The sequence below is a fragment of the Gillisia sp. JM1 genome, assembly GCF_000424645.1.
In the GTDB taxonomy this organism is placed as follows: domain Bacteria; phylum Bacteroidota; class Bacteroidia; order Flavobacteriales; family Flavobacteriaceae; genus Gillisia.
This window is the reverse complement of sequence record NZ_KE384219.1, coordinates 346030-576715: the sequence shown is the minus strand read 5'-3', so window position 1 is coordinate 576715 and position 230686 is coordinate 346030. Positions and strand designations below refer to the sequence as shown.

Sequence of the window (230686 nt, the reverse complement as noted above, 5' to 3'; positions counted from 1 at the left end):
GTCGTGCTTAACGCGAGTAGCTTGGAGTAGGGGCGTTTCCCGATAGCTACCTTAGCTCTAGTTTGTTGTTACTTGATCTCTAAAACAATACTTTTTACAATATGCCAGAGTATTTGCGATAACCAATGTGGACAGCTGGTTTTTCTTCGTTTTAAGGTTCAATATGAATGCTAATATGTGAAATGTCAGTTGAAATTAATTTTATCGATGATAAAACACGCTACCAATAAGACTAAAGTAAATTGCTTTGATTGCTTATTTTTCATTTGTTGGTAGCAATAAACACTTTACTATTTTTCGAATTCAGAACAATCATCAGATGGATTATAAGTTCCCGCTCCTTGCTGATATACTAAAGAAGCACCTAAATGCCCTGTATAAAGCAAACCAAAAAGAGCTGCAATTAATAAAAAAAGGCTAACTATTTTTTTTATATTAGAAAACTTAAGAACGATGAAGTTAGGTATCACATTCAGAAATAATACTACTGAATAAACTATCATAGTAGTATAAGACCACCATTGATGCTCCTGAAGAACTTTAGGGTCACAAATTTTTCTTACTTCAATAGAGTAAGCCAAATCCCCTGTGTAAATGGCAATCCAACCACTCAGCACTCCAATAGTTAACATTACAAAAACCATCTGTTTGAGAAAGAGATGATAAATCTTATTATTAACAGCTAAATTTACGATAGCTGACAAAGAAGATAAAAGCAAAGTGACTATTGGTAAATGAACAGAAAGTGGATGCCATACTTCTTCTCTCCATAATGAAGGTATTTCTGCAATCATCAATTTGTATTACTCAAGTATTTTTACAGAAACAGGGACGTTTTTATTTCCTTTTTTCTCAACTGTTATCTCAACTTTAGCGTTTTCTTTTAGTTCATCAAAAGATGAAGCTTGTCCGTCACTTGTCATAACTGTAGTTTCATCTGTGAAATACAATTCAACTAGTTTGTCATCAGACGTTCTAACATAAATTTCTTTTTCGTCTGCTTCAACTTTTTCTGCTACTCCTTGGTAGGTTCCAGAGTCTAAAACGTCAGTATTTTTGTTTTCACCACAAGAGGTTAGCAAAAAGGCACATCCCAATACTAATCCTAAAATTAATTTTTTCATTTTTTTTGCTTTTTTCAAATTTACAAATTACATTTTGATTCTACTTGTTTTTTTAAACTTGATGCTAATGGCCTTGCTTATAAAATTGGATTAAATTTTTAAAGTCAGCGTAATAATTGGGAGAAATTGGATTTTGTGAGTTGAAAATTTCATTCCCAGATGCGTGCATCTTTTTTTTTAGAATTTCGAATTTGATTTATTTTTAAGAAATTTTTATACCTCATGCGCTCTGCTAGAACTACTTTATTTTGTAAATTTAAGTGAATCGAAAAAAGTATAAAAAATGAAAATCACCTATTACGGACAGAACAGTCTATCCCTCGAAATGGGAGGGGCAATTATTATTATAGATCCATTTATCTCTGAAAACGAACTTTCAAAGGATAAGATAGATATCATGGATCTCAAGGCCGACTATATATTCCTGACCCATGCGCATTTTGACCATGTGCTCGATGCAGAGGCAATCGCAAAAAATACAGGAGCGACCATAGTGGGCAACTTTGAAATCTATCAGCACTATACCGAGAAAGATATTGAAGCCATGCCATTGAACCAGGGCGGTACCCGAAGTTTTGATTTCGGAAAGGTAAAGTGTGTAAGTGCTGTACACACAAGTAGCTTTCCAGACGGGAGTTATGGTGGAAACCCCAGTGGTTTTATCTTTATGGGAAAAGAAAAAAGCGTATACATTGCAGGCGACACAGCCCTTACCATGGATATGAAACTAATTCCAAAATGGGCAAAAATAGACTTGGCAGTACTACCCATAGGCGATGTGGCCACCATGGGTGCTGAAGATGCGGTCATAGCGAGCGATTTTGTGGAGTGCAACAGGGTGCTCGGCGTTCACTACGACGCGCTGCCCTTTACCAAGATCGACCATGATGCCGCTAAGCAAACATTTGATAAAGCTGGAAAAGAACTTGTACTGTTGGAAGTAGGTGCATCGATAACCGTATAACTCTAAGACAGATTTATGCGTTCTAGTTGTTGAAATTTTAATTTTAAATTCCTGGTAGGATTGCACCAGGAATTTTTACTATACTTCTTTTAAAACGTCAAAATAAAAAGTAAAACTTTTACCTTTTAATATTCTTTTCAGAAGTAAGGATGTTTTAATCATTTCCGAGCATTAAATTCATAGTCGAGTGAAACTAATTTCAATTTTAGTCAATCAAAAGAAATCTGATCGGTTTATTTGATCTCCCGCTCTACTTTACCACATGTCAACATGGAGCTTCCGTAATATGGATTGCGCACTTCCTCACTCATACTCAACCACTCACTGCCGCCATCGTACATAGGGCAAAACTGCTCGTATATTTTCCAATATGTTCCTTCTTAGCTAACCATGCACCGACTGTTGGAGCAAGTTCAATCCATTCCTCTAAAATTTCAGAGTTAATTACTCTAATGTCTTTCCAAATACCATCTTTCTTTTTTTCTTCTACCCAATCTTTTCCATTTTGCCAAAGTCGTGGTGTTACAAAAATGAAAGTTGATTCAGCAGGATTGTAGCCCAATGGATTCAAAACTCTTTTTGCATAATCGTCATCAGCTTTTCCTTTCGAGTCTTTCGAAGTGCCAAATTCCCAAAGCGAAATACCAGCAAGTAAATAATGAGTTTCATCAGTTACTTCAAGAGTCCCATCCCAACCACCAAGCAAAGCACTTTCTCCTGATGGAAATTTTATACTCTGAATTGATTTGGAAGTCGCTCTAATTAGTTTTCTTACTAATAGTGGAAGTGTTTCTCATTGGCAATCTCTTCTGTTCGCCCAGCTTCTTAAATCTGTTGAATCAATCCATTTCATCTATAGTTTTGATTTATTGCGTTAAGTTATTGAATTCAGGGATGTTTTTTATAATGTTGCCAACGGTAATGGTTAACGCAAGTAGCATGGAGTAGGGACACGTACTTGTCGGCTTAGTAATTTTGTTACTTGGTCTCTAAAATATTACTTTTCACTGGAATGAGCACTATTTGAAGTTAATCGATGTTCTAAGCAGTTGCTGAAGTGGATATATTTGTTCGAATCTTAATAGTCATTTTTTCTTTGTTTTGTTGGAAAATGACTAATTTTTTTCGTAGTTCAAGGTACGATTGGAATTTACGAAGTATATGAGGAACTTAAACAAATAAATAGCATAACTGAGCTGGTTGTGTTTGTTACCTATATTGTCACCTAAATTAAAAAACCCCGCAAGCATATTGCTTACCGGGTTATACAGTGGAGTCGGAGGGAACGACCATAAATTCAATTTTATAGTGTTCATAGGGCATACAAGAGATACTAATTTAATTGGTAACCGAATTGGTCCCCCTTTAACATAATTTAACTTTTCAGGATTTTAATTGATAGGATTTAGGGTTTTTTATTCCATATTAGAATATGGAATAAATACTCTTGGAGATATGGGTAAAGAAGCTGAAAATAAGTCGTTGTATAAGAAGGTTTAAATAAGCTTATTTTTATTTCACTCTGGCAATAACGTACGGGAATTATTAGAAAAGGTGACATTTCAAAAAATTTAAGGAAGGATGTGAAGCCACTAAATTTGATGCTTCTTTTCTTAATTTTTAAACATTTTTCATGTATAAGTAATAAAAGTAATTATTTTTCATGGTTTGTCAGTGTTTTTCATGTTACTTTTGTAATTGAAATTCATAAAAAATCATCATGAATCATAATTTTTCACGAAAATTAACCAGTTTTCATGGCCGAAATTTGCCCGAAAGAGGTTACCTAGTTGGATATGCAGCACTGATCCAATTATTAGAGGAGCAGTTCAAAATAACTTTACCATTACCAGATCTATTAGCGATGGCAACTGAAAAACACCAACGTTATGATCAGGGCTCGTGGAAAGTTTTTACAATCAGACACAGGCCGAATGATGACCTTAAAAGTCATCTGGTTTTTGCCTTAAAATATGAAGCTTTGGATCTCTATATTCTGAAGAAACTCTTTGAAGTAGCTAGAGAAGATGTAGTTCTGAAAATGCTAGAGGAAGAGCCAACAAGCCAATATACCAGAAGGACCTGGTTTTTATACGAATGGTTATTAGACGAAAAACTTGATGTGCCAGATTTAAACAGAGGTTCTTATGTAGAAATTGTAGATGCCTCCATTCAATTCACGGGTCTGTCTTTAAATTCTACCCGACACAGAGTAAGAAACAATTTACCGGGAACTCCGGGTTTCTGTCCTATGATCCGCAAGACTGAAAAACTGAAAAATTATATCCAAAAAGACCTATCTAAACTTATTGAAAAAGGGTTAAGTAAAAAGGATAAAAACTTGATAAAGAGAACAGCAGCTTTTTTATTGCTGAAAGATTCCAAAGCCTCTTTCGCAATTGAAGGCGAATACCCACCTACTCTACGAGCCAGAAATTGGGGAAAAGCAATAGGGCAATCGGGTAAAACACCCCTCAGTATTGAAAAGATTGAACGATTACAGGATATTGTAATAGGAAGTAAGAAGCTTAAAAATATGGGTGTAAGACAGGAAGAAGGATTTATAGGTGAGCATGACAGGGAATCTTTTACGCCACTGCCAGATCATATATCTGCTAAAGCTGGAGATTTGCATTTACTTATGGAGGGATTATTGGAAACTAATAGCCTTTTACAAAATTCCGGTTACGATCCTGTACTGGCCGCAGCATCTATAGCGTTTGGTTTCGTTTTTATCCATCCGCTGTCAGATGGTAATGGAAGAATTCATAGATATTTTATTCACCATATCCTTACCAGGATGGGATACACTAAACGGGGAATGATCTTTCCGGTTTCTTCGGCAATTTTAGATCGCATTGACGAATATCAGGATACTTTAGAGCATTTTTCTAGTCCAAGGGTAGATTTAATTGACTGGAAAGCAACACCAGACCATAATGTGAAAATATTAAATGAAACAATTGACCTCTACCGGTATTTTGATTTAACGAAACAGGCTGAATTTCTATATGAATGTGTAGAAGATACCATCGAAAAAATTATACCTGCTGAATTGGACTATCTTGAAAAATATGACCGAATGACTCATTTTATTAATGATCATACTAGTTTACCTGATACAAAGGTTGATTTGCTGATTAAATTTCTGGATCAGAATAGTGGAAAATTATCAAATAAGAAAAAAGTAAAGCATTTTGAGGAATTAGGAAATGAGGAAATTAATATCCTTGAAGAAGGTTTTGAGGAAATATTTATAAATGGATTGAAGGAAGATGAGCAGGAAAATTAAAATACTTAATGCATATTATTAAAACAGTTATTTATGATTAATTACGATGGCTTGGAGGATTTTGATAATTTGGAAGATATCAATAAGGAGCTGCAAAAAAGAGCAAACCTTCATAATAACAAACCAATAGCTGAATTTGAAGGTTTGAGTCCGTTACAAATGGGTCAGCTTCAAAATTTTCCAGAAGGGACAAGCCCGTTGATCCTTAACAAACTTTCAGAAAAAGGGCTTGAAAAATGCCCTTTACTCGTGCAGGTACGCTTTCTCATCGAAAAAATGAAAGGTGGAAAAGAAATAAAACTCACCAAAACCGGAGCTTTGCCTACTAAATTAGTCAAAGAAATCTATGGTCTTGGATGCCTGAGAAACGATGATATTGAAGACGGTTTTAGCAAATTATATAAAGAAGGCGATGTTCTGGAAATAAATCTTACGCGCATACTTTTAGAAATATCTAGTTTAGTTAAAAAGAAAAACGGGAAGTTAAGCCTGACCAAAAAAGGAGAAAAGCACTCAGATGATGGAAATTTTATCCTGGAAGAAATCATGACTCTTTTATTCTATAAATTCAACTGGGGGTATTATGACGGATTAGGATCTGAAGCTATAGGTCGGGTAAATCCTGCTTTTAGTCTATTCCTACTTAAAAAATATGGAAGTAAAAAGAGATCTGCTTATTTCTATGCTGGATTATATTTTATAGCTTTTCCACAGATACAAGATGGCGACGATTCTTTTAGGTGTTATGCTTTACGAACCTTTGAGCGGTATTTTAAATTTATGGGTTTTGTTACTATTGAAAAGGAGTCCATTCTAACGCCAGCAGACGTTAGAAAAACAGCGTTTTTCGATCAACTTTTCTCTCTTAAATCCAAGTAACTATTTGTAAATAAATTATTTACCTTCGATTTATCAAAGCTGATTTTTCATTACAATGGCTCTCCATAATTTTTATTTCGAGTGGTATGGAGGTTGTCCCGATAATGAGACCTTGGCTTAGCGCTTTGTTCATTTTTTATTTCATCAGCTTTTAATATCCAATTCTGAGCACAGGCTTGCCAGTTAGTGATAGGATTTTTTCCATTCAATTTCCATCCAATAGATTCGTAAAAATTATAGAACTTTTTTGCCTCCATCATACTTCTTTTTTCATTTTTAAAATATTCTAAAACTACTTGTTCATTTTTTGGACTTGTTTGTTTAAAAGAGTTTATTATTTGTTTTTTATTATGTTTATTAAAAGGAACCATATTTTGGACAGGGACCTGATCAGAAGCTGGATAAGTGTTGTCCATTTTTTGATCAGGTTGAGTATCAAATCTGAACATCTCAATGAGCGAACCAATTTGTGGATTATTGGAAGGATGATACTGCAGATACCCCGACATTTTTAACTCCTGAAGCAGCTTATGATAGGTAGTTCTGGAGCGTATTTTTGCCAGTTTCATGAGCTGTTTACTATTGACCATTAATTTTTTGGGGAAACGATTTTGATTCCATACTTCAAAAAACGCGAGGTAAAGACTGCGATGAGCCGGGCAGATATTGTCATCCTCAGCAAATTTCCGTAGCACCCCATTTAGGTGGCAAATATAATTTACATCTTTCATAATATTAAGTTTTATTAAGGTTCGTTACATTCTTAGTTTTTCAAAAACATTGTAGAGGGGGCTTTTTACCGAAGTCATTTAATGTTCAGCAGCCCCTCCATTTAAAGGTAGTTATTTATAAAAATCAGGATGAGTGTCATCTTCTTCGTAATCCCGTTTCTTCTGTTGCCAGTTTTTATTTTTAGGATCTGCTGCCTCTATAAGTGATTGCAGAATTGCTAAAGTGGGTTTTGTTTGATTCTTTTCAATGTCTTTAATTATGGCAATAAGGGCGTTGATTCTTTTTTTGATTAAGGCTTCCAAGGTTTGAACATGTGGACCTAATGATTCCTCAGGAGATATTCCATTTTTTTCAAAAAACTCCATCATCAATAGAAGAGTCATGGAATGAGATCTGGATATATTTTTGCAATAAAGTCTGAATTTTTTGTCTATTGAGATTTTAATGCTCAGCGTTTTAAACTTCTCTTTTTTAAATCTTTCATCCATTTTTCTGTGAATTTTTTACCTGTTTATGAGGGTTTCCGGAGTTTTTCCGTGAAAATTCACCTTTTCTTTATTGCTTCTTTTTAATTCAAAATTTTAAAATATTGATAATCAGCAATTTGAAAAGGAAAAGGAATTGCTTAACACCGCTCTGCGTGTTACCCTCTTGCTATTCCTTTTCGTCCCGTAGGGACAAAAATTTCAACTATTAAATAGAATTTAATAGCCTTTTTTTTAACAGAAAAATCAAATCTATTTTTTAAGACATTCAAAGCAGATCTTTAGAATTAAATACAAGGATTAGGATGAATAAATGAGAATTATGTAATCAAAAAACCGGGTAATAAAACAACCACTCGTTTTAAATTTTATTTTTGATGTACTTATAAAATCTCTTCAGCTAAGAAATGATGTCCCCATTCTGGAAAATAATGAGATGATCCAATAATTTTATATTGAAAATTTCACCTGCATTTTTAATTTTTTATTCTACAGTTGTGGATTTGGTTCAAATGACATCAGATTTCAGAAGAGATTATAAACCTTAATATTGACAATAAAATAATGCTCACATTTTTAAAGCTTTCAAAGTTCTTGATTGCAGTAATAGTTCTAAATGTAATGATTATTGAAAATTTAAGATTACCTATTTATGAATTCCGATGTAACCCAAGGATAGCTATAAAATTTACTTATTGTATCCTGAGCGTTTTCCTTTTTTTTGTACCTATAGCAAGGAAATAATAATATTTAGCTTCAGTTTTTCTAGTATTTGAACGACCTAATTGTTTCCGTTTTAAAATTTACTTTCCGTAGTGCCTTCGCTGTTACCTTTTTTGATGCTGATATAGTTTTAGGATTTATAATTAGGGAGGACTTATAAAAAGGGAAAGCGTAGCGACCGGTTTATGCAGTCTGTACTAACTTCTAAATCCTGTTTTTTTGGCATTACAAAAAGGTAAAAGTCAGTGGAGGCAGTGCAGTGCGTTTAAATAAACCCGGGAAGTATTAAAGGAATCTGAAAGTAGAAAGGAATAATGATCGAAATACCGAGCTGGCGGACTAAATTCAAAAATTAAAGGTTGTAAGGAAGTACTCCGATTTTTCATCGGATGGCGTAATGGAAGTAAATAATTTTTGGATTGTGTCCAAGACCTTTTAAGAGATGCTCTTTGCACGGAATGAAGCCTTTCGCAAAATGCAGAGGAATGTGCTGAACGGTTTATAGATTCCGATTACTCTTGTGATGTAGGATTTAAAGCAGAATTGACTTTTAGATAAAAAGGAAGTTAGTTGCTAGTTTAGTAGAATCTGTAAGTCAGTATTAATTGCGTTGAACTTTTCCAAATTGCTTGACTTAAGTTTAGTTAGATTCTGCAATTTCCATTGGACAGCTGGAAATTTTTCAAAATCATAGATGCTCCAATCTGGAGTCAAATTATTAAAGCCTAGTAAAAAGCTCTTGTCCTTAGCTGTTAAATTTTGATGTATGATTTCAATCAATGTCGATCTAACCTTCTCAAAATCATCATAGGTAAAAGATTCGGAGCTCATACCTTCAAACTGATTAACCATTGCTGCTTTTTGGTCAATTAAATTAGGTTGCAACATTTCATTTAGTGGTCTGCTGCTACTCAAAAGAAGTAGCATAAAACCCTTTTTAATATCATCTGTAAACCCTTCGTTTTCCAATAAGAATTTTATATCGAACAAGTCTCTCGGATATTGACGATCAAGAGCAGCACAAATTTTTCCGCCATATAACTGTCCTATTGACACTACTGGAATTAAACAAAACGCATCAAATTCTTCTTGAGCTTTATTGCATAATTTCAATTCGACAAGTCCATCCAATAAACCTCTATTTATTTGACTAACTTCCAGTTTTATCTGCGCCTTAGCTGTCGTAATCTGTAATTTCAAAACCTTTTCTTTTAAAGTAATTACCGCCTTAGGAAAAATTTTCTCAAGGTTCACTTTAATACTACTCAGCGCCATAATAATTTTTAGAATAGAAGTTCTCCGATCTTCTATTGGAATATAGGTTAAGTCAATATCTACCGACAGCCGTGGCATATCCCTAATAAATAGATTAATTGCAGTACCTCCGTGAAGTGCAAAACATTTTTCTTTTGCCACCTCTGGTAAGACTTGTAATAACAATGAAACTTGATTTTTATAATTACTCATAGTTTGCTAATTCTTTAGGAACAGTGATGCCATACTTGGCAATATAAACGCCATCTTTTACAATAGAACGTTTCCCGTTTCCTATATCTATTTTTTCCGTATCTATATACTTGAGCCAACCGTGATTTGATTTTTCTGCCAAATATAAAAAAAGCCGTTTCACTTTTATTGAAGTGCATTCCTCTAAAAGATCTTGAACTTGTTTTGGTCTAAGGTTATTAAGCCCTTCCATTATTTCATAACATTCTAAAAGAGTTTGTTTTTTAGGTGCCAGATATAGGCATTCCATTAATGCTCTTATAGGATTTGATATTTGTAAACTAAAATTGCCTCGCTCTAAAGCCTGTAATCCTGCTTTTGATGGTAAAAATGACGAACTAAAGTAATTTACTTTTAGACCCCAATCGTAGTTAGTGAACCATGCAGGAAGTTTTTCTTTTCTACCCCCGAACAATGTAATTTGTTGAGAAGAGAATTCTAAATAATGTGCTTTCCCTAATAAAGACAGGGCTGTTTTACCTCCTAAATGTATGCTTGACTCACACTGTTGTTGCATCGCGTATATTGCACCTTCATATGCGGGTTTTTCACCCACTCGCATCCAAGCGCCCGTTCCTATTGAGTAAAGCCAATTACTTTTCTTATAACGATTAAGTAACTGTGTGGAAAACCCATTTTTAGTTAACCATGAGCTTAGATATAAAACCCCAGAAGGCTGGGAATTAAGTAAACGGTTTATTTTTTGTTTTTTTTCCAAACTAATAGTTTCTGTTTTCGACTTTTATTAAACTATAAAATCTAAATTATAGTTTAGATTATTTCAAATATACAAACTATTAGTATGTGTATGATTGTTTTTTTAAACTTTATTTGAACTTCTGTGAAGTTCAACAAGAGGCAGATTTTTGACTAAAAACAGTAGATATCTTTAGTATTGAGCGAACTCCGCCAACAATTTCGTGTTAATATAAAGTGTCCCTTTAAGGCAGTCCGAGAATGGTGTTTAAGGCCTTTAGAGAAGCGCTTTTCCCGGAATGTAGCTTTTCGCGGAATGCAGGGAAATGTGCTGAACGGGATATGAAAATGTATCGCCATTTAGCAGTGTAATTTTCTATAATCCATTATTTTAATTTATAACTACATTTGTATAAGAAATCTCTCATTATGAATGATAAGGACATTAGATGGCATCAACGTTTGAGCAATTATGAAAAAGCATTAGCTCAACTGAATAAAGCAACAGCCTTGAGCGAAGAGAGGAAATTATCTGAATTGGAGATGCAGGGCCTTATTCAATCTTTCGAATTTACTCACGAATTAGCCTGGAATGTAATGAAAGATTATTTCTACTATCAAGGTAATAATGAAATACGTGGTAGCCGCGACGCCACCCGTCAGGCTTTTAAATATGAACTTATCAAAAATGGAGAAATATGGATGGATATGATTTTAAGTCGAAATAAAACCACTCATACTTACGATGAAGAAACGGCCAAAGAAATAGTTGAAAATATCTTAAATGAGTATGTAAAAAACTTCAACAACTTTGAAAATAAAATGCTATCTATAAAGCAAAAAGATAAAAACCTGTAATCGCTATGAAATTTGGTTTGAATGATGCGCTAGTACAAAAGATTCACGATGTTTTTGAATCTTTTCCTGAAATTCGGGAAGCTATTATTTATGGGTCTAGGGCTATAGGCAATTACAGGGAAGGTTCGGATATCGATATAACCTTCAAGGGAGAATTGTCTTTCGATTATCTACTCCAAATTGAAAAAGAATTGGACGATCTCATGTTGCCTTATACTTTTGACTTATCTACCTATGATAAACTTTCCAATGAGGAATTATTGGAGCATATTGATAAGAAGGGAAAATGTTTCTATAATAGAAATACGGTTTAAAGTTAATAGTTATTTTTAAGAAAATGGAAAAGTTTAGGCTCCCCAGAAAATTAAAGAAGCGTCTTAAAAAAGGCTTGTGGTTATATCCGAATGATGAAAACGGAAATTCCTTGATGGCTAATCCACATCGATCTAAAAAAGATTTTCAAGCCTACAAAAAGCGTGTTTTAGAAAATCTTATTAGTGATGCTAATTCAAGAAAAAGACGAATGGGATATAGGCGAAAGATGAATAAAGAAGTTATAGTGCCTGACGATGAATTAAAAAAGTATGTGGATGATATTTTTAGAAAAGAAGTGAGAAGATCTTCTTACGAAACTCTTTTAAGTGCTAAAAATAACTCGAGAGCTATTATTGCTTATTATAATTTCATAAATGCATACCAGCTTATGCAGCAAGGCGAGGTTTCTTACGGAAATACTTGTTGTATGTCAGTAGATCATGCGAAAGAACTATTGATAAAAGCTTAGACTGAAAATTTTCCTTATTTACAACCAGGCCACATCACATTGCGCGAAAGTTTTCAAATTCGAAAGTTAGCAGAAGATTATAAGTCCGGTCAGAAAAGATAGGGTCTTGATATACAGTAATAAATTAGGACTTTCAAAAAAATATACTATTGGTATTTAAAAATCACAGGAAATTTATATTAGCTATTTTTTTCCAACTCTTCAGATATTTTTTTCTGCTTTACATCCAATTTTTTTCTAAGCTCTTGCATATCATCACTAATCTTACGGTCTACAATTTTCGCATAATGCTGAGTCGTTCTCAAGTCTTTATGACCCAACATTTTGCTTACCGATTCTATAGGAACGCCGTTGGTTAGCGTAATCGTTGTAGCAAAAGTATGCCGGGCTAGGTGAGTGGTTAAAGGTTTGGTGATGCCACACATCATGGCTATTTCCTTTAAAAAGGCATTGGATTTTTGATTACTTAAAACAGGTAAGATGCACTGTCCCGCTTTTACTTCTGGATGCCCCTGGTAACGATCAATAATTTGTTCCGCAACAGGTAACAGGGGAATGCTACTTAAGGTTTTAGTCTTGGTTCTTTTAATGCGAATCCATTTCCCACCGTCAATGCCTTTTGTAATATCGGCATTGCTAAGTTTCTTTACGTCAGAATAGGCCAATCCGGTATAGCAACTAAAGACAAACATATCCCTAACTAGTTTTAGCCTATCTAAATGCAAATCTTTATCAATCAGTTTCTGAATTTCTTCTTCATTTAAAAATTCACGTTCCACGCTGTCAAACTGAACCTTATAATTGTAAAACGGATCCCTTTCCATCCATTGATTTGCAAGAGCAATACGCACTATTTTTTTGAAATTATTGACATATTTCAATGCTGAATTATGATTGCATTCTCTAGTGGTTTTTAGAAAATACTCGAATTTGGAAATAAATTGATGGTCAATATCCTTCATTCGAAAATCTTCCGACTTATATATTTCATTTATGAATTGCTCTACATGATTATAACAAGTCCAGTATCGTTTTGCAGTGCTCTTAGAAATACTTTTACCGGAAAGCCGATCCATTTGTTCATTATGCTCTTTAAAGACTTCTAATGTCATTTTAGCGGAGTTTTCACCTGTGCCTTTTAATTCCCTCATTAAAGTAGTAGCCGTAATTCGCTGGTCATTATCTATTAGATCTTTTTGAATTCGTTTTAGTTTATTTCTTAATACTCCCAGATAATCATTTAATTCCGAGGCTTCTTGATTTCTTCCAAGCATTTTCTCCGATTTTGAATTCCATTTTCTGGGATCTACTTTTCTACCAATACTCATATTGGATCGTTTGGAATCTACTGTTATCCTTAGGTAAATATCGCTTTCATGCGATTTGTTGCTGCGGCTTTTTCGCGTGTAAAATGATACATGATGATAAGTGTCCATATTTATAGCATTAAAATGAGTGATTAATGTACACTATTTTGTAATACTATTTAAAACTTTATGACCTTTTAAGAAATTGAATTTCAGTGGATTAATGGTGATTTTGTGTGCAATTTTTCCGTGTTCATAATGGTTACCGAATTGCACACACTTTTTCTGTATTTATATGTGCTTATTTGATATCATAAAAAACAAAAAACCCCGTAATCAGTAGGATTACGAGGTTTTTGATTGAGTTTGTAACTCGAAAAGTGGAGTCGGAGGGTTTCGAACCCTCGTCCAAACAAGTAATTAACATAGCTTTCTTCACGCTTAGTCTTCACTTAATTGTCGATGCAAGACCGGCCGAAAACCACCAACCTTACACGTATTCTCAATTGAGTTTCGGAATTACATCAAGACCCTGCAATTCCTATATTTACTTTATCGATACCTCTGTTGTGAACGCCGTAAATCAAGGCTTCCACGAGGCATCTCGGCTCCCTACCTGGTAGGGATAAAGATAATCCTACTATAATTCGGATTATGCAGCCAAGGCGTAGTTATTCTCGCCGTTTAAAAAAGTGTGAAATATGAGATTTACGAGCTATATCTCAGCGCTCGACGTGCTTACCATCCAATTAGACTCGCTGTCAAATCCAAGTCGACCCCATAAAATAATGAACTTTTGTGCGTTCCCCCAGCTAAAAGCGGGGGTCGGGCTATCCGTTTCAATCCACTTTAATTTCAAATAAATTAAAGTGGGATTTTTACTTCTATCCCTAACGCGGCTGCAAAGATACAGATTAAAATTTATATCTTTGGAACACACATAACAATCTTCAAAAGATATACCAACATATGATAAAATTTGCCCTAATTAAAGAGCGTAAAACTCCACCAGATAGAAGAGTAGTTTTCTCTCCTAAAAAATTACAAGAGATCGTTCAAAAATTTCCAGAGGCAAGTTTTAAAATTGAAGCATCAGATATTAGGATTTTTAAAGATTCAGAATATGAAGAGGCAGGATTTGAAGTATCTCAGGATATTTCAGATTGTGAGGTGTTGCTAGGAGTAAAAGAAGTACCAATTGCAAGCCTAATTCCTAATAAAAAATATTTTTTCTTTTCACATACTATTAAAAAGCAACCTTATAATCGAGAGTTGTTAGAAGCCATTTTAAAGAACAATATAGACCTGTACGATTATGAAGTCATAGTAAAGGCAAATGGCCGAAGACTGATAGGTTTTGGAAGATATGCAGGACTCGTGGGAGCGTATAATTGCTTTCTGGCCTTAGGCTTGAGAGATGGGATCTTTGAGATGCCTAAAGTAGATGTGCTGCCAGATCTAAAAAGTGTCTTGTTAGAATTAGATAAAATCAAATTACCTAACAATAAAATAGTACTTACTGGTTCCGGGAAAGTGGCCCATGGAGCCAAAGAAATATTAGACCATCTTAAAATAAAGCAAGTGGATGTAGAGCAGTATTTGAATAATGAATTCAACGAGCCAGTATATTGTTTAATAGATGTTTTAGATTACAATGTTCATAAAAGCGGAACTAATACCAATACCACTAATAACCATTTTTATAGCTCTCCAGAAGAATACAACTCCAACTTTATGAGATTTGCTGAGGTAAGCGATTTTTTTATAGCAGGTCATTTCTATGGAGATGGCGCACCTGTCTTTTTTACTCGGGAACAGGCTAATTTGGCTGAATTCAAAATAAAATTAGTAGCAGATGTGTCTTGCGATATAGGAATTCCTATTGCAAGCACGATAAGATCCTCAACAATTGCAGATCCAATTTACGGATACGATCCAAGAACAGGAGAAGAGGTAGATTTTAGAGAAGAAAGTGCTATAACTGTAATGGCAGTAGATAATTTACCATGTGAGCTACCAAAAGATGCTAGTAAAGGATTTGGAGAGATGTTTATGAAACATGTAATTCCTGCATTTTTTAATCTAGATATAGATGGCATTTTAGAACGAGCAAAAATGACTGAAAACGGTAAGCTAGCAGAGCGATTTAGCTATCTTCAGGATTATGTAGACGGTAAAGATTAAGTTTTAAGAAATAGAATAATAAAAAAGCTTGCAATTACTATTTACAAGCTTTTTATATAAAAGGATCTACTATTACTTAGTGATCCATAATGGTACATCCAAATCCTGCTTAAAAAGTTCTTCGGTTACACTACCTATAAGAAGCGAAGAAAAAGTGTTTCCACCTTTATCTCCTAAAACAATTAAATCCACTTTAGAGTTCTTTGCCTTTATTTGCAATTTTTCAGCGACTCCGGTTTCTCTTCCTGGAATGATCTCAAGTTCTAATTCTCTTGTTAAATGAAGTTTTTTCACAAACTTCTCATAACGTTCTTTTAAATGTTTTTCAATTTTAAGATCGAGGTTTTCTTTAGGTATGTAAGGAGAGAATTGAACAGGCATGTTATAAACGTGCACTGCTTTTGCGTTTGCGTTAGTGCTGTTCTGTAATAGATCAGTCAACTCAAATACTTTTTTGGAAGCGGTAGAAAAATCTGCTCCTGCCCAAACATTAGTGATTTCTGGTTTTGCGTTTTTTGGAATAGATAGGATATTGCATTTAAGCATACGAAGCAATTTCAGACTTACCACTCCTGATCCTTTTACTTTATTCTTGTTACCAATAATGGCTAGTTGGATCTCGTATTTATTTACGATATAATTTATAAGAGATTCTGAATAAGGGTCTTCTGAAATAAGTACTTCCCATTCTACAGGGGCTTTGAATTTCTCCTCTACCTTTTCATTTAACTCATCCCCAATTATTTCATCAAGATTTAGATTTTTTAACTGTTCTTCGAACAATGCTGAGATTTCATATTTCTTTATATTATGCACAAAATATACCTTATCTACTTTAAACGTTTCCGCAATAAATGAAGCGTAGTTAATTAAAGTGTCATCTATATCAGATAAGTCGAGGGCAACTAGAATGTTTTTAATATTGTACATAGCGAACTATTTTAAAGTGTTTTGCTGATTTGTATTTCTTTTCTTTACTATGTCGGAAACTATTCCTTCATAATTCTCGAGCTCTTTCTGGGATTCTCGTTTTTTAAGTTTTTCTAGGTCCTCACTTAAACCTTTGTAAAGTGAGAAGCACATGACTATTAAAATCAAGGCAAAGGGTAATCCTGTTACTATAGTGGCTGTTTGAAGTGCTTGTAATCCCCCTCCAATCAAAAGAACTGCAGCAATACTACCTTCCGCAATGGCCCAAAAGATTCTTTGTCCTACAGGTGCATCTATTTTACCTCCAGAGGTTAAATTATCTACCACCAAAGATCCAGAATCTGAAGAGGTAACAAAGAACCCTGCAATTAATATTATTGCAATAATGTTAAGAATAAATGCGAAAGGATAATCTTCCAAAAACACAAAAAGGGCAGTGGCAACATTATCATTTACCGCATTTATAATAGTCTCATCTCCAAGAAGCGCTTGATGTATGGCTGTGCTTCCAAAAGCTGAGATCCAGAAAAAAGTTACAATAGAAGGCACTAATAAAACTCCCAAAATAAACTCACGCACGGTACGCCCTTTGGAAATACGTGCAATAAACATTCCTACAAAAGGAGACCAGGCAATCCACCATCCCCAGTAAAATACGGTCCAGGCATTTTGCCAATTGGAACCGGTATAGCTTTCTGTCCAGGTTGAAATTTCAAGAAAACCAGATAAATAATTCCCTGTATTTTGTACGAAGGATTTAAAAATAAAGATCGTTGGCCCTAATACCAATACTATTAGAAGAAATAGCACAGCTATTCTCATATTCCATTCACTCAAAACTCTCACTCCTTTATCTACTCCCAAAACAACTGAAACAGTAGCAATTGCCGTTATTCCGGCAATTAGAAAAATTTGAGTTTGTACACCGCTATCTATTCCAAAGAGGTGGTTTAATCCTGCCGCAATTTGTTGAACCCCCAATCCTAAAGAAGTGGCAAGACCAAATAAAGTGGCTAGTACAGCGAAGATATCTATAGCATCTCCAATTTTTCCGTAAATTTTATCTCCTAAAAAAGGATAGAATACAGAGCGGATAGTTAGTGGAAGTCCACGAGAATAAGTGAAATACGCCAGGGATAATCCTACCAATGCATAAACTGCCCATGCATGAAAACCCCAGTGTAAAAAGGTAAATTTCATAGCTTCCTTAGCTGCCTCGGCAGTTCCGCCTTCTGCCATTGGCGGACTTAAGAAATGGTAGATAGGTTCAGAAATACTCCAGAACAACAACCCAATTCCCATTCCCGCACTAAATAGCATCGCGAACCAAGAAAGGGTTTTAAATTCGGGTTTCGCGCTTTGTCCTCCAATCCTTAACTGCCCAAATTTACTGAAGGCCAGATAAATCATAAATATCAGAAAAACATTTACGCTTAATATAAAAAACCAACCCGCCTTATTTGCAACAAAATCCTGAGTTGCGGTAAAATATCCCTCTGCCTGCTCTTTAAACATCAGGGTTAATGTTATGATGATGATGATGGTAATAGCCGAGGTAAAAAACACAGGGCCATTCACTTCTAATCCAAAAATGGATTTTTTTTCATCACTTCTTATAATTTTCTTAGCCATAAAACAGGTTTTTTAAAATTGGTAGGGAATTAGTTCTTTTAGAATATGAATGCTATAAGTTATTAGATTATTATTAAAAATAATAACCAATATTGATGTTGAATCTAGCTTCCCATTTAGCATCTGGGTTTCCAGAAGAGAAATCGTCTACAAAATTTCCGCCTAACCAGGAATGATTGTATCCGGCAGCATAATCTACATAGGTATATACATTTCCGGCACTTACCAGCACTCCGGTAACATTCATATAAGAGTCTTCAAAACCCTTAGTTTTCTTCTGCATATAACCAAAATCATTATAAAATTGCAAATTGGAAATTGGCCCCCATTCTACAGGAACATTTCTGGAAATTGTTAAAGAATACATATTAAAATGAGCAGCAACTTCGTAAGGAGCGCCATAAGCAGCCATGATTACCACATCTCTAGACTCTCCTTCAGCATTTGCTGGATCATTAGAAGCTGTAATAAATTGAGCCCTTGCATTCCACTTTCCCTTGGTGACCTCGTAATGGGCAGCGAGTGCACCATGATCTCCTAGCTCTTCAGTATCTAGATTGTAAAGCTTGCCATATTCAGCTGAAAAGCCCAGCCTATGTGCAGCATCTTTTCCAAATTTATAAATGAACTTTCCATTGAACTGATTTATTTCTTTATTTCTTCCAACAATATCATACGAATATCTATTTGGAGAACTTTCTGTATTGTTACCAAATCTTAATTCCTCCGCATTTTTGAAGAATGCCAGTTGGTATTCAAATTTTTCTCCGGAATGTATGTATTTTACACCCATATCGTGGTCATCTTCCATCCCAACATAATATGTAAGATTAAAGAACCAGTTATTTGAGTTGTATTGCTGAATTCCAAAAGGGACTTGTGTAAGACCCACATGAATTTGATCTAATTCATTGAATTTATAACCTAGCCAACCTTGTTTTAGGAAACCTCCTCCAAAGCCTTCTGAATATAAACGATATTCGGCGTTAAGAAATATTCCTTTATAAGCAGCTTCGGCATTCACTCTAAACATATCATAGCCAAAATCACCTCCTCGTTTTTTTTGTCCATCTTTCCAAGATGATAGGTTGTAATTAAAACGCAGCGCCCCTCCCAACTTTAATTGTGGAGTATCCTGCGCAAATGTTGGCAATACAAAGCACAGTGTTAATAGAACTAGAAAAAGTTGCTTCGAAAAAAATAAATGGATAATTTTATCTATCATGTAGGGTAATATAAGGTTAACTAAATTTTTTTGGATTGTTATGGGGGATATTTCGAATCTGCAAAACTACGACTTCTATAACGGTTTATAGATCTATTTAGGAAAGCTATAACAAATTGATATTTCAAAATATGCTAGAAATAGCTAATTCTCTAGTTGAGATTTAATTCTTTAAACAGAAAACTCCTACATACAGCAGGAGTTTTCTGTTTAAAGAATTTGCTTGGTTATAATAAATTAACTGTCTTTCTAATGGCTACCAGATTGGTTAATAACTTCTCTAAATATTTTAGATCTAGCATATTTGCACCATCGCTTTTTGCATTGGCAGGATCAAAATGTGTTTCTATAAATAATCCATCCACGTTATTTACAATTCCTGCTCTTGCAATGGTTTCTATCATATCTGGTCTTCCTCCTGTAACTCCGCTGCTTTGATTAGGTTGTTGCAAAGAATGTGTAACATCTAAAACAGTAGGCGCATATTGCCTCATAGTTGGGATGCCTCTAAAATCTACTATCATATCTTGGTATCCAAACATGGTGCCTCTATCGGTGATCATCACTTGTTCATTATTACAATCGGTCACCTTAGTTACCGCATGTTTCATGCTTTCGGGACTCATAAACTGTCCTTTTTTTAAATTCACCACTTTTCCTGTGTTTGCTGCTGCAACAACAAGATCTGTCTGTCTTACAAGGAAAGCAGGGATCTGTAAAACATCTACATATTCTGCTGCCATGGAGGCATCTGAAACCTCATGAATATCTGTAACTGTTGGAACTTTAAAAGTTTCAGAAACCTTTCTCAAGATCTTTAAAGCTTTTTCATCACCAATTCCTGTAAAACTATCTAATCTACTTCTATTCGCCTTTTTAAAGGAGCCTTTAAAAATAAAAGGAATTTCTAATTTATTAGTGATCTCCATAACTTTTTCGGCAATTCTTAAAGCCATTTCTTCACTTTCTATAGCACAAGGACCAGCAAGTAAAAAGAAGTTATTTGAATTGATATGTTGTATTTGAGGAATTCTATCTAGTTTCATTATGTTCAGTTATGGCACAAAGATAATGATATAGAAAGTTATGGGCATTCTAAAAATACAGGAATTCAAGTAGAGAATAAAAAACAGTTTTAAATTTTAAAAACTCAAATAGTTGTAAATTAAGGTAGATTATTAAAGCCGCACATCATGAAAATCCAAGAATTACTAGTGCCCGAATTACAACATGAAGTAATGCTCACCGAGAAATTTTTAAAGAGAATTCCTGAAGATAAATTGATTTGGAAACCTCATAATAAATCCATGAGCGTTCTAGAGCTAGGAAATCATTTAGCAGAAATTCCTAGTTGGATTACAGGAACTATGGAGATGGAGGAAATGATTATGGATGATTACAAACCACAAAGTTAAAGTCGGTTGAGGAGTTGATAGCGGCTTTAAAGAAAAATGCTTCGGAGGCACAAGAATCCTTGAAAAAAGAAGGTTCAGAATATCTGAAGAATTGAAAAATGAGCCTGGGCGGGGAAACGCTTATGGAGATGCCAAGGATTAATGTTTTACGCAGCATGGTTTTAAATCAGTTACCACATCATAGAGCACAATTGGGTGTTTATTTTAGACTGTTGGATATTCTTGTGCCGGCTACTTATGGTCCTTCTACTGATGAAAATGATTAGAAAAAAACTTATATTTTATAGGGGAGAGCATATAGTGAATTTCATAAAATAAAACGTACCTTTGCAGCCTTAAAAATGAGGCGTTTATATGAAAGCTACTAAAAATATTGCAATTATTGCACACGTTGATCACGGTAAAACCACCCTGGTTGATAAAATTATGTACCATTGTCACCTTTTTCGTGATAACGAAAATACTGGTGATCTTATCCTAGATAACAATGATCTCGAAAGAGAACGTGGTATTACAATTACTTCTAAAAACGTTTCTGTAATCTACAAAGACACAAAAATTAATATTATTGATACTCCTGGTCACGCCGATTTTGGTGGAGAGGTAGAGCGAGTATTAAATATGGCAGATGGAGTTCTTCTATTAGTTGATGCTTTTGAAGGACCAATGCCACAAACGAGATTTGTACTTCAGAAAGCGATTGACCTTGGTCTTAAGCCTTGTGTCGTTATTAATAAAGTTGATAAAGAAAACTGTACTCCAGATGAAGTTCATGAGAAGGTTTTCGACTTAATGTTCGAATTAGGTGCTGAAGAATGGCAACTAGATTTTCCAACGGTTTATGGTTCAGCTAAGAATAACTGGATGAGTGACGATTGGAGAAATGAAACAGATAATATTGAGCCATTGTTAGACATGGTATTAGAGCATATTGAATCTCCGAAAATTCAAGAAGGAACTACTCAAATGTTGATCACTTCTTTAGATTTTTCATCCTTTACAGGACGAATTGCAATTGGAAGATTACAAAGAGGAACTTTAAAAGAAGGTATGGCTGTCTCTTTGGTTAAGCGTGATGGAAGCATCAAAAAGACCAAGATTAAAGAGCTTCATACTTTTGAAGGTTTAGGAAGAAGAAAGATAGATGAAGTTGAGGCAGGAGATATTTGTGCTATCGTTGGTCTAGAAGGATTTGAAATTGGTGATACTGTTGCCGATCTTGAAAACCCAGAAGGATTAAAAACGATTGCTATAGATGAGCCTACTATGAGTATGCTTTTTACAATTAACGATTCTCCATTCTTTGGAAAAGACGGTAAATTTGTAACATCTAGACATATTAGAGAGCGTTTGGCTAAGGAACTTGAAAAGAACCTTGCTTTAAAAGTTGAAGCTACAGATAGTGCCGATAAATTTATGGTGTTTGGTCGTGGAGTACTTCACTTGTCTGTTCTTATTGAAACAATGAGAAGAGAAGGTTACGAACTTCAAATTGGTCAGCCACAAGTTATCATCAAAGAAATTGATGGTGTTAAATGTGAGCCAGTTGAAGAAATGACGATAGATCTTCCAGAAGTTGTTTCAGGAAAAGCTGTGGAAATGGTTTCTATGAGAAAAGGAGAAATGACAAGTATGGAAGCTAGAGGTGACCGTATGACTATTCAATTCTTAATCCCATCTCGCGGAATTATAGGTTTAAGAAATAACTTGCTTACTGCAACTGCAGGTGAAGCAATTATGTCTCACCGTTTTAAAGAGTACCAACCCTTAAAAGGTGGTATTCCAGAACGTCAGAATGGATCTTTAGTTTCTATGGAAAGAGGAAAAGCAATTCCTTATTCTATAGATAAATTACAAGATAGAGGTAAATTCTTTGTAGATCCGGGTGAAGATATTTATGAAGGTCAGGTTATTGGTGAGAATTCTCGTCAGGATGATATGGCTGTGAATATTACTAAGACAAAGAAAATGTCTAACGTACGTTCTTCTGGAGCAGATGATAAAGCGAAGATTGTTCCGGCAATAAAATTCTCTTTAGAAGAAGCTTTAGAATACATTCAGAAAGATGAGTATGTAGAGGTAACTCCAAAACATATTCGTTTGCGTAAGATCTATCTTACCGAAAGTGAACGTAAGAGAAATAAAATAAACTAGTACTGAAAAGTATTTATAAAAAAAATCCCGGACTGCAAGGTCCGGGATTTTTTGTTTTTTCTAAGTTTTGTCATTCCGACAAAGGAGGAATCTCTTTCAGAAAAAAGCAGATTCTCTGAGATTCTTCAATCCGCTACGCTGCTTTCAGAAAGACAAAGAAATTTTATTGTCACACTGAGACCCCTGATAAAAAAATTATCTAGCGTAGTAAATTGACCTATGAAAGATGCTGAAACGAGTTCAGCATGAACTGTGCTTAAAAACAAACTTTTGATTGATAATTTTTATCAAATGTTGTTTTGTTTTTTGCAATTGCAAAGGCTTGTTTCAAAAGCTTATTGGCTATTGCTATTTTGATTACCCTTTCCGGCTTTCCTTTTTTTTCCAAACGCTCGTACATTTCCACACAGGCCTTATTATATCGTTTAGCTGTCCAGCTGCACATGTAAAGTAATTTTCTGATCTGGGACTTGCCCATTTTACAGATATGCCCTTTCCCTTTAACGCTTGTTCCCGATTGATATATTCTTGGGCTAAACCCCACATATGCAATCAACTGTTTATAATGATCGAATTTTTCAAAATCTCCGCTAATGGCAATTAGCATAATGGCGGTCTTATCGCCGATCCCAGGAATGGAAGTAAGTGATTTTACGGTTTGTTGGTATTCCTCTTTTCCCAAAGCCAACATTTGTCCTTCCAATCTTTCCTTTTCCTTTTCCAGCTTCTTTAGGATACTTCTAAAGCTTTTTCCCAATTCCTTACACACAGAACCACTATCTTCAAAAGCACCTAATTGGTTCTTTGTCTGTTGCAGCTGTTTGTTCAACAACTCAATAGAGGTGTGGAGTTGTTTCATATCTTTGATATGCTTGGGCTCAGGCTTCCATTCTTTCAAATCTTCCTGCATCTTCAAAGCATAGTTACGGATGACCTCTGCATCCTTTTTGTCCGTCTTGGCACGGTTAAAGTTCATTTGGCTGAAGCGTTTGATTTTTAGAGGATTTATTACAAAAACCCTTACCTTTTTATTGTGCAAAAATGTCGCTAGGTTCAAATAATAAGGGCCTGACGCTTCCATTACAACCCCAGTTTCAGGATCAATGTCCTTGAACATCTTTTTAAAACCTTTCTGGTTGTTGTCGAAAACCTCCTGTTTCTTTTTTGAAAAGGAAACATCAAAGGTTTGCTTGCTAATGTCGATTCCAATAAATTTGTTCATAATGTTCATTTTAAATAAGTGCTTTTTATTTTATCAATCCTAAATGCAGGCTCTCGGCCTAATGAACTGTTCAAAATTTAAGCACTGGGAGAAAGGGACAAGCATGCTGAACTGTCTTTAAGACCAATGACGAGCAATTGTCTTGCTCTTTCTCCTTCTATTGTTAAACCATAAAATTATAAAAGTTTAACAACTCAATAAATCCTATTTACAAACATAGGATGACGGCAGTTAAAAAAGTATCGTCACCCTGAACTAGTTTCAGGGTCTCTTATTTGGGGCAACGAAAAATACGTCAATGGTAGTTTGTCGAAGTGTGATTGTTAAGTTTGTCATTCCGACAGAAGAGGAATCTCTTTTAGAAAAAAGCAGATCTCTGAGATTGTTCAATCCGCTACGCTGCTTTCAGAATGACATTTATGAGTTTTGTCATTCCGACGAAGGAGGAATCTCGATAGAAAAAAGCAGATTCTCTGAGATTGTTCAATCCGCTACGCTGCTTTCAGAATGACATTTATGAGTTTTGTCATTCTGACGAAGTAGGAATCTCTTTCAGAAAAAAGCAGATTCTCTGAGATTCTTCAATTCGCTACGCTGCTTTCAGAAAGACAAAGAAATTCTATTGTCACACTGAGTTTGTCGAAGTGTGATTGTTAAGTTTGTCATTCCGACGGAAGAGGAATCTCTTTTAGAAAAAAGCAGATCTCTGAGATTCTTCAATCCGTTTCACTGCTTTCAGAATGACATTAGCACTTTTGTCATTCCGACAAAGGAGGAATCTCTTTTAGAAAAAAGCAGATCTCTGAGATTCTTCAATCCGCTACGCTGCTTTCAGAATGACATTTATGAGTTTTGTCATTCCGACAAAGGAGGAATCTCTTTCAGAAAAAAGCAGATTCTCTGAGATTTTTCAATCCGCTACGCTGCTTTCAGAAAGACAAAGAAATTCTATTGTCACACTGAGTTTGTCGAAGTGTGATTGTTAAGTTTGTCATTCCGACGGAAGAGGAATCTCTTTTAGAAAAAAGCAGATCTCTGAGATTCTTCAATCCGTTTCACTGCTTTCAGAATGACATTAGCACTTTTGTCATTCCGACAAAGGAGGAATCTCTTTTAGAAAAAAGCAGATCTCTGAGATTCTTCAATCCGCTACGCTGCTTTCAGAATGACAAAGAAATTTTATTGTCACACAGAGCTTGTCGAAGTGGGATTGTTAAGTTTGTCATTCCGACAAAGGAGGAATCTCGATAGAAAAGAATATTGGTTCTCTGAGATTTCTCAGTCGCAAAAAAAGCTCCTTCGAAATGACACTAACTATAAAGATTTCTGTACTACCTCAAAAACACGTTCTCCATCACACTTTAATGTTTTAGAAGGATACTTCAGCAGTAAGGCATAATCATGAGTTGCCATTAGAATGGTGTTTCCGTTCTTGCTTATTTCTTGTAACACCTCCATTACTTCTACAGAGGTCTGTGGATCCAGGTTTCCGGTAGGTTCATCGGCCAGTATTAACTCTGGGTCATTTAAAAGGGCACGGGCGATAGCGATTCGCTGTTGTTCTCCTCCCGAAAGTTGATATGGGAATTTAAAACCTTTGGATTTCATTCCTACTTTATCCAAAACTTCATCTATTCTGCGCTCCATAGATGGTTTTTCTTTCCAACCGGTTGCCTTTAATACAAAAATTAGGTTTTCACGAACATTTCTATCATTCAACAATTTAAAATCCTGAAAAATCACTCCTAGTTTTCTTCTAAGAAACGGTATATCTTTTTCCTTTAGAGTTCTAAGATTATAATCTACTATACTACCTTCTCCTTCAGTAAGCGGAAGATCTCCGTAAAGCGTTTTCATAAAACTACTTTTTCCGGTTCCGGTCTTTCCAATTAAATAAACAAAATCCCCCTTATTGATGGTTACATCTACTTCAGATAAGATTAAACTCTCTCGTTGATAGATTGCTGCATTTTTTAATTCTAGGACAATGTTAGACATATGGTAGGATTGTGATTAAATAGGTTAAAATTATTGGTAAATATACATTTTTCATCTGTTTCTTATATTTCTTTTTAGATGACATATTAGATTCTCTGTAAAGCATTTTATTTAGAGAAAGCATATACTACTGGCTAATTTTATAAAGCCCCAAAACACTTTTTTCTATATTAACATAATTATCGCATCGATGTTGCGTTATGAAATAAGTGTTTAAGTATCTTTGATTCATCAACCTAAAAAAAAATTAATGACACGATATTCCGCATCCCTTTTTGTTGGTTTCTTCTTATTTTTTTCTTCCCTTTTTGCACAACAATCTGCTATCAATACAAACGATCTGGTAAAGTTTAATAAAGCTTTAGCGCTTTATAATAATGAGCAGTTTTTACCTGCTCAAACCTTGTTTGATGAAGTGAAGGATAAAGCCGAAGATGAAAAAACAGTTTCAGACTGTGCCTATTATATTGCAAATGCTGCTGTAAGACTAGGACAGCCTGGAGCAGATAAGTTAATGGAAGATTTCGTAGAGCGCTATCCAACTTCTACAAAAAGAAATACCGCATTAATAGATGTAGCCGATTATTATTTCCAGACCGGAAAATATTCTTATGCCAGGAAGTGGTATGATAAGGTAGATGAAAAGGGAATGAGCCGGAAAGACAAGGAGCGTTATTATTTTAATAATGGGTATGCTTATTATTCTTCTAATGATTTTGAACAGGCTGCAACTTATTTAAATAAAGTGCGCGACTCCAAGGAATATGGTTCTCAGGCCAAGTATTATTTAGGATATATGGCTTATGAAGGTGATGATTATGAGCAGGCAAATGAACTTTTTGAAGAAGTAAAAGGGGAAGACAGATATTCTGAAAACCTTTCTTATTTCCAAAGTGATATGAGTTTTAAGCTTGGAAATTTTGAAAAAGCGATCGCTTTAGGATTAGAACAACTACCAAAAGCAAATAGAGATGAGATCTCTCAGCTTAATAAAATTATTGGTGAGAGCTATTTCAATCTTGGTAAATATGAAGAAGCCATTCCTTATTTAAAAGAATATAAAGGTTTACGAGGAAAATGGACGAATACCGATTATTACCAACTAGGATATGCTTATTACAAGCAGGGAGACTACGAAAGTGCTATTTCAGAATTTAATAAGATCATAGACGGAAATAACAGCATTGCTCAAAATGCGTATTACCATCTAGCGCAGTCATATTTAAATTCAGGTAAAAAGCAAGAAGCACTTAATGCGTTTAAGAATGCAAGCGAAATGGATTTTGATGCCAAATTGCAAGAAGATGCATTTTTGAATTATGCAAAATTGAGTTATGAAGTTGGGAATAGTTATATGAGTCCTTCTGAAGTGATCATTAATTATTTGAATAAATACCCAAACACTTCAGTAAAATCTGAAATGGAAACTTTGCTAATAGATTCTTTTATCACTTCCAAGAATTATGAAAAAGCGATGGAATTGTTGGAAACCAATAAGAACTTCAGCGATAAGGGAGCTTATCAAAAAGTTGCTTATTTCTACGGATTGGAATTATATGAGAATGACGATTATAGAAATGCGAGTATCAATTTCGAAAAAGCCTTAAAGAATAGAGTGAATCCGGAAATATCTGCGAAAGCAGTTTTTTGGAAAGCAGAAAGCGATTTCAATTTAAATAGAATGCAGGAAGCCTTAAAAGGATATCAGGAGTTTAATTCCATGAGCGGGAGTGCAGGTTTAGCTGAAAAAGAAAACCTAGATTACAATATTGCATATAGCTACTTCAAACAAAAGGAATATGGAAAAGCGATCGATTTCTTTAATAGATACGCCAATAATTCTGAAAAAGATAATGCTAGGAGGAATGATGCTTATACAAGATTGGGAGATACTTATTTTGTGACAAGTAAATACTGGCCTGCAATGGAAGCTTATACCAAAGCTATCGATATGAATCTTGGAAATACAGATTATGCAGCCTATCAAAAAGCTATTAGTTACGGGTTTATAGATCGAAACGAAAGCAAGATCGAAGAGTTAAGTAGTTTTACTAATAAATATCCGCGCTCTTCTTATAGAGATGATGCGATGTATGAACTTGGAAATACCTATGTAGCTATGAATAATACTGCAAAAGGTATAGAATCTTATAATAAATTGATTCGTGATGTGCCGGGAAGTGCTTTTGTACCTCAGGCTATGTTAAAGCAAGGACTTATTTATTATAATGGAGATCAGGCTAATAAAGCTTTGGAGCGTTTCAAGAAAGTAGTTGCAGATTATCCAAATACACCAGAATCTTTACAAGCGGTTACCACTGCAAGGTTGATCTATATAGATCTTGGAAAGACCGATGAATATGCTGCTTGGGTGAGAAATGTAGATTTTGTGGAAGTTACTGATGCAGATCTTGATAACACCACTTTTGAAGCTGCAGAAAAACAATATTTGAATAACAATACAGCTGCCGCAAAAACCGGATTCGAGAAATATCTTCAAACTTTCCCTAATGGATTAAATTCTTTGAAGAGTAACTTCTATTTAGCGCAGCTTTATTTTAGAGACGATCAAAAGGATAAATCTATTTCTAATTACAAGTTTGTGGTAAACAAACCAAGAAGTGAGTTTTCTGAACAAGCCCTAGCAAGATTATCTCAGATCTATTTAGAGAAAAGAAACTATCAAGATGCCTTGCCATTGTTACAAAGATTAGAAAACGAAGCAGATTTCGATCAGAATGTGATCTACGCACAGTCTAACCTCATGAAATCTTACTATGAGCTTAAAGATTTTGGAAAAGCGGTTTCTTATGCTGAAAAAGTGCTTAAAAATTCTTCTATAGAAAACAACGTGAAATCTGATGCGCAAGTGATCATTGCCAGATCTGCATTTAGCACAGGCGATGAGAACAAGGCGAAGAATGCCTATGCTGAAGTACTTAAAATAGCAACTGGAGAATTAGCTGCAGAAGCACTTTATTACGATGCTTATTTTAAAAATAAAGCATCCAATTTTAAAGCTTCTAATGAATCTGTTCAAAAATTAGCTAAAGATTATTCAGGTTATAAATTCTATGGAGCAAAAGGATTGGTTGTTATGGCCAAGAATTTCTATGCTTTAAAAGATGCTTACCAAGCCACCTATATTTTGGATAATGTGATCAAGAATTTTAAGGATTATCCAGATGTGGTTAAAGAAGCACAAATCGAATTGAATAAAATCAAGGCGATGGAAGCTAAGACCAACGCTTCTGTAGACACAAGAAACTAATATTATCAAACTAACATTTAAGTACCTCAATATGCAAACCCCTTCAATTAAAAGAAGTCTGTTTTTATTGTCATTTTTATTTACCGGTGTTTTGGTGGCTCAGGATAAACCTTTGGGTAACGAAACGGTGATTGTTGTGAAGCCTTATACACCTTCCGTGAACGATGCTTTTAAAATTAAGGAAACTCCTGTTTTAGGGGATTCTGTAAGTTTAGAAAAGAAACCTATTAAATACAGTATTTTTTCTGTGCCCGTGGCCTCAACATTTACACCTTCCAAAGGGCGAGCAACGAAAGTTGAAAAAGATAAAAGAATAAAATTATATGATAATTATATCACGCTTGGATTTGGAACCTATTCCAATGTTCTGGCTGAGTTTTATAGTAATTTGGAGATCAGTAAAAGTGATAATTTTGGCGTGTATCTTACCCATAATTCTTCTCAAGGCGGGATAGAGGATGTGAGATTGGACGATACATTTTATGACACAGAACTTAATTTGAATTATAGTTCCAGAAACAAGAAGAGTTCTTGGAATACCGAATTAGGATTACAGCATCAATTATTCAACTGGTACGGATTACCAGAGCAAACAAGATTGACTAATGAATTAGTTACTGGTATAGATCCTCAGCAGAATTACTTTTCTGGAAGCCTTGGAGGGGAATTGGAATTATATGATTCTTTCCTGAATAAGGCCTCGGCCAACTATAGATATTTCGGAGATTCTTATGATTCTGCTGAACATAATTTTAAAGCCGATGGAGCTTTTGAAGTTAACATTGCAGACGAATTAATAAGCACAAAAGTTTTTGCAGATGTATTAAGTGGGAAATTCGATAAAGGATATAACGATCCAAATGAGCTGAATTATTCTCAAATGATTTTCGGGATTACACCTAGTTTGCTGATTTTAAGAGATGATCTTACTTTGAATTTAGGAGCTTCTTTTGTGTATGGATTGGATACAGAAAATAGCGATAACAGTTTTTATATTTATCCTCAGGTAACTGCTAGTTACAGGTTGGCTGGAGACTTCTTTATCCCGTATGCAGGGTTAGAAGGAAGTTTGAGTCAGAATACCTACTATAACTTTGCTCAGGAAAATCCATATGTATCTCCAACCTTGAATATTTCACCTACAGATAAATCCTATGATGCTTATGTTGGTGCAAAAGGAAAACTTACCAATAGTATTGGCTATAATCTTAAAGGAGGCTACACATCAGAGATCAATAAGGAATTGTTCCTAGCTAACTTAAGCAATCCTTCTAGTACAGAGGATTACGCCTACGGAAATTCATTTGGAGTTGTTTACGATGATATAAACACACTATCATTTTCTGGAGAGATCAATGTAGATGTGAATAGGGATTTTAAATTAGGGCTGAATGGATCTTTCTTTAGTTATAATTCTGAATTCGAAGCTGAAACATGGAATTTGCCAGAAATGAAAGCCTCTTTATTTATGGACTATCAGATAACTGAAAAATGGTTTGCTGGTGCTAACTTATTTTATACAGGAGAAAGAAAAGATAGAGAAGAAACAATAGACGGGGGTGGTGCATTGGGAAGTAGAACAATTACTTTAGATGGTTTTACAGATCTAAATGCAAATCTTGGGTATAGATTCAACGATCAACTTTCCATTTTTGCAAAAGGGAATAACTTATTGGGAGATAACTACGAACGCTGGTCTAACTTTCCGGTTCAAGGGATTCAGGTAATGGCTGGTGCAACCTATAAATTCGATTATAATTAGCAGATAATTAATCAATTATAAAAGGGCTATTCTTCTGGAATAGCCCTTTTTGTTTTTTGTAAAAATTCAATATGTGGATGATTATTCAGCAGAAATCATTGCTGTCAGATAAAATATAGTTCGTACTGATTATCTGGCAAATATGGGTTTCTTAAGGTTCTTAAAACTGCGCATATGATTATGAATATATCGAACATCTCACTACTCCCTTCGCACATCCAGCATCTAAAGACCAATATCTAACATCTATCATCTAACATAATTCCTTATTAATTTAAAAAGTTTATTTTTGAACCCGGTAAGGCAAAAAATAAATCAAACATTCAATAATACTTATTTCCTATTGAACACAAATACCCTAACTAGATGAGTAAGTTTAAAAGAAGCGATAGATCACGGCCATACCTGAATATTTTAGATTTCATGATTCAGGAAAAGGCATTTTTAGCTTTAATAATTATTGGAATTGTTTTAGCCGGAATTTTTACAGGAAATAGCCAGGCGGCAATGTGGCTTGGTTTCTTTTTTGCAGCTTATGCAACAGTTGCAAATGATAGCATCCAGTCTTTAGGGACATTTATTGAAAGCAATAAGACCAGAAGATGGTGGGTGTTATGGCTATATATTGGAGGTATCTTTCTTGTCACAGTTATTTCTAGCTGGGTTTATTTTGATGGGGATGTTACCTTCCAAAGACTTTTAAAACCCGATGGGACTACCAAATATCCTCATCCGGAAAATTTCAGCTTTTTTCAGATAATTGCTCCTTTGGTGTTATTGATCTTAACAAGATTGAGAATGCCAGTTTCTACGACATTCCTTATTTTATCGGTGTTTAGTGCAGATACATCTGGAATAACATCAGTAGTAATTAAGAGTTTATCGGGCTATGCAATGGCATTTATTTTATCTTTTGCAGTGTGGTATTTCTCTTATAACCTTATTAAAAAATTCTTTAAAAGTAGAAAATTTCATAGGGGATGGAGTGTTTTACAATGGGTAGTAAGTGGGTCTTTATGGGCTGTCTGGGTAATGCAGGATGGTGCGAATATCGCTGTATATCTACCACGACAACAAACACTTACTCAATTTATAATTTTTGCAACTACCATTTTTGCAGGACTTGGATTGTTGTTTTATTTACGTGGAGATAAAATTCAGAAGGTGGTAAGCGAGAAAGCCAGGATCTCTGATATTCGCGCAGCGACATTAGTAGATGCTACTTATGTGATCTTACTTATCTATAAGTTATTTATTAGTACCGTTCCAATGAGCACAACTTGGTTATTCCTTGGTATTATTGGGGGGCGTGAGATTGCAATAAGCCTCGCGCGAACTAAGAAAGGTAAAAAACACCGTAAGAAAGCAGGAAGAATGATCTTTAAAGATTTCGCTTACGCTGCTATAGGTCTTATAATTTCTGTGGCTCTAGCCGCAGCTGCAAATCCTAGTATTAGGGAAGCACTTTTAGATGCTATTGGATTAGGTTAGATATTCAAGTTTATATTAAAAAAGATCGAGATTTGAATCTTGATCTTTTTTTTGCAATTGAATTTCTCGATATTGAATTTTATAAATACTGTAGAAGCTTTTAATACTGAAACATTCTTAGTAAAACCATCCTAATTAGATCACATTAGTTATTTTTACGAAAAATATTAAATATGCTTAATAAATTATCTTTTTTAGGAATACTACTCGTTCTATTAATCTCTTGTAATTCTGAAGAAAAACAATCAGCAGATCTTTTGGTGTTTAATGCACAAATTTATAAAGTAGATTCCACTTTTTCCACTACTGAAGCTTTCGTAGTTAAGGATGGAAAATTTTTAGAAACAGGAACTGTTGAAGCACTCCAGGAAAAATATGATTTCAAAGAAAAACTGGATGCAGAAGGAAAAACTATTCTCCCAGGCTTTATAGATGCACATGCACATTTTTATAGAATGGGCTTGCAACAACAAAAAGTAGATTTAATGGGCACCAATAGTTTTAAAGAGGTTTTGGACCGAATAGTTGTTTTTCAGAAAGAGCGAAATGTAAACTTTATAACAGGTAGAGGCTGGGATCAGAATGATTGGGAAGTCAAAGAATTTCCATCCAAAGAGAAACTGGATAGTTTATTCCCTGATACTCCAGTGGCAATTACCAGAATAGACGGGCATGCTTTATTGGTGAATCAAGCTGCCTTACATAAAGCAGGGATTACTTTAAATACTAAAGCAGAAGGTGGTGCTATTGAAGTTAAGAATGGACAACTTACAGGAATTCTAATAGATAACCCTATGAGTCTTGTTTATGATTCGGTAGAACAACCTTCAAAAAAAGAGCAAATTCAGGCGTTGATGGATGCTCAAAAAATCTCATTTAGTTATGGATTAACTACGGTGGTAGATGCTGGAATAGATAAGGAAACAATTCAGCTGATAGATAGTTTGCAAAAAGCTGGAAGTTTAAAGACCCGGATCTATGCGATGATAAGTAACACGAAAGAAAACCTTGATTTTTACTTAGGGAAGGAGCCTATTAAAACAGAAAGATTAAATGTGCGCTCTGTGAAGTTCTATGGAGATGGTGCCTTAGGATCGAGAGGAGCGGCCTTAATGGAACCCTATTCAGATCTTGAAGGTCACTATGGCGCTTTGTTATCTCCGGTAGCAGATTTTAAGAAAACAGCTCAAAGAGTAGCTAATTCAAAATTTCAAATGAATACACATGCCATTGGGGATTCTGCTAATAGATTAGTGCTTAAAACCTATGATGAATTATTAAAGGGAAAGGAAGATCGCAGATGGCGAGTAGAACATGCACAAGTAATAGATTCTGCAGACTTTAAATATTTCAGCAAAAACATTATTCCGTCTGTACAACCTACACATGCAACAAGCGATATGTATTGGGCAGAAGATCGGCTTGGCGCCGACCGGATAAAAGGGGCGTATGCCTTTAAAAAATTACTAGATCAGGCAGGAATTGTAGCTTTGGGGACAGATTTTCCGGTGGAAGAAGTGAGCCCGTTCTATACTTTTTATGCTTCAACAGCTAGAAAAGATCTTAAGAACTATCCAGAGGGTGGTTATAGAATGGAGCAGGCATTATCCAGAAAAGAAACCTTAAAGGGAATGACCATTTGGGCAGCGTACGCTAATTTTGAAGAAGAGGAAAAGGGAAGTATAGAAACAGGTAAATTCGCCGATTTCATAATCCTTGATAAGAATATTATGGAAGTTGATGAGAATGAAATTCCAAACATTAAAGTCTTACAAACCTATGTGAACGGAGAAAAAGTGTATTAAAATTATCAATTCTGAAATTCTAAAGCTTACTTATGTAAAAGTCCTCCCCTCTGGGAAGGATTTAGGAGGGGATGAAGATTTAGGTGGGGAAGAGGAAAAATTATCTTCCGCCATTGGCAACTAGATCGTTAATACAAAGATCTTCTAATTCTGGGATATTATTATCTATCATATCAATAATACTCCCTCCAAACTCAATATTGGCAGTCATCAAACAACCACTTACATTACAATGGGCCTGACTTTCTGAATCCTCATGATCTACCTGCATTGGGGATCCAACGTCTACCAGACCAAATAAGTGACCAAATTCATGATTAAGAACAGCAGATTCTACATCACTCTTAGCTGTAGAAGGTGAATTATTGGCGATTTTTTCTATGGTCTTACCGTAAAGCACTATAGAAGTATTTCTAAAAGCCGAGCCCAAAACCACTTTATTATCTTCATCATTTTCATTGCTTCCATCAGCCACATAAAGAAAAACAGCAATCTCATCTCCTGCGTTATAAACACTACGCTCATCTGCTTCAACCTGTGCAATTTCTTCAATAGAAAAGGGTGCTTTATTAGAACTGGCTACTGCGCGAGTGGTGATTTTAACCCCATCTGGTTTAAATGTGTGTTCTAATAAGAATTCTGATAAATTATTTAGGGCTACATCTGTTGGTTTAAAACCAGTTACATAAACTACTTCTACTGTTAAAGACGTGAATTTCACATCGCTTAAAAGTTCATTTGCAGAAGCTCCTAGAGCTTTTAAATTTGCACTTTTATCTACCCGTGGAGTTCCATTATCTGAATCGGTCGAATCTTTAGAACAACCAATTATTAAAAGGAGTAATAAAAAAGGCAGGATTATTTTTGGAATCTTCATAGGATGGTTTAAAAATAGGGTGACTAAAAATTAAAATTATTAATGAATATAGATAAATATAAGTAGTAATACTTACGAACTCTAAGCTATAAAGGTTTTAACACCGCCAAATAATCGAAATGCTCGCCTTTCTTAACCAGTTCACAGCTAAAATCATTCCCTTCTGCAGCAAGTGCTAAACTATTATAGTCCAGATATAACCAGTTAAATTCACTAGATCGTTCTCCTTTATAACTAATACTAAATTCTAATTCACCGTAATAGGGTGCATCAGGATCTATCCAAATTCCTCCATCTTCATCTGGATCAAACAAATAACTTAGGTCTGAGGAGTCTATTAAAATTTGTCCATCTTTAGATAATAGCGTTTTTGAATACTGAAAAAATCGATCTAGATTTTCCAACTTTTCAATAATTCCTGTACCATTCATCAATAAAAGAATAGTATCAAATTTTTCATCTTTTAGATCGAAATAATCAATGTTCCTTGCATCTTTAATTCCTCTCGCTTTACAAATTTCCAAAGCCCCTTCAGAAATATCTATAGCCGTGACCTCTAATTTTTTTACATTCTGAAGAAATAATGAATGACTTCCTGCGCCGCATCCAACATCTAGAATTCTTCCTGAGGCCTTTTCTAAGGCAGCTTGTTCTAATGGCGGCATATCTTTAAAATCTCTAAACAGATAAGGAACCAAGATCTCATCATCATCAAAATCTAGAGAATGCACCAATATTGGGGTTTCATCTTTCTCAAGATAATATGCTGAAATAGCTTTACCAAACACATCTATTGTAGCCTTGCTGCTTACTTGCTTCTTCATATCTTTGCGCTTATGGAAGAAATTCTGAAAGATCTCCCGAAAAAGGCCAAAGATAAGCATAAGGAGAATAAAAAGTTCTTTGCTAAGCTACGTAAAAAGCCACCCAAGCATTTGGACTTACAAATGCAAGAATTGCATGAAGAAGAATTTAAGCGCACAGATTGTCTTACCTGCGCCAATTGTTGTAAAACAACAGGGCCTTTATTTACCAATAGAGATATAGAACGAATTTCGAAACATTTCTGGCAGAAACCCGCTCAATTTATTGAGACTTACTTAAGGGTAGATGAGGATAATGATCATGTGTTGAAGCAAGTTCCATGTAGCTTTTTAGGGGAAGATAATTATTGTTCTATTTATGAGGTACGTCCGAAAGCTTGCAGGGAATATCCACATACCGATAGAAAGGATTTTCATAAGATCTCAAACATTACCTTGAACAATACCGCTATTTGCCCGGCAGCTTATAATATCGTGGAGGAAATGAAAAAGAGAATTAAATTGAAGTAGTTAGCAGTTTCAATTTTTAAATAAGTAAGTATTTAAAAAAGTATTCGTGTATTCGTGGCAATTTTGTTTATTACTTATAAATTAGATACTCTGCCCTCATTTTTTTAAATGCTGAAAGGTCTTCTTGCCAAGTAGCTTTGATTTCTTCTGAAGTCACTCCTGCTTCAATTTGTTTTTGAAGTTCTGGGCCACCCGCAAGTTTTGTGAAAAAGGAATTAAAAAAATCTTTCTGATTTTCAGTATTCTTATATGCGTCTACAAGCCATTTCAAATTTATCCCTTCAAGGAATGGAGCATTGCTAAGATCTTCTCCATAACAAAGTTTTCCTAAATGTTTAGGACTTTTGGCGCCATCTAAAGATTCTGGCGCATAAGAATAGTTATAGAAATCCTTGTTCAAAAAAGGAGAGCCATAAACTTGAAATTGTTTATTCGTTCCTCTTCCCGCGTTCACATTAGTACCTTCAAAAAAGCACAAACTAGGATATAAATTAATGGCCTTCGAATTGGGTAAATTTGGTGAGGGTTTTACAGGAAGTTCATATTTAAGAACATGAGTATAATTCTCCATTTCAATAATCTGCAGGTCACACTGAATCCCATTTTTCAACCATTTTTCTCCATTGATCATCTGTGCATATTCTCCCATAGTTAATCCATGAACAACAGGAATTGGATGCATTCCCACAAAACTACTATGAGCTGGATTTAAAACTGGGCCATCAATATAATGGCCATTAGGATTAGGTCTATCCAGAATAATAAGCTGAATACTATTTTCCGCACATGCTTCCATCACATAATGTAAGGACGAAATATAGGTGTAGAATCTGGCGCCTACATCTTGAAGATCAAATATCATTACCTCAATGCCTTTTAATTGCTCTGCTTTTGGCTTTTTATTATCTCCGTAAAGGGAAATAATGGGAATTCCTGTTTTTAAATCTTTTCCATCTTTTATGGTTTCTCCGGCATCGGCGGTACCACGAAAGCCATGTTCTGGTGAAAAAATCTTCACGACATCTATATTTAAAGACACTAAAGAATCAACTACGTGGGTGTAGGACGGGGTTTTGCTTTCCGCAGAACTACTCAAGATCAAACTACTTTGATTGCCTACAATTCCTATTTTCTTGTTCTTCAGTATAGGGAGGTAAGCTTCAGTTCTATTAGCGCCCAAAACTAATTCTGGTGAGATTTTTTCAGTAGAAATAATCGAATCTTTTTCCTTAGATACATCCGTAGCTTCTGAGTTAATTTGTCCAGTTCCTCTCCCGCAGGAAACACTAAGCATAAGAACGAATAAAAATGTATTTTTGAAGAATCTATAAACCATGAATCTATCTTGAATTTAGAATTTTTTATAGCCAAACGGCTTATCCGGGCAAAGAAGTATAAAAGTAGTATTTCGGCACCGATTATAAAAATTGCAATTGCAGCAATCGCTATTGGGGTGATTATGATGCTAGTTTCTTTTGCAACCGGGATGGGGCTTCAGGTTAAGATACGTGAAAAGATCGCAGCTTTTAATGGGCATATCACTATTCAGAGTTACGATAATAACAGTTCCCAAGTTTCTTTAATGCCTGTTTCTCTTGAACAGGATTTTTATCCAGAATTCAAATCGGTAGAAGGTATTACGCATGTTCAGGCTATTGCTACAAAGGCCGGTATAATTAGAACAGAAACCGATTTTGAAGGAGTTATTGTAAAAGGAGTTGGTGCAGATTTTAAATGGGAGAACTTTACCGACTTTTTAGTAGATGGGGAATTGCCAGATTATACTGATAACCTAAATGAAGATGTCCTCATTTCTCAATACATCGCTAATAGATTAGGTTTTAAAGTTGGGGATAAGATTATCACCTATTTTCTTAGGGAAGATGCTAGCAGACCACCATTGTTAAGAGCTTTTATGGTAAAAGGGATCTACAATTCCGGCTTTCAGGAATTTGATAAGCTTTATATGCTCTCAGATATCCGACATATTCAGCGAATTAATGGCTGGGATAAAAATCAGGTAGGAGGATTTGAAGTGTTTATTGAAGATTTTGATGAATTAGACCTTAAAGGTGCAGAGGTTTATGACAACACCAATTCATTTTTGGATACCCAGACTATCAAACAGAAATACGCTTCTATTTTTGAGTGGGTCTCTTTATTCGATTTTAATATCGCACTCATTATAGGTATCATGATTCTGGTTGCAGGAATCAATATGATTACCGCGCTGCTGGTTCTAATTTTAGAACGCACACAGATGATCGGGATCTTAAAGGCACTTGGTGGTAGTGACTGGAGTATTAGAAAGATCTTTTTATACAATGCTTCCTATTTAATTCTCTTAGGTTTATTCTGGGGAAACCTTATAGGATTAGGTTTGCTTTTTATTCAGAAGTATTTCAAACTTTTCCCATTAAATCCAGAAACCTATTATGTTACTGAAATTCCAGTTTATATTGGTTGGGAATATATTCTAGGTGTGAATATTGGAACTTTGGTCTTATGTCTTCTCATGCTATTGATCCCTTCTATAATAATCACCAAGATCTCACCAGTAAAAGCAATGAAATTCGACTAACTACTGAGTTACTGTATTTACAGATTCACTCAAAACCTTGCAAAGTGATATTCTGAAGAGTATCTTTGCACTTTCAAAAATAAAATATGGAATACGCTGAAAATATATTAGGAACCATTGGGAATACCCCACTGGTAAAAATGAATAAGCTTACCGCAGAGATTGATGCATTAGTATTAGCAAAATACGAAACTTTTAATCCGGGAAATTCTGCAAAGGATAGAATGGCTGTTAAAATGATCGAAGAAGCTGAAGCTAGTGGAAAACTAAAACCAGGAGGCATCATTATAGAAGGAACTTCAGGGAATACTGGAATGGGATTGGCACTTGTAGCAATCATTAAAGGATATAAAATGATTTGTGTGCTTAGTGATAAGCAAAGCAAGGAAAAGATGGATATTCTTAGAGCTGTTGGAAGTGAAGTAGTGGTTTGCCCTACAGATGTGGCTCCAGAAGACCCAAGATCTTATTATTCTACCTCTAAACGTTTAGCTGAAGAAACGCCTAATTCTTGGTATGTAAATCAATATGATAATCCGGCGAATACACAGGCGCATTACGAAAGTACAGGTCCGGAAATTTGGAAACAAACAGATGGTAAGGTCACACATTTCGTAGTAGGAGTAGGGACAGGTGGAACTATTTCTGGGGTTGCTAAATATTTGAAAGAGCAAAACCCAAAAATAAAAATTTGGGGAATAGATACCTATGGATCGGTATTCAAGAAATATCATGAAACTGGGATCTTCGATGAAAACGAAATTTATCCTTATGTAACTGAAGGAATTGGAGAAGATATTCTTCCTAAAAATGTAGATTTTTCATTAATAGATGGTTTCACGAAAGTAACCGATAAAGATGCTGCAGTTTATACTCGGAGACTTGCAAAAGAAGAAGGAATGTTTCTTGGAAATAGTGCGGGAGCTGCTGTAAAGGGACTACTTCAATTAAAAGAACATTTCACAAAAGATGATGTAGTTGTAGTCTTGTTCCATGATCATGGAAGTAGATATGTGGGAAAAATGTTCAATGACGAATGGATGAAGAAAATGGGTTATATAGAATAATTATCACAAAAATAGATTTTAGGAGACGCCCGATGGGCGTCTTTTTTATTTACGGAATTGCAAAAAATAAAAGATCAAACTTCCGCTTAGATACATGATAACATCCAGAATATCTGCAGTATATCTGGGTTCTACCGGAGGAAGGTAAATTTCAAAGTAGACGGCATAAAGTACGGTTAATGAAAGTGTGGTGAAGAGGGAGAGTCTAATTGTATAATCTCGTTTTATAAAATGAACTGCGTGCAGACATATAGTAAGAACTATGGGCATACATAAAAAGTTATTTACATAAAATCTCGCCCAATTAGGAAGAGCTATCTCAAAATAGTAGGATAACTGAATGCCAATAAATATGAGAAGGAAAAAGAAAATAACGTAGCGAAGAATTTTCATAATAAAAACACGGAGACTACAAAAGCGATAGCCATTCCTATTGCCATTACAATGATCCAAACGGTGAAACCAGCCCTGGCAAAGAACCGAATAAACTTATTGGGATGTTCGCGTAAAGACGTACCCCCTTTTTTTGTGCCAGGAGTATCATTTGGGGGTTTTACAGAACCTATTCCGTTATCTGGCACCGACTTTTTATTTTGGTCTCCTGAATTGGCTGAATTGGTTGGGCTCATAAAGTTTATTTAATTAAATATAAGATAAATAAAAACAGCACTTCAGCAAAAAAAACTAAAGCCTTTTTAGTCCCGGGTTAACTAAGAATTAGCATTCGACACCAAATAAGAACACCCCACAGTAAGGTGAAAATGCCTTTTTAATCGCTCATTGAGGGTCCATTTCTAGGCCCAATAATTATCGGGACATATCTCGTTGGCTTTCCACGAGATTCTTGGTCTAAAAAGGTTTTATTCCCAACCCCAAGGAGCTTCCGGAGCCTCTACAGGATTAGAGAGATCAAAGTAAACGTTGAAAGCAGGATTATCTGTTCCAATTCTTTTCAGGTTGTAAGAAAAAATAGATTCATCAAGTGTGATCCACCATACGTTTGTAGCAGCATAACCTATGAGATCTCTGGTTTCCTGATCTGCCGGAAAAAACTGAAGCTTGTCAGACCCTGTATTAGTGCTGATTCCGCCATATTGTGTAATGGCGTCCTCACTACCATCTTCGTGACGATGATCGTGTTTTAATTTTATTCGATCTCCTTCTAAAGTTAAAACCCAAGTACGGGATTTATCAGCTCCCACATAGAAAGGGATTTTAATAGTATTTTCATCGCAAGCCAAAACATACATCACTAATTTTTTTCCAGAAAAACTGTCATTTTTTATAGATTCATCTAGCTTTCCTTCATATGCTTTTCCACAGTGTTCTTTTAAGTTATTCCAGAAAATTTGAGCTTGATTTTTATCTTGAGCGAGACTGTTGTCGGCAAAAATAAATACGAACAATAAAAACAAATACTTCATAAATTAAATTTTTTCTAAATATACTATTTCAAACTCTTATATGTTTATTAAAATGGATTGTAGGTATTCTTATATAAATTACATTTCACCATAAATTAAAATCTTATGAGATTAGTTTTAGTTGTCTTTGGTTTACTATTATTTATGATGAGTTGCAGTAGCTCTTCAGAAGCTTTGAAGCCTGATGAAAATGAGATTTCAGATAGCCCGGATAACTTGAGTTATTTGGCACTTGGGGATTCATATACCATTGGAGAAAGCATAGCTGAGGATTTGCGATGGCCTGTTCAACTTGTTAATCAATTACGGAATAAAGGATTAGAAATTAATGCGCCACGGATTATTGCTAAAACAGGTTGGACCACAGATAATTTATTAAACGCAATAGATGCCAATCTTGGCAATGAGAGATATGATCTTGTTTCTGTTTTAATTGGAGTGAATAATCAATATCAGAATAAATCTATTATAGATTATGAAGCAGATCTCAAAACCATCTTTACTGAAGCCATACAAGCTTCTAAAACAGGGAAAGAAGGTGTGTTTGTAGTTAGTATTCCAGATTATGGAGCTACTCCATTTGGCGCTTCCAATGCTGAAGAAATAGGGAAAGAAATTGCCGAATTTAATGATGTTCTAAAAAAAGTGGCCAATCAATTTGATCTTTCTTTCTTTAATATTATGCCAATATCTAAAATGGCGAAATCTGATAGATCTCTGGTAGTCAAGGACGGTTTGCTTCCAAGTGGGAAGATGTATACACTTTGGGTGGATCTATTTTTTGATGAGGTTCTTGAAAAGTTGCAATAAAAATTTCTTGAATATTTTTAACACATTATGCATCAAATAGTTAATTGTAAAAGCTTTACATTTATTTGATGCAAGAAGACTTTCTACATTATCTATGGAAATTTAAAAAGTTCGATTTTAGTAAAGCTATTACTACATCGAATTCTAACATTACGATTCTTGATATTGGGACTCACAATCATCTTTCTGGCCCCGATTTTTTCAATGCTAAAATTGAAATTGATCATCAGCTATGGGCTGGAAATGTAGAAATTCATTTGAAATCTTCAGACTGGTATCTCCATCGGCATGAAACAGATCCTAATTATGACAATGTGATACTGCATGTAGTTTGGGAAGATGATAGTGAGGTTTTTAGAAAAGACAATTCTGCAATTCCTACTTTGGAATTAAAGGAGCTAGTGCATCCGGACTCTCTAGATAAGTATAGATCTTTACTATTGAACGGGTCAAAAAAATGGATCAACTGCGAAAAAGATTTTCATCTTTTCGATGATTTCACAATGAATAACTGGTTAGAGCGGGTTTATTTTGAAAGGTTGGAGAAAAAGTCCATCAAGATTATGGAAATGCTGAAATCTACAGAGAACAATTGGGAAGAAGTTCTTTTTAAATTGCTTTTTAGAAATTTCGGACTAAAAGTAAATACTGATGCTTTTGAAAGTATTGCCAACAGTATAGATTTTAAAGTGATCCAAAAACTCGGAGACTCTTCTTTTAAAATGGAAGCCCTGATCTTTGGTCAAGCTGGTTTATTAAATGAAAATATAGATCAATCCTATTTCGCATCTCTAAAATCTGAATATCAATTTTTACAACAAAAATTCAATTTGGATAATTCTTCAGTGCTCCTGCCGCAATATTTTAGATTAAGACCAGATAATTTTCCGACTATCAGGCTGTCACAATTAGCAGAACTTTATAGTAATATTCCGCATTTATTTTCAGAGATTATTAAGAGTAACAGCAAAGAAGAATTTTATCGTCTTTTTAGTTCTAGCACTTCAGAATTTTGGGAAACCCATTATACTTTTAAAAAGGAACATAAATGCAGAAAAAAGAAGCTCACCCAAAGTTTTATTGATCTTTTAATTATAAATACTATAGTTCCTTTTAAGTACTGCTACTTAAAGGAAACTGGAGATATGGAGACTTTAGAGACGCTTAATATTGTTGAACAAATAAAGCCCGAGAAGAATTCGATTGTAGAAAATTTTAATACTTTAAGATCAAAAACCGCGACTAACTCGTATCATTCTCAAGCTTTAGTTGAGCTCAAAACTGAATACTGCGATAAAAATGCGTGTTTACAATGTGGGCTTGGTGTAAAACTTATTCATGGATTGGTATAGAATAATAGTTATATTTGAAAAGTGTTAAAACTTGTATATTCCATAAGGCATTATTTTGAGAGAAACGGCTTTTATGTTTCTTCGCGATTAGCAGATAAACTTGGTATTCGCGCTAAAACGATCAGGCTATTTTTTATCTACCTTTCATTCGCAACCCTAGGACTGGGTTTTGCTTTTTATCTAACATTTGCTTTTTGGCTCAAATTGAAGGACTTGGTTTATACTAAGCGCTCCTCGGTATTTGATCTATGAGATTTTTAATTAATCCCTCATTGAGGGTTTAATTCCCGGTCCCGATAGATTCTGTGTTAACTAACAAAAGGTTTTCTCTTTTATTTTATTATTTTTGTTACTCAAGACGGCTATAAGCTAGTCTGTAAAAGGATACTTTCTGCATTTGCATCTAGTGTCCTTTTTTGTTGATGATCATTGTCAAACCTAGTTTTATTCTTATCTACTACAAATATAAGTTCTAACATTTTTCTCTGAACAGCTATCAGTGCTTTCATTTTAATCCCGCTTTTGGCAACTATTCTCGCATATAGATCTCTATGAGATTTATTATACTTAACGGATGATAGAGAAGGTAGATGTAATGATTTTCTAAGATGCCTATTTCCTTTTTTCGATATCCGCGGTTTACCCTTTACAGATGTACCTGATTGTTTTTCCCTAACATCTAGACCCGCATAACCAGTCAACTGTTTTTTATTCCTTATTAGCTCGAACCCATTAGTCTCAGCTAATACTATGACCGCCGTCAGCTCTCTCACGCCAGGTATAGTGCATATATTCTTTACTCTCTCCATAATATCAGGATAATCCTTTAGCAACGTTGCTATATCCATTTTGATTTCTTTCTCTTGTCCGTTGAGAAATTTGATTCTCTCTGCAATGCGTTTTAGACTTCTTTCGTTTGGCACAGCTTCTGCTTTTTCTGCGTGTAGCTGATTTTTGACCATTGATCTCTGATCTACTATTTGATCACGCTCTCGGGTTAATTGCTTGAGCTGTCTATAAGCCTCTTTTGGACGATTCCAGTTATCTAGCTTACGTTCAAGACCGAACCTCATTATAGCTTGAGATGCTGTCTTATCAGTAATAGTGTTTATGTCCAATGTCCTAAAAAAATTACTAATCTTATTAGGCAATACAATACTTAAATCAAAACCACTTTCATCAAGGGCATAGGCGAGTTTTTCATGATAAACTCCGGTAGCTTCCATGACATATCTAACGCTATTTGCATTATTACTGTTGCTAGCTACCCAATCGATAAAATATTTTATACCATTTTCAGTATTTTTAAACACTTTGTATGATATGATTTCAATGTCCAAATTCTCATAGAGCCTTCCTAGAGATACAACTAATTCCTTTTGAGCTACATCAATACCTGCAACTTCCTTTAAAACTTTTTTCACGTGTTCAAATTTTTTAAATTAAAAGTGAAAAATCTCTGTTCGTCTTTTCTCCTGGTTGGATATTCTGGATACCGTTAAGGTTCCTTACATTCTGTTCAAACTCTACGAGATATAAAAGGATAAGGTCCTATCTATCGGTCGATATATCTTATGATTATCTAGCCATCGGTTGACTCTTACCCTCTTTCACTTATATCTGTAAAACTAGAAATTTATTCCAAATGCAAACATAGGAGCCATCGGGATGCATCGAATTTTTAAAAGTATTTTCCAGTTCATACATCTTATGTTTGCCCCGAGGTTCTTGATTTCTAAAATTTAAGACGAAATAATTCTAGTATTTGTAGTCTTTCTATCTAAACGTTCTAGGGTATAAATCTACGGAAGGAAAAGGCATTGTAAATCCAGAACCTTGTATGGTCTTAAAAAAGAATTCTAAATTAATCTTGATTGGCAGGCCGAATCAGATAGCTGAATTAAAACAAATTTATCATGTTTAATAATTCCTTAACATTTTAACTAGTAAAAATTTGAAAAGGGTTAATTTTTTAGCATCTTGCCGCTGCAATAATTCACAAAATATAAATTAATACCTTACAACTCCAATGAAGAAAATTTTATTTTCCTTATTAGCAATCTTTTCCCCATTACTAATTTTCGCTCAAGAACAAACAGCCTCACAGGTAATAGACGAAACTTTTCGTGCATATACCAGCTGGTTTGTAGACCTAATATTTTATGAAATTCCCTTTTCTGAATATTATCAAATTCCTTGGGTACTAATAGTATTAATTGGGGGTGCATTATATCTTACTATTTATTTTAAGTTTATAAATATCACTGGATTCATTACTGCGTTTAGAGTAGTTAAAGGTCAGTATGAAGATATCGAAAAACATGGTGCAAATACCTTATATGGGGATGTTACACCAAATGAAGGTGAGAATATAATTGAAACAATAAGAGATGATAGTGCAGACGGAGAAGTTTCGCACTTTCAGGCTTTAACTGCTGCTTTATCTGCAACAGTTGGACTAGGTAATATTGCAGGTGTTGCTGTAGCACTTTCTATTGGTGGTCCGGGAGCAACTTTCTGGATGATTTTAGCTGGATTTTTAGGAATGGCTTCAAAATTTGCAGAGTGTACACTCGGTGTGAAGTATAGAGATGTAGGTGAAGATGGAACTGTGTATGGAGGGCCAATGTATTATTTAAGTAAAGGGCTTAAGGAAAAAGGCTATGGAAAAATCGGGAAAGTTCTAGCTGTTGTGTTCGCTGTTTTTGTAATTGGTGGATCTTTTGGTGGAGGAAATATGTTTCAAGCCAACCAAGCTGCTGCACAATTTGTTCAGCTTTTTGAATTGACAGGTGGTAATGCAGGTTTTTATTTTGGTTTAGTAATGGCAGCTTTAGTAGCTGTAGTGATTATTGGAGGAATTAAAAGAATTGCGAGTGTTACTGAGAAAGTAGTGCCTTTTATGGCAGGAATTTATGTTTTGGCTGCTCTTGTTATTTTGGCAGCTAACTGGCATTTAATAGATGATGCTTTTAATTTAATTTATCAAGGTGCATTTACTGGGCTAGGAATAGCAGGTGGATTAATTGGTGTAATGATACAGGGTATTCGTCGTGGCGCCTTTTCTAACGAAGCTGGTGTTGGATCTGCTGCAATTGCTCACTCTGCGGTTAGAACTAAATATCCAGCGAGTGAAGGTATTGTTGCTTTATTAGAGCCGTTTGTAGATACAGTAATCATTTGTACTATGACTGCTTTGGTAATTATTATTACAAACCTGGAAGGTGGATTCATGACTTACGGAGTGCCAATTACAGAAGGAGTAGAGCTTACTGCAATTGCTTTTGACTCTGTGATACCTAATTTCTCTATAATTTTAACGATAGCGGTAATTTTGTTTGCTTTTTCTACTATGATCTCTTGGTCGTACTACGGAATGCAAGGTTGGATATACCTTTTCGGAAAAGGTAAAATAACCGATCTGGTTTATAAGGGACTGTTTTTAGTGTTTGTTGTAATTGGTGCTTCTATTAGTTTAGGTGCAGTAATAGATTTTTCTGATGCAATGATCTTTGCGATGGTGGTACCAAATATTATTGGAGTACTGTTTTTAACTCCAGTAATCAAAAAGGAACTTACTAGGTATCTGAAGGCTATTAAGCTTAAAAAGGAAGCTATAGATGATGGAGCAGAAGATCATCAAAAGAATATGTAAATCAAGAACCTCGGGGCAAGCCCATGAGGTATGATTTGGAAAATACTTTTAAAAATTCGAGTCAAGCCCGCCTGAATGAAATTCTTTTCGGGCAGGCCTCGGGGAATTAAACCCTCAATGAGGGATTAAATAAAATATTTTATTATATAAATCCCACATTACTTTTAATAGTAGTGTGGGATTTTCTTTTCTATTATTTTTTAATTAGATGGTAATTCTAAAAAAATGACTTAATTTAATACTTAAGTTCAAATGAAAAGTATTAAATATGAGTAATTTGAGTTCTTATTTTATCTTTAGTAAGAGTCAGCGGAATGGGATCTTTTTACTGGTACTGCTTATCATTATCTTTCAATTGGTCTATTTTTTCGTAGATTTTAGTTACGAGGATAATATTTCAAAAGAAGATTTATCAAGAATTACTCATTATCAAAAACAAATAGATTCTTTAAAGCAAGTAGGTATTGCTGAAGCTGAGATTAAGATCTATCCGTTTAATCCAAATTTAATTACAGACTATAAGGGCTATACTTTAGGGATGTCTGTAGAAGAAATAGATAGATTATTTCAATTTAGGAAGACTAATAAGTGGGTGAATTCTCCAAAAGAATTTCAAAATGTAACGCTGGTTTCAGACAGTCTTCTAAATAAAATCTCTCCGTATTTTAAGTTTCCAGACTGGGTTCAAAAGGCTGGTCAAAATAAGAGTTCAAGCTTAAGTAAGTCCACCTCTTCCTCTATTCTTAATAAGAAAGATTTAAATGCGGCATCTTTAGAGGAACTTATTATGGTGAAAGGAATTGGCGATGTTTTGGCGACTAGAATTATAAAATATAGATTGAAAACTGGAGGTTTTATTTCAGATATTCAGTTAAAAGATATTTATGGATTAAATCTTGAAACAAGAAAGGAGCTCTTAAATAAGTTTTCAGTTCTAACAAAATCAGAGGTAGTTATATTTAATATTAATAAGGCTTCTGTTTTAGAAATCGCTTCAGTTCCATATCTAGATTATGAACTGGCTAGAGAGATCGTCAATTATAGAATACTCCATGAAAGAATAGGGACATTTGAAGAATTGGCAGAAATTAAGGGGTTTCCTTCAGAAAAAATTGACAGAATAGCCTTATATTTGACCTTAGAATAGGAATTCGGAATAAGGTAAGAACTTGGTTAGTGTAAATTCTGCTTTTCTATGAGTTTGTTGAGATATACTTCCGAAGAATAAATACTTACTTTACCTTATCTTTAGTTTTATATCAACCCTAACATTATAGAATTATACTTTATGAATAGCATGTATTTTACAGAGGAACACGAGCTTTTTAGAAAGAGCTTTCAAGAATTTTTGAAAAAGGAAGTGGTTCCACACATAGAAAAATGGGAGAAAACTGGAACCATAGAACGTTTTATATGGGGAAAGTTTGGAGAGATGGGGTATTTTGGACTAGGATATCCAGAAAAATATGGTGGATTAGAAGTAGATCTGTTTTATACCGTTATTTTCCTAGAAGAACTTCAGAAGATCAATTCCGGGGGTTTTGCAGCAGCAATGTGGGCTCATTCTTATTTAGCAATGACTCATTTAAATGTTGAGGGTAGCGAGGAAATCAAAAAGAATTACTTAGAACCGAGTATTGCAGGAGAAAAAATAGGTTGTTTATGTATTACTGAACCTTTTGGAGGGTCTGATGTTGCAGCTATGAGAACTACTGCAGTTAAGAAAGGCGATAAATACGTAGTTAATGGTTCTAAAACCTTTATTACAAACGGAGTTTATTCAGATTATTTAGTGGTTGCAGCTAAAACCAGTCCAGATAAAGGAGGGAAAGGAATGAGTATATTCCTTATGGATAGGGATACACCTGGAATAACTGCTACTAAATTAGATAAGTTAGGTTGGAGAGCATCGGATACAGCAGAAATAGCTTTTGATAATGTGGAGATCCCGGCTTCTAATTTAATGGGAGACGAAGACAAGGGATTCAATTATATTATGCAACATTTCGCTTTTGAAAGATTGATAATGGGTGTGAACGCACATGCAAGAGCAGAGTTTGCATTAGATTACGCTATAGATTATATGGGTGAGCGTATGGCATTTGGAAAAACTATTGATAAATTCCAGGCCTTAAGACACAATGTTGCAGAAATGGCAAGTGAGGTTGAAATGTGTAAAGAGTTTAATTACTCTATCGTTAAAAGAATGATAGATGGCGTGTATGTGGTTAAGGAAGCAAGTATGTCTAAATTACTTTCCACAAAAATGGCAGACAAGGTGATCTATGACTGCTTACAATTATTAGGAGGCTATGGATATATGGAAGAATATCCAATGGCAAGATTGCTTAGAGATAGTAGGTTAGGACCAATTGGAGGAGGGACTTCAGAAATTTTGAGAGAGATTATTGCAAAAATGGTAATAGATAAGAAAGAGTACAAGCTAGCAGCTAAATAAGGTAGGTTAGCTTTTTTGCGAAAATTTTCAATTTTTACGCCAAAATGGTAATCGACAAAAAAGAGTACAAGCCTGCCGCTCACTAGGAACAGCGCGCTAATAGCTTATAAAATAAAATTATTTAAATAAAGGTTGCGAGGTTAATGAAATCAATTATCTTTGCGCTTTAATTTCTAACGAAAGGAGGTGATACTATGTTAATTATACCAGTTAAAGACGGAGAGAATATCGATAGAGCGCTAAAGCGTTTCAAACGTAAATTTGATAGAACAGGAACAATGCGTCAGCTAAGAAGCAGACAGGCATTTTCTAAGCCTTCTGTTGTGAATAGAGCCCAGTTACAAAAAGCTCAATACATTCAGAACTTAAGAGATAAGGAAGAGATCTAGAGATTAGATTTAGGGGGCTAAGCTTTCTAAAAGCTAGTTTTGATAAGTCTTCTTACTATTGAATAGAAAACTAAATCGAACCCGTTAAAGGGTATCCAAGATAAACTACTGTTGGTGAGTCAAAGTTTTATAACTTTGTTTACCAACAGTTTTTTTATGCCTATATCTCACTTCTTAGAATATCTTCAGCTAGAAAAAAAATACTCCCCGCATACCGTGAATGCATATGAGAAGGATCTACGCTCATTTAGAGAGTTTGTCTCTAACGAGTTTGAGCAAGACGACTTGGTTCATGTGAACTATCCTCAAATCAGAAACTGGATAGTAAGTCTAGTGAATTCTGGGATCACCAATAGAAGCGTGAATCGTAAAGTAGCATCCTTAAAAGCTTATTATAAATATTTGGTTAGAGCAAACCAGCTAGTTGCAACTCCATTAGCTAGTCACAAGGCACTTAAGACTAAGAAAAGTATACAAATTCCTTTTTCTGAAGAAGAAATCACAGATGTTATCTCTGGCATTGAGCCAAATTCTTTTAAAACATCACGGGACCTTACAATAGTCACGATGTTTTATGCTACTGGCGTCCGGCGTTCAGAACTTGTAGGAATAAAATTACAGGATTTAGACCTCGATAATGGATTAATCAAAGTTTTGGGTAAAAGGAATAAGGAGCGATATATGCCATTATTACCAGAATTGAGCAGGCAACTTAATATATACCTAGGTTTTAGAGAGGCTCTTGTTTCTGAAAATAGAGCTGAATTATTTCTAACAGAAAAGGGCGATAAAATATATGAAACTCTTGTTTATAGGATTATAAATAATTACTTTAGTGAAGCATCCAACAAGGTGAAAAAGAGTCCGCATATATTAAGGCATTCCTTTGCGACTCACTTGTTAAATCATGGCGCAAATTTAAACTCTGTTAAAGAGTTGTTAGGTCATTCTAGTCTAGCGGCAACACAAGTATATACACATAGTAATATTGCAGAATTAAGTAAGGTGTATAGGAATTCTCATCCTCGTGAAAACAAGGAGTGATAGCGAAATTATTGTTTAATTAAATTCTATAGGAGATGAAAGTAAATGTGCAATCAGTAAATTTTAATGCAGATCAGAAATTAATCGATTTTATTCAAAACAGATTAGATAAATTAGAACATTTTTACGATAAGATAATTTATGCCGATGTGTTTTTAAAAGTTCAGAAGACAAGCGAAAAAGAAAATAAGATTACAGAAATTTTGTTAAGCATTCCGGGTGGGGATGTAATTGTGAAAAAGAAGTGCAAGAAATTCGAAGAGTGTGTAGATGAATCGATTAGCGCATTACAGCGTCAGCTAATAAAAAAGAAGGAAAAAATGAGTACTCATGTTTAGTAAATTATTTCTCAAATTGTTTTTGTGAAATAAATAAAATGTATACATTTGCAGTCCGTTAGAAATAGCGGACTTTTTTATGCTGAAAAAGTATAAAAATGCCGATGTAGCTCAGCTGGCTAGAGCAGCTGATTTGTAATCAGCAGGTCGTGGGTTCGAGTCCCTCCATCGGCTCTTGAAATTTTGAAAATATATCAGGAAGTTAACTGAGTTTGTTAAATAGATACAGGTTAATGGGGCGAGAAGTTTATCCTGAGCGTAGCTGAAGGGAGTCCCTCCGTCAGCTCTTTGAAATTTTGAAAACTATAACAGGAAATTAACTGGTTTTGAAAAAGACAAAAGTTAATTGGGTCGCGAAGTTTATCCTGAGCGTAGTTGAAGGAAGTCCCTCCATCGGCTCTTTGAAAAATTGAAATCACAAGAAAAACAAGGTTTTACAGGTTTGTGAAGTTTTATTTTTGACGATAAATAATTTATTCTGAGTCTAGTAGAGCGTAAGCTTTATTTTATTTCAGAAAAGTTTAATAAATGTTTTGATTTAAGGAGTAAATTTCATTAAATTTGCACCTTCAAAAAAGCAAGCCAATTAAGTGTAGATTTCAATGGTTCTGTGAAATTTTGAAAAGTTAATATTGGGGAGATACTCAAGCGGCCAACGAGGGCAGACTGTAAATCTGCTGACTACGTCTTCGCAGGTTCGAATCCTGCTCTCCCCACAAATTGAGCTTTAAGCTGAAAGAGACCCTTACGGGTTCTCCCGAAGCATCGGGACTGCTCTCCCCACAAATCACTTTTAGGTGATTGATCCAACACTAAACATCAAGTTGATGTTTTAATTTTGCGAAAGTAGCTCAGTTGGTAGAGCGTCAGCCTTCCAAGCTGAATGTCGCCGGTTCGAACCCGGTCTTTCGCTCAAAGTGGAATGTCGTCACGCAGAAAGGCGTGATCTTTCGCTCTAAGAAAAAGTAGTCGAGCAATTGCATGACTTCTAGCTCTAAGGACAACAACGGTTTGAAAAACTGTTCTTTATCTCCAACAGGCGAGGCTTGTGGGGGATAGCCTTTTTTGCCGACGTAGCTCAGGGGTAGAGCGTTTCCTTGGTAAGGAAGAGGTCACGAGTTCAATTCTCGTCGTTGGCTCTTAATTTTGTATAAAATTGAACACTAATATATAACTAAGAATAAATAATCATTAATTATGGCAAAGGAAACTTTTGATCGTTCCAAACCGCACTTAAACATAGGTACGATAGGACACGTAGATCACGGAAAAACTACCTTAACTGCAGCGATTACTAAAGTAATGGCTGACGCTGGATATTCAGCAGCTATGTCTTTTGATCAGATTGACAACGCTCCAGAAGAAAAAGAAAGAGGTATTACTATTAACTCTTCACACGTAGAATACTCTACAAAAGAGCGTCACTACGCACACGTAGATTGTCCTGGTCACGCCGATTACGTGAAGAACATGGTTACTGGTGCTGCTCAAATGGACGGTGCTATTTTAGTAGTTGCGGCTACGGATGGTCCAATGCCACAAACTCGTGAGCACATCCTTTTAGGACGCCAAGTTGGTATTCCTAGAATCGTTGTATTCATGAACAAAGTGGATATGGTTGATGATGAAGAATTGTTAGAATTAGTTGAAATGGAAGTAAGAGATTTACTTTCTTTCTACGAATATGATGGCGATAATGGACCTGTTATAGCTGGTTCTGCTTTAGGAGCATTGAATGGTGAAGAGAAATGGGTAAATACAGTTCTAGAATTAATGGAAGCTGTGGATACTTGGATCGAACTTCCTGTTCGTGATGTTGAGAAGCCTTTCTTAATGCCTATTGAAGATGTATTCTCTATTACTGGTCGTGGAACTGTTGCAACTGGTAGAATTGAAACTGGAATAGCAAATACAGGGGATCCTGTAGAAATCATTGGTATGGGTGCTCAGAAATTGACATCTACTATTACTGGTATCGAAATGTTCCGTCAAATCCTTAACAGAGGTGAAGCTGGAGATAACGCAGGTATTCTTTTAAGAGGTATTGAGAAATCAATGATCTCTAGAGGAATGGTAATCGTTAAGCCAGGATCTGTAACTCCTCACGCTAAGTTTAAAGCAGAGGTTTATATCTTGAAAAAAGAAGAAGGTGGACGTCACACTCCATTCCATAATAACTACCGTCCTCAGTTTTATGTACGTACTACTGATGTTACAGGTACTATCAACTTGCCAGAAGGTGTTGAGATGGTTATGCCTGGAGATAACTTAACTATTCATGTTGAGTTGTTACAAACTATCGCGATGAACGTAGGTTTACGTTTTGCAATTCGTGAAGGTGGTAGAACGGTTGGAGCTGGTCAGGTTACAGAAATTTTAGACTAAGAATCACACATAAGTTTATAGGTATCCTGCTTTTTAGTTAGGATACCTAAACTTATATTTACGGGTTTAGCTCAGTTGGTAGAGCACTGGTCTCCAAAACCAGGTGTCGTGAGTTCGAGTCTCTCAACCCGTGCTTGATAATTAAGAGTCCCGGTTTGGGTACTGTTTTTTAAAATATATAATCACAGAATTGTAATTTGAGTTTTCTTTTTGAATTTGTTATTAAGAAAAGGTTATTAGAATTTGTGTAAATAGATAATAAAACCATGGCAGGAATCGTCAATTATATTTCAGAGTCTTATAACGAATTGAGAAATCACGTTACATGGCCTAGTTGGGCTGAAGCTCAAAAATTAACAGTAGTTGTAGCTGTTTTTTCAATAATTTTTTCATTAGCTATCTGGGGTGTAGATACCGTTTTTAGTTCTGCTATTGAACAATATTTTGAATGGATTAAATCTTAAATTTTAAGGCTATGGCAGAGGTTAAGGATAAAAAATGGTATGTGGTTCGCGCCGTAAGTGGTCAAGAAAATAAGGTTAAAGAATATATTGAGAGAGAAATTTCTCATCACGGTTTAGAAGATTTTATTGGTGAAGTGCTTGTTCCTACAGAGAAAGTGATTCAAATTAGAAATGGTAAAAAAGTTTCTAAAGAACGTGTTTACTTTCCTGGATATATAATGGTACTAGCAAACTTAGGAGGGGAAATTCCTCATATCATTAAAACTATTAATGGTGTTATTGGTTTTCTTGGTGAAACAAAAGGAGGAGATCCTGTACCACTGAGAAGAGCTGAAGTAAATAGAATGTTAGGTAAGGTAGATGAATTATCTGTAAAAGCAGATAATGTTGCAATACCGTTCACTATTAACGAAACTATTAAAGTAATAGATGGTCCTTTTAATGGTTTCAATGGAACTGTAGAAAAGATCAATGAAGAGAAGCGTAAACTTGAAGTAATGGTGAAGATTTTCGGAAGAAAAACACCTTTGGAATTAAGTTATATGCAAGTAGAAAAGGTATAAATAATTACTGTTACATATATTTTTGATAGTTTTTAAAGCTTCCACTCTAAAACTATCAACTAAAAACAATAATAATGGCAAAAGAAATAAGTAAAGTTGTTAAGCTACAAGTTCGCGGAGGTGCTGCTAACCCATCACCACCAGTTGGACCTGCTTTAGGTGCTGCCGGAGTTAACATCATGGAGTTTTGTAAGCAGTTTAATGCTAGAACTCAAGATAAATCGGGTAAAATTTTACCCTGTGTAATTACGGTATTTAAAGATAAGTCTTTCGATTTTGTAATTAAGACTCCACCAGCTGCAGTACAATTGTTAGAAGCGACAAAATCAAAAAAAGGATCGGGTGAACCAAATCGTAAAAAAATTGCTAGTGTATCTTGGGATCAAGTAAGAGCAATTGCTGAGGATAAAATGCAGGATTTAAATGCATTTAATATAGAATCAGCTATGAAAATGATTGCAGGGACTGCTCGTTCTATGGGTGTAACTGTAAAAGGGCAAGCGCCGTTTTAATCCAAAATAGACATTAAAAATGGCAAAAGTAACTAAAAAGCAAAAGGAAGCTCAATCTAAAATCGAAAACGGGAAACAGTATTCGGTGGCAGATGCTTCAGTTTTGATAAAAGAAATTACCAACGCAAATTTTGATCCTTCTGTAGATTTAGCAATTCGTTTGAATGTAGATCCACGTAAAGCAAATCAAATGGTGCGAGGAGTAGTAACTCTTCCTCATGGTACAGGTAAAGATGTAAAGGTTTTAGCATTAGTAACTCCAGATAAGGAAGCTGAAGCTAAAGAAGCCGGAGCAGACTTTGTAGGTTTAGATGAGTATCTAGAAAAGATCAAAGGTGGTTGGACAGATGTTGATGTAATTATCACCATGCCAAGTGTTATGGGTAAATTAGGACCTTTAGGTAGAGTTTTAGGACCAAGAGGATTAATGCCTAACCCAAAAACAGGTACAGTAACAATGGATGTTGCGAAAGCAATTTCTGAGGTAAAAGCTGGTAAAATCGACTTTAAAGTTGATAAAACTGGAATTGTACATGCAGGTATTGGAAAGGCATCCTTTGATGCTGATAAGATTGCTGGAAACGCAAGAGAATTATTAACTACTTTGGTTAAATTGAAACCAGTGGCTTCTAAAGGAATATATATAAAGAGTATTTATATGTCTTCTACAATGAGCCCAAGTGTTGAGATTGATACTAAAAGGTTCACTGAGCAATAATATTATAGATTATGACAAGAGAAGAAAAATCATTAGTAATTGAAGATTTAACTGCGCAGTTAACAAATAATTCTATTATTTACCTTGCAGATATCTCAGGTTTAAACGCCTTGAGTACTACAAATTTACGTCGTGCTTGTTACAAAGCAAACGTACAACTTGCAGTAGTTAAAAATACGTTACTTGCTAAAGCTATGGAAGCTTCCGATAAAGATTTCGGAGATCTTCCAACAGTTTTAAAAGGTAACACCTCTATAATGCTTTCAGAAACTGGAAATGCTCCAGCGAAAGTAATTAAAGAATTCAGAAAGAAAACTCAAACACCTCTACTTAAAGGAGCTTTCATAGCAGAAGCTATTTATGTTGGTGATGACTATCTAGAGACCTTGGTTAATATCAAGTCTAAAGAAGAAGTTATTGGAGAAATCATCGGATTGTTACAATCACCTGCTAAAAATGTTATTTCAGCATTAAAATCAAGTGGTGGTAAACTAGCCGGAATTCTTAAAACTCTTTCTGAAAAAGAGGAATAAATACGTACGCACTTTTTAACAATTATATAATAAAGAACATTTTAAAACGATAGAAAATGGCAGATTTAAAAGATTTCGCAGAACAATTGGTTAACCTTACAGTAAAAGAAGTAAATGAGTTGGCTACTATATTAAAAGATGAGTATGGTATCGAGCCTGCAGCAGCTGCTGTAACTATGGCTGGTCCAGCTGGTGGTGGTGATGACGATGCTGAAGTGCAAACAGAATTCGATGTAATTCTTACCGCTCCAGGAGGTTCTAAATTAGCAGTAGTTAAATTGGTAAAAGAACTTACCGGTTTAGGTCTTAAAGACGCTAAGGGATTAGTAGATTCAGCACCAAAAGCAGTAAAAGAAGGAGTTTCTAAAGATGAAGCTGAAGCATTAAAAGCACAATTAGAAGAAGCAGGAGCCGAGGTTGAGCTTAAATAAGCTTACCACAAGCAATATATTTAGGTTTAGACCTCGGGACTAGCTCTCGAAGGTCTAAACCCTTTTGCGTATATGAAGCTTACGCCTTATAACGCACACATATTTTATATAAATTATAATTCCGTCCATTGATGTTAGCAACGCAAACTGAAAGATTGAATTTCTCTTCTGTAAAGAACAAACCTGATTATCCAGACTTTTTGGATGTCCAAATTAAGTCGTTTCAGGACTTCTTTCAATTAGAAACAAAATCAGAAGAAAGAGGAGATGAAGGTCTCTATAACACTTTCCTGGAAAACTTTCCTATTACAGATACCCGCAATCAATTCGTATTAGAATTCCTGGATTATTTTGTGGATCCACCTAGATATTCCATTCAGGAATGTATAGAACGTGGTTTGACTTATAGCGTGCCGTTAAAAGCCCGCTTAAAATTATATTGTACAGATCCAGAACACGAAGATTTCGAAACTATTGTACAGGATGTATATTTAGGGACTATCCCTTATATGACTCCTAGTGGAACATTTTGTATCAATGGAGCAGAGCGAGTAGTGGTTTCTCAGTTACACCGTTCACCTGGTGTTTTCTTTGGACAGTCTTTCCATGCGAATGGAACTAAATTATATTCTGCCCGAGTTATCCCATTTAAAGGATCTTGGATAGAATTTGCTACCGATATAAATAACGTGATGTACGCGTATATCGATAGAAAGAAAAAATTACCTGTTACTACACTTTTCCGTGCAATTGGGTTTGAAAGAGATAAGGATATCCTTGAGATCTTCGACCTTGCAGAGGAAGTAAAAGTTTCTAAAACAGGACTTAAAAAATATCTTGGTCGTAAATTAGCGGCAAGAGTATTGAATACTTGGTATGAAGATTTCGTAGATGAAGATACTGGTGAAGTGGTATCTATTGAGCGAAATGAGATTGTATTAGACCGTGATACAGAATTGAATAAAGACCATATCGAGGAGATCCTTGAAACTGGTAATAAAACTATTTTGCTCCATAAGGAAGATAACTCAACTGGAGATTATGCAATTATTCACAATACATTGCAAAAAGATCCAACAAACTCAGAAAAAGAGGCTGTTGAGCATATCTACCGTCAATTGCGTAATGCAGAACCGCCAGATGAGGAAACTGCACGTGGTATTATAGATAAATTGTTCTTCTCAGACCAACGTTACTCTTTAGGGGAAGTAGGTCGTTACAGAATGAACAAAAAACTTGGTCTTGATATTGGAATGGATAAGCAAGTGCTTACCAAGGAAGATATTATTACTATTGTAAAATATTTAATAGAGTTAATTAATTCTAAAGCAGAGATAGATGATATTGATCACTTATCTAACCGTCGTGTTAGAACAGTAGGAGAACAACTTTCTCAGCAGTTTGGTGTTGGTTTGGCACGTATGGCACGTACTATTCGTGAGCGTATGAACGTTCGTGATAATGAAGTGTTTACGCCAATAGATTTAATTAATGCAAAGACATTGTCTTCTGTAATTAATTCATTCTTTGGAACCAACCAGTTATCTCAGTTCATGGATCAAACAAATCCATTGGCAGAGATTACGCACAAACGTAGATTGTCTGCATTAGGACCAGGTGGGCTTTCAAGAGAAAGAGCAGGGTTTGAGGTACGTGATGTTCACTATACACACTACGGAAGACTTTGTCCTATTGAAACTCCAGAAGGACCTAACATTGGACTTATCTCTTCACTTTCTGTATTTGCAAAAGTGAATGGTATGGGATTCATAGAAACTCCTTACCGAAAGGTGAATAATGCTAAGATCGATTTTTCTGAAGAACCTATTTATTTAAGTGCTGAAGAAGAGGAGAACAAAAAGATTGCACAGGCCAACATTCCTTTAAAAGAAGATGGTACAATAAATACAGATAAAGTTATTGCACGTATGGAAGGTGACTTCCCGGTAGTAGATCCAAAAGAGATCCACTATATTGATGTTGCACCAAACCAAATCTCTTCGATCTCAGCTTCATTAATTCCATTTTTGGAACATGATGATGCCAACAGAGCATTGATGGGATCTAACATGATGCGTCAGGCAGTTCCTTTGTTAAGAGCAGAATCTCCTATTGTAGGGACTGGTCTAGAAAGACAAGTAGCTACAGATTCTCGTGTATTGATTAATGCTGAAGGACCAGGAGAAGTTGAGTATGTAGACGCTCAAAAAATCACCATTAAGTACGACCGATCAGAGGAAGAAAGAATGGTGAGTTTTGAAAGTGATTCTAAAACTTACAATCTTATCAAGTTTAGAAAAACTAACCAAGGTTCTTCTATTAATTTAAGACCAATCGTAAGAGTTGGGGATAGAGTTTCTAAAGGGCAGGTACTTTGTCAAGGATATGCTACAGAAGCAGGAGAACTTGCTTTAGGTAGAAACATGAAGGTTGCCTTTATGCCTTGGAAAGGTTATAACTTTGAGGATGCAATTGTAATTTCTGAAAGAGTTGTAAGAGAAGATGTATTTACTTCTATTCATATAGATGAATATTCATTAGAGGTTAGAGATACCAAATTAGGTAACGAAGAATTGACTAATGATATTCCAAACGTTTCTGAAGAAGCCACTAAGGACTTGGATGAAAACGGTATGATTAGAATTGGAGCTGAAGTGAAGCCTGGTGATATTCTTATTGGAAAGATCACTCCTAAGGGAGAAAGTGATCCAACTCCAGAAGAAAAATTATTACGTGCGATCTTTGGAGACAAAGCAGGAGATGTAAAAGATGCTTCGTTAAAAGCACACCCATCTTTAAGAGGGGTTGTAATTAACAAGAAACTTTTCGCCAGAGCTGTAAAGGATAAGCGTAAAAGAGTTCAAGATAAAGAGGATGTTAATGCATTAGAGAAAAACTATGATGCTAAATTCAATGTTCTTAAAGCTGAATTGATAGATAAGTTGTTTACGATTGTTGGAGGTAAAACTGCACAAGGAGTAATTAACGACTTAGGGGAAGAAGTAATGCCAAAAGGTAAGAAATACACCCTTAAGATGTTAAACGCTGTAGACGACTATACTCACCTTACTCAAGGAACATGGACTACAGATGATCACTTGAACAAACTAGTTGCAGATTTAATCCACAACTATAAGATCAAGGAGAATGATCTTCAAGGAAACTTAAGAAGAGAGAAATTCACAGTCTCTGTTGGAGATGAATTACCTGCAGGAATTATCAAATTAGCAAAAATTTATGTTGCTAAGAAGAGAAAACTGAAGGTTGGTGATAAAATGGCGGGTCGTCACGGTAACAAAGGTATTGTTGCACGTATCGTTCGTCAGGAAGATATGCCTTTCTTAGAAGATGGAACTCCTGTAGATATTGTATTGAATCCACTTGGGGTACCTTCCCGTATGAACATTGGTCAAATTTATGAGACTGTGTTAGGATGGGCAGGACAAAAATTAGGTAGAAAATATGCTACTCCAATTTTTGACGGTGCTACTCTAGACCAGATCAATGAATTAACAGATGAAGCAGGTGTACCAAGATTTGGACATACATATCTTTACGATGGTGGAACTGGTGATAGATTTGATCAAGCTGCAACTGTAGGTGTCATTTATATGTTGAAATTAGGACATATGATTGATGATAAGATGCACGCACGTTCTATAGGACCGTACTCTCTTATTACGCAACAGCCATTAGGTGGTAAAGCGCAATTTGGAGGTCAACGTTTTGGTGAGATGGAAGTTTGGGCATTAGAGGCTTATGGAGCTTCTGCAACCTTACGTGAGATCTTAACCGTAAAATCGGATGACGTAATTGGTAGAGCTAAAACTTACGAGGCAATCGTAAAAGGAGAGCCTATGCCAGAGCCGGGACTACCTGAATCTTTCAACGTGTTAATGCACGAATTGAAAGGATTAGGATTGGATATTAGATTAGAAGAATAATATACTGTTCTTATAGGTTGAGTACGAAAGTGCTCAACCTTAAAACAGGATTTTCACAATAATTAGATAGCATTGATTATGGCTAGAAATAATGAAAAGAGTACAGAACAGAGGTTTGATAAAATCTCTATAGGTTTAGCTTCCCCGGAATCCATTTTAGCGGCATCCAGAGGAGAAGTTTTAAAGCCTGAAACTATCAACTATCGTACGCACAAGCCTGAGCGTGACGGGTTATTCTGTGAGCGAATTTTTGGTCCTGTTAAGGATTATGAATGTGCCTGTGGAAAATATAAAAGAATCCGCTATAAAGGAATTGTATGTGATAGATGTGGGGTAGAAGTTACAGAGAAAAAAGTACGTCGTGACCGTGTAGGGCACATTAACTTAGTTGTTCCTGTAGCGCATATCTGGTATTTCCGTTCTTTACCAAACAAAATAGGATACTTATTGGGTCTTCCTTCCAAGAAATTGGATATGATTATTTACTACGAACGTTATGTAGTGATCCAAGCAGGTATTGCAAAAAATGCTGAAGGAGAACCAGTAAAAAAGATGGACTTCTTAACAGAAGAGGAATATCTTGATATTTTAGACACCCTTCCGCAAGAAAACCTTTATTTGGATGATACAGATCCAAATAAATTTATTGCAAAAATGGGAGCTGAATGTTTGATCGAACTTTTAAAAAGAATAGATCTTGATGAACTTTCTTACGATTTAAGACATAAAGCGAACAACGAAACTTCTAAGCAACGTAAAACGGAGGCTTTAAAAAGACTTCAGGTTGTAGAAGCTTTTAGAGATGCAAATAAGAATAGAGAGAATCGTCCAGAATGGATGATCATGAAGGTTGTGCCAATTACTCCTCCAGAACTTAGACCTTTAGTGCCTTTGGATGGTGGACGTTTTGCAACTTCAGATTTAAATGATCTTTATCGTAGAGTAATTATCCGTAACAATCGTTTAAAGCGATTGATGGAAATAAAGGCTCCAGAAGTAATTCTTCGTAACGAAAAACGTATGCTACAGGAATCTGTAGATTCGTTATTCGATAATACAAGAAAATCTTCAGCAGTAAAAACAGATTCTAACAGACCATTGAAATCCCTTTCAGATTCCTTAAAAGGAAAACAAGGGCGTTTCCGTCAGAACTTACTTGGTAAGCGTGTAGATTATTCTGCTCGTTCTGTAATTGTTGTAGGACCAGAATTAAAAATGTTTGAATGTGGTATTCCTAAGGATATGGCTGCAGAACTTTACAAGCCTTTTGTGATCAGAAAATTGATCGAAAGAGGAATTGTAAAAACTGTGAAGTCTGCCAAGAAGATCATAGACAAAAAAGAACCAGTTGTTTGGGATATTTTAGAGAATGTACTTAAAGGTCATCCTGTATTATTAAACAGGGCTCCTACGCTTCACCGTTTAGGGATCCAGGCATTCCAACCAAAACTTATTGAAGGAAAGGCTATTCAGTTACACCCATTGGCGTGTACTGCATTTAATGCCGATTTTGATGGGGATCAAATGGCGGTACACTTGCCACTTGGACCTGAAGCTATCTTGGAAGCTCAACTTTTAATGTTAGGTTCTCACAACATCTTGAACCCTGCAAATGGATCGCCGATTACGGTTCCATCTCAGGATATGGTACTTGGTCTTTATTATATGACCAAACTAAGAGTGTCTACAGATGAAGTTAAAATAAAAGGAGAAGGACTTACTTTTTACTCACCGGAAGAGCTTATTATCGCTTTCAACGAGAAAATGGTAGATCTTAATGCTTCTATTAAAATAAGAACTCAAGATTTAAATGAAGAAGGAGAATTAGTTAAGAAAATTATTGAAACCACCACTGGTAGAGTTTTATTTAATGAAACAGTACCTGCAAAAGCTGGATACATCAATGAGGTATTAACTAAGAAGTCTTTACGTGATATTATTGGAACTGTATTAAAGTTAACTAGTGTTGCTGAAACTGCAGAATTCCTTGATCAAATTAAGACTTTAGGATATAAATTTGCTTATACAGGTGGTTTATCATTCAGTTTAGGAGATATTATTATTCCAAAAGAGAAGCAATCAATGATTGATGAAGCCAACGAACAGGTGGAAGGAATTATTGGTAACTACAACATGGGTCTTATTACCAACAACGAACGATACAATCAGGTAATTGATATTTGGACTGCAACCAATGCTGGACTAACAGAATTGGCTATGAAACGTATCCGTGAGGATAACCAAGGATTCAACTCTGTATATATGATGCTTGATTCTGGTGCGCGTGGATCTAAAGAACAGATCCGTCAGTTAACCGGAATGCGTGGATTGATGGCGAAGCCTAAGAAATCTAACTCTGGTGGAGGAGAAATTATTGAAAATCCGATTTTATCTAACTTTAAGGAAGGTCTTTCAATTCTTGAATACTTTATCTCAACTCACGGTGCTCGTAAAGGTCTTGCCGATACTGCACTTAAAACTGCCGATGCGGGTTACTTAACTCGTAGATTGGTAGATGTTTCGCAAGATGTTATTGTAAATGAAGAAGACTGTGGAACTTTAAGAGGAGTAGATGTTACACCACTTAAGAAAAATGATGAAATAGTAGAATCTTTAGGAGAACGTATTGTAGGAAGAATTTCCTTAAATGATGTTTACAATCCTTTGACTCAGGAACTTTTAGTTTCTACAGGAGAAGAGATCTCTGAAGAAGCTGTTAAGAAAATAAACGAAGCTCCTATTGGAAGTGTTGAAGTAAGATCTGCTCTTACTTGTGAGGCTAAGAAGGGAATTTGTGTGAAATGTTACGGTAGAAACCTTGCAACCAATAAGTTGGTGCAACGTGGAGAAGCTGTAGGAGTTGTTGCTGCTCAATCTATTGGAGAGCCAGGAACACAACTTACACTACGTACCTTCCACGTGGGTGGTATTGCAGGAAACATTTCAGAAGAAAACAAGCTTATTGTTAAGTTTGGTGGAGTTGCAGAAATTGAAGATCTAAAGGTTGTAAAAGGTGAAGGTCCAGATGGATCTATTACAGATATCGTAATCTCTAGAACTTCAGAGCTTAAAGTGAAGGATAAGAAAACCGGAGTAGTATTAAGTACTAATAACATTCCTTACGGTTCTCAGATCTTCATTAAGAGTGGCGACACTGTAAAACCTAATGATATTGTTTGTCAATGGGATCCTTATAACGGGGTGATCATTTCAGAATTTGCTGGTAAAATCAAGTACGAAAATATCGAACAAGGTTATACTTACCAAGTTGAAATAGATGAGCAAACCGGATTCCAAGAAAAAGTAATCTCAGATTCTAAGAACAAGAAAATGATTCCAACCTTACTTATTTTAGGTAAGAAAGATGAAGTGATCCGTTCTTATAACCTACCAGTTGGGGCTCACCTTATGGTAGATAAAGATGAGAAGATCAAGGTTGGTAAGATTTTGGTTAAAATACCAAGAAAATCTTCTAAAGCTGGGGATATTACAGGAGGTCTTCCACGTGTAACCGAATTATTCGAAGCGCGTAACCCTTCTAATCCTGCAGTTGTTAGTGAGATAGATGGTGTGATTTCTTTTGGTAAGATCAAAAGAGGTAACCGTGAGATCATTGTTGAATCTAAATTAGGAGAAGTTAAAAAGTATTTAGTTAAACTTTCTAACCAGATCTTAGTTCAAGAAAACGATTATATACGTGCGGGAATGCCTTTATCTGATGGATCTATTACTCCAGAAGACATCTTGAGTATTAAAGGGCCAAACGCGGTTCAGCAATACTTGGTAAATGAAGTACAAGAAGTATATCGTTTACAAGGGGTAAAAATTAACGACAAGCACTTTGAGGTTGTTGTTAGACAAATGATGCGTAAAGTAAGAATTGTTGACTCTGGAGATACTATTTTCTTAGAGAACCAGCTAATCCACAAGTCAGATTTCATTGAGGAAAACGACAATTTATTTGGATTGAAGGTAATCGAAAATCCAGGAGAGTCTACTAAACTTAAAGCGGGTCAGCTTGTAAGTGTTCGTGAACTAAGAGATGAGAATTCATCTTTAAGAAGAGAGGACAAAGAACTTGCGACAGCTAGAGATGCGGTGAATGCAACAGCTACACCAATTCTTCAAGGTATAACAAGAGCTTCCCTACAAACTAAATCATTCATCTCTGCAGCTTCCTTCCAGGAAACTACTAAGGTATTGAATGAGGCAGCGGTAGCAGGTAAGATAGATTACCTAGAAGGACTTAAGGAGAACGTTATCGTTGGACATAAGATCCCTGCAGGTACTGGAATGCGTGCTTATGATAACATTATTGTTGGTTCTAAAGAGGATCTTAACGAAATGATGGAGAAAAAGCAGGAAGTAAACTATAATTAATAAATCTGTTTCCTGTGTTGCTGAAGAGTGAGACAGGAAATATATCATAAGAAATCTGCATTTTTTGACGCTTCGGCCGATTGAATGCAGATTTTCTTATTTTAGACAAAACTATTGAAATTATGAATGATGATAAAAATGCTAAACAAGGACAGATCAATATAGAACTGGATGAAAAAATAGCTGAAGGAACCTATTCCAACCTAGCTATAATAAATCATTCTGTATCAGAATTTGTGGTGGATTTTGTGAGTATAATGCCTGGAACACCTAAGAGCAAGGTGAAATCTAGAATTATATTAACTCCACAACATGCTAAAAGATTATTAAAAGCATTGGGAGATAATGTGAAGCGTTTTGAAAAGGCGCACGGAGAAATAAAAGATTATGAACAGCCACCAATCCCACTGAATTTTGGACCAACTGGGCAGGCATAATATATAGACTTTCACTATGAGTCCTTCGGCTTCGCGCAGGATAAACTAAAGGTCGAGAAGTCTTGTTGTCAAACTTGGACCCGTGATGAAAAAATTATCTAGCGTAGGAAATTGACGTATGAAAGATGCTGAAACGAGTTCAGCATGACGGAAGTTAAAACCAGTATCGTAACCCTGTCCCGATACTGCGGGAGTTTCAGGGTCTCTTTTCGGAGTAACTTTGAAAATACGTCAATGGTAGCTTGTCTAAGTTTAAAAGAAGAGAATATCAACGCATATTTCGACAGGCTCAATATAGACAGACCCTTCTAGTTCGTAACCTCGAGCCCTTCGGCTTTGCTTAGGATAAACCAAAATCGAGAAGCTTAGGAACCTGTATATCCCAAGCATATATCGACAGACTCATATGACATGTAGCTTAATAAGTATTATAGGGTAACAAAAAATGCGGATCAAACCATATTATTGGGGAGCTCAAAAATTATGCATATAATTTAGTTAGTCTATAGAGGAAGAATTTCACATCTCTGACACCTCTAAACGACGCTCTGAATTCGGATCAAACCATATTATTGGGGAGCTCAAAAATTATGCATATAATTTAGTTAGTCTATAGAGGAAGAATTTCACATCTCTGACACCTCTAAATGAAGCTCTGAATTCTTTTATTTTGGCATTAAAGGATTCCGCGGAAGCGTTGGTGCTTCTGTTGTTAAAATAGTTTAGGATGGTCTCGTAGTGCAGTTTTACGGATCTTGCAATGGTATTGAAAGACTTAAATTCGGAATTGTCGACTTTGTTGTACCAGTGTGCCAATTTTAGCCTAGCTACATCTTTATTTGTGTTGTTTCTAAAAATATGGCTTAGCCCTTGAGAGAAGTTGTATGCTTTTTCAATAGTTGGGTATAGATCAAATAATATTTCAGCCCTTTCTATTTGTCTTGCCGTCCATTTGGCTTTTGATTTGAACAATAGATATCGGCCTCTAGCGAGCAGCTGCCTGTGCGTGTCCCCATTACCGAGAAGCTCTGGTTTGTATGTTTTTTCATTTTCCCTGGCTTCTTCAATAGCTTTGTTTTCTACTTCTATAATTTCCCACCTTAATCGGATACGTTCTTCTTGCACTGCTTCTGAGGCTAATTTTTGAACATGAAACCTATCTGTAACTATTTCGGTTTTGGGGAAACATTTTTTAGCGATCAAATTCATGCTCCCGGCCATATCCACAGTGACTTCTTTTACCATATTGCGCCTTTCTACTGGGATTTCATTTAGTACCTCAATGACATCAACTGCTTTGGTTCCTTTAACAATTGCTACGATGCTGCCTTTCTTTCCGTTAGCTGCTTTGTTTGTTAGAATCGTGTAAAGCTCACCGTTGGATAAAGAGGTTTCATCTAAACTTAAATAGTTGCCCAAGTTCTTTCCATAGAGCAGCCAATCCTGTGAATGCTCTTTTTGCGTCCAATCTTTGAAGTCGCTGAGATGGTTTTTGTAGTGGTACTGCAGCGCTTTGCCATTGGTCTTATAATAGTCACCAAACCGTTTAGCACTTACCGCATGAGTATCAAGCGATACCTTTTAAAAAAGAGGCAAACTCGTTGGTTATCCGAGTGCCTTTAGCTATTAAGTTCCAATCTCTTTTTACTATCTCTCCTGTATTGACCAGGGTCCAGCGCCTACGTTTTATATGGAGCAATACGGATTTGCCCCTTAGCGGAAAATCTTCAACCGTTATCTCTGGTAAGAAGCCTTTGGATTGTGCTATTTCTGATTGATATTCTTTGGGTAGAATGTTCTTCTCTTCTAAATAGAAATGAACCTTGTCTGTTGATGATTTATGACTGATGATCTCAAAATATTCTAATACGCCTTCTGGCAATAAATAACGGGCTAATTCTATATCCAAGTTCTAAGTGTTTTGCTTGCAAAGGTACATTTCTCCCCAAGTATTTACCTTGATCCCTGAAGGATCAAACCATATTATTGGGGAGCTCAAAAATTATCCATATAATTTAGTTAGTCTATAGAGGAAGAATTTCACATCTCTGACACCTCTAAACGAAGCTCTGAATTCTTTTATTTTGGCATTAAAGGATTCCGCTGAAGCGTTGGTGCTTCTGTTGTTAAAATAGTTTAGGATGGTCTCGTAGTGCAGTTGTACAGATCTTGCAATGGTATTGAAAGACTTAAATTCGGAATTTTCGACTTTGTTGTACCAGTGTGCCAATTTTAGCCTAGCTACATCTTTATTTGTGTTGTTTCTAAAAATATGGCTTAGCCCTTGAGAGAAGTTGTATGCTTTTTCAATAGTTGGGTATAGATCAAATAATATTTCAGCCCTTTCTATTTGTCTTGCTGTCCATTTGGCTTTTGATTTGAACAATAGATATCGGCCTCTAGCGAGCAGCTGCCTGTGCGTGTCCCCATTACCGAGAAGCTCTGGTTTGTATGTTTTTTCATTTTTCCTGGCTTCTTCAATAGCTTTGTTTTCTACTTCTATAATTTCCCACCTTAATCGGATACGTTCTTCTTGCACTGCTTCTGAGGCCAGTTTTTGAACATGGAACCTATCTGTGACTATTTCGGTTTTAGGGAAACATTTTTTAGCGATCAAATTCATGCTACCGGCCATATCCACAGTGACTTCTTTTACCATATTGCGCCTTTCTACTGGGATTTCCTTTAGTACCTCAATGACATCAACTGCTTTGGTTCCTTTAACAATTGCTACGATGCTGCCTTTCTTTCCGTTAGCTGCTTTGTTTGTTAGAATAGTGTAAAGTTCACCGTTGGATAAAGAGGTTTCATCTAAACTTAAATAGTTGCCCAAGTTCTTTCCATAGAGCAGCCAATCCTGTGAATGCTCTTTTTGCGTCCAATCTTTGAAGTCGCTGAGATGGTTTTTGTAGTGGTACTGCAGCGCTTTGCCATTGGTCTTATAATAGTCACCAAAGCGTTTGGCACTTACCGCATGAGTATCAAGCGATACCTTTTAAAAAAGAGCCAAACTCGTTAGTTATCCGAGTGCCTTTAGCTATTAAGTTCCAATCTCTTTTTACTATCTCTCCTGTATTGACCAGGGTCCAACGCCTACGTTTTATATGGAGCAATACGGATTTACCCCTTAGCGGAAAATCTTCAACCGTTATCTCTGGTAAGAAGCCTTTGGATTGTGCTATTTCTGATTGATATTCTTTGGGTAGAATGTTCTTCTCTTCTAAATAGAAATGAACCTTGTCTGTTGATGATTTATGACTGATGATCTCAAAATATTCTAATATGCCTTCTGGCAATAAATAGCGGGCTAATTCTATATCCAAGTTCTAAGTGTTTTGCTTGCAAAGATACATTTCTCCCCAAGTATTTACCTTGATCCTTCTTCTTGCACTGCTTCTGAGGCTAGTTTTTGAACATGGAACCTATCTGTGACTATTTCGGTTTTAGGGAAACATTTTTTAGCGATCAAATTCATGCTACCGGCCATATCCACAGTGACTTCTTTTACCATATTGCGCCTTTCTACTGGGATTTCATTTAGTACCTCAATGACATCAACTGCTTTGGTTCCTTTAACAATTGCTACGATGCTGCCTTTCTTTCCGTTAGCTGCTTTGTTTGTTAGAATAGTGTAAAGTTCACCGTTGGATAAAGAGGTTTCATCTAAACTTAAATAGTTGCCCAAGTTCTTTCCATAGAGCAGCCAATCCTGTGAATGCTCTTTTTGCGTCCAATCCTTGAAGTCGCTAAGATGATTTTTGTAGTGGTACTGCAGTGTTTTACCATTGGTCTTATAATAGTCACCAAACCGTTTGGCACTTACCGCATGAGTATCAAGCGATACCTTTTAAAAAAGAGGCAAACTCGTTAGTTATCCGAGTGCCTTTAGCTATTAAGTTCCAATCTCTTTTTACTATCTCTCCTGTATTGACCAGGGTCCAACGCCTACGTTTTATATGGAGCAATACGGATTTACCTCTTAACGGAAAATCTTCAACCGTTATTTCTGGTAAGAAGCCTTTGGATTGTGCTATTTCTAATTGATATTCTTTGGGTAGAATGTTCTTCTCTTCTAAATAGAAATGAACCTTGTCTGTTGATGATTTATGACTGATGATCTCAAAATATTCTAATATGCCTTCTGGCAATAAATAGCGGGCTAATTCTTTATCCAAGTTCTAAGTGTTTTGCTTGCAAAGATACATTTCTCCCCAAGTTTTCACCTTGATCCAAAAATGCCGAAGAGATATCTTCGGCATTTTTTTATTAAGTATTAATTAATGGCATTCTGAACGAAATGAAATGAAGTGAAGAATCTTTTGAGTGCTAAAGAGATTCCTCTTTCGTCGGAATGACATTTTATGTGCCATTCCAATTATATAATTGTTAGAGGAAACTCAACTTCTAAAATTCAGATACCAAATGAAATTTTATACTTGGATATTTAGACTGTGTCATTTGTAAAGAGAACTGTGAATCTGCGAAGAAAACCAATTGGCCTCTTTTATCATGAGCTAAGAATTTTGCTTTCACCCTTTTGAAGTCTTTAAATTCTTCACTTTTTGGGTCTTTCACTTCCACCCATGTTGCTTTGAATACATTTACATTCTCATAGGTACATTTAGCCCCATATTCATGCTCTAATCTATATTGAATAACCTCAAACTGTAAAGCTCCTACCGTTCCTATTACTTTTCTATTATTCATTTCTAAGGTGAATAATTGCGCAACCCCTTCATCCATTAACTGATCGATCCCTTTTTCCAATTGTTTGGATTTCATTGGATCGGCGTTGTTAATGTATCTAAAATGTTCTGGAGAGAAACTTGGGATTCCTCTATAATGCAGCACTTCTCCTTCGGTTAGTGTGTCACCAATTTTAAAATTTCCGGTGTCATGTAACCCTACAATATCTCCAGGATAGGAGATATCTACAATTTCTTTCTTTTCAGCAAAAAAAGCATTGGGACTAGAAAACTTCAAATTTTTACCATGACGTACATGCAAATAAGGCTTATTTCTTTCAAAGATCCCAGAAACAATTTTTATAAAAGCCAATCGGTCTCTATGCTTAGGATCCATGTTAGCATGGATCTTAAACACAAAACCGGTAAATTGTTTTTCGTCTGGCTTTACAGTTCGTTCTTCACTGTCTTTTGCACGGGGAGTAGGAGCGATGCTAATAAAGCAATCCAGCAATTCTCTAACTCCAAAATTATTAAGTGCCGATCCAAAAAATACAGGTTGTAAATTCCCTTCTAAATAAGCTTTATTGTCAAATTTGGGGTAAACTCCCTCAATTAATTCAATCTCTTCTCTTAAAGTATCTGCAGCTTTAGATCCTAAAAGTTCATCAAGTTTTTCAGATTTAAGGTCCGAGATTTCAATGGTGTCTTCAATATCTTTTCTAGGATCTCCTGTAAATAGATTAATATTCTTCTCCCAGATATTATAGATTCCTTTAAAGTCGTAACCCATTCCAATAGGAAAACTTAAAGGAGTAACTCTTAAACTCAGTTTTTGCTCTATTTCATCTAGCAACTCAAAAGCATCTTTACCTTCACGATCCATTTTATTTATGAAAACGATCATTGGGATATTTCGCATTCTACAAACTTCAACTAGCTTTTCTGTTTGTTCTTCTACACCTTTTGCAACATCTATCACTACAATAACACTATCTACAGCAGTTAAAGTCCTAAAAGTATCTTCAGCAAAATCCTTGTGTCCGGGAGTATCAAGAATGTTTATTTTTATTCCATCATATTCGAAGGCAAGCACAGAAGTTGCAACAGAAATCCCACGCTGGCGCTCGATTTCCATGAAATCACTCGTAGCACCTTTTTTGATCTTGTTAGATTTTACCGCCCCGGCTTCCTGTATAGCACCACCAAAAAGCAAAAGCTTTTCAGTTAAAGTGGTTTTCCCGGCATCTGGGTGAGAAATAATGCCAAATGTTCTTCTTCTTTTTATCTCGTCGGTAAATTTCATATGCTTCTTTAAGGCTGCAAAGATAAAATTTTTGATCTAGAAAAGGGAATTGTTCTTTGATTTGGATTTTATTATTTAAAAATGAACTTACCGCTGTTAGCTCCTAATTTTCCTATGATTTGGTGATGCTATTTTGTATTTTTGATTTTCAATATTAGCTATGACAGAAGAAAAAGTGATCTTGGTAAATCAAAAGGATGAACCTATTGGTTTAATGCCAAAGATGGAAGCCCACGAAAAAGGACTGTTACACCGTGCATTTTCAGTCTTTATATTTAACGAAAAGAATGAATTGATGATCCAGCAAAGAGCATTGAGCAAATACCATTCCCCGGGATTATGGACTAATACCTGTTGCAGCCACCAAAGAGAAGGTGAAACTAATATTGAAGCTGGTAAAAGACGACTTCAGGAGGAAATGGGTTTTACTGCGGAATTGGAAGACACGATCTCTTTTATTTACAAGGCTCCATTTGATAATGGACTTACAGAACATGAATTTGATCATATATTAGTTGGGAATTATAATGAGGAACCTTCATTAAATCCTGAGGAAGCGGAAGCATGGAAATGGATGGGTCTGGATGAAGTAGCAAAGGACATGGAGAATAATCCATCGGTATATACAGAGTGGTTTAAGATCATTTTCGAGAAGTATTATCAATCTATAGAACGATGAAAGTAACAGTACATAGGAAGGCTCATTTTAATGCTGCGCATAGATTATATCGCAAGGATTGGGACGATCAAAAGAACCAGAATATCTTCGGAAAATGCAGCAACCCTAACTTTCATGGGCATAATTATGAATTAACGGTATCTGTTAAAGGAGATATAGATCCAGAAACAGGGTTCGTAGTAGATTTAAAGATATTGAAGGATCTTATTTCTTCAGAAATAGAAGAATATTTAGATCATAAGAATTTGAATGTTGAAGTTGAAGAGTTTAAGACTCTAAATCCAACAGCAGAAAATATCGCAGTAGTTATTTGGGGTAAATTAAGACCTAAACTTAAAGAAACTTTAGAACTTAGTGTAACTTTATATGAAACTCCAAGGAATTTTGTAACCTATAATGGAGAATAAATGGGTTTAAGCGTAGGAGATTCAATTCCAGCGATTAGTATTCCAGATGAAACAGGAGAACTTTTTGAGTTGAATAAATTTACGGGAAAGCAAGCATTGATCGTTTATTTTTATCCTAAGAACTTTACACCCGGTTGCGTTAAGGAAGCTTGCGATTTTCGAGATAAATATGAAGAATTTAAGGGATTGAATGCCGAAGTTATCGGGATAAGTTCCAACTCTGAATCATCGCATAGGAGATTTAAATCTAAATACCAATTAGCCTTTATATTTTTATCAGATATAGATAAAAAAGCCCGTATTGCTTTTGGAGTGAAACCGGCACTTATGGGACTATTGCCTGGAAGAGAAACTTTTGTGTTTGATAAAAGTGGTACACTTATCATGCAGTACAACAATATAAGTGCAGCTTCTCACACCAAAAAAGCATTGCAAAAACTTAAGACCTTACAGGATGAAGAATGAATTATATCTTTTAAAATTTGAGCCTATACTTAAAGAAAAGATATGGGGCGGTAAAAAACTAAATTCTTTATTCAATAAAAAGATTAGCTCTAACAGAACTGGCGAAAGCTGGGAAATATCTGATCTGGAAAATGACACTTCTATAGTTTCAAATGGTTCTTTAAAGGGTAAATCTCTTCAATGGCTATTAAAGGAGTATAAAGAAGAATTGGTAGGAAAGGAAGTGTTTAAGAACTTCGGAATTAAATTTCCATTACTTATAAAATATATAGATGCCGCTGAAAATCTATCTATCCAACTTCATCCAAATGATAAGATCGCAAAGGAAAAGCATAATTCATTCGGAAAAACGGAAATGTGGTATATCATGCAGGCAGATGAAAACGCAGAGCTTATCTTAGGCTTTGAAGAGCCTATTTCCAAATCTCGGTATGTAGAACTTGTTGAAAAAAATGAACTTCCGGAAGCTTTAAATAAAGTTAAGGTAAAAGTTGGGGATGCTTTTATTATCCCTCCTGGTTTAGTCCACGCAATCGGGAAAGGAGTGGTGTTGGCCGAAATCCAACAAACTTCAGATGTTACTTACAGAATTTATGATTGGGACAGAAAAACTGAAACTGGTAAAAAAAGAGATTTGCATACCGCACTAGCATTAGAGGCAATAGATCTTTCCAGTGAGAACGGTCATGAAATAGCATACAAAATTCAGGCAAATTCTACTTCGGAAATAATTGCTAACAGTTATTTTAAAACAAATATTATTGCTGTTGAAGGTGAGTTAACTATAGATTATTCTCAAAAAGATTGTTTTTTAGTATTAATGGGAGTAGATGGAGAATCGTTTATTAGTCTAGAAAACGGAAATTCTGAGATTTTGAAACAAGGAGAAACCCTTTTAATACCGGCTTCAGCATCAAAAATTAAAATAAATAGTACGGGAGCAAAAATTTTAGAGGTAAGTGTGTAATAGTATTGGAAAATAGATTAAATTCGCAACTTAAAATTTAGAAAATATGGCAAGTAAGAGATTGTTAAAAAGGGATGTGAATTATGTGATGGGAGATATTATTGAAGCTGCATATATCCACCAATTAGCAGATCCTAAGCAAGACCCTAAAAAAACTGAGGCGATTGTTGATGAAGCTATCGTAGCTTTTGATGGTTTGATTGCTAAAATCAATCAGAAGAATGTTGAAGATAAAAAGAAACATTTTAAAGGTATAGAGAAGGATCTTGAAACTAAAGCTAATGCTTTGGTAGAGAAGATCAATAAATTATAATATTTATTAGACGCCGATGTAGCTCAGCTGGCTAGAGCAGCTGATTTGTAATCAGCAGGTCGTGGGTTCGAGTCCCTCCATCGGCTCTTTAAAAGCTTCTCCATTCGGAGGAGCTTTTTGCTTTTATCACAATAGGGCGAGAAGCCTGTCCAGAGCGAAGTCTAAGGAAGTCCCTCTATAAGCTCAAAATTAAGGACCTCTCCAATTTGGAGAGGTTTTTTTTATGGGTAAAATTTAAATGATTGTCTGCGAAGTATCATATTGTTATAGTCACCCTGAACTTGATTCAGGGTCTTATAATAAAGTTTTTGATTTTCAATAAGAGGATGAGATGCTGAATCAAGTTCAGCATGACTTGCCATATTTTATTACTAATTGCTGATATTTATAAAAATTTATAATATTCCTAACCTTTAAAATAATTACTGGAAACAAAAAAAGCTTCAGTTATCAGCTGAAGCTTTTTGAATAATATTAAAATTGAATTTTATTGGTCTTCCACCTTTTCTGCTAATCTCTCATTTTTTCTACGCTCTTTCAAAAAGGATTTTAAATCTTTTCCGTATTTAGATTTTTTGACTTGGGGAGTAAGAGAAGTGTAAATTGTATCTAAATATTTAATATTTGCATCAAACACTTCAGATAGTGCTAAATAAGGTGCGATCTCCAGATCTTTATTATTCATCGCGTAATTAACAGTATAAAGATATTTACGAGTTAAAAGTTTGTCAAACTGTTCATTTGTAGAAATGATCAATTCTTCATTTTCATCTCGCTGTGCTTCAAAATTCATCTGGATCAATTCCAGATTCTTATCATTAAACCGCTGCATCATCTTTTTGTAATCCATCAGTTTTTCCTGATTTACAGAACCTACTACTTTAGCATCGACTTGAAAATTCTTTAGAGTCGTGTTAATTGTTACTTCGCCTTCTTCGGCAAAAAACTCGATACGATCATCATATTCTATATTATCTGCTTTTTCTAAGAATAGATACATAATTTTGGGGCTTTCCAAATAATCGCCTAATTCAAAATTTGCGTCCCCATCTATCATTATAGAATCTACATTTATCAATAAAGTGTCCTCGATCTTCTGTAAATAAATGGTCCCCTTTTTTAATCCTTTTACATGACCCTTTACTAATAGGTTGTTTTCTTTATCGGAACATGAGGTAATACTCAATAAAATAAGTAATAAAAAGCTAATTTTTTTCATCAATTTTAGTTGAAATGTTTGAGGGCAAATATCTTATTATTTTTCAATTTATACTAACTCGCGGCGGCCAATTGCATAAGAATTGTACACAAAATAGCACCGTAGGTGCCCACCACATAACCAAAAACCGCAAGTAGAACTCCTACAGTAGCTAAAGAAGGATGAAAGGCTGCGGCTACCACCGGAGCGCTTGCTGCGCCACCTACGTTCGCCTGACTACCAACTGCGAGAAAGAAATATGGAGCTTTGATTAATTTAGCAACCAAAATTAAAAGTACCGCATGAATACCCATCCATACTAAACCAATAGCAATTAGACCCGGATTTTCAAAAACCATGGTTAAATCCATTTTCATCCCAATGGTTGCTACTAACATATAGATGAACACACTCCCTATCTTGCTTGCTCCAGCACCTTCATAAGATTTGAATTTGGTGAATGAAAGAATAATTCCAATTGCCGTTGCAATAGATATCATCCAAAAGAAAGAGGAGGAGAAGGACGATAATGCACTTTTACTATCGGTAAACACTTCAAAATTGGCAGTTAGGTATGTTGAAATGCCATCTGCACCCCAATGTGCAAGCCCAACAGCTCCAAATGCTAAGGCTAAGAGTATCATGAGATCTGCAAGAGATGGAACTCTTGTAATTCCTTCAGAATAAGCTGCTACTTTGTTTTTTAAATTTACTATTGCCGAATCATCTGCACCTAGCCATTTGTCAATTCTCTCATTTCTTCCAATACCAAACAAGATTAAAGCCATCCAGAGGTTGGCTACCACAATATCCACAAGTACCATCCCGCCATATAGATCTGGATTGTATTCGTATATCTCTAGCATAGCAGCTTGGTTAGCGCCACCGCCAATCCAGCTTCCAGCTAATGTTGACAAACCTCTCCAAACAGCATCTGGTCCAATTCCCCCAACAGTTTCAGGTGAAAAGATTGAGATTAATAGAATTGCTAAAGGGCCACCTATTATTATTCCAATGGTACCAGTAAAGAACATTATTAATGCCTTTGGGCCTAAATTAAAGATGGCTTTTAAGTCTATACTCAAGGTCATTAAAACCAAAGAAGCTGGTAATAAATACCTACTGGCTATAAAATATAGTTGTGAGGTTTCATCTGAGATGATATTCAAGGAATTGAAAATCGCTGGAATCAAATAGCACATTAAAAGTGCGGGAACTATAGAATAGAATTTTTTCCAAAACCCGTCTTCTTTAGAGGAAGTTAAAAATACAAACCCTAAAGAGACCATTAAAATTCCTAATACAATAGCATCGTTAGTGAAGAGGGGAGCGTTTTCCATGAATTATTTTGTTTGCCCGGCAAAATACAATTTTAATCCCTCATTGAGGGTTTAATTTCCCGAGGCTTGTTTCGAATTTTTCAAAGGATTTTCGTCCCGAGTCATCTCTCTTGGGCTTGCCCCGAAGTTCTTTATTAATATATTCTCCTATGAGGGATTGTTACCATAAAGCTAGCGTTAAAATTTTAAAATTATTTTCCTCCGGAGCTACCGCAATGTAATTCGGTGGCTTGCAGTGAGTTTCCTTATATGGAAAAGACAAAGAGTTTTACCAATTTTTCAAAGGAATTAATTGCTGTAAGCTTAGAGCAACACCATCTTCAATACTTAAGGCTGTGATATGTTTTGCGACAAGCTTAGCTTCTTCTCTTGCATTTCCCACCGCAACTCCAAAACCTGCATGGTTCAGCATTTCCACATCGTTGTAGTTATCACCGTAAGCGATCACATCTTCAAGAGCAAAATTAAAATGTTGATCAAGTAAAAATTTAATTGCTGTTAGTTTAGAAATACTTTTAGGGGAAATTTCGAGATAAGTAGATTTAGATCTATAAAGATGAAGTTCATTTGGATATTCTTTACCAAGAAAATCTACAATTTGATCTATTTCAGCTACCTCACCCATAGCCATTATCTTATGGGCACCTTTATTTTCTTTTCTCCATTTTGTAATTATATCTTCACTTATTTTTACATCTGGGGAGATCTTGGTATTATTCTCTTCCCTTTTTGCCCAATAATCCATTGAAGGAACATACCATTCGTCATTATGATATAAACTCAAATGACACTTTAAATTAGAATTCCAATTGCATAGATGCTCTATGATGGTAACAGGGATCTCAGTAGTGCTTACTACCTGATTATTGACTATGATAAGACCGCCGTTATAACTAATAATCGGGAGCTCTTCTATTTCTAATTCTTTCTGAAGATGCCTCATGGCTGCCGGCATTCTGGCTGAAATAAGAATAAAAGGGATCTTATTTTTCAGCTTCCTTATTTCGGAAATGGTAGAAGGAGACAACTGGCGTTCCTTATTAAGTAAGGTGCCATCTATATCTGAAAAAACTATTTTGTACTTCATTTAATTTTATTCTTTCTTATTGGGTTGCCTTTTGGCTTCCTTCAATGCTTTAGAAAGCATATACTCTATCTGTCCATTGGTACTTCGGAAATCATCTGAAGCCCATTTCTCGATAGCTTTTAGCATATCTTCATTTAGCCTTAAGGCAAATGCTTTCTTTTTGCTCATTTTACTTTATTCTTCCTTCTTTATAAAATTCACTAAAACCGAAATAAGCTCTGTGTGTAAAGGTCTGTTTGGCTCATTATAGGCTTTGGTGTTCTCTAAATTATCTCCTTCAATTTTTCTAAAAACGTGATTCATTTTATCTAGTATCACTAATTCTGCTTTTGGGTTAGCTTCTTTTAATAGTTCTGCTTCAGTAGTATCTACCTGAATATCGAAACTGCCATTAATAATAAGGATAGGTATTTCTAATTTGGCAATTTCTTCAGTAGGATTATATTTCATCCAGGATCTCATAAAAGGCAGTACGCTGGGTCTAAATATAGACTGAAGTAAAGGATTGTAATTTGAGGTTTTACCTTTTTCTTCTATTTCTTGAAAAGCATTTTTTGCATTTTCAGCTAAGTCTTCAGATTGTTTTGCTAACTGATCTATAATTATTTTATCTATACTTCTAGCTGGTCCTGCAAAAGAGATAAATGCATCAGCTTTATTTTGTGCAGCAAGCATTCCTATGAGTGATCCTTCACTGTGTCCTGCAATAATTATCTTTCCGTAAGTTTGCTCTGTTTTAAAATGATCTAAAATATCACTTACATCTTTTACGAAATCTTCAAAACTAAGTTCTTCTTCGCTAATCTTAAATTTATTCATTTTGAATATTCGCTTGTCAAATCTATAAGAAGCAATACCATTTTTAGCAAGTTCTTTTGCGATGAGTTTCGAGCCGTCATTTTTCATCATAAATCCATTCCCATTCCTATCTGTAGGGCCAGAGCCTTGAATCAAGATCACTAGATCGGGATTTTCTGCCGCTACAGGCATTGTTAAAGTGCCATCTATAAATTTATTGATGGACACTTCGCTTTCAACTATAGAATCGTTCTGAGAAAACCCAAAATTGAAAACCAACATTGCTAAAATAATTACATATTTTTTCATGATTTCTATTAAGAATTTATTGAATTGTTTTTTGAGCATATCTTTTTAGAACCCGTTCTGCATCTTGTGGCTTTTGAGTCCCTATTAAAAAACTCTTGTTTTCATTGGTTACAATTTGGATGCCATAGTTACCTGAAACGTTATAAGCCTTTGCTTTACCAAAACCTCTAACACCCCAATCGCCATATGCTGTTAATGCTGAATATTTTCTAACATAAATTTTATCTATTTCAGACCAATTATAATGTCTTTTGAAAAAAGGAAAAGGGTCAAAATTCGCGGTGATACCTTTAGAATCTATTTTTGTTCTTAGTTCTAAAAAAAAGATACTGGCAATGATTAAGGCCGTAAAAATTAAAGTTAAGATCGAAGCTGTGTTGGATTCAATATTACTAAAGCCTTCCGTTTCATAATAGATATTTAAGAACACTCCACCAATAGTGATTGCTAAAATGGCAATTAACCACCACTGCCTAAATTGTTGTTTTTCTTGGAAAACTTTCATTTTAATGATTTAGAGTTCCGGCATTTACAATAGGGGAAGCATCTCTATCTCCACAAAGGATCACCATAAGATTGCTTACCATAGCTGCCCTGCGTTCGTCGTCCAGATTCACTATATTTTTCTTACCCAACTCATTTAATGCCATCTCAACCATGCTAACAGCACCTTCCACAATCTTATGTCTAGCAGCAACTATAGCTGTGGCTTGTTGACGCTTAAGCATTGCACTTGCAATTTCATTCGCATAGGCTAAATAACCAATTCTAGCTTCTAATACTTCAATTCCTGCAATATCCAGTCTTTCTTGCAATTCTTTCTCTAAAGCTATACTCACTTCATTAACACTAGAGCGTAGAGTGATATCTTCTTCCAATCCTTCATCCGCAAAATTATCATAAGGATACATACTTGCTAATTTTCTAACAGCAGCATCTGTTTGTACAACCACGAAATTCTCAAAATTATCTACATCAAAAGAAGCTTTGAAAGTATCTTTCACCCTCCAAACCAAAATGGTACTTATCATTATGGGATTACCCATTTTGTCATTTACTTTTAATCGTTCGCTATCAAAGTTTCTCGCTCTCAGTGAGATTTTTGTTTTAGTAAAGAAAGGATTCACCCAGAAAAGTCCATTACTCTTTACTGTCCCTTTATATTTCCCGAAGAGTAATAATACTCTAGACTCATTTGGATTAACCAAAATCAATCCTGGAATAAGACCAAGAGTTATTAAAATTAAAAAGAGGAATAATGGCATCTTCATTGCTATAAGCCCTCCAACCCCTATAATTAAAAAGAGTACGATAACAGAGAGCATTACATAACCATTAGAAGGAGTGGTAGTTTTTTCGTTGGAATTCATAAGAGTATAATTAGTTATGATATTAAATTGATATCATAAATATATCTATTTAAAGTTAATATTCAAAGTTTATTATTATTAATTGTATTCCTTTAAGATGTATATATTTGTAAAAAATGATTTATGAAAAATATAATACTAGCAGTTTGTTTTTTATTTAGCAGTTTGGTTGGATTTTCTACTGAAAATGATTGGGGACAGATAGGGCATAGAACAACCGGAGAAATTGCACAAGTAAATTTGAGCAAGAAAGCTAAAAAAGAAATAGCAAAATTATTGAATGGTAAAAGCCTGGCTTTTGTTTCTACTTATGGAGATGAGATTAAAAGTGATTCTAATTATAGAAAATACAGTCCGTGGCATTATGTGAATTTACCTGGAGGCGCAACTGAATATAAGGCAGGAGACGCTAATCCAGATGGAGATCTTTTAATGGCTATTAGAAAATCTGTGGAGGTTTTAAAAGATAAGAATTCACCAAAAGAGGAGAAAGAATTTTATTTAAAGATGTTGGTTCATTTTATGGGAGATCTTCATCAGCCACTTCATACGGGTAGAGGAGAAGATAAAGGTGGTAACGATATCCAGGTAAGATGGTTCGGCGATGGTTCTAATCTACACCGGGTATGGGACAGTGAAATGATAGATTCTTATGATATGAGCTATACTGAAATGGCAACTAATACTCTTAAGATTTCAGAAATACAACACAAAACCATTGCTTCGGGAAGTTTTGAAGACTGGATGTATGAATCTAAGAAATTGAGCGAACGAGTTTATGCTTCTGCCGAAGTTGGTGAAAATCTAAGCTATAGATATATGTACGATTGGTTTCCTGTCGTGAGGGAACAGCTTCAAAAAGGCGGTATTAGACTAGCCCAGGTTTTAAACGAGATTTATAAGTAATTAAGGTGTAGGCACTTGTGCTTTATTAAGGAACGAAATCGGTTGCTTTTAAAGCAGCCGATTTTATTTTCTATTAATTTGGATTAATCTATATAATTGTCCTGAAGGTTAGATTGATCCTGGGAGAAATTTCTTTTTTGGTCTTTGGTAATTGATGTTTCCAAAATTCCTGAGTGCTGCCTTTCATAATAAGTAGACTTCCATGCTCTAATGCCAATGCATATTTTAACGCTGAATCAGTCTTGTGCTTAAGTTGAAAATTTCTTGCAGCGCCCAGACTTAAAGAGGCGATTATTGGGTTATTTCCTAATTTTTTTTCGTCATCTGCATGCCATCCCATACTATCATTTCCATTTCTATAAAGATTTGCTAAGCAATGAGTAAAAGTAGATCCGGTTATTTTTACTATTTCAGAATATAAATCCCTGAGTTCTTTAGTAAAGTTTAGAGGATTTAATTTAAGCCCCGAATAGGAGTAAGGCTCAGAATTTAAAGCATACAATGCTGTTAGTCGAGGTTGTGGAATTGTTTTTCCGAAAATTTTGATAGAATATTGTTCCCATTGAAGTGTATTTAAAAGTGTCTTATAATAGGAATTAGCTAATCCATTATTTAAAGCATCAGGATAATATTCCAGATTGGCATCTGGAAGAGTGATTTTCTTATAAGTACAGTCAAAATTCATTTTAAAGATAAAAATAGGCCCACCAGATTAGCACAAACTGAAGTGGTAAACGGAGAATTAATGCCCAAGCAGGAATTCCTGCTCCAGCTTTTTTGGAACTAAGCATATAAAAGTGCACCAGTAAAAACACTAATAGCATAGCTATTATTCCGTAAATGGCAATATTTTTAGTTTCTTCAAATAATAATCCAACACCAAGTAAAACTTCCGAAACTCCACTTAATACTACCAGTAATTTGGGCGCAGGTAAATACCTAGGCATAATTCTTAGATATGCTTTTGGTTTAATAAAGTGGAAAATTCCAGCAATAATATATATTGCAGCCATTAGTAAAAAATGCCAGGGGTAAGTCATAGATCTAGATTAAATACTTGAAATGAAACTTGTTGAATTTAATTAAAATGATTCGGAAAACTCAGTTTTTTAATGAAATAGATCTATTTAGTTTTAAAATTAAGATTTTATTTTGCCTAATTAATTAGAATAGAGTAACTTCCCCACCCAAATCGATTTAACTTAACCGCAGAAGTTTTTGAAAAAAAATTACTTTTATCTTATTATATTTTTATTGGCCTTTGCGAATCTCTATTCGCAACAAAGCGCCTATAAAGATGCGCATTTAGAATCCCTCCGTAAATTGACCTCAGAGCATTTAGATAAATACGAGTATAATGAATCTATAGAGGTGGCTATGCAAATGCTCGAGGAATCCAAAAAACGTGGGAATGATTATTATGTTTATCATTCTAATAATATTTTGGGTGTAAATTATGGAGATTTAAATGACACCCTTCATTCCAGGAAGTATTATAAAGAGGCCTTAAAGGTCGCTCTTAAATTAGATAACGATACTCTGCTGCTAATGTCCTATAATAATTTAGGGAATGTCTATTCTGAGGATAAAAACACTACTCAGATTGGAATAGATTATTATAACAGGACCATTGATTTGGCCACAGAAATGAACTTTAATAGCAGGCTTCTAGAACCCACTGCAAATATTGCTTGGACTTATTTAGATCTTGGGTTATATGATAAAGCCTTTCCTTATTTGAATAGGACCTGGAAATTGATGGGAGATAGGGATGATAATACAACTCGTGCTCAACTCCTTACTTTAATGGGGCGCTATTATATGGGAGTGAATGAACTGGAAGAAGCGAAATCACATTTAGATGAAGCAATTCAAATCGTAGAAAGAGACACCTTGATCCTTGAGGCTTCCTTAGCTTATAAGGAATATGCCCAACTGCTTTCCAAGCAAGGAAGTTATAAGGAGGGTTTTATAGCTTTAGAGAAATATGAAAAATTTAATTCTCAAATTTTTGAAAGACAAAGGTTATCAGATATTACGAATGCTAACGTGAAATTTGATGTAATCCAATATCAAAAGGACTTAGAAATTGCGAGAAAAGAACAATCATATAAAGATGAATTAATAGAGAAATCTCAGGAGCGTATGTATGTTATGGTCATCGCTTCTATAATCCTAATAGTAATTATAATTTTAGTGTATCGTATAAATCTTTCCAGAAGAACACTAAATCAAGAATTAAGTTTAAAGAACAAAGAGCTAATAGCAGCTAAGGAAGAAGCAGAGCGTCTTACCGTGCTCAAAACAAAATTCTTTTCTACCATAAGTCACGAATTGCGAACGCCACTTTATGGAGTAATTGGACTTACTTCAATATTAATGGATGATAAATCACTTTCTAAACACGAGGAGGATCTTAAGTCTTTAAAATTCTCTGCAGATTATTTATTGGCATTAATAAACGATGTTTTACAAATGAATAAAATGGAATCTAATTTATTAGATTTAGAACCCATGCCTTTCAATTTAAATGAACTACTGAGAAGTATTGTTAAATCATTTGAGTTTACCAGGCTTCAAAATAAAAACACGATCCATTTAGAATTATGTCAAGAAGCAAATTCTAACTTGATTGGAGATAAAGTGAGACTTTCACAAATTTTAATGAATCTAGTTGGTAATGCAATGAAGTTTACTGAGCGTGGAGATATTTGGATAAAAACTAAACTAATTGAAAGTTCAGAAAAAACGGCTAAAATTTATTTTGAAATTAGGGATAATGGCTCTGGGATCTCCAAGCATAATCAAGAGTTGATCTTCGAAGAATTTTCTCAATTACAATCTGCAAATTACAACTATCAAGGAACCGGACTTGGTTTGCCAATTGTCAAAAAATTATTGATTTTATTCAATTCAGAAATAAACCTTATGAGCAAGGAGGGTGAAGGTTCTACCTTTAGTTTTGAAATTGAATTTGAAAATGGGAAACTCTCTAAAGAGGATTTTATTCAAAACATTCAAGATCACGATTTAAGTGTTGAATCTATTATGTCCTCAGGAGAAAAGCGCATTTTAGTGGTAGACGATAATAGGATTAATCAGGTGGTAACCAAAAGAATTCTAGAACAGCAACAATTTGTGGTTGATTTATGCGATAACGGAGTTGATGCTATAGAAAGGGTGAGAAATAATCATTTTGAGTTGGTTCTAATGGATGTGAATATGCCAGGGATCTCAGGATTAGAAGCCACAAAAAGAATTAGAGAGTTCAATGAGGATATCCCTATTATAGCTTTAACAGCGATGGAAATAGATGAAATAAGAGAGGAGATCTATGAGTCTGGCGTAAATGACATCATCGTTAAGCCATACGATACAGCTAGATTTTATCAAGTCATCTTCAAAAATCTCCGTTCTTCAATTTTAAGGTAAATTTTATTTTTCTATAATTCTAGAATCTTCTGGTTTTTTGAATAGCTCATCTTTGGCATTAAAAAACACGATATTACTTATCCTAGCTTCTCCTATTTGTTCTCCAAAACCATCTTTTAAGCTCCAATTATGGAAAGACCATTTTGTAGCTACAGGGATTCCATCAATCACTTTATATTCTGAATATACAATCCCATGTGGATTTTCTGCAGCTTTTGCTTGATCCCCACTTCCAAAAGTTACAATGTATCCTGCCCCATGCATTAAACCGGTTTCTCTTTCTTGATATACCACATACCAATCGTCTGGAGCATCTCCTATATTTTCACCAAAACTGAGTCTTCCAAGATCAAATTTATTTCCACCCATTTCTACAGATTCCAAAGTTTCCCAATTGGTTCCCGGATCGTTTAATTTAAATGGTATTGCAAAGAAATATTGCCAAGTAAACATATCGAATCTAGCTCCTTTTGGTTCTGCATCTGCTGGACATAAATAGGCTTGATTCCCATCATAGATCAACTGGGTGTTGTTATTTTTATCTACTCTCACCTTGGTAGAATTTGTTAGCGTGGTAACTTTCCCATTCAATCTTTCCTGTCCTCCAAAAGTTAAAGAGATATCAAAAGAAACCGCTCTTTTAGTATTCCAATCTGTTTTATTATGGGCACTTTCTATCCCTTGTGCAAAGGCAACCGCAGGAGAAACAGCCCCATTTCCAATGCCTCCATTTGGCTCTGTCATAATAACCTCATCTGGAGTTGTATCCTTTTTTTGCTCCTCTTTACAGCCAATTAGCATAAGAATAGAAATTAATAAAATTAAATTTTTCATAGTTTGTTTTTTTGTTTAGGTCCTTAAAATTACGAAAGCTTTCAGTAAAGAATATAAAAAAACCGTTTAGTCGTAATGAAACAAACCAAACGGTTAAATAGTTATAGGTAAAATATGCTTATTTCACCATATCAAAACTTCTCTTGATAAAAGCAGTTAGCTCTTCTCCTTTTAAAAGATTCTGAGATAATCGAGCTAAGTCCAAAGATTGCTTAATTAGGCGCTCTTGTTTCTTTTCGGTTTTAGAGTTTAGAATTTCAGAAATTAACTCATGATTGGTATTCACCACCAAATTGTACATTTCTGGCATATTACCCATTCCAAACATTCCACCGCCACCGGTTTGTTGCATTTCCTTCATTCTTCTCATAAACTCAGGTTGAGTGATGATAAGTGGAGAAGCAGTACTATCCATAGATTCTAATTGAACCGTATATTTTCCTTGTGGAATCACTTTTTCGAAATCTGCTTTTAGTTTCTCTTTTTCTTCTTCAGAAAGTTTGGAGATCTTCTCTTCTTCTTTCTTGATCAGATTATCAATATTATCTCCATCTACACGCACAAAAGAGACCTTTTCCTTACTTCCTTCAATTTTTTGAATTAAATGTGAAACTATCGGAGAGTCCATCAATAAAACTTCGTATCCTTTATCTTTTGCAGCTTCAATATAACTGTGTTGCGCATCTGTATTAGAAGCATAAAGAATAATTAAGTTCCCATCCTTATCTGTTTGGGTATCTTTAGTTTTCTCCTGAAGCTCTTCAAAAGTGAAATAGGTATTATCTACAGTTGGATATAGTGCGAATTTATCTGCTTTTTCAAAGAATTTATCTTCTGAAAGCATTCCGTATTCAATGACGATCTTGATATCATTCCATTTCTTTTCAAAATCTTCTCTGTTATTGGTGAAAAGTGCTTTCAACTTGTCTGCAACCTTTCTTGTAATATAACTAGAGATCTTTTTCACGGCCCCATCTGCCTGAAGGTAAGATCTTGAAACATTTAATGGAATATCTGGAGAATCAATAACTCCACGTAACATTGTTAAAAACTCTGGAACGATCCCTTCTACATTATCTGTTACATATACCTGATTTTGGTATAATTGGATCTTATCCTTTTGAATATTCATATCCTGACCCATTTTCGGGAAATATAAGATCCCGGTAAGGTTGAAAGGATAATCTACATTAAGGTGAATATGAAACAAAGGATCTTCAAATTGCATAGGATATAATTCCCTGTAGAAACCTTTGTAATCTTCATCTTCCAAATCGGCTGGCTGCTTTGTCCATGCCGGAGCTGGATTGTTAATTATGTTGTCTACCTCTATAGTTTCTGGTTTAGCATCTTTTTCAGCATCCTCAGCAAGTGGTAAAGTTTCTTCTTTTGTTCCAAATTTAATTGGCACTGGCATAAACTTGTTATACTTCACCAAAAGCTCCTGAATTCTTCCCTCTTCAAGAAACTGATTGTCTTCCTCATTAATATGAAGAATGATCTCTGTTCCTCTTTCAGTTCTATCTGATTCTTCTATACTAAAATCTGTAGTTCCTTCACAAACCCAATGAGCACCAGGCTCATCTTTATAAGACTTAGTGATGATCTCTACTTTATTTGCCACCATAAAGGCGGAGTAAAAACCTAGACCAAAATGTCCTATAATTCCACTGTCCTTAGCAGAATCTTTATATTTTTCTAAAAACTCTTCAGCTCCAGAAAAAGCGATTTCATTTATATACTTTTCTACCTCGTCCTTGGTCATCCCAACTCCTTGGTCTATAACATGAAGGGTTTTATTCTCTTTATCTATTTTAACTTCGATCTTCGGATCTCCGTATGCGACATCTATCTCACCAATACTGGTAAGGTGCTTTAATTTTAAAGTAGCATCTGTTCCGTTAGAAATTAATTCTCTTAAAAAGATCTCATGATCACTGTATAAAAACTTCTTTATTAACGGGAAGATGTTTTCTACAGATACATTAATTTTTCCTTTAGCCATATATCAAAAATTTTATTGAATTAGTACTTTCCTTTCTATAGTCAAAAAAAATACCAAGACCGATGCGCTGACAAACTGACACTTGTAATGTGGATTTCCTATTTACGTCTAATAATTATTGGCAATTTAATGCCAAATAAGATTTAACAATTATTTTTGTTTAATGATCATAAAAAAAGATTAAACAAGTTGTATCTTTGAATAAGAAAGAAAGCATTATGGCAACGAAAAAGCAACCCGCAGAAAAGAAATTCAGTAAAGAGATCTTAATTGGGCTTTATATGAATTATGTGTTAGAGCATGAGCATATGCCTAAAAGTGTGTACAAATTCGCAAAGGAGAATAAGATTACAGAAGAACAGTTCTATAATTACTTTGGGAGTTTTGAAGGTTTAAGAAAAGGCATATGGAATCAATTCTATGTGAATACTATGGAAGTAATGAATAAAAGCTTAGAGTTTGAAGCATTTACTCCTAGAGAAAAACTACTCACCTTTTATTATACCTTTTTTGAATTGTTAACAGCAAATAGAAGTTATGTGCTGTTAACTTTGAACGAGAATCCCGATAAACTTAAAAATTTAGAGCAGTTAAAGGAATTGCGTAAAGACATAAAAGTTTTTGCAAAAGAGTTGATTTCTGAAGGAAATGAAGATAAAAACAGTCAGATTCTTAAACAATCTGAGACAGTTTTTTCTGAAGCTACTTGGGTTCAGTTTTTATTCATTCTAAAATTTTGGGTAGATGATAATTCAGCAAAATTTGAAAGTACCGATATTGTTATTGAAAAGTCTGTAAACACTGTTTTTGATCTTTTTGATAATACACCTTTGGAACGAGTTATTGATCTGGGAAAATTCCTTTGGAAAGAAAAAATGAATTAATAGTTTTTAGAATCACTCGGGTGTGGCATCCTATAAGTGTATTTCCCTACAAGTAACCTTCACGCCCGTGTGATTTTAATAACAACATCATAATATGAAGACAATAGATAGCATACCTACCGGAAAAATAGGAAGAACTAGTAAAATGGTTCAGACTGGAGTTAAGGTTGGTGGGAATTATATTAAATATTACAGTAAAAAGGCTTTCGACAAGAATATAAATCGAGATCAATTAAATGAAGATAATGCATCAGATATTTATGATGGCTTAAAAAGTTTAAAAGGAAGTGCACTTAAAGTGGCACAAATGCTCTCTATGGAAAAGAGTTTGTTGCCTAGTGCGTATGTAGAGAAATTCTCTTTAGCGCAATTTAGCGTCCCACCTCTATCTGCTCCACTAGTACGAAAGACCTTTAAGAAATATAATGGAAGCTACCCCGAACAGCTTTATGATACGTTTGCAACGCAGTCGGTAAATGCAGCCAGCATTGGGCAAGTGCACATGGCTACAAAGAATGGGAAAAAACTTGCTGTGAAAATCCAATATCCGGGCGTTGCAGATAGTATTAGTTCAGATCTTGCAATGGTAAAGCCTATTGCTACAAGAATGTTTAACATGCAAGGGAAAGATTCAGAAAAATATTTTAAAGAAGTAGAAGGGAAGCTATTAGAAGAAACAGATTATATTTTGGAAGTGCAGCAAAGCAAAGAGATTTCCGAAGCTTGTGTAAATATTCCAAACCTTAAATTCCCTAAGTATTACGAGGAATTATCTAGTGAGCGTATTATTACCATGGACTGGATGGATGGAATTCATTTAAGTGAGTTTACAAAGTTAAATTCAGATCAAAATCTAGCTAATAAAATAGGTCAGGCTCTATGGGATTTTTATATGTTCCAGATTCACAACTTAAAAGCAATGCATGCAGATCCTCATCCTGGTAATTTTTTAATAGATAAAGATTACAATCTTATTGCAATAGATTTTGGTTGTGTTAAAAGAATTCCTGAGGATTTCTACAATCCATATTTTCAGCTAGCTGAAAGGAAGAATTTAAATAATAACGAGTTTTTCAATGGGAAATTATTTGAATTGGAAATCCTACGGGAAACTGATTCAAAAAAAGAAAGAGATTTCTTTTCAGAGATGTTTTACGAAATGTTCAACATGTTCTCTACCCCGTATCAATCAGAAACTTTTGATTTTTCTGATGAAGCTTTTTGGAACAATCTCACAGAATTAAGTGAACGATACAGTAAAGATCCAGATTTACGAAAAATGAATGGAACTAGAGGAAGTCAGCATTTTTTATATATGAGCAGAACTTACTTTGGGCTATACAACTTGCTTCACGATTTAGAAGCAAAAGTAGAAGTCAACAATTATAAAATAATGAGTTAAAGGTTAGTATTGGTTAGGTTGTTTAGGAAAGCGTCACTATTGCGAGTGATGCTTTTCTGTTTTAAAACCCTCATTGAGGGTTTAACCCGCCTGACGGGCTGGGCAGGTTCCCCGAGGCCTGCCCGAAAAGAATTTCATTCAGGCGGGCTTGCCTCGAATTTTTAAAAGTATTTTCCAAGTTATCTCGTGGGCCCGCCCGTACCGTTCGGGCGGGCTTGCCCCGAGGATCTTTATTATATAAATAAAACACCCGCCTTAATAAAGACGGGTGTTCTATTTGAAATATGAATACTTAAAAAAATTAGTCAACCATAACTTTCTCTTTCTGGCTAATTTCAGTTTTCACTCTATTCTTCACATATTTTTCCAACCATTGGTGTTGTTCCCAAAGCACATGTAATACAGACTCTTTTGCGCTATAACCATGACTTTCTTTTGGAAGAATCACCAATCTTGCGGTAGCTCCAAGTCCTTTTAAAGCATTAAAATAACGCTCACTTTGCATTGGGTAAGTTCCAGAATTATTATCTGCTTCTCCGTGAATTAACAACAATGGAGTCTTCATTTTATCGGCATGCATAAAAGGAGACATGGCATTGTAAACCTCTGGTGCTTCCCAGTAGCTACGTTCTTCACTTTGAAATCCAAATGGAGTTAACGTTCTATTGTAGGCACCACTTCTTGCAATTCCGGCAGCAAAAAGATTAGAGTGAGATAATAAGTTGGCTGTCATAAAGGCTCCGTAACTATGACCACCAACGGCTACTCTATTTCTATCTATATATCCCATATCGTCTACAGCATCTATAGCCGCTTTTCCGTTAGCAACCAGCTGTTTTCTAAAACTATCATTAGGCTGCTCATCTCCCTCTCCAATAATAGGAAATGAAGCATCATCTAATACAACATATCCGCGGTTAACCCAGTAAATTGGAGAACCGTAATAGGGATATGTGAAATCATTTGCATTGGAAGTATTTTGAGAAGCTGAATTTTTATCTTTGAATTCTCTTGGGTATGCCCACAAGATCATAGGTAGTTTCTCTTTAGAATCTTTATCGTAATCTGCGGGAAGGTATAAAGTTCCATTTAATTCCAATCCGTCATCTCTTTTATAAGTAATCACTTCTTTATGAACATCTTGAAGTGCTTTAAAAGGATTTTCAAAACTCGTTATTTGAGTTAACGCATCTTTTTTATTGATGTCTCTTAGATAATAATTAGGATATTCTGTAGAAGACTCTATTCTCACCAAAAGTTCACCTTTAGTAATATCTATAGCTTCTACTAAGGTTTCTTTTTTCTTGTTATAGTTGGATCTATATAAATTGCTGGTTTGTCCACTTTCCAGATCTATTTTATCCACAAAAGGGAATTGTCCTTTTTCTGTAAATCCGCTTCCAAGTAAATATGCATTGTTATCTTTTAATGCTAGGATACTTGTTCCATACTGATTTTTCTTAGTGACAAAATTCCCTGGATCGCTGTATTGATCTTGATAATTTCTATCGAATAATACTTTTGGAGCTTTTTTGTTATTAGAAGGATCAAAAATATAGGTTCTGGTATTTCTGTTATTCCACCAGTAATCGTATGCGATAGCAGTATTGTTGTTTCCCCATGAAATACCAGAGAATCTATCCTTTGTTTTTAAGATAGATCTTCCTTCACCTGAAAATGGTGCATCTAAGAGAAAAACTTCATCTCTAAATTCCACCTCTACTTCTGGATCTCCACCATCTAATACTTTTGCATAAACTAAGGTGGCTGGAGCATCACTTCTCCAATTTAAATCTCTTCTGCCTTCTCTTTCTGCCATAAATCCAATTGGTAATACTTCAGAAAGAGGAACATCATTCACTTTGCTTATTTCCTTTCCACTTTTATCATAGATCACAGTTTCAAAAGGAAACCTATAATAAGGCACTATATAAGAAAATGGTTTTTTAATAGCTGAAACCATTACATAATTTCCATCTGGAGAAAAAGATATCTCATTAAACATTTTTGATTCCATCCATGGTGTAGCGCTCCCGTTGAGATCTACTTTTACAAGACTTGCTTTTGCTAATTGCTCAAAATTGAATATGTCATTTGGAGTTTGAAGTAAATCTTGATACGTTCTGTTCTGAGCTTTTTGACCATCACTGGTAGAAATTGTAGGTCCAGTTGGTACAGCTGTATTGGTGTTAATTAAGTCCTTTCTGTTTTCCGGGAGCATTTTAACTAGAATTGCAGAGCCATCCTTAAACCAATTTATTACGTCTCTCATGTTTGCATTCAGCGTGGCTTCGGTTAATTTTTTAGCTGAAGCAGCTGCAATATCCAATACCCACAATTCTACACCAGTGTCTGTAGTATGAGTCATGGCGATTTTAGATTCGTCTGGAGACCAAGAGAAATTTGCCAAACGCGGATTTTCAGGTAATCCGGAAATGGATTTTGGAGTTTCAGATTTTAAAGATTTTACTTCAACATTATTATAATAGGTTGTTCTACTATTTATATTGGTTTTAGGGTTTATTCTTAGTCCGCCTAATCTTAATTCTTGTTCACTTAATTCTGCAATAGATTTATATTGATCTCTATACAAGAACACTATCATTTCTCCTTTACTATCTACTAGAGTAGCTGGAGCCAATGGAACATCTACAAGATCCATAATTTCTTGTGGTGGTTTCTGATAGGTTAAATTTTCTTGAGCTTGTAGAGTTGCGAATAAAAAACTCGTTAAAAAACATAATAGAATTTTTTTCATAAGTTAATTTTTAAGTATTTCAGTAACGCCTGTGAATAATAGAGTTTCAAAAAATTAATGTTTCTTATATTGCGGGGGCGAAAAATTATTAATTGCTTAAATTTAAGAATAATAAATATTAATACCATAATTATAAACGTATGTATCAATCAAAAATAGCCGGATTGGGAAGTTATGTTCCTGAAAATGTGGTAACAAATGACGATCTCTCCAAATTGATGGATACCAACGATGCTTGGATCCAAGAGAGAACAGGGATCAAGGAGCGTAGACATATTAAGAAAGGAGATGGGAACACTACCGCAGTTATGGGAGTAAAGGCAGCTAAAATTGCTTTAGAACGTTCAAAGATCTCCAAAGACGATATAGATCTTATAGTATTTGCAACTTTAAGCCCAGATTTATATTTCCCAGGATGTGGAGTGCAAGTACAAGAAATGTTAGATATAGATACCTGTCCTGCTTTAGATGTGAGAAACCAATGTAGCGGATTTATTTATGCATTATCTGTAGCAGATCAATTCATAAAGACCGGGATGTACAAAAATGTGCTGGTAATTGGAAGTGAAAATCATAGTGGTGGGTTGGATTTTACAGATAGAGGGAGGTCTGTTTCCGTTATTTTTGGCGATGGGGCAGGAGCAGCCGTACTTACCAGAAGTAATCATATTGGACAAGGAATTCTTTCTACACATTTACATTCTGAAGGAAAACATGCCATGGAGCTTACACTTAAAGGACCAAGCACGCTGCATTGGATACCAGAGATAATTGCTGAAAATCCTCAGGGAGACGATATTCCTTATTACCCTTATATGAATGGGCAATTTGTATTTAAAAATGCGATTGAACGTTTTTCTGAAGTGATCCATGAAGGGCTTAAAGCAAATGGTTTGGAAGTAAAGGATATCAATATGCTTATTCCGCATCAGGCAAATTTGAGAATTTCTCAGTTTATTCAGAAGAAATTACAACTAAGTGATGATCAGGTTTTTAATAATATTCAGAAATACGGAAATACAACCGCAGCATCTATTCCTATTGCCCTAACAGAAGCTTGGGAGCAAGGAAAGATTAAAGAAGGAGATCTGGTTGTTTTAGCTGCTTTTGGAAGTGGATTTACCTGGGGAAGTGCTATTATAGAGTGGTAATATATTAAAGTTTAGAATCAAGAAAGCCCGTATAGATTTATCTATACGGCTTTCTTTTTGACGAACTAACTATTTCTTTGATTATCTTAAATAATCCACCACTATCTTTTTCATTATCATCTCGGTTTTTACGTCTCAATCTTTGTTTTTTCCTACTCCAAATCTATAGGAGATTACTACATACACCTACTGACTTTCAGATTCAACTGCAAACCTTTAATACACCTTCATCTAAGTGCTTTTGGTTTAAAGAGATCCTTATATTTAAAAGACACCTGGATTTTTATTTGTTACACAGAAGGATTTTTTTTAAATTTAGTATTATGGAAAAGAAAAAAACATTGGTTTTGGGAGCCTCATTAAATCCAGCCAGATACTCAAATTTAGCGATCAACAGACTGGTAAAATATAAACAACCAACTGTGGCCTTAGGACTTAAAAAAGGGAACGTTGGCGGAGTAGATATAGTAACAGAAAAGGAAGAATTCCAGGACATCAACACCATCACTTTATATCTAAATGCAAAAAGACAGGAGGAATATTATGATTATATAATTTCCCTGCATCCTGAAAGGGTGATTTTTAATCCCGGTACGGAGAACCCTGAATTATACAGGTTATTGAGGGAAAATAATATTGACTTTGAGAATGCATGTACCTTAATTATGTTGGGTACGAATCAATATTAGACCTAAGAATGTTAAAGCTCCATTTAGAATAAGTACAAAAAAGCCAAATTCAAATCCGAACCAAAGTTCACTATTAATACTTATTAGATAGCATACTATTGGGGATAAAATCGCGATTACAGGTACCAATTTATCTTTAACCATCCATTTAGTAAAAAGTCCAAAGCTATAAAGTCCAAGTAACGGGCCGTAGGTATACCCGGCGAATACAAAGAGTTTAGCAATTACGCTTTCATCCTTAATAATATACTTAAAACTTACTATTACGAGAATTAGCACGATAGAAACTGCGACATGGATTCGCTTTCTAACAATTTCTTGTTTAGCGGCTTCATATCTTTTTTCAATATCTAAAATATCGATACTAAAAGAGGTGGTAAGTGCAGTAAGAGCACTATCTGCACTACTGTATGCCGCAGCGATTAGTCCCAATACAAAGAAGGTGGCAATTCCAGCACCCAATCCGCTTTGTGTAGCAATCACTGGGAAGAGGTCATCTTTAGAAGCATCTATTCCGTTTAATCTGGCATATTCTGTAAGCAGCATACCCAGTGCCAAAAACACCAAATTCACGAAAGTGAGTACTATGGTAAACCAGAACATGTTCTTTTGTGCATCCTTTAGATTCCTGCAGGTAAGATTTTTCTGCATCATATCCTGATCTAAACCTGTCATAACGATCGCTATAAAAGCTCCAGAAATAAACTGTTTCCAGAAGTAGTTGGCACTTTTGAAATCATCGAAAAAGAACATCTTAGAGAAGTCACTATCTGCAATATGACCAATTAGATTACTTCCTTGAATCCCTAAACTATCAGAGACATAATAAATACTAACTCCCACAGCAATAAGCATACAAAGGGTTTGTAAAGTATCAGTATAAACAATGGTTTTTATGCCAGATTTAAAAGTATATAGCCAAATTAAAGCAATGGTCATAACAACTGTGGCCCAAAAGGGAATCCCTAAAGCATCAAAAAGAATTATTTGTAAAACATTGGCTACCAGAAAAAGCCTAAAACTGGCACCTACAACTCGGGACAATAGAAAGAAAGAAGCTCCTGTTTTATAGGAATATTTACCAAATCTGCTTTCCAGGTAGGTGTAAATGGAGGTAAGGTTCATTCTATAATAAAGCGGGAGTAAAACCAATCCAATTACTGCGTATCCTACAATATAACCTAATACCACCTGCATATAGCTAAACTGGCTAGCTTCTACCCATCCAGGAACTGAGATAAAGGTGACACCACTAAGCGAAGCGCCAATCATTCCAAAAGCAACAACATACCAAGGCGATTGCCTGTTGGCCTTGAAAAAAGCATCATTATTAGAATTTTTTCCGGTAAAGTAGGAGATTATTAATAATGCTCCAAAATAGGAAGCTATTAAGAGTAGGATGTAAGCTGGTTGCATAGAATTTCAATTTCGCAGCCAAAATACAAATTAATGCATAAGTTCTTGTTTAGTATGCGCTACTAAAATTTAATAGTATCCTAGAAAAAACGTAATTTTGGAACATGGATTTTTCTTCAAAATTATTGGAACAGGCCGTAGCCGAAATGTCCCAGCTTCCGGGGGTGGGAAAGCGTACCGCATTAAGACTTGTGCTGCATTTATTAAAGCAACCGGCAGACCAAACCACACAACTCTCAGAAGCTTTGGTGAATTTGCGTACAAAAATCAAACTTTGTAATAACTGTCATAATATCAGCGATACAGAATTATGTGAGATTTGTTCCAATAAAAACAGGATCCGTGAGATCGTTTGCGTAGTGGAAGATATCCGGGATGTAATGGCTATTGAAAATACAAGTCAGTACCGCGGATTATATCATGTGCTTGGAGGTAAGATAAGCCCTATGGATGGGATTGGACCTTCGCAGTTAACCATAAAATCTTTAGTAGATAAGGTAAAAGAAGGAGAAGTTGAAGAAATTATTTTTGCTCTAAGTAGTACTTTGGAGGGAGATACTACCAACTTTTATATTTTCAGGCAAATGGAAGGTTTGAATATAAAGACTTCTACCATCGCAAGAGGAATTTCTGTAGGAGACGAATTGGAATATGCAGATGAAGTTACTCTGGGAAGAAGTATTACCAATAGGATTCCATTTGAGAGCTCCTTAAAAAGCTAAAGGCTGCGGACAATTCATTTTGAATTTTCTTTAAATGATCAGATTCCCTTTAATTTAAAGGATCAGAATCGTAATTTTACAAGCATCAGAAGAGGTTGTTTTGAGGTTGAATTCAGCTTTAAAAATAATTTTATTACATATTTAATACTTATGAAGCGTTAAATTAAGTAATTTCGCAATCAGAACTATAAAAAACATCGTTGAGATAATAATATGGCAAAGTTTGAACTTAAGTTACCCAAAATGGGGGAAAGCGTCGCAGAAGCAACAATCACTAGCTGGTTAAAAGAAGTTGGAGATACTATTGAAGCAGATGAGGCAGTACTGGAAATAGCAACAGATAAAGTTGATAGTGAAGTTCCAAGTGAGGTAGATGGTGTGCTTATTGAAAAACTTTTTGAGCCAGATGATGTAGTGCAAGTTGGACAAACTATAGCTATTATTGAAATAGAAGGCGAAGATGATTCTAAGGCACAGCCTACGGAAGCTAAAAAACCAGAAGGAGCACTAGTTGAAGAAGCAGAAGAAATGCTGACTTCAGCCAAGAGTGCTTCAGAAACAGATTTCTCTGATTCTACCAAATTCTATTCTCCATTAGTGAAAAATATCGCTAAAAAAGAGGGAGTAAGCCTTCAGGAGTTGGAAACCTTAGAAGGAACAGGAAAAGATGGCAGAGTTACCAAAAATGATATTTTAGGACATCTAGAAAATAGAAGTTCTCAGCCTAAATCTACGGCAAGTACATCTGCTCCTGCTCAATCGGCTCCGGCTTCTAAAAAGCCTTCTGCCCCTGTTAGTGTAAATGGAGGAGATGAGATCATCGAAATGAGTAGAATGGGTAAAATGATTGCGCATCACATGGTAGAAAGTGTTCGAACCTCTGCGCATGTTCAATCTTTTATAGAAGTAGATGTAACCAATATTTGGAATTGGAGAAGCAAAAACAAGACAGCTTTCGAAAAAAGAGAAGGAGAGAAATTAACCTTTACTCCAATCTTTATGGAAGCAGTAGCTAAGACTATCAAAGATTTTCCAATGGTCAATATAGCTTTAGACGGTGATAAAATTATTAAAAGAAAAAATATAAACCTTGGAATGGCTGCGGCACTTGGTAATGGCGATTTAATTGTACCGGTTATTAAAAATGCCGATACTTTGAATCTTGTAGGAATGGCGAAAGCTGTGAACGATCTTGCAAATAGAGCCAGAGAGAATAAATTAAAACCAGAGGATATCCAAGGGGGAACCTATACGGTAACTAACGTAGGTACTTTTGGAAGTATCATGGGAACTCCAATTATCAATCAGCCACAAGTGGCTATTCTGGCTCTTGGAGCGATTAGAAAAGTGCCAGCGGTTATAGAAACTCCGGAAGGAGATTTTATTGGAATTCGTTATAAGATGTTCTTATCTCACAGTTATGATCATCGTGTGGTGAACGGAGCATTAGGAGGACAGTTTGTGCAACGTGTTGCACAGTATCTGGAAGCTTTTGACAAGAATAGAGAAGTTTAATCCTTCATTGAGAGTTTAATTTCCCTGTCAAGATTTTTGATTCTCAAAACATATACCCTTAAAAAGCCACAAATACTTCATTAATTATGTAGTGTAAGTGGCTTTTAAGTTTTCTAAAATTAGATAACAAAACATTTTTACTGAAGACGACTTTGAATTTTTAGAACATTCAAAATATAGTATCTTTACAAAAACCAACTATTTTATGGAGTTAAAACTCACAAAACCAATTTGCTTTTTCGACCTTGAAACCACTGGAACTAATGTTGCTAAAGATCGAATTGTAGAAATTTCTATTTTAAAAGTATTTCCCAATGGCAATAAAGAAAGTAAAACATGGTTGGTGAACCCTGAAATGAATATTCCGGCTGAGGTAATTGCTATTCATGGAATTTCTAATGAAAAAGTAGCAAATGAACCCACTTTTAATACGTTGGCACCTAAAATCTATGAAATGATTAAAGGTTGCGATCTGGGAGGTTATAATTCAAATAGATTTGATATTCCGTTGCTTGCTGAAGAATTATTGCGAGCAGATATAGATTTTGATATGAAAAGTCAGGCATCTGTAGATGTGCAAACTATTTTTCATAAAATGGAACAAAGAACACTGTCTGCGGCCTATAAATTCTATTGTGATAAAGATCTGGAAGGGGCACATGGTGCCGAAGCAGATACGAATGCTACCTACGAGGTTTTGAAATCTCAGCTAGACAAATATGAAGATCTGGAGAATGATATGTCATGGCTATCTAACTACAGTGAAAGAAGAAAATTTGCAGACTTTGCAGGATTTATAGCATTCGATAAAAAAGGGCAAGAGGTATTTGCATTTGGGAAATACAAAGGAAAACATGTAGAAAAGGTCTTGGAAGAGGAACCTGGATATTTCGGATGGATCCAAAATGCCGACTTTCCATTATACACTAAGAAAATCCTAACCAGGATAAAATTGAGAAAGCTAAATACAAAAGTTAAATAGTAGGGCTTCTATGAAAATAATCTGCATCGGGAGAAATTATAGCGCCCACATTTCAGAATTAAAGAATGAAAAACCAACGGATCCAGTTATATTCTTAAAACCTGATACTTCAATTCTTTTAAAAAAACAACCGTTTTTTATACCAGACTTTAGCAATGATGTTCATTATGAAGTTGAAGTGCTGGTGAAAATAAATAGGGTAGGGAAATATATAGAAGAGCAATATGCTCATAAATATTACAACGAGATTGGATTAGGTATAGATTTCACGGCTAGAGACCTTCAGCAAAATTTAAAAGATAAAGGTTTGCCTTGGGAAAAGGCGAAGGGTTTTGATGGTGCTTCAGTTATCGGAGAGAAATGGATTGATAAAAAATCTATTTCCGACCTAAATAATATTAACTTTAGCTTAATTAAAAATAATCAGCCTGTGCAAACAGGGAATACTGGTGATATGTTGTGGAAAATTGATGAGATTATTTCATATGTCTCAAAGTATTTCACTTTAAAAATCGGGGATATTATTTTTACTGGAACTCCAGAAGGAGTTGGTAAGGTTGAGGTTAACGATGTCTTAACTGGACTAATAGAAGAAAAGCAACTATTTTCAATACAGGTAAAATAAATGAAGAACTACAACTTAGACGACGTAATAGAAATGGCTGGTGGGGATGACGATTTTGTGAAGATAATTGTTCAAACATTTTTGGAAGAAATTCCGCCAGATGTAGCTTCAATGTCTGAAGCTATTTCTAGCAGTAATCCCGCATTAGCCTATCAATATGCCCATAAGATGAAGCCTAATCTTCAGCTTTTTGGCTTGAATCAGATGGATAATATATTAGTAATCGAGGCTTGGTCTAAAGGAAAGGAGCGCGAAACAAATGCTCGGGATGCGGGTGAAAAGATATCAGCTAAGGTTAGATTGGCGGAAAGAGAGTTGAAAAATGATTTTACCATCTAATGATTGCAGAAATAATTACAATTGGAGATGAGATTCTCATTGGTCAAATTGTAGATACAAATTCGGCACATATTGCCAAAGAGCTCAATAAGATAGGTGTCTCTGTTCATCAAATCACTTCTGTGGAAGATGAGCGTCAACATATTCTTACTACTCTTAAAGAAGCTTCTAAACGTGCAGATATCATTTTGATCACCGGCGGATTGGGTCCTACTAAAGATGATATTACTAAGAAAGTCTTATGTGAGTTTTTAGAAGATTCCCTGAAAAGAGATGATGATGTTTTAAAACATATTGAGTCTATTTTTGCTAAATATATTAGCACTCCTATTTCAGATCTTAACAGGGAACAAGCGCTAATGCCTTCAAAAGCAATTGCACTACATAACGAGTTTGGGACAGCTCCTGGCTTGTGGATGAAAAAAGATGAAAAGGTTTTTATTGCAATGCCTGGGATCCCATTCGAGATGAAATCATTAATGGAACGGGAAGTCTTACCAAGATTAATAAAGGAGTTTAAGAGGCCATTTATCTATCATAAGACCATTAGAACCTATGGGTTAGGGGAAAGTGCTATTGCTCTAAGATTAGAGGACTGGGAGAACAACCTGCCTATTCATATTAAACTTGCTTATTTGCCAAATTTTGGTACTGTCAGGTTAAGGCTTTCGGGAAAAGGACTTAATGAGGAGGAGCTTAGATCTTCTATTGAAAAAGAATTTGAAAAGATATATCCGATCTTGCACGATATAATTTCTGATGTTAATGGAGAGAATGAAGATATCAGCATCACAATTAGGGAATTATTGAATACGAAAAATCAATTTTTATCTGTTGCAGAGAGTTGTACGGGAGGGGAGTTAGCAACAAAATTCACTATAAATCCGGGAGCTTCTACCTTTTTTAGAGGCGGAATTGTGACTTATGCGACGGATACTAAAGAAGACATTTTGAGTATTCCTCGTGCTATTATCGAGAAAAACACTGTGGTTAGTGCGGAGGTTGCAGAAGAAATGGCACGGAATTCTAAGCTAATTTTTAAATCAGACTATGCAATTGCGACCACAGGAAATGCTGGACCCGATAAAGGTGACAGTGATAAAGAGGTCGGGACGGTATTTATTGGAATTGCTACTCCAGAGAAAGTTTTCTTTGAAGAATTTAAATTTGGAAGAAGTAGGGAACAAGTAGTAAAAAAAACAGTGAATAAAGCATTGGAAATGTTGCTTAAAGAGCTTCTTTCTAATTAATATATATATCAGAAGTATTTGATATCAAAACAACTAGAATGCATCTTAGTGATAAACAGTAAATAAGCTATAAAAAATTTTATTTTTATGTTGGCAGTTACTTAAAAAAATCGTTAATTTGCAGCCTGTTTTGAAATAACAAGATAAAGAATAGTACAATGTCAAGAGTTTGTGAACTTACAGGTAAAAAAGCAATGGTTGGGAACAATGTGTCTCACGCCATGAATAAAACCAAGCGTAAATTTAATATCAATTTATTAAAAAAACGTTTTTATATTCCCGAAGAAGATAAGTGGGTAACCCTAAAAATATCTGCTTCTGCATTAAAGAACATCAATAAAAAAGGGATCTCTGCTGTCATGAAAGATGCTAGAGAAAAAGGATTTTTAAACAAATAATCCTAAACCATAAAGACACGAGAAAATGGCAAAGAAAGGCAATAGAATACAGGTTATCTTAGAATGTACAGAGCATAAAGAATCTGGTAAACCAGGTACTTCAAGATATATTTCAACAAAAAATAAAAAGAACACGCCAGACAGATTGGAGTTAAAGAAATTTAACCCTATTCTTAAGAAAATGACGGTTCATAAAGAAATTAAATAATATAAGTCATGGCAAAAAAATCAGTAGCATCGTTACAAACTGGATCTAAGAGATTATCAAAAGCCGTTAAAATGGTGAAATCTTCAAAAACTGGCTCTTATACTTTTGTTGAAAGTATTATGATTCCAGAGCAAGTAAATGACTTTTTAGCTAAAAAATAAGTTATTTTAAAATATTTTAAAAGCCGTCCAGAGCCATCTGGACGGCTTTTTCTTTTTATGTATATTTACGCATGAATTTGTGCTGATTCTAGGTTTGACTTCAGCAAGAAAACCATCCAAGAGAAATGAGTTTATTTAAAAAAATATTTTCCAAAGAGAAAAAAGAAACCCTGGATAAAGGACTAGAGAAATCTAAAACCACCTTTCTTTCTAAGATGAGTAAAGCCGTTGCCGGTAAATCTACAGTAGATGCAAATGTTTTAGATGATCTTGAAGATGTATTGGTAAGCAGTGATGTTGGTGTTGCAACCACTATCAAGATAATTAAGAGAATAGAAGAACGTGTAGAGCGTGATAAATATTTAGGTACAGCCGAGCTTAATGAAATATTAAGAGAAGAAATTGCCGGATTGCTTTCTGAAACAGAAACAGACTCTGGAAATGGATTTGATTTCGATAATTCCAGTAAACCATATGTAATTATGGTAGTTGGTGTGAATGGGGTAGGAAAAACTACTACTATCGGGAAATTAGCACATCAATTTAAAAAGGACGGTAAAAAAGTGCTTTTAGGTGCAGCAGATACTTTTAGAGCTGCCGCTATAGATCAACTTCAAGTTTGGGCAGATAGAACCGGAGTGCCAATTGTAAAACAAAAAATGGGGAGTGATCCCGCCTCTGTTGCTTTTGATGCAGTAGAAGTTGCTGTGAAACAAGATGTAGATGTGGTGATCATAGATACAGCAGGAAGGTTGCATAATAAAGTGAACCTTATGAATGAACTAACTAAGGTTAAAAGGGTAATGCAAAAAGTAATTCCTAACGCACCTCACGAAGTATTGTTGGTTTTAGATGGCTCAACCGGTCAGAACGCTTTTGAGCAGGCTAAGCAGTTTACAGCGGCGACAGAAGTAACCTCTCTTGCAGTAACTAAATTGGACGGAACTGCTAAAGGTGGTGTTGTGATTGGAATTAGTGATCAATTTAAAATACCTGTTAAATATATTGGAGTTGGGGAAAGATTGGAAGATCTACAAGTATTTAATAAATTTGAATTTGTAGATTCGTTCTTCAAATAATAATAGTTTCTAATTTCTGCTTAGAAACCTTGAATTTTAATATTTTTTATATAATATGAAACAGTTTTTACTCTCCCTCTCCTTATTATTAGTTATTGCTTGTAAGGAAGAATCCAAGCAAATGAAATCGGAGCCAATTGATCAGGATACTACAAAAGTTGCTGATTTTAGAGAATTCAAAGTTTTGGATTCAAAATATATCCAATCAGATTCTATCTGGGCTCCATTCAATACAGAACTAGAAGCTTTTTCTGAAGATAGATATGAGCAATTATTGCCACTTATCTTGGATCAAGATATTCCTAGTTTGCAAAAAGCGATAGCTTCAAACACTTTTACTTACGAGGAACTAGTGTTGTTTTATTTAAAACGTATTCAGAAATATGATAGAAATAATGACTTGAGTCTAAATTCTGTTATTTCATTAAATCCGAATGTTTTACAAGAAGCTCGCGATAAAGACCAAGGGCTTAAAAATAAAATGATGAAGCATCCAATTTTTGGAATTCCAGTGCTTCTAAAAGATAATATAAATACAGCAAACATGCCTACTACGGCGGGTGCTATTGCTTTAACCAAAAACACAACTGGGGACGCTTTTATAGTGAAGCGTCTAAAAGAAAACGGCGCTCTTATCTTAGGGAAAGCCAATCTAAGCGAATGGGCATATTTCTTTTGTGGAGATTGTCCTAGTGGATATTCTGCAGTTGGAGGCCAAACATTAAATCCTTACGGAAGAAGAATCTTAGATACAGGTGGTTCCAGTTCCGGAAGTGCGGTCTCTGTTGCGGCAAATTTCGCTGCGGGTGCAGTAGGATCTGAGACTGCAGGTTCTATTTTATCTCCTGCAAGTCAGAACTCTTTAGTGGGTTTAAAACCAACAATTGGGGTACTAAGCAGAGGGGGAATTATTCCAATTTCCAGTTATTTAGATACTCCTGGGCCTATCACTAAAAATGTAATAGACAATGCTATCTTGTTTTCTGCGATGTCTGGAAGAGATTCACAAGATCCGGCTTCTGTAGAAAACAAAAATAACACCTCAAATTATTATGAAGATTTAGCTGAAGTTTCTTTAAAAGGGAAACGTTTTGGCGCTCTAAAATCTTTGATGGAGGATACCTTATATGTTGCAGCCATTAATGATCTTAAATCTGCAGGTGCTGAAATAGTTGAGTTTGAAGGAGAGGATCTAGATCTTCCAAACTTTACTAGATTCCTTAATTTAGAGATGAAGAGAGATCTTCCTGTATATTTCAAAAAATATGGAAATAAGGATTTATCTTTTAAGACTGTGAAGGATGTGGTGGCTTATAACAATACAGATACTTTGATGCGTTCACCTTATGGGCAGAAATTGTTTGATGGAATAGTGGCCGATTCTGCTACTCCTGAAGAATTTGCAGCTATTCAAGATACATTAATCACAAATGGGAAACGCTTTTTTGAGGTGCCTATGAAAGCTCATAATTTAGATGGAATTCTCTCTATAAATAATTACCATGCGGCATATGCTGCGGTTGCTAAATATCCAGCCATTACTGTTCCTATGGGATATGCAGAAAATAAGGCTCCAAAAGGCTTAACATTTATTGCCAGACCATACCAAGAAGCAGCTCTATTTAGCTGGGCTTTGGCTTATGAAAAAGCCTCAAACAAAAGAGTTTCACCTTCAAATTATAAAAATTAGGATGCCTAAAACCAATTTCAAGGCAATTATAAGTAAGATCATTGTGTTCTACAGTGTGTTTTATGTGGTAATGAAATTAATTGCCATCCTTTTTGATGATGTTTGGGTGCTTCCCAATCTAATTTTAGCTTTACCTTTTTTGCTTTTCGCAATAATTGGAGGTTTGCTTATAAAAAAAGAGAGCTTTTCATGGATCTTCGTTATAACAGGAGTATTGGTGATAAGCGCTATCAGGTATTATGAGGCTGAATGGGTAGTTGCTCTGCACGAGTATTTTACTTAACATATAGAAAACCGCTAATCTTCTTTTAATCAATTTTTAGGTTGTATCTTTGCAGCCGTTTTCCGCTACCACTATTTTTGTAATAGGCGGGAATTCAAAAAGGTATTAGGTTATGAGAACAAAGTCCAGAAGAAAGAATAAGATTAATGTAGTAACACTTGGTTGTAGTAAGAATGTTTACGACAGTGAGGTGTTAATGGGGCAGCTTCTTGCAAACGATAAAGAAGTTGTGCATGAAGAAGAAGGAAATATTGTTGTAATTAATACTTGTGGATTTATAGATAATGCCAAGGAAGAATCTGTAAACACTATTTTGGAATATGTTGCAAAAAAGCAAGAAGGAGAAGTAGATAAGGTTTTTGTAACAGGATGTTTGAGTGAAAGATACAAACCAGATCTTCAGAAGGAAATTCCAGATGTAGATCAATATTTTGGAACCACAGAATTACCAGAATTATTAGCGGCTTTAGAAGCTGATTACAAGCACGAACTTTTAGGAGAGCGTTTAACTACAACCCCCAAAAATTACGCCTATTTAAAGATTGCCGAAGGTTGTGATAGACCTTGCTCTTTTTGTGCAATCCCACTAATGCGTGGAAAACATAAATCCACTCCCATAGAACAATTGGTTAAGGAAGCAAAAGGTTTAGCGGCTAATGGCGTTAAAGAATTGGTGTTGATCGCGCAAGATCTTACATATTATGGTCTGGATATTTATAAGAAAAGAAATCTTGCAGAGTTGTTAGAAAACCTTGTGCAGGTAGAAGGAATAGAATGGATCAGGTTGCATTATGCATTCCCAACAGGTTTCCCAATGGATGTGTTGGATGTGATGAATAGAGAACCTAAGATCTGTAATTATTTGGATATTCCATTGCAACATATTTCTGACGATCTTTTAAAATCTATGAGACGTGGAACAACTCATGAAAAGACCACTAAACTTCTAAAAGATTTCAGAAAAGAGGTTCCAGATATGACTATCAGAACGACTTTGATCGTTGGTTATCCGGGAGAAACGGAAGAGCATTTTCAGGAATTAAAAGAGTGGGTTAAAGAAATGCGTTTTGAGCGTTTGGGTTGTTTTACCTATTCACATGAAGAAAATACGCATGCCTACAATCTAGAAGATGATGTGCCACAAGAAGTGAAACAACAGCGAGCTAATGAGATCATGGAAATTCAATCTCAAATCTCTTGGGAATTGAATCAGGAGAAAATAGGCCAAACCTTTAAAGTTATCATAGATAGAAAAGACGGGAATCATTTTATTGGTAGAACCGAATTTGATTCACCAGATGTAGATAATGAAGTTCTTATTGATGCTACAGAGATTTACCTAAAAACAGGTGAGTTCTATGATGTTAAGATAAATGAAGCGGCAGACTTTGACCTATACGGAACTCCGGTGAATGCAGATGTTTCTAAGCCCGTTAGGAAAGAATTAAAGATTAGGACATCATAATTAATAGAAGTTTGGTTACAATAGCTTAATCATTGCTTAATTTTTAGTTGACATATATCTTAGATATAACAAGGATATTTGGAATGTCTTAAGAAATTAAGTCAATTTCGTAAAATCTTTAGTTTTTGTCGACTTCGATTTATGAAAAAGCCGTCCTATCGGGCGGCTTTTATTTTAAATAACTAATTTTGACTTAAGGGTAACTTCCAAGTAACATTAACTTAACATTGGAGTCGCACATTTGCACCGACAAAAACAAACAGATAATGAAATTAAAATGGTCCATGTTACTTGTTTTCGGATTGGTGACTTCTTATTTTTCTCAAGCGCAAGATATCACAAACAACAAATTTGGTAAAGGTTTGGTAAACGTTGTAGCAAAAGATAGCTCCTTTAGCTTAAAATTTGCAGCGCGCTTTCAATCTTTGTACACAGGAAGCTGGGATTTTGCAAACAACGATAATTTAGAAAATGGAGTAAGCCAATTTTCAATTAGAAGAGCACGATTAAAATTTGAAGGTTTTGCTTATTCTCCAAAAGTAACTTATAAAATAGAGTTAGGATTATCTAACAGAGATATTAGCGGGGCTTCAGAATTTACTAGCAATGCACCAAGATATATTCTAGATGCTGTTTTAAAGTGGAACTTCTATGAGAATTTTGAATTATGGGCTGGGCAAACTAAACTTCCCGGGAACAGAGAACGGGTTATCTCTTCAGCAAACTTACAAACGGTAGATCGTTCTTTAGTGAACAGCGAGTTTAACGTAGATCGGGATATGGGATTCCAATTACATCATTATATTAATTTGGGTAAAAATGTTATTGTGAGAGAAGCATTTGCAATTTCTCAGGGTGAAGGTAGAAACGTAACTTCAGAAAACCTTGGTGGATTTCAATATACAGGACGAGTAGAAATACTTCCTTTTGGAGATTTCGATGATTATTCCGGCGCAGACCTTGATAGGGAAGAAACTCCTAAATTGGCCTTGGGTGTAAGTTACGATCATAATGTTAATGCGGTAAGAACAAGATCTAATAGTGGAAGCTATATGACCACAGATACCGGTTTTTTTGAAACCGATATAAACACATTCTTTGTAGATGGAATTTTTAAATATCAAGGATTCTCTGCAATGGCCGAATATGCTAAAAGAACCGCAGATAATCCAGTTGCTTTAAATTCTGATGGTACTCCAACAGGAAGAGTGGTAGAAGTAGGAGACGGTATTAACGCACAGGCAGGTTATTTATTTAAGAACAATTATGAAGTTGTAACTAGATACACGCAGGTTACCTTAGATGAAGCTTTAACCGGAGAAGGGGTAGAGGATCAGTATACTTTAGGACTTTCAAAATATATTGTGGGTCATAAATTAAAAGTTCAAACAGATGTAAGTTGGAACGATTACGAGGACAATGCAGACAATAGCTTATCATATAGATTACAAATAGACATTCATTTTTAAAAATAACTAAACCATGAAAAAAGTATTATTAATTGCAATTTTATCTTTCGCTGTTATTTCTTGCGGAAATAATAAAGGTCAGGATAAAAACGGAGGAGAGTCTGGAACGATATCTATAGATGGATCTAGTACGGTGTATCCTATTACTGAAGCTGTTGCTGAAGAATTTAGAGCAGTAAGACCTGAAGTAGATGTTACTATTGGAGTTTCTGGAACTGGAGGAGGTTTCCAAAAATTTGGAAGAGGAGAGATCAATATTTCAGATGCTTCAAGACCAATTAAAGCTGAAGAAGCTGCCGTCGCTAAAGAAAACAATATCAATTATGTAGAATTGGAAGTCGCTTACGACGGACTTGCAGTTGTAATTAATCCTGAAAATGATTGGGCTACTTCTTTTACAGTAGAAGAGTTGAAAAAGATCTGGGAGCCGGCAGCACAAGGGAAAATAAAAAAATGGAACCAAATAAACCCAACTTGGCCAAATGAAGAAATTCATTTATTCGGACCTGGTGTTGCTTCTGGAACTTTCGATTATTTTACTGAAGCTATCGTTGGAAAAAGTGGATCTAGTAGAGGTGATTTTACTGCCAGTGAAGACGATAATGTATTGGTACAAGGAGTTTCTGGTGATAAATACGGATTAGGATTTTTTGGATTGGCTTATTACGAGGCTAATTCAGATAAATTAGCCTTAGCTTCTGTAGATGGCGGAAATGGTCCGGTTAAACCTTCTACTGAAACTGTAAAGAATGGAACTTATACTCCATTATCCAGACCCTTATATATTTATGTAAACAGTTCTTCTCTTAACAATCCTGACGTTGTGGAATTCGTAAGATTTTATTTAGAAGAAGCTGGAGCTTTAGCTAAAGATGTAGGGTATATTGCAATGACAAAAGAAGAATATGCTGCACAAATGGAAAAATTCAATAAGTTTGTGGCGGATAACAAATAAATTAATCTGAAAATAAAGAAATATTTCTAAGAAGACTTAAAGTTCGTAAAAGCTGAATTAACCTGACCAAATATTGGTCGGGTTTCAGTTTCTAATATTGTATCGAAATATTTCAATTTCTTTACTTACAAGAATTCAGAACTTTAATAGAGACCTCTTTATTTATTATATAATTTTATAGATGCGAAAAATAAAGGAATTAGTGATAGAAAGAGCCTTGCTATTTAGTGCTCTTATTACTATTGCCGTTACAATTGGAATTATTTTAGTACTCTCTATAGAAGCTTTTAGCTTTTTTAGTGAAGTTTCTATAATAGATTTTCTAACAGACCCGGAATGGACCCCATTATTTACTAATAAACATTTCGGAATTTTATCACTGCTTTCAGGAACATTATTAACTTCTTTTATTGCAATTGCATTTGCAGTTCCTGTAGGACTTTCTATAAGTATCTATCTTAGTGAATATGCTCCCAAAAGTTTTAGGAGAACTATAAAGCCATTATTAGAATTACTTGCAGCGGTACCAACAGTAGTATATGGTTTCTTTGCATTAATGGTGGTAACTCCATTTTTGCAAACATTTATTCCAGGATTATCGAGTTTTAACTCCTTATCTGCAGGATTGGTTATGGGAATTATGATCATTCCATACATCTCTTCCTTAAGTGAAGATGCTTTACACGCAGTACCAAATTCTTTGAGAGAAGCAGCCTATGGAATGGGTTCTACAAGATTGCAAAATTCTTTTAAGGTTATGGTACCTGCAGCTTCATCTGGAATTATAGTGTCTATAATATTAGCTATATCTAGGGCCATTGGGGAAACTATGATTGTTGCTATTGCAGCTGGGCAACAACCAAGATTGACATTTGATCCTACAGTACCTGTAGAAACAATTACCGCATATATTGTTCAAGTGAGTTTGGGAGATGTACAACATGATTCTTTAGAGTATAAGACCATTTTTGCAGCAGGAATTACCTTATTTGTGTTCACTTTCTTGTTGAACACTATTAGTTATAGAATTCGTAAAAAATTCCAGGAGAAATATGAATAATATTAGAAAGAACAGGCTGAAAGATCAGGCTTTCAAAATATGGGGAATCTTCTGTACTTTGTTAGGACTTGTTTTGCTTGCAGTCTTTATTGGGAATATTCTCATAGATGGAATTATGAGAATAGATTGGGCGTTTGTTATGAACCTTCCATCTAGGCATGCTGAAGAATCAGGAATTTATACTGCTTTAATGGGTAGTATTTGGGTATTGCTATTAACTACTTTAATTGCGCTACCTGTTGGAATTGCCGCAGCAATTTACCTGGAAGAATATTCTAAAAAGAATAAACTGGCAACAATTTTAGAGGTAAATATATCTAATCTTGCAGGAGTCCCTTCTATTATATACGGATTGTTAGGCCTGGAAGTCTTTGTGAGGATCATGGAAATGGGAGCAAGTGTTTTGGCAGGAAGTTTTACCTTGGCCTTATTAATTTTGCCTATTGTAATTGTATCTACCAGAGAAGCTTTAAAAGCGGTTCCAAAATCTATTAGAGATGCTTCTTTTGCAATGGGAGCCTCTAAATGGCAAACAGTATATCATCAATTATTACCGGCTTCATTTGGAGGGATTTTAACCGGCGTTATTTTAGCTTTATCTAGAGCTGTTGGAGAAACAGCTCCATTAATTGTAATTGGAGCTTTAGCTTATGTGCCATTTGCACCATCATCCCCAATGGATGAATTCTCGGTATTGCCAATTCAAATATTCAATTGGATTACGCGTCCGCAACATGGGTTTGTAGAAAATGCGGCTGCAGCTATTATAATATTATTGTTGATTACCTTTGTAATGAATGGTATCGCGGTTTATTTCAGAAATAAATGGCAGAAAAAATTTAAATAACAGAAGTGTTATATTATGAGTAAAGAGAAAAAGGAAAGCGTGATAGAAAGTAGCATTAAACGCAAGTATAAATTACAAGCGAAAGATGTTAAGGTGTGGTACGATGATTTTATGGCTATCAAAGGAATCAGCATGGACATAAAACCCAATAAAGTAACTGCTTTTATTGGTCCTTCTGGTTGCGGAAAATCTACTTTTTTAAGATTGTTCAATAGAATGAACGATTATGTGGATGGTTTCAAAATGGATGGTGAAATCAATATAGACGATAAAAACATCAACGATAAGGATATAAATGTGGAATTGCTTAGAAAGCAAGTAGGAATGGTGTTTCAGAAACCTAACCCGTTTCCAAAATCTATCTATGAAAATGTTGCCTACGGACTAAAGATACAAGGTTTAAAGGATAAGAAATTCCTAGAAGAACGTGTGGAAAGTTCTTTAAAGAGGGTAGCTCTCTGGGAGGAAGTAAAAGACGATCTTAACAAAAATGCTTTGGCACTCTCAGGTGGTCAACAGCAACGATTATGTATAGCCAGAACACTTGCAGTAGAGCCGTCAATTATTTTGATGGATGAGCCAACCTCTGCTTTAGACCCTATCTCTACAGCAAAAATTGAAGAGCTTATCTATAAATTAAAGGATAAATACACCATTGTAATTGTTACACATAACATGCAACAAGCAAGTAGAATTAGTGATAATACAGCATTTTTCTATTTAGGAGAATTAATAGAATACGATAAGACCAATAAAATTTTCACCAATCCTGAAAAGCAACAAACCGAAAATTACATCACAGGACGTTTCGGATAAACTTAAACATTATGTTGAATTTAGAAGATCACAGAGAAATTTTGAATCAGTCCGGGTTGGAAATGTTCCAACTTGTTAGAAAACAATTTATAAAATCTAAAGAAGCTTTTCTTAATCACGATAGCGATCTGGCAGAAGAAGTTTTGCATACAGAGAATAGAGTGAATGGAATGGACCTTAAGTTAGATAGGGAATGCGAGCGTTTTATTGCATTGCATAATCCTGTAGCCAGCGATTTACGGTTTGTTTTAGCCTTAAGAAAGATCAATTTTGATCTGGAGCGTATCGGGGATCATGCTTATGGAATTTCTAGTTATATAGTTGAGGTAGATACTCCTGTTAATAAGGAAGTATTGGACAAATTAGAATTTGAGAAAATGTACAAGGCTGCCTTATCTATGCTAGACGATATTAGGGATGCTTACCAATCAGGAAATGCTAAAAAAGCTAGAAAGGTGTTTAAAAAGGATAAGATCCTCAATAAGATCAATCTAAACTCTTTTGGTGTTATTTCTGAAGAAGTTCAAAAAGATCCAAAGTTGATAGATCAATATTTATTGCTTTTTTCTGTGATAAAGAAAATTGAAAGGGTAGGAGATCTGATCACTAATATTGGTGAGGAAATAATTTTTTATCTCGAAGCTGAAGTATTGAAGCATAGAAAGAAAAAAGGCCCATCTAAGCCAAAGAAATAAATATTTATGAATATTTAGAACGCAGCCCTAAGTAATGCTTGGTGGCTGCTTTTTTATTTTTAAACAGTTCCATATCGCATATCAATTGTTTTCTAGAATATTTTTCGGGTTGAAATGTTGAAGTTTCTGAATCTTGCAATTCTTCAAATTGATCCAAACAAACTAAGACTCTGGAGATTCCTAAGAGTATAAAATTAATGAATTGCTTTATATTCTTTTTGGGATAAGAAGTTGCATGGGCATAAACCACTACTAAATTTAACTCCTTTACAAAAGCTGTTCTTAGTTTAAGGATATCTTGCGCACAAGTGGCTAAAGTTTGAATTTCTTGCTGTACATCTTCCCAAACATCAAAAATGTCATTACCCATTTGCATTAATCCGCCTGCCTGGTAAATTAGCTTTCCTTCAGCAGCATCTAAAGGATGTTGCATACAAAGCCTATAAAACAAAAAAGAATTTCCGCCCTTTAAAAAAGTAAGCTCTTTGATTTTGTCTTCTGAAATTTCTTTTCCCTGTTGAAAGATACTTTCCTTTTCCGTTTGAAATACTTCTAAAGCTTTTTGCTTCAATTTTTCAGGCTTTGAAGCTTTAGAAAGTCCTTTTTGGTATAGTTGAAGTCCTAATGCTTCAAAACTATTTTTAGGTATCAAGGAATCTGGATTCAAAACAAATTTTTCCAAATTACTCCATTCTTTGATAGGATCATCAAATAGATCATCTAAAAGACCAGAAATCCCTCCTAAATAGGTCATTGTATACCTTTCGGGATCAAATAATGTTTTGCCTCGGAGCGTACCGAATGCTGCACCTAAAAAGCCGGGAACTCCTAAAGCATAATAGTTAGTGATCTTTTTAAGATCGGCTTTAGAGATACTTCCATCATTAATCTCCTCAAAAGAGCTAAGAAGTGGTAGGAGATTTTGTTCTATAAAGCGTTTTTGCTTCTTTGCATTTTTATAGAAAAAAAATGCAACTGAAGGAAGTTTTAAAATCCCAACAGTTGCATTTAAAAATAAATTTCGATTATTTTTCATTCAAAAGAACTGGTTTCCCAAATTCAAGTTTTTCTAATTTTTCTAATTGTGTTTCAGCATCGCCCACAATAAGATAATACATTTTAAAAGGGTTTACATATTCCCCGGCTAATGATTTTAAGTCTCCCAAACTCATCCCTTTTACGATAACTTCTTGTTGTTTTATAAAATCGTCCTTATAATTAAAGTTTGCGATATCACTTAGCATATTTAGTTTTGCTCCTAGAGTTTCAAATTTTCTAGCATTGCTTTTAATCATAAAACTCTGAGTGATATCTAAGTCTTCTGGTTCCAGGCTTACCGGATAATTAATTAAGATATCCTTTATCAAATCTACAGCCTCATAAGTGATGTTTGTCCGAACACCGCTGGATATCTCAAAAGGACCTTTTATATTTCCGCCATTAAATCTGGAACGAATTCCGTAGGTGTAGCCTTTTCCTTCTCGTAATTCCTGTGTAAGCTGTGAGGCAAAACTTCCTCCCCCAAGACGATAATTCATCACTTCTGCTTTATAGAAATCCTCATCTGTAGCTTTTAAGGCTGGAGCTCCAATTTTAATAACAGACTGCTTTGCTCCCGGAACATTATAAAAATAAACTTTTGATACTTCCGGAGCTTTTGGCTCAGGAAATTCAGGGATCTTTACAGTAACAGGTTTCCAATTCGCTGAAATAGCTTTTAAAGACTCCTTAGCCATTTTTTGGTCTAGATCTCCCACAGCCATATATTTAGCTCTCATTGGAGAGAGATTGTTTTTATAATAGGCTTTAAGATCTTCTAAGGCAATCGCCTCCACAGATTTTGCAGTTCCTAAAATATTCTTGGAAAGGATATGATCTTTACCATAGATCAGTTTTTTAAATTCTATTTCAGCTATACTATTTGGATTTGCCTGCTGCTGTTGCAACTGACTAAGAACTTGCTGTTTTGCTAATTTAAATTCGGCTTTATCCCATCTTGGTTCCAATAGAATTTCTTCTACCAGTTTCATTGTTTCCTCAAAATTGCGAGTCAAGCTGCTTCCGGAAAGAACGATTTTTTCATCCTCTGCATTTACATAGATATTAGAGCCTAGTAATTCTATAGCTTCTTCCAACTCTTGCGGAGTCTTATTTGCTGTTCCTTTGGTTAGTAACTTAGCCAATAAGTTAGAAACCCCGGTCTTATTTGGTTTTTCCAACAACAACCCGCCTTCCATTTCTAAACTGAATTGAATAATTGGCACTTCTCTAGATGTGATTCCTGAAACGCTCAAGCCAGAAGGTAAATTGAATTTCCATATTTCAGGAACTACAATTTCCGGATTTCCCCAGTAAGGAGGTTCGGTACTTCTATCAAAACTACTCGGTGTTTTTTCATAGGATATATTACTAGTGGAATCAAATTCTTCTTCGGCTCCTTCAACGATCTTCTCTTCAACAACTGTTGCTGGTACTGCATTCTCTAAAGCGAGCTCTTTCTGAGCTTTCGGCACAAAACTGGTAGCCACATATGGCTTTCCTTTAATATATTTATTATAAACACGCATCACATCTTCTGCAGAAACCTTTAAGATCTTCTCCACATTTTTATTGATCTCATTGGGATCATTTGCGAAGATCTGATATTGTGCCAATTGAAATCCTTTACCTAAAACACTGGAAATACTATTATAGAAATCTGTTTCCTGTCCGGCTTTAATTCTTTTTAGATCTTTTTCTGAAATTCCATTCTTCTCGAACTCTTTAAAAGTTTCATCAATAGCCTTTTGAACTTCATCCAGATCTTTTCCGTCATAGGCTCTTACCTGAAGCATTAATTGTCCAGCTAATTCAGAGGTATAATCGAACATATTCACCCTATCTGTAAGCTCTTTTTCTACTACCAACTTTTTATAAAGAGGCGCATTTTTGCCATCTGCCAGATATTTAGATAAGATCTCCAGGGCATAAGAATCCTCGTGATAAGAATATTGAGAAGGCCAGGTAAGTGTTAGTTCTGGAAGATTCGCAAAATTATCTTCGTAATAAAGACTTTTGGTCTCTTTTAAATTAGCCGGTCTTTTTTCTTGTCTTGCGATATCGGTTCCTGCAGGAATCTCATCAAAATATTTATGAACCCATTCTTTGGCTTGCTCCTTATCAAAGTTCCCTGCAATAGTTAAGGTTACATTATTTGGAACATACCATTTATTATAAAAATCTTTTACATCCTGTAAGGTTGCATTTTGCAAATCTTCTAGAGAGCCAATCACTTGCCAGTGATAAGGATGATCTTTGGGATAAAGGTTTTGGTCTATTACTACAAGAGTATGGCCGTAAGGTCTATTATCTACTCCTTGTCTTTTTTCATTTTTCACTACTTGCTTTTCCTTAGCTAATACTGGTTCAGTCACCGTGTTGATAAAGTAGCCTAATTTATCTGCTTCTGCCCAGATCATTTTTTCAAGCGCATCGCTGGGAACAGTCTGGAAATAGTTCGTTCTATCCCTGCTTGTAGATCCATTTGCACCGGAGCCACCAATACGTGCGCTCATTTTATCGAGTCCGCCTTTCCCTAGATTTTCAGATTCTAAAAACAATAGGTGCTCAAAGAGGTGCGCAAAGCCGGTTCTGCCTTCTAGTTCCCGTGCAGAACCAACATGGCTGGTAAGTGCTACAGCAACCACAGGATCTGACTTGTCTTGATGCAGGATCACTCGCAAGCCATTTTGTAAAGTAAAGGTCTCAAAATCTACATTGATTCCGGTCCCTTTTTCTTGAGCTACTATTGAAATAGGAATCGCTAAGAAAAGGAGTAATAGTGCTGAAAAAGTAGTCTTCATATTTTTATTTCTAATTTTATTTTGATTTTCTTACCCTTTTTTGTGTTGTAAAAGTATTTTGTCACCTTGAGACCTGTGATAAAAAAAATTATCTAGCTTAGGATATTGACGTATGAGAGATGCTGAAACGAGTTCAGCATGACGGCAGTTAAAATAGTATCGTCACCCTGTTCCGATAGCTATCGGAATGGTTTCAGGGTCTCTTATTCTGAGGCAACTTAGAAAATACGTCAATTGTAATTTATTTTAGGGTCTAAATTTATTGTATTTATTTATTATTCATTGAGATTCTGAAACTCCGGAAGCGTCTGGACAGAATGACGTCATTTATCCTTTTGTGATACTTTACGGACAATCAATTAAATCTTCAATCTATAAGTATCATTGTTTACAAAGAACACTGCATTCACAAAAAACAGTTTCCCGTTCTCCCAGAAAGCTCTAAACAAAGGATTATCTACCATATAAATAATGCTTCCATTACCTATTTGTTCCTCCCCGAAGATCATGGAATTCTTCATATTTTTTGTGGCTTCGCTTCCAGCAAAACCAGAGACAACCTCTGGAGAATCCTCCAAATAGGCGATATTATATCCTTCAGATAAATAGCTGTAACTATCACTGCTTAATTTTAAACTGAAATAAGAATCTCCGTATCCAAATGCCATTGGGTGTGTTTTGTCTAAAGTAGTTTTTATAATACTCCCTGTTATTAGGTCTTTAATACTTTCTCGTTCCCGAGTAGCATAAGGAATTAGATTTGCGGTTGCAGTAGTATCTTTTTTAATTTCAGGTTTATTCTCTTTTAAGTTGAACCCTTCCTTACCGGAGAAACTACCGACTGCATCTCCAATTGCAATAACTTTTCCACCCTCCTTGATCCAGGATTTGATATTTTTCAAAGCCTCCTCATTCAGTAGACTATTATATCCTCCTGAAGGCATCACCAATACATCGATAAGAGAAAAATCTATATTCTTAAAATAGTCGGTATCAATTGGGGTGATAGGGTAGTGTAGATCTTTTTCAAAAAAGTGCCAAATCTCACCAAAGTTTAGTGAGGAAACTCCCTCACCTCTTAGCACACCTACTCTTGGTTGGTTAATAATTTTTATTTCTGAAGAGCCAAAATCTGGTCCGCTTTTAGAAAAACCGGAGGTAGCTGCCGTAAGCTGTCTTCCATGCTCGTTAGCAATTTGGATTACTTTAGTATTAAAGTCTTTAAGAGTTCTATTATCACTTTTAGTAATTATAAGACTTCCAGGATTGAATATCTGACCCTCATTTTCAAATTCCAGCGTACTATATCTTACCTTAATTCCTTCTTTCAGTAAAGCTGCCAGAAAACGTGCGTCTTCCATGCTATCCCATTTAGAGATATAACCGCTTGCATTTGAAGCATTGTTAACTATAGAAGTGTAGGAGTCAGCTTGAGTATTGTTTAATAATTTATTACTCGCTACTGCTTCAAGTCCGTAGGCGTAGGGTAAACTCCAGGCAGTAATATCGTAAGTCAAGGAGTCACTTAACTTGGTGTTAGGCTCGAATAATACTTTAACCATTTTTCCTTTTGGCTGATTGGTATTTATAACCAAAGTATTCTCGTTGGTATTAAAATCTGCTTGCTTATTCTGAGAGTAATTAAAACCTTTTATTTTTCCTGAATTGGTTGCGCCATATTTTATTTCATGAAGATCGAGCAGCGATTTTAAAGCTGCAATTTTATCAGCGCTACCATTCAACGCATAACTTTTGTAGGATAACTGATCGTTTTGAAAGAACTTATTGAATTCAGAATTTAATTTTTCAACATTTTGCGAAGCGATCTCCACGGTAGATAATCCTGTAGTAAAATGGTGCGCTACACGATCTACAAGAGTTAACTCGTAACCTTCAGTAGTTTGAATTCCAAGCCCTGCTTGTCCGCCACCTGCTTGCTCGTAGGTCATTCCAATTGAGCCCATATAAGTTGGGTAGGTATCTCCATAACTTGGATATAAAAGATCGAATCGTTCTTTGGTGAAATAAAGCCAACCTTTTTCATCGAAATATTTTGCATGATTTTTACCTATTTCAGCTTGGAAATCGCGTTGAAATGGAGTGATTATTTCATGAAAAGGCTCTGCTGCCGGAGCAAAATAATATGGATCGTTGATGCTTTGCTCATGAAAATCTACATGAATATGAGGTAACCAGGTGTTATATATTTTTAATCTGGCTTTTGTCTCTACCTGTGTAGCCCAAGCCCAATCTCTATTAAGATCAAAAAGATAATGATTTGGTCTTCCTCCAGGCCAAGGTTCATGGTGTTCTGCAGCTAAAAGAGACGCATTATAAGGACTTGCTTTTACCTGATTGTACCAGTTGGCATAACGGTCTCTCCCATCAGGATTAATACAAGGATCCATAATTACCACCGTATTCTTAAGCCATTCTTTTTTATTGGTTACCAATTCATAAACAGTTTGCATAGCAGCTTCTGTACTGGAAGCTTCATTTCCGTGGACATTATAGCTTAACCATACAATTGCTTTATCTGCTTGATTTCCGGAGTTATTGGTATTTACTCCTGCATTGCTTAGATGATTCTTTCTAATTTCATCAATATTCTTTAAATTTTCTTCTGAAGAAATTGTCGCATACGTAAGTTGCCTATTCTCATTGGTTTTTCCGTACGTACTATATTCAACTAAATTGGAATTTTCTGCAACATGCTCAAAATAATTCACCACATCTGCGTGTCGGGTAAATTGAGTTCCAATTTCGTAACCTAAAAACTGTTCAGGAGATTGAAGATTTTGTGAGATTAAAGAAGATGTAATTAAACAATTGATGAGGAGGAATAAGATAAATTTTTTCATATAGATAAGCGAATATTGAAATTTGAGTAGTAAAGATAGCATACAGGCCGGAATTAACTATAATTTAGGGTGTAAAATACTTATCTTCGATATCTTTACCGCTTAAAATTTATTTATGCCTGCATACTGTCTTTCCTATCGCGAAACAAATTATTACTCTAGCCTTATTTCAGATTATCTGGATCAAAAAGAGGAGCTAAAGCCCTTCTATCATAGATTTCCAAGTATAGAGAATTTTGAGGCTCAGATTAAGGATAAAAAAGATGTTTTTTCAGCTGATAAGCGTGAGTTGTTGGTGAAAGTTTTGGAGCAACAATATTCCGAAATTGAAAAAGGAGAAGAGGTTTCAGCCAATATAAAAGCGCTATCAAACGAAAATACTTTTACTGTTACCACAGGGCATCAATTAAATCTCTTTACCGGTCCATTGTACTTTTTATATAAAATTGTTTCTACTATAAATTTAGCTTCAGCATTAAAAAAAGAATACGCTAAAAATGATTTTGTGCCTGTCTATTGGATGGCTACAGAAGATCATGATTTTGAGGAGATCAATTATTTCAATTTGAATGGTAAAAAATTTAAGTGGAACAGCCAACAAAAACAAGCTGGAGAAGATGCTGTTGGAGAGTTACATACGGAAGGCTTAGAGGAAGTTTTTAATCTTTTTTCAGCAGAAATAGGAGGAGGGAAGAATGCCGAAGATCTTAAAGATTTATTTAAGTCGGCTTATTTAGAGCATTCGAATTTAACCGATGCAACACGCTATCTTGCACATCAACTTTTTAAGGAATACGGACTGGTAATTCTTGATGCTCATAATAAAGAATTAAAGGCAGAATTTATCCCGTATGTAGAAAAGGAGCTATTTGAAAAGGTGTCCCATACTACTACAATTTCTGTTGCAGAAAAACTGGAGCAGCTAGACTATGGAATACAAGTAAACCCGAGGGAGATCAACTTATTTTATTTAAATGCTGGCTTGCGTGAGCGAATTATAGAGAAAGAAGGATCATTCTATGTAAACGAAACAGAAATTTCTTGGAACAAAGAAGAAATACAAAATGAAATTCAAGATTTCCCAGAACGCTTTAGTCCCAATGTGATGCTTCGGCCACTTTATCAAGAAGTGATCTTACCCAATCTTTGCTATATAGGTGGAGGAGGAGAGTTGGCATATTGGTTTGAACTAAAGGAAATGTTTGAAGAATTAAAGGTGCCTTTTCCAATTTTATTACTTCGGAATTCAGCTTTGATAGAAACAAGCAAGCAAAATAAAAAACGCGGTAAATTAGATATTTCTCAATCAGAATTGTTTCTGAAGCAGCACGAACTTATAAATAGAAAAGTGAGAAAAATATCTAATATAGATATCGATTTTTCTCCTCAGAAGGGACATTTGGTAAAGCAATTTCAGCAACTATATGAATTGGCAGAAAAAACGGATCCTACATTTCTAGGTGCTGTGAAAGCTCAAGAAGTAAAACAATTGAAAGGCTTAGAGCATCTGGAAAACAGACTACTTCTGGCTCAAAAGAGAAAATTGAAGGATGAGGTTTCAAGAATTGCAGCATTGCAAAACGAGCTTTTTCCGAATAAGAGTTTACAAGAACGGCAAACTAATTTTTCTGAAATGTATCTGGAATTTGGACAAGCTTTAATTCCTACATTAATTGAGAATTTAGACCCCTTAGAATTAAAATTTAAAATACTGACTTTTGGAGAAAAATAAAATGCATAGCATAGATATGGATTTGGTGGAAATGACGCTAGATGTTATGAAATACACCATAGAACGTATATCGAATGTAACTCCTGAATTGGGTGCTCCAAAAAAGGAAGAAGAATTGTTTGCAATGGTTGGAGAGACCATCACTCCCAAAGGGATTGGGGGAGAAACTGCTTTTAAGCTTTTTAAGGATGTCTTAGTAAAGGCAACAGTGCCTATAGATCACCCAAGACACTTGGCTTTTGTGCCTGCAGCTCCCACCCGAGCGGCAATTATGTTCGATCTGGTAACCTCTGCTTCCAGTATTCATGGTGCTTATTGGATGGAAGGTGCAGGTGGAATTTTTTGTGAAAATCAGGCAATGAAATGGTTGGTTTCCTTAACAGGCTTGCCTAAAGATGCATTTGGGGTTTTCACCAGTGGAGGTACAGCCGCAAATTTATCGGCATTAGTTGCGGCAAGAGAAGATTGGAGAAGTAGAGATGAAAATCATAAAGCTGTAAAGGGGCTTTTATTGACATCTGATGGTGCACATAGTTCTATTCAGGCAATGGCAAAGGTTATGGATGCAGACCTGGAAATGGTTTTATGCAATGGAGAAAATCTTGCCGGCCCTGAATTAGGCAAAACTATAGCTAATTTAAGCAAAGAAGATCGGGAAAGACTATTTGCAGTTGTTGCTACCGGTGGAACAACAAATGCAGGGATTATTGACGAATTGGACACTATCGCTGATGTTTGTGAAAAAGAAAACGTTTGGTTTCATGTAGATTGTGCTTATGGCGGGGGTGCTTTAGCTGCTCCATCGGTAAGACATTTATTCAATGGAATTGAGAAAGCAGATAGCATTACTATAGATCCTCATAAATGGCTTTTTTCACCTTATGATTGTGGGGCGGTGATTTATAGGGATATGGAATTAGCTAAGAATGCACATTCGCAAAAAGGTTCTTATCTGGAGATCTTTAAAGATGATGGTGCGCACGGATTCAATCCAGCAGATTATCAAATTCAGCTAACCAGAAGATTACGCGGAATGCCATTATGGTTTTCACTAGCGATGCATGGAACTGAGAAATACAGAGATTCTATAGAACGCGGAATTGAACTTGCTAAAATTGCTGCAAATAAAATCAAGGAGAGAGATTATTTGGAATTGGTTAGGCCTGCGAGTTTATCTGTAGTGTTGTATAGAAGAATAGGCTGGACTCCAGATCAATACCGAGATTGGACCTATAAGAACCATAGAGAAGGAATTGCTTTGGTAACTCCAACTAAATGGAAAACAAATGGGGAAGATGAAACCATTTCCAGATTTTGCTTTATAAATCCGGATACTACAGAAGCGGATATAGATTTGATTTTGGATACGATGAAGTAGAATTTAATTTTTATCTCAATAAAATGAACCTTCGACAGGCTCACAAGCTCACTTGATTGTCATTCCGACGTAGGAGGAATCTCTTATAAACTGAAATCTTGCCTCTTTGAGATCCTTCCTGCGTCAGGATGACACTTCAGTAAAATTAAAGTTAAACAACCTTTTTCGCTTCTTCAGGAATATCCCACAAATCTTCCAATTCCTCCAAAGTTTTTCCTTTGGTCTCTGGGATATATTTATAGGTAAAGAATACAATTCCTAGTATGATACTGAAAAGATCCATTCCAGAAATCACCTTCATTCATTTTACTTTCAGCAACCATCGGGAAAGATTGAGTTACCAAATAATTAGCTGCCCATTGTAGCTTGTCTCAGACTTCGCTTTTGTATTCAAGATGTTTTCAAATCAAATCAAAGTGGGAAGTCATGATCACTCTTCGTTAAGCTCAGGGCAGAATGACAAGAAACAAAAAAAGCCTGAAAGATAACTTTCAGGCTTTTTTAGTTGAATTCAGTAAAAAAATTACTTAGAAGAAGTTTCTGCTCCTTTATCTACTGCAGGACGTTCTGCTCTGTTAGCAATTTCCCATGCTGTTAGGAATACTAAACGAGCACGTTTTTCTAAAAGATCGTATCTAATTTTATCTGGAGTATCTGTCATTTTATGATAATCGGCATGAACACCATTGAAATAGAAGATAATTGGAATATCGTTTTTAGCGAAGTTGTAATGATCACTTCTGTAATAAAAACGGTTAGGATCGTTCTCATCGTTGTAAGTATAATCCAAGTCTAATTTGGTGTACTTGGCATTTACTGCTTCACTTAAGTCATGAAGTTCTGTGCTTAACTTATCACTACCTATAAGATACACGTAGTTGTCGTTCTTTTTGTGAGCCTCATCTGTTCTACCAATCATGTCGATATTAAGATTAGCAACAGTTTGAGAAAGAGCAAAAACAGGATTGTCTGTATAATACTTAGATCCTATAAGTCCCTTTTCTTCACCAGTTACATTCAAGAATAAAATAGAACGCTTTGGGGTGAATCCATCTTTTCTGGCTTTTGTAAAGGCTTCTGCAATTTCTAAGATTGCAACGGTTCCAGAACCATCATCATCTGCTCCGTTAAAAACATTCCCTTCATCATCCATTCCCACATGATCATAATGAGAAGAGATCACTAAAATTTCATTTGGCATTTCACTTCCAGGAATGTAAGCTAGTACATTTTCAGAATCTTTTACATCTCCTCTAAACATAGAAGAAGGAACTTCTTGATAATAATCGTCTCCACCAATTGGTGAAATTATTTCTAAAGATTTGTATTCTTTTTTAAGGTATTCTGCAGCTTTCTTTTGACCTGGCTCACCAGTTTCACGACCTTCAAAATCGTCACCTGCAAAAATATATAAATGCTCCTTTAATTCTTTAGAAGTTATGCTCTCTGCATAATCCATAGGGTTAATATCTTCAATCTGTTTAGATTGATGAGCACCACAACTAACTAGAACTACAGTAAGGGCGCTAAAAAGTACTTTTTTCATAAGGGTATAATAATTTAATAAGTGCGGCAATATAAGAGATTTACTAGGATTTTACAGATTAGGAGCTATAAATATATCTTAATTCCTGTGATGTGGTTCATTTTGATTGAGATCACTATTTGATTGATGTTTAGCTTGTTTGATGTCTTATGATTATTGAAATCAAAAAAAATCAAAAAAAGCTTCGGTATTTTTTAATTTTTCAAAAAAAGCTCATTATATTTGCACCCGCAATCAAGGAATACTTGATGAGACACACTGGAGAATTGGCAGAGTGGTCGAATGCGGCAGTCTTGAAAACTGTTGAGGGTTACACCTCCGGGGGTTCGAATCCCTCATTCTCCGCAAAGCACAAGCCCTAACATCTGATAATCAGGTAGTTAGGGTTTTTTATTTTCTACTTGTGCCACAGTTTGCGCCCTCCCATTAGTTTTGATAAGGTTAATTAGGATCAAACCATATTATTGGGGAGCTCAAAAATTATGCATATAATTTAGTTAGTCTATAGAGGAAGAATTTCACATCTCTGACACCTCTAAACGAAGCTCTGAATTCTTTGATTTTTGCATTAAAAGATTCCGCTGAAGCATTGGTGCTTCTGTTGTTAAAATAGTTTAGGATGGTCTCGTAGTGCAATTGTACAGATCTTGCAATGGTATTGAAAGACTTAAATTCGGAATTTTCGACTTTGTTGTACCAGTGTGCCAATTTTAGCCTTGCTACATCTTTATTTGTGTTGTTTCTAAAAACATGGCTTAGCCCTTGAGAGAAGTTGTATGCTTTTTCAATAGTTGGGTATAGATCAAATAATATTTCAGCCCTTTCTATTTGTCTTGCTGTCCATTTGGTTTTTGATTTGAACAATAGATATCGGCCTCTAGCGAGCAGCTGCCTGTGCGTGTCCCCATTACCGAGAAGCTCTGGTTTATATGTTTTTTCATTTTTCCTGGCTTCTTCAATAGCTTTGTTTTCTTCTTCTATAATTTCCCACCTTAATCGGATACGTTCTTCTTGCACTGCTTCTGAGGCTAATTTTTGAACATGAAACCTATCTGTAACTATTTCGGTTTTAGGGAAACATTTTTTAGCGATCAAATTCATGCTCCCGGCCATATCCACAGTGACTTCTTTTACCATATTGCGCCTTTCTACTGGGATTTCATTTAGTACCTCAATGACATCAACTGCTTTGGTTCCTTTAACAATTGCTACGATGCTGCCTTTCTTTCCGTTAGCTGCTTTGTTTGTTAGAATAGTGTAAAGTTCACCGTTGGATAAAGAGGTTTCATCTAAACTTAAATAGTTGCCCAAGTTCTTTCCATAGAGCAGCCAATCCTGTGAATGCTCTTTTTGCGTCCAATCTTTGAAGTCGCTGAGATGGTTTTTGTAGTGGTACTGCAGCGCTTTGCCATTGGTCTTATAATAGTCACCAAAGCGTTTGGCACTTACAGCGTGGGTATCAAGCGATACCTTTTAAAAAAGAGGCAAACTCGTTAGTTATCCGAGTGCCTTTAGCTATTAAGTTCCAATCTCTTTTTACTATCTCTCCTGTATTGACCAGGGTCCAGCGCCTCCGTTTTATATGGAGCAATACGGATTTACCCCTTAGCGGAAAATCTTCAACCGTTATCTCTGGTAAGAAGCCTTTGGATTGTGCTATTTCAGATTGATGTTCTTTGGGTAGAATGTTCTTCTCTTCTAAATAGAAATGAACCTTGTCTGTTGATGATTTATGACTGATGATCTCAAAATATTCCAATATGCCTTCTGGCAATAAATAGCGGGCTAATTCTTTATCCAAGTTCTAAGTGTTTTGCTTGCAAAGATACATTTCTCCCCAAGTTTTTAACTTAATCCGTTTTATTATAGTGATTTGGTCCAGCCTGAATAACTAAATTACCTGTTGGTTCTAAACGATAATCTTCTCTATACTTATCTTGATATTTTACCCTATACTTTTTCTCAGAAAGTTTTATTTCTATTTCTATCCCTTTAGATTATATAAAAGATCCATAACGGCCAAATGTTAATTCATGCCCCCTTGCTCTCAAATTTCTAATAAGGACTACAATTATAATAAAAGCTCTACTCACTTCATTTTTGCTGACGTAACATCTAAATGGCCCTGCATAATACCTTTCATAGTAACTTATATTTTGTGGAATTTCAACCTGACCCTTCAGATATTTTTTAGTTTCTTCGAGAATAGGATCAGTCTTTCCTGATGGTTTTTTAGGTATTGTAAAATTTAAATTTGCATCTCTTTCTATTTCTATTGTTTTTTGTCCAGATCGGTTAGGATACCAAAATCTCGTTTATCTCCTTTAGTACGTTTGTAAAGTATAATATCCTGTCGATTGTCTTCTTTTTCTAAAGAGATTCGATTGCTCTTTCCAAACTTCTTTTTTGACCAGTAACCTAGAGGAGGGATAGGAATATTGTTATTTGAACATATTTCTTTAAAGCTAGAATTGGAAACCATATATTTTTCCGTGAAATAGTTGAGTGGATGTTCCCATATCATTTTATACAACTCTTCCCTAGTAATTTGAGTTTTAGACATCATATGATTATTGTGTTAGATAATTTCATTCTATATTTACTATAATACAAGTTTCACTTTTTTTTATACTCCTTAAATCACAAACGTGTATGCTTTCACATAGACTACTTTTTAAAATACCTTCAAATTAATAAATGACCTATGCCTTAAAAATTAACCGACAAAATTCTACAAAACATATAAAAGTTCATGGAGAAGAATTAACCTTGAGAGTTAATTTAATACTATGCTCTATTTTTTGAAACAGGAATCAGAAGTCATTTATTTTTGTTTTTTTGTAACCTAGTTGCGTTGTAGCAAAATCTCTTATGTTCTAAATAGATGAAAATAGAGTGAGAAATTATAATCATTAAATAGTTATTCGCAAAATGGAAACCAGTTTAGACAAGAAATTTTGTAAAAGTTATTAAAAATACTTATTGAGGAAACTGGACGTTTATTGAGACTAATAAATATTAATTAATTATATACTAAAATTGACATACTAGAAAATGAAGTTTTAGAAGAATATCCAGGTGTTCTGGATATTCTTCTAATGGATCATACAACTCATAAAAATATTTTTTGGGCAACTAACAATTATGACTATTTAGGTGGTGCTGTGGTATTTATCATAGCAATGGTATAGGCAGTATACTGATTCCTGCTTTTCTGGATCCACTTTATAAATCAAATTTGGCGGACTCTGGCACAAAAGAGCTTTCCGCAGTGAAGTGGTTCCGCTCCCGACTTTTTTCGGGTTTGCGGATTACGCAACGAGGAGAATCACTTTTTTGCCTGTGTCCAAGACCTTTTTTTACGAAGCGCTTTGCGCGTAATAGAGAGTAACGGGATGGAGGGAAATGTGCTGAGGAGTGGTGTAGTACTGAATTTTAATAGTCCTGGAATTTGCATTTGGGATTTAATGTTTTATTCTCTATAATCTTTGGTTTAAGTTTATAAAAATGCTTACGTGGATTTGGATATTGATGAATGTTTATGACAAGTGATGCCATTTGTCATAAACATCATTATGTTTGCAGCAAACTTCCCAATTTTGTTTCTTAGTAAATTATAAAGAACATAAAAATAATATTCACTATTATCACTATTATCTTATATGTGGTACTCAAGTTATTTTAGAAGTTTAAATATTATTATAAAAGTGAATAAATTTAGGCCTAAAATACTAGAGGCAGGATGAAAAGTTTGTTAAGAATAGCTTTTTATATAAAAATTATTAACAAAAAAAATAAAATAATTTTAGACACTAATTTAAATCATAAGTAATGCTTAATTATCCGTTAAAATTTAAACCTATTTTAAAAGAAAAAATTTGGGGAGGAAAGAAATTAAAAAAAGTTTTAAATAAAGACTCTAATACAGAAAATCTGGGTGAAAGCTGGGAGATATCGGGTGTTTTAAATGATATATCTGTTTTAGAAAATGGGCCTTTAGCTGGAAACTCACTAATTGATTTGCTGAAAGAGTATAAATCAGATATCTTGGGAAAAAAAGTTTATAATAATTTTGGTGAGAAATTTCCATTATTGATTAAATATATTGATGCTCAAACGGAGCTTTCTGTCCAGTTGCATCCAAATGATGAGTTAGCAAAACTGCGCCATAATTCTTTTGGAAAGACAGAGATGTGGTATATTATGCAGGCAGATGAAAAGGCTGAAATAAATGTAGGATTTAAGAATACGGTAAGCAAACAGGAATATATTGAGCACCTGGAAAACGGAAGGATTGTAGACCTTTTAAATTTTGAGAAAGTTAAAAAAGGAGATGCTTTTTTTATCAATACAGGAAAAGTTCATGCTATAGGTGCAGGGGTTTTGTTAGCTGAGATTCAGCAAACATCTGATATTACGTACCGTATTTATGATTGGAACAGGGTAGACGGTGATGGAAAGTATCGCGAATTACATACTACCCTTGCAATTGATGCCATTGATTTTGAAAAAAAGGACGATTATAAGCTTCTTTATGATACTAAGGAAAACCAATCATCCAATATTGCTCGTTGCGAGTACTTTACGACTAACTACCTATCAATAAAAGGAAAAGTGGAAAAAAATTACACTGATATTGATTCTTTTATAATTTACATGTGCGTAAATGGGGAAGTGGAAATAGAGGTGAATGGGTACTTAGAAAGGATAGAACAGGGACAGACTTTACTTATTCCTGCTGTGAACAAAAAAGTTAACTTTTTTGCTGAAGATGCCGAATTATTGGAAGTGTATATTGGATAATGCTTAAATATGAATTTTGAAATACTCTCTCTCCTGTAGCTCTTTTGTTACAGGTTTTTTTTTACTAATTGAACCTTACCTCTATTATACGGTTAACGAATTAGATATTAGAAACCGAACCAAATATATTATGGTCCGAATAGTTTTAGAGAAACCTTGTTCAAAGTTTAAAAATTAAAATTAATATATTTGCGAGTAGTCACTTCATTAAATCCAGGGATTTTCTAAAAGCAGAAAAAATTTCATGAAAAGAAAGAAACAAATATCAATGAAGGATATTTCTAGAGAACTAGGTATCTCCATGACAACAATTTCTTTTATTGTTAATAATAAAGCTGAAAATAAGATCAGTAAAGGAGTGATTAAAAAAGTTGAAGATTATATAGAAAAGGTTGGTTATAAACCTAACTCCTCAGCTCAATCTTTACGAACAGGTAAATCCAAAACCATTGTTTTTATGGCCGAAGATATTTCGGATCCATTCTTTTCCGCTATTGCTAAGCAGATGGAGGAGATTGCATTTAAAAATGGTTATAATATTATTTATTGCAGTACTGAAAACAACAGAGAGAGAACCCTGGAGCTATTATCTCTTTTTAAAGATAGACAGGTGGATGCTTTTATAATAACCCCTCCAGAGAATTTTGAGAATGACCTGAAAAAATTGATTTATGAAGAACAGCAAGTCGTAATGGTTTTTGATCGACATTTTGAAAATTTTAACCATAATTATGTTGTTTTGGAAAATTTTGAGGGAGCCCATAAAGCTATTGAAGGGTTTTACGAGGCAGGAAGAAGAAATATTGCTTTTGTGGGTATAGAGTCGGAATTATCTCCATTGGTTGAAAGACATCAAGGATATTTGAAAACGATCAAAAACTTCCATCTACCGACCTATGAACTCTTCTTAAAATTCGATCAGGTTAAAACACAGGAAGGTATGGTGGCAATTCGAAATTTTTTGGAGATACACCCTAGCATAGACTCTATATTATTTGCTACTAATAATCTAGCAATAAATGGCTTACGTGTGATAAGAGAAAAACACATCAAAATCCCAGAAGACTTAGCTATAATTTCTTTTGATGATAGAGATGTTTTTGAATTATATTCTCCTCCTATAAGTGTTATTTCCCAACCAATTTCTGATTTAGCCGAAGAACTAATTATAGGAACTTTAGAAATGTTATCTTCCAAGAAAGAGGGCATGCATTTTTTTAGAAAAACCTTACCGAGCAAATTAGTTGTAAGGGAATCTCTGACTGCACTAAAAGATTTTTGATCAAAAATCCGGTTTTTATTTATTTTATACATCCACTTATGTTAAATAATTTGGTATTTAGGGTTTACTTTTCTATATTAGCTTTTAGTAAAACGATTTACTAAATCGTTTTAGGCTATTCTAAATGTGTTTTATGAGTTTAAAAGCACTAATACTAAGCCTCTGTTTGTTAATTTTTCCGCATTGGATATTCCTAGAATTTAAATTTTGTAGATAGTTAATAAGAAGTTTTGGAGGAATGTTTTTTACCAATGGCAATGAAAATATAGGGGAAAGAACACTTGAAATGAATTCATATTTTAAAAGTAAAGATCAATAAACACTCAAAAATGAATATTACTAACCTTAAATAAAAATTATGAAAAAAAATAGTTTACTTCTTAGTCTATTACTAATACTGGTAAGTATTAGCTGGGGGGCTACTTTTGCGCAAACTGTTACCGGGGTTGTTGCGGCTGCAGATATTCCCATTCCGGGCGTTTCGGTTATTGAGAAAGGAACAAACAATGGTGTGGTTACCGATTTTGACGGTAATTATAGTATTAACCTTAATGATCCTAATGCAGTATTAATTTTTTCATTTGTTGGATTTCAGACACAAGAATTAAATGTAGCAGGTAGGCAGCAAATTGATGTTTCTCTAGAGGATGAGATTTCTCAATTGGACGAACTGGTTCTTGTAGGTTATAAATCTCAAAAGGGTAGGACTATTTCCGGGGCACTTACTTCGGTTAATGTGGATAATCTCGAAGCCCGAAGGGTACCTGATGTTGCCCAAGCGTTACAGGGACAAGTTGCAGGAGTAAATATAACACAAAGTACCGGTGCACCTGGTGATGAAGTTGAGGTTAGGATTCGTGGTAATGGTACCATTGGAAATAACAACCCACTTTATGTAATTGATGGTATTCCATCCAGGGAAATATCATTTCTTAACCCTTCTGATATTAAATCCATGACTGTATGTCTTGTCCTGAAATAGGTTGACCTTTTTTGTGTTAAAGGTTTTCATTTATAAATATCGTTTTTCTTCACGGAACATTGACAACTTCTTCAAAATTTTTCCTTCGGTTTTGAAAAAGTTGCCAACATTCCTAGGCCATTTTCTTTTTATAGGATTTGTATTTTATTGTATTGTACTTTTTGTGGATATGATCTGGTGTTTCCAGGCCAAGGCTCCAATGCAGTCTTTGCCCGTTATATACCTGAACTGCCTGCTTCATGATCTGTCTTGCTATGATGACGTTCTTGATTGTTTTCTTTAGTCCGAACTCATATTTGAGTATTCCGTTTATCCTTTCTGCAACTGCATTTTCGTAGGGGTCGTATTGTTGAGTTGTACTTAATACAAAATTGTTCTTGTCGGCAAATTCCGTGAACTCCGGACAGCAATACTGTATTCCCCTATCTGAATGGTGTATGATGCTCATATGTTTGAATTTCAGGTTCTTGATTGCCATGTCCAAGGCCTGCACGACCAATGTTGCCCTCATGTTGTCGTCGAGTGCCCATCCCATCAGTTTTTTGGAATATGCATCTGTTACCAGAGCCAGATAGGCGTGTCCATCATCAGTCTTTATATAGGTGATATCGCTTACGAATACTTGTTCACTGTGCGAGATTTCCATATCCTTTATTAGGTTTGGTGATTTATAGAATAAGTGTTTTGAGTCTGTTGTAATGTGGTAACGTTTGGTCTTCTTGACCAGCATTCCATAACTTCTTAGCAGGTCGAAGAGCGCGTCCCTGCCCATTTTTACATTTTGCTCCATAATCCCTTTTTTGATGTACTTGACCAGTTTTCTGGTGCCTGCCTTTGCGTGTGTTTTTCTTTCTTTACGTACAAGTTCCAGGACTATTTCGTCCCTTTTCTCTTTGGTATAATTTGCTTTGATTCTTTTGTAATAAGCCTGTTTGCTTATCCCGAGGCATTGATAGAGCCATTTTATTTTGAAAGGCTTTGTTTCTTTTTCTCTATCTCTTTTGCTAATGCTTCGGGCAAGTACTTTTTTGAAAGGTGCTCCCCGGTAATATTTTCAAAATCGGCAATGACATCTTGTTGAAATTCTTTTACAAACTCCAGTTCTTCAATACGTTGCTTCAATTTTTTGATCTGATCGTTCTTGCTCATACTCATGGATTTATTCTCGAAGTTACTCAATTTCTTAATCCAGTATTCAATGGAACTTCGAGAAATGTTATACTTGTTTGAAGCATGATTTACGGAGATCTGTCCGTTAGCTATTTCATCAATTATCGAAAGTTTCATGTCGAAACTAACTTTTTGATACTTCTTTTTTCGGCAGGTGCCATTCTTTGGTGTTTCCATAGGTGACTAAAAGTGTTTAATTTTTGGTCAACCTATTTTAGGACGAGGCAGTATTAAAAGATGCATCTGCAGCTTCCATATATGGTTCCAGAGCTGCTGGGGGTGTTATTGTTATTGAAACCAAAAACGGAGGAGATCGTAAAGGTATCCAAGCTAACTACTATACAGGGTTTCAAAAAGTTACCAATCTTCCAAATATGCTCAATGCTCAGCAATATATGCAAACGGTAGAGCGAGCTTGGAATAATGCCGGTTATGAAGGTGAGAATCCTTATACCGGAGATTTTAACAGAAGTGATTTTGCTGATGTAGATTATCTTGATGAACTATTTGAATTAGGTCGCACCCATAGTGCACAAGTTACCGCTTCAGGTGGAAATGAGAACACTAATTATTTCTTATCTGGAGGATATTTTGGTCAAGATGGCCCTGTTGTATATGATAATGACCAATATAAAAGAATAAATTTTCGATCTAATGTTGAATCAAATGTAACTGATAGATTAAGAGTTGGAGCTAACCTCCAAGCATCATATGAATATAAAGACAGGATTTCATCCAGTGGTGAAGCCCCTGGAATAATAAGACATGCATTTTTACGTCCGCCAATAATCCCTGTGAAAAAAGATCCTTCTGATCCTACTTATTCTGAGGAAGATCCTTTTACCGATTTGCCTTTTTACCAAGGTCCTAATGATTTCGAGAGCAATAAATATGAATATTCTCAAAATCCAATTGCATTAGCATTTTTCACAGATGATGCTGCGAGAACTTTTAAAACTTTCGGAAATCTTTTTGCCGAATATAACTTTTTGGAAGATAAATCTTTGACATTCAGGACTAATTTTGGAGCTGATATTAACTTTATTCATATTAAAGCCTTTGGTGTAAATTTTGGCGATGATGATGGAGGAGGTGCCACCCAAGACCAAGGATTAGGCAGACAAAACAGACCTAATAGTTTAGGCGAAACCCGAGGGGAAGACATAACATTAACCTGGAATAATAGTCTAAGTTATTCCAAAGAATTTGATGAGCATAGTATAGATGCTTTAGTAGGTACAGAATATATAATTTCCAGACTGTCTAATTTAAATGCTTCAAGAAACCGATTTGACTTCACCCAACCAAATTTCCGATATATTGACTTTGGTAATACGGAACAAGATTTATGGAATGGAGGTTTAGCTGAAGAATGGTCATTATTTTCTTATTTCGGAACGGCTACTTATTCCTTCCAGGATAAATATATGGTTACCGCCAATATAAGAGCAGATGCTTCATCAAGGTTTGCTGAAGAAAATCAATGGGGATATTTTCCGTCATTCTCGACCGGCTGGATAATTTCAGAAGAAGAGTTTACTCAAGATTTAACTTGGTTATCAGAATTAAAATTGAGGGCAAGTTGGGGACAGCTTGGAAACCAGGAAATTCCAAATTTTGCTTACTTAACTTTATTTAGAAGAGATGCCGATCGGTACCTGATAAGTCGATACGGTAACCCTGATCTAAAATGGGAAACTACAGCTCAAACTAACCTTGGCTTAGATTTCGGATTAATGAAAAATAAGTTATATGGTAGTGTGGATTATTTTAAGAAAGAAACCACTGATGTTTTATTACCTATTTCTCTCCCAAATTTTGTCGGGGATGTTTCCCCAACATTTTTAAATGCAGGAAAAGTTAGTAATAGCGGACTTGAATTTGCCTTATCATACCGGAATTATGATAATGAATTTAAATATTCTATTAGTGGAAACATAGCTACATTAAAAAATGAAGTGAATTCTTTGCATCCGAACTTGCCTTATATAAATGGGAGAGTGACCCGTACTCAACCAGGGGAAGCATTAAATTCCTATTATGGGTTTATGCAAGAAGGTATCTATCAGAATGAACAAGAAATTTCTGATCATTTATACGGAACACCTAATGCACCGCAGCGGCCAGGCGATATTAGATTTAGAGATTTGAATGGAGATGGTAGAATCAATGATATTGATAGGGATTTTATTGGAGATCCTAATCCTAGATTAAGTTATGGTCTGAATGCAGGATTTGATTATCGTGGTTTCGATTTTAGTTTACTTTTTCAAGGAGTAAGTGGGGTAGATAGGTATAATGAATTAAAAAAAATAATTGATTATGATACGCGACCGTTTAATTTCACGGACAGGGTTCTAGGAAGTTGGGATGGCGAAGGTTCTACTAATTCGATTCCAAGAGTAAGTTTTACAGACAATGGGAGTAGCCGGATTTCAGATGTTTTTGTTGAAGACGCTTCCTATCTTCGTTTGAAAAATATTGAATTAGGGTATAGCTTAAAATTACAAGAAGAGATTGGTATTGAAAGTGTTAGAATTTATACTTCTGGCCAAAATCTCTTTACCATAACAGATTATTCTGGGCTTGACCCCGAATCTACAAATTTGATTGATTTTGGTACATACCCTCAGTCATTGACAGTTTTATTCGGTGTAAATATTACCTTATAACATAATTAAAAATATTATAAAATGAAAAATCTAACAAAAACAGTAATTATAGCCCTGAGTCTGATTCTTAGTGGCTGTGAATTAGATAAGGAGCCTATAGGTTTAATAACCAAGGACCAGATTAGCTCTGAGCCTACTGCGAGTACAATAACTTCGAGTGTGAACTCTACATATCAACTTCTTTCATCCACTTTGAATATAGTAGGTGAATGGGCTTGGGATGATGGCAAGGTGACAAAGAATCATTTTATTTTACAGGATATTGCTGCCGGAGACATGAATAAAAAATGGAATCCTGACGGAGACCAGGCATGGATGGATGAAATTGCAGCATTTAATTTTACTTCAATGAACGGTGCATTTAACGGAGCCTGGAGTTACGACTACGAAGGTATTTCAAGAGCTAATCAAGCAATTGAAATTTTAGAAAATACCGAAGTTATTGCCACTACAAGCTTGACTGAGGAAGAGAAGAATCGTTTATTAGGAGAAGCATATTTCCTTAGAGCCTTTTATTATTTTGATTTAGTTAACCATTTTGGCGATGTACCACTTTTAACCGAACCATTAGAGGATTTTGGAGCGGCCTATGAAGTTTCTGAAAGGGCTCCAAAACAGGAGGTGCTTAATTTAATAAGTGAGGACCTGGAGTCTGCTGTAAATCTTCTGCCTATGCAGAAATACTCAAGTTCTTCAGAACCCTGGAGAGTTTCCATAGGTGCGGCTAAAGCCATGCAGGCCAAACTTGCATTATATCAAGAGGAATGGAATATTGTGATTGCCCATATTGAAGAATTACAATCCTGGGGTTTTTATTCCTTAAATGCCCATTATTTTGATTCTTTTGATGTTTCGAAAGAATTCCAGGAAGACGAGGTAATTTTTGCTTATGATCACCAGGAACAACAGAACCCTGGAAAAGGCAATGGACTTGCTGCTTTAATGGGATGGGGTTTTGTCGCTCCAACTGATGATTTTATAGATGCATTTGAAAATGGAGATCCCAGGTTAACGTATACAGTAGAAAGTGATGAACAATCTGTTCACAAGCTATTGGGAACTACCGATGGTCGTTATAAAGGAAATGATGATTCGCCAGGAAACAAAATTTATATAAGATTTGCCGATGTGTTATTATGGAAAGCAGAGGCTCTTATTGAAACTGGTGAAGTAGAAGCAGGTCTAGAAATAATTGATCAAATCAGAGAAAGAGCTGAAAGCACCCCTGCTCTTGTGGGTACATCCTCGATCCTTACCAAATTTTCAGGACAAGGTTTTTCTCAAGGTGAGGCATTAGTGATTTTAAGGAATGAGCGTAGAATTGAGCTTGGCTTCGAATCACATAGATTAAATGATCTGAAACGTTGGGGCATTGCCCAGGAAGTTTTAACTGAAATGGGAAAAAATTTCCAGGAATACAATTACTTATATCCTATTCCTCAAGGAGAAATAGATAAAAGTGGTGGTCAAATTGAACAGAATCCCGGTTATTAATAAATTAAAAGAAATTATGATGAAAAGAAGTTATGTAGCAATTTTTGTATTCCTGGTCAGTATGCTGGGTTACAGTCAGGAATCATTAGAAAAGGAATGGATGATGGGTCCCTTTGAAAGGTTTGAAGATGCCAAACCTATTATTCAGAAAGATAGTATGACAAAATTTAAGGATCCCATGACTGGCAAGGAGATTAGATGGGAGTCTATGGCAACCTTCAACCCTGCAGCTATTGTCAAGGATAACAAAATTCACGTTTTATATAGAGCAGAGGAAAAATTAGGCGAGAAGGAAATAGGTGGGCATACTTCGAGAATAGGATTAGCCATTTCTAGTGATGGGGAAGAATATCAAAGAATGAAAGAACCAATTTTCTATCCTGGTGATGATAACCAGAAGAAATTTGAATGGACTGGGGGAACCGAAGATCCTAGAATCGTAGAAACCGAAGATGGACTTTATGTTCTTACATATACTCAATGGAATAGAGAATATCCAAGGTTGGCGGTTGCGACTTCAAAAGATCTTGAAAACTGGAATAAACAAGGACCTATTTTTGAAGAATGGAAAGATGGTAAATATCACGATACTGAAACTAAATCTGGAGCTATTGTTACTGAGCTTAAAGACGGTAAACTTGTAGCCGCAAAGATTAATGGAAAATACTGGATGTATTACGGAGTACCCCATATTTGGTTAGCGAGTTCTGATGATCTAATCAACTGGGAACCCGTAGAAGATTACGAGGGTAATTTAGCACCTGTATTGAGCCCTCGTCCCGGCTATTTTGACTCATGGCTAGTGGAAGCAGGACCACCACCGGTATTAACTGAAGATGGTATTGTAGTGATGTACAATGCCGGTAACTCCCAAAATATTGGTGTAGAAGATTTAGGTAATAGAATATACACAGGAGGTCAGGCTTTGTACGATGCGGATGAGCCCTGGAAACTACTTGACCGATCGGAAGAGCCTTTCATCCAACCTGAATTACCTTTTGAGAAATCAGGACAGTATGTTGATGGAACAACATTTATTGAAGGATTAGTATATTTCGAGGGTGAGTGGTATCTATATTACGGTACTGCTGATAGTATGGTAGGCGTGGTAAAAACTGATAAGACTAAATAAAATCTTCTATGGGTTTAAGTAAAAAACTCTTAACCGGGGCAATTGTTTCGAGTTTAGGAGGCTTGTTATTCGGTTTTGATACTGCAGTAATCTCGGGCGCGGAACAAGGTTTAAAAGTTTTTTTTGACCTTGATCCCGTTGCCCACGGATTTACAAATTCTATAGCATTAATAGGAACTATTATAGGGGCTATTTTTGCTTTTTGGCCAGCTCAGAAGTTAGGCAGAAAAAAATCTCTATTAATCATTGGGGCCTTATTTGGATTTTCTGCAATCGGATGTGCTCTTACAAGTAACTGGGAGTTATTTTTATTGTATAGGTTTCTAGGTGGGTTAGGGGTTGGAGCATCTTCGGTTATTGCTCCGATGTATATCTCTGAAATATCTCCTGCCACGCACAGGGGCCGGTTAGTTGGACTGTTTCAATTCAGTATCGTTTTTGGAATTTTATTAGCTTTCATATCTAACTACTTTTTAAAGATTGAAATTCAGAATGCAGCTTGGAGATGGATGTTAGGTGTAGAAGCAGTCCCTGCCTTAATATTCTTTCTGCTTACCTTTTTTATTCCTAAAAGTCCGCGGTGGATGATTATTAATGGTAATGATGAAGAAGGGCTCAGTATTTTAAGGCAGTTGGGTGACTTAAAAGCTAAGGACACTTATGCCAGCATCAAAAACTCCTTAAAGCAAAATGTGAAAAAGGATAAACTATTTCAGAGTAAATACTTTAAACCTTTACTTTTAGTCTTCTTAATGGCCACTTTTAATCAGTTTTCTGGCATTAATGCCATAATGTATTATGCTCCGAGGATTTTTGAAATGTCGGGAATCGGTCAGGATAGTGCTTTTCTTCAAGCCGCATCTGTAGGATTTGTCAATATGGTTTTTACAATAATAGCCATGACATTAATAGATAAGATAGGAAGAAAAAAGCTTATGATCTGGGGAACATTAGGGATGATCATCAGTTTGATTTTTAGTGCTTTTTATTTAAATGAATCGGAAATTGGATCCGGATTATTAATTGTTCCCATTTTAATTTTTATTGCAAGTTTTGCTTTTTCACAAGGAGCGGTTATATGGGTATTTATATCCGAAATATTTCCCAATCGGGTTAGAGCATCTGGACAATCCTTTGGTACTTTTATTCACTGGTTCTGGGCTGCTATCCTTACCTGGTTGTTTCCAGTGGTAGCTGAATTGCCAAATGGAGGTACTTATGCTTTTGGTTTTTTTGCGTTAGCTATGATCTTTCAATTACTTTTCGTTTTTAAATTATTTCCGGAAACTAAAGGAAAGACTTTAGAAGAGGATATTTAATATTTAGTTTAAAATTCGTTAAGCATTACTTCAGAGAGGTATCCTCTATAAAATCTAAATTAAAATGTGCACCATTTTTCCTTATTTTGAAATGAAGGGAGTTGGGCCTCTTTTTTGTTAAAGTTTTATTAAAAATCTCAAATTCGGTTACACTAGAATTTTTAATCCCTCTGAAGCGCCAGGGATAGTAGAGTTTTGCCAAATTTGGATAGTTCCTCATTCTCCGCTTAGAGATTACTAAATCTCCCCAAAAGCCTATAAACATTATGTTTATGGGCTTTTTACATTTTCCTTCATATCAAACAAGACCATTCAATATCAAATAAAAGGAGCGGTATTCGGTGCGTGTTTTTCGAAATTTATATACGCACCGAATTACATCCAATAGTATGTATTAGAAGGTGTTACGTGTAATTCGTGTTATTAAATTTTATATATTTAAGATATAATAAAATAACGCACCGATGCAAACAACCTTTTCAACCCTATTTTATCCTAGAGGAAACGATTTGGTGAGACGCGCAGCTACATTAGGAGAAGGATCTAAAACTATTGGTAACCAAGGAAATCCTTTCGATGGTCGACCTCCAATTTTATTAGCACATCGTCACCAATAGTTTCAATTTTAATTTTAATCCAAATTATAAATGGCCTTAATAATCGACTTAATTTTTCTGAAGTCGATACTCGTTTATTGGATTCAAGATATTTACGGATTTTGTCAAGTTGACTTGAAGTAGTTATAGCCTGAAATTAAAAAAGGTAATTTGAGAATACAGGTATTGCTATATTCCTTCTATAGATTTCAAAAACTTCGGAATGTCTTGAATCCTTTAGAATCTTATTTTCATATAAATCTACGATAAATTTTTCTCCCCCTTCCAATGCCTGAAAGAAATTCCCGAGAGAGTGTAGAAGAATACCGCTAACATTATGCAAACTATTGTTCTCCTCAGTAAGTTCAAATATTGTATTAATCTCCTCAATTGTCAAATTGGGATTTGCCTTACTTACGTAGCAGATAGTATAGATTTGTTTCAAATTTTAATAAATTGAGAATAGATGTTTAGGTTTAATGTAATCGGCTTAAATTGAACTTGCTAAATTTAAAAGTTATTTAAAACAGTGTTTCTTTATTTATATGTTCAATGATATATTCTTGATTTGTATTCAAACCTCTCTTATATAAATCACGACTTACAGGATGAGCAGAAAATTCCTTAGAGGTAAAACCATTTTTCATTAATTCTGTGATATTCTCCTTGTCTAATCCTTCATTAAACCATTCGTGGTATAGTTCCTTATCTAGTACCAAAGGCATTCGTTTCTTTACATTATGAATTTCTTCAAAAAAATCGTTGGCTTCTGTAGTTAATATTGAACAAGTAAAAGAATCGGAGGTTTTATCAATCTCTGAGTAAATACCAGCAAAAGCAAAAAGATCTCTTCCGTCATTATATTGTTTGGAAGGTATGTAGCAAAAGTTGGGAATTGAAACTCCTCCTTTTTTATGAGGCTCAAAGAAACCATCGACCAAAATTATACATCGTTTTTCCATTGCGCTATCTTTAGACAATCCGCTAAAAAGGGTTTCACTTTTAGTATTCAGAGTATTGTATTTTTTTCTGAAAGAGCTAACATCTTTAGAACCCCAATCTTGAACCAAACCCCAGGCTGCGGGGTAGATTTTTTCCGCTTCATTCATTTTGATTATTTGTAAATTGGAATAGCTAAAGCCTGATTTATGAAAATATGGTTCGTATTCATCGCTGATTTGAAATTCAGCATTAAAATGTTTTTCAATCTGTTTAGCCTTTTTGGTAGATGTAGTTTCGTAGCACATAAATTTTAATTTTGAATCCAATAATAAGAACAAACTAAATAGTTGAGCCAAATTTGATAAAATAGAATACATAATAATACTAAAGCTAACTCAAATAAAATTTAGAAACTATTTAAAATTTTTGATTCTATGTATTAGTAAAATCAGTAGAGTACTAATTATCAAAGCAATCAGATTCCAGAGTGTTAAAAATTGAAAGATGGTTAATATTTTACAAATTGTGATTTATAAAATTAAATTATGAAATAACTTTAATAAAATTTTAAATAATAAAGCTATGACTAATTTAAAAAATGATCACGCAGAAGGTGAAGCAACCAAACAAATTGAAAAACAAACTTCAAAAATTCCTTCAGGAGTATTTTTAGCAGCTGCTATAGCTTCTATGGGAGGATCCTTAACTCTTAAATTGATGGATCGAAGTAAAACAGCACTTTTTGTGGGGCAGTGGGCAGCACCTTTTCTTCTTTTAGGGATTTACAATAAGTTGGTGAAATTGGAAGGTCACGACAAAAGTGATAAAAATCCTAATTAATGCAATTTGATTTCGTTAAGCATAATCCTAAATACATAATTATTAATTATGCGGGCTATTTCATGAAATTCTTAAAAGGCTAATACTTGTTTAGAGTATTAGCCTTTTGACGTAATCTTTCTCATTTGATTCTTTCGAATATAACAAATCATGCAGGGAACTTTATTCACAAAATATTGCAAAAGTAATTAGTTAATAGATGAAGCTGATTGCCTTCCGTAACTATTTGTTGAAACAGGCTTTTACTTTCGTAAAATGAGGGTTCCTTAGAAATTGTAGGTCGAGATCTATCAAGCATTTTTTCATTTAGGTTTTGGTTCTTTTTTTCGTTCAAAGAAGGGTCTGAATAATGACTCTTTCTTTACAGGTAAGTCGCCTGTGTTTTTTTTACTTCCATTTTACAAATCTATTATTTTAGATTTGTTGCGTTAAGTTATTGAATGGAACGCGGCATACCTATTTCATCGGTAACGCTACCAGTTATGTTTTGCTGGGTTTTTAAACCAAAAACGGTCGTAAATGAGTCGTTTTTGACTGTTTGTAAGTCGTTTTTTGCCTGCAAAATCGGGCTGTGGAGTACAAAGAGACTGCTCACAACAAGCAATTTTTGTTTTAGGGTAATGGTTTTCAATGTTGTCTTAATTTAAAGATTCGGTTTAAAAAGTGCACGAAAAAATTAATTCCCGTTGTATCATTATTCAAAGGCGAAATTATAGCATGAATCACTAAACCGGTTTATCTAAAGATTAAGGGTGAATTAAGTATTGTGCCTATATTGTAGTCAATGTTAAGGGCAAGTAGCGTTTTTTAGATTAAGAAGGCGACTAAAATAACATCTCGGAAACTATTCTAGAGCATTAGAATTATTTTATTAAGAGCGGAGAATAGTTTAAAGAACTATGTAGGTGTAGATTCTGTAAAAAAAAAGCACAAAATCCTTAAGGATTTATGCTTTTAAAAACATTCAATTACTGAATTCAAATTATATCTGCAAAGTGTCCTAAACAAAAACATACTGTTGAATTTTCGTTTGCTCTCATCTCTAAAAGGGCGAAATCCCTCTTATTAAAAAAAAATTTCGAGAATAAGTTGGGTTTGGGGAAAAAGTGTATTCGGCTTTAATTTTAGATTTTTCAATTTGGGAATGAAGGTGGATATGCAAACATTCGATAACAATTTACCCGCTTTTACAAAAAAGATCTGAAATTTAAGGTAGTTTCTGAATTTAGCACTGACAATAAAGTTTGATAAGAGAAAACTATTAAATTACATAATTGATCAAGGGGCTCATCAACCTACTGGCACGTAAAAAAAAAGAAGAATACTAAGCGGTTTGAGAAAATACAATTCGCTTAAAAGAGATTTACAGCAATCTGAACAGAACCATATTGCTGTTCCGGATTCCACGAAACTGTGGCAGAAACGGGTAACTGATAACTTTGTAGAACCCGAAGATTCCTGTTATAAATGAAGCCAAAATTGGTGACATTGGGATGATCCCCGTAAAAATGTGCCTCGCTCCTGAACGAAAAAGCGCCTCCCACATAAGCCCCCAGAGACCAGCTTTCTTCATCATAAAGGGTGTAGGTGGCTTCCACATAATTAGAAAAAGCATTCTTTAATTTTCCGTTATCTGCGATGTAGGTATCCCGCCCTTGAACCAGTGTGCTCCATGAAAACTTTAAGGGGATTCTAGTCAATTTATATGCAACCGTCACGTCTATGAAATGAGAGGTTACAGCTTTATTATAATTAAAAATTTCAGCATCAGGATAATCGCTAAAATTATTAATATCCCAGATAGAAATGTAAAACCCATTATCTGCATAGGACACATAATAGTCAAATTCTGTAAAATCGCCGGTAAACCCTACTCCGCCCCATACACCGGCTCTAAACTTTCCGTCTTGAGAACTAAAGTGCAGATCTGCAGCGACCACAGGAGCTTCGGCAACGCGAAGTCCTTTCCATAAGTGCATGTTTTTTACTTGAAGGTTCAGGTCAAAAGGCATGTTTTGCATCGATTCTGGCTCTTCAATTTCGTTGGTAACTGAAAGTAATTCATCCTGAGCTGCTATATTTCCGAAATTTAAAAAACATCCAAGAAATGCAGCTCTTTCTAAAAGCTTCATAAAATTTATATGTGATTATTAATTAGAGCAAAAGAAATAAAAGTGCGGCGATAACGGCACCGATTATAGGGCCCACAATGGGAATCCAGGAATAGCCCCAATCACTACCTATTTTCCCTTTAATGGGTAAAAGAGCATGTACAATACGTGGTCCTAAATCCCTGGCCGGATTTATGGCGTAACCTGTTGTACCTCCCAAAGAAAGACCGATTCCCCATACCACAAAAGCAACTGGTATTGCCCCAATGGAACCCATGCCCACGGTTGTACCGTTACCATCGTTAATTTCAGCTTCAGAAAAATAGAATACACAAAAAACCAAAACGAAGGTTCCCAGAATTTCACTTAAAATATTCCTGAAGTTATTAGGAATTGCTGGGTTTGTACAGAAAACGGCTCTTTTAAGCCCGCCGTCTTCAGTTGCGTCAAAATGGTCTTTGTACATGGCATATACGAGAAAAGATCCCGCCATTGCCCCGAGAAGTTGTGCCAAGATATACGTGGGCACATCTGCCCAGGGAAAAAGACCACCAACGGCCAGACCAATACTGACAGCCGGATTTAAGTGAGCGCCGCTGTAGGGTCCTGCCACTACCACACCCGCAAATACGGCTAAGCCCCAGGCTGTGGTGATGGCCATCCAACCACCACCGTTTCCTTTGGTTTTCTCTAGGATATCATTTGCAACAATGCCACCTCCCAGAAGGATTAAAATTCCTGTTCCTAATAGTTCTGCTATAAATGGAGTCATAATGTGTTTTTAAAGAGTTGTCCAATATTCTAAAGCTTTGATGGCACGGTACCAGCCTTTAACTCCCTCTTCCACCATGGTCTTATCTTTTTCGGGATGGAAGCGTTTATCTTCTTGCCACATTTCTTCAATCTCATCCCGACTGTCCCAATAACCAACGGCAAGTCCTGCAAGATAAGCAGCTCCTAAAGCGGTAGTTTCAATAATTTTGGGTCGAATGGTTGTTGAGTCCAAAATATCAGCTTGAAACTGCATCAGGGTGTCATTTATCGATGCTCCACCATCCACACGTAATTCTTTAATTTCAATATCCGAATCTGCATGCATCGCTTTTAGAATATCCATTGTTTGATAAGCAATTGCTTCAAGAGAGGCTCTGGCAATGTGCGCATCAGTAGTGCCTCTGGTTATTCCGAAGATAGTACCTTTTCCTTTCTGATTCCAATAAGGAGCTCCCAATCCTGCAAAAGCCGGTATAAAATAGACGCCATCTGTAGATTCTACAGACTCTGCCAAATGTTCCACTTCACCAGACCTTTTAATAATTCCAAGTCCGTCACGCAACCATTGTACTACAGCACCACCAATAAAAATACTTCCTTCCAGCGCATATTCTGTTTTTCCGTCAATTCTCCAGGCAACCGTGGTTAATAGGTTATTCTTTGAGATTATTGGTTTTTCACCTATGTTCATAAGCATGAAACAACCAGTACCATACGTACTTTTCACCATTCCTTTTTTGGTACACATTTGTCCAAAGAGTGCAGCCATCTGATCGCCTGCAATGCCTGCGATCGGGATTTTAGAAGCGAAAATGGTGGTTTTTGTATGTCCATATATTTCACTGGAATCTTTAACTTCTGGAAGCATACTTTTCGGAATATCAAATAATTCCAAAAGTTCGTCGTCCCAATCCATCGTATTAATGTTGTAAAAAAGCGTTCTACAGGCATTTGTAACATCAGTTATGTGCAGTTCCCCTTTGGTGAAATTCCAGACCAGCCACGTGTCAATCGTTCCCATTACAAGTTCTCCGGCTTCCGCTCTTTCACGGGCACCTTCCACATGGTCTAATATCCATTTCACTTTGGTTCCCGAAAAATAAGAATCAATCACCAGTCCGGTTTTCTCGTGAATCATATCGGCGTGACCCTGCTCTTTCAATTCATCACAATATTCCGCAGTCCGCTTATCCTGCCAGACAATGGCGTTATAGACGGGCTTACCCGTTTTGCGATCCCAGACAACAACTGTTTCCCGCTGATTTGTGATACCGATTGCAGCTATATTTTTTCCGTCGAGCCCTTTTGAAACCGTTGCTTCTGCTGCCACACCGGCCTGTGTAGACCAGATCTCCTGTGGATCGTGTTCCACCCAACCAGGTTTCGGAAAATATTGTTTAAACTCTTTTCGTGCGATCGAGATAATGTCTCCTTTCTTGTCGAAAACGATTGCGCGAGAACTTGTAGTTCCTTGATCCAAGGAGAGGATGTATTTTTCCATTGCAAGATTGGATTTTAAAAATTAGTATTAAATACACCTCAGCCTAAAGCTGCTGAGATGTATGAAAAAAATTATTATGCTGGCACCGCATCATAATCAATGCTGTAGTGTCTTGCCAGTTCTGTAAACGTTTTAATTTGATTGACCTTCCAGGCCTCATCCCGGTCGAGCTCTTTCGCCAATAAGGTAGCGACTTCTTCAGTCATTTTCATGGCTGCATCAGCATCTAAGAATAAGGCACGTACTCGACGTGCGAGAACATCTTCTACGGTGCGTGCCATCTCGTAACGAGCAGCCCAAACCACTTCTGCTTTTGAAAATGGAAGTCTAGGGTGTAGTTTTTCTCCCAAAGTGGCATTTTCCTTTATTAAATCTGCAATCCCTTGTTGATCCGTACCATAAATATACAAGTGCTGGTTGCGATCTTCGGTAGGCATTGCCCCGTGAATAGGAAGGTTTTCGGTTTTACACTCTTTTTTAGGTAATCGCTTAAGCGAAATAGCCTTATTTATGGTGTCTTGAGCCATACGTCTGTAGGTCGTCCATTTTCCACCGGTAATTGTCAATAAACCGGATTCTGAAACAATGATTTTATGGCTTCTTGAAATTTCTTTAGTTTTTTCGGAATCATCTTTGGGCGCTGCCAAAGGACGTAAGCCGGCAAAAATACTACGCACATCAGAGCGTTTTACGGGCTTGGAAAGGTAATTATTGAAGGTTTTCAAAATAAATTCAATTTCCTGTTCCTGCGCCTGAGGTTCTAGGCTATGATCATCCAGATTAGTATCAGTAGTACCCACTAAAACTTTATCATGCCAGGGCACTGCAAACAACACGCGACCGTCATCAGTTTTAGGAATCATAATCGCATCGTCTCCAGGTAGGAAAGATTTGTCAAAAACCAAATGTACACCCTGACTGGGAACGATGGATTTTTTGGCATCTTTTTTCTGCATTCTCAATATTTCGTCTGAAAACACGCCAGTAGCGTTAATGACCAAATTGGCATCAAAAAAATAGGATTGATCTGTTTCAGTATCTTTTGCTTCAACACCCGTAATTTTTCCTTTAGAGTTTTGAATTAAATCAGTTACTTCAAAATGGTTAAGTAAAGTAGCGCCTTTTTCAATAGCAGTTTGCGCAATATTTATAGCCAGTCTCGAATCATCGAATTGACCATCTTGATAAACCACTCCCCCATAAAGTCCTTTTTGGCGTAATGTGGAAAGGCGCGCTACGGTTTTCGCTTTATTGATGTGCTCTGATTTTCCTAAACTCAGTTTTCCGGCAAGAAGGTCATAAGCTTTGAGACCTATAGTGTAATAAATACCTTCCCACCAGCGGTAATTTGGAATAACAAAACTTTGATTTTTAACCAAATGGGGGGCATTTTGCTCCAGCAAGCCACGTTCATGTAAGGCCTCTCTCACCAGATCAATATTTCCCTGTCCCAGATAACGCACTCCACCGTGAACCAGTTTAGTGCTTCGGCTTGAAGTTCCTTTTGCGTAATCTACCTGTTCTAGGAGTAAGGTCTTATAACCTCTTGTAACACTATCCAAAGCTATCCCTAGTCCCGTCGCCCCACCTCCAATGATTACCACATCCCAGGTTTTTACGTCGGGAATTGTATTTACGAGATGCTCTCTATTAAAAATATTTTGTTCCATTTAATTTTATAGTATTTCTGATTCTTTACAAATTTAGAATATAATACAGCAAAACGATCAATAACGAAAGTTAAAGTTTCGTTTTAATTGAAAATACACGATTAACCGATTAAAAACGAAACCAAAGGAAATAAATTTTCTATCCGCTTAGAACATCTTATATTTACAAGGTATAGACTAAAACACTAAGCATAATTAGATTTTACAATGGAAAGGCACCAACAGATTTTAGATCAGTTAAAGATTGAGAAGCATATAAAAGTAGCCACACTTTGCGAGCTACTTGGCGTTTCTGCCGTAACAATAAGAAAGGACCTGAAACTTCTTGAAGAAAAAGGTTTGCTTTATAGAACACATGGCGGGGCGTCTTTTGAAAATCCTTACATCAACGAAAAACACATTCAGGAAAAGGAAATGATATCTGTTGAAGAAAAGTCCAATATCGCTGAAGCAGCCGCGCTCCTTATCGTAGAAAATGATTACATACTGATTGCTTCTGGCACGACGGTACAACAATTGGCAAAGGTTATAAAACCTAAAGAAAAATTGAATGTTATCACTTCGTCATTAAATGTTGCCCTTGAATTGCTAAAACACGATACGATAGATGTAATACAGCTGGGAGGCCACTTAAGGCATAGTTCAAGCTCTGTAATAGGGCACTACGCGCAGCAGATCTTGAGCAATATTTCTTGTAACCTATTATTTCTAGGGGTTGACGGCATTGACCTTGATTATGGTTGTACCACTACAAATCTGGAAGAGGCCATTCTTAACAAAAAAATGATAGATTGCGCACAAAAGATCATTGTTTTAGCCGACTCTTCTAAATTTGGCAAAAGAGGTTTTGGCCGCATTTGCGGACTTGAAAGTATTGATCATATCATTACGGATGACAACCTATCTTTATCCATCAAGCAAAAATTAAATGATATGGGCATTGAGGTTACCTTGGTAAAGCAGTTATAAGACAATTAGATTTTTTCCCTTTTGTTGTTTTTATGTTGTTTCTTGAAAATATCAGTGCAGTACGTTTATTTAGATAAATATTGTTTAGAATTAAATGATCACTGAAAATAGAAAATCAGTAAATCTATAAAGAGGATGTGGTTTAGATTGGAGTATTATGCCCAATTGAAATAGCTTTACCTATTTACATTTATTCAATTTATTTCCTAAACTCTAACTCAATGATTATATGTTATCATATCGAGACCTAATTTAAAATTTTAAAAAACGATGGTAATGACGTTCCAAAGCAGCGCTTTAAAATCTTTTTCCGCAGTATAGGATTTGTTTTGCGTTAAGAAATCTTGAAGCCTTGGAAAGATTTTAGCAATATAAGTCTGGTTTTCAGCTTCGCTGAAAAATACCTCTGGAAAAAGCGCCTTTTCTTTTGTTTCTTTTTTTTTGGGCGCCAAAGAAAATGAAAAAGATGTCGTTATAAAGATAGTTTAATATATTGATCTTCAGTGTCTTGTAAAATACGTCAATTATAGAGTAGTCGAGATAGAATTGGAGCTTTCGACTTCAGTTTATCCTGAGCAAAGTCGAAGGGCACAAGTTGACAGGATTGGCTTTGGGTATAAATGGAGAGATACAAATCTATCTGGATCTTTCTGATTTGTAGTCACATCATTTTCATTGATTGCTTCCGTTTCGGCGTTATAGGCCAATTGGGAAATGGAGAAAAGTTTGGAAAAGTAAAAGTGGAACTTTAAAAGGAGATAATGAAAAATATAGTTTATTGGCTATTGAATTAACTTTGACAAATTGAACGACTACAGGCAACATCGTTCAACTAGCTATTTTTTAAAAACCAAGAATAAACAACTAACTCAACCCACTCTTTTTCAATTAAATGAATTGAGAATACTCTCCGAACTTTTCTATGCATTTAAAAAATTGTGAATGAAAGAATCCAAAGATAACATAGAGGCAAAGAATGCATTTTCAAAATCAATAACAGCTATTTGCACGGATTTAACAGAAGATGAACTGGCCTTTATTATTTTAAAAGTTACTGTTTCAGAGGTTGAAAGCAAAGTGTTTTATTTGAGAGAGGGAATAATTCAAGAAAGTATAGGTTTTATATACAGTGGTCTTTTAAGAAGTTATTACCTATCTGATGATGGAAAAGAAATTACAACCGCTTTGCTATGCGAGGATAATACTGCAACAGATTATCGTTCATTTATCCAACAAATACCATCAAAATTTTACATTAAAACATTAGAACCCTGTATAATTGTAAATTTTCCCTATACATCAATTCAGCAATGTTACTCAAAATTTAAAAATTTTGAAAAATATGGAAGACTCGTAGCAGAATACTTACTCATTAAACGTCAGAATCGTATTGAGAGTTTTCTATTTGAAAATGCTGAACAAAGATATCTCAATTTTATAGAGAATAATCCAAGATTACACAATCGCATTACCCTAACACATCTTTCTTCATTTCTTGGTATTGAGAGACAAACATTAACACGAATTAGAAAAAAAATTCTCTAAGAAATATTGGAACAAAAGTGTCGCTAATTGAATACTAAAAGTAAATACCTTCGTGGAAAATTTAAAAATTAATTCTTATGTCATTATGGACACCGCTGATTTGGTTAGCAATAATTTTACCTTTATTAATAATCGCACAAATCACCACAAAAAAAACTAATCCTAAATATCTACTTCTTTTCGGAGGATATTTTTTACTTGACTCTTATACAAGAATATTGGGCCATGAATACATTAAGTTAGATTTTTTAGGTTTAGAAGGAAATTGGAGTGGTATGATTTTGAGTTTAATATTTGCACTTATTTTTATTTTTTATCATTCAAAACAGATTAGAGAGGATATTGGTTTCACAACAAAGTTTAATAATAGGACAATAAAATTTGGAGTATTTATTTTTACTGGGTTTCTAATATTTGATTTTATTTTCAAAATGATATTATTTCCTAAAGGAGGTGAATTTAATTTACAACAATTTTTATTTCAAGCCACACTACCAGGCATTACGGAAGAAATAGTTTTTCGTGGTATTTTGTTGTGGATTTTGAGCAAAGCATTTGTTCCATCTAAAAAAGTTAAAGGAGTTCTATTTGGTTGGGGTTTTATAATAGTTACCTTTCTTTTTGCGATGGCGCACGGAGTGGTTTTAACTGAAACAATGGAATTCAAAGTTGATATCATAACTATAGTTTATCTTACTTTAATCACATCGTTGAGTTTAGGTATTTTGAGAAAGTTTTCTGGAAATTTAATTTTACCTACACTTAGCCATAATATTATAAACCTTATGAATTTTTTTATCAGACTAATTTAAAAAACAACAAACATAATCGGATATTGTCAATTTTAGGTATGATAATAAAAAGATATCTTTTGGACACTATGCAAAAAAAATTTAAATATTATATAGGTGAGTAATTCGGTGCGTAAAAATTTAGGGAGGGGTATTAGACCTTATTAAACCTAGATAAATAAGATTATGGATAGTTCCTCATTCTCCGCAAAAGGAAACCCGGAACGAAAGTTGCGGGTTTTTTGTTTTAAAAAAAACGCCCAAGCTTTTTCAGATTGAAGGCGTTTTTGTAAAACAAAAAATAAAGCCACGCTTTTTTTAGCGTGGCGTGGGTTTCCATGCTTGCCCGGGATTCCCTTCATAGGGCCAACGCAGTTAATCCTCATTGTCCTCAAATAGCCCCATTATCGATTTGACATGGGGCTTTGATTTTTTTAAGTTGTCTACTTAGATTATACTATCTCTTCGTTAATCCCTCATTGAGGGATTAATTCCCCGAGGCCTGCCCGATATGTTCAGGCGGGCTTGCCTCGAATTTTAAAAGTATTTTTTCAATTCATACCTCGTTGGCTTGCCCCGAAGTTCTTGATTTCCCCCTTTCAATTCGGATTTTCACCGATTTGCTTATAGGGGTGTTACTTCGTTCTGCAAAATGATTATAAGGAACTAAAGGATTGGTTTCTGGAAAATAAGCCGCGACATTACCAGGCGGAATTTTATAAGGCAGGACTTTGAATTGATAAGCAGTCCTTTTTTTACCATCGTAAGTACTGGTTAAATTTACAATTTCAAATTTCTTCAAATTTCTTTGTGCCATATCACTTTGATTCATAAAAATCACCCGGCGCTCATTATAAACTCCACGATACCGGTCATCCATCCCGTAAATAGTAGTATTAAACTGGTCGTGACTTCTTATAGTCATCAGCATTAATTCCTCCTTTTGTAACTTATGGTCCGGTAGTTTGTTTAAGCTGATTTGAGCTTTTCCATTGGGCAACATACTAAAATCCCTATGCCGGGAATTATTGGGAAGGTAATACCCAAAACCTTTTGATTGTTCGCTAGTCTTTTCGAAGCCTTTGGCTACCAGATCTATTTTCTCCCGAATAAGTTCATAGTCTTCTCCCATCGCTTTCCAAGCCACTGGGTGGGTTCCCTTAAAAAAGGTGTGACCGAGATTCCCTATAATTTCCGGTTCACTCATAATGCTAGTGGAAGCAGGTTTAAAAATTCCTTTAGATTGCCTAATGCGGCCCATACTGCTTTCCATTGTTAAAAAGCGTGCGTTCCCATTTTTCTCATCTTTTTCAGATCTTCCAAAAGTGGGCAATATTAAAGCTGTTTTGCCTGTTACCAAGTGAGAGCGGTTCAGTTTTGTACTTATTTGCACCGTCATTTGGCAGTTACTCAGCGCTTCTGCAGTATAATCTGTATCTGAAGCAGCCATTAAAAAATTACCTCCTAATGCGATAAAAACACTTGCTTTTCCAGTATGCATGGCTTCCATAGATTCTACTACATCAATCCCTTTTTCAGTTGGAGGTTCAAAACCCATGTATTTTCTAATACGCTCATTAAATTCCTCATCTACAAAATGCATAATTCCCACACTGCGGTCACCTTGTACATTACTATGTCCACGTACCGGGCAGGTACCAGTATTAGGCTTACCTATTGCACCTTTTAACAGCAATAAATTTACATATTCACGAATAGTTTCTACACTGTTTTTATGTTGGGTAAGTCCCATTGCCCAGCACACAATAATTTTAGTTTTATGCGCTAAAATTTCAACTGCTTCATTTATTTTTTCGTCCGGCACTCCCGTCATTGCAAGCAATTCGTCTTCGTTGAACGATTTTAGATCGTTTATTAATTCTGAATAACCCTGGGTGTATTCACTTAAAAATTGATGATCAAAAACAGTTTCATCCAGAGCGTCTTTTTCTGCAAGACGTTTTAAAATTAGTTTAACCAAGGGGATATCCTGATTGATATTTACCGCTAAATGCAAGTCTGCAATATCTTCTCCACCGCCCACGAGCCCTTTAAGGTTCTTCGGATTTTTAAAATTCACCAATCCGGTTTCTTCCAAGGGATTAATTGCGATAATGTAGCCACCGTTTTGCTTGCATTTTTCTAAGGCAGTCAACATCCTTGGGTGGTTGGTGCCTGGATTTTGCCCGGCAATAATAATTACCTCGGCCTCGTAGAAATCTTCCAGTTTGGTACTTCCTTTTGCTATTCCCAATGTTTCGTTAAGGGCAACTCCGCTGGATTCGTGGCACATATTGCTACAATCGGGCATATTATTGGTACCATAAGCACGGACAAACATACCATACAAAAAGGCAGCTTCGTTACTGGAACGGCCGGAGGTATAAAATATGGCTTCGTTTGGAGACGCTAAGCTGCGTAATTCTTTTGCTATTAAATCAAAAGCGTCCTGCCAGGATATTGCTTCGTAATGAATTTTTCCTTCTCGCAAAACAAGAGGTTCCACAAGCCTTCCAAATTTATTAAGCTGAAAATCGGTTAATTCTGAAAGTTCTTCTACTGAATATTTCTTGAAAAATTCGGCGTCAATATGACTATGAGTAGCTTCATCTGCCAGGGCTTTGGCACCATTCTCACAATACTCTCCAATTTTAGACGGTTTTTCGGGATCTGGCCAGGCACAGCTGGGGCAGTCAAATCCATCCTGTTGATTAATTGTGAAAAGGCCACGCATAGAATCTATCACGCCCATTTCTTTAAAGGTATGTTTTAGGGTTTCTTTAATGGCGAGTTTCCCGGCGGCATGGGTTATCGGATCTTTAAATTCGAGGTCTCGAAATTCTGTAGGACCTCGATGATTTACTTTTCTATTGAATTTATTTTCCATTTTTAATGCGTTAGAGATTTAGGATTAGGATAATTGTTAGATTCATCTTCGCCACGATCCTCCAGGCAAGTAAAGTCTTTTTCCAGTAAAATGGCTATAGTCTGGCTGTTAGAAGTGGGAACAGAATGCGAATAGCCAACCCTGTTATTGGTGTCCCAGCCCTGTAAAAGTTCTTCAGAAATTTGTAACGAGATTTGATTTTTGGCAAAATCAATATCCAAATTTTTGGTGTCTGAAACCCTTACGGAATATCTGAAGTCCAGATTCGGAAAATTGGTGGTTTCTTCTATAAATTTTTCTCGGCATAATTGCTCAACTTCATTCTTGGTTAATCTAAAACGCACCGAATTTCCACGAATCCTTATTTTCATTGTACTGTTTTTTAGAGTAGTAGTTTATTATTTTCAACAATCCCTTAAAGTTAACTGATTTGATTTGAAAAAGAAAAAATAATATTGTTCAATTAGAGGATATTTTTGAATACACCATAATCCATCAATAATAGAGAATCAAATACTGTAGCTCTCCCATATTTGTTCTAAATACTAATAATATTTAAAAACCCCTCGGGGAATCCTTCCAACGGGAATTCATTTCCTTACACCTCAATAACATACGCCTATTACCTTATTACTACCATTGACGTAATTTCAAGAATCTGGAATACACTCCCTCTGGTCGGTAAAGATCTGTTTAATTTTTAAGATTGTTCATTTTTTTGCGTGTCCAAAAAAACGAATCAAAAAAAGGACACTTTTTTGTAGGTGTTTCCAATTATGCTACCGCATAATTAGAACCGTACTTCCACGGCTAAATTTTCTCCAAGGCTTCAAAAATTTTACGACGAGGAACTACTACACTTGCAAAAAAGAAGTTCTTAAGAAGATAAATCAGCTAGAAACATTATACGTCAAAAACCTACGCTAGATATTTTTTTTTATCACGGGTCACTTCTTGACATTCCGAAAAATGTTAAAATCCATATCAGCCAGGCTGCAAAGAGGAAATAAACCGCGACTGAAACAAAAAAGCTTAAATTTATAACAGATTGAAATTTATAGCTAGCTAGCGAATAAATACCATATACCAACAAGAATTAAATTTTGAACAGGAGGAGTTGAAAGCAGCAACATTGATCAAAACTTACTTTTTATAATCTGAAATAAAAGAAATATTGATAAAGGAATCTGAAATAGAAGTTTTTATACTGGCTGGAGGAAAGAGCAGAAGAATGGGAAGTGACAAAGGTCTTGTCAATTTCAAAGGAGAACCTATGATATCACATATACTAAGGGTGCTCGAAAAGCTAAATATGCCTACCAGTATTATTAGTAGTAATAACGAATATATGAAGTTTGGTAAACCTGTTTATCAGGATTTAATTCCTGATAAAGGACCTCTCGGAGGCTTATATACTGCTCTTGAATTTTCCAGCTCTCCAATGCTGATACTTCTGGCTTGTGATATGCCTTCGATAAATAGTGAATCTTTAAAGAGGTTGATAGTATTGGCGACTTCCGGCAAAATGGTCGTGTCTACTGATGGTAAAAATATTTCTCCACTTTTTGCCTGTTATCCACAATCTTTCAAGAAAGCAGTAAAAGAAGCCATCTTGAAAGATGAACTGAAAATGCTGGATTTCGTCCTAAAGCAATCTTATACCTTATTGGATTTGACAGTTGGAGGAAATACGCTGGTATTACAAAATTTGAATACAAAAAAAGAATTATTAGCGGCAGAGAACATCGAAAATGATAGCGATTAAATAATTTAGAAAGAGCATATACTTTAAAATTCTCGTAGCCTTATCGGCTAGCGAATTAAAAGAGGATATTAATATTACCTAAAATCAGATATACTTCATAAAGTTACCTCAAAAGAGTTTGTTTCGGTAGCCTCTTTTAATATTTCTGAATTTTTTAAAATCATCCTTTAGGTGTAACAAATGTAAAGCCAGATTTAAATCTATTAAATGTGATATCTGATCCATCTTTTAGTTTACCAGATTAAATTACTAAGCTCTATAGGACTACTATTTTCCATAGCTGTATTTAGTCGGTAAGCTATTAACTTACCAGCTTTAGCAACACTATAGTCTAAACAAATGGCGGTAGGATTTTCTATTACTGGCTCTCCCTGCAACCAATGATGACCAAAAAAGACTGGTTTTTCAGAAGAGTATACAATCTCATCATGTTCTGTGTTTTCTGTTTCTCCAACGGACACAGGACAGTGCATTAGCACATCATTTTTTAATTTTCTTTGTTCTAGGGGCAGCCACCATTTAAAACGACATTCAGTTCTTGCAGCCACATCCTTATCAATAAACCAAAAGCCATTTTCTAAAGAGACTTCCTTACCTTTTAAGGTTTCTTCTATAATGTTGTATTCCTCTGAATATTTTGTCGTGGCTCTTTTTAAAAAATCCGATATTAATTCATTATTATAATTATTTTTTATCCAGTTAATATGCTCATCCTTCCAATAAGCATGAACAACCCTGAAATTATCAAATTCTATATAAAGCGGTAATTCTTTGAACCAATCTAGAAATAATTCCCACTCTTCAGGGAAGTTTTCAAATTGTTGGAGGGTCTCGTAATGCTGCTTAATTTCCTTAAAATTGTGAGCTCTAAAATATCCGCCATTTTCTTTATCCTTGGTATGAAAACACACCGCATTATATTCATGATTACCCATTAGTGCATAAGCATTACCGCTATCACACATGTTTTTTACGATATGTAGAATTTCTCTAATTTTGGGACCGCGATCAATATAATCTCCGACAAAAACCACCTTTCTTTCATCTGGGTGGTCATAAATTCCGTTCTTAAGTTTATAACCCATTTTTTGTAATAATTGTTCCAATTCCTCTGCGTGGCCATGAACATCTCCTATAATATCATAATTCATATTATCTCATTTTTTTTGTTTAATTTTTCAGTAGTATTTATTTAAATAGTTAACGTTCTGATTTACTTTTAGCTAATTTTTTCTTCATTTGGAATCTTTAATTCTAAAATGCTTTAAAAATTATCATTTATTTTTTAAAATAAGCCCAGAGATGTATAAAATATTACGACATCTTAAATACAACTTCTATATGTAATGAGTTAACAGGTTGTATTTCGTCACAATAAAGAGCTGTCATAAGTTTTGTTTAATATTTTGTTAAATAGATTAAACAGTATCAGAATTGTTTTTACCTTTAACTATAACTAAAATTCAAAAAATATATTATGGAAAATTCAAATGAAACAAAAAATATTGTAAGTGTTGCAGCAGGTAATAATTCCTTTAGTACATTGGTAGCGGCAGTAAAAGCAGCAGACCTAGTAGATACATTAAGCGGAAAAGGCCCATTTACAGTATTTGCACCTACGAATGATGCATTTACTAAATTACCAAATGGTACAGTAGAAAGTTTATTAAAGCCTGAAAGTAAAGACAAATTAACTGCAGTACTTACATACCATGTAGTAGCTGGAAAATTTGAGGCAGCAGCAGTAACGGATGCTATAGCCAAACACGATGGAAAGTTCACAGTAGATACGGTTCAAGGTGATAAAATTGACCTAAGTATTAAAGACGGAAAAGTAATTTTAACAGATGCAAATAAAGGAACGGCTACAGTGGTAATCGCTGATGTAGCAGCTTCAAATGGCGTAATTCATGCTATTGATACCGTTGTAATGCCTAAATAATTAAAAAGTATATTGAAAAAAAAGAGACAATCATAAAAGATAGTCTCTTTTTTTTTTGCTCTATAATCTGTTAGAATTATTGTTTTGTTCTTTTTATCATCAAGGAATTCTGTACACAAACCTCACTATATTCCTTCAAATCTTCTGTTAAGTTATTTGGTATTTTTTATCAAGATTAAAAAAATTAGATGATGCCCTAATAGCTGATAACAAGAGCGCAATTCGTTAAAACTCTTGTAGTCTTATCGGCTGGGCAGGTTCCCGAGGCTTGCCTCTATTTTACTCCCGAAGTATCGGGAAATACATCGTGGGCTTACCCGTACAATTCGGGGCTGGCTTGCCACGAGCTTCTTGAATAGTTAACCTCCTGATTTTCTCCATAGTTAATTTTTTTTCTTCATTTGGAATCTTGAAGTCTAAAAATATTTTAAAAAGTCTTTTTTTAGAAGCAATCTGAATGGGCTTATTTAGGAGAGAGAAATAGAAGTCCTTCGTTTAATTATTCCAATTTATTCATTAATTTTTGTGTATATCCGTTTTGCGTCCAACAAGGTACCTGAGCCTCTAGTTACCCTGAATTTATTTCAGGGTCTCAATTTACTGTATTGATTATTAGTGTTATAAGATTCTGAAACAAGTTCAGACGTTATTTATCATTTTATGATACTTTACGGATAAACAATTTAATTTTTAAGGATCACTAATAGTTCGTATTAAAATGTGGCAATTTTAAGTAGATAAGGGTTTAAATAGACAATAAATTAACAGTCCTGCAGAAATGTGAAGCTTTTTTTTGATGAAAATCAAAATTAGAAGCCTGCTTTTCATATTCGTTTAACGACAAAAAAAGGATAATTTAATAGCTATCTGAGAATCACACTTTACAGATTGATGGCAGAAATGAGTATAAATAGAAAAGCACTCTTCACTAGTAGTTTCCTACAAAAAGTCGTATTATTAAGCATGAAAATTATTGTTCCATTTTTACTATTATTTCTTTTCGTGCAGCCATTGCAATCACAAGACCTTTCCAAGCATCATTGGGAAAATCGGTTAATTTTATTGCTCACGGAGGATCTTGAAGATGAAAATTTTACCAGCCAGCTCAAAGAACTGGAAAATGGTGTAAAAGGTCTGGAAGAACGAAAAGTGATTGTTTATCGGGTATTTGAGCATAAAATGAAATTGGGTTTAGCAAAAGACTCAGACTGGACAGCTGCCACCAATTTGTACAAAAAATTTGATACAAATGGCAGTCCGTTCGAGATTTATCTAATAGGCTTGGATGGAAAAATCAAAATGCAGGATACCAGTTGTGTTTCTATGGACAAGATATTTAATCTAATTGATTCGATGCCTATGCGGAAAAATTAAATCCCTCATTGAGAGTTTAATTCCCCGAGGCTTGCCTCGAATTTTTAAAAGTATTTTCCTCCCGAACCATCGGGACATACCTCTTGGGCTCGCCCGTACCGTTCGGGCGGGCTTGCCCCGAAGTTCTTGATTTCGTTCTAAAAACTGAAATTTATATCAAGTATTTCGGCCTATAGCATTTACAGTGTTAAACTCTTAACTAGTTGTTCTGCTCGCCAACTTGTTTGATTCCAATTTCTTCCAGAGCAACTTTAATCTATTAGTTTGTTTCTATTTTAAAAACTTCTTTAAATCTCGACTACCGTGAAGCACCCGGACAATTCTAATGTGAGTATTAAAAGCCCTATAAAAAATGATATGGGAAGCATAAGGAAAACTGTAAAGTCCTTCTTTAATTTCATTACGATGCTTGCCTATTCTAGGATTATCTAAAATAAATTGAAAATAGGTTCGTAGCTCTATTAAATAATCAAGTGCCTTATTCTTACCAAATTCATAAATTCCGAAGTCATATATCTCATCGATATCTTCATGGGTTTTTCGGGATAAAATGTAATGATCCATTAAGACTTTTTCTTGGATTCAATAATCTGATCCATCGTCAATATACTGTCTGGACCGTCCCAACCTAATTCAATTTCCTTCCTTAAATCTTGAATGACTTTCTCACGGTAGATTCCGTGTAGCCGTAAAGCATCTCTTATAACTTCGCTGTTATTCTGATATTCTCCAGATGCCACTTGCTTAGAGATATACTCTTCCTGTTTTTTTGTGAAGCTAATATTCATAATATGTCTATATATATCAAATATAGACATATTATTAAAAAAACAGGAGGTGTTTAAAAGATTTTCTCTCGTCTTTAGGAGCTATTCCCTAAATATCAATAATAATTGAGGATCGTATTCCCCATTTGTAATATTTTTCAAAGATTGTATGAATTGAAAATATTTAGATAAAGTATTCTGACATTATAAGAAGCAAAATTATTGAACTCCAGCAATTAGTCCATTGTCAATAAAATTTTCCCAATATGCTCGCTGCTTTCCATGAGCTTATGTGCTTCTGCAGCATCGGCTAGCGGAAACTTTTTATAAATAACGGGACGGATTTTTTCAGAATGGAAGAGTGGCCATATATTTTTTTCCACGTCCTTCGCAATCTGGGTTTTTACGGCTGCAGATTGGGGCTTTAGAAAACTTCCCGTTAAGATGAGATTTTTACCCATTATGGTACGCAGATTGACATTTACGTCCATACTTTTCATTCCGTTAATATTGATTAGCCGACCTTTTTTATTTAGAATTTCGAGGTTTTTTTGAGTATAATCTCCACCTACCATATCTAAGATTACATCTATTTTTTCATCTTTAAAAACTTCTTCAAAAGCTTCTTTCTTGTAGTTTATTGCTTTTCCTAAATTCATTTTATTAAGGAATTCAATCTTTTTATCAGTACCAGCGGTAGTGTATATTTTAGAGCCCAAAGCTTTAGCCATTTGTAAGCCCATAGTGCCAATACCGCTTGTGCCACCGTGGATCAGTAATTTTTCATCAGGCTGAAGATTTCCCAAATGAAACACATTGAACCAGACCGTAAAAACAGTTTCGGGAATTGAAGCGGCGTCTGTCAAACTTATTCCTTCAGGTATTGATAGACAATGATAACTCTCAACCGCAACATATTCGGCATAACCGCCACTTGAAATAAGCGCGCAGACCTTATCCCCAATTTTTTTGTCACTTACATTATCACCAAGGGCCGTTATTTCACCAGAAACTTCCAATCCGGGGATCAGGGTTTCAGTAGATCCTTTGCCATAGGTGCTCATGTTTTTACGTGTTATAACATCGCTACGATTTACACCCGCAGCTTTCACTTTGATTAAAACCTGGTTTTTCTCCAATTCTGGCTTCGGAGTTTCTTTTAATTTTAATACTTCCGGTCCGCCGGATGTGGTTATATGAATCGCTTTCATTTCGTCTATTTTTTCAGTTAGTATGAAGAAACAAAATATTTCATAGCTCTATTATAAAAAAAACATAAGGTTTTTTAACTTATTGCGGATTTGAAAAAATAGTACAAGGCTGAAGTTCTTTGTTAGGCTTTATTTTGTTGTCACTAAGCTAAATGGAAAAAGATCTAGTGACTTAGCAACTATTCATTGCACATTGGAGTAGGAGAGAAGCCCCTATATATTTTGCTCTACTTTCCAACATTAAAATTGTTGAGGCACTTAACATAACCAACTATTTAAATTTGGGCTTAGCGCCTCGTTATGCATCTTTTTTCTTTAGATAGCGTCCTCTGGGCTCATCACCCTCATGCAGTACAACTTCGGAATGTAGGAACTGTGCAGCGGCTGCGGAATCTTTCACTTTGGAAGCACTGCGTTCTAACATTTCTGATTCAAACTCATTTAATACACTATTCCTCACTCCAACTTTTCTCCATTGAGATAAGGGTCTACATCCTCTTGAGATCCCTCGGGCCAGCGACAATGCATCCAGCAGCGCTTGATTTGCTCCCTGTCCTTTGAAGGGACTCATTGGGTGAGCCGCATCTCCGATTAGTGTTACTTGTCCGCTTTTTTCCAACAATTCTGACTCTAGTAATTCTCGGTCATACACGGGATAACCAGAAATCTGAGCTAACTGGGTCGCAGCCAAAATCTGCGGAATGGGATCGTGCCAGGGAGTTCTGCGACAGGCTTCTTCTTTGAGTGCTTGAGCTCCTTGAGCACTTAAGGCCTTAGCCTCATTTTCTGTCATCGGGAAGCTAAGTTGCCACATCACCGAGTCTGGCGTATAAGGCATCATATAGATCCGCTCATTGCCATTGGCGGTTTGAAATACCGTGGCCGAGTCCAGTAAAGAACTGTCAACACCTTCAAGAGCCTCCAAAGGACAAATACCCAATATCACAATGCAATCCAGATACCGTAAAGGAGTTCTATCCTCCCCAATCATCAACCTCCGCACCGAACTACGAATACCATCGGCTCCAACCACAAGATCTGCCTTTGTGCTCTTCAGCTCCCCGTCCACTTGAAAGCTCAGTTCAACAGCTTCACCCTCACATTCCTTAAGATCTACTAAGTCATGCCCCCATTGCACAGCATCATGTCCCCCGAGTTGCTCGAGTAGCGCTAAACGCAAAGACTGCCGTGCGATATGCACATTTGTCCGTTTCGGTGACGTTTTTATATCTTGCTGCGTCCACTTTCTAGTACCCCATTCCCCGATCACTTTTCCTTCTGTAGTGTGAACCAGATGTCTTGTTGAAATTACTCCTTCTTCTAGCGAGAAAAGCCCCAATCCCTCGATCGCTTTACTAGCTTGTTGCAAAGTGAGTCCATAACCCTGAGATCGAGCCTCGAAGTCGCTATCGCGCTCATATAAGGTGAAAGGAATCCTGCGGTGCAAACAAGCCACAGCCAGAGCCACTCCTCCTATACCACCACCAATAATAGCAACCTGTGGGTAGTTTTCTTTATCTGCTATAGGAGGATTAGTAGAAGGAATCAAGCCGGATCCGAAACAGTTCAAGCATGGATCGAGGTGCCGCTTCGGACGAATTGGAGCAATGCCTTCAGCCTTCGTTTTTTCAAATTGATCTAATTCCTTTTGGTAGCGGAGTCGCACTTTCTTGCGGAGCCTTCGGCTTTTTTTGCCGCGTCCCTTACATTCCGGACAAATAGTCCAGCTTGCCTTCTCATTTTCCGCTTTTTTCACTTCCTCTTTATTTATTTTGATCTTGACTCCTTTATATAATAAAAGAATTAGCCAAGGTTTTTGACTAGGGTTTATTTGCTGCGGAAGATCGACAGATTTTCAGAAATGCACAAAGCTGAAGCCTGTTTTTTTTAGTTTTATTCCTCATTGAGGGTTCAACCCGTCTGAACGGCTGGGCAGGTTCCCCCGTCTCGATAGCTTTCGGGATTGTCGGCTTGGTTGTTTTATTACGTGGTCTCTAAAATTATTTTTTTCAAAATAATGACTGCTATTTGCGATTACCCATATTAGCCAAAGTTATTTTATCCATACCTTTTGAATTCTGTATAATTTCTAAAGGATAATCGTATAACTCTAAAATTTTGATAGCATTTCCACTCTTCGGCTTTCCTGGTTTAATCTTATAATCAAAAATTAATTGGCCATTTTCTATAGTTTCCGAAAAATGATATAGATCAAAATTTTCGTCTTTTAAAAATTCGGTGAGTTCCAAATCGTGTGTAGAAACCATGACAATATGGTTTTTTTTATTCAAATAGGATAAAATCGATTTTCCAGCTGCAATTCTTTCCATTGTATTGGTTCCTTTAAAAAGCTCATCTAATATAAATAGACTGCAATTTTCTATTTTTGAAGCATCAATTAATTCTTTAATTCTCACAACTTCTTCTAAATAATAACTCGTACTATTCATTAGATTATCAGAAATTCTAATTGAAGAATAAATCTTAAAAAAAGGAGTATCAAACTTTGTAGCGAAACAAAAGTTTAATGTTTGCCCTAAAATCGCATTAATACTAAATGTCCTTATAAATGTTGTTTTACCAGACATATTAGATCCTGTCAATAGCAAACTACTAGACTCTAAATTTAGATTATTAGTGATGCAATTTTCAATCAACGGATGGTAGATATCTTCAGTAAAAACTTCTTTTCCGCTTATAAAATTTGGTTTGCAATAGTTGGTGTTACCAGATTGTATTGAAGCACAAGATATCGCAGAGTCGATCTCACCAATAAATAGGAAGAGTTCTTTGATATCTTCTTCTTTATTTTTTAATGATTTTTGAAAACTGTAAAAAAGTATTGGTTCTAAATTGAAAGTGATTTTTATTATCTCTGATAAGAACCAAAGGAATAGGGCATATTCACTGTCCAGCTGGATATTTCGGAGGGACCATGCCACTGATTTCGGTCAAACAGTGCCACTTTAAAAGATACTGCAATTATATAAAAAATTAATGTTATTCCTTCCTTAGGATTCCTTTTCTTAAAGATTCTCCCTTTAAGTCGATACGATGAGAAGCGTTTACGATTCTATCTAATATCGCATCGGCCAGAGTCCCTTCCCCTCCAATAATTTCATACCATGCAGAGACAGGTATTTGTGATGATATTATAGTAGTTTTTTTATTGTGGCGGTCATCAATAATATCCATAAGTGTTTCCCTGTCCTGATTATCAAAAGCCTGCAGCCCAAAATCATCAAGAATAAGCAAATCGGTTTTTATCAATTTCTCCAGCTCCTTCAAATAGGTTCCGTCCACTTTACTGAGTTTTAGTTTTTTAAATATTCTTGCGGTAATAGTATATAAGGTCTTATAACCAGAGAGACAGGCCTGATGCCCTAATGCCTGAGCGAGATAACTTTTACCAACTCCCGATGCCCCACAAATAATAAGACCTTCCTTGCGGGCTATAAAATCAAGCGTACTTAGCCGTGCAAACATATTCTTATCCAGGTTCCTGTCAGGGGAGTAATTAATATCAGCAAGATTTGCATTTTGTCTAAAGCTGGCCTGCTTTAAAAGACGATCAATTTTCTTGTTCTCCCGGTCTTCCCATTGATGATCTGTAAGCAGTGCCAGGTACTCATCACAGGTCATTCCATCTAACCGGTTATCTTTGATTTGCTGAAGGTGTAAATTGGCCATAGCGCCCAATCGCATTGCTTTTAATTTTTCAATTGTCTGATTGTTGTTCATTATTTTTAATTTAATTAGTGAATGTTATTTGTATGCAGAGGCACCACGTATGTTAGGATGAACCGGGATATGAGCTTTCGATTGTTCCAGGTCCTGGTAAAACAAAGATGCTTTATCCATATTGTTTTTTAGGATATTCTTTATATGCTGGTAAGATGATGCCTCTCCCTCCAGCGCTCTTTTACAGGCGTTATTGAGTCTTTCCGAGCCATAGGCTTTGTGAAGTTGAATGACTCCCATAGCACGTTTATAACCTATTTCAGGATAGTCATGGGAGGTGAGAATTCTCTCTATACACCTCAGTACATATGCCCCATGAGGGGCTGCTTTCTTTTTGAAGAATTCCGGATTCCAGTCGGAATAAAATTTATGAGTGCTACTGAGATGCGTAGTATTGGTGATGTAACTCCCCTTGGTTAAATTACGCTGGTGTAGTGCTATTCTTTCCTGATAGAAATAAACCTCTATCATATCTTTGGTGTAATGAATGCAAGTCTCTTTTCCAATATACCGGTAGGGTACGCTATAATAGCTCTTATCGGGAGAGAAGTAAACATATCCCATTTTCTGAACTTTCGCCTTTCTATAATCCTTCAGCTCATAGGAACTTGAGGGAAGTGGTTTTAAATACTGGCGTTCAACTGACTGAAAAAGTTCAATACGACTTGCCTCTTTGCGTTTAAACAGTAAGTTATTATAGTTGATCAATAATTTTCTTATCTCCCGGTTAAGATCCTCTAAAGAAAAGAAGGTCATCTCCCGAAGGGGATAATAGATCCGTTGATACGTGAGATGCACCGCATTCTCCACCAAAGCCTTATCCTTGGGGAGCATAACTCCGTGCTGGATTGATCACACAGTTATAGTGACGTGCAAAGTCTTTAAAGGTGCGATTGATCTCCGCCTCATATTTACTGGCCCTTGTAACCGCTGATTTTAGATTATCAGACACAATAGCTTTGGGAACTCCCCCGTAAAAATTTAAGGCACCGGTGCAGCAGGCAATGAGATCTCTTCGTTTCTGACTCAAACAGGCTTCCACATACGTATATTGACTGTTGGGAAGGATGGCAACGAATACTTCCACTGGAATGATTTCTCCGGTTTCTTTATCAACTATATGAAGTTTCTTCCCGGCAAAGTCTATAAACATCTCTTTTTCGGCCTCATGTTCCAGTTTCATAGAACCCTTTGCCTTGGCATATTTTCGCCGGTAATGTTCTAAAAATTGGGTATAACTATAGGGATCCTCAGCTAACTGGACATATTGCTGGTAATGATACAAGAAGGTAAAGCCGGGATGATTCCGGGCTTTATTGACCCCCTCAAAGTATAACATCAGCTCATTTTGGCGCTCAACATCAATAGTAGTGTGCGAGGAAAACAATTCAGATAAGGCTGCATTATCAAAACAAAGCAATTCTATAAAAGAATAATCGCTTGCCGTGAACAGCTTCATATAGATGTTTACAGTATTGCGTGAGATTCCTAAAGTGGAGCCAATTTTACGGTTACTGACCCCATCAAGATGTAAGGTGATAATTTGTTTCAAGTCCATTGGATCAAGTTTATTGGCCATATCGCTGTGTTTTTAGCGACAAGGTAGTTTTTACTTGATCTTTTAAAGTGGCACCATTCGAACCGTAATAAACAGCTGGAAATTCATCGAAAGGAATTCAAACCTAAAAAATGGCATCATTCAAACCGTAAATCATTACAATTTAAATTAACCAAAAGTGGCATCATTTGAACCGTTTTACCTGGCACCCTAAGACCGTTTTGCCTGGCACGATTCAAACCGTAATATCCATTATGTTCCAGTGAGTAGTTTTTAACTAATTATATCGTATGCTTTCCGTCATCCTGAACTCGTTTCAGCATCTTATTTATGTGGAGATGAGACCCTGAAACAAGTTAGCATTGACGTGTTTTCAAAGTTACTCCGAATAAGAGACCCTGAAACAAGTTCAGGGTGACGATACTGATTTTAACTTCCGTTATGCTGTTCCGATAGCTATCGGAATCGTTTCAGCATCTTATTTATGTAGAGATGAGACACTGAAACAAAGTGCCATTGACGTATTTCAAAAATGGGTAATATTTTCCAAGTATGGCTAAGAAATAAAAGTAAAATTATTCACTAAAACCCTTTTCTGTTTTGAAGTCCTCCCCCTTGGGGAGGATTTAGGAGGGGATGAGAGTATAATGATTATAACTCATCCCATCCCCAACCCTTCCCCAAGGGAAGGGAGCAAATATTCTTTCATTTTCAGAAATTCTCTAATTAATTATGAAAAAATTCCTAAAAAATTTTCGTGAATTCGTGGCTTTTAATTAAATACTTCTAACAAAACGAAATTTTTAGTAAAATATATAAATTCTTACCATTGACATATTTTCAAAAATTGGTAATATTTTCTAAGTATGGCTAAGAAATAAAAGTAAAATTATTCACTAAAGCCCATTTTTGTTTTAATTCCTCCCCTCTGAGGAGGATTTAGGAGGGGATGACAGAACAATTTACTTTAAAACAATAGATTCAATTTCTAGTTTAAAAGTTTCTGCTTTATTATTACCAATTAAGAAAGCTATTTCTTCGATACTCTCCTTATCATAATTTGGCATATCTAGGTCACTACCTCTAAATGCTGGATACATATCTGTAAGTTGCAATTCGATAGTCTCCCAGTCTTTTGATGAATCAAAAGAAGTGACATAAGAGTAATAATCTGCCGACTTACTTTTCATTCTAAACTGATAGCTTTTCCCATCGCCTTTAACTTTTATAACAATTTTGGAATACGATTTTGTACTTATTTCATCAAAATCGTACCTCAAAGAAGAGAAACCACCGTTATTTTCTAAGGAAACACGACCTTCAAAAACACCATTACCTTCTTTATTTAAATAAAAATTTCCTGATGATCTGCCTCCCATAACCACATCATCTACAATAGTCCAATTAGTTATATCTGCTTTTTTATTAAAGTCGAAAATGCTAGCTGTTTGCATAGTAGTTAGTAATAAAATGAATAGAATTATATTTTGTGCCATAATTGTATTTTTAGTGGTTTTTCCCTTTATCCATCATAGTACTCTAAATTTAAAGAGTCGTTTTTTAGATCTATCATCTTATCAAGAAATTTTTTGTTGTCATGATAGTTTTTGTTTCTTTTACACTTTATAAAATGCCCGTTAGCGTGAATAGTAAAGGTTCGAGTATTATAGATAACTAAACGATAATAGGGTATTACCCAAGAATATCGGTTTAATCCATTACTGAAATGTACAATGATTCCCTTGGGTCTTAATACAATTGTTGCATAATTAATAGCTGACGCCAGCAGATCTTTGGGTTGCAGTTTAGCGCTAAATTCTTCAACAACTAATTTCCCAGAGCCTACGCCTCCCATTTTTATTTTTTCTAAAAAAGAGAATGCTTTGCCTACTGTATTTTTACTTTCTCTTAAATAGTCCTGGTTAGTATCTGTTGTATTAAATAGCATCATAATTATTGTTTTTATTCTGTTTACACCCTGAGCTTCCATAAACTTCCATTCAAAATAAACCCATGAAAAGTTAGTATTGCAAACCAAGACTAGCTTATTGATAATCCTAGAGGTCTAAATGTAGCGGACTGTATTAACTTATCGTTTAAAATACTGAATTATAAACACTTATAAAAAAAAAATTAACCGCTTTAAAAAATTACCACAGTAAATAGGATTCCCTGTTACTTGTCATAATTAATCTGCTAAGTTTAACAAATACTGGTTTGCGTTCTCCAGATGCTTTTCCTGCTTTTCAGCAGGCATTTTATCGAACATTCGCACTAACATTCCTAATCTTGGATTCGATAGAAAAAATTCACGATGAGTATGCATAAATCGCCAAAAGAGCCCGTCCCAAGTTGCCTGCCATTCTCCTTTTTTGTAATTACTCATTTTCATTAAGTAGTTACTCCCGCTTATATAAGGTTTGGTGGCCATCAAACCTCCATCTGCAAACTGACTCATCCCATAAACATTAGTAACCATCACCCAGTCATAAGAATCTATAAAGAGTTCCATAAACCATTTATAAACTTCATCTGGATCAAATTCGCACAGCATCATAAAATTGCCCAAAACCATTAAGCGTTCTATATGATGGCAATAACCAGTTTGCAACACTTTTTTAATTGTCTGGTCTATGGGTAGAATTCCTGTAGTACCATCATAAAAAGAAGCCGGTATTTTCTTTTTGAAATTCCAGAAATTGGTGGTGCGCGCTTCACTTCCGTTAGCCTCATAAACACCTCTAATAAATTCTCTCCAACCAATTATCTGCCGTATAAAACCTTCGGTAGAATTGATAGGCACCTTATTTTCTTCAGCATATACCAAACAAGCATCTACAACTTCTCTAGGAGTTATTAAACCCACATTCAGCATTGGAGTCAAAACACTATGATTTAATATAGCGTGTTCATCAACAATAGCATCCTCATACCTACCAAACTCCATAAAGCGTTGTGTAAAAAATTGGTCTAACCATGCTTTTGTAGTTTCAAAACTCGTTGGATATAATGAATGCTTAGTAAGATTTCCTAAGTTATTTGAGAAATGCGTTTCTACGTACTTTTGGGCTTCTTCAAAATACTCATCAACATCCGGAAATTGAATAGCTGGTGGTGTTTTTTTTACAGGATATTTCTTTCTGTTTTCATCATCAAAACTCCATTTTCCGCCTATTGGTTTACCATCAGGTTCAATAAGTATGTTTCGCAGTTGACGCTGCTCTATATAAAAGGTTTTCTGAAAAAATTTCTTTTTCCCACTTTTAAAAAATGGAGCAAGGTCTTCTTTAGTATTTAAATATAAAGGGGAAGGATATTTAGTTGATTTAATTCCGCTTTCAAGAAGCTTGTTATCCAATCGTTTTTGAAGCCAGTTATCTGTTGGATCTATATAATTGATATGTTCCATCCCCTTATCTTTTAGTTCAGGGATGAGTAGTCTGATATCCGAAATTTCCTCAGTGGCTTCCACATAATGCACTTCTAGATTTTTATCCTTCCGAAGGAAATCTGCATACCGCTTCATGGTGGCTCTATGAAAAGCTATTTTTTGCTTGTGAAAGGAGTACTGCTTAAAGAACAAATATTCTTCAACTATATAAACAGGGCGATTGCTTTCAAAGAGTGGAGATTCTTGAAATAGCTGATGCGGAAATATTAAGTTGATACTTTTCATTTATTTCTTTTGCAACGTTCGCTACAGTATTTTACCTCATCCCAGTTCTTCTCCCATTTTTTACGCCAGGTAAAAGGACGCTCGCAAACGGCACATGTTTTTGTAGGAAGATGTTGTTTTTTCAATTTAAAATTCTGGTACTTCGTTCACTCTTACATAAGGGTGTTTTTCAATTTTATTCAAAGAATAATAGCTATTCAAGCCTGAAATCCCAATACTATTTGTGGCCTCTAAATCGATGTCTTCATCAACTATTGCAGTATCAGGAAGGATAAGATGCTCTATCTCTCCTATTACTAATATAGTCCCATTAAGTTTAATATCAAGCGCTTCTTTAAAGCGCATTCCCATTTTAAAGCTGCTTTCTTTTACAAAAGGTGCTTTAAAATCTTTGACATATTCTTCGGAAAGATTGCAACGTTCAAATTCTGAAATGTTGCTATCAAATTTGGCTGAAGTATAATGGGCATTTTTTACGAATTCTGGATGAATATGATTAATTGTATACTGACTATTTTCTTGAATATTAGTATAAGTATGACCAACTTCTGAAGTTTGCGGCCTACATACAAAACCCAAAAGCGCAGGATCACTTCCTAAATGTATTACCGAACTAAATATAGCCAGATTGGTTTGCCCGTTATTATTTATGCTACCTATAAGATTTGCAGGCTTTATACCTGAAACCGAATTGATGATCTTTAGTCTGGTAATGCGGTCAAGCTGTTCTATTTGTTCTTTAGTGTAAATCATTTTGTGATCTATTAACGTGGGTGTTTAATATGCGTTTCTTCTCATTTTGAACGGCAGGATGTTTTCTATGCCCCCAAATTTTATCTCTCGCTATTCGGGCACTTTCTTGTAAATCTACGATAGGAAGTGGATAATCCTCTCCTATTTTAACTCCACAAAAGCTTTGCTCCAATACAGTCATTTTCCAAGGTTCATGAATATTTGCAATAGGTACATTCGCAAGCTCTGGAATCCATTTTTTAATGAATATACCATCTGGATCGTGCTCTTGTGAGTTTTTAACTGGATTGTACAAACGCACTGTGTTAACTCCTGTAGTCCCCGCTTGCATTTGAAACTGCGGATAATGAATACCTGGTTCATAATCTAAAAATTGTATTGCCAAATGATAGGCACCCTCCCGCCAATCTTGGTCTAGATTAAATGCTAAAAACGAAACCAACATTGCGCGCATTCTAAAATTAATCCAACCGGTATTTTCAACAGCTCGCATACAAGCATCAATCAAGGGATAGCCAGTTGCACCCGTTTTCCAGGCTTTAAGGAAGTCCTCATTTTTATTATGTGATAAACGCTCATATCCTTTATTAATACACTCGGTTTCATAACTACATTCTACCTCAAATTTCTGAATGAAGTGGCAATGCCAATGCAGTCTGGTAAGCATTGCAGAAAAAGCTCTGCTGTTTTTTGTTCCGTTAGGATGTGTCCCTATAAACTGAAAAGCTTGTTTTATACTCATATTCCCCCAAGCTAAATAGGGTGATAATCTACTGCAAGAAATTCTACTTTCTGAAGGTTTAGAAATATGATTTTGATAATTAAAACCTCTTCGAGTGGTAAACGATTTTAAATATCGCCAAGCATTTTGCTCACCTGCAGGTTGATATGGTTTAGGATAATCCTTTAACTGAGTTTCTAATTTTTCTGGTATTAAAAAGTGATGTTCACGTTTTTTTTCTTCAGAAACTGAATACTTGTTTTCAATTAGTGGCGTATGCATTGTTTCATGCCATTTCTGGTTCCAAGTATTTCTATTTTTTATACCTCGCAGAATTCCATCTCTTTGTGATTCTTGCCAATAGATCTGGTGTTCTTTGCAAAACGAATTTATTTCTTTATCGCGTTTCCAGGTGATTTGAGTTCCGCTTTCTCGATAGCTAAAAACACTTTTTATATCAAAAGATTCTTTTAAGAATTTAAAAACAGCTACTGCTTCTCCATAGTAGACATCTACGCTTCTATTGAAGGGGGCTAATGTCTTATTTAAGGCTAGAATAGAATGATAGATAAACTGTAAATGCCTTAAGCTGGTGTCCGGATACTCAAGAAGAGAAGGTTCAAGCAAATAAATAATACGATACGAGATCCCAGCTTGCTCTGCCTTCAATAAGGGTTCATGATCTTGTGAGCGAAGATCACGTTTTAACCAAACAATATTTATAGCCTGTTTTTTCAAAAGACCAGCTGCTTTTTACATTTTTTCCAAAAAGCGAAGAAAGATGGATAATAGCCTTTCACATCGAACATCCAGTCTCTGGCTTCTTCAATTCCCTTATAATGATCGTTCAAAGGATGCTCTTTATAGTAAATAGCTCCGAAGTTATAATTCTTAATAAGTTCATCAAATTCTCCCACATAGATCTGAATATTAGGAATATTCTCTTTGGAAATTTCAATTATGAAGTCAATCGTTTTTTGAGACACTGGGTATTGTTCAAAATGAGAAGGTTCTAACAACAGAATTCTATTTGCCGAACTATCTTTTTTCCAGAGTGGATCCAGATTATAGAAATTATAGATACAGCTTGGAAGCTTTTCATCAATTACAATCGGATTAGGATTTGGTAAAGGTGTTTTTAATACTAACTGTTCTATATCTTTTAGAATTTCAGGAATCTCTGATAATGGCAAAGTCTCATAAGGAACATCTAAAAAAGTACCTTTTTGCTCTGTGAAGCAGTATTTATTGATGTTTTCTTGATTGGCGACATATTTCTTGTTTGCATTCGATCCAGCAACCCACTGCCAACTTAAGGCATTGCTTGCCCAATCTGCATCTAGTAAATGATAATACATCCATTTCGCAGGCAATTTCCAATGACTTTGCCCACTATTGCAAGCTATTGAAGCAATGTACATTCTTAGATGATTGTGCAGATAGCCTGTTCTATAAAATTCCTGAATGGCAGTATCTATAGCTTCAATCCCTGTATTGGCTTCTATAATTGCTTTTGAAATGGCTGTGTTGGAAACTGATGATTGTGGGTGTTTTAAATCTTCATTAATAGCCTCTCCTTTTGCAATCCATACTTGTTGCCAGTAATCTCTCCAGGCCAACTCCTGAATGAATTTGCTTATTTGAGCAGGCTGGTATCCTTTTTTTAAAATTTCAGCAAACACAAATTTTGTTGAAATTATTCCCCTAGAAATATAAGGAGATAAATAAGTGACAGAACCGTTTATATAATTTCGGGAAGAGCCATATTTAACAGGATCTATATTGCGAATACGCTGAAGTATTTCTGAATAAGAAGTTGGAAATATCGAATCTTGCTGTTCAAATAATTCCATTTATCGTTTGCTTATTTTATTTCCTGAGATCGCTTTTTGGCGTGAGCACTTAAATCGGTTGATACCGGACAGGCGTTTTTTCAAATGTTTCTGGCTTACACCACTATTGACCCGTTTTCTCCAACGCTTAAAACTAGATTCCTTCAAATTGCCACGCATAACTTTAATAACCTCTTTTTCTGGCAATTCAAACTGAAACTCAATTGCTTCAAAAGGCGTTCTGTCTTCCCAAGCCATTTCTATAATACGGTCTAATTCTCTTTCTGTAAATTCTTTCGTTTCATTCATATAAATTATATTTTTTCCCAGATTTGGTCTGCATTCAAGTAAAAACTCCCCAGAGGATTAAAGTTGCACTGCTCTGGTGCAATAATGGAAAGAAAGCTTTCTTCATTCTCTCTTTTGTATAAATGATAGACTTCCCCAATAATAGGTTCGAAGGTAAATTTTGAATTAAAAATGAGTTTATTATATTCAAACTCTTGCATCATTTTATCATATTCAGCTTTGAGTTCTAAATATTTTGCTTCAACCTTATGGTTTATTTTATTGATACTCCTATTTTTCCAAGTAATAGTATCAGGAGTAGTTATTACCGGTGCCCCAACAGAAGTTGCATAAGGTTTCAGTGCCGCATCATATTTTTGAGTTTCCGGATTAAAAACTACGTTATCTGGTTTTTTATCTTCTGGCATTTTAATCAAGGAGTTTAGTTCAACTTTTCAAGTTGTTTCATTACTTCATCTGCTTCAAAGGTTTTTTGATCGCTCATTTTTCTATTTGTGGTAGATAGGTTATGCGCCTCCTTTAAAAGCTTTTCATATTGATCTTGCAATTTTTCTTTTTCTGATTTCTTTTTGAATAGTCCGAACATCTTTTATTTTTTAAATGATACTTTCTAGAAATAGGCTTCTATACTAATACCGTAAAGATACACAATGTTTAAGCATTTTTTGTTAAGGTTAAACAAAACTATTGCTTAACATTTTTAGTTCGATTAGTATTATGGAGTTTTGTTAAAACTTATTAAGGTTTTGAATATCCTTGCTATTAACAATACCACATTAGGGCTGATAGTGGAGAACTAGAAAATGCATTTGGATATTATATCTATAACTGCACTCATAAGAACAACCAAGATTTCAGAAAGCAAAAAACCCACAGCTTTCGTTTTGGGTTTTGAGGGGTTAGATGTAGTTTGGTCTCAAATGAATATTAATTTGAGATAGACTCCCTTTTAGAAATTTAGTATATAAATATAGTTTCAAATAATTGCAATACTCCATAAGATTATAAAAATGAAAAGATTGCGATTGAAAAAATAAATTAACCACGCTTTTTGTAAATTTGGAATAAGCGAAAAGATATCATGAAAAGATTTTTATACCTCTTATTAATGTCAACCTTGGCTTTGACCTTTTTTCAATGCAAAGGGCAAACGGAAACCTCCAACGAGAACTATGTATGCAAATCTGGCAGTTTTGATGGAATAGGCAAATGGTATAAAGGTCGAGAGATCGCTCACGTAATGGGTTTTCAAGGTATTGGTTGGCTGGAGCGTCCTGAACGCGAAAAGGAGGAAAACACCGACAGGCTAATTAAAAATATGGAAATTTTACCAGGCGACAGCATCGCTGATATTGGCGCGGGTTCAGGCTATCATGTTTTTAAAATGGCGCCATTTGCCAGACAAGGTCTCATTTATGCTGTAGATATACAGGATGAAATGCTGAAAGCGATTGGAAATCAAAAAAAAGAAGTAGGATTAAAGAATATTGAGATTATAAAAGGAACAGAGCAAAGCGTGAACCTTCCGGAAAACTCAGTAGATAAGATTTTAATGGTAGATGTTTACCACGAATTCAATTATCCTATGGAAATGCTAGCTTCCATGAATAAGGCATTACGAGAAAATGGCAAAATATACCTTATCGAGTACCGCGGCGAAGATGATTCTATTCCTATAAAAAGATTACACAAAATGACCGAAATGCAGGCCGTTAAGGAATTTAAAGCCAATGGTTTTATCCTTAAGGAAAACATCAGCAACTTGCCCTGGCAGCATTGTATGGTTTTTGTGAAAGAGTGATTTTATTTTTAGAAATCAATTTTCTTGCTCGAATTTAAAGCAAAGTCGTATAAGAACTATTCGCTTTTCTTTTGCCAGCCAAATAAATTCCGAAAACAATAGGCTTATATAGTTAATTAGTACTGTCTGGTAAAAAATTCAGGCTTTCAGTGAGGCTATAATAAACGCAAATTAAGACTGATTTTAATGTTAGGAGCTTACGTTTGGTACTCAGAATTATTTATTCCTTTTGAAAAAATAATACAGATCAAAATATTGATTTTCAATTAGTTAAAATTAAGTCTTACGTCTTGTATCTAGCAGCGCAGCAGTCTTATATCTTCTATCGGACAACAATGATCGCTTATGTCATATTTATGGTTTTGCTCATGAGATTAATAAACTGTACAAAACAATCTTAGGTTTCTTTGCTCAACACTTAAAATAATAACAATTAAAAATAGTATTGTCCGGTAAAAAAATCAGGATTTCGGTGAGGCTAGAAGTAAATCGGATTAAGACTGTTTTCAATGTTTAAAATCTTGCTATTGGAACACAGAATTATTTTTTTCCTTTTTGAAAAATTTATAAAGATTAAAATATTGATTTTCAAATAGTTGGAATAAAGTCTTGCGTCTTGAATCTAGCAGCGCAGCGATCTTATATCTCAGGGCAAACGCATTAAACTTTCATTAGATTCAGCACTTCTATCAGATAGTGGTTGTCCCATCCCGCTTTGAGCCTTCTGCTTTTAACGCCTATTTTGGATGATTTTTCATTTTTCAACAAATTCAATGCGATTTTATTGAGTATCGAGAAATTTTGAGTGGAGTTGCCTGTTCTTTTTCTAGAAGCATCTTCTGAAAAAGCAACATCTAAAGTCCAGTGCAACTTGTTTTCTATGGACCAATGGGAACGAATGGCCTTTTGGAAATCTTGGGAGCTGGCCTTTATACTTGAAATATAATATCTTATTGCATGTTGTGCAGGCTTTTCTGAGTTTTTAAACTCACGTTTGCTTTCTATTTTTATAACACTTGTCAGGTTTTCCCAGTTATTGGTCTTTTCAATAAACTGAAAGTTGTCGATCACACTGCATGTCCTGGTTTCTATCCTGCCATGGTCCAGTTCTTGGACAAGGTTTGATTCCATGGTTTTCCCAAATCTAAATTCATCTTCAATATGCTCCAGCAACTGAGGTTGATTGTCTTTTACGGCCAAGATATAGTCTGCATTTTTATTGACGATGGCCTTGGCTATTTCTGTCTGACATCCCATGGCATCAATGGTTACAATGGTGTTTTCTATGGACAAGGCCTTTAATAATTCTGGAATGGCAGTAATCTCATTTGACTTCTCAGAAACCTTGACTTGTCCCAAGACCAAATTATTGTCGTTTGCCCAAGCACTGACCATGTGCACCGGGGATTTTTTACCGCCAGCTTTGGCACCCCTGATTGTTTTGCCATCTATGGCAATGATTTCCCTGGGCTGGAGTTGTGCAAGATCACTGACCCATTGTATAAAGCACTTTTCAAATTGATCACTGTCAATATTGGAAAAAACGCGATTAAATGTGTCGTGCGAAGGGATGCCATTGGGCAGATCAAGGAAGCTGCGAAGGAATTCTTCTTTTGAGTTGGCATAGTTTTCCATTTCGTTCCATGAATCTGCCCCACAGATTACTGAAATGATCCCGATGAGAAGGATGCTTTCCAAATCATAAAGTTGCTTGTGGGAACGTCTAAAGTCGGGTATTTGACCAAATATGGTCTTTAGTTTTTGGGCGGTTTTCAAATGTGTAAAATATTGATTATCAGTATAATATACAATATTTTAAACTGAAAACAGCAAATATTCTGCTGGTTTTTTAAGTGATTGGCACTCTTTTTTACCCAATTAACTTAAACTTTTTTTAATGCGTTTGCCCTGTCTTATATCTTTTGTCGGACGACAATGAATTAAAAACATAAATAATTTCGACTTTTAGGAAGTTTTCATGAGTCAATTTGATTCAATCAAAAGCCGATTTTCCATTCCTCCCTCTCCAATTACCACTCATCATATAATAGTTTTTTAAAAAGAAAGTCTAACGTAAGTTTATACTATTAATCATGAAAACAAACCACTATGATCGCTATTCTAATCTTAATCGTCGAGTTTATATTTGAATTGGTAACGGGTTGAATAAAATCAAGAACCTCGTGGGCAAGCCCGCCCGAACGGTACGGGCGGGCCCACGAGGTATGTCCCGATGGTTCGGGAGGAAAACTTTTAAAAATTCGAGGCAAGCCCGCCTGAACGTATCGGGCAGGCCTCGGGGAATTAAACCCTCGATGAGGGATTAAAACATTTGTTATGAAGAATTTAAAAACAAAAAGTCAAGATACCTTCCAGTATCAATTAAAGAAATTCAAAATGCTAATAGTGGGTTCCAAAATGGCAAAAGCCTCATTTATTTTTCTTACATGCATTTCATTCATATTCATGTTTTATTCAGAAAAAAACATGCTTGCAATCATTTCTTTGTTGATAGGAATTGCTGTATTGGTAGTTTATATAGTTAAGTTTTTACTTCTAAAAAATATTGAACAAAAAACCTATACACCTACATCCTTGCCTTCTAGCATTTCGAAGTTTAAAGCCTATATAAGAAGTCGGAAAAAGTTCGAACTTCTTTATATTTCAATTTGGGTTATATCATTAATTCCTTTTCTATCTTCTTATTTAGGATCTGACCTTAAAGCAATAATTGCAGCCATAATATTTATTACAATAACTGCTGTTTTAGGAATATTGGGTTTCAAAAAGGCAACTAAAGATTTAGAAGCTATAGAAACACAATTGCAGACTGAATTCAAAACTTTAAATGGGCTTTAATCCAATATTCTAAAAATTAGAAATCATGAAAAAGAAAATACTCCTTATGTTGCTAGCTATCATTGCATTTGTTTTTGTTGACACCATAGTTTTAGATGCATTTTTGGATAAAAATGTAGATAATGCACAAATAGAAAAAGTGCTAGCAGAGCAATGCGAGTGTACAATTGTAGAAAAAGGAATAAATGCAAATGGATTTTATTTGCCGGATGGAGTTTACGGAGACTTTCATAATTTTAGACTAAGCAATTGTAATTTTACTGATTTTGATAAATACGTGGAGGACTTAAATAAAAACCTTGAATATGCTATCCCTAATTTTGAAGAGGCTGACTTGGTGAGATTAAGTTTTGAAATAGCTCCAAATGAGGATAGAATTGTGAGCTTTAGAAATTCCGAATTAACAATTGAAAAATAATCTTGATATAAATCCTACTTAGTATTAAAATGCTAAGTTTGGTTATCAGCTAACAAAAAACATTGTGTTTACAAAAAAAACCATTTATTGGCTTTTAAATATAGCTTTCTGGTCTTTGATAACTGGCCTTATGGCTTTTGCTTATTGGATTAATGGTAATGGGTTGAATTTAGAAATTTGGCAATTTACAATGGATTTCATAAGTGTCTTTTTGCTATCCATCTTTTATACCCACCAACTTAAAAGATCGATCAATAAATTTATTCAATTTGATGATCTAAAAGGTATAGATGCTTTCAAAATTTTGGGTTTATTATTAGGTTCAATTTTATTGTTCTATATAACCTATACCTTATATATTCAATTTACTTATCATTTTATTTATGACAGAGCAGATGTTTTTGATCATGAATCTCAGGGATTAAAAAGTAACATACTTTTCATTCTTAACTATACTATTTATTTTCTTGTATGGTCAGGATTTTATGTTGCAGTAAAAGGATTAATGGAATTAAATAAAGGCAGGGAAACAAGATTGCAACTTGAATCTAACCTCAAGGAACCTCAGTTAAACACTTTGAAAGGACAAATAAATCCACATTTTATGTTTAATAGTTTGAACAACATTCGTGGACTGATGTTAGAAGATGTTGAAAGAGCCAGGAATATGCTCACTAGCTTGTCTGAAACTTTGCGTTATTCACTCACAAAAAGTGATGCAAATGCCATTGCTTTAGAAGATGAATTGGAAATGGTTAAAAATTATGTTGAGATTTCTAAAATTCAATTTGAAGATCGACTTCAGTTCGAAACAAACATTGATAGGGCATCTTTAAGCACACAGATTCCACCCATGATCATTCAGATGCTAGTAGAAAATGCTATTAAACATGGCATCTCGAATTTGAAAGAAGGAGGAAAAGTAAGTCTAAGCACAAATATAAAAGATAGACAATTACTCATAGAGGTCGCTAATACAGGGATATTGAGACCAAGCGAAAACAGTACACAGTTAGGCTTGAAAAACATTAAACAGCGTCTTCAATTACTTTATGGCGAAGCAGCGACTTTCAGTTTAAAAGAAATAGAAAATCAAGTGGTTGCCATTATAAAAATCCCAGTAGCATGATATCATTGAAAGCAGTTATTGTAGAAGATTCTAGGTTGGCTCGTAATGAGTTAAAAGAACTCTTGAAGGCACATAACGAAATCGAAATTTTAGGCGAAGCAAAAAATGTAGACGAAGGTTTCAAGTTGATTAATGAAACAAAACCAGATCTATTATTTTTAGATATCAATATGCCAGAAAAAGATGGATTTGATTTGTTGGAAATGTTAGATGATGTTCCTATCACTATTTTCACAACTGCATTTGATGAGTTTGCCATTAAATCCTTTGAATACAATGCTTTTGATTACTTACTGAAGCCTATTAATCAAAAACGATTTACTAAATGCATAGAAAAAGTAATTGAAAAAACTAGTGTCAGTTCCTCATCAGAATCTAAAAGTGAAGATGCATTGAGTTTAGACAAACAGATATTCATTAAAGATGGTGAGAAGTGTTGGTTGGTTAAAATTGCGGATATTTTTATGTTTGAAATTGTTGGTAATTATACCCGTGTGTTTTTTGAAAACAACAAACCTTTGATCTATAAATCTTTGGGGCAAGTTGAAGAAAAATTACCTAGTGATGTATTTTTTAGAGCCAACAGACAACAGATAATTAACATTAATCATGTTAAAAAAGTGGTGTCGTGGTTCAACGGAAAACTAAAAATAGAAATGAATTCTGGAGAAGAAATCGAAATCTCCAGAAGGCAATCCTATCTTTTTAAAGAGCAGCTGAGTTTTTAATTCAACTATCACTGGTACTTGATAAAGCAAAACATAATGCCCCAGAGCAAATTAATTTAGAAACCCGATTCCTTCAAAAAGTCTAAGTGTAACTTCTAAGTTATTCTTTTCCTAAATGAAAATGATTCTCTCTTCTGAATCAAAAAATTCTGCTTGATCTACTAGGGATACTTTGCACTTTTTAAAATTTCAGATTACTAATTAAAATATGGTATAACCTAATATCAAACCGATAGAAGAAAAATCTGAAAACCATTGTCTATCTTTGCTTTCTATAATATCCCTAGACCAGGAATACCTTACTTCTGCAGAATATTTATCTAAAAATTTAGCCCCGATACCCGACTGAATATAGGGCTTGTTCGTTAATGTGATATCATAATTTTGAAGATTGACCTCAGAATTAAAGTTTGCTACCGCAACAACAGCCGCATCAATGAATAACTTTGAATTATTACTTAAGAACATATAATATCTAAAGCCTAAAGGTATTTCAAGACTTGAAAATGACACTGAAACTTCCTGGTCATAACGATCCTCTTTATAATCAAAACTTAGGTGAGCCACCTCAGCAAAAACCGCAAACTTATTTTTAAAAAAGGGTAAAATGACTTCCGCTTCAATAGCGGGTCTAAAGCCAGTACTTGATTTTTTACTGAATTCTCGTGAAGGCCCCGATATAGAACCAAAAGTTAATTGAAAAGTGGAATAATTCAGACCGGGCTTAATGTTAAGATTTATTTTTACTTTACTATCTTTTTCAAAATAGCGGGTTGAAATGCTGTTTACACAATTATTGTACTCTTCAAAATAGCTTGTTAACTTATTGCTGCTATAATTAGTATTTCTAAGTTTTGCAGAAGTATCATTGGAACAATGCAAATCATCAAATAGTTGTTTTTTGAACTCATTGTTTTCAAGAATTTTATTGTTCTCATTTGTATATTTTCTATAGATTAATGGTTTAATTTCTTCCTTATCTGATATATTATAGTAATATTTTGTCTGGCCACCAGGAGCATATTCATACAAATTAGCATCACCCTCAAGAATTACTTTTAGAAAGACACGTTTATTTATAAGAACCGGATCTTTGGCAGATTCAACCTTGTTATTACCAGTTCCAGGAACTTCAATTTCAACATTCCTGCTAACGTATTTAATATCATCACCTATCCCAAATTCTAAAATATCATTAACCGTTGCTTTGGTAATATCAACATCTTGATTTTGTCTATATTCTACAATGCCATTTCTATCCATATTATAGTGATTTTGAATGAGCACATCTTTTCTAACTTCATTTGAAGTTAAGATATACCCTTTTTCAAAATTTATTTGTGCATTCCCAAAAGAAAATACAAAGCAAGCAAAGATTAAAATTGTGTTTTTCATAGTAGATTTAGGTTTTGCGCGGCAATATAGAGCAACTGTTTAGAAAAAAATGTTTTTAAACAGTTTTTATTCTTTTTTTACCTCGAAGTCTCAAAATGCGACCAAGGTTCTGAAGTTTTAATTTAGGTTCAAAAACTAGTTTTTTGATTCCCTTTCCGCAATGCCCAAAATCTAAAGTTCTTACTGTAACATGTCGGAGCTTTAGGTAACAACGCATATTCGCAAATGTGGCGATTTTAAATAAAATAGCATTTTTAGAATCTAATGAAGTATAAATTAAGCGATCTAATCTATATACCAAATACAAAAAACTCAAAATTTAACTAACTAAAACGTCGGTTATGGCAAGTAAGGGATAATTCAGTAAAACGTATAATTTCAGAAACCCAACTCCTTCAAAAAAAATTGCTTGGTGAATTGAGACTTTTTTAAGGATATCACTTTTCTCGTTAATAAGTGTTCATAACTCGTACACCTAAGAGTGAGATGATTTAGGAAAATAGAATTATGTTTGACACAGAAATTCCAGGTGCCCTACCTATTTAGAATTTCTCCCTTTTTTATTGAAAACATATTTTATCCTGAAATTAATATGTATTAAAGGAGCTTTTAATAAGGATATAGCGCGTTACCTGCAAGCCAACAAGAAAAATTTGAGTAAGAAAATAGGATACATAGATGAATCTGGTGATAAAAGTATACATTTTGAAAAAGGAGGTGTTTCGACCTTTTTTATTGTCAGCGCAATTATAATTGATGAAAATTCAAATAGTCGAGTTAGAGAAGAATTCAGAGAAATAGCAAGGAAACATACCCAAGCTCCAGAAATAAAATCTAGTTCAAAAGCCTTTAGAGATATTGACAAAAGAATTAACTTCTTAAAAGATATTTCTAAACTTGATTTCAGAATTTATAGTGTAATCGTTGATAAAAGAAAAGTATTCGAAGATAGTGGTCTTCAATTCAGAGACAGTTTTTACAAATATGTAAACGGATTACTAGATCACGAACTTTATGACTATTATCCTTATTTAGAGTTGGTCTCAGATAATCACGGATCTGAAAAATTTATGGATGGATTTATTAGTTACGTGGAGAAAAATCATAAACAAACAGAATTATTCAAAGGTCCAGAATTCAAATTTTCAGATAGTAAAGAAGAACCCTTAATTCAATTAGCTGATTTCATTGCGGGAAGTATTGCAAAATGCTATGAGCCTGACAAAGTCGAATATAGAAGTAAAGAAATTCTTCAGATTTTAAATAGACATATTTTACATCTGCGGGAATGGCCAGAAAATCCGCCAAAATTATTCCGAAAAATAGAAGATGGAGATCAAAAATATGATCAAGAATTAGTGGATTTCATATTTTTTAGAATTAATGAATTTGTAAATGCCAATCAAAATCGAACAGAAATTGAGATAAAAAATCAAATAATCTGTTTGAACTATTTAATTTATAGATTTAAAAAGGATCCATATGAATATATCTTTTCCGATGAAATCATTGATAGAATTAAGATTAGAGATATTCATTTAACAAAGCGCCTTTTCAGTAAGGAAGTTATCGGGAATTTAAGAGATAATAAGATTCTAATAACAAGTTCTCAAAGTGGATATAAAATTCCGTGCTGCAAAGGAGATTTAATTCGTTTTTATAATAATTATAGTTCTAAGATAATTCCTATGATTGATACTTTAGGAAAAACAGACATAATTATTAGAAGTGCGACATCTGGAAATATCAATCTATTGGAAGATAATGATTATAAATTATTGAAAGATTTAATAGAAACATCGGCCAGCAGGTAACATCGTTTTACAGCAAATAGCGGGCATTCTGATGAAAAGTATTATTTTAGAGACCAAGTAACAACAACTAAGCCGACAAGTTCGCGTCCCTACTCCGCCTACTTGCGTTAAACAAGACCGTTGCAAAAATTTAAGGTAATCAAACTTTAAGATCTGATCAATAAAATATAGAAAAATGAAAAACGTAATTTATTCACTTACTTTGATGTTATTTTTTTCGTCGTTTAGCTCTGATGATTCAACCAAAGCTGGCCTAGATAAATTGACTTTAGAATATAAAATGACTGAATCTTTTTTAAGTGCGGGAGGACCACTAGTAATAATTTGGATTATTTACCTTGCCTATATGATAATTACAAAAAAGGATAAAGAAAAAATCGTAGAATTATTTTCCATGGGATTATTCTTTCTTGCTATTTGGACATTGATTTACCTATTAATATTCTAAAATTCTGTTTATAAACTTCTTTACAACCGACTTATTTTGGACGATTACCAACGCCTGATTGTACTGCGGATAACCTAGCTCGCCAGCTCACACTGATTTTATAAGAGACGTTGGCAAAAATTAAATAAAATTTGAAAAAAAAGAAAAAAATTATAGAATGGATTGAAAAAAACGGATATCCGTTTGAGCTAAAAACTGCTAAGTCATTTTCTAAAGCCGGATTTATAGTTGCACAATCAATTTTTTATGAAGATCCAATTACTAGAAAATTTAGAGAAACCGACATTATTGCTCATACTAAAAAGCTTGTAAACGATGTTTGGGTGAATTTGACATTTATTATTGAATGCAAGTCCTCGATGGACAAGCCTTGGGTATCATTTAATAATGACGAAGTTGAAAATTTCACAAGCAACAATTTACCGATAATGACAACAAAGAACGGACATAAATTATTGAGGGATATTTCAAAGAATAGTGATTTCAAATCTGATTTAATATTTCCGAATAAACAAAAGATGGGCTATTCAATTATTAGAGCATTTGGAAATGGAAAGGACCTTGCATATACAGCAACCCAAAGTGTACTCAGTGCTGTTGAATACTTTGTAGAAAAATCGAATGAATCAAACAAGAAATTTATAAATATTTATTTTCCTCTTGTAGCTGTAGAAGGTGAACTTTTTGAAGCTCGGATATCAGAACTAGATAAAATTGAGCTTAAGGAAGTTAATGAACTAAAAATATCTACTATAAAATCTTTTGCAGAACAAAATTCTACCTTTCTAACTGTTTTTAGTTCTAAAAATCTTGATGATTGTTACTAACAAATTGAAAATAGATTGTGACCTTTTTTATTCTAAGTATACTAATCAAATAGATAAAATAACAAAAGAGAATCCAAATAATACAAAATATTTTGTAATATAACTTTTGCCAACATCGGTTAAGTGCAAATAGCTGGCAATTGAGTGAGAATAATTATTTTAGAGACCAAGTAACAAAATAACTAAGCTGGCAAGAACGCGTCCCTACTCCGCTCTAAACAGGAACAAAGACCGATGTAATTAAAAAACGCGATGTTGAAAAAGTCATTATTTATTATTTCTTTATTGATGATAATTTCCTGTCAGGATAAGGAAAAACAAACTTTTAATTTACCCGAGAATGCTGCTGAATTAATTGCTGGTGATTCAATTAAAACCTGGAAACTCGCAAAAAGATTCAACAATGGGCATAGGATGAATATGGGTGATTGTTTCCTTTCATATAGAATTTCTTATCAACGAAACTCAATGATGCGGGATAATAATTCTGACTATTTTGATTGCGGTAAATCTTTAGATGCTTCCTGGAAAATAGTAACTAACGATAATGGAAGTTTTATTAAATTAGAAAGTGAAGAAATACCTGAATTGCTGAATACCGATAAAAACTATAAATACTTCAAAATTACGGCTCTTTCAGAAAATGAATTGGTTCTGCAATTTAAACATACACAGTACTCAAATAATTCTACAATAATAATTGACTATTTGGTTCCTGAAAATATAAATGTTGAAAACCGCGATTTCCATAATAAATAAATGCTGCTATTTAACTATAGCTAAATCGGTTAATCGCAAGTAGCGGGTATTCCAATGAAAAGTACTGTTTTAGAGACCAAGTGACAAACTACCAAGCCGACAAGTTCGTGTCCTAACTCCACGCCACTTGACTTAACCAAAACCATTTGGCTACAATATTATTAACTAGGTTTTGATACCTTATTGGTGTAAATTTACATCAAAACTGAATATTATGTCACGACAAAGTATATCTTTTACTAAGCCAAATGATGAATGGCTTAAAGATCAAGTAGATAAAAAAGAATATTCGACTAAGAGTGAATTAGTAAATGATTTAATCAGACAAGCCCGAAAACAACAAGTTCAAATTAATTGGATAAAAGCCAAATTAGATAAAGCTGAAAATAGTGGATTTACAAATGACAGTAAAGACCAGATTTTACACCAATCAAAGTCTTCACTGAAAAATGGCTAAATATAAATTAAGTAATGAAGCTAAAGAAGATTTAATACGAATTCATCAATACGGAGTTAGAAACTTTGGAATGGATCAAGCGGATAAATATTTCCACACTTTCTTTGAATATTTTGATGATATTGCTGAAAGACCATTTTCTTTTGAATCAGTTGATTTCTTAAAAATAGGATACCGACGATGTGTTTGCGGTTCGGATAGTATTTATTATAAAATAGATGAGAATCTAGTAGCAATAATGGCAATAGTTGGAAGTCAAGATTTAAAGAATATACCATAGTAACTAATACAGTTTCAAACAACGGTTAACGCAAATAACGGGTTTAATCGAAAAAGTGTAATTTAGAATCCTAAGAAAGAAAATACTTAAACCGACAAGTCCGTATCCCTACTCCCGCAACTTGTGTTAACCGAGACCACTGTAGCAAATTTTGAAGCAACCAAATATGAATTTTTGCGTCTAATTAATAAACAGAAATATGACTTTTAAAAATATTATTATGATTATTGGTTTAATGTTCTTATTTATTAACTGTAGTAAGGAAGAAACTCGTGACCGGATTTCATATGAGATAATTCATGAAAATAGTTTAAGCTATTCCGAGGAAAATAAAATTCCAAAACAGTTTAAAGTATTTGAAAATGAAAATGAATGGAATATTTTCATTCCTGAAATTGAAAGAGTAAATCCGAATCAAGCAGAAATTTTAAAAAATCTAAATTTTGATTTTATCAATAATAATTTGATAATAGTAATCGGAGAATATTTTTTCTATTGCTGCAGTGAAATAACAATTGTTGGTGTTTATAATAATCGTGAAAAAGTGAGTGTCGATTTTTATGAAAGTGGACCAGGAGAATTGACTGCAGTAAGTCAAGCAATCTTAATACTCAAAATTAAAAAGGACAAGTAAAAACGAATTAGCCTAAACTAAACTCCGAACAGCATCGGTTAACTTCAAATATCAGGCTTTCCATTGAAAAGTGATATTTTAGACACCAAGAAACTAAACGTCTAAACCGCAAATCCTGATAGATATCGTGACGTGCTCCTACCACGCCCTTATTGCGTTAACAAAGACCCTTGTGCGTAATTAAACCAAACATCAATAAATGAAGAAAAACTTAATAATTATTTGTCTGCTTTGTTCAGTAATTAACGGAACTGCTCAAAATAATCTTTCAACTAAAGATAGCATTTCTACTTTTTATAACTCAATCGTTTCGGTTATGAAATCTAACTATTTGTACAGGGATAAAGTGAATTGGGCTCAAACAGAATCTGCTCTACAAGAAAGGTTACTGAAATATGAAAATTTCAAAAATTCTCTTGAAGAAATAACTTTTCTTTTTGACAACGTAGGAGCCGATCATTGTTCAGTTTATCTCGGGGAAAATATATACACCCCCACGTATAGCGGGCCGAATAGAAATGATTTTAGCCCAGAGTGGTTATCCAAATTTAAGACAAAACCCAAATTTGAAGTTAAAATAATTGATGAAGAATATGGATATATTTTAATACCATCCATAAGTTTTGAGGATATTAGTTCTAGAAATATTCATAGAATTTCTCAACCATTATACGACCAAATTAGTAAAGTCAAGCAATCCAAAAATTTGAAGGGTTGGATCATTGATTTGCGATTTAATTCTGGTGGTAATAGCATGCCTATGCTTTTGGCTTTATATGATTTTCTAGGAGATAATCCTGTTTATGGAATGATGAATATTGACAAAAAATTAGTTACAACTATTAAACTTAAAAAAGGAAAATATTATGATAACCATTCTAAAAGTTCATATATAAAACCAGTCGGAACAAAAATGACTGAAACAAAGGTTGCTATTATAACAGGTCTCGTTACTGCGAGTTCAGGAGAAGTAGTGGCATTAGCCTTTAAAGGAAGAGGGAATACTATCTTCATTGGAGAAAATACGATGGGAATGACAACTACGAATACTAAAATGGCTTTAGCATTTGGAGCCTATATGGCTATAACTATTGGCTACGACTCCGATAGAAATGGGATATTCTATGAATGCATAACTCCAGATATTGAAATAAATAAACAAGATAATTTTGAAAATCTGTCTGCTGATAAAAATATTCAAGAAGCTATAAATTTTATATCTAAATAAGAATAACTACGCAAAACAACATTAACTATGAATTTAGCTTTTATATGAACTGGATTTTAGCCTTTATCCTGATATTAATTGTAATGTACCTTATTGCTATCCAGTTAGAAAAACGGACGAATAAAATTGCAAGAAAAACTTTACTAGAAATTTGGGGGAAACCTAAAAATGAAAAGTATTTCGATTTCAATTTAATTGATCAGTTTTATAAAAATCATGAATCTCAAAAAGAAATATTCCAAACAATATCCGACCATACCTGGAATGATTTAGATCTAGATGATATTTTCAAATTTCTGGACAGAACAACCTCAAAAATTGGTCAACAATACCTTTACTATAAACTTAGAACAATAACAAGTGTTTCAGACTTAAAGCGATTTGGAAAACTGACTGAAACTTTTAAATCAAACCAATCATTAAGAATTCAAAGTCAGGTAGAGCTTTACAAACTGTCGTCTAATAAAGCATATTACTTAGAAGAAATATTCCGATCACAAAGTGTAGAAAAGTCTAATAAAATATGGCTGTTTTGTTTTCTATCAATAGCTGCAATCTCATCTATTATCCTAAGCTTTTTTAATCCAACATGGTTTCTCTTACTCATTCCAATATTTTTTATCAATCTTGTTTTTCATTATAAAAATAAATCTTCAATACAATATTATTTAAACGGTGTTGGTCAATTAGCGACGAGTTATAGGGTAGCTAAGAATTTAAGCGCTTCTAAAGAAATTAAATCCTTCTATAAAGACTTCATTTTTTTAAAAAACGTGAGATCTATTTTATCAAAAATCAAATTTATTGAGTGGGAGAAAAAGCTGGTGGATATTACGGTTCGAATCGTGCCAGGCAAAACGGTCTTAGGGTGCCAGGTAAAACGGTTCAAATGATGCCACTTTTGGTTAATTTAAATTGTAATGATTTACGGTTTGAATGATGCCATTTTTTAGGTTTGAATTCCTTTCGATGAATTTCCAGCTGTTTATTACGGTTCGAATGGTGCCACTTTAAAAGATCAAGTAAAAACTACCTTGTCGCTAAAAACACAGCGATATGGCCAATAAACTTGATCCAATGGACTTGAAACAAATTATCACCTTACATCTTGATGGGGTCAGTAACCGTAAAATTGGCTCCACTTTAGGAATCTCACGCAATACTGTAAACATCTATATGAAGCTGTTCACGGCAAGCGATTATTCTTTTATAGAATTGCTTTGTTTTGATAATGCAGCCTTATCTGAATTGTTTTCCTCGCACACTACTATTGATGTTGAGCGCCAAAATGAGCTGATGTTATACTTTGAGGGGGTCAATAAAGCCCGGAATCATCCCGGCTTTACCTTCTTGTATCATTACCAGCAATATGTCCAGTTAGCTGAGGATCCCTATAGTTATACCCAATTTTTAGAACATTACCGGCGAAAATATGCCAAGGCAAAGGGTTCTATGAAACTGGAACATGAGGCCGAAAAAGAGATGTTTATAGACTTTGCCGGGAAGAAACTTCATATAGTTGATAAAGAAACCGGAGAAATCATTCCAGTGGAAGTATTCGTTGCCATCCTTCCCAACAGTCAATATACGTATGTGGAAGCCTGTTTGAGTCAGAAACGAAGAGATCTCATTGCCTGCTGCACCGGTGCCTTAAATTTTTACGGGGGAGTTCCCAAAGCTATTGTGTCTGATAATCTAAAATCAGCGGTTACAAGGGCCAGTAAATATGAGGCGGAGATCAATCGCACCTTTAAAGACTTTGCACGTCACTATAACTGTGTGATCAATCCAGCACGGAGTTATGCTCCCCAAGGATAAGGCTTTGGTGGAGAATGCGGTGCATCTCACGTATCAACGGATCTATTATCCCCTTCGGGAGATGACCTTCTTTTCTTTAGAGGATCTTAACCGGGAGATAAGAAAATTATTGATCAACTATAATAACTTACTGTTTAAACGCAAAGAGGCAAGTCGTATTGAACTTTTTCAGTCAGTTGAACGCCAGTATTTAAAACCACTTCCCTCAAGTTCCTATGAGCTGAAGGATTATAGAAAGGCGAAAGTTCAGAAAATGGGATATGTTTACTTCTCTCCCGATAAGAGCTATTATAGCGTACCCTACCGGTATATTGGAAAAGAGACTTGCATTCATTACACCAAAGATATGATAGAGGTTTATTTCTATCAGGAAAGAATAGCACTACACCAGCGTAATTTAACCAAGGGGAGTTACATCACCAATACTACGCATCTCAGTAGCACTCATAAATTTTATTCCGACTGGAATCCGGAATTCTTCAAAAAGAAAGCAGCCCCTCATGGGGCATATGTACTGAGGTGTATAGAGAGAATTCTCACCTCCCATGACTATCCTGAAATAGGTTATAAACGTGCTATGGGAGTCATTCAACTTCACAAAGCCTATGGCTCGGAAAGACTCAATAACGCCTGTAAAAGAGCGCTGGAGGGAGAGGCATCATCTTACCAGCATATAAAGAATATCCTAAAAAACAATATGGATAAAGCATCTTTGTTTTACCAGGACCTGGAACAATCGAAAGCTCATATCCCGGTTCATCCTAACATACGTGGTGCCTCTGCATACAAATAACATTCACTAATTAAATTAAAAATAATGAACAACAATCAGACAATTGAAAAATTAAAAGCAATGCGATTGGGCGCTATGGCCAATTTACACCTTCAGCAAATCAAAGATAACCGGTTAGATGGAATGACCTGTGATGAGTACCTGGCACTGCTTACAGATCATCAATGGGAAGACCGGGAGAACAAGAAAATTGATCGTCTTTTAAAGCAGGCCAGCTTTAGACAAAATGCAAATCTTGCTGATATTAATTACTCCCCTGACAGGAACCTGGATAAGAATATGTTTGCACGGCTAAGTACGCTTGATTTTATAGCCCGCAAGGAAGGTCTTATTATTTGTGGGGCATCGGGAGTTGGTAAAAGTTATCTCGCTCAGGCATTAGGGCATCAGGCCTGTCTCTCTGGTTATAAGACCTTATATACTATTACCGCAAGAATATTTAAAAAACTAAAACTCAGTAAAGTGGACGGAACCTATTTGAAGGAGCTGGAGAAATTGATAAAAACCGATTTGCTTATTCTTGATGATTTTGGGCTGCAGGCTTTTGATAATCAGGACAGGGAAACACTTATGGATATTATTGATGACCGCCACAATAAAAAAACTAAGCTAAGTTCTAATTAGCATATTAAATAGTTGTTGTTTGTACTCGTACCATGCGCTATTTGAAGCAAAGGCAATAGACGCAACTGTTGCCATTTTACTAGTTGAGTTCTTGATTTTTTCAAGTACCAAGAACCAATTCAAATAATTCTGTAAATATTTTGTGGCCACACCATTGAAAGAGTCCATGAATTTTCTCAATCTCATATCCATATTGTTCACATTCTGGACATGATATACCTTTTCTACAGTCCGCTGACCTTTTGAGGCGTTGAACTTCTTGTGGGTTATTGAATTGGCTTTTGCAAAAGCACCATAACTTCTATGGCTGTCGCTACAAAGCACCTCCGCCTTATCAAGTTTTCCCTTGAGTATCTTATCTAGGTCTTTTTTGCTGATACGACCTCTTGTGGCCACTTTAAAGTCTTTGTTCCCAGACCTGTCACAAGTAGCCACAACAGCTACTTTTTCATCACTTATACCAGCCTTACTTGCTTTTTCCCCTCGCTTTTTTGGTTTTCTACCTAAATGACGTCCCCCTTTTTCTGAGTAGGCAAAGAACAGGTCGTCGCTCTCAACTATGCCCTGGAACCCTTCTACCGAAACACTAGAGAATGACGTGAGCAATTTATGGCGCCAGTCAAAGGATGTTTGGATCGATATCCCCGTCTCTTCTGCACTTTTCCTGATACTATAGCCTGACAAAAGACAGAATAGATACCGATTTAATTTCTCTTTCTTTTTTATATTATACCAGAACTTCCCTGTGGTCTCACTAAAGTTTTTCTTACAGCCATTGCAAACATAGCGTTGAACCCCTTTGAGCTTGCCATTGGCGCTAACACGCTTTTCTGAACAATGGGGGCAAGTAATTGCTTTTGCCTGGTTGCTGTCCTTTACTTCACTCTCTTGTAAAGATAATGATAGCAGCGACGCCACTATCTCTTGCTGAACTGCAGATGAACTGGTAACAAAAAAATCTCTGAAATCTGAAGGTATCATATCTATAAAATATTTAAATAAATATAAGGCATATTTATATTAGAACAAAGCTAAAAACTACTATAATATCATCACAAATACCTGTCTCTGCATGGTATGAAATTATTGGAGGGGAAGGGACTCTGGCCGATGCGATATTAGATAGAATCGTAAACGCTTCTCATCGTATCGACTTAAAGGGAGAATCTTTAAGAAAAGGAATCCTAAGGAAGGAATAACATTAATTTTTTATATAATTGCAGTATCTTTTAAAGTGGCACTGTTTGACCGAAATCAGTGGCATGGTCCCTCCGAAATACCCACAAAAGCGTATAATCAGAATAATTGTCGATTTCTATTTTCTTTCTATTTATAGAAATCCAATACTTCAAAAAAGCTGTATACAAATAATAGCGACCATAAAAAGGTTCTCAACCAATTCTTATTTACTAATGTTACCAAATCACTTTCGCTCGAATTTTCATTTGAGATGATAGAATGAATTGGGACGAATATCCAAAAAGTAGAGATCCATATAAGTATAATAACCACCAGACTACTCACTGTGTAAAAACTAGTTTGCGTAAATAATTGATAAATAGATACACCAAGTTGCCCAAACATTAAGGGTATCACTATAGCGCTAAAACGGGAAGTGTATATTCTGTGCCAAGTAACTAGGTTTTTTGTGCTGAAATGAAGAAAACTTGGATATACAATAAGTTGTATGATCCAAATCAACACAACCAATCCAAAATCTAATAAAAGCCGAATGATGTCTATTTGCATTACAGGTGCTTAGTAATTTTTGAACTCATTGGTTTGGTGATTGAAAAATAATAATCAATTAGATCTCCTTTATCGTCCACTAAATATTTCTGAAAATTCCATTTTACACTAGAACTTTTTTTGCCGTTGAGGTCTTTCGAAGTAAGCCATTTAAATAATGGATGTTGTTTACTTCCTTTTACATTTAACTTCTCGGTAAGTAAAAATTTCACACCAAAATTCAACTCACAAAATTCCTGAATTTGGGAAGCATCTCCAGGCTCTTGTTTACCAAATTGGTTGCAAGGTGAACCAATGACAACCAGTTCTTCAGGATAGCTATCACTAAGCTTTTGTAAGTCTTTATATTGTTTGGTAAAGCCACATTCTGAAGCGACATTAACAAAAAATATTTTTTTGCCTTTAAAAGCTGAAAGCGTAATTGGTTTCCCATCTATAGCATTAATAGTAATATCATAGATGGATTGTCTTTTAGTTTCAGTAGAAACACTTGGTGACAGTTTTGCTTTATCGATTGTATTCATTGCTATTTCACTTTTATACAAAATTGATATTAAAAATTGGAAGACACCCTTAATCACTTACTAAGCTATTATTAAAAATCATTAAAACAAGATTTTATAAATTATATTAAATCATTGTCGTCCGACAAAAGATATAAGATCGCCGCGCTGCTAGATTCAAGATGTAAGACTTCATTTCAACTAATTGAAAATCAATATTTTAATCTGTATAAATTTTTCAAAAGGAAAAAATAATTCTGTGTTCCAATAGCAAGCTGCTAAACATTGAAAACAGTCTTAATCCGCGTTACTTCTAGCCTCACCAAAATCCTTATTTTTTTTACCGGACAATACTAATATTAAATATTGAATTTTCTAGGCTTTTCTTTCCGTTGCTATCCAATATTGAAAATTATTTTAGATGAATAATATACATTTTCAGAATCTATACGTCGTGCGCTTATCCCGAGATTATTGAATTATATATTTAAAATTTCAGTAATATAAAGCATACTGACTGTAAACTTTATCTCAAAAAGATTAAAATAGTCCGAAATGAAGCTGGTTTTTTATAGTCTTAACTCTTCTCCCAGAAAGGGTCTGGATAATCTTCTTTAGAACCTGAATCAAAATGTATTTTCTCAATTTTTTTCAATTCCTCTTTTGTGGCTATTTCTTGAATTTCAGTAAACAAAACCCGTTCTTCAAACCGGATATGTGCCTCCAGTTTTGTTTCTAAAAGGCTAAGAGAATTTTTAAGATGATCATGATCATTGAAAAGATTTTCAATACGCCGGTGTTCTTTTAAAGCACGAATTATTAATGGATGCCTAGCATCTAGAATTGGAAAAACATGATCTTCTTCAAGTTTAAAATGAGGTTCAATTTCATGTATAAAAAACCAGTTTGCGTACCCTTTTAATCGATCAATAGAAATTTCTTCTGTAAATCCTTTTCGAATTTTCCACGAAAAGAGCAGTCCAAAATGATGTTGACGGCTAAGTGGTTTTAATGCTTCGTGGCGTTTTAAGGGTTTTTTATTATCCATAAGTTAGTTTTTATTTAAAGTTTTAAAAATGTGAACCCGGAATCTAATTTCCCAGTAAGGGTCATGATTTCAGTATTGTTCAACATCTTTTTTAAATCGCCGCGAATTGCTACAAATTCGTCATGGAGAGGGCAGGGGTGAGATTCTGAACATTCCGCCAACCCCAGTCCGCAGCTGTTATAAATAGAATCCCCATCTATTGCGAGCACGATATCTATTGGTTTCGTTTTACTGCTAAGAGCTATGAAAAATCCACCTGAAGGACCTTTTCTGGATTTAATCACTCCATGTTTGGCAAGTTTCTGCATAATTTTGGCGGAAAAAGCTTCCGGGGAATTTACGGCCTTTGAGATCTCACCAAGGTTTGGCCGCATCCCATTTTTGGATTGCTGGGCGATATACAAAGTGGCTCGAACGACTCATTCACAAGCTTTTAAAACATTTTTTACAAAACTAAAATCACCAATCAGGATATTTTGATTCTATAAGTTAAATTGAAAACTTGTTCCTCTTTCTATAAGATTTCCAATCTCTTTTCAGAAACCATTAATTCCTGAATTTCTTGAAGAATAGCCTCCCCTTTATTTTTATTGTACCAAACTTGAAGTTCTGTTTTAAGTTGGTCGTCTCGTTCCCCTTTTTTCAGAATATAATCATCCATCATTTTGGCAGCTGCTTTGGAGCGTGGACCCCAATGATTAATCACCTGCAAGTTTTTATCTAGTAGAATGAGCTTTGGGATAGAACGCGACCCATTTGTTAAAAAAGCATCCATAAGTTCTGGGTTCTCATCGCGCAAAACAATTTTAAGCTCTATATTTTCTGAGATTTCAACGATTTTATTAAAGAATGGAATACTCTGGGCCGCATCTCCACACCATGATTCTGTAATTACCAGCCAGGTTTGCTTTTCATTTATATCTTTAAAGAATTTCTTTTGTTCTTCTGATAGCTGGATGGTTTTGTCCAGGCGTTTATTTCTGCTAAAATTAAGTTTAGTGAAATTTATTTTCTCTGGGCTAGCTTCTCCAGTTGTTCTTCCTTCAGCTACCAATTGCTTGAAAAGCAAATTATATTCTGTATAACTGATTGCTTTTGCTATCGAATTTTTTATTAATTGTACCATTTTTATAAATTTAAATCGATTAAACCCCTAATTAAGGGGCTAATTCTCCGAGATTCTAGATTATTATTAACTCGTCTTAAGAAGACTGTCTTTTAACTTCATAATGGTTAGTTCGGCTTTTTTTAGAGAGCTTTCAAATTCTTCTGGATTGTTGTCCAATATTTGTTTTTTCAACAATTCCCGATAATAATCAATCCCATCAATAAGGTTGTTGCAAAAAGTCCCCCAGTTTTTAAGCATTCTTTTCTCTGGATTTTGCGTACGTGTAATTTGTTGTTCAAGAAAATCGATATACAATTCTATTTCCCTCACAAACATATGTGGCCTGCCTTTTTGATGCATAAGGTTGGAACGGCCATAAATATGGTCGCTCATTTCGCGTAAAGTGGATAGCTTTGAAAAATTGACAATATTGGGACCGGGACAAATAGTTACAGCTTGCTGTTTTTTTAGGAATGGTACTTCATAATTCAATGCTGCGGAATTGCTAAGTCCTACGCAGAGACATTCTTTACTAAGTACATCTTCTTTTTGCTGCTGGTACTCTATTTCAGATAAATCACTTTCTTCGAGCTGCTTGATCTTTAATTTTTGATATTTACGAGAAGCGGTACAGATTGGCTTTTTTGTGAATTCAGTATTGGAAACTAAAAATTTCTCGGTACAAGGACTTCCGGGTGCTCCTTTTTCAATGCGATTGAGTCTTTCGGTTTCTGCACTGGTTCCTTTTAAATAATTAAAACCTACTCCAAGAGGGGAAGACTGACTTCTTACCACATCTTTTTCTTTAGAATTCAGCAATAGCTGAAGCGTTTCTTTATCTACCGTCGTGGCTTCGGGACAAAGTAAAAAAGGTGTTCCCCATCCTGTACTATCCACTTTGTAATAATTATGTAGCAAATTATCTTCTTCTGAAGTTCCAATACCACCTTGTACGGTGATTTTTACAGCGTGGGGCTTGGAAAATCCTTGCTGCCCTTTTGCTATTATCGCTGGATTATATAAGCTGAACAAGCTTTCAAGAAGTTCTTCTTTTTTTTCTTTAAATTCATTTAAAATGGGACCCATAAGCAATCCTTGGGTGGCGAAAACATGACCGCCACAATTTAAACCAGATTCAATCCTGAATTCACTTACCCAGATCCCTTTTTTAGCTAAATATTTACCTTGGATGATTGCAGACCTGTAATCGCTTACCTTTATCACCACTTTTTTATGAAAGTGTCCAGAAGCATCGGCGTCTAATTCTCTGAAATTTTCCATATAATTATACAATCTGGGATTCATGCCCGCAGAGAAAATAATGGAAGAATTCTTTAGATCACTAATAGCATAAGCTCTTAAAGCAGAAAGTGCATCTGAAGCATTCGGGATAGGTATATCCTCTTTGTCGAGATTGTCCTTGTCCACTTTGGTCATTATATTTACTTCGATTGCGCCAGGCTCCATTTTTTCTTTAAGAAGGTTCCATAGGCACTCCTTTTCTAACGGATTTTTAGTCAACAAAAACTCCTGAAATGTTCTTTTAAGATCTCCGGTATCTGGGAGCATCTCAAAGTATTTCATAAGGTCTGAACCTAGTGTAAAAGATGAATTCTTAATTTTTTCAAATTTAGAATTTACCAGACTTTGCATTAGGTTAAGGTAACTGCTGATTCGTTTTACTCGATAATCTTTCTCTTTTGCGCTTATAGGAATATAAGTTTCGCCATTTTTCTGGGAGTAATGCTTCCGCATGGCTTCCACTAAATTATCTTCTATGATAGAAATAGCAGAGTTTATACCATAACAAGCAACTTTTATGGGAGAATCTATAGAATAGGCCAGACCCATAACGGGTATGTGGAAATTATGAGGTGTTGATATTTGCATTAGGATTAATTTTTAATTGGTAAAGATGTTCAATCCTCTGTATGTATTATATGACACAGGTCATATGTTGATTGATTTCTGTTGAAGCCTTCCTGAAATTTAGATGTTACTTTTTACCAGAAAAATATAGGATAAATTGAAGGCTATACATTTGCTTTTTCGAAGACCACTTTGCATAGTTGCAATCCCCAAAAAAAGGACTGAATCAAGAATACATATAAGAAAAAATGCCATAAAATTTAAAAATCTTGACGTTTGACCATCCTGCAAATAATACCGATTGGAATTGCCACCCAGAGCGCTAACATGCCGGCTGAAATTATTAAACCTAGACTTGTACCAATGTATTTCTGAAAAAAGGCTGCTGTATATCCCAAAAGTGCCAAAATATCCAATTTCAATGGATAACCCGATTCTCTTTAGAATTTTACCGACTATTTGCGATAGCCGTTATTAGCTCCCGTATTCCTAAACCAATAAATAATTTTAGATCAAAAGATGGCATGTCTAAGTTTATAATGCATCTTATGATTTTTAACTATCTAACTAATTTATTGGTTCAAGTAGTTTTGTAATTCAGCAATTTTGTGTGGTTTTTCAAATACTCCACTATAATAAGAGGTTACGGTAGCAGAAGTATCATCTTTAACTCCACGAGACGAAACACATAAATGCTTTGCGTCAATGATAACGGCAATATCCTCTGTATTTAATATAGCCTTTAGCTCCATTGCTATTTGATTTGTTAATCGCTCTTGTACTTGTGGACGTTTAGCATAGTATTGTACTATTCTATTGAGCTTAGAAAGGCCAATAACTTTTCCTGAAGACACATAAGCTATGTGAGCTTGACCAATTATTGGGACGAAGTGATGCTCACAATTAGAATAAAATGTAATATTCTTTTCAACCAGCATTTGGTTGTACTGATATTTATTTTCAAAAAGTGCAATCTTAGGCTTATTAGCAGGATTAAGTCCAGAGAATATTTCTTCAATATACATTTTAGCAACCCTATTTGGTGTTCCTTTTAGCGAATCGTCTGTAAGATCCAGTCCCATAACATCCATTATCTGTGCAAATAAATCAGAGATTTTTTCTTTTTTCTCTAGATCAGACATTTCAAATGCATCCGATTTCATGGGAGTTTCTAAGCCAGTATAAAAATGGTCATCTCCTATCTCGTCAAAGGAAAAATTACTAATTCTGTTACCATTGGTAGGTGCGAAATCTGCTGTTTTGAATTCCATCTATTTTGTTATATAAAAGTATATTATGTTCGGCTAAAATATTTTCGAAGTTTAAATAGCCACTTTTAAATCTCTTTATCTTAAATTCAAATTTACAATATTGTTTAATAAATAACCAAAAACAATAAACAAAATTAACATAATAATATAAGATTTATCTATGAGCTTATCGGCCATTCATAGACTGTTATAAATTATGCTATTTACAAATAAGGATATTCAACATAGTTTCTTGGCGTTTCATATAGCTTTATTTTCAACTCTAGACTTTCATCTAAATCTGGTTTAAGTATATTATATATAACCATTGCAATGTTTTCTGCAGTAGGATTTAAGCTTTCAAATTCCTTTGTATCTAAGTTTAGGTTTTTGTGATCGAACCTGTCCAGTATTTTTTCCTTAATAAGGCGGGAAAGAATTTTGGTGTCAATTACATAACCAGTCTCAGGATCACAGAGTCCTATGATTTTTACCTCTAAGTCATAATTGTGTCCATGATAATTAGGATTATTACATTTCCCGAAAACGTCTTGATTTCTTTCATCGCTCCAATTCGTATTATGTAATCTGTGAGCTGCGTTGAAATGTTCACAACGTATAATGGCTGTTTTGTTCATATTTATAATAAGTATTAACTATCTAAAATTTTACTTTGATGCAAACATACCTATATATTTGTTTACTTTTGCTAGTAAATAGTTAAACAAAATTTAAACTATTAAATTAGCCAATAGGAAGACTTTTCTGTTTTTTTAGTAAATAATAAACTTATGAATAAACAAGACTATAAAATACATATCATTGGCGCTGGAGTAAGCGGACTTATTGCTGCTAGAGTTTTAGAAGATAATGGTTTTAGTCCGGTTATTATTGAAGCAACAGATCGTGTTGGTGGGAGGGTGAAAACCGATATTATAGATGGCTATCAATTGGATCACGGATTTCAAGTATTGCTCACGGCATATCCAGCTGCAAAGAAATATTTGAATTTTGAAGCCTTAGAATTACAGAAATTTCTTCCTGGAGCAACTATTTTTAATAATGGAAATACAAAAACAATTGGAGACCCTTTAAGAGACCTATCTTTACTCATCCCAACATTGACCTCAGGCATAGGAACTATTTCAGATAAAGTAAAAGTATTGAAGCTTAATCAACTTCTAAAGAAAACATCCCTGCCTGAGATTTTTGCAAAATCGGAAAAGACAACGCTTCAATATTTATTAGATTTTGGTTTTTCTGAAGAAATGATCTCTAAATTCTTTAAGCCTTTTTTCAGTGGGATATTTCTAGAGACAAAACTTGAAACATCAAGTAGAATGTTCGAGTTTGTTTATAAAATGTTTGGAGAAGGGTATGCAAGTTTACCGAAAGCTGGAATTGAAGCGATTCCAAAGCAACTGTTACAAAACCTAAACAATACTACTTTCAAATTTAATACGAAAGTAGCATCAATAAAAGATGGGGAAATAACTCTTGATGATAACACAAAATTGGAAAGTCATTTCACTATAGTTGCTACAGAGGCAAGTAGCTTGATTTCCAATTTAAAAAATCAATCAACCAAATGGAATTCCTGCCATACCTTATATTTTGAAACTGAAGACAGAGTTATTATCAAACCAATAATCGGTCTTATTTCTAAAGAAGGAACACTAATAAATAATATTTTTTACCACACAAGTATTGGCACCACTAAAACAGCAAATAAAGAATTGCTTTCAGTAACTGTAGTAGATAATCAAAACCTATCCAATGAAATACTTATTGAAAGGGTTAAAGTAGAATTAAAAGAACATTGTGGTATTGATTCTTGTAAGTTTATAAAGCAGTATGATATACCAATGGCCTTACCAAAATTAAAGGATATACGATGTGAAATGTTAGCATCTGAGACGCGTTTAACGACGAGTATATTTTTAGCAGGGGACACACAATTAAATGGTTCGTTAAATGCCGCTATGATTTCTGGAGAAAGAGCTGCGCTTGGAGTCATAGAAACCTTATCAAGTACTATTTCTTCGGAAAGTATTACCTCTGAATATCGTTAAACTACTATCTCATATTTTTGGCGCAATCCTAAAGTAGAATATTCTAATGTTTTTTGATTTGTTGTCTTAAGAAAAAAAATGTAAGCTTTACAGGGTCTTTCAGAAAGTTCTTTACTGAAGATTTCAAAAACACCCAGCATTCGAAGCTGGATTTCAAATTATATAATATAAAGAAAAATCAATATGTACCGGTTTGAGAAAGCATCTGAATAAATAGCGTCTCAATAACCAGCAATAGAATATTACCAGAATAGGGTAGGAGCTTCAATAACTTTAACACCTTCTTAAATCCGTCATCAATTTCAAATAGATTCTAAGGTTTTGAATGGAAATTAAAAAGATAATTTTTTATCACACTAAGTGATTTCATACTATTTGATTTTTTTATATACCCTAAATTAATATCTAAAACGTCACTTTCTAATCGTCTACCATCTTTTTCGATAACCATCGTTGACTATAAAATTTTCACGGGCTTTTTGTTTTCATCTATAGCAACAAAGGTAAATTCTCCCGAAACTGCTTTTTCTCTAAAATCAGAATACATTTCCTCTACAAAAATGTCTACTCTAACTTTTAAGCTCGTATTTCCCACATGTGTCACATATCCAATTAATTCTACTATAGTTCCTGCAGGGATTGGTTTTTTAAAATCGATTTTATCACTACTTACAGTAACCATTTGTTGCCGCCCAAATCTAGTAGCGGTTATAAAAGCTGTCTCGTCCATTAGTTTCATTGCTGTTCCCCCAAATAAGGTATCGTAATGATTTGTTGTATTTGGAAATACTGCTTTAAAAATAGTTGTTGTGGATGTTTTAATTCGGTCTTCAATATTCATACTATTTGTTTTTCTATTGCTAAAAAGTGTGTTACATTTTCTACATACATGGGGATGATTTTAACCTCGCATTCGTATGAGGAATTGTCCTTTCTATAATTCGTTATAATTTCCGTAAATGGTTTCAAATTATTCAATTTATTTCTAATTTTATTCTTTATTGTTATCGAGGTATTGATGCCTTGTAAGAAATTAGGTGTCTTATTAAGTGCTAATTTTTTAGAATAGCCTGTCATTTGAGTAAAACCATCATTAACCCAAAGTATTTTTTGATCTATATTGGTGATAATTAATGCATCGAAATCTCTGTTTTTGAAAATAGTACCTATTTCATTTTTCCAATTTGCTTTTTCTGCAAATGCTTTTACCATATTAATATCATTTTCTATTTCCAGTTTTTCACATGTTTTAAAATAGTGCTGACTAAAAATATCTCAGCTCAACAATGGCAAAAAATTAGCCTTTGATAGTTTAATCTGATGCTTTATTTTGTCATATTCTTTGTTCGATAGAGGCGATAAATAAATATCTAAACATAGCGTTTTAGAAAGATTATTTTTTTGTTTTTTTGTTTTTTCAATATTATAGCCAACGTAAGGATAATGTTACCGGTAATTATATCATGTGCCCTTAAATAATAAAAACACTAATGAACAAACCTTTTCTTTTAAGCTATAATGCATAATTTTTAATATTTATTTTATTTATTGCAAAATATCATAAAACAATAAAAAGTATGGAGTTTCTACCTTTTCTCTTCCTGCGAAAAGCTTTTTAACCCGCCCTTTAAATTCAAAAGCTCTCGTTTAAAACTCTTGTTTTCTAGTATTCCAATGGCTAATTTGCTTCGTACTCCCGATTTGCAAAACACCAACAAGTTCTTATCATAAGGAATTTCATCGCATCTTTCGGACAATTCATTTAATGGAATATGAATACTTTTAATGTAGAATTCATCTCGCTCAGCTTGGGTTCTTACATCCAGCACATTATATAGTGATGATTGTTTCTTATATTCCTGAAAACTAATTTCTTTGGCATCTTTAGGAATACCGTCGCACACTTGGTAATCATCCTCCAATGATATTATACCATGCGAAGTATTCTTTTCAAAAGAATATATTGATTGTCTCATGGAAAGCGCATCAAAAATTAATAGTTTCCCTGACAATATATTTCCCAGGCCTAAAATTATTTTTAGAACTTCATTGGCTTGTAAAGTTCCAATAATACCGGGCAAAACACCTAAGACGCCGATTTCTGAGCAATTAGGAACTTCGTTTAGTTTTGGTGGTGATGGATATAAACATCTGTAGGTTGGCCCATTTTTAAAATTAAATACGGACACCTGCCCATCAAACCTATGAATGGATCCAAATACTATGGGCTTATTTAGCAATACAGCAGTATCATTGATCAAGTACCGAGTAGGAAAATTATCAGTTCCATCAACAATAATATCATAGGGTTCTAATAATTCAAGAGCATTGTCCTTTTTTAGTCTTGTTTGATAGGATTTAAATTGGATATACGGGTTTAACTCTTGCAATCGATTAACAGCCACTTCTGCTTTACTTTTGCCAATATCCTTATGAGTGTATAATATTTGTCGTTGAAGGTTTGATTGCGCCACCGTATCATCATCCACAATCCCAATTGTACCAACTCCCGCAGCCGTTAGATATTGTAATACAGGACAACTAAGTCCGCCGGCACCTATTACCAACACCTTAGCTTGCTTTAATTTTAGTTGTCCAGTTATTCCTACCTCATCAAGAAGTAAATGTCTGCTGTATTGTTCTTGTTCTGCTGCTGTTAATTCCATTTCAAACTGATTTTGAAAGCGTAGTATCCCAATCTTTCCAAACAACTTCATAACCTTGGGATAGTATCATTTTTTTAATTTCTTCAGTACTTCTTTCATCTGAAATTTCAAATTGCTTCAATGATTCTGGAGCAACGGTGTAACCGCCTGGGTTAGTTTTAGACTCTGCACTTATTGAGGTTATTCCGAGCTTGATAATATTATTTCTAAATTTTGCACTCTCACGTGTAGACATGGACAATTCTACATCTTCATCCAACAAACGGTATGCACATATTAATTGCACGAGATCGGCATCTGTCATTTCAACTTTAGGTTGCACATCACCCTCATGCGGCCGCAGCCTAGGAAACGAAATGGAGTATTTCGTCTTCCAATAGGTCTTCTGCAAATATTTTAAATGTAAAGCAGTATAAAAACTATCGACTCTCCAGTCTTCCAAACCAAATAAAGCGCCTATTCCAATTTTATGAACTCCAGCTTTTCCTAGCCGATCAGGAGTATCCATCCTATAGTCAAAATTAGATTTTTTTCCTTTTGGGTGATGTACTTTATAGGTTGCTTTATGATAGGTTTCTTGATATACCAAAACCGCATACAGGCCTTCTTCAATTAGAGTTTCATATTCTTCTTGATCTAAAGGTTGCACTTCGATACTAATGTTCGAGAAATGTTTTCGTATTGCATTGATGGCATTTTTTAAATAGGAAACACCAACCGTACTGTTGGCCTCGCCAGTAACTAGAAGAATATGGTCATAGCCCAAGCTTTTAATGTGGGCTACTTCTTCAAGAATTTCTTTATCGGAAAGCGTTTTCCTCTTTATTTTATTTGTCATACTGAAACCACAGTACGTACAAATATTTTGACATTCATTTGAAAGATACATAGGGAGATACATTTGGATGGTATTTCCAAAGCGTTTTTTAGTAAGCGCATTGCTTCGTTGCGCCATTTGCTCAATATAGGGCTTTGCAGCAGGAGAGATTAATACTTTGAAGTCTTCTAATGTGATCTTATCTTTTGATAATACGTGCTGAACATCACTAGAAGAAACATTATAAATTTCGTGTTCCACTGTATCCCAGTTGTATAAATCGAAAATATTCTTAAAATTACTCATTCAAAAAAGATGTTAAAGGACTGCTTGCTTCTGCATATTGTTTGACAGAAGCCAGTTTTGCTTCATATGCCATTCTACCTGCCTGTACAGCCAATTTAAAAGCTATACCCATTTGTATTGGATTTTGAGAGACTGCAATCGCCGTATTCACCAAAACCGCATCGGCACCTAATTCCATGGCATAAGCTGCATGAGATGGTGCTCCAATGCCAGCATCTACTATCACAGGTACATTACTTTGTGCTATAATAATTTCTAAAAAATCCTTGGTTTTAATCCCTTTGTTACTACCTATAGGGGCACCCAAAGGCATCACGCACTGTACACCAACATCTTCCAGACGCTTGCATAAAACAGGATCTGCATGGATATAAGGCATTACAACAAAACCTAATTTCACTAACTCTTCAGCTGCTTTTAAAGTTTCGATTGGATCTGGTAGTAAATATTTTGGATCTGGATGGATTTCCAATTTTATCCAATTTGTTTCTAAGGCTTCCCTGGCCAATTGCGCTGCAAAGACAGCTTCTTTAGCTGTTCTTACGCCAGATGTATTTGGCAACAGGTTAATGTGCTTTTTTTTGAGATGAAATAAAATATCATCAGACTCATTATCTAGTTCTACTCTTTTTAAGGCAACGGTAACTAATTCGCTTTCTGAGGCAAGGATGGCCTCTTGCATTTTCTGCGAACTACTGAATTTACCCGTCCCAGTAAACAATCTTGAACTGAAGGTTTTATCAGCTATTTTAAGTAAATCTGTCATACTATGTTTTTTGATTTGATTTCCACACTTGTTCCTGTAATTCAGAACTTGGTAATAGTTGCTTAAACTGATTGATTTGGTTGAAATCTCTAGTAAGTTCTCCCGATATAGCAATTCCATAAACCCCTGTTTTTAAAATTTCAGGAACATCATTTAGAGTAATTCCGCCAACGGCGATAATGGGAATTTCTGTGTTGAGTGCTTTTAAGAGGGTTTCATATCCGGTCAATCCCAAAATAGGACCTAAATTTTGTTTGGTACGGGTAAATCTAAAAGGTCCCAATCCTATATAATCCACTTTCTTGTTTATAAGAATTTTGCAATCTTGAATGCTATTTGCAGTACCTCCAATAATTTGCCAGCTATATAAGTGCTTTTTAGCTTCCAAAGGGCACGCATCTTTCCTTCCCAAATGCACTCCATCAGATTTTACCGCTTTAGCTATTTTATAGTGGTCATTTATTATCAAACGGGTTTGATAATTATGAGTAATTTCTCTGGCTTTTTCTGCTGTTTTTAGCAGCGTAGCATCGTCTAAATTTTTAAGACGTAGCTGAACTAATTCGGCTCCGGAAGTACAGGCTTGAATTATGTTGTCTAAATGTTCTTTTGGACTGTCACCTTGTGAGATATAATGTAGTTTAGGTATCATTGTATTTCCTTTTTTATGTGTTTTCCCAATAACGATGGATGGGAATTTAAAAATTGCTCTATATAATTTTTTGCATTTCTACAGGCGTCTTCAATTGCTAAGCCTAATAAAATGTTGCTGGCCAAAGCTGAAGAAAATACACAGCCGCTCCCATGTTTTGCTGAAACTTCATCTATTGTGGGAGGATAACTTACTTTCAATTGATCACTTTGGTACAATTCATCCCATCCTTTTTTATCTGCTCTGTGCCCTCCTTTTAAATAGATATTTGTGAAATTACTGATGTGTTTGAGGGTTTTTTCAGTACTCATTCTGGGATATAAATTTTGAATTTCGTCATAGTTTGGAGTAATAATATAACAGTGTTTCCAAATTTTATCCAATAAACTCTGTTCTTCATTTGAATGAAAATCAAAACCTGCACTTGCTTTAAATATTGGGTCTAAAATGATCTTTATTTTAGGGTTTGATGCATGTAGTTTTTCTAAAATCAGCAGCAAGGCTTGCCAAGATTCGACAATTCCGATTTTTACAACCTTGATTTCAAATTCTTCAAATAAGATTTCAATTTGTGCTAAAATAGTATCTGTAGATATCCAAGTGCAAGATTTAAATCTGATATCGTTTTGAACGGTGATAGCCGTACATACAGATAGCCCATTGAGGCCATGGGCTTCAAATGTTTTTATATCTGAAGTGATTCCCGCACCGCCACTAGGGTCATGTCCTGCAATTGTTAGTATGTATTTGTGCTTGCTCAAAATAGTTTTTTTATTTCATTAAAAGCATCCACAGGTTTATTGCTGTTCCAAATCCCTCCTAAAATACCCACACCTTTATAGCCTAAAGCTTTAAAAGATTCGATGTTTCCAGAAATGGCACCGCCCATCCCGATTATGGTTTTATCTATATGATTCACATTAAAACCACGACCTTCATATCCCTGTTTGGATATCGAAGTAAACACTGGACTTAGTAAATGATAATCAAACTCGAAATAGCAATTTTCTATATCTTCCGGTTCGTGAAAAGAAGAGCTAATTGTTTTCCCGTACATCTCCAAGCTTTTAAAATATTTCCCTGGATTGTCTATATTCTCTATTCTTTCTTGTTCTTGAAAATGAATGCCTTTTAAATTGAATTCATTTATTAATTCGTGAAAATTGTGTACTACAATCTTGCCATGATATTTTTTATCTATTCTATTTAAATACGACACATGCTCTTCGTAATTTTTAGATGGTTTTCTGAAATGATAGCATTCTAATCCTTCTTCAAATAATTGATGTAGAATTTCTATTTCGTTGGATATATCTTTCTCTGGAGCTATTAGAAGTATCATAATAGATTATTTGTTTAATTGTATATCCGTTTAAAGTCTAGTGACCAAATTATCCTATCTGAAATGGTCGCGTCACCCAGTCCCAAACCATCGGGGGTTTCAGAGTTTTACACCACATATTTGAGATGCTGAAACAAGTTCAGCATGACGGTAACAACCCGTAATTAATTAATAAAAAACTATTTACTGGAACAAAAGCGGACATACAGTTTGTTTATTTAAAATAATGCTGAAACAAGTTCAACATAAGGTTTGTATTGAGTTAGGGATTGCAGTGGCATCCTTTTGCTTTTTGGGCAAAAGATACAACGGAAAGCCCGACCACGCTTTTTTTAAAGCGAGGGAACTTCCAAATTAATTATAAATAAACCTCTGATCCTTTATTTTTAAATTCTTGAGATTTTTCATCCATTCCTTTTTGAATAACCTCATTTTCCACAATATCATTTTTAGCTGCAAAGTCTCGCACTTCATGGGAGATCTTCATGGAACAGAATTTTGGCCCACACATAGAACAAAAGTGGGCTAATTTTGCGCCATCTGCAGGTAGCGTTTCATCGTGATACTCCAGCGCGCGCTCTGGATCCAGACCTAGATTAAATTGATCTTCCCAGCGAAATTCAAAACGAGCCATGCTCAACGCGTTGTCCCTATGTTGGGCACCTGGATGACCCTTTGCTAAATCGGCAGCATGCGCAGCTATTTTATAAGTTATCACTCCTACACGCACATCTTCTTTATTAGGTAAGCCTAAATGTTCTTTAGGTGTAACGTAGCATAACATGGCACACCCAAACCAACCAATCATTGCAGCACCAATACCGGAAGTTATGTGGTCATAGCCTGGAGCAATATCAGTGGTCAATGGGCCTAAAGTATAGAATGGCGCTTCGTCACAAACTTCAATTTGCTTCTCCATATTTTCCTTGATCATATGCATTGGCACGTGACCCGGTCCTTCAATAAAGCACTGTACTTCATGTTTTCGAGCTATTTTTGATAACTCTCCCAAGGTTTCCAGCTCAGCAAACTGGGCTTCATCATTTGCATCGGCAATAGAACCTGGACGTAAACCATCTCCTAATGAGAAAGCAACATCATATTTCTTTAAAATTTCACAAATATCCTCGAAATGGGTGTATAAGAAACTTTCTTTATGATGTGCCAAACACCATTTCGCCATTATAGAACCTCCTCTGGAAACAATTCCAGTTACACGATTGGCGGTCATAGGCACATAACGCAACAACACTCCGGCATGGATTGTAAAATAATCAACTCCTTGTTCTGCTTGCTCAATCAACGTATCACGAAATATTTCCCAGGTTAAATCTTCGGCAACACCATTTACTTTTTCCAATGCCTGATAAATTGGAACCGTTCCTACCGGTACTGGAGAGTTACGTATAATCCACTCCCGGGTTTCATGGATATTTTGACCAGTGGATAAGTCCATAATATTGTCTGCTCCCCAACGACATGCCCAAACCGCTTTTTCAACTTCTTCTTCAATAGACGATGTAGTCGCGGAATTTCCAATATTAGCGTTTATTTTCACCAAGAAATTTCTGCCCAAAATCATGGGTTCGGCTTCGGGGTGATTGATATTAGATGGGATTACAGCACGACCTCTGGCAACTTCTTCACGAACAAATTCTGGAGTGATTTTAGCAGGAATGGAAGCTCCAAAGTGTTCTCCTTTGTGCTGCTTTCTGATTTCGGTCATTTCATCTATTCGTTGATTTTCACGAATGGCGATATATTCCATTTCTGGAGTAATAATTCCTTTTTTAGCATAATGTAACTGTGTTACATTATGTCCCTCTTTTGCGCGTAGTGGTTTTTTCAACAATGAGAAGCGCATATGGTCCAAGTCTTTGTTGTTTAAACGCTGCTTAGAATAGTCTGAAGAAAACTCATCTAATTCTTCCACATTGTCTCTGTCCAAAATCCATTGCTCACGGATTCTTTCTATACCCTTATGTATATTGATATCCTTATTAGGGTCTGTATAAGGGCCGGAGGTGTCATATACGGTTACGGGTTCATTGAAAGTCATTTTTCCTGTTAAAGAATCTTTCGTATCGCTTAAAGATATTTCACACATCCCAACTTTAATCGTTGGGTGAATTTTACCTGCTACATAGATTTTTTTAGAATTAGGAAATGACTGTCTTGTTATTGTTCCTTGTTTTGGTGCGGTGTCCTTATTTTTCATAATGGAATAAGATGGTTTGAACTGGTTAGTATTGGCTGGCTTAGTTATCCGCCTTGAGTAGCTTTAATTATTAAAACATTATCATTTTCCAATAATGTTTTAGACTCCCATGAATTTTTTAAAATAATGGTATTATTAACTGCTACGGCTATACCATCTTGAGGTGAGTTTATTTGATTAAGTAATTGGAGGATGTTGAAATCGTTGCTGATTTCTATAGATTTCTCATTAACCAGTAATTTGATCATAGTACAGTATATTTTAAAATATGCTGTAAATTTTAAAAGATTTGAGAAAGGGTAGTTTTGAAATAAATGTACATTTTAGGAGTATGTACAATTATAAAAAAGTGTGTAACACATATAGAAATGTGTTTGTTACTTTTCCCTTCGCTGGTACTAACCGGATCAGGTTCAAAGGGTTTTTCTCAGTTCTAAAAATTTAGAACACCCCTAAAGTTTACAAGACAAACTTATTAAAATAATAGTTCCTGACCCACTTTAGTGACTTTTTTTATTTTAGAACCAAACTTATATTAGGGAATATCCAACAGGGAAGGACTTAAGAGGACATTGATTCTTATAATCCTTAATTTGGAATTGTAGCAAATTTTCTCCCAAAACAAAACTATCTATTTTCACGTATAAATAACTGATAATCAATATTTAAAACATATAATAATAGTCTTCATGCTTAACTTAGAGGTTGCTAAATCTTATGAATGCTAATTAATATATTTATGGGCTTTTCACATTTTCTTCCACAGTGAACAAAATCATTAGATATTAAGGAAAAGGAGTGATACCAGGTGGGTAATTTGAAGTTGAAGAACACATGCCGAATCAATCCTTCGTGTAAATTATTCTCAAAAAGGTAAAATTTTCTTATACTACTTCTTATCACTGTTTATCATGTTTATAACCAAGATGACCAAGCCAACACAAACAACTCCAAAAACAATAATTAGCGCAGTTCCCATACCCCAATTAACGAGGGGAATAATAGTTTGTAGAATCATAATTTCAATTATTAAAGATTAATTATTTGTAATTGGTTGACATTCGTAATTAGCGCCAACGTTTTCAGTCATCTGTTTTGGTGATACATAAGGAATTCCAAGACCAAGTCCTCTTAAGATAAATAATATGGCTATAATACTTAAAAATACAGGTATCGATCTTCTTACATGTTGACGGACTTTTCCAGATAAAAAATTTCCAACCCAGATGGCAGTTGTCATTAATGGAATAGTACCCAAACCAAATAGCAACATATAAAGGCTTCCCTGCAATGCGCTGCCTCCAGCTATGGCACCAAATACAGCCATATAAACCAAACCACAAGGTAAAAACCCGTTTAAGAAGCCTACGGTAAAGAACGTATCCGGATTTTTCTTTTTAAGCTCTTTTCCCAGGCTATTTTTAACTTTACCAATCAACCCAAAAAGAGGTTTTGAGAAATTATATTTATTAAATATTTTGGTTGGAAGAAATATAACAAGCAACATTAGTACTCCTATAAAAATAGAAAGTTGCTGCTGCATCCCAAAAAGCGAAAGACTTTTTCCAACAAGTCCAAATGCTAAACCAATAATGCTATATGCGAAAAGCCTTCCGAAGTGATACAGAAAGATCTGAAAGAGTTTTCGTAAATTATTATCTCTATCTACAGGTAATAAAAAAGCAATAGGACCGCACATTCCCACGCAATGTAAACTTCCTAATAGACCAAATATGAAGGCTGATAATAGCATATTCTAATAATTGATCTCTTTTTTGAATAAATACTCTTCGTTCTTATAAGTCCAGTTGACCATAATATTCCAGCGGCCATCTATCATTTTCTCATTAGGAATTATTACTTCATTTGTTTTTAAACCAGTTAGCGGAATCTCAAAATCAAGTACTTTGTTAGAAGTACGATATAATCGAATTGCACCTTCAATTTCAGTTAAATCAATAGCTTTTGGTAATACCACACTCCAAGTACCATTTGTGTTTAAAACGGAAACATTATCCTTTAACGCCAGTGCATTTTCTTCGGCATCTATTTCCTCTTGATAATGCAACTCGGCCTTATAATAGTCCTCAACAACCAGATCCTGATTATAATCTTTGTTTGTTAGCATGGTCACCACAAAATACATAATGAAGCTTATAAATGCAGCCAAAACCAATACCATTCCTGTTCCCCAGTTCATTTTCATAATCTTTGTTTTTTATAAGTTGTTAAAAGCCCTCATTGAGGTTTCAATTCCCGGTTTCGATAGCTAACGGGATGCCTCGAGTTTTTAAAAGTATTTTCCTCCCAAAGCTCTCAGTTCCTCAAATTCTCCCGCAGAGTTTCACAAATTTTATCCTTTGGTTGATTATTTTAAGACCACCCATTCAATATTCGCATTTCAACTCTTTAATTTTTAGTATCTTTTTTTTCTGATAACTACTCACTACTCACTAATCCCTACTAACCACTAACTCCTCACTACTAACACCTCACATCTATCTATAACTTCTTGGCCCCAGAAAATTAGTTTTAGTGGTTTCAATTAAAATATCACCACTATACACTTCTATCTTTATTTTATCTTTCTCGTTCTTAAGGGCACTTTGGTCTATCTCGATAAATAAGGTGCCTTCTGCCATCCCGCGTGCAGGAACAATAAGATCGCTTTTAACTGTTTCGATAATTCCTTTATGAGAAACTAGCTCAAAATGTATTTTATCAAAAGATTTGGAAGTTTTGTTAAGCAATTTATAAGTGTACACATTGCTAATTATAGTTCCTTCTTTGTGTTCATATAATTGCCCTGGTAACCTAAAAATATTGGCTTCTATATCACTTCTTAAAAACAACATTCCCGTTAAGAGGGAAACGAGTATAAATAGGACTGCGGTGTAGCCTTTTAGCCTGGCAGTAAATTTGAATTTGGTCTTTTTCTCAATATTTTCTTCACTTGTAAAACGTATTAATCCTTTTGGCAAGTCTACTGCTTCCATGATGTCATTACAGGAATCAATACATGCCGTACAATTCACACATTCCAACTGAGTACCGTTTCTTATATCTATTCCGGTAGGACAAACATTTACGCACTGAAAGCAATCTATACAATCACCTTTCCCACTAGCTTCCCTATCTTCATTCTTCTTGAATTTTGCCCGACCTTTTTCTTTTTCTCCACGTTTATGGTCATAAGCCACAACGATAGATTTGTTATCTAATAAGACTCCTTGTAATCTACCATAGGGACAAGCAATTATACATACCTGCTCCCTAAACCAAGCAAAAACAAAATAAAAGACCCCGGTAAAGATCACCAAGGACAGCAGGGTGCTAAGATGTGCTTCCGGTCCATCCATTACATAAAGCATCAGTCGATCACTTCCTATTAAATAAGCTAGAAATACATTGGCGATCAAAAAAGAAATCACAAAGAAAATACTCCATTTTATTCCTTTTTTCCTGATCTTCTCTGCATTCCATTCTTGTTTTTCTAACCGGATTTGTTTCCCACGATCACCTTCTATCCAGTATTCTATCCTTCTAAAAACCATTTCCATAAAAATGGTCTGCGGACAGATCCATCCACAAAATATTCTTCCGAAGGCCACTGTAAATAATGCGATAAAAATTACGCCAATCAACATAATGATCACGAACAGGTAGAAATCCTGAGGCCAAAATGGAAAACCAAAAATATTAAACCGGCGTTCTAGCACATTGAACATTAGAAACTGGTTGCCGTTAATTTTAATAAAAGGTGCGGACACCAAAAAAGCCAGTAAAATATAGCTTACATATTTACGATATTCGTATAGGACTCCCGAAGGTTTCTTGGGGTACACCCAGGATCGCTTTCCTTCTTCGGTCAACGTGCCTATACTATCCCTAAATCTTTCGTTCTCCTGCTTTTCCAAAATATTATCCTTATTTTAAAACCCTAATTGAGGGTTTAATTATCCGTCCCAAAAGCTATCAGGATGCTTCAAAATCTTGAAATTATTTTCCTCCCGAACCTTCGGGACATAGCTCTTGATCCTGCCCGTAACTTTCGGGCGGGCTTGCCCCGAGGTTCTTGATTTCTAATTCTATTATTTCACGCTCCGTAGAGATACAAAAGTCAAAACAGTTCCCAATGGGCTCATTTTCACAGTCCGGGGTGGGATTTTTTATTCCCCATCATACCCTATCTTAATTTCTACAGAAGTAGAATCTTTCATCCCCACTTCTACTTGCTCTAATGGCGCATCCGGGTCCACATACAATTCTCCTTCAGGTTCTTTAGGATCTGCCGGTTTGGTACCATGAAGGCTCAAAACGTAACTGGCCACTTGAGCGATTTCATCTGGCTTCAAATTGGTCTTCCAGGCAACCATTCCTTTACCGGGGCGTCCGCCTTCAGTAATCGTATTGAACACATTTTTGACTCCACCGCCAAGTATCCAATATGAATCCACAAGGTTGGGACCAATACCTCCACCGGCATCAACTTTATGACAAGCCACACAATTAGCTGTAAAAATTGCATTCCCAGCTTTAATATCGGTTTCTCCTGTTAGGAGTTCCACCGTATTTGCAGTTAATAATCCTTTCGCATTTTTCTTGTACTCATCCACTGCTTCCTGCGCTTCAGCAACTTCTATTAAATATTCTTCACGTTGGGTGGTGCCATCAAAAACATGATATTTAAACATATATACAAATGCAAAAATTATGGTGGCATAAAACCCATAGAGCCACCAGGGGGGCAGATTATTGTCCAATTCCCTGATTCCATCATAGTCATGGTCAAGTATTATTTCGCCTTCATTTTCAACAGGCTTTTTATCCAATAAGTTTTTATAGGCTTTTCTCCACCATTCCAGTTTCGCTTCTTTTTTAGAATTTTCTGTTAGATCGAATTGTGCTCTAGCTTCTGGTGTTAAACTTTTATATAAGACACTATGTAGTGCACCTGCAGATATTTCTATAGCGATAGCAATAAGAAAGACCACCCCAATTATTAACCAAAGAAATGGATAGACTTCAAACGCGTATTTATCATTATTTTCGAGACTTATTTCTGCCAAAACAATGGCCAATGCAACAAGGCCCACTACTCGTAATATGGAATAAACTAGTTTCATTATTAATTATTTTGAAGTGGTTTAGAATTATCTAGCTCATCATCTTTTTCCAGTGGAAGATTACTTACTTTATTTATATAATCTTTTTTCGCGGTGATTACCCACCAGAATAGGACTACAAAAAAAATGAAGAAAATTAGTAGGGAAACAAGAGGATAGATCCCTACACCATCTATACTTTCCATATGGCCTTTTACAAATTTAAACATTGCCTTATTTTTTTAATTATTAGAAATTTCCTGTAAGTCTTTCGCTTTAATATCGGTACCTAAACGTTGAAGGTATGCGATGAGCGCAACGATCTCTCGATTACGCATTTCGGTAAATTCCAGATCATTTTCTGAAGCGTACTTTTTATCGGCTTCATAAGTAGAAGCAAAATCTGGATCGGAATATAGATTCTCTTCTATTTTAGTCCCCTGCTCTAACATCCATTTTTCGGCATTGGCAACTTCTTCATCAGAGTAAGGCACGCCTAGCGTTTGCATAGCTCTCATTTTAGTTTGGGTGTCGCTCTTATCTAACTCATCTTTAATAATCCATTGGTATGATGGCATAATTGAACCTGCTGAAGTGCTTTGCGGATCGTACATGTGATTTAAGTGCCAGTTATCGGAATATTTTTGACCAATCCTATGCAAATCTGGGCCGGTACGTTTACTTCCCCATAGAAAAGGAAAGTCATAACGGTATTCTCCAGCTTTGGAATATTCACCGTAGCGCTCTACCTCACTTCTAAAAGGTCTCACCATTTGTGAATGACAACCCACACAACCTTCGCGGATATAAATATCGCGGCCCTCCAGTTCTAATGGTGTATACGGTTTTACGCTGGAAATTATTGGCACGTAGTCATCTACCAATAAAGAAGGAATAATTTGAGCTGCCCCTCCAATAAGGATAGCGATAGTGGCGAAAATGGTCAATTTAACAGGTCTTCTTTCTAACCAGCTATGGTAAGCTTCACCTTTAACACGCTTAATGGTTACACGGGTAAGAGCTGCGGCTTCAGCTAGTTCATCTTCTACTGCGCTACCTTGTCTTGCGGTTTTGATGATATTATACAACATTACGATCGCTCCCACGATGTAAAGACTACCTCCAATGGCACGCATCCAGTACATCGGTATAATTTCTGTAACTGTTTCCAAAAAGTTTCCGTAAGTTAAGGTTCCATCAGGATTAAATTGTTTCCACATAGAAGCTTGAAGGAAGCCGGCGACGTACATTGGTAATGCATACATAATTATACCCAGCGTTCCTATCCAAAAATGGACATTGGCTAATTTTACAGACCATAATTTAGTTTTGAATAATCTTGGTACCATCCAGTATAGCATACCAAAAGTCAAAAATCCATTCCAGGCTAAGGCGCCAACGTGAACGTGTGCAATAATCCAATCGCTATAGTGCGCAATGGCGTTTACATTTTTAAGTGAAAGCAAAGGGCCTTCAAAAGTGGCCATCCCATAACCAGTAATTGCAACCACCATAAATTTTAAAACCGGATCTACTCTAACTTTATCCCAAGCTCCACGCAAGGTTAGCAATCCATTGATCATCCCTCCCCAAGATGGAAAAAGTAGCATTATTGAAAAGGCAACTCCAAGGTTTTGTGCCCAATCTGGTAAAGAAGTATATAATAAGTGATGAGGACCAGCCCATATATAGATGAAGATGAGCGACCAAAAATGGATAATGGAAAGCCTATAAGAATAAACGGGACGATTTGCCGCTTTTGGCACAAAATAATACATTAACCCAAGAAACGGAGTAGTAAGAAAAAATGCCACCGCGTTATGCCCGTACCACCATTGTACAAGCGCATCTTGAACTCCTGAATACACAGAATAACTTTTGAAAGCACTTACAGGGATTTCAATATTATTAATTATATGAAGCACGGCAACGGTAACAAAAGTTGCGAGGTAAAACCAAATTGCTACATACAAGTGTCGTTGTCGCCTTTTGATCATGGTTCCTATAAGGTTTGCTCCAAAAGCAACCCATACCAATGTTATAGCAATATCTATAGGCCATTCTAGCTCTGCATATTCTTTAGATGAGGTAAAACCCATTGGGAGTGTAATAGCAGCAGCAACAATAATTGCCTGCCACCCCCAGAAGTTAAAATTACTAAGAGCATCGCTCCACATCCTTGCTTTTAACAATCGCTGACTGGAATAATAAACCCCTGCAAAAATGGCATTTCCTACAAAGGCAAATATCACTGCATTGGTATGTAAGGGTCTTAAACGACCAAAACTCAACCATGGAATTCCATCGGTAATGTTTGGAAATAAGAACATAAGGGCTAATAATAGACCTATGCTCATACCTATTAAACCCCAAAACATAGTGGCGATAATAAACTTCTTTACGACCTTATTATCGTAATAAAACTGCTGTAATTCCATAGTTAGTTGGATTTCTCTTTAGAAACAGATTGATTTTTATCTGGGTTAGGTTTAACTAGTTCGTCTTCAAAAAGCATACGAACTGAAGGAGTATAGACATCGTCATACTGCCCTTTTTTGACTGAAACAATAAATGCAACGAAGAAAATTAGAGCTACAACTACGCTTACTCCTAGCAACATGTAAATAATATTCATAGTTTTTTAATCTGCTGTAAAAGTATTTGGCTAGTCTACTTCAAAAAATGACCAAAATCATGTTTTGAGTTATATATGCAAAAAAATTTAATGCTGTTAAACCTCTAGATACAGTCCTATCACAGCTATTTCTTGTCTCATTTGTTGCAATTTTCTTAGCTTATAATTTATTCCATTTTTATAGTGAGCGATCGTTTTATTAATGATCTTTTCTAAGTAGGTAACTGCTGCTGCAAGTTGATTTGTAAGAGTTTTAAAATGATTCCCGGCTTCATTCTCTAATTCAATCCTTATGGTGTAGATCTCACTCTTGAGTCTATTAACAAATACTTCCAATATTTCAATTACAGCCAGAGACTTGGTTTTAGGATCGTTTGTTTCTAAATCTCTATATAAGAAATTCACTATTTCGATTGCCGTATAGTCCTTTTCCAGGAATAGGTTGTAAGTATAATTATGATGCTTCATATTTTTAATGTTTTAGATCCCTTGATATTTTTCTACTGAATAGGTGTGTGGCAACACTAGTAAAGACTACGATACTTATACTGCTCAACGGCATTAAAATAGCTGCTACCACTGGTCTTAAATGTCCTGTCACGGCAAAGGAGAGACCAATTAGATTGTACAGAAGTGAAAGCAAAAATGCCCATTTGATGATCTTGATCCCATTTTGAGACAGATCTATATAATCCTCCAAGTTTTTAAATACCGAAGCATCCAAAATTCCATCACAAGCAGGGGAGAAGACATTTATATCTTCAGAAACAACAATTCCAACATCACTTTGTGCTAAGGCTCCGGCATCATTCAGTCCGTCGCCAACCATCATTACAGTTTTGCCGTTTTGCTGAAGTTTTTTTATAAATTCAAGTTTATGTCCTGGTTGCTGATTGAAAAACATTTTAGTATCCCTTGGCAGCATGAGCTCTAAATTTTCACGCTCACCATCATTATCTCCAGAAAGGATGATGAGGTCTTTTTTAGTTTTTAGATCTTCGAATAATTTTGAAAGCCCTTCACGATAGGCATTGCTGAATGTAAAACAGCCTTTATAAATATTGTTACTGCTAATATGGACAGAAGTTTTCTCAGGTTTCTTCAGCTCGACTGAAGGATTGGAAATTGATTTGATCTTTACAAAATCGGCAGATCCAATTTTAAAACTGGTATCCTTATAGGTCGTTTCAATACCTTTTCCAGTGTGTTCCAGAAATTCATCGGGTGTAACAATATTGTTCTTTTTTAGAAGCTGATATAAGGAACGACTCAGTGGATGATTGGAAGCCCTTAGACTACCACCTAGTATTTCCTCTTCAGATCTGGTTAGTTCTATACCTTCATAAGAAATGCTATTTCGTTTGTTGGTAGTTATGGTTCCGGTTTTATCGAACACGATTGTGTCAATTTTCGCCATTTGCTCGATTACCGATGCTTCTTTCAAGTAAAATTTTTCCCTGCCATAAATGCGAAGAAGATTTCCCAGGGTAAATGGGGCTGCTAATGCAATAGCGCAAGGACAGGCAATAATTAGCACTGCTGTAAAAACATTCAGGGCTTTTGAAGGATCATAAATAAGCCAGAATATGCCCGAAAGTATTGCGATGCTTAAAACCGCAATGGTAAAACGTTTGCTTATTTGATTAGTAAGGCTTTGAAAGCTACTTTGCTTATTTTTACTAAAGATCTCATTACTCCAAAGTTGGGTAAGATAACTTTGCTTCACTGCTTTTAAGGCTTCAATTTCTATTATACCGCCTTGTTGACGTCCTCCGGCGAAAAGTTTATCTCCACTTTTTTTGACTACAGGCTCGGCCTCGCCTGTCACAAAACTATAATCTATAGAAGCCTTTCCTTTTATAAGAACAGCATCCATAGGGAGCAATTCTTCGTTTCTAATTAAGATACGGTCTCCTTTTTTTATTTTATAAACTTGGACCTGTTCTTCTATTGAATTAATTAAGCGAGTGACCGCAATTGGAAAATAGGATTTGTAATCTCTGTCAAAAGAAAGGAAGGCATAAGTTTTCTGCTGAAAATATCTTCCGAGAAGTAAAAAGAAAACCAATCCACTTAGGCTATCGAAAAAACCGGTACCCAAATTCAGAATAATTTCCGCAGAACTTCTTAAAAACAATACAGCGATCCCTAATGCAATAGGAACATCTATATTCAGTATTCTAGCCCGCAATCCTTTATATGCTGAAACAAAATAATCTGAACCCGAATAGAAGACTACAGGTATAGAAAAGCCAAACATCAGCCAGCGGAACAAAACTTTAAATTGATCCAGCCAAAATTCCTCTACCTCAAAATATTCAGGAAAAGACAGAAACATAATATTACCAAAGGCAAAACCCGCAACTCCTAATTTGTATATAAGGCTTCGGTCTATTACATTAGCTTTTTTATTGTAATTCTCCAGCGAAATAGAAGGTTCGTACCCAATTCTATTTAATAATATCACCAATTCCTTTAATGATATGGTATCTGAATTATAGCTTACCCGAATGGATCTTTTTGGGAAATCTACCTGAGAGCTCTTGATGGCATTATTTAATTTATTCAGATTTTCCAAGATCCAAATACAGGAACTGCAATGAATGCTAGGGATCACAAAGGAGATAACCTGAGTATCGAGATCGTTAAACTCTAATAATTTTTCTACGATATCTGCGTTGTCCAGATAATCATATTTCCCTTCTTGATTTCTAGGACTTGTGCCAGGAGATCTCTCCAAGTCGTAATAATAACTGAGATCATTTGAATTGAGAATATCAAAGACAGTTTTACAGCCTGAACAACAAAACGACTTTTCATCATAATGTATAATATCATCTATACAGTTTTCTCCACAATGATAACAAGTCACCATATTCTCTATAAGTTAGAAATGCGAATTTTATGGATTTGCAGACTTTAAAAAATGACGGCTGTCATATTATATTGAATAATGCTGGTAAAGGAGATCTTGTGAAATATCGTGTAATGTGACATTCATCATTATTTAGCAATTACTACTACCCCAACTTTGTATAGACTTAAAAACAGAATCTATATGAAAGCTTACAGCACATTAATAATGTTATCAGCAGTACTTCTTTTTAGCTTTGGAGTAAATGCTCAATCTTATAATCTAAATAATAAAACTTCCAGTCTTTTGATAGATGGTACTTCCAACATTCATGACTGGACAATTGAAGCGGAAAACACCGGCGGTTTGCTAAGCGTAGGTTTTGATGAAGGAGAACTCGAAGAGATCGAGAAACTTGAATTTACCGCGGTAGCTGAAAGTTTAGTGAGTGGGAAAAATGGAATGGATAAGAACACTTATAAAGCTCTAAACACAGATAAATATAAGAATATCACTTTCACTTTAAATAAAGTGAATGCTATCGAAAAACTTTCTGGTAACGAATATAAAGTAAAAACAACGGGAAGTCTTATGATAGCAGGGGTGAAGAAGGACGTCAGCCTCAATTTTAATCTCAATTGTGATTCGGATCAACTTGTTCTAACAGGTCAATATAAACTCAACATGACCGATTTTAAAATCGACCCTCCAACAGCTATGTTCGGAACCATTAAAACCGGAGAAGAAGTACTAATAAAATTTGAAACACATTTTAATAAATAAACCAAACCTCAAAATTAAATAAAGATGAAAAACATTATTCAATACTTCAGTTTAGCGCTTATGGTCTTATTGGCTATGCCAACAATGGCCCAGAGCCAAAGAGATTTTGATAACTTCAGAAATCCAGATCAAAGAGGGATTAGCCAATTTGAAGCACCAAAAGACAGTGTAACTAATTTTGACGGTCTTTATGTGAGAGTTGGTGGTGCATTTGCGCTTCAGTTTCAAGACATAGATCACGAAAATTCCGGGAATCTAGATACTCCTGTGCTACAGGAAATAGGCGGAAACTTTAACCTGGCAACTGCAAATTTAGATTTTGATGTTATGCTTTACGATGGCGTGCAACTTCATCTTAGAACTTACTTATCTTCTCAACACCACGAAGAAACCTGGGTAAAGGGTGGTTATCTACAAATAGATAAACTGGACTTTATAAGTGAAGGTTTTGCTGAAGGTCTTATGAAAAACATGAGAATCAAAATTGGTCATATGGAAAGTAACTATGGTGATGCTCACTTTAGAAGAACAGATAATGCCATGGCTTTATATAATCCGTTTGTTGGAAATTATCTAATGGACAGTTTTACAACTGAAGTTGGTGCAGAAGTTTATTATTTCAATAATGGTATTTTAGCCATGGTAGGTGCTACCAATGGTAAATTAAACCAATCTGTTACAAATCCAAAGTCTACCAGCCCATCTTTGCTTGCAAAAGTTGGTTATGATAATTTAATTAGTGAGGATTTTAGATTTAGATTAACAGGATCTGTTTATCATACTGCTCAAACAGGTAGCGCTTACTTATACAGTGGTGATCGTGCCGGATCACGTTACTACAATGTGTTTACAGATGTAGATGGTGGTGGAGATGGCTTTAGAGCCGGAAGAGTTAATCCAGGACTAAGAAACGAACTGACTTCTATTATGATTAATCCATTCTTGAAGTATGGTGGACTTGAATTCTTCGGGATTTATGAAAGAGCCTCAGGGAAATCTGTCAACGAAACCGACGAAAGAGTTTGGAACCAATATGCAGGAGAACTTATCTATAGATTTGGTGCAAAAGAACAATTATATGTTGGAGGTCGCTATAATGTTGTAGATGGAGAATTGGCTAGCGGACAAGATGTGAGCGTAGACCGTTTTAATCTTGGAGCAGGTTGGTTTATGACCAAGAATATCCTGACTAAATTGGAGTACGTTAACCAAAATTATAACGACTATCCTGTAGCAGATATTCATAGCAATGGACAATTTAACGGAATTGTTTTTGAAGCTGTAATTAGCTTCTAATATTTACATGATAATTTTCGGGTAGAGTTACTTAATACATAGTTTTTAAGTAGTTCTGCCCGAAATTTTTTCTGATAATTTCAAATCTATTAATCATGAAACGATTACTATTATACATGGTTTTTTTGCTTTCTGTAATGACGCTAAATGCTCAGAATGATTTTGAAAAGGTGAGTATCGAAATACTCCCAGAGAGTGAATTAATTATAGGCGGTAGTACAAATGTGAATAAATTTGATTGCCGTTTCAATATCGATCATATTAGTAAATCTATGATTGTAAGTTTTGCTCAGCAGGAAGAATGTTTTATTTTCAATGATTTTGAGCTTCAATTCCTTACCGAAGGTTTCGACTGCGGAAATAAAAGAATGAATTCAGATTTTCAGGACTTGTTGGTAGCAGAACACTATCCTGAAATTATGATCTCGGTAGATAAGGTTGAGTTTATTTCAGCAGAATATCTTAAAGCATTTATCACAGTTCAGATTGCCGGAAAAGAAAACAACTACGAATTACCGGTTCAAACCGGAAACAGTCGGTTCAAAGGAAAGTTCAAAATGAATATTCGAGATTTTGGTCTTGAACCACCTAAAAAGGCTCTCGGACTCATAGAAGTAGATGAGATGATAGAGGTACAGTTTGATTTGCTGACAAAAATATAATAGGACACATTAGTTTTCTTTAAGCTAAATGTATATCCGCTGTGCGTCCTAAAGGATATTCTGAACTTTAATAATGCTGAATTTTTGTTTCAACGATCCTAAAGAGAGTAAAAATTTTAGATTTATTCCGAATTTAAGAATATGACCACCCTTTAGGGCTGGGGTAAAGGCATATTCGGCTTTGAGATATTAAAATTAACTTTTAGGACTGTTTATGGATATACGTATTAAACTATAAAAACATAAAAAGTATTTATGAAAAATATAAAAATTGTTTCTCCTCAAGAAGCTGTTAAAGAAGTGAAATCTAAGCAAAGAGTTTTTGTTCAGGGCGCTGCAATGACGCCAAATTTATTGATAGATACTCTTTGTGAAAGATATAATGATTTACAAGATATTGAGATCTTTCATATGCATACGGAAGGGGAGGCCTGGTATACTAAAGAACCTTACAATAAAACATTTAAAACCAACTCCTGTTTTGTTGGCAGCAATGTACGGGGAGCAGTAAATTCAAATTCTGGATCTTATATTCCTATTTTTTTAAGCGAGATACATTTACTCTTCAAAAGAAATATCTTAGCCTTAGATGTAGCATTTATTCAGGTTTCCCCACCAGATGCACATGGATACTGCTCGTTAGGAGTTTCAGTAGACATTACCTTGGCTGCCATTCAAACTGCTAAAAAAGTTATTGCTCAGGTAAACCGACAAGTGCCAAGAACTCACGGGGATGGTATAATACATATAAGCCAGATAGATATTGCGGTAGAGGTTGATCAACCGATTCATACTTCCCATATTCTGGCTCCTTCTGAAACCGAATTGAAAATTGGAAGGTATGTAGCGGAATTAGTGGAGGATGGCGCTACTTTACAAATGGGAATTGGAGGAATACCCAATGTTGTTTTAAACAACCTCACCAACCACAAAAGGCTGGGAATTCATACCGAAATGTTTTCTGATGGGATACTTCCTCTAATTGAAAACGGAGTGATAACAGGAGAAGAAAAAACTGTAAAAACAGGTAAATTGGTGACTTGCTTTGCTATAGGATCTCAAAAACTATATGATTTTATAGACGATAATCCTATTGTCCATTTTAAGGAAGCTGCTTATACTAATGATACCGCTATTATAAGGAAAAATCCAAAAGTAACAGCAATTAATTCGGCGATAGAAATAGATCTTACTGGCCAGGTGTGTGCAGATACCATTGGTAAATATCAATTTTCAGGTGTTGGAGGTCAAATGGATTTTATGCGTGGAGCATCCTTATCTGAAGGCGGCAAAGCGATTATCACATTGCCATCTATTACCAATAAAGGATTCAGTAAAATTGTACCTTATCTCAAGGAAGGAGCAGGTGTTACTACTACAAGGGCTCACGTGCATTATATTGTAACAGAATACGGCGTAGTAGATCTCTTCGGAAAAAATTTAAAGCAACGCGCCAAAGCTTTAATAAGTATCGCCCATCCAAATTATAGAGAAGAACTCGAAAAAACCTCTTTTGAGTTGATAAAATAGTAAGGCTTAATAAAATTTTATTTTAATCCCTCATTGAGGGTTTAACCCGCCTGACCGGCTGGGCAGGTTCCCCGAGGCCTGCCCGATAAGTTCAGGCGGGCTTGCCTCGAATTTTTAAAAGTATTTTTCTCCCGAACCATCGGGACTTACCCCGTGGGCCCGACCGTACCGTTCGGGCGGGCTTGTCCCGAGGTTTTTGATTACTAAGCTGAACTTTCTTTAACCGGAATGAGTCAGCTTTTTTTTAGCCCTAACTGATCTCTGTCATATTTCTTGAGCCAACTAAAACTTAAATTTACCTATAATTTAAAATGCTAAAATCATGACAATTTATCAAAAACAACTATCAGAATTTAAACAGGATTATTTTGCAGGAGCAACAACGGGAATTCTTGTTTCCAGTTGTTTGGGTTCCATCGCAGCTATGCTTATCTTGATGAATGGTCATACTGTAATAGATATGATCCAGCTAGGGCTTGTTGTAGTTATTTGTATGTGGTATAATGCCTCTGTTCTTGCACAATTAAAAGCCAAATTTGTTTTTAATTCTTTAATTGCTAGTATCTTGGTTAGTACTTCATTTATACTTCTGAATATATTATAATACATGAAAGAGGATCTAAAGAACCGAGCAGATGTAAATAAACTTGTATTAAGCTTTTACAGTAAAGTCCGGAAAAATGAAGAAATAGGTTATTTTTTTAATAACATTCAAAATTGGGATGAGCATATGGAAAGGCTTACAGATTTTTGGGAAACGAACCTTTTTTATACTGGTGGGTTTCGTGGAAATCCCGCAATAGCGCATGCTAAGGTAGATAAGGAGCACAATAATAGTATTAAAGAGTATCATTTTGGAATCTGGATGAACCTCTGGTTCCAAACTATAGATGAGCTTTTTGAAGGAGAAATGGCTCAGCGGCTTAAAGATAATGCCAGAAAAATGTCTACACACCTTTTTTTAAGAATCTACCAAAGCAGACCTTCTTAAATTCCCTCTTCTAATATTTGTTTTTTTTTACTTCTGCTTTTGAAAAAGGATTAGTATTGTCAGGTAAAAAATTCAGGATTTCGGTGAGGCTAGAATTAACCTGGATTAAGACTTTTTTCAATGTTTAGGAGCTTGCTATTGGAACACAGAATTATTTTTTCCCTTTTTCAAAAATTTATACAGATTAAAATATTGGTTTTCAATTAGTTCTAATAAAGTCTTACGTCTTGAATCTAGCAGTGCAGCGATCTTATATCTTTTGTTGGACGACAATGAAAAAGAATATAAACTTCCATTATTATTCATGCAGAATCAAGATCGGTAATTTGTTACATATCTTGGAAAACAACCCATAACGGCTATTTAAAAGCTTATCAGAGATACTCAAATTCTTACCAAGAATAACAATAACATCAAATTTATCCTGAATTTCCAATAAAAAATCTGAGTTAAAAAATGCATTCTTATTTAAAAATCTATAATCCATATTTTCTTTAGAATCACTTTCCCATAATTCCTGGATCATTTTTTTCTTCAAAGCATAATTCTCATTCTCGTTAACATTTACTATGGTTAAACTCTCACTTTTCACATAGTTTCGATCTCTTAGAACCTGGAACGATTTTCTTTCTGAAAGGACAGAATAATCTATTGGTAAGATCATTCGTTTAGGATCAACAAAGTGTACCTTACCAGGTACTGCTAAAATATTACACTTTATTTTTTGAATTATTTCATATGCATGATTACCAAGTAAAGGATGCTTATGTTCTGTTTGACTAGCCGCACCAATGAAAATAAGATCTATGTTCTTTTCTTCAACACAGCGTCTAACAGCGGTAATTAAATTATCCAGTGATAGGTTAAGATGAAATTTATGTTCGGGATTGGTACTATAATTTTTTAAATTTTCTATGGCGGCATGCATCTTTTCAGAGATTAACAGCATTTTCTTGCCCAGCTTTTCGCTAGACTCCATATTGAAATTAATATCCTGAATATTAAGTAATGAAATTGTTGAGGGTGTTTCTCTTAGAAAATCTAATGCATACTTGCTGGCATTCTCCGATACTTCTGAAAAATCTGTCAGAATTAAGACATTCATTCGTGCTGGTTCTAATTAATTTATTCAAAATTAGAACAAGTGCACAGCCTTAAAAATGATGAAAATCAGTTACTGTCTTATTTAATCCCTCATTGACGGTTTAATTCCCCGAGGCTTGCCCGAAAAGAATTTCATTCAGGCCGGCTTGCCTCGAATTTAAAAGGTGTTTTTCCTCCCGAACCATCGGGACATACTCGTGGGCTAGCCCCGAGGTTCTTGATTGATAGTCCGCTTTTGTTCCACCGAGTAATTTTCAACTAACAGTACCCAATTTTTGTGTAATGTTGTCGATAAGTACCGGTTTTGTTTCAGCAACCTACTTATAAGGGGTTGAGACCCTGAAACTCCCGAGGCTTCGGGACAGGTTGACGTGGCCATTTCAAAGAAAATCAGTGTTTAATATTGGAAGCAAACCTGATCCATTAAATTATTAATCAATATTTCTTAATGCTTGTGTGTTAAGCAATTTAATGTTTCTTCCCTCAATCTCTATTAAGCCCTCTTTTTTAAATTCAGAAAGCGTTCTTATCAAACTTTCTGCGGCCATACCAGCTACACTAGCAAGATCGGAGCGGGATATCCGAATAGATTGTAAAGGATATTTTTCTATTTTTTCAGCAAAAAGTAGGATGGTTCTTGCGGTTTTCTTTCTAACAGAACCATATGCCATATTCATTAGTTGCTTTTTAAGCCCAACAAGATTGCTATTCAGAATTTCTAGTAGTTTTATACTTATATGTGGATTTTGAAGCAATATTTCGTATAAATCTTCTCGCGAGATGGCATAGAGCTCGGTGTTTTCCATTGCCGTGGCATAATCGGAATTTGAAGCATGAGGATCTTCACTAGCATTTCCAAGGAAATCACCAGATTTATATAGATATGTAATAAGTTCTTTTCCTTTATCATCATTATGGTGCGTTTTTACAACCCCATTTTTAACAAGGTAAAAGAAATTGGACTGTTTTCCTTTTTCGTATATAAATTCTCCTTTTTTAAAACTCAATATTGGATTGGACTCGAAATGTTCACGGAGCTCCGAAATATTTTTTAATTTCCCATTTTCCTCTGTTGAATTTTGATCTTTTTGAAAAGAATTTAAAATTGCAACTTTCGCTAATCTGCTTTCTATTGCACTTAATAGATCCAGCTCCTCAAATGGTTTAGTAAGATAATCATCGGCTCCCAGATCCATTCCTCGCCGAATATCTTTATGCTCTGTTTTAGCTGAAAGAAAAATAAATGGAATGTTGGCTGTTTTAGGGTTCTCACTAAGTTCCTGAAGCACCCCATAACCGTCCATTTCTGGCATCATAATATCACAAATGATAATATCTGGTAATTCTGCTTGTGCTTTGATACAACCCTGACGCCCATCATTGGAGGTCACGACTTCATACTCTGAAAGCTCAAGTAGTTCTGCCGTATTTTCACGTACAGTGACATCGTCTTCTATCAGCAATATTTTTTTCATCTAAATGCTATTTCCGGGGTTTGATATTGGAACTTCTATTTTAAATAGGGTTCCTTTATTTTCTTCACTTAAAAAACTTATTTGTCCACCCATATTTACCAAATGGGTTTTAGAAATATTTAAACCAATACCAGTTCCCTGATCCAGCAAAGCATTTTCTGCTCGAAAATATCTCTCAAAAATATGTTTTTGGTCTTTTTTTGGGATTCCTCGTCCCTCGTCTTGAATATTAAAAAATATTTTACTGTCTTTTAGTAATACGTCAAGCTTAATGGTAGTATTTTCAGGGGAATACTTAATAGCATTTCCTAAAATATTTGAAAGTACTAACTCCAGAATCTTTTCATCCTGATAAAGTTCTTCATCTTTAATGTCTTTTGGATATAAGATTTCCTGCCCATCCTTCAAGGTGACATTTGCGTTATAAACTACTTCATTTATGAGCCTTTTAAGGCTAAATGAAGCATATTTATATTGGCCTTTCCCACTGTCTAGCCTTTCTATAGATAAGAAATCATTCAGGATATTATTAAGATAATGCACCTTATTACGAATGGTGCCTAAATGTTTCTCCCGCTTATCTTGCTGCTCATTTTCAGTGTATTTTTCGGCGAGTGTAGCAGAGGTAAGTATTCCACTTAAAGGAGTTTTAAATTCATGCGAGACCAGGGAAAGAAATTTTGTTTTTAATTCACTAAGCTCCTTTTCTTTTTGAAGAGCATCTTTAATTTTTTCTTCTGCAGCTTTCCTTTTTGAAATCTCATTTTGAAGATTCTTATTCAGTTCTTCTAATTTATTGATGCTTTCACTAAGCTCACCTGTTCTGGTTTTTATTTTTTCCTCTAGATGAGAGTTGAGGTCATGTATTTGGCGCTCGGTTTCCATTCGTACGCTAATGTCTATTATTAGAGACATCACAAATTCTTGTCCATCTTTCTTAAAAGGGTTTAGGCCTGCTTCAACTGGAAATAAGGAACCATCTTTTTTAATTCCATGAAGGACCCTACCATGACCCATTTGCCGTTTCTCACTGTGTTCTATAAAATCCTCGAAATGGTGATGATGATTCGTATGGTATTTAGTGGGAATTAATAAATTCAAGTGTTGTTCGTTTAACTCCCCTTTTTCATATCCAAACATATTTTCTGCAGCTACATTTACCGCAACTATGTGTTGGGTACTATCAACCACAATGATCCCTTCTGAGGCAGCCTCGAATAAGATATTGAAAATTTGACCTTTATCCTGAAATGTTTTCTGCAAAGATTTGAATATTATAATTTGGAGTAAAGGTAAAGATTTAAAGCAGGATTGAAAAAATCCGCTAGCTGTAATTTTTTATGATTGCATAGGAATGAAAATTATAAATACAGAGATGTTTTTACAGGTAACTATTAAAATGTTTAAGCTACTTTATAGAGGTTAATTATGCCTTCTAAATATATTAAAAGCACTCGTTTTTAGTAGAACTTTTTAAGCACGAACTAAGCCCATTATAAATAGTTTAGCCTTATTTTTTAAATTTTAAAATTTATGTTTAAAATAAGACATCTATAAATAGTGTCGAAATTTATACGGTTTATCAGTAAATTAATAGCAAGCCAAGTCTTGTTTCTTAAAGCTCAGCGGTCTTTTGACTTTAACCAGATATTACTGATTTAAAAAACAAGTTGTAATATTTAAGAATAATCACTCCTTAGTATCTCCAGTTTCCTTTTCATAGAACTCTTCAAAGGTACTATCGGGTTTATAATCTTCTTTAAGAACCTTATACACCGTAATTATTAATAATAGTTGCCCAAAACAAACCAGATAAAAAACAAGAGGAAAAGGAAAGTTTAAAACTGAAATAATCGCGACCAATACTAGCACAATACTGGTTAAAACTAGAAAGAAAATACCAGAGCTTTTCATTTTTATTATGAAGTTAAGAATATCTCTAACATTATATTCTTAAGGTTTCGCTAAAAAATCATCTAATAAATTTAAATATCTCGCTTTAATCATTTTGAGATTATATCTTTTGAGAAGTTCAGATAATAGGTTTGAGAAAAATCAAAATATTGTGGCTATACTTGTTTGGAATCGAAATTATCTTATTCCGCAATTCGTGAGTTCAACGAAAATTGGTCACTAATTAAATTGCAATCCAATGATAGCTCATCGAAAATGTGATAAGAATTTTTTATTCTTCCCCCCAGTAGGCCTTTACAAATATTATTATGGATGTAATTTGCCTGGTTATGGACAAGGTATCTTACATTAACTCCGAGAAAATTTTGAGTATGTA

The 230686-nt window shown here is 35.0% G+C and carries 218 protein-coding genes, 7 tRNA genes, 1 other RNA gene, 3 pseudogenes and 1 riboswitch; of the genes and pseudogenes, 115 read left to right on the top strand and 114 right to left on the bottom strand.

The genetic code is table 11. The features are described from left to right. Positions 1–290 precede the first annotated feature (290 nt). Together H033_RS0117045 and H033_RS0117040 are read right to left on the bottom strand one after the other, a co-directional pair. Complete coding sequence (locus H033_RS0117045; RefSeq protein WP_051228038.1) at positions 291–794, bottom strand: DUF2231 domain-containing protein; 504 nt, start codon at positions 792–794, stop codon at positions 291–293. 9 nt (positions 795–803) lie between these two features. Then, positions 804–1142: a hypothetical protein gene (locus H033_RS0117040; RefSeq protein ID WP_231367653.1), complete on the bottom strand. Its 339-nt coding sequence runs from the start codon at positions 1140–1142 to the stop codon at positions 804–806. A 265-nt stretch (positions 1143–1407) separates the two neighbouring features. Between H033_RS0117040 and H033_RS0117035 the strand changes: the two genes are divergently transcribed. After that, on the top strand, positions 1408–2088 hold the full coding sequence (locus H033_RS0117035; RefSeq protein WP_026839378.1) for a metal-dependent hydrolase: 681 nt from the start codon (positions 1408–1410) through the stop codon (positions 2086–2088). Positions 2089–2321: 233 nt separating this feature from the next. On the opposite strand, the pseudogene H033_RS21465 reads toward H033_RS0117035, so the two are convergent. Beyond that, positions 2322–2465, bottom strand: a pseudogene (locus H033_RS21465) (DUF3347 domain-containing protein); the annotation flags it as partial. Further along, positions 2402–2794 carry a hypothetical protein gene (locus H033_RS21860; protein ID WP_026839377.1) on the bottom strand — a complete coding sequence of 131 codons (393 nt, stop codon included), beginning with the start codon at positions 2792–2794 and terminating at the stop codon, positions 2402–2404. The pseudogene H033_RS21465 and the gene H033_RS21860, both read right to left, overlap by 64 nt. 1014 nt (positions 2795–3808) lie before the next feature. On the opposite strand from H033_RS21860, the gene H033_RS0117025 reads away from it, so the two are divergent. Together H033_RS0117025 and H033_RS20545 are read left to right on the top strand one after the other, a co-directional pair. Next, complete coding sequence (locus H033_RS0117025; RefSeq protein WP_034886440.1) at positions 3809–5380, top strand: Fic family protein; 1572 nt, start codon at positions 3809–3811, stop codon at positions 5378–5380. Positions 5381–5413: 33 nt separating this feature from the next. Beyond that, a complete protein-coding gene (locus H033_RS20545) occupies positions 5414–6259 on the top strand; it encodes a hypothetical protein (protein WP_051228035.1) in 846 nt (281 codons plus the stop codon). Positions 6260–6309: 50 nt separating this feature from the next. On the opposite strand, the gene H033_RS20540 is transcribed toward H033_RS20545, so the two are convergent. The 4 genes from H033_RS20540 to H033_RS0117000 all read right to left on the bottom strand — a co-directional run bounded on the left by H033_RS20540 (position 6310) and on the right by H033_RS0117000 (position 10423). Further along, the gene (locus tag H033_RS20540; RefSeq protein WP_051228033.1) at positions 6310–6990 is read right to left on the bottom strand and encodes a hypothetical protein; all 681 of its coding nucleotides are present in this window, start codon (positions 6988–6990) and stop codon (positions 6310–6312) included. A 111-nt stretch (positions 6991–7101) separates the two neighbouring features. Beyond that, positions 7102–7479, bottom strand: coding sequence for a BfmA/BtgA family mobilization protein (locus tag H033_RS0117010; protein ID WP_026839375.1), 378 nt, complete (start codon positions 7477–7479; stop codon positions 7102–7104). Positions 7480–8772: 1293 nt separating this feature from the next. Continuing rightward, positions 8773–9666 (bottom strand): nucleotidyl transferase AbiEii/AbiGii toxin family protein, encoded by an 894-nt coding sequence (locus H033_RS0117005; RefSeq protein ID WP_026839374.1) that lies wholly within the window; start codon positions 9664–9666, stop codon positions 8773–8775. Next, complete coding sequence (locus H033_RS0117000; RefSeq protein WP_231367652.1) at positions 9659–10423, bottom strand: type IV toxin-antitoxin system AbiEi family antitoxin; 765 nt, start codon at positions 10421–10423, stop codon at positions 9659–9661. The genes H033_RS0117005 and H033_RS0117000 overlap by 8 nt, the downstream gene beginning before the upstream one ends. A 407-nt stretch (positions 10424–10830) precedes the next feature. Here H033_RS0117000 and H033_RS0116995 point away from each other — a divergent pair, with 407 nt between their 5' ends. Genes H033_RS0116995 through H033_RS0116985 form a run of 3 tightly spaced genes read left to right on the top strand, consistent with a single transcriptional unit; the run spans position 10831 to position 12043 of the window. Further along, on the top strand, positions 10831–11259 hold the full coding sequence (locus tag H033_RS0116995; RefSeq protein ID WP_026839372.1) for a nucleotidyltransferase substrate binding protein: 429 nt from the start codon (positions 10831–10833) through the stop codon (positions 11257–11259). Positions 11260–11264: 5 nt separating this feature from the next. Then, positions 11265–11573 carry a nucleotidyltransferase domain-containing protein gene (locus H033_RS0116990; protein WP_034886439.1) on the top strand — a complete coding sequence of 103 codons (309 nt, stop codon included), beginning with the start codon at positions 11265–11267 and terminating at the stop codon, positions 11571–11573. A gap of 23 nt (positions 11574–11596) precedes the next feature. Continuing rightward, the gene (locus tag H033_RS0116985; RefSeq protein ID WP_026839370.1) at positions 11597–12043 is read left to right on the top strand and encodes a hypothetical protein; all 447 of its coding nucleotides are present in this window, start codon (positions 11597–11599) and stop codon (positions 12041–12043) included. Between the two features lie 179 nt (positions 12044–12222). Here H033_RS0116985 and H033_RS20535 read toward each other — a convergent pair whose 3' ends face one another. Together H033_RS20535 and ssrA are read right to left on the bottom strand one after the other, a co-directional pair. Beyond that, positions 12223–13479, bottom strand: a complete 1257-nt coding sequence (locus tag H033_RS20535) for a site-specific integrase (RefSeq protein ID WP_034886438.1) — start codon at positions 13477–13479, stop codon at positions 12223–12225. A 249-nt stretch (positions 13480–13728) separates the two neighbouring features. Continuing rightward, positions 13729–14130: a transfer-messenger RNA gene (gene ssrA, locus H033_RS21460) on the bottom strand. 189 nt (positions 14131–14319) lie between these two features. On the opposite strand from ssrA, the gene H033_RS0116975 reads away from it, so the two are divergent. Then, positions 14320–15534 (top strand): NAD(P)-dependent oxidoreductase, encoded by a 1215-nt coding sequence (locus tag H033_RS0116975; RefSeq protein WP_196809463.1) that lies wholly within the window; start codon positions 14320–14322, stop codon positions 15532–15534. A 72-nt stretch (positions 15535–15606) separates the two neighbouring features. Here the strand turns inward: H033_RS0116975 and H033_RS0116970 are convergent, their stop codons facing one another. The 4 genes from H033_RS0116970 to kdsA form a co-directional block, all read right to left on the bottom strand. After that, entirely contained in the window at positions 15607–16464 is an 858-nt protein-coding gene (locus H033_RS0116970; RefSeq protein ID WP_026839368.1) for a universal stress protein, read from the bottom strand. 6 nt (positions 16465–16470) lie between these two features. Then, positions 16471–18096, bottom strand: a complete 1626-nt coding sequence (locus tag H033_RS0116965) for a BCCT family transporter (protein WP_026839367.1) — start codon at positions 18094–18096, stop codon at positions 16471–16473. A gap of 73 nt (positions 18097–18169) precedes the next feature. Then, positions 18170–19321, bottom strand: coding sequence for a hypothetical protein (locus H033_RS0116960; protein WP_026839366.1), 1152 nt, complete (start codon positions 19319–19321; stop codon positions 18170–18172). A 227-nt stretch (positions 19322–19548) separates the two neighbouring features. Further along, complete coding sequence (kdsA, locus tag H033_RS0116955) at positions 19549–20367, bottom strand: 3-deoxy-8-phosphooctulonate synthase (protein ID WP_026839365.1); 819 nt, start codon at positions 20365–20367, stop codon at positions 19549–19551. Between the two features lie 147 nt (positions 20368–20514). On the opposite strand from kdsA, the gene H033_RS22210 reads away from it, so the two are divergent. The 3 genes from H033_RS22210 to typA all read left to right on the top strand — a co-directional run bounded on the left by H033_RS22210 (position 20515) and on the right by typA (position 22890). After that, a complete protein-coding gene (locus H033_RS22210) occupies positions 20515–20736 on the top strand; it encodes a hypothetical protein (RefSeq protein ID WP_051228030.1) in 222 nt (73 codons plus the stop codon). A gap of 98 nt (positions 20737–20834) precedes the next feature. Next, positions 20835–21002: a DinB family protein gene (locus H033_RS22205; protein WP_231367651.1), complete on the top strand. Its 168-nt coding sequence runs from the start codon at positions 20835–20837 to the stop codon at positions 21000–21002. 88 nt (positions 21003–21090) lie between these two features. Continuing rightward, complete coding sequence (gene typA, locus H033_RS0116945; protein WP_026839364.1) at positions 21091–22890, top strand: translational GTPase TypA; 1800 nt, start codon at positions 21091–21093, stop codon at positions 22888–22890. Between the two features lie 256 nt (positions 22891–23146). Here typA and H033_RS0116940 read toward each other — a convergent pair whose 3' ends face one another. Then, the gene (locus H033_RS0116940; RefSeq protein WP_196809462.1) at positions 23147–24112 is read right to left on the bottom strand and encodes an IS110 family transposase; all 966 of its coding nucleotides are present in this window, start codon (positions 24110–24112) and stop codon (positions 23147–23149) included. A 1314-nt stretch (positions 24113–25426) separates the two neighbouring features. Continuing rightward, on the bottom strand, positions 25427–26110 hold the full coding sequence (locus H033_RS0116935; RefSeq protein ID WP_026839362.1) for a cell division ATP-binding protein FtsE: 684 nt from the start codon (positions 26108–26110) through the stop codon (positions 25427–25429). A 250-nt stretch (positions 26111–26360) separates the two neighbouring features. Here H033_RS0116935 and H033_RS0116930 point away from each other — a divergent pair, with 250 nt between their 5' ends. From H033_RS0116930 to H033_RS0116915, 4 genes are all read left to right on the top strand, one after another. Continuing rightward, entirely contained in the window at positions 26361–29381 is a 3021-nt protein-coding gene (locus H033_RS0116930; RefSeq protein WP_026839361.1) for a tetratricopeptide repeat protein, read from the top strand. A 31-nt stretch (positions 29382–29412) separates the two neighbouring features. Continuing rightward, positions 29413–31143, top strand: coding sequence for a TonB-dependent receptor domain-containing protein (locus tag H033_RS0116925; RefSeq protein WP_026839360.1), 1731 nt, complete (start codon positions 29413–29415; stop codon positions 31141–31143). Positions 31144–31509: 366 nt separating this feature from the next. Then, a complete protein-coding gene (locus H033_RS0116920; protein WP_026839359.1) occupies positions 31510–32634 on the top strand; it encodes a hypothetical protein in 1125 nt (374 codons plus the stop codon). 173 nt (positions 32635–32807) lie between these two features. Then, on the top strand, positions 32808–34439 hold the full coding sequence (locus H033_RS0116915) for an amidohydrolase (protein WP_026839358.1): 1632 nt from the start codon (positions 32808–32810) through the stop codon (positions 34437–34439). A 100-nt stretch (positions 34440–34539) separates the two neighbouring features. On the opposite strand, the gene H033_RS0116910 is transcribed toward H033_RS0116915, so the two are convergent. Further along, entirely contained in the window at positions 34540–35316 is a 777-nt protein-coding gene (locus tag H033_RS0116910; protein ID WP_026839357.1) for a hypothetical protein, read from the bottom strand. Between the two features lie 86 nt (positions 35317–35402). Further along, a complete protein-coding gene (locus H033_RS0116905; protein ID WP_026839356.1) occupies positions 35403–36140 on the bottom strand; it encodes a class I SAM-dependent methyltransferase in 738 nt (245 codons plus the stop codon). A gap of 12 nt (positions 36141–36152) precedes the next feature. Between H033_RS0116905 and H033_RS0116900 the strand changes: the two genes are divergently transcribed. Then, the gene (locus tag H033_RS0116900) at positions 36153–36650 is read left to right on the top strand and encodes a YkgJ family cysteine cluster protein (RefSeq protein ID WP_026839355.1); all 498 of its coding nucleotides are present in this window, start codon (positions 36153–36155) and stop codon (positions 36648–36650) included. Between the two features lie 70 nt (positions 36651–36720). Here H033_RS0116900 and H033_RS0116895 read toward each other — a convergent pair whose 3' ends face one another. Then, a complete protein-coding gene (locus H033_RS0116895; protein WP_026839354.1) occupies positions 36721–37986 on the bottom strand; it encodes an exo-beta-N-acetylmuramidase NamZ domain-containing protein in 1266 nt (421 codons plus the stop codon). A gap of 9 nt (positions 37987–37995) precedes the next feature. Between H033_RS0116895 and H033_RS0116890 the strand changes: the two genes are divergently transcribed. Together H033_RS0116890 and H033_RS0116885 are read left to right on the top strand one after the other, a co-directional pair. Beyond that, complete coding sequence (locus tag H033_RS0116890) at positions 37996–39231, top strand: ABC transporter permease (RefSeq protein WP_026839353.1); 1236 nt, start codon at positions 37996–37998, stop codon at positions 39229–39231. An 86-nt stretch (positions 39232–39317) separates the two neighbouring features. Then, positions 39318–40298: a PLP-dependent cysteine synthase family protein gene (locus H033_RS0116885; protein ID WP_026839352.1), complete on the top strand. Its 981-nt coding sequence runs from the start codon at positions 39318–39320 to the stop codon at positions 40296–40298. A 389-nt stretch (positions 40299–40687) separates the two neighbouring features. On the opposite strand, the gene H033_RS0116880 is transcribed toward H033_RS0116885, so the two are convergent. Both H033_RS0116880 and H033_RS0116875 read right to left on the bottom strand, forming a co-directional pair. Beyond that, positions 40688–40927, bottom strand: coding sequence for a hypothetical protein (locus H033_RS0116880; protein ID WP_026839351.1), 240 nt, complete (start codon positions 40925–40927; stop codon positions 40688–40690). Positions 40928–41158: 231 nt separating this feature from the next. Then, positions 41159–41722, bottom strand: a complete 564-nt coding sequence (locus H033_RS0116875; protein ID WP_026839350.1) for a hypothetical protein — start codon at positions 41720–41722, stop codon at positions 41159–41161. Between the two features lie 105 nt (positions 41723–41827). Between H033_RS0116875 and H033_RS0116870 the strand changes: the two genes are divergently transcribed. The 3 genes from H033_RS0116870 to H033_RS22200 all read left to right on the top strand — a co-directional run bounded on the left by H033_RS0116870 (position 41828) and on the right by H033_RS22200 (position 44136). Beyond that, positions 41828–42532 (top strand): SGNH/GDSL hydrolase family protein, encoded by a 705-nt coding sequence (locus tag H033_RS0116870; protein ID WP_026839349.1) that lies wholly within the window; start codon positions 41828–41830, stop codon positions 42530–42532. A gap of 68 nt (positions 42533–42600) precedes the next feature. After that, positions 42601–43884: a DUF2851 family protein gene (locus H033_RS0116865; protein WP_026839348.1), complete on the top strand. Its 1284-nt coding sequence runs from the start codon at positions 42601–42603 to the stop codon at positions 43882–43884. A gap of 21 nt (positions 43885–43905) precedes the next feature. Further along, entirely contained in the window at positions 43906–44136 is a 231-nt protein-coding gene (locus H033_RS22200; RefSeq protein WP_081661895.1) for a PspC family transcriptional regulator, read from the top strand. 110 nt (positions 44137–44246) lie between these two features. Here the strand turns inward: H033_RS22200 and H033_RS0116860 are convergent, their stop codons facing one another. Beyond that, positions 44247–45308 carry an IS110 family transposase gene (locus H033_RS0116860; protein ID WP_026839347.1) on the bottom strand — a complete coding sequence of 354 codons (1062 nt, stop codon included), beginning with the start codon at positions 45306–45308 and terminating at the stop codon, positions 44247–44249. 605 nt (positions 45309–45913) lie between these two features. Between H033_RS0116860 and H033_RS0116855 the strand changes: the two genes are divergently transcribed. The 21 genes from H033_RS0116855 to H033_RS0116755 all read left to right on the top strand — a co-directional run bounded on the left by H033_RS0116855 (position 45914) and on the right by H033_RS0116755 (position 66135). After that, complete coding sequence (locus tag H033_RS0116855) at positions 45914–47539, top strand: alanine/glycine:cation symporter family protein (RefSeq protein ID WP_026839346.1); 1626 nt, start codon at positions 45914–45916, stop codon at positions 47537–47539. A gap of 268 nt (positions 47540–47807) precedes the next feature. Continuing rightward, complete coding sequence (locus tag H033_RS0116850) at positions 47808–48686, top strand: ComEA family DNA-binding protein (RefSeq protein ID WP_026839345.1); 879 nt, start codon at positions 47808–47810, stop codon at positions 48684–48686. A 141-nt stretch (positions 48687–48827) separates the two neighbouring features. Next, positions 48828–49997: an acyl-CoA dehydrogenase family protein gene (locus H033_RS0116845; RefSeq protein ID WP_026839344.1), complete on the top strand. Its 1170-nt coding sequence runs from the start codon at positions 48828–48830 to the stop codon at positions 49995–49997. 194 nt (positions 49998–50191) lie between these two features. After that, positions 50192–50386 (top strand): 30S ribosomal protein S21, encoded by a 195-nt coding sequence (gene rpsU / locus H033_RS0116840; RefSeq protein ID WP_010229578.1) that lies wholly within the window; start codon positions 50192–50194, stop codon positions 50384–50386. A 156-nt stretch (positions 50387–50542) separates the two neighbouring features. After that, positions 50543–51430 (top strand): tyrosine-type recombinase/integrase, encoded by an 888-nt coding sequence (locus tag H033_RS0116835; protein WP_026839343.1) that lies wholly within the window; start codon positions 50543–50545, stop codon positions 51428–51430. 35 nt (positions 51431–51465) lie between these two features. Further along, positions 51466–51768: a ribosome hibernation-promoting factor, HPF/YfiA family gene (gene hpf / locus H033_RS0116830; protein ID WP_026839342.1), complete on the top strand. Its 303-nt coding sequence runs from the start codon at positions 51466–51468 to the stop codon at positions 51766–51768. A 100-nt stretch (positions 51769–51868) separates the two neighbouring features. Beyond that, positions 51869–51942: transfer RNA gene (locus tag H033_RS0116825), tRNA-Thr, on the top strand. A 460-nt stretch (positions 51943–52402) separates the two neighbouring features. Then, a tRNA-Tyr gene (locus H033_RS0116820) sits at positions 52403–52484 on the top strand. Positions 52485–52608: 124 nt separating this feature from the next. Continuing rightward, positions 52609–52681: transfer RNA gene (locus H033_RS0116815), tRNA-Gly, on the top strand. A 154-nt stretch (positions 52682–52835) separates the two neighbouring features. Then, a tRNA-Thr gene (locus H033_RS0116810) sits at positions 52836–52907 on the top strand. A 58-nt stretch (positions 52908–52965) separates the two neighbouring features. After that, a complete protein-coding gene (gene tuf, locus H033_RS0116805; RefSeq protein WP_026839341.1) occupies positions 52966–54153 on the top strand; it encodes an elongation factor Tu in 1188 nt (395 codons plus the stop codon). Between the two features lie 60 nt (positions 54154–54213). Beyond that, positions 54214–54286 (top strand) — tRNA-Trp (locus tag H033_RS0116800). 133 nt (positions 54287–54419) lie between these two features. Then, positions 54420–54617 (top strand): preprotein translocase subunit SecE, encoded by a 198-nt coding sequence (gene secE / locus H033_RS0116795; protein ID WP_026839340.1) that lies wholly within the window; start codon positions 54420–54422, stop codon positions 54615–54617. An 11-nt stretch (positions 54618–54628) separates the two neighbouring features. Further along, positions 54629–55180, top strand: coding sequence for a transcription termination/antitermination protein NusG (gene nusG / locus H033_RS0116790; protein ID WP_026839339.1), 552 nt, complete (start codon positions 54629–54631; stop codon positions 55178–55180). Positions 55181–55254: 74 nt separating this feature from the next. After that, positions 55255–55692, top strand: coding sequence for a 50S ribosomal protein L11 (rplK, locus tag H033_RS0116785; RefSeq protein WP_026839338.1), 438 nt, complete (start codon positions 55255–55257; stop codon positions 55690–55692). A gap of 19 nt (positions 55693–55711) precedes the next feature. Continuing rightward, the gene (gene rplA / locus H033_RS0116780; protein WP_026839337.1) at positions 55712–56410 is read left to right on the top strand and encodes a 50S ribosomal protein L1; all 699 of its coding nucleotides are present in this window, start codon (positions 55712–55714) and stop codon (positions 56408–56410) included. A gap of 11 nt (positions 56411–56421) precedes the next feature. After that, on the top strand, positions 56422–56943 hold the full coding sequence (gene rplJ / locus H033_RS0116775; protein WP_026839336.1) for a 50S ribosomal protein L10: 522 nt from the start codon (positions 56422–56424) through the stop codon (positions 56941–56943). Between the two features lie 56 nt (positions 56944–56999). Continuing rightward, positions 57000–57374: a 50S ribosomal protein L7/L12 gene (gene rplL / locus H033_RS0116770; protein WP_026839335.1), complete on the top strand. Its 375-nt coding sequence runs from the start codon at positions 57000–57002 to the stop codon at positions 57372–57374. Positions 57375–57505: 131 nt separating this feature from the next. Continuing rightward, a complete protein-coding gene (gene rpoB / locus H033_RS0116765; RefSeq protein WP_026839334.1) occupies positions 57506–61318 on the top strand; it encodes a DNA-directed RNA polymerase subunit beta in 3813 nt (1270 codons plus the stop codon). Positions 61319–61396: 78 nt separating this feature from the next. Then, the gene (gene rpoC, locus H033_RS0116760) at positions 61397–65698 is read left to right on the top strand and encodes a DNA-directed RNA polymerase subunit beta' (protein WP_026839333.1); all 4302 of its coding nucleotides are present in this window, start codon (positions 61397–61399) and stop codon (positions 65696–65698) included. Positions 65699–65820: 122 nt separating this feature from the next. Next, positions 65821–66135: a DUF3467 domain-containing protein gene (locus tag H033_RS0116755; RefSeq protein ID WP_026839332.1), complete on the top strand. Its 315-nt coding sequence runs from the start codon at positions 65821–65823 to the stop codon at positions 66133–66135. 588 nt (positions 66136–66723) lie between these two features. Here H033_RS0116755 and H033_RS0116750 read toward each other — a convergent pair. The 7 genes from H033_RS0116750 to H033_RS0116720 all read right to left on the bottom strand — a co-directional run bounded on the left by H033_RS0116750 (position 66724) and on the right by H033_RS0116720 (position 72126). Further along, positions 66724–67644 carry a transposase gene (locus H033_RS0116750; protein WP_026836816.1) on the bottom strand — a complete coding sequence of 307 codons (921 nt, stop codon included), beginning with the start codon at positions 67642–67644 and terminating at the stop codon, positions 66724–66726. 58 nt (positions 67645–67702) lie between these two features. After that, positions 67703–68044 carry a hypothetical protein gene (locus H033_RS0116745; RefSeq protein ID WP_026836815.1) on the bottom strand — a complete coding sequence of 114 codons (342 nt, stop codon included), beginning with the start codon at positions 68042–68044 and terminating at the stop codon, positions 67703–67705. Between the two features lie 93 nt (positions 68045–68137). Next, positions 68138–69058, bottom strand: coding sequence for a transposase (locus tag H033_RS0116740; protein WP_026839331.1), 921 nt, complete (start codon positions 69056–69058; stop codon positions 68138–68140). Positions 69059–69116: 58 nt separating this feature from the next. Continuing rightward, entirely contained in the window at positions 69117–69458 is a 342-nt protein-coding gene (locus tag H033_RS0116735) for a hypothetical protein (protein WP_026839330.1), read from the bottom strand. A 44-nt stretch (positions 69459–69502) separates the two neighbouring features. Further along, a complete protein-coding gene (locus tag H033_RS20520; protein ID WP_231367650.1) occupies positions 69503–69820 on the bottom strand; it encodes a transposase in 318 nt (105 codons plus the stop codon). Positions 69821–69968: 148 nt separating this feature from the next. Continuing rightward, the gene (locus H033_RS0116725) at positions 69969–70310 is read right to left on the bottom strand and encodes a hypothetical protein (protein WP_026838544.1); all 342 of its coding nucleotides are present in this window, start codon (positions 70308–70310) and stop codon (positions 69969–69971) included. A gap of 229 nt (positions 70311–70539) precedes the next feature. Beyond that, positions 70540–72126 (bottom strand): peptide chain release factor 3, encoded by a 1587-nt coding sequence (locus H033_RS0116720; RefSeq protein ID WP_026839329.1) that lies wholly within the window; start codon positions 72124–72126, stop codon positions 70540–70542. A 160-nt stretch (positions 72127–72286) separates the two neighbouring features. On the opposite strand from H033_RS0116720, the gene idi reads away from it, so the two are divergent. From idi to H033_RS0116690, 6 genes are all read left to right on the top strand, one after another. Then, on the top strand, positions 72287–72805 hold the full coding sequence (idi, locus tag H033_RS0116715; RefSeq protein ID WP_026839328.1) for an isopentenyl-diphosphate Delta-isomerase: 519 nt from the start codon (positions 72287–72289) through the stop codon (positions 72803–72805). Next, entirely contained in the window at positions 72802–73212 is a 411-nt protein-coding gene (locus tag H033_RS0116710) for a 6-pyruvoyl trahydropterin synthase family protein (protein WP_026839327.1), read from the top strand. The genes idi and H033_RS0116710 overlap by 4 nt, the downstream gene beginning before the upstream one ends. Beyond that, positions 73213–73677 carry a peroxiredoxin gene (locus tag H033_RS0116705; RefSeq protein ID WP_026839326.1) on the top strand — a complete coding sequence of 155 codons (465 nt, stop codon included), beginning with the start codon at positions 73213–73215 and terminating at the stop codon, positions 73675–73677. Continuing rightward, complete coding sequence (locus H033_RS0116700) at positions 73667–74644, top strand: type I phosphomannose isomerase catalytic subunit (protein WP_026839325.1); 978 nt, start codon at positions 73667–73669, stop codon at positions 74642–74644. The genes H033_RS0116705 and H033_RS0116700 overlap by 11 nt, the downstream gene beginning before the upstream one ends. A 46-nt stretch (positions 74645–74690) precedes the next feature. Beyond that, on the top strand, positions 74691–74957 hold the full coding sequence (locus H033_RS0116695) for a hypothetical protein (protein ID WP_026839324.1): 267 nt from the start codon (positions 74691–74693) through the stop codon (positions 74955–74957). Between the two features lie 12 nt (positions 74958–74969). Continuing rightward, positions 74970–75043 (top strand) — tRNA-Thr (locus H033_RS0116690). A gap of 401 nt (positions 75044–75444) precedes the next feature. Here the strand turns inward: H033_RS0116690 and H033_RS0116680 are convergent. From H033_RS0116680 to H033_RS0116650, 7 genes are all read right to left on the bottom strand, one after another. After that, positions 75445–76176, bottom strand: a complete 732-nt coding sequence (locus H033_RS0116680) for a DUF4369 domain-containing protein (RefSeq protein ID WP_026839323.1) — start codon at positions 76174–76176, stop codon at positions 75445–75447. Positions 76177–76229: 53 nt separating this feature from the next. After that, positions 76230–77495 carry a DUF819 domain-containing protein gene (locus H033_RS0116675; protein ID WP_026839322.1) on the bottom strand — a complete coding sequence of 422 codons (1266 nt, stop codon included), beginning with the start codon at positions 77493–77495 and terminating at the stop codon, positions 76230–76232. 268 nt (positions 77496–77763) lie between these two features. Continuing rightward, positions 77764–78582 carry a Cof-type HAD-IIB family hydrolase gene (locus H033_RS0116670; protein ID WP_026839321.1) on the bottom strand — a complete coding sequence of 273 codons (819 nt, stop codon included), beginning with the start codon at positions 78580–78582 and terminating at the stop codon, positions 77764–77766. Between the two features lie 6 nt (positions 78583–78588). Continuing rightward, positions 78589–78750 carry an Arc family DNA-binding protein gene (locus tag H033_RS21445; protein ID WP_081661894.1) on the bottom strand — a complete coding sequence of 54 codons (162 nt, stop codon included), beginning with the start codon at positions 78748–78750 and terminating at the stop codon, positions 78589–78591. A gap of 6 nt (positions 78751–78756) precedes the next feature. Then, positions 78757–79728: an alpha/beta hydrolase gene (locus tag H033_RS0116660; protein ID WP_231367649.1), complete on the bottom strand. Its 972-nt coding sequence runs from the start codon at positions 79726–79728 to the stop codon at positions 78757–78759. Then, a complete protein-coding gene (locus tag H033_RS0116655; RefSeq protein ID WP_026839319.1) occupies positions 79706–80194 on the bottom strand; it encodes a hypothetical protein in 489 nt (162 codons plus the stop codon). Before H033_RS0116655 ends, H033_RS0116660 begins: the two co-directional genes overlap by 23 nt. 1 nt (position 80195) lies before the next feature. Continuing rightward, positions 80196–81059, bottom strand: coding sequence for an SPFH domain-containing protein (locus H033_RS0116650; RefSeq protein WP_026839318.1), 864 nt, complete (start codon positions 81057–81059; stop codon positions 80196–80198). Between the two features lie 123 nt (positions 81060–81182). Here H033_RS0116650 and H033_RS0116645 point away from each other — a divergent pair, with 123 nt between their 5' ends. Next, positions 81183–81965 carry a S1/P1 nuclease gene (locus tag H033_RS0116645; protein WP_026839317.1) on the top strand — a complete coding sequence of 261 codons (783 nt, stop codon included), beginning with the start codon at positions 81183–81185 and terminating at the stop codon, positions 81963–81965. An 88-nt stretch (positions 81966–82053) separates the two neighbouring features. Here H033_RS0116645 and H033_RS0116640 read toward each other — a convergent pair whose 3' ends face one another. Together H033_RS0116640 and H033_RS0116635 are read right to left on the bottom strand one after the other, a co-directional pair. Next, positions 82054–82650, bottom strand: a complete 597-nt coding sequence (locus tag H033_RS0116640) for an alpha-ketoglutarate-dependent dioxygenase AlkB family protein (protein WP_026839316.1) — start codon at positions 82648–82650, stop codon at positions 82054–82056. Position 82651: 1 nt separating this feature from the next. Next, positions 82652–83005: a MauE/DoxX family redox-associated membrane protein gene (locus tag H033_RS0116635; RefSeq protein WP_026839315.1), complete on the bottom strand. Its 354-nt coding sequence runs from the start codon at positions 83003–83005 to the stop codon at positions 82652–82654. 178 nt (positions 83006–83183) lie between these two features. Here H033_RS0116635 and H033_RS0116630 point away from each other — a divergent pair, with 178 nt between their 5' ends. Further along, a complete protein-coding gene (locus H033_RS0116630) occupies positions 83184–85397 on the top strand; it encodes a response regulator (protein WP_026839314.1) in 2214 nt (737 codons plus the stop codon). 3 nt (positions 85398–85400) lie between these two features. On the opposite strand, the gene H033_RS0116625 is transcribed toward H033_RS0116630, so the two are convergent. Continuing rightward, positions 85401–86231 carry a hypothetical protein gene (locus tag H033_RS0116625; protein WP_026839313.1) on the bottom strand — a complete coding sequence of 277 codons (831 nt, stop codon included), beginning with the start codon at positions 86229–86231 and terminating at the stop codon, positions 85401–85403. 118 nt (positions 86232–86349) lie between these two features. Further along, positions 86350–88236, bottom strand: coding sequence for a molecular chaperone HtpG (gene htpG, locus H033_RS0116620; RefSeq protein WP_026839312.1), 1887 nt, complete (start codon positions 88234–88236; stop codon positions 86350–86352). 218 nt (positions 88237–88454) lie between these two features. Here htpG and H033_RS0116615 point away from each other — a divergent pair, with 218 nt between their 5' ends. Further along, positions 88455–89120 carry a TetR family transcriptional regulator C-terminal domain-containing protein gene (locus H033_RS0116615; protein WP_026839311.1) on the top strand — a complete coding sequence of 222 codons (666 nt, stop codon included), beginning with the start codon at positions 88455–88457 and terminating at the stop codon, positions 89118–89120. Between the two features lie 94 nt (positions 89121–89214). Further along, the gene (locus tag H033_RS0116610) at positions 89215–90522 is read left to right on the top strand and encodes an ABC1 kinase family protein (RefSeq protein WP_026839310.1); all 1308 of its coding nucleotides are present in this window, start codon (positions 89215–89217) and stop codon (positions 90520–90522) included. A gap of 301 nt (positions 90523–90823) precedes the next feature. Here the strand turns inward: H033_RS0116610 and H033_RS0116605 are convergent, their stop codons facing one another. Beyond that, a complete protein-coding gene (locus tag H033_RS0116605) occupies positions 90824–93280 on the bottom strand; it encodes a prolyl oligopeptidase family serine peptidase (protein ID WP_026839309.1) in 2457 nt (818 codons plus the stop codon). A 140-nt stretch (positions 93281–93420) separates the two neighbouring features. Here H033_RS0116605 and H033_RS0116600 point away from each other — a divergent pair, with 140 nt between their 5' ends. Both H033_RS0116600 and H033_RS0116595 read left to right on the top strand, forming a co-directional pair. Further along, entirely contained in the window at positions 93421–94431 is a 1011-nt protein-coding gene (locus tag H033_RS0116600) for a 3-oxoacyl-ACP synthase III family protein (RefSeq protein WP_026839308.1), read from the top strand. 323 nt (positions 94432–94754) lie between these two features. Continuing rightward, on the top strand, positions 94755–95120 hold the full coding sequence (locus H033_RS0116595) for a CoA-binding protein (RefSeq protein WP_026839307.1): 366 nt from the start codon (positions 94755–94757) through the stop codon (positions 95118–95120). On the opposite strand, the gene H033_RS0116590 is transcribed toward H033_RS0116595, so the two are convergent. After that, positions 95091–96536: a sodium:solute symporter gene (locus H033_RS0116590; RefSeq protein WP_026839306.1), complete on the bottom strand. Its 1446-nt coding sequence runs from the start codon at positions 96534–96536 to the stop codon at positions 95091–95093. The genes H033_RS0116595 and H033_RS0116590 overlap by 30 nt on opposite strands. A gap of 104 nt (positions 96537–96640) precedes the next feature. On the opposite strand from H033_RS0116590, the gene recR reads away from it, so the two are divergent. The 19 genes from recR (at position 96641) to phoU (ending at position 113095) form a co-directional block, all read left to right on the top strand. Further along, positions 96641–97258 (top strand): recombination mediator RecR, encoded by a 618-nt coding sequence (gene recR / locus H033_RS0116585; RefSeq protein WP_026839305.1) that lies wholly within the window; start codon positions 96641–96643, stop codon positions 97256–97258. 213 nt (positions 97259–97471) lie between these two features. Continuing rightward, the gene (locus H033_RS0116580) at positions 97472–98773 is read left to right on the top strand and encodes a dihydrolipoamide acetyltransferase family protein (RefSeq protein WP_026839304.1); all 1302 of its coding nucleotides are present in this window, start codon (positions 97472–97474) and stop codon (positions 98771–98773) included. Between the two features lie 205 nt (positions 98774–98978). Beyond that, complete coding sequence (locus H033_RS0116575) at positions 98979–99755, top strand: 3'-5' exonuclease (protein WP_026839303.1); 777 nt, start codon at positions 98979–98981, stop codon at positions 99753–99755. A 10-nt stretch (positions 99756–99765) separates the two neighbouring features. After that, positions 99766–100380, top strand: a complete 615-nt coding sequence (locus H033_RS0116570; RefSeq protein ID WP_026839302.1) for a fumarylacetoacetate hydrolase family protein — start codon at positions 99766–99768, stop codon at positions 100378–100380. Beyond that, on the top strand, positions 100381–100719 hold the full coding sequence (locus H033_RS0116565; protein WP_026839301.1) for a hypothetical protein: 339 nt from the start codon (positions 100381–100383) through the stop codon (positions 100717–100719). It abuts the gene before it with no gap. Next, positions 100719–101969: a competence/damage-inducible protein A gene (locus H033_RS0116560; protein WP_026839300.1), complete on the top strand. Its 1251-nt coding sequence runs from the start codon at positions 100719–100721 to the stop codon at positions 101967–101969. The genes H033_RS0116565 and H033_RS0116560 overlap by 1 nt, the downstream gene beginning before the upstream one ends. A 158-nt stretch (positions 101970–102127) precedes the next feature. Next, complete coding sequence (rpmB, locus tag H033_RS0116555; RefSeq protein WP_026839299.1) at positions 102128–102367, top strand: 50S ribosomal protein L28; 240 nt, start codon at positions 102128–102130, stop codon at positions 102365–102367. A gap of 25 nt (positions 102368–102392) precedes the next feature. Then, positions 102393–102575 (top strand): 50S ribosomal protein L33, encoded by a 183-nt coding sequence (gene rpmG, locus H033_RS0116550; protein ID WP_010229301.1) that lies wholly within the window; start codon positions 102393–102395, stop codon positions 102573–102575. Positions 102576–102583: 8 nt separating this feature from the next. After that, positions 102584–102736, top strand: a complete 153-nt coding sequence (locus tag H033_RS21440) for a DUF4295 domain-containing protein (protein ID WP_081661893.1) — start codon at positions 102584–102586, stop codon at positions 102734–102736. 125 nt (positions 102737–102861) lie between these two features. Beyond that, positions 102862–103815, top strand: coding sequence for a signal recognition particle-docking protein FtsY (ftsY, locus tag H033_RS0116540; protein WP_026839298.1), 954 nt, complete (start codon positions 102862–102864; stop codon positions 103813–103815). Positions 103816–103870: 55 nt separating this feature from the next. Beyond that, the gene (locus tag H033_RS0116535; protein ID WP_026839297.1) at positions 103871–105505 is read left to right on the top strand and encodes an amidase family protein; all 1635 of its coding nucleotides are present in this window, start codon (positions 103871–103873) and stop codon (positions 105503–105505) included. A gap of 1 nt (position 105506) precedes the next feature. Next, entirely contained in the window at positions 105507–105788 is a 282-nt protein-coding gene (locus tag H033_RS0116530) for a hypothetical protein (RefSeq protein WP_034886489.1), read from the top strand. Positions 105789–105900: 112 nt separating this feature from the next. Next, entirely contained in the window at positions 105901–107253 is a 1353-nt protein-coding gene (gene rimO, locus H033_RS0116525) for a 30S ribosomal protein S12 methylthiotransferase RimO (protein WP_026839295.1), read from the top strand. A 266-nt stretch (positions 107254–107519) separates the two neighbouring features. Continuing rightward, positions 107520–108722 carry a porin gene (locus tag H033_RS0116520; protein ID WP_026839294.1) on the top strand — a complete coding sequence of 401 codons (1203 nt, stop codon included), beginning with the start codon at positions 107520–107522 and terminating at the stop codon, positions 108720–108722. A 13-nt stretch (positions 108723–108735) separates the two neighbouring features. Continuing rightward, on the top strand, positions 108736–109677 hold the full coding sequence (locus H033_RS0116515; RefSeq protein ID WP_026839293.1) for a PstS family phosphate ABC transporter substrate-binding protein: 942 nt from the start codon (positions 108736–108738) through the stop codon (positions 109675–109677). A 181-nt stretch (positions 109678–109858) separates the two neighbouring features. Beyond that, positions 109859–110737, top strand: a complete 879-nt coding sequence (gene pstC / locus H033_RS0116510) for a phosphate ABC transporter permease subunit PstC (protein ID WP_026839292.1) — start codon at positions 109859–109861, stop codon at positions 110735–110737. Then, positions 110730–111584, top strand: coding sequence for a phosphate ABC transporter permease PstA (gene pstA / locus H033_RS0116505; protein WP_026839291.1), 855 nt, complete (start codon positions 110730–110732; stop codon positions 111582–111584). Before pstC ends, pstA begins: the two co-directional genes overlap by 8 nt. A 15-nt stretch (positions 111585–111599) precedes the next feature. After that, positions 111600–112400, top strand: coding sequence for a phosphate ABC transporter ATP-binding protein PstB (gene pstB, locus H033_RS0116500; protein ID WP_051228022.1), 801 nt, complete (start codon positions 111600–111602; stop codon positions 112398–112400). Positions 112401–112411: 11 nt separating this feature from the next. Beyond that, on the top strand, positions 112412–113095 hold the full coding sequence (gene phoU, locus H033_RS0116495; RefSeq protein WP_051228018.1) for a phosphate signaling complex protein PhoU: 684 nt from the start codon (positions 112412–112414) through the stop codon (positions 113093–113095). A 4-nt stretch (positions 113096–113099) separates the two neighbouring features. On the opposite strand, the gene H033_RS0116490 is transcribed toward phoU, so the two are convergent. From H033_RS0116490 to H033_RS0116480, 3 genes are all read right to left on the bottom strand, one after another. Then, complete coding sequence (locus tag H033_RS0116490; protein WP_026839288.1) at positions 113100–114131, bottom strand: hypothetical protein; 1032 nt, start codon at positions 114129–114131, stop codon at positions 113100–113102. Beyond that, entirely contained in the window at positions 114121–116937 is a 2817-nt protein-coding gene (locus H033_RS0116485; protein ID WP_026839287.1) for a M16 family metallopeptidase, read from the bottom strand. The genes H033_RS0116490 and H033_RS0116485 overlap by 11 nt, the downstream gene beginning before the upstream one ends. A gap of 359 nt (positions 116938–117296) precedes the next feature. Beyond that, a complete protein-coding gene (locus H033_RS0116480) occupies positions 117297–119798 on the bottom strand; it encodes a M14 family metallopeptidase (protein ID WP_026839286.1) in 2502 nt (833 codons plus the stop codon). A 115-nt stretch (positions 119799–119913) separates the two neighbouring features. On the opposite strand from H033_RS0116480, the gene bshC reads away from it, so the two are divergent. Next, the gene (bshC, locus tag H033_RS0116475; RefSeq protein ID WP_026839285.1) at positions 119914–121530 is read left to right on the top strand and encodes a bacillithiol biosynthesis cysteine-adding enzyme BshC; all 1617 of its coding nucleotides are present in this window, start codon (positions 119914–119916) and stop codon (positions 121528–121530) included. Between the two features lies 1 nt (position 121531). Further along, positions 121532–122908 carry a pyridoxal phosphate-dependent decarboxylase family protein gene (locus H033_RS0116470; RefSeq protein WP_026839284.1) on the top strand — a complete coding sequence of 459 codons (1377 nt, stop codon included), beginning with the start codon at positions 121532–121534 and terminating at the stop codon, positions 122906–122908. Between the two features lie 151 nt (positions 122909–123059). Here the strand turns inward: H033_RS0116470 and H033_RS21435 are convergent, their stop codons facing one another. Further along, entirely contained in the window at positions 123060–123209 is a 150-nt protein-coding gene (locus H033_RS21435) for a hypothetical protein (RefSeq protein WP_316928656.1), read from the bottom strand. 222 nt (positions 123210–123431) lie between these two features. Next, complete coding sequence (locus H033_RS0116460; RefSeq protein ID WP_026839283.1) at positions 123432–124454, bottom strand: M28 family metallopeptidase; 1023 nt, start codon at positions 124452–124454, stop codon at positions 123432–123434. Positions 124455–124714: 260 nt separating this feature from the next. Here H033_RS0116460 and H033_RS0116455 point away from each other — a divergent pair. Then, positions 124715–124799, top strand: a tRNA-Ser gene (locus H033_RS0116455). A 135-nt stretch (positions 124800–124934) separates the two neighbouring features. Here the strand turns inward: H033_RS0116455 and H033_RS0116450 are convergent. The 3 genes from H033_RS0116450 to H033_RS0116440 form a co-directional block, all read right to left on the bottom strand. Next, positions 124935–125855, bottom strand: a complete 921-nt coding sequence (locus H033_RS0116450; RefSeq protein ID WP_026839282.1) for a transposase — start codon at positions 125853–125855, stop codon at positions 124935–124937. A gap of 58 nt (positions 125856–125913) precedes the next feature. Beyond that, on the bottom strand, positions 125914–126255 hold the full coding sequence (locus H033_RS0116445) for a hypothetical protein (protein WP_026837010.1): 342 nt from the start codon (positions 126253–126255) through the stop codon (positions 125914–125916). 471 nt (positions 126256–126726) lie between these two features. Then, positions 126727–127020, bottom strand: a complete 294-nt coding sequence (locus H033_RS0116440; RefSeq protein ID WP_155827864.1) for a hypothetical protein — start codon at positions 127018–127020, stop codon at positions 126727–126729. Between the two features lie 1265 nt (positions 127021–128285). On the opposite strand from H033_RS0116440, the gene H033_RS0116430 reads away from it, so the two are divergent. From H033_RS0116430 to H033_RS0116415, 3 genes are all read left to right on the top strand, one after another. Next, on the top strand, positions 128286–129257 hold the full coding sequence (locus tag H033_RS0116430) for a type I phosphomannose isomerase catalytic subunit (RefSeq protein WP_026839280.1): 972 nt from the start codon (positions 128286–128288) through the stop codon (positions 129255–129257). A gap of 244 nt (positions 129258–129501) precedes the next feature. Further along, on the top strand, positions 129502–130539 hold the full coding sequence (locus H033_RS0116425) for a LacI family DNA-binding transcriptional regulator (protein WP_026839279.1): 1038 nt from the start codon (positions 129502–129504) through the stop codon (positions 130537–130539). Positions 130540–130897: 358 nt separating this feature from the next. Then, a complete protein-coding gene (locus tag H033_RS0116415; RefSeq protein ID WP_026839278.1) occupies positions 130898–131521 on the top strand; it encodes a carboxypeptidase-like regulatory domain-containing protein in 624 nt (207 codons plus the stop codon). Positions 131522–131633: 112 nt separating this feature from the next. Here the strand turns inward: H033_RS0116415 and H033_RS0116410 are convergent, their stop codons facing one another. Continuing rightward, positions 131634–132461: an IS3 family transposase gene (locus H033_RS0116410; RefSeq protein WP_026836979.1), complete on the bottom strand. Its 828-nt coding sequence runs from the start codon at positions 132459–132461 to the stop codon at positions 131634–131636. Positions 132462–132484: 23 nt separating this feature from the next. Beyond that, the gene (locus H033_RS20515) at positions 132485–132868 is read right to left on the bottom strand and encodes a helix-turn-helix domain-containing protein (protein WP_034886061.1); all 384 of its coding nucleotides are present in this window, start codon (positions 132866–132868) and stop codon (positions 132485–132487) included. 62 nt (positions 132869–132930) lie between these two features. On the opposite strand from H033_RS20515, the pseudogene H033_RS20510 reads away from it, so the two are divergent. The 5 genes and pseudogenes from H033_RS20510 to H033_RS21690 all read left to right on the top strand — a co-directional run. Beyond that, a pseudogene (locus H033_RS20510) lies at positions 132931–135363 on the top strand (SusC/RagA family TonB-linked outer membrane protein); the annotation flags it as partial. 21 nt (positions 135364–135384) lie between these two features. Then, complete coding sequence (locus H033_RS0116395; RefSeq protein WP_026839277.1) at positions 135385–136857, top strand: RagB/SusD family nutrient uptake outer membrane protein; 1473 nt, start codon at positions 135385–135387, stop codon at positions 136855–136857. A gap of 16 nt (positions 136858–136873) precedes the next feature. Then, on the top strand, positions 136874–137989 hold the full coding sequence (locus H033_RS0116390) for a glycoside hydrolase family 130 protein (RefSeq protein WP_231367648.1): 1116 nt from the start codon (positions 136874–136876) through the stop codon (positions 137987–137989). A gap of 8 nt (positions 137990–137997) precedes the next feature. Next, positions 137998–139308 carry a sugar porter family MFS transporter gene (locus tag H033_RS0116385; RefSeq protein ID WP_026839275.1) on the top strand — a complete coding sequence of 437 codons (1311 nt, stop codon included), beginning with the start codon at positions 137998–138000 and terminating at the stop codon, positions 139306–139308. A 464-nt stretch (positions 139309–139772) separates the two neighbouring features. Beyond that, entirely contained in the window at positions 139773–139925 is a 153-nt protein-coding gene (locus tag H033_RS21690) for a hypothetical protein (RefSeq protein ID WP_155827862.1), read from the top strand. A 136-nt stretch (positions 139926–140061) separates the two neighbouring features. On the opposite strand, the gene H033_RS22195 is transcribed toward H033_RS21690, so the two are convergent. After that, on the bottom strand, positions 140062–140349 hold the full coding sequence (locus H033_RS22195) for a BLUF domain-containing protein (protein WP_231367647.1): 288 nt from the start codon (positions 140347–140349) through the stop codon (positions 140062–140064). A gap of 76 nt (positions 140350–140425) precedes the next feature. Further along, the gene (locus H033_RS20500; RefSeq protein WP_196809461.1) at positions 140426–141151 is read right to left on the bottom strand and encodes an SOS response-associated peptidase; all 726 of its coding nucleotides are present in this window, start codon (positions 141149–141151) and stop codon (positions 140426–140428) included. Between the two features lie 277 nt (positions 141152–141428). On the opposite strand from H033_RS20500, the gene H033_RS0116365 reads away from it, so the two are divergent. After that, complete coding sequence (locus tag H033_RS0116365) at positions 141429–141686, top strand: hypothetical protein (protein WP_026839273.1); 258 nt, start codon at positions 141429–141431, stop codon at positions 141684–141686. A 433-nt stretch (positions 141687–142119) separates the two neighbouring features. On the opposite strand, the gene H033_RS21685 is transcribed toward H033_RS0116365, so the two are convergent. From H033_RS21685 to H033_RS0116345, 5 genes are all read right to left on the bottom strand, one after another. Next, entirely contained in the window at positions 142120–142317 is a 198-nt protein-coding gene (locus H033_RS21685; protein ID WP_155827860.1) for a hypothetical protein, read from the bottom strand. Between the two features lie 721 nt (positions 142318–143038). Continuing rightward, a complete protein-coding gene (locus tag H033_RS0116360; protein WP_026839272.1) occupies positions 143039–143818 on the bottom strand; it encodes a hypothetical protein in 780 nt (259 codons plus the stop codon). A gap of 22 nt (positions 143819–143840) precedes the next feature. Further along, positions 143841–144569: an MIP/aquaporin family protein gene (locus H033_RS0116355; RefSeq protein ID WP_026839271.1), complete on the bottom strand. Its 729-nt coding sequence runs from the start codon at positions 144567–144569 to the stop codon at positions 143841–143843. Positions 144570–144578: 9 nt separating this feature from the next. After that, positions 144579–146072 carry a glycerol kinase GlpK gene (gene glpK, locus H033_RS0116350; RefSeq protein ID WP_026839270.1) on the bottom strand — a complete coding sequence of 498 codons (1494 nt, stop codon included), beginning with the start codon at positions 146070–146072 and terminating at the stop codon, positions 144579–144581. A 74-nt stretch (positions 146073–146146) separates the two neighbouring features. Then, complete coding sequence (locus tag H033_RS0116345) at positions 146147–147742, bottom strand: glycerol-3-phosphate dehydrogenase/oxidase (protein ID WP_026839269.1); 1596 nt, start codon at positions 147740–147742, stop codon at positions 146147–146149. A gap of 207 nt (positions 147743–147949) precedes the next feature. Between H033_RS0116345 and H033_RS0116340 the strand changes: the two genes are divergently transcribed. The 3 genes from H033_RS0116340 (at position 147950) to H033_RS0116320 (ending at position 151068) form a co-directional block, all read left to right on the top strand. Then, the gene (locus H033_RS0116340) at positions 147950–148711 is read left to right on the top strand and encodes a DeoR/GlpR family DNA-binding transcription regulator (protein WP_026839268.1); all 762 of its coding nucleotides are present in this window, start codon (positions 147950–147952) and stop codon (positions 148709–148711) included. A gap of 942 nt (positions 148712–149653) precedes the next feature. Next, a complete protein-coding gene (locus H033_RS0116325) occupies positions 149654–150256 on the top strand; it encodes a Crp/Fnr family transcriptional regulator (protein ID WP_081661891.1) in 603 nt (200 codons plus the stop codon). Positions 150257–150333: 77 nt separating this feature from the next. Beyond that, positions 150334–151068, top strand: a complete 735-nt coding sequence (locus H033_RS0116320) for a CPBP family intramembrane glutamic endopeptidase (protein ID WP_026839265.1) — start codon at positions 150334–150336, stop codon at positions 151066–151068. 535 nt (positions 151069–151603) lie between these two features. Here H033_RS0116320 and H033_RS0116310 read toward each other — a convergent pair. Together H033_RS0116310 and H033_RS0116305 are read right to left on the bottom strand one after the other, a co-directional pair. After that, positions 151604–153934 (bottom strand): FdhF/YdeP family oxidoreductase, encoded by a 2331-nt coding sequence (locus H033_RS0116310; protein WP_026839263.1) that lies wholly within the window; start codon positions 153932–153934, stop codon positions 151604–151606. A 2-nt stretch (positions 153935–153936) separates the two neighbouring features. Then, positions 153937–154305 (bottom strand): DUF7009 family protein, encoded by a 369-nt coding sequence (locus H033_RS0116305; protein WP_026839262.1) that lies wholly within the window; start codon positions 154303–154305, stop codon positions 153937–153939. Between the two features lie 803 nt (positions 154306–155108). Here H033_RS0116305 and H033_RS0116300 point away from each other — a divergent pair. After that, positions 155109–155699, top strand: a complete 591-nt coding sequence (locus H033_RS0116300) for a molybdenum cofactor guanylyltransferase (protein ID WP_026839261.1) — start codon at positions 155109–155111, stop codon at positions 155697–155699. A 233-nt stretch (positions 155700–155932) separates the two neighbouring features. Here the strand turns inward: H033_RS0116300 and H033_RS20495 are convergent, their stop codons facing one another. Beyond that, positions 155933–156850 carry a metallophosphoesterase gene (locus H033_RS20495; protein ID WP_034886435.1) on the bottom strand — a complete coding sequence of 306 codons (918 nt, stop codon included), beginning with the start codon at positions 156848–156850 and terminating at the stop codon, positions 155933–155935. Positions 156851–157176: 326 nt separating this feature from the next. Between H033_RS20495 and H033_RS0116290 the strand changes: the two genes are divergently transcribed. Together H033_RS0116290 and H033_RS0116285 are read left to right on the top strand one after the other, a co-directional pair. After that, complete coding sequence (locus H033_RS0116290) at positions 157177–157641, top strand: fasciclin domain-containing protein (RefSeq protein ID WP_026839260.1); 465 nt, start codon at positions 157177–157179, stop codon at positions 157639–157641. A gap of 963 nt (positions 157642–158604) precedes the next feature. Next, entirely contained in the window at positions 158605–159015 is a 411-nt protein-coding gene (locus H033_RS0116285; protein WP_196809460.1) for a DUF4174 domain-containing protein, read from the top strand. Between the two features lie 270 nt (positions 159016–159285). Here H033_RS0116285 and H033_RS0116280 read toward each other — a convergent pair whose 3' ends face one another. The 18 genes from H033_RS0116280 to H033_RS21680 all read right to left on the bottom strand — a co-directional run bounded on the left by H033_RS0116280 (position 159286) and on the right by H033_RS21680 (position 174169). Beyond that, positions 159286–159579: a type II toxin-antitoxin system RelE/ParE family toxin gene (locus H033_RS0116280; RefSeq protein WP_034886434.1), complete on the bottom strand. Its 294-nt coding sequence runs from the start codon at positions 159577–159579 to the stop codon at positions 159286–159288. Further along, positions 159579–159803: a type II toxin-antitoxin system ParD family antitoxin gene (locus H033_RS0116275; RefSeq protein ID WP_026839257.1), complete on the bottom strand. Its 225-nt coding sequence runs from the start codon at positions 159801–159803 to the stop codon at positions 159579–159581. Before H033_RS0116275 ends, H033_RS0116280 begins: the two co-directional genes overlap by 1 nt. 215 nt (positions 159804–160018) lie before the next feature. After that, positions 160019–160993, bottom strand: coding sequence for an NAD(P)H-quinone oxidoreductase (locus tag H033_RS0116270; RefSeq protein WP_026839256.1), 975 nt, complete (start codon positions 160991–160993; stop codon positions 160019–160021). 298 nt (positions 160994–161291) lie between these two features. Next, positions 161292–162749: an FAD-dependent oxidoreductase gene (locus H033_RS0116265; protein ID WP_026839255.1), complete on the bottom strand. Its 1458-nt coding sequence runs from the start codon at positions 162747–162749 to the stop codon at positions 161292–161294. Positions 162750–163017: 268 nt separating this feature from the next. Beyond that, on the bottom strand, positions 163018–163935 hold the full coding sequence (locus H033_RS20490; protein ID WP_051228012.1) for a MutS-related protein: 918 nt from the start codon (positions 163933–163935) through the stop codon (positions 163018–163020). Positions 163936–163993: 58 nt separating this feature from the next. Further along, positions 163994–164734, bottom strand: a complete 741-nt coding sequence (istB, locus tag H033_RS0116255; protein ID WP_026838127.1) for an IS21-like element helper ATPase IstB — start codon at positions 164732–164734, stop codon at positions 163994–163996. Between the two features lie 24 nt (positions 164735–164758). After that, on the bottom strand, positions 164759–165568 hold the full coding sequence (locus H033_RS22190; RefSeq protein WP_231367644.1) for a Mu transposase domain-containing protein: 810 nt from the start codon (positions 165566–165568) through the stop codon (positions 164759–164761). Then, the gene (locus H033_RS22185; RefSeq protein ID WP_231367645.1) at positions 165552–166313 is read right to left on the bottom strand and encodes a hypothetical protein; all 762 of its coding nucleotides are present in this window, start codon (positions 166311–166313) and stop codon (positions 165552–165554) included. Before H033_RS22185 ends, H033_RS22190 begins: the two co-directional genes overlap by 17 nt. Before the next feature lie 941 nt (positions 166314–167254). Next, positions 167255–167788, bottom strand: coding sequence for a CIA30 family protein (locus H033_RS0116245; RefSeq protein WP_231367646.1), 534 nt, complete (start codon positions 167786–167788; stop codon positions 167255–167257). Between the two features lie 26 nt (positions 167789–167814). Continuing rightward, positions 167815–168282, bottom strand: coding sequence for a hypothetical protein (locus H033_RS0116240; RefSeq protein ID WP_051228009.1), 468 nt, complete (start codon positions 168280–168282; stop codon positions 167815–167817). A 198-nt stretch (positions 168283–168480) separates the two neighbouring features. Continuing rightward, a complete protein-coding gene (locus H033_RS0116235) occupies positions 168481–169968 on the bottom strand; it encodes a cryptochrome/photolyase family protein (RefSeq protein ID WP_026839252.1) in 1488 nt (495 codons plus the stop codon). Beyond that, on the bottom strand, positions 169965–170093 hold the full coding sequence (locus H033_RS21430) for a DUF2256 domain-containing protein (RefSeq protein ID WP_081661890.1): 129 nt from the start codon (positions 170091–170093) through the stop codon (positions 169965–169967). The genes H033_RS0116235 and H033_RS21430 overlap by 4 nt, the downstream gene beginning before the upstream one ends. Position 170094: 1 nt before the next feature. Continuing rightward, positions 170095–170721, bottom strand: a complete 627-nt coding sequence (locus H033_RS0116230; protein ID WP_026839251.1) for a flavin reductase family protein — start codon at positions 170719–170721, stop codon at positions 170095–170097. Continuing rightward, positions 170708–172180: a cryptochrome/deoxyribodipyrimidine photo-lyase family protein gene (locus H033_RS0116225; RefSeq protein WP_026839250.1), complete on the bottom strand. Its 1473-nt coding sequence runs from the start codon at positions 172178–172180 to the stop codon at positions 170708–170710. Before H033_RS0116225 ends, H033_RS0116230 begins: the two co-directional genes overlap by 14 nt. Further along, positions 172177–173295 (bottom strand): FAD-binding domain-containing protein, encoded by a 1119-nt coding sequence (locus H033_RS0116220; protein ID WP_026839249.1) that lies wholly within the window; start codon positions 173293–173295, stop codon positions 172177–172179. Before H033_RS0116220 ends, H033_RS0116225 begins: the two co-directional genes overlap by 4 nt. Beyond that, positions 173296–173583, bottom strand: coding sequence for a TIGR03643 family protein (locus H033_RS0116215; protein ID WP_026839248.1), 288 nt, complete (start codon positions 173581–173583; stop codon positions 173296–173298). A 5-nt stretch (positions 173584–173588) separates the two neighbouring features. Continuing rightward, the gene (locus H033_RS0116210; protein ID WP_026839247.1) at positions 173589–173990 is read right to left on the bottom strand and encodes a DUF2452 domain-containing protein; all 402 of its coding nucleotides are present in this window, start codon (positions 173988–173990) and stop codon (positions 173589–173591) included. Positions 173991–174004: 14 nt separating this feature from the next. Continuing rightward, entirely contained in the window at positions 174005–174169 is a 165-nt protein-coding gene (locus tag H033_RS21680) for a Lacal_2735 family protein (protein WP_034886432.1), read from the bottom strand. A gap of 495 nt (positions 174170–174664) precedes the next feature. On the opposite strand from H033_RS21680, the gene H033_RS0116195 reads away from it, so the two are divergent. After that, positions 174665–175384, top strand: coding sequence for a class I SAM-dependent methyltransferase (locus H033_RS0116195; protein ID WP_026839246.1), 720 nt, complete (start codon positions 174665–174667; stop codon positions 175382–175384). A gap of 660 nt (positions 175385–176044) precedes the next feature. Here the strand turns inward: H033_RS0116195 and H033_RS0116190 are convergent. Further along, the gene (locus H033_RS0116190; protein WP_026836489.1) at positions 176045–177160 is read right to left on the bottom strand and encodes an ISAs1 family transposase; all 1116 of its coding nucleotides are present in this window, start codon (positions 177158–177160) and stop codon (positions 176045–176047) included. Between the two features lie 561 nt (positions 177161–177721). Here H033_RS0116190 and H033_RS0116185 point away from each other — a divergent pair. The 4 genes from H033_RS0116185 to H033_RS0116170 all read left to right on the top strand — a co-directional run bounded on the left by H033_RS0116185 (position 177722) and on the right by H033_RS0116170 (position 180518). Then, entirely contained in the window at positions 177722–178243 is a 522-nt protein-coding gene (locus tag H033_RS0116185) for a hypothetical protein (protein WP_026839245.1), read from the top strand. Positions 178244–178268: 25 nt separating this feature from the next. Beyond that, positions 178269–178661, top strand: coding sequence for a hypothetical protein (locus H033_RS0116180; RefSeq protein WP_026839244.1), 393 nt, complete (start codon positions 178269–178271; stop codon positions 178659–178661). A gap of 64 nt (positions 178662–178725) precedes the next feature. Beyond that, on the top strand, positions 178726–179790 hold the full coding sequence (locus H033_RS0116175) for a sensor histidine kinase (RefSeq protein WP_026839243.1): 1065 nt from the start codon (positions 178726–178728) through the stop codon (positions 179788–179790). Further along, positions 179787–180518 carry a LytR/AlgR family response regulator transcription factor gene (locus H033_RS0116170; protein WP_026839242.1) on the top strand — a complete coding sequence of 244 codons (732 nt, stop codon included), beginning with the start codon at positions 179787–179789 and terminating at the stop codon, positions 180516–180518. Before H033_RS0116175 ends, H033_RS0116170 begins: the two co-directional genes overlap by 4 nt. A gap of 201 nt (positions 180519–180719) precedes the next feature. Here the strand turns inward: H033_RS0116170 and H033_RS0116165 are convergent, their stop codons facing one another. Continuing rightward, on the bottom strand, positions 180720–181913 hold the full coding sequence (locus H033_RS0116165) for an outer membrane beta-barrel protein (protein WP_026839241.1): 1194 nt from the start codon (positions 181911–181913) through the stop codon (positions 180720–180722). A 563-nt stretch (positions 181914–182476) separates the two neighbouring features. On the opposite strand from H033_RS0116165, the gene H033_RS0116155 reads away from it, so the two are divergent. The 12 genes from H033_RS0116155 to H033_RS20470 all read left to right on the top strand — a co-directional run bounded on the left by H033_RS0116155 (position 182477) and on the right by H033_RS20470 (position 191595). Then, positions 182477–183727, top strand: coding sequence for a DUF3800 domain-containing protein (locus tag H033_RS0116155; RefSeq protein ID WP_026839239.1), 1251 nt, complete (start codon positions 182477–182479; stop codon positions 183725–183727). A gap of 175 nt (positions 183728–183902) precedes the next feature. Further along, positions 183903–184175 (top strand): hypothetical protein, encoded by a 273-nt coding sequence (locus H033_RS0116150; protein WP_026839238.1) that lies wholly within the window; start codon positions 183903–183905, stop codon positions 184173–184175. A 131-nt stretch (positions 184176–184306) separates the two neighbouring features. Further along, entirely contained in the window at positions 184307–185002 is a 696-nt protein-coding gene (locus tag H033_RS0116145; protein WP_026839237.1) for a hypothetical protein, read from the top strand. A gap of 255 nt (positions 185003–185257) precedes the next feature. Next, positions 185258–185761, top strand: coding sequence for a lipocalin family protein (locus H033_RS0116135; RefSeq protein ID WP_196809459.1), 504 nt, complete (start codon positions 185258–185260; stop codon positions 185759–185761). Between the two features lie 214 nt (positions 185762–185975). Further along, positions 185976–186218, top strand: a complete 243-nt coding sequence (locus tag H033_RS0116130) for a type II toxin-antitoxin system ParD family antitoxin (RefSeq protein ID WP_026839235.1) — start codon at positions 185976–185978, stop codon at positions 186216–186218. Next, the gene (locus H033_RS0116125; protein WP_026839234.1) at positions 186211–186498 is read left to right on the top strand and encodes a type II toxin-antitoxin system RelE/ParE family toxin; all 288 of its coding nucleotides are present in this window, start codon (positions 186211–186213) and stop codon (positions 186496–186498) included. The genes H033_RS0116130 and H033_RS0116125 overlap by 8 nt, the downstream gene beginning before the upstream one ends. Positions 186499–186718: 220 nt before the next feature. Continuing rightward, entirely contained in the window at positions 186719–187132 is a 414-nt protein-coding gene (locus H033_RS0116120; protein ID WP_155827858.1) for a hypothetical protein, read from the top strand. Between the two features lie 199 nt (positions 187133–187331). After that, positions 187332–188360 carry a S41 family peptidase gene (locus tag H033_RS0116115; RefSeq protein ID WP_026839232.1) on the top strand — a complete coding sequence of 343 codons (1029 nt, stop codon included), beginning with the start codon at positions 187332–187334 and terminating at the stop codon, positions 188358–188360. Positions 188361–188404: 44 nt separating this feature from the next. After that, on the top strand, positions 188405–189253 hold the full coding sequence (locus tag H033_RS0116110) for a hypothetical protein (protein ID WP_026839231.1): 849 nt from the start codon (positions 188405–188407) through the stop codon (positions 189251–189253). Between the two features lie 163 nt (positions 189254–189416). Then, positions 189417–190178, top strand: a complete 762-nt coding sequence (locus H033_RS22180; RefSeq protein WP_231367645.1) for a hypothetical protein — start codon at positions 189417–189419, stop codon at positions 190176–190178. Further along, the gene (locus H033_RS22175; protein WP_231367644.1) at positions 190162–190971 is read left to right on the top strand and encodes a Mu transposase domain-containing protein; all 810 of its coding nucleotides are present in this window, start codon (positions 190162–190164) and stop codon (positions 190969–190971) included. The genes H033_RS22180 and H033_RS22175 overlap by 17 nt, the downstream gene beginning before the upstream one ends. Before the next feature lie 24 nt (positions 190972–190995). Continuing rightward, a complete protein-coding gene (locus H033_RS20470; RefSeq protein ID WP_081661888.1) occupies positions 190996–191595 on the top strand; it encodes an ATP-binding protein in 600 nt (199 codons plus the stop codon). Here H033_RS20470 and H033_RS21425 read toward each other — a convergent pair. Further along, positions 191581–192576: an IS1595 family transposase gene (locus H033_RS21425; RefSeq protein ID WP_081661887.1), complete on the bottom strand. Its 996-nt coding sequence runs from the start codon at positions 192574–192576 to the stop codon at positions 191581–191583. The two genes, H033_RS20470 and H033_RS21425, sit on opposite strands and share 15 nt — an antisense overlap. Positions 192577–192629: 53 nt before the next feature. On the opposite strand from H033_RS21425, the pseudogene H033_RS21420 reads away from it, so the two are divergent. Further along, positions 192630–192794, top strand: a pseudogene (locus H033_RS21420) (ATP-binding protein); the annotation flags it as partial. Positions 192795–192921: 127 nt separating this feature from the next. Here the strand turns inward: H033_RS21420 and H033_RS20460 are convergent. The 8 genes from H033_RS20460 to H033_RS0116060 all read right to left on the bottom strand — a co-directional run bounded on the left by H033_RS20460 (position 192922) and on the right by H033_RS0116060 (position 199760). Continuing rightward, positions 192922–193344 carry a hypothetical protein gene (locus tag H033_RS20460; protein WP_034886431.1) on the bottom strand — a complete coding sequence of 141 codons (423 nt, stop codon included), beginning with the start codon at positions 193342–193344 and terminating at the stop codon, positions 192922–192924. After that, positions 193344–193868: a glutathione peroxidase gene (locus H033_RS0116090; RefSeq protein ID WP_026839230.1), complete on the bottom strand. Its 525-nt coding sequence runs from the start codon at positions 193866–193868 to the stop codon at positions 193344–193346. The genes H033_RS20460 and H033_RS0116090 overlap by 1 nt, the downstream gene beginning before the upstream one ends. A gap of 556 nt (positions 193869–194424) precedes the next feature. Next, the gene (locus tag H033_RS0116085; protein WP_026839229.1) at positions 194425–194895 is read right to left on the bottom strand and encodes a hemerythrin domain-containing protein; all 471 of its coding nucleotides are present in this window, start codon (positions 194893–194895) and stop codon (positions 194425–194427) included. Positions 194896–194909: 14 nt separating this feature from the next. Then, the gene (locus tag H033_RS20455) at positions 194910–195299 is read right to left on the bottom strand and encodes an RrF2 family transcriptional regulator (RefSeq protein WP_262489319.1); all 390 of its coding nucleotides are present in this window, start codon (positions 195297–195299) and stop codon (positions 194910–194912) included. Between the two features lie 110 nt (positions 195300–195409). After that, on the bottom strand, positions 195410–196021 hold the full coding sequence (locus tag H033_RS0116075) for a thioredoxin family protein (RefSeq protein ID WP_026839228.1): 612 nt from the start codon (positions 196019–196021) through the stop codon (positions 195410–195412). A gap of 66 nt (positions 196022–196087) precedes the next feature. Beyond that, positions 196088–197893 carry a hypothetical protein gene (locus H033_RS0116070; RefSeq protein WP_026839227.1) on the bottom strand — a complete coding sequence of 602 codons (1806 nt, stop codon included), beginning with the start codon at positions 197891–197893 and terminating at the stop codon, positions 196088–196090. A gap of 551 nt (positions 197894–198444) precedes the next feature. After that, positions 198445–199143 carry a GTP cyclohydrolase I FolE gene (gene folE, locus H033_RS0116065; RefSeq protein WP_026839226.1) on the bottom strand — a complete coding sequence of 233 codons (699 nt, stop codon included), beginning with the start codon at positions 199141–199143 and terminating at the stop codon, positions 198445–198447. Between the two features lie 203 nt (positions 199144–199346). Next, on the bottom strand, positions 199347–199760 hold the full coding sequence (locus tag H033_RS0116060) for a 6-pyruvoyl trahydropterin synthase family protein (protein ID WP_034886430.1): 414 nt from the start codon (positions 199758–199760) through the stop codon (positions 199347–199349). A 153-nt stretch (positions 199761–199913) separates the two neighbouring features. Between H033_RS0116060 and H033_RS0116055 the strand changes: the two genes are divergently transcribed. Next, complete coding sequence (locus H033_RS0116055) at positions 199914–201194, top strand: FAD-dependent oxidoreductase (RefSeq protein WP_026839224.1); 1281 nt, start codon at positions 199914–199916, stop codon at positions 201192–201194. 457 nt (positions 201195–201651) lie between these two features. Here the strand turns inward: H033_RS0116055 and H033_RS0116045 are convergent, their stop codons facing one another. The 19 genes from H033_RS0116045 to H033_RS0115945 form a co-directional block, all read right to left on the bottom strand. Continuing rightward, entirely contained in the window at positions 201652–202035 is a 384-nt protein-coding gene (locus H033_RS0116045; protein ID WP_026839223.1) for an acyl-CoA thioesterase, read from the bottom strand. Continuing rightward, entirely contained in the window at positions 202032–202406 is a 375-nt protein-coding gene (locus H033_RS22170) for a PAS domain-containing protein (RefSeq protein ID WP_231367643.1), read from the bottom strand. The genes H033_RS0116045 and H033_RS22170 overlap by 4 nt, the downstream gene beginning before the upstream one ends. 374 nt (positions 202407–202780) lie before the next feature. Beyond that, positions 202781–203860 (bottom strand): molybdopterin-synthase adenylyltransferase MoeB, encoded by a 1080-nt coding sequence (gene moeB / locus H033_RS0116035; protein ID WP_026839222.1) that lies wholly within the window; start codon positions 203858–203860, stop codon positions 202781–202783. Position 203861: 1 nt separating this feature from the next. Continuing rightward, complete coding sequence (thiH, locus tag H033_RS0116030) at positions 203862–204983, bottom strand: 2-iminoacetate synthase ThiH (RefSeq protein WP_026839221.1); 1122 nt, start codon at positions 204981–204983, stop codon at positions 203862–203864. After that, positions 204976–205749: a thiazole synthase gene (locus H033_RS0116025; protein WP_026839220.1), complete on the bottom strand. Its 774-nt coding sequence runs from the start codon at positions 205747–205749 to the stop codon at positions 204976–204978. The genes thiH and H033_RS0116025 overlap by 8 nt, the downstream gene beginning before the upstream one ends. A 1-nt stretch (position 205750) precedes the next feature. Next, complete coding sequence (locus H033_RS0116020) at positions 205751–206401, bottom strand: thiamine phosphate synthase (RefSeq protein WP_026839219.1); 651 nt, start codon at positions 206399–206401, stop codon at positions 205751–205753. Continuing rightward, positions 206398–207162: a hydroxymethylpyrimidine/phosphomethylpyrimidine kinase gene (locus H033_RS0116015; protein WP_026839218.1), complete on the bottom strand. Its 765-nt coding sequence runs from the start codon at positions 207160–207162 to the stop codon at positions 206398–206400. Before H033_RS0116015 ends, H033_RS0116020 begins: the two co-directional genes overlap by 4 nt. After that, positions 207159–207743: a thiamine phosphate synthase gene (locus H033_RS0116010; RefSeq protein ID WP_026839217.1), complete on the bottom strand. Its 585-nt coding sequence runs from the start codon at positions 207741–207743 to the stop codon at positions 207159–207161. Before H033_RS0116010 ends, H033_RS0116015 begins: the two co-directional genes overlap by 4 nt. A 358-nt stretch (positions 207744–208101) precedes the next feature. Then, positions 208102–209961, bottom strand: coding sequence for a phosphomethylpyrimidine synthase ThiC (gene thiC / locus H033_RS0116000; protein WP_026839216.1), 1860 nt, complete (start codon positions 209959–209961; stop codon positions 208102–208104). A gap of 44 nt (positions 209962–210005) precedes the next feature. Then, positions 210006–210209 (bottom strand): sulfur carrier protein ThiS, encoded by a 204-nt coding sequence (thiS, locus tag H033_RS0115995; protein ID WP_051228000.1) that lies wholly within the window; start codon positions 210207–210209, stop codon positions 210006–210008. Between the two features lie 119 nt (positions 210210–210328). Further along, positions 210329–210425: riboswitch (TPP riboswitch) on the bottom strand. A 572-nt stretch (positions 210426–210997) separates the two neighbouring features. Then, positions 210998–211714 carry a sulfite exporter TauE/SafE family protein gene (locus H033_RS0115985; protein ID WP_026839214.1) on the bottom strand — a complete coding sequence of 239 codons (717 nt, stop codon included), beginning with the start codon at positions 211712–211714 and terminating at the stop codon, positions 210998–211000. A gap of 3 nt (positions 211715–211717) precedes the next feature. After that, the gene (locus tag H033_RS0115980) at positions 211718–212167 is read right to left on the bottom strand and encodes a FixH family protein (RefSeq protein WP_026839213.1); all 450 of its coding nucleotides are present in this window, start codon (positions 212165–212167) and stop codon (positions 211718–211720) included. 292 nt (positions 212168–212459) lie between these two features. Next, positions 212460–213878 carry a cytochrome c oxidase accessory protein CcoG gene (gene ccoG / locus H033_RS0115975; protein ID WP_026839212.1) on the bottom strand — a complete coding sequence of 473 codons (1419 nt, stop codon included), beginning with the start codon at positions 213876–213878 and terminating at the stop codon, positions 212460–212462. Between the two features lie 252 nt (positions 213879–214130). Further along, complete coding sequence (locus tag H033_RS0115970) at positions 214131–215087, bottom strand: cbb3-type cytochrome c oxidase N-terminal domain-containing protein (protein WP_026839211.1); 957 nt, start codon at positions 215085–215087, stop codon at positions 214131–214133. 2 nt (positions 215088–215089) lie between these two features. Then, positions 215090–215296 carry a cytochrome c oxidase subunit IV gene (locus tag H033_RS0115965; protein ID WP_026839210.1) on the bottom strand — a complete coding sequence of 69 codons (207 nt, stop codon included), beginning with the start codon at positions 215294–215296 and terminating at the stop codon, positions 215090–215092. 12 nt (positions 215297–215308) lie between these two features. Continuing rightward, positions 215309–217504, bottom strand: a complete 2196-nt coding sequence (gene ccoN, locus H033_RS0115960; protein ID WP_026839209.1) for a cytochrome-c oxidase, cbb3-type subunit I — start codon at positions 217502–217504, stop codon at positions 215309–215311. 2 nt (positions 217505–217506) lie between these two features. Beyond that, on the bottom strand, positions 217507–217701 hold the full coding sequence (ccoS, locus tag H033_RS0115955; protein ID WP_026839208.1) for a cbb3-type cytochrome oxidase assembly protein CcoS: 195 nt from the start codon (positions 217699–217701) through the stop codon (positions 217507–217509). A gap of 96 nt (positions 217702–217797) precedes the next feature. Further along, complete coding sequence (locus tag H033_RS0115950; protein ID WP_026839207.1) at positions 217798–218169, bottom strand: hypothetical protein; 372 nt, start codon at positions 218167–218169, stop codon at positions 217798–217800. A 4-nt stretch (positions 218170–218173) separates the two neighbouring features. After that, positions 218174–220576 (bottom strand): heavy metal translocating P-type ATPase, encoded by a 2403-nt coding sequence (locus H033_RS0115945; protein WP_026839206.1) that lies wholly within the window; start codon positions 220574–220576, stop codon positions 218174–218176. 183 nt (positions 220577–220759) lie between these two features. Here H033_RS0115945 and H033_RS0115940 point away from each other — a divergent pair, with 183 nt between their 5' ends. The 6 genes from H033_RS0115940 to H033_RS0115915 all read left to right on the top strand — a co-directional run bounded on the left by H033_RS0115940 (position 220760) and on the right by H033_RS0115915 (position 225817). After that, entirely contained in the window at positions 220760–221338 is a 579-nt protein-coding gene (locus H033_RS0115940) for a YceI family protein (protein ID WP_026839205.1), read from the top strand. Positions 221339–221362: 24 nt separating this feature from the next. Continuing rightward, on the top strand, positions 221363–222634 hold the full coding sequence (locus tag H033_RS0115935; RefSeq protein ID WP_026839204.1) for a hypothetical protein: 1272 nt from the start codon (positions 221363–221365) through the stop codon (positions 222632–222634). Positions 222635–222729: 95 nt separating this feature from the next. Next, positions 222730–223296 carry a YceI family protein gene (locus tag H033_RS0115930; protein ID WP_081661885.1) on the top strand — a complete coding sequence of 189 codons (567 nt, stop codon included), beginning with the start codon at positions 222730–222732 and terminating at the stop codon, positions 223294–223296. Positions 223297–223551: 255 nt separating this feature from the next. Continuing rightward, a complete protein-coding gene (locus H033_RS0115925; protein WP_026839202.1) occupies positions 223552–224826 on the top strand; it encodes an acetyl-CoA hydrolase/transferase family protein in 1275 nt (424 codons plus the stop codon). Between the two features lie 322 nt (positions 224827–225148). After that, a complete protein-coding gene (locus H033_RS0115920) occupies positions 225149–225430 on the top strand; it encodes a hypothetical protein (RefSeq protein WP_026839201.1) in 282 nt (93 codons plus the stop codon). Positions 225431–225433: 3 nt separating this feature from the next. Continuing rightward, a complete protein-coding gene (locus H033_RS0115915; RefSeq protein ID WP_026839200.1) occupies positions 225434–225817 on the top strand; it encodes a group III truncated hemoglobin in 384 nt (127 codons plus the stop codon). A 298-nt stretch (positions 225818–226115) separates the two neighbouring features. Here H033_RS0115915 and H033_RS0115905 read toward each other — a convergent pair whose 3' ends face one another. The 4 genes from H033_RS0115905 to H033_RS0115890 form a co-directional block, all read right to left on the bottom strand. Then, on the bottom strand, positions 226116–226922 hold the full coding sequence (locus tag H033_RS0115905) for a universal stress protein (protein ID WP_026839199.1): 807 nt from the start codon (positions 226920–226922) through the stop codon (positions 226116–226118). Between the two features lie 430 nt (positions 226923–227352). Continuing rightward, positions 227353–228396 carry a response regulator gene (locus H033_RS0115900; protein WP_026839198.1) on the bottom strand — a complete coding sequence of 348 codons (1044 nt, stop codon included), beginning with the start codon at positions 228394–228396 and terminating at the stop codon, positions 227353–227355. Further along, positions 228397–229659, bottom strand: a complete 1263-nt coding sequence (locus H033_RS0115895) for a PAS domain-containing sensor histidine kinase (protein ID WP_026839197.1) — start codon at positions 229657–229659, stop codon at positions 228397–228399. A 426-nt stretch (positions 229660–230085) separates the two neighbouring features. Beyond that, the gene (locus tag H033_RS0115890; protein ID WP_026839196.1) at positions 230086–230310 is read right to left on the bottom strand and encodes a hypothetical protein; all 225 of its coding nucleotides are present in this window, start codon (positions 230308–230310) and stop codon (positions 230086–230088) included. Between the last annotated feature and the right edge of the window lie 376 nt (positions 230311–230686).

Excerpts from the sequence above, each read along its gene's own strand:
- H033_RS20500 (WP_196809461.1), bottom strand. The coding sequence starts at position 141,151 with ATGTGCTACGAAACTACATCTACCAAAAAGGCTAAACAGATTGAAAAA.
- H033_RS20460 (WP_034886431.1), bottom strand. The coding sequence starts at position 193,344 with ATGCAAATAGACATCATTCGGCTTTTATTAGATTTTGGATTGGTTGTG.
- H033_RS0116655 (WP_026839319.1), bottom strand. The coding sequence starts at position 80,194 with ATGAAAGTTTTCCAAGAAAAACAACAATTTAGGCAGTGGTGGTTAATT.
- H033_RS0116075 (WP_026839228.1), bottom strand. The coding sequence starts at position 196,021 with ATGGTACAATTAATAAAAAATTCGATAGCAAAAGCAATCAGTTATACA.
- ccoS (WP_026839208.1), bottom strand. The coding sequence starts at position 217,701 with ATGAATATTATTTACATGTTGCTAGGAGTAAGCGTAGTTGTAGCTCTA.
- H033_RS0116960 (WP_026839366.1), bottom strand. The coding sequence starts at position 19,321 with ATGATAGATAAAATTATCCATTTATTTTTTTCGAAGCAACTTTTTCTA.
- moeB (WP_026839222.1), bottom strand. The coding sequence starts at position 203,860 with ATGGAATTAACAGCAGCAGAACAAGAACAATACAGCAGACATTTACTT.
- H033_RS0116165 (WP_026839241.1), bottom strand. The coding sequence starts at position 181,913 with ATGAAAAACACAATTTTAATCTTTGCTTGCTTTGTATTTTCTTTTGGG.
- H033_RS0116935 (WP_026839362.1), bottom strand. The coding sequence starts at position 26,110 with ATGTCTAACATTGTCCTAGAATTAAAAAATGCAGCAATCTATCAACGA.
- H033_RS0116560 (WP_026839300.1), top strand. The coding sequence starts at position 100,719 with ATGATTGCAGAAATAATTACAATTGGAGATGAGATTCTCATTGGTCAA.
- H033_RS0116990 (WP_034886439.1), top strand. The coding sequence starts at position 11,265 with ATGAAATTTGGTTTGAATGATGCGCTAGTACAAAAGATTCACGATGTT.
- H033_RS0116395 (WP_026839277.1), top strand. The coding sequence starts at position 135,385 with ATGAAAAATCTAACAAAAACAGTAATTATAGCCCTGAGTCTGATTCTT.
- H033_RS0116575 (WP_026839303.1), top strand. The coding sequence starts at position 98,979 with ATGGAGTTAAAACTCACAAAACCAATTTGCTTTTTCGACCTTGAAACC.
- H033_RS0116470 (WP_026839284.1), top strand. The coding sequence starts at position 121,532 with ATGCATAGCATAGATATGGATTTGGTGGAAATGACGCTAGATGTTATG.
- ccoN (WP_026839209.1), bottom strand. The coding sequence starts at position 217,504 with ATGGAATTACAGCAGTTTTATTACGATAATAAGGTCGTAAAGAAGTTT.
- H033_RS0116595 (WP_026839307.1), top strand. The coding sequence starts at position 94,755 with ATGGAAAAGAAAAAAACATTGGTTTTGGGAGCCTCATTAAATCCAGCC.
- bshC (WP_026839285.1), top strand. The coding sequence starts at position 119,914 with ATGCCTGCATACTGTCTTTCCTATCGCGAAACAAATTATTACTCTAGC.
- H033_RS21440 (WP_081661893.1), top strand. The coding sequence starts at position 102,584 with ATGGCAAAAAAATCAGTAGCATCGTTACAAACTGGATCTAAGAGATTA.
- H033_RS0116480 (WP_026839286.1), bottom strand. The coding sequence starts at position 119,798 with ATGAAAAAATTTATCTTATTCCTCCTCATCAATTGTTTAATTACATCT.
- H033_RS0116835 (WP_026839343.1), top strand. The coding sequence starts at position 50,543 with ATGCCTATATCTCACTTCTTAGAATATCTTCAGCTAGAAAAAAAATAC.
- H033_RS0115965 (WP_026839210.1), bottom strand. The coding sequence starts at position 215,296 with ATGTTTAAATTTGTAAAAGGCCATATGGAAAGTATAGATGGTGTAGGG.
- rplK (WP_026839338.1), top strand. The coding sequence starts at position 55,255 with ATGGCAAAAGAAATAAGTAAAGTTGTTAAGCTACAAGTTCGCGGAGGT.
- H033_RS0116880 (WP_026839351.1), bottom strand. The coding sequence starts at position 40,927 with ATGAGCCCAACCAATTCAGCCAATTCAGGAGACCAAAATAAAAAGTCG.
- H033_RS0116520 (WP_026839294.1), top strand. The coding sequence starts at position 107,520 with ATGAAATTAAAATGGTCCATGTTACTTGTTTTCGGATTGGTGACTTCT.
- H033_RS0116975 (WP_196809463.1), top strand. The coding sequence starts at position 14,320 with ATGATAAAATTTGCCCTAATTAAAGAGCGTAAAACTCCACCAGATAGA.
- H033_RS0116915 (WP_026839358.1), top strand. The coding sequence starts at position 32,808 with ATGCTTAATAAATTATCTTTTTTAGGAATACTACTCGTTCTATTAATC.
- H033_RS0116110 (WP_026839231.1), top strand. The coding sequence starts at position 188,405 with ATGAACTGGATTTTAGCCTTTATCCTGATATTAATTGTAATGTACCTT.
- H033_RS0116920 (WP_026839359.1), top strand. The coding sequence starts at position 31,510 with ATGAGTAAGTTTAAAAGAAGCGATAGATCACGGCCATACCTGAATATT.
- H033_RS0116635 (WP_026839315.1), bottom strand. The coding sequence starts at position 83,005 with ATGACTTACCCCTGGCATTTTTTACTAATGGCTGCAATATATATTATT.
- H033_RS0115980 (WP_026839213.1), bottom strand. The coding sequence starts at position 212,167 with ATGAAAATGAACTGGGGAACAGGAATGGTATTGGTTTTGGCTGCATTT.
- glpK (WP_026839270.1), bottom strand. The coding sequence starts at position 146,072 with ATGGAAAAATACATCCTCTCCTTGGATCAAGGAACTACAAGTTCTCGC.
- H033_RS0116485 (WP_026839287.1), bottom strand. The coding sequence starts at position 116,937 with ATGAAGACTACTTTTTCAGCACTATTACTCCTTTTCTTAGCGATTCCT.
- H033_RS0116090 (WP_026839230.1), bottom strand. The coding sequence starts at position 193,868 with ATGAATACAATCGATAAAGCAAAACTGTCACCAAGTGTTTCTACTGAA.
- H033_RS0116275 (WP_026839257.1), bottom strand. The coding sequence starts at position 159,803 with ATGAATATTAGCTTCACAAAAAAACAGGAAGAGTATATCTCTAAGCAA.
- H033_RS0116995 (WP_026839372.1), top strand. The coding sequence starts at position 10,831 with ATGAATGATAAGGACATTAGATGGCATCAACGTTTGAGCAATTATGAA.
- H033_RS0116055 (WP_026839224.1), top strand. The coding sequence starts at position 199,914 with ATGAATAAACAAGACTATAAAATACATATCATTGGCGCTGGAGTAAGC.
- htpG (WP_026839312.1), bottom strand. The coding sequence starts at position 88,236 with ATGGCTAAAGGAAAAATTAATGTATCTGTAGAAAACATCTTCCCGTTA.
- H033_RS20540 (WP_051228033.1), bottom strand. The coding sequence starts at position 6,990 with ATGAAAGATGTAAATTATATTTGCCACCTAAATGGGGTGCTACGGAAA.
- H033_RS0116425 (WP_026839279.1), top strand. The coding sequence starts at position 129,502 with ATGAAAAGAAAGAAACAAATATCAATGAAGGATATTTCTAGAGAACTA.
- H033_RS0116235 (WP_026839252.1), bottom strand. The coding sequence starts at position 169,968 with ATGAAAAGTATCAACTTAATATTTCCGCATCAGCTATTTCAAGAATCT.
- H033_RS0116615 (WP_026839311.1), top strand. The coding sequence starts at position 88,455 with ATGGCAACGAAAAAGCAACCCGCAGAAAAGAAATTCAGTAAAGAGATC.
- H033_RS0116310 (WP_026839263.1), bottom strand. The coding sequence starts at position 153,934 with ATGGAAAATAAATTCAATAGAAAAGTAAATCATCGAGGTCCTACAGAA.
- H033_RS0116625 (WP_026839313.1), bottom strand. The coding sequence starts at position 86,231 with ATGAAAAATTTAATTTTATTAATTTCTATTCTTATGCTAATTGGCTGT.
- H033_RS0116345 (WP_026839269.1), bottom strand. The coding sequence starts at position 147,742 with ATGGAACAAAATATTTTTAATAGAGAGCATCTCGTAAATACAATTCCC.
- H033_RS0116070 (WP_026839227.1), bottom strand. The coding sequence starts at position 197,893 with ATGCAAATATCAACACCTCATAATTTCCACATACCCGTTATGGGTCTG.
- H033_RS0115950 (WP_026839207.1), bottom strand. The coding sequence starts at position 218,169 with ATGAAGCATCATAATTATACTTACAACCTATTCCTGGAAAAGGACTAT.
- H033_RS0116535 (WP_026839297.1), top strand. The coding sequence starts at position 103,871 with ATGAAACAGTTTTTACTCTCCCTCTCCTTATTATTAGTTATTGCTTGT.
- H033_RS0116285 (WP_196809460.1), top strand. The coding sequence starts at position 158,605 with ATGAAAATTATTGTTCCATTTTTACTATTATTTCTTTTCGTGCAGCCA.
- H033_RS0117025 (WP_034886440.1), top strand. The coding sequence starts at position 3,809 with ATGAATCATAATTTTTCACGAAAATTAACCAGTTTTCATGGCCGAAAT.
- rpoB (WP_026839334.1), top strand. The coding sequence starts at position 57,506 with ATGTTAGCAACGCAAACTGAAAGATTGAATTTCTCTTCTGTAAAGAAC.
- H033_RS0116650 (WP_026839318.1), bottom strand. The coding sequence starts at position 81,059 with ATGAATTCCAACGAAAAAACTACCACTCCTTCTAATGGTTATGTAATG.
- H033_RS21445 (WP_081661894.1), bottom strand. The coding sequence starts at position 78,750 with ATGAGCAAAAAGAAAGCATTTGCCTTAAGGCTAAATGAAGATATGCTA.
- H033_RS0116170 (WP_026839242.1), top strand. The coding sequence starts at position 179,787 with ATGATATCATTGAAAGCAGTTATTGTAGAAGATTCTAGGTTGGCTCGT.
- H033_RS0116385 (WP_026839275.1), top strand. The coding sequence starts at position 137,998 with ATGGGTTTAAGTAAAAAACTCTTAACCGGGGCAATTGTTTCGAGTTTA.
- H033_RS0116970 (WP_026839368.1), bottom strand. The coding sequence starts at position 16,464 with ATGTACAATATTAAAAACATTCTAGTTGCCCTCGACTTATCTGATATA.
- H033_RS0116710 (WP_026839327.1), top strand. The coding sequence starts at position 72,802 with ATGAAAGTAACAGTACATAGGAAGGCTCATTTTAATGCTGCGCATAGA.
- H033_RS0116695 (WP_026839324.1), top strand. The coding sequence starts at position 74,691 with ATGGCAAGTAAGAGATTGTTAAAAAGGGATGTGAATTATGTGATGGGA.
- rplA (WP_026839337.1), top strand. The coding sequence starts at position 55,712 with ATGGCAAAAGTAACTAAAAAGCAAAAGGAAGCTCAATCTAAAATCGAA.
- H033_RS22170 (WP_231367643.1), bottom strand. The coding sequence starts at position 202,406 with ATGGTAAAAGCATTTGCAGAAAAAGCAAATTGGAAAAATGAAATAGGT.
- H033_RS0115945 (WP_026839206.1), bottom strand. The coding sequence starts at position 220,576 with ATGGTGACTTGTTATCATTGTGGAGAAAACTGTATAGATGATATTATA.
- folE (WP_026839226.1), bottom strand. The coding sequence starts at position 199,143 with ATGGAATTCAAAACAGCAGATTTCGCACCTACCAATGGTAACAGAATT.
- H033_RS0116705 (WP_026839326.1), top strand. The coding sequence starts at position 73,213 with ATGGGTTTAAGCGTAGGAGATTCAATTCCAGCGATTAGTATTCCAGAT.
- H033_RS0116940 (WP_196809462.1), bottom strand. The coding sequence starts at position 24,112 with ATGAACAAATTTATTGGAATCGACATTAGCAAGCAAACCTTTGATGTT.
- H033_RS0116640 (WP_026839316.1), bottom strand. The coding sequence starts at position 82,650 with ATGAATTTTGACTGTACTTATAAGAAAATCACTCTTCCAGATGCCAAT.
- H033_RS0116660 (WP_231367649.1), bottom strand. The coding sequence starts at position 79,728 with ATGCTCAAAAAACAATTCAATAAATTCTTAATAGAAATCATGAAAAAA.
- H033_RS22185 (WP_231367645.1), bottom strand. The coding sequence starts at position 166,313 with ATGGCCAATAAACTTGATCCAATGGACTTGAAACAAATTATCACCTTA.
- H033_RS20470 (WP_081661888.1), top strand. The coding sequence starts at position 190,996 with ATGAACAACAATCAGACAATTGAAAAATTAAAAGCAATGCGATTGGGC.
- H033_RS0116270 (WP_026839256.1), bottom strand. The coding sequence starts at position 160,993 with ATGAAAGCGATTCATATAACCACATCCGGCGGACCGGAAGTATTAAAA.
- H033_RS0116720 (WP_026839329.1), bottom strand. The coding sequence starts at position 72,126 with ATGAAATTTACCGACGAGATAAAAAGAAGAAGAACATTTGGCATTATT.
- rpmG (WP_010229301.1), top strand. The coding sequence starts at position 102,393 with ATGGCAAAGAAAGGCAATAGAATACAGGTTATCTTAGAATGTACAGAG.
- H033_RS0116220 (WP_026839249.1), bottom strand. The coding sequence starts at position 173,295 with ATGGAATTATTTGAACAGCAAGATTCGATATTTCCAACTTCTTATTCA.
- H033_RS0116965 (WP_026839367.1), bottom strand. The coding sequence starts at position 18,096 with ATGGCTAAGAAAATTATAAGAAGTGATGAAAAAAAATCCATTTTTGGA.
- rpmB (WP_026839299.1), top strand. The coding sequence starts at position 102,128 with ATGTCAAGAGTTTGTGAACTTACAGGTAAAAAAGCAATGGTTGGGAAC.
- pstA (WP_026839291.1), top strand. The coding sequence starts at position 110,730 with ATGAATAATATTAGAAAGAACAGGCTGAAAGATCAGGCTTTCAAAATA.
- H033_RS0115890 (WP_026839196.1), bottom strand. The coding sequence starts at position 230,310 with ATGAAAAGCTCTGGTATTTTCTTTCTAGTTTTAACCAGTATTGTGCTA.
- secE (WP_026839340.1), top strand. The coding sequence starts at position 54,420 with ATGGCAGGAATCGTCAATTATATTTCAGAGTCTTATAACGAATTGAGA.
- thiS (WP_051228000.1), bottom strand. The coding sequence starts at position 210,209 with ATGATCAAATTACTGGTTAATGAGAAATCTATAGAAATCAGCAACGAT.
- rpoC (WP_026839333.1), top strand. The coding sequence starts at position 61,397 with ATGGCTAGAAATAATGAAAAGAGTACAGAACAGAGGTTTGATAAAATC.
- H033_RS21690 (WP_155827862.1), top strand. The coding sequence starts at position 139,773 with ATGCAAACAACCTTTTCAACCCTATTTTATCCTAGAGGAAACGATTTG.
- H033_RS0116010 (WP_026839217.1), bottom strand. The coding sequence starts at position 207,743 with ATGATACTTCTAATAGCTCCAGAGAAAGATATATCCAACGAAATAGAA.
- istB (WP_026838127.1), bottom strand. The coding sequence starts at position 164,734 with ATGAACAACAATCAGACAATTGAAAAATTAAAAGCAATGCGATTGGGC.
- H033_RS0116565 (WP_026839301.1), top strand. The coding sequence starts at position 100,381 with ATGAAGAACTACAACTTAGACGACGTAATAGAAATGGCTGGTGGGGAT.
- H033_RS0115920 (WP_026839201.1), top strand. The coding sequence starts at position 225,149 with ATGACAATTTATCAAAAACAACTATCAGAATTTAAACAGGATTATTTT.
- H033_RS0116865 (WP_026839348.1), top strand. The coding sequence starts at position 42,601 with ATGCAAGAAGACTTTCTACATTATCTATGGAAATTTAAAAAGTTCGAT.
- H033_RS0116415 (WP_026839278.1), top strand. The coding sequence starts at position 130,898 with ATGAAAAAAAATAGTTTACTTCTTAGTCTATTACTAATACTGGTAAGT.
- rplL (WP_026839335.1), top strand. The coding sequence starts at position 57,000 with ATGGCAGATTTAAAAGATTTCGCAGAACAATTGGTTAACCTTACAGTA.
- H033_RS0116600 (WP_026839308.1), top strand. The coding sequence starts at position 93,421 with ATGTATCAATCAAAAATAGCCGGATTGGGAAGTTATGTTCCTGAAAAT.
- H033_RS0116120 (WP_155827858.1), top strand. The coding sequence starts at position 186,719 with ATGATTATTGGTTTAATGTTCTTATTTATTAACTGTAGTAAGGAAGAA.
- H033_RS0116885 (WP_026839352.1), top strand. The coding sequence starts at position 39,318 with ATGGAATACGCTGAAAATATATTAGGAACCATTGGGAATACCCCACTG.
- H033_RS0116910 (WP_026839357.1), bottom strand. The coding sequence starts at position 35,316 with ATGAAGATTCCAAAAATAATCCTGCCTTTTTTATTACTCCTTTTAATA.
- H033_RS0115985 (WP_026839214.1), bottom strand. The coding sequence starts at position 211,714 with ATGCTATTATCAGCCTTCATATTTGGTCTATTAGGAAGTTTACATTGC.
- recR (WP_026839305.1), top strand. The coding sequence starts at position 96,641 with ATGGATTTTTCTTCAAAATTATTGGAACAGGCCGTAGCCGAAATGTCC.
- H033_RS0116530 (WP_034886489.1), top strand. The coding sequence starts at position 105,507 with ATGCCTAAAACCAATTTCAAGGCAATTATAAGTAAGATCATTGTGTTC.
- H033_RS0116515 (WP_026839293.1), top strand. The coding sequence starts at position 108,736 with ATGAAAAAAGTATTATTAATTGCAATTTTATCTTTCGCTGTTATTTCT.
- nusG (WP_026839339.1), top strand. The coding sequence starts at position 54,629 with ATGGCAGAGGTTAAGGATAAAAAATGGTATGTGGTTCGCGCCGTAAGT.
- H033_RS0116645 (WP_026839317.1), top strand. The coding sequence starts at position 81,183 with ATGAAAAATATAATACTAGCAGTTTGTTTTTTATTTAGCAGTTTGGTT.
- H033_RS0116900 (WP_026839355.1), top strand. The coding sequence starts at position 36,153 with ATGGAAGAAATTCTGAAAGATCTCCCGAAAAAGGCCAAAGATAAGCAT.
- H033_RS0116280 (WP_034886434.1), bottom strand. The coding sequence starts at position 159,579 with ATGGATCATTACATTTTATCCCGAAAAACCCATGAAGATATCGATGAG.
- ftsY (WP_026839298.1), top strand. The coding sequence starts at position 102,862 with ATGAGTTTATTTAAAAAAATATTTTCCAAAGAGAAAAAAGAAACCCTG.
- H033_RS22175 (WP_231367644.1), top strand. The coding sequence starts at position 190,162 with ATGCTCCCCAAGGATAAGGCTTTGGTGGAGAATGCGGTGCATCTCACG.
- H033_RS21425 (WP_081661887.1), bottom strand. The coding sequence starts at position 192,576 with ATGATACCTTCAGATTTCAGAGATTTTTTTGTTACCAGTTCATCTGCA.
- H033_RS0116390 (WP_231367648.1), top strand. The coding sequence starts at position 136,874 with ATGATGAAAAGAAGTTATGTAGCAATTTTTGTATTCCTGGTCAGTATG.
- H033_RS0117005 (WP_026839374.1), bottom strand. The coding sequence starts at position 9,666 with ATGAGTAATTATAAAAATCAAGTTTCATTGTTATTACAAGTCTTACCA.
- H033_RS0115915 (WP_026839200.1), top strand. The coding sequence starts at position 225,434 with ATGAAAGAGGATCTAAAGAACCGAGCAGATGTAAATAAACTTGTATTA.
- H033_RS0116085 (WP_026839229.1), bottom strand. The coding sequence starts at position 194,895 with ATGGATAATAAAAAACCCTTAAAACGCCACGAAGCATTAAAACCACTT.
- H033_RS0116605 (WP_026839309.1), bottom strand. The coding sequence starts at position 93,280 with ATGAAAAAAATTCTATTATGTTTTTTAACGAGTTTTTTATTCGCAACT.
- H033_RS0116930 (WP_026839361.1), top strand. The coding sequence starts at position 26,361 with ATGACACGATATTCCGCATCCCTTTTTGTTGGTTTCTTCTTATTTTTT.
- H033_RS22210 (WP_051228030.1), top strand. The coding sequence starts at position 20,515 with ATGAAAATCCAAGAATTACTAGTGCCCGAATTACAACATGAAGTAATG.
- H033_RS0116365 (WP_026839273.1), top strand. The coding sequence starts at position 141,429 with ATGACTAATTTAAAAAATGATCACGCAGAAGGTGAAGCAACCAAACAA.
- H033_RS0116355 (WP_026839271.1), bottom strand. The coding sequence starts at position 144,569 with ATGACTCCATTTATAGCAGAACTATTAGGAACAGGAATTTTAATCCTT.
- tuf (WP_026839341.1), top strand. The coding sequence starts at position 52,966 with ATGGCAAAGGAAACTTTTGATCGTTCCAAACCGCACTTAAACATAGGT.
- H033_RS22205 (WP_231367651.1), top strand. The coding sequence starts at position 20,835 with ATGAGCCTGGGCGGGGAAACGCTTATGGAGATGCCAAGGATTAATGTT.
- H033_RS0115940 (WP_026839205.1), top strand. The coding sequence starts at position 220,760 with ATGAAAGCTTACAGCACATTAATAATGTTATCAGCAGTACTTCTTTTT.
- H033_RS20495 (WP_034886435.1), bottom strand. The coding sequence starts at position 156,850 with ATGAATTATGATATTATAGGAGATGTTCATGGCCACGCAGAGGAATTG.
- H033_RS0116325 (WP_081661891.1), top strand. The coding sequence starts at position 149,654 with ATGAAAGAATCCAAAGATAACATAGAGGCAAAGAATGCATTTTCAAAA.
- H033_RS0116985 (WP_026839370.1), top strand. The coding sequence starts at position 11,597 with ATGGAAAAGTTTAGGCTCCCCAGAAAATTAAAGAAGCGTCTTAAAAAA.
- H033_RS0116490 (WP_026839288.1), bottom strand. The coding sequence starts at position 114,131 with ATGAAAAATAATCGAAATTTATTTTTAAATGCAACTGTTGGGATTTTA.
- hpf (WP_026839342.1), top strand. The coding sequence starts at position 51,466 with ATGAAAGTAAATGTGCAATCAGTAAATTTTAATGCAGATCAGAAATTA.
- H033_RS21435 (WP_316928656.1), bottom strand. The coding sequence starts at position 123,209 with ATGAAGGTGATTTCTGGAATGGATCTTTTCAGTATCATACTAGGAATT.
- H033_RS0116215 (WP_026839248.1), bottom strand. The coding sequence starts at position 173,583 with ATGAATGAAACGAAAGAATTTACAGAAAGAGAATTAGACCGTATTATA.
- H033_RS0116610 (WP_026839310.1), top strand. The coding sequence starts at position 89,215 with ATGAAGACAATAGATAGCATACCTACCGGAAAAATAGGAAGAACTAGT.
- H033_RS0116670 (WP_026839321.1), bottom strand. The coding sequence starts at position 78,582 with ATGAAGTACAAAATAGTTTTTTCAGATATAGATGGCACCTTACTTAAT.
- H033_RS0115905 (WP_026839199.1), bottom strand. The coding sequence starts at position 226,922 with ATGAATGTCTTAATTCTGACAGATTTTTCAGAAGTATCGGAGAATGCC.
- H033_RS0115900 (WP_026839198.1), bottom strand. The coding sequence starts at position 228,396 with ATGAAAAAAATATTGCTGATAGAAGACGATGTCACTGTACGTGAAAAT.
- H033_RS0116305 (WP_026839262.1), bottom strand. The coding sequence starts at position 154,305 with ATGAAAATAAGGATTCGTGGAAATTCGGTGCGTTTTAGATTAACCAAG.
- H033_RS0117010 (WP_026839375.1), bottom strand. The coding sequence starts at position 7,479 with ATGGATGAAAGATTTAAAAAAGAGAAGTTTAAAACGCTGAGCATTAAA.
- H033_RS0116675 (WP_026839322.1), bottom strand. The coding sequence starts at position 77,495 with ATGGAAAACGCTCCCCTCTTCACTAACGATGCTATTGTATTAGGAATT.
- rplJ (WP_026839336.1), top strand. The coding sequence starts at position 56,422 with ATGACAAGAGAAGAAAAATCATTAGTAATTGAAGATTTAACTGCGCAG.
- H033_RS20545 (WP_051228035.1), top strand. The coding sequence starts at position 5,414 with ATGATTAATTACGATGGCTTGGAGGATTTTGATAATTTGGAAGATATC.
- H033_RS0116430 (WP_026839280.1), top strand. The coding sequence starts at position 128,286 with ATGCTTAATTATCCGTTAAAATTTAAACCTATTTTAAAAGAAAAAATT.
- H033_RS0116130 (WP_026839235.1), top strand. The coding sequence starts at position 185,976 with ATGTCACGACAAAGTATATCTTTTACTAAGCCAAATGATGAATGGCTT.
- H033_RS0116240 (WP_051228009.1), bottom strand. The coding sequence starts at position 168,282 with ATGGAAGCTCAGGGTGTAAACAGAATAAAAACAATAATTATGATGCTA.
- H033_RS0115970 (WP_026839211.1), bottom strand. The coding sequence starts at position 215,087 with ATGAAACTAGTTTATTCCATATTACGAGTAGTGGGCCTTGTTGCATTG.
- phoU (WP_051228018.1), top strand. The coding sequence starts at position 112,412 with ATGTTGAATTTAGAAGATCACAGAGAAATTTTGAATCAGTCCGGGTTG.
- H033_RS0116045 (WP_026839223.1), bottom strand. The coding sequence starts at position 202,035 with ATGAATATTGAAGACCGAATTAAAACATCCACAACAACTATTTTTAAA.
- H033_RS0116590 (WP_026839306.1), bottom strand. The coding sequence starts at position 96,536 with ATGCAACCAGCTTACATCCTACTCTTAATAGCTTCCTATTTTGGAGCA.
- H033_RS0116320 (WP_026839265.1), top strand. The coding sequence starts at position 150,334 with ATGTCATTATGGACACCGCTGATTTGGTTAGCAATAATTTTACCTTTA.
- pstB (WP_051228022.1), top strand. The coding sequence starts at position 111,600 with ATGAGTAAAGAGAAAAAGGAAAGCGTGATAGAAAGTAGCATTAAACGC.
- H033_RS0116855 (WP_026839346.1), top strand. The coding sequence starts at position 45,914 with ATGAAGAAAATTTTATTTTCCTTATTAGCAATCTTTTCCCCATTACTA.
- H033_RS0116230 (WP_026839251.1), bottom strand. The coding sequence starts at position 170,721 with ATGATTTACACTAAAGAACAAATAGAACAGCTTGACCGCATTACCAGA.
- H033_RS0116845 (WP_026839344.1), top strand. The coding sequence starts at position 48,828 with ATGAATAGCATGTATTTTACAGAGGAACACGAGCTTTTTAGAAAGAGC.
- H033_RS0116060 (WP_034886430.1), bottom strand. The coding sequence starts at position 199,760 with ATGAACAAAACAGCCATTATACGTTGTGAACATTTCAACGCAGCTCAC.
- H033_RS0116755 (WP_026839332.1), top strand. The coding sequence starts at position 65,821 with ATGAATGATGATAAAAATGCTAAACAAGGACAGATCAATATAGAACTG.
- H033_RS0116570 (WP_026839302.1), top strand. The coding sequence starts at position 99,766 with ATGAAAATAATCTGCATCGGGAGAAATTATAGCGCCCACATTTCAGAA.
- idi (WP_026839328.1), top strand. The coding sequence starts at position 72,287 with ATGACAGAAGAAAAAGTGATCTTGGTAAATCAAAAGGATGAACCTATT.
- H033_RS0116180 (WP_026839244.1), top strand. The coding sequence starts at position 178,269 with ATGAAAAAGAAAATACTCCTTATGTTGCTAGCTATCATTGCATTTGTT.
- H033_RS21680 (WP_034886432.1), bottom strand. The coding sequence starts at position 174,169 with ATGTTCGGACTATTCAAAAAGAAATCAGAAAAAGAAAAATTGCAAGAT.
- H033_RS0116025 (WP_026839220.1), bottom strand. The coding sequence starts at position 205,749 with ATGACAGATTTACTTAAAATAGCTGATAAAACCTTCAGTTCAAGATTG.
- H033_RS0116125 (WP_026839234.1), top strand. The coding sequence starts at position 186,211 with ATGGCTAAATATAAATTAAGTAATGAAGCTAAAGAAGATTTAATACGA.
- H033_RS0116115 (WP_026839232.1), top strand. The coding sequence starts at position 187,332 with ATGAAGAAAAACTTAATAATTATTTGTCTGCTTTGTTCAGTAATTAAC.
- H033_RS22180 (WP_231367645.1), top strand. The coding sequence starts at position 189,417 with ATGGCCAATAAACTTGATCCAATGGACTTGAAACAAATTATCACCTTA.
- H033_RS20515 (WP_034886061.1), bottom strand. The coding sequence starts at position 132,868 with ATGGAAACACCAAAGAATGGCACCTGCCGAAAAAAGAAGTATCAAAAA.
- H033_RS0116870 (WP_026839349.1), top strand. The coding sequence starts at position 41,828 with ATGAGATTAGTTTTAGTTGTCTTTGGTTTACTATTATTTATGATGAGT.
- H033_RS0115935 (WP_026839204.1), top strand. The coding sequence starts at position 221,363 with ATGAAAAACATTATTCAATACTTCAGTTTAGCGCTTATGGTCTTATTG.
- H033_RS0116580 (WP_026839304.1), top strand. The coding sequence starts at position 97,472 with ATGGCAAAGTTTGAACTTAAGTTACCCAAAATGGGGGAAAGCGTCGCA.
- H033_RS0115925 (WP_026839202.1), top strand. The coding sequence starts at position 223,552 with ATGAAAAATATAAAAATTGTTTCTCCTCAAGAAGCTGTTAAAGAAGTG.
- thiC (WP_026839216.1), bottom strand. The coding sequence starts at position 209,961 with ATGAAAAATAAGGACACCGCACCAAAACAAGGAACAATAACAAGACAG.
- typA (WP_026839364.1), top strand. The coding sequence starts at position 21,091 with ATGAAAGCTACTAAAAATATTGCAATTATTGCACACGTTGATCACGGT.
- H033_RS0116195 (WP_026839246.1), top strand. The coding sequence starts at position 174,665 with ATGAAAAGATTTTTATACCTCTTATTAATGTCAACCTTGGCTTTGACC.
- H033_RS0116210 (WP_026839247.1), bottom strand. The coding sequence starts at position 173,990 with ATGCCAGAAGATAAAAAACCAGATAACGTAGTTTTTAATCCGGAAACT.
- H033_RS0116440 (WP_155827864.1), bottom strand. The coding sequence starts at position 127,020 with ATGATGTCTAAAACTCAAATTACTAGGGAAGAGTTGTATAAAATGATA.
- kdsA (WP_026839365.1), bottom strand. The coding sequence starts at position 20,367 with ATGAAACTAGATAGAATTCCTCAAATACAACATATCAATTCAAATAAC.
- H033_RS0116290 (WP_026839260.1), top strand. The coding sequence starts at position 157,177 with ATGGAAAATTCAAATGAAACAAAAAATATTGTAAGTGTTGCAGCAGGT.
- H033_RS0115930 (WP_081661885.1), top strand. The coding sequence starts at position 222,730 with ATGAAACGATTACTATTATACATGGTTTTTTTGCTTTCTGTAATGACG.
- thiH (WP_026839221.1), bottom strand. The coding sequence starts at position 204,983 with ATGAGTAATTTTAAGAATATTTTCGATTTATACAACTGGGATACAGTG.
- H033_RS0116460 (WP_026839283.1), bottom strand. The coding sequence starts at position 124,454 with ATGAAAAAAGTACTTTTTAGCGCCCTTACTGTAGTTCTAGTTAGTTGT.
- rimO (WP_026839295.1), top strand. The coding sequence starts at position 105,901 with ATGAGAACAAAGTCCAGAAGAAAGAATAAGATTAATGTAGTAACACTT.
- H033_RS0117035 (WP_026839378.1), top strand. The coding sequence starts at position 1,408 with ATGAAAATCACCTATTACGGACAGAACAGTCTATCCCTCGAAATGGGA.
- H033_RS0116905 (WP_026839356.1), bottom strand. The coding sequence starts at position 36,140 with ATGAAGAAGCAAGTAAGCAGCAAGGCTACAATAGATGTGTTTGGTAAA.
- H033_RS0116245 (WP_231367646.1), bottom strand. The coding sequence starts at position 167,788 with ATGGCACAAAATATAATTCTATTCATTTTATTACTAACTACTATGCAA.
- H033_RS0116895 (WP_026839354.1), bottom strand. The coding sequence starts at position 37,986 with ATGGTTTATAGATTCTTCAAAAATACATTTTTATTCGTTCTTATGCTT.
- H033_RS0116875 (WP_026839350.1), bottom strand. The coding sequence starts at position 41,722 with ATGAAGTATTTGTTTTTATTGTTCGTATTTATTTTTGCCGACAACAGT.
- H033_RS0116925 (WP_026839360.1), top strand. The coding sequence starts at position 29,413 with ATGCAAACCCCTTCAATTAAAAGAAGTCTGTTTTTATTGTCATTTTTA.
- H033_RS0116680 (WP_026839323.1), bottom strand. The coding sequence starts at position 76,176 with ATGAAAAAAATTAGCTTTTTATTACTTATTTTATTGAGTATTACCTCA.
- H033_RS0116020 (WP_026839219.1), bottom strand. The coding sequence starts at position 206,401 with ATGATACCTAAACTACATTATATCTCACAAGGTGACAGTCCAAAAGAA.
- rpsU (WP_010229578.1), top strand. The coding sequence starts at position 50,192 with ATGTTAATTATACCAGTTAAAGACGGAGAGAATATCGATAGAGCGCTA.
- H033_RS0116700 (WP_026839325.1), top strand. The coding sequence starts at position 73,667 with ATGAAGAATGAATTATATCTTTTAAAATTTGAGCCTATACTTAAAGAA.
- H033_RS0116850 (WP_026839345.1), top strand. The coding sequence starts at position 47,808 with ATGAGTAATTTGAGTTCTTATTTTATCTTTAGTAAGAGTCAGCGGAAT.
- H033_RS22190 (WP_231367644.1), bottom strand. The coding sequence starts at position 165,568 with ATGCTCCCCAAGGATAAGGCTTTGGTGGAGAATGCGGTGCATCTCACG.
- pstC (WP_026839292.1), top strand. The coding sequence starts at position 109,859 with ATGCGAAAAATAAAGGAATTAGTGATAGAAAGAGCCTTGCTATTTAGT.
- H033_RS0116360 (WP_026839272.1), bottom strand. The coding sequence starts at position 143,818 with ATGAAGCTTTTAGAAAGAGCTGCATTTCTTGGATGTTTTTTAAATTTC.
- H033_RS0116150 (WP_026839238.1), top strand. The coding sequence starts at position 183,903 with ATGAAAAACGTAATTTATTCACTTACTTTGATGTTATTTTTTTCGTCG.
- H033_RS0116185 (WP_026839245.1), top strand. The coding sequence starts at position 177,722 with ATGAAGAATTTAAAAACAAAAAGTCAAGATACCTTCCAGTATCAATTA.
- H033_RS0117045 (WP_051228038.1), bottom strand. The coding sequence starts at position 794 with ATGATTGCAGAAATACCTTCATTATGGAGAGAAGAAGTATGGCATCCA.
- H033_RS0116340 (WP_026839268.1), top strand. The coding sequence starts at position 147,950 with ATGGAAAGGCACCAACAGATTTTAGATCAGTTAAAGATTGAGAAGCAT.
- H033_RS20535 (WP_034886438.1), bottom strand. The coding sequence starts at position 13,479 with ATGGACACTTATCATCATGTATCATTTTACACGCGAAAAAGCCGCAGC.